We start from the raw sequence: 220,395 nt of genomic DNA on the forward strand, positions 1-220,395 counted from the left end.
GAAATTCTGGATCATCTCGGCCTGCCACTTGCTGTCGCCGGTATTCAGCTTCTGCACGCCCAATATCTTGCCGGCGGCGATGGCCTGCATCGTCGGCAGCGCGTTGATCTTGGCCATGGCCTGGCTGGTGACGACGCCCGGCGCCAGGTCCGCGCCTACGACGATGCGGCGGATCTGGTTGTAACGGCGGATCTGCGTCGGCCCGGCGCCGAATTCGATGTCGGCCACGACCTTCAGCGGGACGGAACCCCCGTTGACCGTCGGCACCGGCATATTTTCGATCGTCGCAATGTCGCGGCGGCTGTGTTCCGCGACGGCCACGCGGATCGGAATCTGCCGGTCCGACAGCGAGAATTTGGCGCTGTTCTGGTCGATGTCGCCGATCGTCGCGACGCGGATCGTCTGGCTGAGCGCGGCGGTCGTGACGCCCAGGCTGGCGGCCAGGTCGAAACGCGGCTTGATGACGATTTCGGGACGGTTCATGTCGCCCGCCACCCGCGGTGCGCGGATTTCATGGATGCCCGCCATTTCCGACACCAGCTTGTTGGCGGTCTGCTCCAGCTTCACCGGATCGTCGCTGCCGAACATGATGATGATGTCGCGGCCGAAGCCGCCACCGGACTGGGACTGGAAATTGACCCGTGCATCCGCGACCTGCTGGAACTGGGGCGCGACCTTGCGCTCCCATTCGACCGAGGACATCGGCCGGTTCTTCCGGAGCGTCAGGTAGATGTCGGCGCCGGTCGTCTGGATATCGGCAAAGGCGGCCTCGACCATGTCCTTGTCCGACGCCAGCATGTCCGCCACCTTGCGGGTAATAGCCGTGGTCTGCTGCAAGGTGCTGCCGGGCACGGTTTCGACCTTCACCTGGCTGAAATCCGTGTCGATGGAGGGCTGGAACGACATGGGCAATGTCCCGAAGGCCAGGATCGTCGCGGCGAACGCCAGGAAGCCCATGCCCATCGTCCAGATGCGATGGTCGCGAATCCAGGCCGTGAAGCGCGCCGCACCGCCGCGCGCGCGATGGGCGACGGCCCGGCGCTCGTCCAGCGACCAGCGCAGCACCGCCATATAGGCATCCATCAGCCAGCCCTCGCCATGGCTTTCCTGCCCATGCGCCTTCAGGAAATAGGCGGCGATCATCGGCGTGATCAGGCGCGCCACGGCCAGGCTGAGGAGCACCGCGACGACCACGGTCATGCCGAACTGGATGAAGAACTGGCCCGAAATGCCCGGCATCAGCGCCACCGGCAGGAACACCGCGACGATCGCCATGGTGGTGGCCAATACCGCAAGGCCGATTTCGTCGGCGGCGTCGATGGAGGCCTGATAGGCGCTTTTGCCCATGCGCATGTGGCGCACGATATTCTCGATCTCCACGATGGCGTCATCGACCAGCACGCCCGCGACCAGGCTCAACGCCAGCAGCGAGACGCCGTTCAGGGTGAAGCCCATCATTTCCATGAACCAGAAGGCCGGAATCGCGGACAGCGGAATGGCGAGCGCCGAGATCATGGTGGCGCGCCAGTCGCGCAGGAACAGGAAGACGATGACCACGGCCAGCACCGCGCCTTCGATCATCGCCTGCATGGCGCTGTGATATTGACCCTTGGTATATTCGACGCTGGTGTAAAGCTGCTTGTACTGGACCTTGGGATTTTCCTTCCTGAGCTGGTCCAGCACCTTCATCGCTTCGTCGAACACGGTGACGTCGGACGATCCCTTGGCCTTTTCCATGCTGAAGCTGGTCACCTGCCGGCCATTCATCAGGGAAAGGGAGCGCTGCTCGGCATACATGTCGCGCACATCGGCCAGGTCCGCCAGCTTGACGGTCCGCCCGCCGCCAATGGCGATCTGGGTCTGGCCCAGCGCATAGGCGTCGCGGGCGTTGCCCAGCACGCGGATCGCCTGTTCGGCGCCGGCGATCTCGGTACGGCCGCCCGCTGCGTTCAGATTGACCTGCTGGAGCTGCTGATTGACCTGGCTGGCGGTGATGCCGTGCGACTGGAGCTTGGCGGGGTTCAGGATGACGCGGATTTCGCGGGACACGCCGCCGCCGCGCTTGACCGCCGCCATGCCCGGCACGGCCAGCAGACGCTTGGCGACGGTGTTGTCGACATACCAGGACAGTTCCTCCAGCGTCATGTCGGTCGCTTCGGCGCTGAAATAGGCGATCGGCCCGCCCTCAATGTCGACGCGGCTGACCTGCGGTTCCAAAATGCCCTCGGGAAGGTCGCTGCGAATCTGGTCGACGGCGTTCTTCACATCGTTGACGGCGCGGTCGACCGGCGTGCCGATCTGGAACTGCACATTGGTGTTCGACTGGCCCTCCGACACCCAGGAGGTGATTTCGTCCACGCCGCTGATGCCGCGCACGGCGGCTTCGATGCGCTGCGTAACCTGCGTCTCCAGTTCGGTCGGTGCGGCGCCGGGTTGCCGCACGACGACGCTCGCCATGGGGAAGCTGACGTCGGGATTCTGGTTGACGTCCATCCGGCTGAAGCTGACCAGCCCGGCCAGCAGCAACGCGACGAACAGCACGATCGGCGACACCGGGTTGCGGATGGCCCAGGCGGAAATATTACGAAAACTCATGACGGCTTCCTCGCCTGCCGGTGGCCACGCAAGTTTTTGTTGTCGCATCGTTTCAAGCGGAAAACCGGTTCCCACTTTTCCGCACGATGCTTTGGCGCGCCCCGCCGCTTCATCTGGACTTGCTGGCTTCCGGCTTCACCTTCTGCCCCGGCGTCAGGAAGGCGCCGGCCGAAGCCACGATGCGTTCATTGCCGTTGAGGCCGTTCAGGATCGACACGCCCGCGTCGGTCACCTGGCCGATCTGGACGTCACGCCGCTGTACTTCGTCGCGGCCGTTGACGACATAGACATAATTGCCCTTCTCGTCGCTCTGCACAGCCGATTCCGGCAGCATCGGCGCGGAACCCGTCCCGCTGACGATCGCGGCTGAGGCGAAGCCGCCCGGACGGATCGCCGGATTGTAGGGAATGGCGATGCGGGCGATGCCCTGACGGCTCTGATTGTCGACCACCGGGGATACCTGCCAGACGCGGCCCGCGAATTGGGCCGTTCCGCCGACCGGAGTCACGGTGGCGGCATTGCCGGGGCGCAGCGCGGCCAGGTCGCCTTCGCTTACCTGGGCCAGCATTTCCATTTCCCCGTCCTTGGCCATGCGGAACAGAACGGCGCTGCCCGATCCGACGATCTGACCCGGTTCCACCGTGCGGGTCAGTACCAGACCTGCCGCGGGCGCGCGGATGTCGAGACGGCCGGTGCGGGCACGCTGCTCGGCCAATTGGGCAATGGCGACGTTGACGCGCGCATTGGCGGCATCGCGTGTCGCGGTGCGTTGGTCGATGTCGGCCTGGCTGATGAAACCGCGCGAGACCAGCGCCTTGGCACGGTCGAGCTGAGCCTGCGCCAGTTTCGCATCGGCGCGGTTGACCTCCACCTGCGCGGCGAGCGAGCGGATCTGCTCGGTCTGGACGGAGCGTTCGACGGTCGCCAGCACCTGGCCGGCGCGCACCCAGTCGCCCGGCTGGACCAGCACCCGTGTCACGGCGCCCCCTTCTCCAACCACGCCGACCGGCATGTCGACCCGCGCGGCGAGCGATCCGGTGGCGTTGATCATGTGCGACACCGTCGACTGGCCGGGACTGATGACGGTCACGACAGGCCTTTGAACTTGTGCCGTGCCGGTTTCCGCGCCCTTCCCGCGCATGCTGACCCAGGTGGCGATCGCGATCAGGACGATGGCGATCACCGCGCCGATCATGAGCCGGCGGCGCCAGATCGGACGTTCCTCCGGCTCATCAAGCATGTTCGCCGGGACATCGCCGACCAGTTGGGTTTCGTAATTCATCCTGAATCCATCTTTCGGCCAAAGAGCGCCGCGTGGAGTGCTGTATTATATGAATACATCACCCGGCTCAAGCCCCCATATGAAGGATCGGCGCCCTTCCCCAAAATCGTCCGGCACGATGTCGAAACGATGGGCCGCGCCCTTGCCAAAACCGGACGATTGTGGCGCTATAGCCGGGTCCGGAGCATGCTGCGTCCAATGCCCGATGGGGTGGCCAGCAGTTCCTTGTTATTGCATCGTTTCAGGCGCGAAGCCGGGTTCCGCCTTGCGTGATCTGGCAACCAGGGGAGTGGGATGGAATTTCTGGGTTGGATCATCGTCGGGCTTTTTGCAGGTGCCCTGGCCCGGTTGGTCATGCCAGGCCGCAACCCCGGCGGCTGCATCCTTACCGTGTTGCTGGGCATAGCGGGTGCCCTGTTGGCCGGCTATGTCGGGCGGATGCTGGGCGTTTACCAACCGGGCGAGCAGGCCAGCTTCATCGCCGCGGTGCTGGGATCGATCGCCGTGCTGGTGATGTACCGCTTCTTCGCTGGCCGGAGCTGAAAAAAAAGGCCGCGTCATCCCGATCGACGACACGGCCTTTTCCGTTTGGACAAAATGCCTTAGCGGACGGAACCCCGGCGCACCAGGTTGACGATCGCCAGCAGGATGATCGCGCCGACCAGCGACACCAGGAAGCTGTACAGCGTCAGCCCTTCGTTGATCGAACCGCCGCTGAAGATCAGGCCGCCGACGAACGCGCCGACGATGCCGACCACGATGTTCAGCAAAATGCCCTGTTGCGCGTCGGTCCGCATTACCATGCTGGCAAGCCAGCCAATGATGCCGCCGACAACAAGCCATAAAATGATGCCCATTTCTCACTCTCCTTGGACCATAGCCCCTTTCGGGTGGGCTGATCGGTTCAACGTAGGAAGTCGGCATTACGTTCCATTTCACCTTCGCAAAGAAGAAGGCCGCCGGATGCCAGATCCGACGGCCTTCTCGTGCGACCCTTTATTCCAGAAACGGATGATCAGTATTTCTGCTGCCGTTCGTAGAGGGACTTGTAATATTGGATGCGCGTCACGCGCAGGCCATGCATGCCCGAACGGTCGACGGCGCGCTGCCAGCTCGCAAATTCCTCCAGCGTCAGCGAATAGCGGGCGCAGGCTTCATCCACGGTCAGCAGGCCGCCGTTCACGGCCGCCACGACCTCAGCCTTGCGGCGCACGACCCAGCGAGTCGTGTCCACGGGCGGCAGGCTCTCCAGAGTCAGGGGTTCTCCCAGCGGCCCGACGACCTGTGCAGGTCTGATTTTCTGGTTTTCGATCATTATCACCCTCAATAAGCGGCACTGGCGTTGCCGATTTCCAGCAGTGCGAAACTGTTTGCGCTCAAAGCCCTGAACAGGGCCTAAAGCGCCACGGTAAACGCCCCCTTCATCATCCTTGCCCCACCCTTAATCGGTTCGCGATCAACGGGTTAAAGCTGCCCGCGAGCCCTACGGCCTCGATATTGCCGCCGGAACGTGGCGCGAGGATATCGGCCAGTTCCTGGACCCAGTCGCCTTCGATCTCCTGCCCCCGCAGGACGCCCGCGACCGCCTGCGCGGTCGGGCTGGCCGCCTGCGCCGCCGCCGAAGCGGCCCGCAAGGACGGCCAGACCGGCACGCGTCGCCGGCCCGAAGGCTTGACGAAGCTGGGCTTGAGCCCGCCTGTCCGAAGGAATCCCAGATCCATGGCCAGGGGGTGTAGGGGCTAAAGGATAAGGTCCGGTAAACTTGTCCTCAAAATTGGTGATATTGATGCCGGCGCTGCCGAATCCCGCTGGAATGCGGGGGCGGTGCGACTATATGCGCGCCCATGCAGCCCCAGTTTCAGCTCAGCGAGCCGCTCGACGCGCGGCGGATCGTCGTTGCCATGTCCGGCGGCGTGGACTCGAGTGTGGTCGCCGCGCTCGCCGCCCGCACCGGCGCGGAAACCATCGGTGTGACGCTCCAGCTCTATGACCATGGCGCGGCGGTGGGGCGTACCGGTAGCTGCTGCGCGGGGCAGGACATCCGCGACGCCCGCGCCGTCGCCGACCGCATCGGCATCGCCCATTATGTCTTCGATTATGAGAGCCGTTTCCGGGATTCGGTGATCGCCGACTTTGCCGACGAATATATGGCCGGGCGCACCCCCATCCCCTGCGTGAAGTGCAATATGGGGGTGAAATTCACCGACCTGTTCCAGATCGCGCGCGACCTGGGCGCCGACTGCCTCGCCACCGGCCATTATGTGCGCCGGGTGGAAGGGCCGCGGGGCGCCGAACTGCACCGCGCCACCGATCCGGCACGCGACCAGAGCTATTTCCTCTTCGCCACGACCCAGGCGCAACTCGATTATCTGCGCTTTCCCCTGGGCGGCCTGCCCAAGCCGCAGGTACGGGAAATCGCGGCGGACCTCGGCCTGTCCGTCGCGATGAAGCCCGACAGCCAGGATATCTGCTTCGTGCCCGACGGCGATTATGCGAAAATCGTGCGCAAGCTGCGTCCCGACGCCGATGAAGGCGGCGATATCGTCCATATCGACGGCCGCGTCATGGGTACGCACAAGGGGATGATCCACTATACGGTCGGCCAGCGCAAAGGGTTGGAGATCGGCGGGCAGGCCGAACCGCTCTATGTCGTGCGGCTGGATGCCGAGGGACGGCGCGTGATCGTCGGGCCCAAGGCGGCGCTGGCGGTGTCGGCGGCGCGGCTATCGGACATCAATTGGCTGGGCGGGGATTTTGCCGGGCCGCTGACCGCCAAGGTACGGTCGATGGCCAGGCCTGTCCCGGCGCGGCTGGAGGGCGAGCGGCTGTTGTTCGACGCGCCCGAATATGGCGTCGCGCCAGGCCAGGCGGTGGTACTCTATGCGGGCGACCGGGTGCTGGGCGGTGGCTGGATTTCGGCGACCGAGGCGGCGCTGGCGGAAGCGGCCTGAACCTTGCCCTTTTTCGCCTTCGCCAGTAAGGCGCGCGGGTCATGACTCGTCCGCTCACCTTTGCCATCCCCAAGGGGCGCATCCTCGATGAAGCGCTGCCCCTGCTCGCCAAAGCCGGTATCGAACCGGAGGCGGAGTTCCATGACAAGAAAAGCCGCGCGCTCCGCTTCGCCACCAATCGGCCCGATGTGTCGATCATCCGGGTGCGGGCGTTCGATGTCGCGACCTTCGTTGCGCATGGCGCGGCGCAGATCGGCATCGTCGGATCGGACGTTCTGGAGGAGTTCGATTATTCGGAAATCTACGCGCCGGTCGACCTCGACATGGGGCATTGCCGCCTGTCTGTCGCGGAACCTGTCGGCTTGTCGCAAGAGGATGAAGCGGCGCTGAGCCATGTCCGCGTGGCGACCAAATATCCTTACCTGACGCGCAAATATTATGAGGCGCGGGGCATCCAGGCGGAATGCGTGAAGCTCAACGGCGCGATGGAACTGGCGCCCTCGCTGGGTCTGTCGCGGCGGATCGTGGACTTGGTGTCCTCGGGCGCGACGCTCAAGGCCAACGGCCTCGTCGAAACCAATGTCATCATGCAGGTGTCGGCGCGACTGATCGTCAACCGCGCCGCCTTCAAGATGCGCTCGGCGGAACTGACGCCGCTGGTCGAGGCCTTCCGCAAGGCCGTGGGGGTGAAGAATGCCGCTTAGGCTCGACAGCGCCAGCGCGGATTTCGCCGCTGCCTTCACCGTGCTGGTCGATGCCCGGCGCGAGGCGGATGAGGATGTCTCCCGCGACGTCACCGCGATCCTGAAGCGTGTGCGTGCCGAGGGCGATGCGGCGCTGGCCGATTATACCAGCCGTTTCGACCGGCACGACCTGAATGTCAGCGGCTGGGCGGTGGAGCCGGCCGAATGCCGCAAGGCGCTCGACAGCCTTTCGACCGAACTGCGCGACGCGCTGGAACTCGCGGCGGCGCGGATCACGGCCTATCATGAGAAGCAGAAGCCGCAGGACAGCGACAGCGTGGATGCTGCGGGCGTGCGTCTGGGCGCGCGCTGGAGCGCGGTGGATGCGGCCGGGCTCTATGTGCCGGGTGGCCGGGCGGCCTATCCCAGTTCGCTGCTGATGAACGTGATCCCGGCCAAGGTCGCGGGCGTCGAGCGTATCGCCATGGTGACGCCGACCCCCCATGGCGAGATCAACCCGCTGGTCCTGGCGGCGGCCAGCATCGCCGGGATCGAGGAAATCTGGCGCGTCGGGGGCGCGCAGGCGGTGGCGGCGCTCGCCTATGGCACGGAACGGATCAGGCCGGTCGACGTCATCACCGGTCCCGGCAACGCCTGGGTCGCGGAGGCCAAGCGCCAGCTCTATGGCGTGGTCGGCATCGACATGGTGGCCGGGCCGTCCGAGATCGTGGTAGTGGCCGATGCGAAGAACAATCCCGACTGGATCGCCGCCGATCTGCTGAGTCAGTCGGAGCATGATCCGACCAGCCAGTCGATTCTCTTCACCGACGATATGGCCTTCGCCGATGCCGTGGCGGCGGCGGTGGAAAGGCGCCTGCCGCTGCTTTCGACGCAGGCGGTGGCGACGACGAGCTGGAACGCCAATGGCGCGATCATTGTGGTGCGCGATCTCGATGAAGCCATGCCGCTGGTCGATCGTCTTGCCGCCGAGCATCTGGAACTGGCGGTCGACGATCCCGATGCGCTCTTCAGGCAGGTGCGCCATGCCGGGTCGGTCTTCCTCGGCCGCATGACGCCCGAGGCGGTGGGCGATTATGTCGCCGGGCCGAACCATGTGCTGCCGACCGGGCGGCGGGCGCGCTTCTCCTCGGGGCTTTCGGTGCTCGACTTCATGAAGCGCACCAGCTTTCTCAGCCTCACGCCTGAAAGCATCGATGCCATCGGCCCTGCCGCCGTCGCTCTGGCGGAGGCGGAAGGGCTGCCGGCGCATGCGGCTTCGGTGGCGCTCCGCTTGAAATGAACATAGATGCCTTCGACAAGCCGAAGGCGAACGGTTACATGGAATCCTGATGAACGATCGCTCGAAATCCCGCTCCGCCGCGCGCCTTGCCGCGGTTCAGGCGCTCTACCAGCTTGAGATGGAGGGCACGCCGCTCCACCTGTTGCTGCATGAGTTCCACCAGCATCGCCTGGGCGCGACCATCGAGGATGTGACCTATGCCCAGGCGGAGGAGAGCTTCTTCGACGATGTGGTACAGGGCGTGGACCGCCGCCGCGAGGAGATCGACGCCCTGATCGTGGCGCGCCTTTCCAAGGGCTGGAGCCTCGAACGGCTCGACAAGCCGATGCGGCAGATCCTGCGCGCGGGCGCCTATGAACTGCTGGCCCGCAAGGATGTCGCGACCGGCACCGTCATCAGCGAATATGTCGATGTCGCCCATGCCTTTTACGACAAGCGCGAGGCAGGCTTTGTGAACGGCCTGCTCGATGCGGTGGCGAAGGACGTACGGAAATAACCGCCTTGGGGAAAACGGGAGAAAGCCATGTCCGCTGAATCCCGTTTCCTGACCCTGCTGCGCCTGCTGGCGAACGATCCCGCAGCGCAGGGCTTGCAGGATGATGTGGCGGTGCTGGAGATCGGCGGCGCGCGCCTCGTCCTCACCAGCGATACGATGGTGGAGGGGGTGCATTATCTTCCCGCCGATCCGCCCGCCGATATCGGCTGGAAGCTGGCGGCGGTGAACCTCTCCGATCTGGCGGCCAAGGGCGCGAAGCCGGTCGGCTGCCTGCTCAACTATGCGCTGTCGGGCGATGATGCCTGGGATGCCGCCTTTCTGGAAGGACTGGGCGAGGCGCTGGCCCGCCATGCCATGCCGCTGCTGGGCGGCGATACGGTCAAGATGCCGAAGGGCAGTCCGCGCAGCTACAGCCTGACCGCTTTGGGCGAAGCGACCGGCCCGGTGCCGGTGCGCGGGGGAGCCAAGGCAGGCGACCGGCTCTACCTGACCGGCCCGGTGGGCGACGCGGCAGTCGGGCTTGACCTGTTGCAATCCATGCCTGGCGCGTCCGGACCATTGGTGGAGGCCTATCGCCGGCCGCGTCCCCGCCTGGCCGAAGGCGCGCTGCTCGCCCGTCACGCTCATGCGATGATGGACGTGTCGGACGGGCTGCTGATCGACGCGGCGCGCATGGCGGCGGCGAGCGGGCTGGCCGTCACCATCGACCATATACCGCTTTCTCCAGCGCTGGAGGCGACGCGCGGTGCCAGCAATGCGGTGCAGATCGCGGCGGCGCGGGCAGGGGACGATTATGAACTGCTTTTTGCCCTGCCGGCCGTGATCAAGCCACCGGTGCGCGCGATTCCGGTGGGACGCTTTTCGCACGGGACCGGCCTTACCCTGATGATCGACGGGGTGGCCATTCCGCTGCCCGATCGGCTTGGCTGGGAACATGGCTGAAACGCGCTGATTCGTAACGGGTTGACGCGGGCCGTCCGCCCTGTAGCTTCACCCCCGACCTTTCTCAGCCCGGTAGGACCGCATGATGTGCGTGAGCCTGTTGCTGATTGACGCGGTGCCCGATGCCGGAAGCGCATGTTCCGGCCGCCCGCCCTTACGCCCTTCGCCCGTCCGTCATTCCCTGCGGAGCGGCCGATGACAGGCATAACAGGGGGAGAGGAACATTCATGCAGATTGTCACGATTGCCATAGGGTGCGGCCTGCTGGCCGTGCTCTACGGCCTGTTCACCAGTCGACAGGTGCTGGCGGCGTCCGCCGGCAATGAAACCATGCAACAGATTGCGGGCGCGATTCAGGAGGGGGCAAAGGCCTATCTCGGCCGCCAATATACGACCATCGGCATGGTCGGCGTCGTCGTCGCGGCGCTGGTCTTCTTCTTCCTCGGAGGGACGTCCGCGATAGGATTTTTGATCGGCGCGATCCTGTCGGGCGCGGCGGGCTTCATCGGCATGAACATCTCGGTGCGCGCCAATGTCCGCACCGCCGAAGCCGCGCGCGGCACGCTGCAAAGCGGGCTGACCGTCGCCTTCAGGGCGGGCGCCATCACCGGCATGCTGGTGGCGGGGCTGGCCCTGCTCGCGATTTCCGTCTTCTTCTGGTATCTGACCGGCCCCGCAGGCCATGCGCCCGACGACCGGATCGTGATCGACTCCCTCGTCGCGCTGGCCTTCGGCGCCAGCCTCATCTCCATCTTCGCGCGTCTGGGCGGCGGCATCTTCACCAAGGCGGCGGACGTCGGAGCGGACCTTGTCGGCAAGGTCGAGGCGGGCATCCCGGAGGATGACCCGCGCAACCCCGCCGTGATCGCGGACAATGTCGGCGACAATGTCGGTGACTGCGCGGGCATGGCGGCCGACCTGTTCGAAACCTATGTGGTGACGGTCGGCGCGACCATGGTGCTGACCGCGCTGCTGGTGAAGGGCGTCGACAACGCCTTCCTGATGCAGCTCATGTCGCTGCCGCTGATCGTCGGCGGCGTGTGCATCATCACCTCGATCATCGGCACCTATATGGTGCGGCTCGGCGCCAGCCAGTCGATCATGGGCGCGCTCTACAAGGGCTTCTGGACGACGGCGATCCTGTCAATCCCGGCGCTCTACGCAGTCACCCAATATACGCTGGGCGATCTCAATGCCCGCTTCGGTACCGATCTGGACGGATCGGGCGGCTATACCGGCATGGCGCTGTTCTGGTCGATGATGGTCGGTCTGGCGGTCACGGGCCTGATCGTCTGGATCACCGAATATTATACCGGCACCAACTACCGCCCGGTGCGCAGCATCGCCCGCGCTTCGGAGACCGGCCACGGCACCAACGTTATTCAGGGCCTGGCTGTCAGCCTGGAAGCGACCGCCCTGCCGACGCTGGTGATCGTGGCGGGCATCATCGTCGCCCATCAACTGGCGGGCCTGATCGGCATCGCCTTCGCCGCGACGGCCATGCTGGCGCTGGCGGGCATGGTGGTGGCCCTGGATGCTTACGGTCCCGTCACCGACAATGCCGGCGGCATCGCGGAAATGTCGCATCTCGACGATAGCGTGCGGGTGAAGACCGACGCGCTCGACGCCGTGGGCAACACCACCAAGGCCGTGACCAAGGGCTATGCCATCGGCTCGGCGGGCCTGGCCGCGCTGGTGCTGTTCGGCGCCTATACGGAGGATCTGAAATTCTACAACAGCGCGCTCGGCCTGACCGAGCCGGTCGATTTCAGCCTCTCCAACCCCTATGTCATCGTCGGCCTGCTGCTCGGCGCCCTGCTGCCCTATCTGTTCGGCGCGATGGGCATGACCGCCGTGGGCCGCGCCGCGGGCGACGTGGTCAAGGACGTGCGCGACCAGTTCGCCACCAACAAGGGCATCATGGAGGGCACCTCGCGGCCCGACTATGCCCGCACGGTGGACCTCGTCACCCGCGCTGCGATCAAGGAGATGATCATCCCCAGCCTGTTGCCGGTGCTGGCCCCGATCTTCGTCTATTTCGCGATTTCGGCGGTGGCGGGCACGCCCAATGGCTTTGCGGCTCTGGGCGCGCTGTTGCTGGGCGTGATCGTGTCGGGCCTGTTCGTGGCGCTCTCCATGACCTCGGGCGGCGGCGCCTGGGACAATGCCAAAAAATATATCGAGGACGGCAATCATGGCGGCAAGGGATCGGAAGCCCATAAGGCCGCAGTGACGGGCGACACGGTGGGCGATCCCTATAAGGACACGGCTGGCCCTGCGGTCAATCCGATGATCAAGATCACCAACATCGTCGCCCTGCTGCTGCTGGCTGCCTTGGCGCACGGCGCGTAACACCACGTTAAAAAAGGGAAAGACAGGAAAATGGCCCCGCCTTATAAAAAAGGCGGGGCCATTATTGTACGGGGGTAGAATTGAGGGGCTTTTCTGTCGTCGCGGGCATGTTGCTCGCGCAGTTGTGCACGTCCGCCAGCGCCGAGACCGCGCCCGCGCCGCGCAAGGAATGGCCGATCGAGGCCTTTGCCGAACTGCCGATAATGGAGCGGCCGGAACTTTCCCCGGACGGCATGCGCCTGGCCGCCAGGGTGTCGCGCGATGGCGAGCTGCTGCTGATGATCGCCGCCATTGCCGATGAGCCCAACCGTATCCGCACCCTGCAACTGGGGAAAACGACCTCAACTGGTGGCGCTGGGTCAATGACGACTGGCTGATCGCGGGCATAGGCAGCGAAGCCAACGTCCAGGGCATGCCCTGGTCGATCAGCCGCGTCGCCAGCATCAAGCGCGACGGGACGAAGATCAACCTGCTGGCCAAGAATGTGGCGGCGCAGAATGGCGACGACGTCATCTGGGTCGCCCGCGACGGCACGCCGCGCATCCTGCTCGCCTATCAATCGTCCATCTACGGCAATGATCTCGGCTTCTGGCCGCAGGTGGACGAGGTGGACGTCGCCACCGGCAAGATGCGCCCGGTCGTGACCTCGCGCCAGAATGTCATGTCCTGGTATGCCGATGCGACCGGGGCGGTGCGCATGGGCGTGGGCTATGACGACTCGACGCGCACGTCGAAGCTGCTCTACCGCGCCGACGGCCGGTCCAGCTTCCGCACGATCGACCGGGCCAATCGCCGCCGCGACGAATCCATGGTCGTGCCGATGCTGTTCACCGCCGATCCGGGCAGGGCGATCGCCAGCGACGATCATGAGGGCACCGACGCCCTGTACGAATATGACCTGACCCGGCTGGAACTGGGCAAGAAGGTCTTCGCCGCGCCAGGCTTCGACATTGACGGGATTGAGCGCGATACCGCCGGCACCGGTCTGGCGGGCGTGCGCTTTACCGCCGACGGGCCGGGGGTGCACTGGTTCGACGACGGGCTGGCGAAGATCCAGGCCGACATCGACAGGGCGGTGGGCGCGCACCGCCGCGCCCGGATCGTGTCCACCAGCCGCGATCACCAGCGCATGATCGTGCATGTCGGCAGCGCCGACCAGCCGGGCACCTATTATTATTACGACACGTCGGCCGGCGCGATGAGCATCCTGTCGAAGATCAGCCAGAATTTCGGCCCCGGCGTCCATCTCTCGCCGGTCAGGACGATCCGCTACAAGGCGCGCGACGGGCTCGAGATCGCCGCCGTGCTGACCCTGCCCGCGGACAGGGAGCCGAAGAATCTGCCGCTGATCCTGATGCCGCATGGCGGCCCCTTCGCCCGCGACAGCGAGGAATGGGACTGGTGGGTGCAGTTCCTGGCCTATCGCGGCTATGCGGTGCTGCAACCCAATTATCGCGGTTCCTCCGGCTATGGCACCGCCTTTGCGGCGAAGGGCGAGGGGCAATGGGGCCTTGCGATGCAGGACGACCTCAACGACGCGGTCGACTGGGCGGTGAAGGAAGGGATGGCCGATGCGAAGCGGGTCTGCATCGTCGGCGCCTCCTATGGCGGCTATGCGGCGATGCGCGGGGCGCAGCGCGACGGCGGCCGTTATCGCTGCGCCATCTCCTATGCCGGCGTGTCGGACCTTTCGGCCATGATGCGTTACGACAGCCGCTTCCTGAATCACGGCACGCGCAAGGATTGGATGAAGGAGCAGGCGCCCGATTTCGCCTCCGTCTCTCCCGTCAACTTCGCCGCGCAATTTTCCACGCCCATCCTGCTGATGCACGGCAAGAAGGACCGGCGTGTGCAGGTGAACCAGTCGCGCGAGATGGCGGAGAAGCTGAAGGCGGCGGGCAAGGTCGCCGGGCGCGACTATATCTATGTCGAACAGCCGCTGGCCGATCATTTCTTTTCCCGCCAGGCGGACCGGCTGGATTTTCTCCAGCGCATGGACGCCTTTCTGAAGGAGCATAATCCGGCCTGACCGGGCAGGCGGTTCCCACATGGGCCATCAATGTCACAAATCAGAAATGATATGGTCACAAGTTTGTAACGTAAAAGTCATAATGCGCGCCCGTTCGCCAGCATGGCGGAGGGGAGAATTGATCATGCGACTGACCTGCAAGCTGCTGCCCGCGCTCGCCCTGCTGGCCGCTCCGGCCGTGGCGCATGCCAGCGAGGACGAACAGCTCTGGACCACCGCCAGCGCGACGGTGAAGCTGAGCGATCATTGGCGCTTCTCGCAAGAGGTCGTCGCCCGGTTCAGCGACGATCGCGACGGGCTGTACGAGGTCGAGATGAATTCGCTGATCGGCTACAAGGTCAGCAAGAAGGTCACGGTCTGGGCCGGCTACACCCATGACCCCAATTATAATGGCGGCGACTTCGCGGTGATGGAGCATCGCGGCCGCCAGCAGGTGACGTTCGACAATATCGTCAAGATCGGCCCCGGCCAGCTCAGCGCCCGCCTGCGGCTGGAGGAACGCTGGCGCGAGGGGGTCGACGGCACCGCCTGGCGGCTGCGTCCCTATGTCAAATATGTGCTGCCGTTCCGGGAAGGCGGCAAGACCGCGCTGCTGCTGAGCCATGAGAGCTTCATCGATCTCAACACCACCAATTTCCAGCGGGTCGAGGGCGAGGAGCGGATGCGCAACCTGATCGCCATCACCACCCCGATCGCGAAGAATGTGAATGCGGAGATCGGCTATCTCCACCAGCACGGCTTCCGCCCCCATGCCGACGATCCCAACGACAATGTGGCGTCCTTCTCGCTGAGCTTTTCCTTCTGACCGGCCGCATGGGGATGTGGCCAGTTGCTGCCGTTAAGCGCACCGTGCTCCTGCGCAGGCACTCGAACGAGACGAGTGGCTCGCGAGAGCCCAGTTCAGACGGTGCGGTGATCCACTAAGGGCGGGACTGGGCTCCTGCCTGCGCAGGAGCACGGTTTACTCCGGGGAAAGCGGGGGGTCAGCCAACCCCTTTCCCACCCCCCTCCGTCTGAACGCAATCCAGACGCCGCCCCAGCGGTCGGGCTTGCCCGCGCCGCCCCAGCGGGCCTATAGGCCGCGCCATGACCAGCGAACCCTTCCGCTCGCAACTGGCGGCGCTTGAGAAGCGCGGCCGCCTGCGTCATCTGATCCCGCGGGCGGGACGGGACTTCGCCTCCAACGACTATCTCGGCCTCGCCTCCGACCCGATCATCGCGCAGGCGGTGGCCGACGCAGTGGCGCGGGGCGTGCCGGTCGGATCGGGCGGATCGCGGTTGCTGCGCGGCAATGCGCCCGAACATGAGGGGCTGGAGGCAAAGGCCGCCGATTTCTTCAAGACGCAAGGCGCGCTGTTCCTGGCGAACGGCTTCGCCGCCAATCTCGCGCTGTTTTCCACCTTGCCGCAACGGGGCGACCTGATCGTCGCGGACGAGCTGATCCACGCCAGCGTCCATGACGGCATCCGCATGTCGAAGGCGGCGGCCGTCTTCGCCCGCCACAATGATGTGCAAAGCTTTGCCGACCTGATCGCCGCCTGGCGGCAGGAGGGCGGCAAGGGGCGAGTATGGATCGCCGTCGAAACGCTCTATTCGATGGATGGCGACATGGCCCCGCTCGGCGACCTGGCGACGCTGGCGGCCCGGCACGAGGCGATGCTGATCCTGGACGAAGCGCATGGCACGGGTGTCTTCGGACCGTCCGGGCGCGGCCTGTCGGCGGGTCTGGACGGGCTGCACAATGTCGTGACGCTGCACACATGCGGCAAGGCGATGGGGGTGGAGGGCGCTCTGATCTGCGGGCCGCGCCTGCTGATCGACTATCTCGTCAACCGGGCGAGGGCCTTCATCTTCTCCACCGCGCCCTCGCCGCTGATGGCGGTCGCGGCATCCGCCGCGCTCGACCGGATCGAGCAGGCCAGCGACCTGCGCGACCGGTTGAAGACGCTGCGGGTCGACGCCGCCGAAGCGATCTGTGCGCCGCTCGGCCTGCCCGCGCCGCGCAGCCAGATCATCCCCGTGATCCTGGGCGAGGACCGCCGCGCCATGGCCGCCGCCGCCGCCTTGCAAGAGGCGGGGTTCGACGTGCGCGGCATCCGCCCGCCGACCGTGCCGCCGGGCACCAGCCGCCTGCGCATCTCGCTGACCCTGAACGTCGGCCGCGCCGACATCGCCGCGTTGGGCGAAGCACTGCGCCGGGTGGTGGCGTGAGCGTCTTCATCGTCACCGGCACCGACACCGACATCGGCAAGACCGTGTTCGCCGCAGGCCTCACCGGGGCGTTGCGCGCTCGTTACTGGAAGCCGGTCCAGGCGGGCGTCGACCCCGAAGGCGACAAGGAGCGGGTGGCCGCGCTTTCCGGCCTTCCCGCCTCGCATATCCTGCCCGAAGCCTATCGCCTGACCACGCCCGCCTCGCCCCATCTGGCGGCGCGGATCGACGGGGTGGAGATCGGGCTCGACCGGCTCGCCTTGCCAAAGGTCGACGGCCCGCTGGTGGTGGAGGGCGCGGGCGGACTGATGGTCCCGGTCAGCGAGACGCTGCTGATGATCGACCTGTTCGCGCATTGGCGCGCGCCGGTCATCCTCTGCGCGCGGACGGGGCTGGGCACCATCAACCACAGCCTGCTCAGCATAGAGGCGCTGCGGGCGCGGGATATTCCCATCGCCGGGATCGCCTTCATCGGTGATCCGCATGCAGAGAATGAGCGGATCATTCCGCTGCTGGGCAAGGTTCCTAGTCTCGGACGGCTGCCGTATCTTGATCCGTTGGATGCGGGAGCGCTGAAGGCCGCTTTCAAGGCATCGATTCGCCTGCCCTAAACCGCATCGTGCTCCTGCGAAGGCACTGAAGCGAGACAAGCGGCTCGCGTTCAGCCCAGTCCTGCCGCCTGAACTGGACTCCTGCCTTCGCAGGAGCACTGCTGCGCCCCAGACCAAAGCCGCAAGCATCCCACATTTTTCGACCAACGACATGGACATTGCACCCGGCGGACGCTCAACTCCCGGCCATCATGGGCACGTCTTCGCGCCCTGACCAGAAAGCAAGGGAAATGCTTCGATGAAATATCTTCTCCTCGGCGCGGCGGCAGTTGCGCTGGCCGCCGGCGCGTCCGTCGCCCAGACTGATCCGGCGGCGAAACCCACCTACGGCAGCTACGGCTTCGACAGCGCCGGCATGGACAAATCGGTGAAGCCCGGCGACGATTTCTACGATTACGCCAACGGCACATGGGCGAAGAACACGCCGATCCCTGCCGACAAGTCCAACTATGGCGCCTTCAACACGCTGGACGACCTGTCGCGCGAGCGCACCAAGGCCATTCTCGACGCCGCGCAGGTCGACCCGAACAGCAAGATCGGCAATGCCTATGCCAGCTATCTCGACGCCGCCACGGTGGAGAAGAAGGGCCTCGCCCCCGCCAAACCCTGGCTCGCGAAGATCAAGGCGGTGAAGGACAAGGCATCCTACGCCAAGCTCACCGCCGAAGCCGCCCGCGCCGGCATCGACGGCCCCTTCGGCTTCTACGTCAATCAGGACGACAAAGACCCGGAAACCTACATCCTCGTCCTGCACCAGTCGGGCCTCGGCCTGCCCGACCGCGATTTCTACCTGGAACCCGATGCCAAGATGGCGGCGATCCGCACCGCCTATGTCGCGCATCTGGAAAAGATGCTGACGCTGGCCGGTGAAGCCGACGCCAAGGCCCGCGCCGCCGCGCTCATGGCCTTCGAGACGGAGGTCGCCAAGGTCCACTGGACCCAGGTCGACAGCCGCGACGCCGACAAGACCTATAACAAGATGACGCTGGCGGAATTGCAGAAGGCCGCGCCGGGCTTCGACTTCGCGTCCTATTTCGCCGCCAACAAGCTCAGCCCCAAAGACCTGCTGGTGTCGCAGCCCAGCGCCGTCGCCGGAGAAGCCGCGCTGATCGCCAAGGCCCCGGTCGGCGTCCTCAAGGACGCGCTGTTGCTGCGCACGCTGCATGGCTTTGCCGACGACCTGCCCGACAGCATCGCCAATGAGAATTTCGCCTTCTACGGCACCACCCTGTCCGGCACGCCGGAGCGCGAGGCACGTTGGAAACGCGCCGTGGACTTCCTCAAATCCTCGATGGGCGAGGAAGTCGGCAAAGCCTATGTCGCCCAATATTTCCCGCCCGAAACCAAGGCGGCGATGGACCAGCTCGTCAAGAATGTGATCGCCGCCATGGGCCGCCGCATCGACGGCCTCACCTGGATGAGCGACGCCGCCAAGGCCCGCGCCCACAAGAAACTGGCCGCCTTCACGCCCAAGATCGGCTATCCCGACAAATGGCGCGATTATACGGGCCTGACGGTGCAGCGCGACGATCTCTTCGGCAATGCGCTGCGTTCCAACCAGTTCGAGTTCGACTATCAGATGGGCAAGCTTGGCAAGCCGATCTATCGCTGGGAATGGGGCATGACCCCGATGGAGATCAACGCCTATGCCAATTTCGGCATGGTGGAGATCGTCTTCCCCGCCGCGATCCTGCAACCGCCCTTCTTCGATCCCCATGCCGATCCGGCGGTCAATTATGGCGGCATCGGCGCGGTGATCGGCCATGAACTCAGCCATCATTTCGACGATCAGGGCGCGAAATATGATGAGACCGGCAAGCTCAATCAATGGTGGAGCGATCAGGACGTCGCCAATTTCAAGGCGCTGACCGACAAGCTGGTCAAGCAATATGACGCCTATGAACCCTTCCCCGGCGCGCATGTGAAGGGCGCCTTCACCCTGGGCGAGAATATCGGGGACCTGGCCGGTGTTGCGGTGGCGCTGGACGCCTATCACGCTTCGCTGGGCGGCAAGCCCGCGCCGATCATCGACGGCACGACCGGCGACCAGCGTTTCTTCCTGGGCTGGGCGCAGGTATGGCGGCGCAATTATCGCGAGCCCAATCTGCGCCAGCGGCTCGTCACCGATCCGCATTCGCCGTCGCAATATCGCACCGACACGGTGCGCAATTTCGATCAATGGTATGCGGCCTTCAAGCCGGAGGCGGGCGGAAAGATCGCGCTCCCGCCGCAGGATCGGGTGAAGATCTGGTGAGAATCGAAGGGGCTGGATCGGCGCGGATCCGGCCCCTTATTCATTTCGAAAAGGCAATGGGTTTTCGCGACGGCGAACCGTTTGAGTCATGGGATCAACCGCATTTTATTGGTTGACCGTCTCTTAAATACAACATTTTGTCGGATCGCTCTTCCAACCGGACAACCTCTTCCACAGCTTGGCGTTCAAACCCATGCGTAAAGTTGAGGAGAAGCAATTTGTCGGGTCTGAACACCATCTTTCTGAAGGCCGGTATCGCGTCCATCGCGCTGGCCGCCGCCGTTCCGGCGCTGGCCCAGGGCGCTGCCGCCCCCGCCGCTCCGGCCCAGGCTGCGCCTGCCGCTCCCGCTGCTGGCGCCAGCAATTTCTCGGACGCGGACATCAAGCAGTTCGCCGCCGCCGCCGTCGAGGTGACGAAGATTCAGCAGGACAGCTCGATCGCCGCCGCCGACAAGCAGCCCAAGATGCTGGCGGCGCTCCAGGCGTCGGGCATTCCGCCGGAAAAGTTCAACCAGATCGGTCAGGCCGCCGCCGCTGATCCGGCGCTCCAGCAGAAGATCCAGGCTGCCGCTCCGACGTCCTCGGCAGCCCCCGCGGCTCCTGACGCGGGCGCTGCGCCTGCCGCTCCGGCGACCCCGCCCGCGCAATAAGCGCGGCATTGTAGAGAGGTAATCGGGCTAGTGCGCTTGGGGATGGCTGAATATGGCCATTCCTTTCCTAGTCATTAAGTGCTCCGTGCTCCTGCGCAGGCAGGAGCCCAGTTCAGACGGTGGATCTGGGCTCCTGCCTGCGCAGGAGCACGGTGTATGTTTCGGCTCAGCATGTCCACCTTCATCCAATTTGCATGCCCAAGCCAAAACCCACGTCCCGGCCGGTTTCCGCGATTTCCAGGTCGCCAATATTCCATCTGACGGGAAATCGCTCTAGGCAGCGGCCATGACCTCCCCTGTCTGGCACCCTTTTTCCCAACACGGCCTGAACGAGCCGATTCCCCACGTCGAGCGGGCGGAGGGGGCTTTGCTGCATCTGGCCGATGGCGGCACCCTCATAGACTGCATCGCCAGTTGGTGGGTGACGACCCACGGCCATTGCCACCCCCGGATCACGGCGGCGATTGCGGATCAGGCGGGCAAGCTCGATCAGCTCATCTTCGCTGGCTACACCCACGGCCCGGCGGAAGAGGTGGCGCAAGGGCTGGTCGACCTAGCCCCCCGCGCGGCGGATCGCGACCCCCTCGCCCATGTCTTCTTCTCCGACAGCGGTTCCACGGCGGTCGAGGTGGCGCTGAAAATGGCGCTCGGCTATTGGCATAATCTGGCGCTCGACGGCCTCTCCGCACCGCGCCATCGCATCCTCGTCCTCCAGCACAGCTATCATGGCGACACTATCGGCACCATGTCGGTGGGCGAGCGCGGCGTCTACAACGCCGCCTGGTCGCCCTTGCTGTTCGACGTGGACACGATTCCCTTCCCCCATGCGGGGCAGGAACAGGCGACCCTGGACGCGCTGGAGGCGGCCTGCACGCAAAAGCCCGCCGCCTTCATCGTCGAGCCGCTGATCCTGGGGGCAGGGGGGATGCTGATCTACCCCGCTTCCGTCCTGCGCGAGATGGTGGCGATCTGCGCCCACCACGACGTCCTCTTTATCGCGGACGAGGTGATGACCGGCTGGGGCCGCACCGGCACGCTTTTCGCCTGCGAACAGGCGGGCGTGGTGCCGGACATCATGGCCGTGGCGAAGGGCATCACCGGCGGCGCGATCCCGCTCGCCGCGACGCTGGCCACGCCGCGCATCTTTGAGGCGCATAAATCCACCGACCGCGCCCGCCTCTTCTACCATTCGAGCAGCTACACCGCGAACGCCATCGCCTGCGCCGCCGCCGCCGCCAATCTCGCCATCTGGCGCGAGGAGGATGTGCTGGGCCGCATCGCGATCCTCAGCGACGGCATGGCGCAGCGACTCGCAAAGCTCGCCCAGCATCCCGCCTTCGCCAACCCGCGCCAGTTGGGCGTCATCGCCGCCATCGACCTGATCACGCCCGATGCCGGCTATCTTTCCGACCTCGCCCCGCGCTTGCGCGCCTTCGCCCAGGAAAAGGGCCTCTTGCTGCGGCCGCTCGGCAACACCATCTATCTGATGCCGCCTTATTGCCTTGATGCGGATCAGCTCGATCGCGTCTTCGCGGTGCTCCAAAAAGCCGGTGATGCATTCGGCGTTTCAGCCTGACTTTCTTTTTCGGCATTTTGGCGCTATGGCGGCGCGATTTTTCGGTTTCCCAGGATATTATGGCAAAAGAAGAACTGCTTGAAATGCGCGGACAGGTTGTGGAGCTTCTCCCCAACGCCATGTTCCGCGTGCGGCTTGAAAATGATCACGAGATCCTCGGCCACACCGCCGGCAAGATGCGCAAGAACCGCATCCGCGTGCTGGTGGGCGACGAAGTGCTGGTCGAACTCACTCCCTACGACCTGACCAAGGGTCGGATCACCTACCGCTTCAAATAAGCCGCTCCACGCATGCGGCTCATCCTTGCTTCTGCTTCCCCTAGACGGTGTGAACTTCTGGGTCAGATCGGCGCGTCTCCCGACGCGGTGGACCCGGCTGACCTCGACGAAACACCCCGGAAGGGCGAACTTCCCGCCGTCTACGCCGCCCGCGTCGCCGCCGAAAAGGGGGCGCTGGTGGCGCAACGCCACCCCGGCGCGCTGGTCCTCTCCGGCGACACGGTGGTCGCCGCGGGCCGCCGCATCCTGCCCAAGACGGAAACGGAAGCCGAAGCGCGCGAGTGCCTCAAGCTCCTCTCCGGCCGCCGCCACCGCGTCCTGAGCGCGATCACCCTGATTGACGGGGAGGGTAAGGCCCGCGACCGCCTCTCGACCAATATCGTGATCTTCAAACGGCTCGACCGCGCCGAAATCGACGCTTACATCGCGTCGGAGGAATGGCACGGCAAGGCGGGCGGCTATGCGATCCAGGGCCGCGCCGCCGGCCTCATCCGCGCCATCCAGGGCAGCCATAGCGCGATCATGGGCCTGCCCCTCTACGAAACCCGCGCGCTGCTCAAGGCAGCGGGCTATCCACTGGACTAACCGCACATGGCCGAATGGCTCTATGAAGAAGGCATTGGCGAAGCCCGCGCCGCGCTGATCGAAAAGGGCCGTCTGGTCGAAGCGCAGATCGAGCGGGAAAGCGATGCCGCCCGCGCCGGTTCCGTCATGCAGGGCAAGCTCGTCCGCACTGTCATCCCGAAGAAGCGCGGCATCGCCCGCCTGATCTCCGGCGAGGAAGTGCTGGTCGAACCCATCCCCCCGAAGATCGCAGAGGGCGCCACCGTCCTCCTCGAAATCCTGCGCGAAGCCATCCCCGAGGAAGGCCGCGCCAAGCTCGCCAAGGCCCGCATCGCCCAGCCCGGCTCCAAGGCGCATCCCGCCCCCAGCCTGCTCCAGCGCCTGCGCGCCACCGGCCTGCCCATCGTCCCCTGCCCCGCGCATGAGGAAGACCGCTTCGAAGCCCATGGCTGGAGCGAATTGATGGAAGAGGCGATCTCCGGCGACATCGGCACGGAGGAAGCGGCGCTGCGCATCTTCCCTACCCCGGCGATGATCCTGATCGACGTCGACGGCTCGATGCCGCCCGCCAAGCTTGGCCCCAAGGGCGCGAAACTGGCTGCGCAGGCGATCCGCCGCATGGACCTGACCGGCTCGATCGGCATCGACCTGCCGACGATGAACAACAAGGACGAACGCGCCGTCGCCTCGGCCCAGATCGACAAATATCTGCCGCTCCCCTTCGAGCGCACGGCGGTCAACGGTTTCGGCTTCGTCCAGATCATCCGCCGCCGCGAGCGCATGAACCTGATGGAACTGCTCCGCGCCGACCCGGTCGAGACAGCGGCCCTGGCGCTGCTGCGCCGCGCCGAACGCCACGGCAATGGCGGCCCGGCGACAATCACGGCAGCCCCCGCGATCATCGACCGCTTGCACAAGGCGACCGACTGGATCGAAACCCTCGCCCGCCGCCGGGGTGGAGCGATCAGCTTGAAGGCGGACGCTGCATTGGCCATATCGGCGGGCCATGTCGCCTAAAGCCTCCTCCTGCCCGATCTGCGGCCAGCCCCCGCATCCCGAAACCCGCCCTTTCTGCGGAAAGGCCTGCCGCGACCGCGACCTTCTGCAATGGCTGGGCGAAGGCTATCGCGTCCCCGGCACACCTGCTTCGGACGAGATGAAAAAAAGTGACGAGGATGGGGTAGACAGCACCCCAGACTGATGCCTATAGGCACGCCTCACCAAACGACAGGTGGTCCTCACCGTCGCCCGTGCCCGGGTAGCTCAGTTGGTAGAGCATGCGACTGAAAATCGCAGTGTCGGCGGTTCGACTCCGTCCCCGGGCACCATTTGTTCTTTTTTCCCTATCCAGCAGCATCCAGCACCGTCTGAAAAATGGCGGAAAACGTGGGTTTTTCAATAGCCCATCGTCCCCCCACGTCCCCGGGGGTGCACTGTCAGCCACCCCCTGATCATGGTATTTTCATGGTATCCGGCAATTTGCCATTTCGGAGATACCATGATGGCCCTCACGGTGACGGCGATAAATGCAGCAAAATCAAAGGATAAGCCCTACAAGCTGACCGATGGCTTGGGCTTGTATCTTCTGGTCAAGGAGACGGGCGGCCGGCTCTGGCGGATGAATTACAGCTTCCTCGGAAAACAGAAGACGCTCTCCTTCGGCAGCTACCCCGAAGTATCTCTAGCTAAGGCTCGCGAGAAGAGAACGGCGGCGAGAGAGGCTCTGGCGGACGGGCAAGATCCGGCTGAAGTGCGGAAGGCCAAGGTTCGCGAGGCAAAGGCCAAATCAGAAGAAACCTTCAAGGCGATCGCCGATGAATGGCTTGCCCGCCTAGAGATCGAAGGGCGTGCGCCCAAGACGCTCCAGAAGATGCGCTGGCTGCTCGACCTTGCCTATCCACTCATTGGCAACCGACCCATCGCAGACCTCACTGCACCCGAACTGCTGGAAGCCCTCCGCACTATTGAGTTGCGCGGGCGGTATGAGACGGCAAACCGTCTTCGCAGCACCTTCGGCACGATCTTTCGCTACGCGATCGTGACCGGGCGCGCGCAACGGGATGTGGCCGTTGACCTTCGCGGCGCGTTGATAACGCCGAAGCCGCAACACCGGGCGGCGATCCTCGAGCCCAAGGCGCTTGGTGGTCTCCTTCGCGCAGTCGATGCCCATGATGGCCAGCCCACCGTGCGAATCGCGCTCAAGATGCTTCCGCATATGTTCCCTCGGCCCGGTGAACTTCGAATGGCGGAATGGAAGGAATTCGATTTCGAGGCGGCCGTCTGGACCATACCGGCGGCGAAGACGAAGATGCGTCGCCCCCATAAGGTGCCGCTCACGCAGCAGGTCCTGGACATGCTGGCCGAACTGGAACCGATTACCGGCGGCGGCAAATATCTTTTCCCCAGCGTTCGTTCCGCTGATCGACCGATTACCGACAATACTCTCAATGCCGCGCTGCGACGGCTCGGGTTCGGGAAAGACGAGGTGACGGCTCATGGGTTCCGGGCCACCGCCAGCACGCTTCTGAACGAAATGGGCAAGTGGCATCCGGACGCCATCGAGCGCCAGTTGGCCCATGTGGAATCCAATGATGTTCGGCGAGCCTATGCGCGCGGCACTCACTGGGATGAGCGCGTCAGGATGATGCGGCACTGGTCGAACTACCTTGATGGCTTGCAGGTCGGCGGGAAGGTTCTGAAAGCAAATTTTAGGCGAGAGCAGATTGCTGGCTCCATGTCCGATTGATCGGGTACCCCTTACCTTGCAAATTAACCTTTAAGGTGTATATCAGCGATGGCGATCAAGCGCATGCCGCATCATGATCTTGAGGCGGTAAAATCGAAGTTCGCCCGAGTGAAAACGCTGGAGGCAACGCGCGCAGCTATTATGAGCGCGCGAGCCTTAGGCTATTCGCTCGACAACATCGTTGAAGCGGTTCAAGCGCTCGAAACCGGAGATTTTGTCAAGTCGGAGACCGCGCATAGTCCGCCGAACTCGAAGATATGGCACGACACCTACTATCTGCCGTGGGATAATCGTTGGCTCTATCTGAAGTTCGCCGGCGAGACGCTGATCGATGTTGTGCTTACGTCGTTCAAGGAGGCCGTCAATGACTGAAACACGCGTTCATCCTGAGACAGGAAAGCTCTTGCGCCGCGATGTTCGGAAGCAAATCGTGGCTTTCGGTTCTTTGTCGCGCACAGTGGATGTGCCCGGCTGGTATCCAGACGATGCAAGTGATTCCATCCATAGCGGTGAAGATCTCGCCGAGTCTGACCGGGTATTCCGCGATCTGAAGGCTGCCTATGGTGCCCGCGTTCGAAGAATTCGGAGGGACAAGCTGAAACTAACTCAAGAGGAGGCCGGGCGCCTGATCGGCGGCGGCCGCCGCGCGTTCCAAAAATATGAGAGCGGTGCCACACCGCCTAGCGATGCTGCGGTGGGCTTGATCGAACTGCTCGATCGCCACCCGGAAGAGTTGGAATTTTTGCGTTCCATTCGTTCGACAGCGCAGACGGGTTGAACGCGCCATCTAGGCCGTTCGATTGGAAAAGTCTCGCGCCTACTAGCGGTCAGTCCGGTTATGGCCGGGACTGGGACAAAGCGGCCGATCTGGCTGGGCAGCGCGAACGTCAAATTTTTCCATTACCCGACATTCGCCAGGTTAGCTTCTCGCGTTTCTGAAGAGGGTAGATCTGGCCGCTCGCGGACCAACAGGTATCGTGATTCATCACTTAGAAGAAGACATTCTCGCTCCACCTGCGCATTGTGATCGGCTCCCTTCCCCAGCATCCCTTTCGATCCAGCTAAGATATTTTGAACAGAGTGCAGGCCTCGTGGCATCCGTCCGCCCGTTTAGGGCCTTGTTGGCAAAGCAGGCGCGTCTTTGCGTGACTTATCGGCTGGCCGCTGCCATCCAGGGCTGAGTCATGGAGCAGGGTTTAAAAATACGATGATCGGGGTGAATTGTGCCGAGCTGGAACGAGGTTCGAATGACGAATGTGTCTTGATGCTTTCATTTACATCCTGCCTCATTGAGCCTCCGGCTGGTCTCGTCGAGCAACCATCGTCGAGAGCGGTGAGATAGCCATGGCGAAGGCCGTTTTGCCATTCGCTGACTGGATCGATTGTGCTCGCGATCCCTGCGATCCCAATCAGGAGCGTCTCTACTTCCTCGGCACCTTCGATCGGCGGATCACTTTTTACTCGCAGCAGGTACGCGCGTTGCGGTTGGCACACGCGCTCGATCAGACAGGCGCGATATTGCCGTCGCACACTGTCGCGGTGGTCGGTGCCGGCGCGGCGGGCGTGACGATCGCGATGGCGCTAGCGCTGATGGGGCATGATGTAACGCTCTATGATCCGGCAGATGATATCCTTCATCTGCAAAGCGGCTCCGATCGGTTGCTCCATCCCCATATCTACGAATGGCCGCGCGTGGGGTCGCTCGACAATCAGGCGGGCCTACCGATCCTGGACTGGACTGCCGGGAGTGGTGCTCAAGTGTGCGCCGCCCTGCAGCAAAGCTTCGGAAGCGCGCTCGGCCGCCTGTCAGCCAAGCTGCGCTTCAAGCATCGCCACCGGCTCGAGAGGCTCGAACGCCATAACGGAGACTGGCGGCTGACGCTGAAGCACGAAGGCACCGATGTCCTCCGTATCAAGCAGCATGTCGTTCTCTGTATCGGCTTCGGAGCGGAGCGCGAATGTGGTGGCGTGATACCGACCGATTACTGGAAACAGAACGCAATCGGGACCAATGCCAACGAACCCGAAGCACCCGCGAAATATCTCGTCAGCGGGAACGGTGACGGTGGTCTGACTGAACTGCTTCGGCTTCTGATCACCAATTTCGAGCATGTCGCATTCACACGTTCTTTCTTGGGCATGTTCTCTGGCAATGCTCTTCGCGAAGCCGCCGATATTTCGTTTGAAGGCGCTGCGGTTGGCGATGATCTGGAAGCCTCATTCCAACTGCATCTGCGTCCAGTCCTCGAAGAGAATGGGATTCTGGATCGCCTGGCTCCGTTATTGCGCCACGATCGGCATGTGACGGTTAATAGCAGCGGTCCACTTTACGCTGCCGCCAAAGCTTCGCAGCTAAACCAATGCATGGTGTTCGCGCTCCTGGAGACCGCGAAGCAGGCGAATCTACCGGTGGTTCGATCTCTCGGCCACATGGACAATGTCGAGCCAGGTGCAGGTGGCGGCATGACCGCAGTTGGAATTGCCAACGGCGGAAGTCCAGTCACGACCGTCTTCAAACATGTTATAGCCCGTCACGGTCCTGCAAAGGCGGCGCGCTACGAGGCCGCGGACGCGTTTTACGCCGCTCATGAAGCCTATATGGAGACTCTTCTCAAGGCCCATCCCGATTTCGCGGATCCGCCCGAACTTGCGCCAGAAACGTACGACAGGTTCAGCCTGCTCGCGATCGATGCGCTCTACGATCCTGCGAGCCGCGCAGGTGCGCTTGCGAGTTTCCACCAGCAGCAGGCCACCATCCATCTTGAGATTGATGCGGCCGCGAATGTCGTGGTCGAGCGCGGCGACGTTCGTCTGTCGGAAATCGCCGACCAGGCGGAGTTGGTCCCGGAGCAGATGACGGTGCATCTCGATCTGGCACCAGGAAAGCTCGCCATCGCCAAGGATCTGGTCAGGTTGAGCCGGGCGAGCAATGGTCGCGTTCGACTTCAGACGCAGTCAGCCCATCAGGTCGAATGGCTCAAATTGTCGGACCAGATCACGTCCGCAATAGCAGCACCATCCCGCTATCGCTCGCACGAGCTTTACGTGCCAGCATTGGGCGTCGCCATCGACGCCTGCCTCGGGCGTCTGCTGCACAACCGCCTCGAGCAGATATTCCAGTCCGGCAACTGCCCGACCATCGGCGATGTCGATGCGACCATCCTTTCCCATGTTTCAGCGACCTGGGCGAACTGGCAGTCGACGCTTGAGGGCAACGAGACGCTGCGTGAGCATGTCTTCCGAATGCTGGCCCACGTCGACACGGCCAATCCGGCGTCCTGGAGCGGGGATCATTCCTTGTTGAACAAGCTTGCGAGCGCGATGCTCATGATGTTGGCAACGCACCATGGAAGACCGCTCACTCTCAGCGCGGCCGAGCGCGGCAACATGACGTTCGATACCGATGCCATCGCGCTCGGGACGGGTGCGAGCTGATCGGCGGCCGGCTTCTCGCCGATGCATGGACCGAGGCACAGCAATGGGGTGTCGACGCGCTGATCATCTCATCGAGCGCAGAGATCGAGATCGCCCCGGCGCCCGCCGGGACGGTCTTGAATGGCGGATCGCCCGGCAAGGGATTTGCCGAAGCCAGGCAAGTTCGCCCCGCCATCATCCAGAATGACAGCCAATGGCGACGGAGGCTTCGCGAAGACTTTGCATCCTGGCAGGCTGCAGTGGCGGCCGAATTCGACGCGTTCCGTCAACGTGTCAAACGGCGTTCAAAAGGGACCCCCGATCGGCGTCGAAGAGGGACCCCTTTTCAGATAATATGATGCTGGTTTGTTGAAGATGGCCTTGCGCTGCGTGCGGCGGAGGGCGGGCGTAGCCCGACCGGAGGCGCGCGCAGCGCAAGATAGATTTTTGAAGGCGCCGAAGGTGGCTGTCAGCTGCGGTTTTTGAAGCGCCAGCTGTCGTTGCCCGTCTCGACGATATCGCAGTGGTGGGTGACGCGGTCGAGCAGCGCCGTGGTCATCTTGGGATCGCCGAACACGGTCGGCCATTCGCCGAAGGCGAGGTTCGTGGTGATGATGACGCTGGTCCGCTCATAAAGCTTGCTGATGAGGTGGAACAGCAACTGCCCTCCCGAGCGGGCGAACGGCAGATAACCGAGCTCGTCGAGAACGATCAGGTCGAGCCGCGACAGCTGCGCCGCCAGGGTCCCGCCTTTGCCGATCCGGGTCTCCTCTTCGAGGCGTGTCACCAGATCGACGGTGTTGAAGTAGCGGGCGCGAGCGCCCCTTCGCACGACATTGGCGGTGATCGCGATGGCGAGGTGGGTCTTGCCTGTCCCCGTGCCGCCGACCAGCACGATATTGCGGCGAGGCGGGAGGAAGGAGCCATCGTGAAGGGAGCGGATCATCTCCTCATTGATCGGTGTGCCCTCGAAGCTGAACCGCTCCAGGTCCTTCACCACGGGCAGCCTCGCAGCCGTCATCCGATAGCGGATGGAGGCTGCATCCCGGTGGGTCGCCTCAGCACGGAGCAGGTCGGTCAGTATCTCCATGGTGGTGCGCTTGCGCTGGAGGCCGGTGGTGACCGCCTCGTCGAACGCCGCCGCCATGCCCTTGAGTCCGAGGCCGCGCATCGTGTCGATCATATCATGCCGCTGCATCATAGCCTCGCAGCAGATCATAGCGGGCACAGTCGGCGAGCGGAGGATGCTGCAGCATCCGGTCTTCCGAAGTGACGATGCTGTGGGGTGTCGCCGGCTCGCGGCGCCGGGAGAGGATGTTGAGGATCAGCTCGTCGCTGGCCGTTCCGTTCGCCAACGCTTCGCGCACGGCAGCCTCTACCGGCTCCAGGCCATCGGTGAGCACCGCCGAGAGGACCCGCACGAACCTGCGATCGGCCTCGTCCCCGGTGCCGAGCCTTCGCCGTAATCGGTGCAGGGCGGGCGGCAGATCCCAGTCCTGGAACGGTGCGCCGTTACGCAGCGCGCCGGGCTTGTGCGCGAGGACCGGCAGATAATGCCAGGGATCGTATATCGTGCGGTTCCGACCGAAGTGGCGCTCATGCTCCCCGACGATCGCATCGCCGCAGCGTATGACGATGCGATCGGCATAGGAGCGCACCTGAACGGTCCGGCGTGCGGCCGTCGACATGACCGAGTAGCGGTTGCGATCGAAGCTGATGAGGCAGGTGCCGGTGACGGCATGCTCGCTCTCATGGAAGCCGTCGAACGGTGCCAGGATCGGCTGCAGGGCCGGTCGCTCCATATCCAGCGCCTCGGCGACGGTAATATCCCCGCGTTCGGGATGGGCATGATGCTCGGCCCAGCGCCGGCACTCGGCCTCCAGCCACCCGTTGAGCTCGGCCAGGCTGGCGAACCGGAGCCGCGGCTGGAAGAAGCGGCCTCGGATTGTCTGGACCTGCTGCTCGACCTGGCCCTTCTCCCATCCCGCCGCCGGCGAGCAGGCGGTCGGCTCGACCATGTAATGATCGGTCATGATCAGGAAGCGGCGGTTGAACACACGCTCCTTGCCGGTGAACACGGCCGTCACCGCCGTCTTCATATTATCGTAGATACCGCGTCGCGGCACACCGCCGAAGAACGCGAACGCCCGGGCATGGGCATCGAACAGCATCTCCTGGCCCTCGCGCGGATAGGCCCGGACATAGGGTGCGCGCGAGTCGCAGAGACGCATATGCGCCACCTTCACCCGCATCGGCTTGCCGGCGATCTCCACATCCTCGTGGCTCCAGTCGAACTGGTAGGCCTCACCCGGCTGGAAGGTCATCGGGATGAACGCCGGTGCGCCTTCGCCAGCATCCTTCCGCCGCGCAGCACGCCAGCGCGCCGCATAGCGGCGCACCGCATCATAGGATCCATCGAACCCCTCGCGCACCAGCAGGTCATGGATACGCGTCATCCGTAGCCGATCGCGGCGGCCGCGACCTTCGTTCTCCTCAAGCAGCGCATCGAGACGATCCTGATAAGGACCGATCCGCGGCAGCGGCTGGACTTTGCGCTGATAGTTGAACGCCGCCTCCGGCGACCGGATCGCTTTGCGGACGACCTTCCGCGACAAACGAAGGTCACGAGCGATCGCCTTGATCGCCTTACCCGCTGCATGCTCACGCCGAATCCGAACCACTGTCTCCACGATCAACATCCCGTTCTCGCCAACTGATCAAAACCAGTCGGCCGACTAAATCCCCGGGATGAAGGGGTCCTTTTTGCACGCCGATCACCCCACGAAGGGGGTGCCTATTGCACGCTGATCCTCACCGTCAACGGCAGGACGAGCAATATAGCAAGGTGGCCCAGTGACGCCCGATATCCTCCGCGAAAAGCTCGTCCATTCCGCCGATCTGCTGGGCTGGCCATCGAGCGACGTGCCGGCCTTCGTTTCGGATCATTTTCGTGGTCGCGCCGATGACCCTCGATCAGGATTGCCGAAGGGAAGCTTCGGTCTGCGCCTCGGAGCCTACCCTGTCCTGGTCGCGCCCATCACGCTCGCAGACGTCGAGGATATGAAGCGTGCGCTCAGAGGGCTGCACAGCCAGATGGTTATCGCCCGGTCCTACATGCTACCCGAGGAGGTGATCAACGCGCACATCATGTTGTGCGCAACCGATACGGTCGGCTCCGCCGACTGGCGGCAGCTTGTCGATCTGGCCGAGCGAGACGAGACCGTTTGCAGGAAGATCATATGGATCCCGCAAGAGGATTCCCTGGAGGCGACCTACAATGCGTTCGTTGCGCGCACCTTCCTCGCGACGCCGTGGCTCGCAGCCGAGACCAAGCTCGATGCGCCACTCGATCGCAATCAGGGCCTCGCTCAAAGAACGCTCGTCCAACACGGTCTGGCTGACGCCGTTGCGGACCGCTGGGTCGCGCTCGCCGAACAATTCGGGGCAGACCCTGACACCCTGGTGGCGCAGCTCGTGCAGGCCCGGAGCGAAGTATGAGCAAGAACATCTACCTAACCCGTATCAAACTTGCCCAATTCCGTAGCTTTGCCTCGCTCGATGTCGAATTGCCGCCGGAACCCGGCGTTCTCGTCGTTCATGGCAGCAATGGTCTGGGAAAGTCGTCGCTGTTCGACGGCCTTGAATGGGGACTGTCCGACCAGATTGATCATTTCCGCAAGGCAAGAGGCGTCAAGAAGGTCGGTCACTATCTGGCCCGCTGGCGTGAGCACCCGACCGATCCGACGTCCGTCGCCATGTCCTTCTCGGATGGAGAAACGATCGAGCGGTCATTGGCATCGCCGGAATCGGTAACGTCCACGCTCGGCGGCACCGTAGCCGACATCACGTCCTATCTCCGGGCTGCCAGCTGGCGGCAGAGCATATCCGCTCTCCCGAACTACCTTCTTCTGACCCATATTCTCGGTCAATCGACCTTGTCGCGGCTGACGCACCGCGATGCGGCCGAACGATTCGATATTCTCAAGGAAGCGGCGCAGAGTCGTGATGTAGAGGCTGTCGCGACCGCCATACATGGCCGCGGAAATACGGTGACGGTGCGCGCCTTCGCGCGTCGCATCGAGGCCTTGGAGAAGGAAGCAACGCGCTTCGCCGAGCTCCTCGACCAGGAAGAGCGCCTCTGGTTGGCGATGCAGGGCTCCGGGGCAATCGATGACGCCCGGTCGCTGACGATGATTGCCGAGCTGCGATCTTTGATCGGAGAAGCGACCGCCGGTTCCCGATCGACGGCGAGTTCGATCGCCGACGACCTCGATCGGCTCGAGGCGGCGCTCGACAGGGCACGGGTGGATCTTCGCGACGAACAGGCGCGTCTTCGCCAGGCCACCCAATGTGTTGAAGCCTGGCGTCAGCATAATTCGACGCGAGCGGTCGCCCAAAGTGCGCTGGCCGAAACGGTCGAGCAGCTGACGACGATTGCGGCAGACCGCACCAGTGTGTCGGGCGAAAAGGCCGAGGCCGAGCGTGCGCATGCGAGCGCGTTGGCGGCGGCGGAGGTCGCGCGGGTTCACCTCGACCGCTTGGTCGCACTGCGGGATGTGCGCCGGGCCGCGATCTTGAGCAAATCAAGATTGGGCGACGCGGCGCAACCGCTCAGGGAGGCCGAGAGCCGTCTTGTCGACGCGACTGCCCAGCTCGAACGCGCCCAGCGCCGGTCGCGGATTGCGCTTCGCCTCGACGGCGAGGTGACGCGGATCGACGAGGAGACCGATCGCCTTCAAGACGATGCCGACCGTATCAGTGCCTGGAAAGCCAAGGACCAGTCGATCCAGACACTGTCGGCGGCCTTGACCGACCTAGAGAACCAGCACCCAGGCCTCACCGACCGGCTGCGTGACGCGGAAGCTGCGATGACGGCTGCCGCTACGGACGTCGAGGCGCAATCCCGCACCTTGTCGCTTCTGCGTGAAACGGCCACGAGCCTGGCAGGAGCGGTCGCGACAATCGCCGCGACCTTGCCGGAAGATGCCTGCGACTGCCCGGTGTGTGCGACCCACTTTGGTGAAGCGTCGGAGCTGCGTGCCCGGGTTGGTGGCGCTGCCGAGCGACTGAACCCCGCTCTTCTGTCGCAAGAAGAGGGACTGGCGGCATCGCGCCGACGACTTCAGGACCTGCAATCTCGCGTCGAAGAGCTTCGATCGGCTCTACGACAGATTCAGTTCCAGAGATCGGAGCTGGCCGCGGCGCGTGATCAGGGATCCAAGCTGTTCGATCGGATCACACACCTTGGTGACGTGACGACGGACTTCGACGCCTTCATGCGGGGCCTCGGCACGGAGCAGCAGCGGCTGAAATCTCGACGCGCGCGCAAGATGGTCTGGATCCAGCGGCTGCGCGCCGCTTCGGGCGCTGATCTCCAGAACGAGATTCAGCGTTTGACGCGACTCCGGGACAAGCAAAAGGCGACGCGCGACAGCTGCGCGCGCGCAATTGAGGACGGACAGTCGACGCTTGACAGCCACGAGGCGCGTATCCAGGGGCTCGAGGAGCAATTGGGGTTGTCGGCGCCATTGTCGGGACCGCCGCTGGGCAGTGCGATCGACACGGCGAGAAACCGCCATCAACAGACTCTGGACGTCGTGGCAGAAGCGCGAAGTGCAGCGGACTTCGCCATCGAACGGCTGCGACGCATCGATGCGTCCGAGGCGGCGACAAGCGCCCGGCGCCGCGAACTGGAACGTCAGTTGGCGGAGGTGGACGCGCAACTCCGACTTGTCGCAGAGAAATGGGCGGACTTGGGCTTTTCGAGCGCGCCGCCCACTGACGACGATGTTTCCGATCGTTCCGCGAAGACTGCCGATCATGCTCGTGATTTGGCCGCTGCCGGCGATGGGCTCGAGCGCCTGAGGGCGGGACGCCGTGCATGGGCCTCGCAGGTGACCCATCGAGCGGCACTCGACGGTCTCCGCGAAGCGATCGACGCAGCCCCGAACAGCGGACGCGATGAAATTCGTCTGGCGGCTCAGCAGTTACGCGACGCAAAAACGCTGGCAGCTGCGGAAACACGCGAGGTAAAAGTCATTGCGCAGTCGGCGAGCCAGGATCTGCTGAACGAGCTCGACGATTTCAACGCGGAATATATACAGCCACTCGACACGCTGATGAAGCGGATCAATCAGGCGATTCTGACGGATCCCCGGGTTGGTATCGATCTTCAGGTTAAAAAGAAAAAGATCGAGCAGAATGCAGTAAAGGCCGGCGATCTTCCGTCCAACCTTGACGATATCGATCCTGTCCTCATCCACAGCGAGGGGCAAATGTCGGCGCTGGCCGTCAGCCTACTGTGCGCAGCGAGCATCACCTTCCCCTGGTCTCGTTGGCCCGCGCTCATTCTTGATGATCCGATGCAGCACAATGATGCCATTCATACTGCTGCGTTTGCGGACTTGGTTTGCAATCTGGTCGAGCAACGAGACTATCAGATTTTCCTTTCGACCCACGATCAGGCCCAGGCCGAGTTTCTACAGCGGAAGTGCGCGGCGCGCGGCGTACCCTGCGGCGTTCTCAGCCTTCTCGGAACTGGACGTGACGGCGTCGAGACGGAATTCCGGCCTGCCACCGCCCGGGGAAGCGGTTCCGTCGCGAACACGTCCAGTATCGGTTAGAACGAACCGGTTGACGACGCTGGTCGGTTCTACTCGGTTGCCGACCAGCGGCTTCATCAGACTTGATCGGCGGCTCCTGCCAGATCCGGACGTTCGCGTCCCCCTAGGGAAATGGCGATATCTGGTCGAAAATCGACAGCAGACCGGCGTCTCGTTCATCACTTCCGGATCTGGTAACATAGTAGGGACACATGCATGACGAACGAGCATAGTCAAAGAGCTGCAGCCCCGCATGACCGTTCCTTAGTCAGCCCTGGGAAGCTATGACTTCCTCTGCGTAGCGCTGGCACCGTTCCTCGACGCGGCGTTGTCTGCCTTCCTTATCATTGCCGAGCCCGCGATAATAGTTGTTAAGACCGCGCATACCCGGATGAACGGTATGACTATAAGTCGCATGGATGCTTGCTCCTTCCACGCCCGCGATCGCGGGCGCACTCAGCGCCACGATGGTTGAGATACCTTCAAGCTGTTCCGCCAGGCGGGCGACGTTGTCGGGCTTACATACGTCGGTGAGGTCGGGCATGCTGTCGTCTCCGAACATGATCGTCTCCCACGCATTGGCGATACGGTAATCGTACCGGTTCGTGGACGGAAACGCAGCGGGATCGTGGCGATGGAGGTGGAGTAGGACGCGATCCAAATTGTTGCCCGTGTCGCCCGCTGCGGGACGCTGTGCATCTCGTTCCTTGCTGCCGGGCACTGCTAGCACGAATGCCGTTCGCACTCCCAACGGACCGGGATGATACGCGGGTGTGGTAGGGAGCGAGGTAGGGCCGTTCATGGCGGTCAGAGATAGTCGGGATCGATGACGATGCTGAGAAGGCGAGGATCTTGCGGCTGCCGGGCGACGGGGCCTCGGCCACCAGGGGACTGTCAGGATTTCCGTGTGCGGGCGGGCATAATGGGTAAAAAGGGAGTCCCACTATGTCTCGACGCAAAGAGCCTGCCATACCGAATGAGCTTCTCGATCAGCTTTTGGCGGGCGGCGCTGCCAGTGCCGCCTTCGAGCAGGGCGGTCTGCTCGATTCGCTGAAGAAGGCGCTGACAGAGCGTGCCCTGAATGCGGAGATGGATCACCACCTCGCTGGCGAAGACGGCGCCGGCAACATGCGCAACGGCTACGGTCGGAAGACGGTAATGACCGACACCGGCAAGTTGGCGATCGACGTACCGCGCGATCGCCAGTCGAGCTTCGACCCGCAGTTGATCGCCAAGTATCAACGCCGCTTTCCCGGCTTCGACGACAAGATCGTGTCGATGTACGCGCGCGGCATGAGCACCCGCGAGATCACCAGGCACCTGCACGATCTTTACGGCATCGACGTCTCACCCGATTTGATCAGCACGGTGACCGACGCCGTGCTCGATGAGGTCGCCACTTGGCAGCAGCGGCCGCTCGATCCGGTTTACCCACTGGTCTTCTTCGACGCGATCCGGGTCAAGATCCGCGACGAGGGCATGGTGCGCAACAAGGCGATCCACATTGCGCTGGGCGTCCGCGCCGACGGCGCAAAGGAGGTGCTCGGCCTGTGGCTCGAGCAGAATGAGGGTGCCAAGTTCTGGCTTCGGGTGATGAACGAGCTTCGCAACCGTGGCGTCGAAGACATCCTGCTGGCCGTCGTTGACGGCCTGAAGGGCTTTCCCGATGCGATCACCGCAGTGTTCCCCGATGCGATCGTCCAGACCTGCATCGTTCACCTGCTGCGCAACTCGATGGACTTCGTCTCCTGGAAGGACCGCAAGAACCTCGCCAGCGCGCTTAAGGAGATTTACCGTGCCACCGACGCGGATGCCGCCGAAAAGGCGCTGACGGCATTTGAGGCTGGCCCTTGGGGGCAGCGCTATCCCGCCATCGGCCAGAGCTGGCGGCGCGCCTGGGGCGAGGTGATCCCGTTTTTTGCGTTCCCCGACGAGGTCCGCCGGATCATCTACACCACGAACGCGATCGAAGCTTTGAACTCGAAGCTCAGGCGGGCTGTCAGGGCCAGGGGACACTTCCCCAGCGACGAGGCCGCCACCAAGCTGCTCTATCTGATCTTGAATCGGTCGGAGAAAGAGTGGAAGATGCCACCACGTGAGTGGACCATGGCGAAGGCGCAATTTGCCGTGATCTTCGGCGAACGTTTCATCAGAGCCATGGCGGCCTGATGATCAACCGCCCGCCCGCACACGGAAATCCTGACACTCCCGCCACCAGCGTTGGCTAGGCGGACTCCGCGGCCTTCCGGCGACCAATCCGTATCCTCTTCAAGCTCGCGCAGATATTGGAGTAGCCGCGGCCAGTGCCGGTTCGGACCGACACGCGGACGCCGCGTGCGCGTATCATCAAATAGGACATCGAGCACCGCCCTGAGCACTGGACGTAACTCGAACCGCCCCTTGCCGCGCTTCTGCACTTCCATGAGCAAAGCTGCCTTGACCCGTTTGGGCGTCAGATCGTCCATGTCCGCCCAAGCGAGCAAGACCTCCTCAATGTCTTCTCCGGCCTGGACGTCGAGCACCTCCAGAAGCCGCTTTCCTCCCGTTGCGTCCTCAAGAAACCGTTGCTTTAGGCTGCCTAGCGCGTCTTCGAATCGCTCCATCGCGCGGCTGCCATGCGCCTCCAACTCATCGTTGAAGACCTCCCGCCATGCGTCCTGAAGTTTGCGCAGCGCATTCCAGTAGGCCTGCGACGCCGGCTTGCCGCCACCGTCAGAATCCAGATAATCACTCTGCGTCAGCGTCGCCTCCCGTGGCCTCTTCAAACAACAATTAGCGGCGAGCCTGCGTTTCGCAACCGTGACGTCGAACGGCATGAGAGCGTCTTCATGACCTAAACCGTTTATCGAGACGGGGCGAGCCAACCGCATCGCCCGGCTCAAACGGGGACTTCTGGCAGGAGCAGACATCAAAGGTGGGCCGACGAACGACCTGAAGTGGTCGGGGGCCGACTTCGCGCGAGCGTCAGCCATGCCCGCGAGGCTCCGATCCGGACATTCGCCTAACGGCAATTCCAGTAACTCGGTGCTCGGAGCCATAATTGAGAGGTTGAACGCATGGCTGAAATGCGGCGCTGTGATCAGCGATACCGTTCACAGGCCGTGACGGGAATGAAGGCAGGTTCCCCATATCCTCCATAGACGTCGCTGAGCAGCCAAGCGCGCTCAGCGTCGCTTTCTTCTTCTCTGACGCTTCTCCACCAGAATCGAAGGGCAGCATCCCAGCGATAGCCGCGAGATTTGAGCCGATCCTTGGCGTCGAACGGCGCGTCGATCGCATTCACCCGGAATGTCGGTTGTTCCGAGCAGACGATCAGCTTTGCCAGGATCGTCTCTCCGTCCGGCAGGCCGTGGGAAAGCAGATACAGGAGGGCGAGGATATCATTCTCGGCCCTGTGCCCTTCATAGAACCAACCGCATTGTGACACGAGATGCGCAAGGGCGCGCCCCTCGAACCCAAACTCGAGCCAATCCAGTTCAGCCATGGAACAGGCCCATGGCTTGCCGGCGATCACCGGCAGGCGACGATCCACAAAGGGCCGATCGAAGGCGGCATTGTGGGCAACGATGATGTCAGCGGACGAGAGAATTTCCACGGCCACGGCATCGTCTATGGCCTGTCCGGTAACATCATCAGCCGACAGGCCTGTAAGCCTGGTGATCTTCGGATCGATCGGGATGCCGGGATCCTCGCGCCACACCCGGGGCACCCCGACCTGGATGATCCGTCCGGCTTTATCGAAGCGGAAACGCTGGATGGCGAGTTCTATGATGCGATCGGTTTCGCGGTCGAGGCCGGTCGTCTCGACATCGATCGCAACGCCAATTCGGCTGGACGCCTGCGGGTCAGCCTCGTGAAAGTACGTGACGGGCGCAAGGCGTCGCTGCACGCGATAATCTGGATGCCTGCTCAGCAGGTCTGCCGCCTGCGCATGACGATCAGCCATAGCGAAACTCATCTTGCGGCGATTCCTGTCATGCGCTTTCTACCACGCGGAAGACGGCACCGCTGCCGGCGTCCCGAACAAGATCAACCCGCTTTCCATCCCAATGATAGTCGAGATGCCTGCCCTGAACAGGTTTCGAAGCGCAATCCGGATAGAAGAGCGCAACGCACTCGCCACCGGCCTGCCGAACGCTTGGATAGACAATGCCATCCGAGCCTGAACCGCGCAGGCTCGCCGCGAAATGCTGCGCCGCTCCGTAATGATCAGGATCGAGGCAGGGGCCGGCCGTGGCATCGTCCGTTCTGAGATTATGGAGTTCGGCATCCACCTTCAGCACAATCTCCCGAAACTGCGATGTCCAACCGGCGGCTTCAGCCGTCCGGGCCATGAAGCGCGCGTGATGATGAATCGTCTCGAACAGCGCAGTTTCATAGCTTCGCGCAATATAGAGCACGCCATAATGTCCGGTCGAAAATCGGCTCGGTCGATCGACACTGACGTGGGTGAACGACGCCATGAGATAGGAGGCGCCGACACCGCCGACCCGTCGCTCGGGCGGGATCAGATCGATGTTGCCGACCGACGCCATGATGCGGGGGTTCGTCTTTTGCTCCGCCGAAATAAGAAGGGGCCAGTCAGCAGGATCTGCAATGTCTTCGAACAGGTCGATCGGTGGATAGATGCTGCGGATGATCCTGACCGCACCCTCCCATTCCACTCGGTTCGTTGGTACCCCCGCACTCGTCACCTGCCGCCGCGCTCCGCGTCGAGATAGCGCCGCACCCGCATGATATCTGTCAGTTCGCCGCCCAGCATGACCGCCAGCGCACTTGCCCCTTCGAAGGCGGCATTAGGCGCCTTGATCCACTCATAGCCGCGCTGCGGCTCCTGGAAGATGAGGCGCAGTGCCTTGTGGATAGTCCGCATCGACCGGAGGGCCGCCGACGGCGCCACCCGACGCGATCCTGCCAGCCTTGTCCGGAGCGCCGCGCTTGATCTTGCCGGCCAGGCGTCCCCAGCCCAGCGGGCTCCAAGCGATCAGGCCGACACCCTGGTCGAGGCCGAGGGGCGCGAGGTCCCATTCATAGTCCCGCCCGATGAGCGAATAATAGCCTTGGTGCACGACATAGCGCGCCAGCCCGTCCCGCTCCGAAATCGAGAGTGCCTTCATCAACTGCCATCCGGAATAGTTGGACGCGCCGATGTAGCGGACTTTGCCGCTGGTCACGAGATCATCGAGGGCGCGAAGCGTCTCCTCGAGCGGCGTCAGCGGGTCGAAACCGTGCATGAAGTAGAGATCGATATGATCTGTGCCCAGGCGCTTCAGGCTTGCTTCGCACGCCCGGACGAGATGATGCCGCGATGCGCCAATATCGTTCACGCCGGGGCCTGACCTGGCGCTTGCCTTGGTGGCGATCAGCACGTCCTGCCGCTTCTTTCCCAGGGCCTCGCCCAATATTCTTTCCGACGCACCATCGGAGTAGATATCGGCGGTATCGAAGAGGTTGACGCCCGCATCGATGGCGATGTCCAGCAATCGACTTGCCTGCGGTACATCGACCGTGCCCCAGCGCTCGAAGAACGGGTTGGAGCCGCCGAAGGTCGCCGTGCCCATGCTGAGCGCTGAAACCTTGAGGCCGGATCGTCCGAGCAACCGATAGTCCATAGCAGCGCTTCCTCATATTGGGGCGGTTTGGGTCAGGCGGCCCTGCGGCAAAAGCGCGGCGCCCGCTTCATGAAGGCCGCTTCTTCACCGCCGGTGGCGGAGGCTCTGCCGTCGTGATGAGGATGAGCGAGGGTTCGATCGCCTTCTCCGTATGGGGATGCCTGGGCTGCACGAAATAGAGCTCGCCGGCACGGGCCACGAACGGCTCCTCGCCATCCTGGGTTACTTCCATGGCACCCTCGACGACCATGACCTGCACCCATTTCATATGCCGGTGCTTCTTGAGCATGTCGCCGGCCGCCATGCGGTAGAAGGAAGATCGCACCCCCAGGTCGCTGGCATAGACGGGAGCCCCTGCGAGCGGCGTCCCGGCTATGTTGAGATCGTTCCAGGCCAGATCGGCTGTGCGCCGCCAGATGATACCGGGAGGCGGATTGTTCTCGTCCTGTGTCGTCATGGTCCGTCTCCTGGACGCGCCGCCTGAAGAGCGGTCGCGTGGTATCAGGCAGCCGCCAGGGCCGCGTCCTTCAAGGGGATCGAACTATCCGCCAATATCTCGGGCGCGATGCGGGCGTGCGGCACCAGGGCCTTCCCCTGCACGAAGTCGCGGATCATGTTGACGCAGTCGAGGGCGATCCGCGCCGACGACGGCGATATGGCTGTTGCGCTTTGCGGTGCGTGCACCGGGATCGCCTACATGAGCGAGTTCGTACCCAGCCGCGACATTTGGACGCATGGGGGTGGCTGGCCGCTCCCGGATCTGCTGCGCTCGGCGCTCGCTAGTTTGTTGCTCCGGGGACCAACCCACCGCGCGGTGTATTTTGCCAGCCCGTGGATCACCGACTTCGCGCTGTTCGATAACCGCTTCCGCGACTATGCCGCATTGTTTCCGCGTCTCGCCGACACTCCCTGGATACACTTTTCCGATTATCTGCATCTTCTGGCGCAAACCATAGAGGTGCGCCTGGTAACTACTCGCAATGAGCGGTCCGATGCTTTCCTCGACATGCCGCTGATCCGCGGGACCGCGAATATGAACGCTCGCACTGGCCATGCGAGCTTTCATGAGAAGGGCATTCTGGCACCTTCTTTTTATATTGAAGGCTCGATGAACCTGACTCGGCACGGGGTCCATCTTCGCGGCGAGAAAGTCGTCTATCACACGGCGCTGAGCGATCCGTTGCCGGCAAAGCTTGCTAACGCCTACCTCGAATTTGACCGGAACTGGGCGAGTATGGCGTTGTGACCGTTGATCCCGCATTTCTGGATTTCTTGGCTGACCTCTCGGCGCGGTTGCCCATGCGGTATCGCTTCGATACCGCCGCGCTCGACCCGGCGAACCCGATTGCCAAGGAAGTTGCCGCGTCGCTTTCTGGCGCGCCAGCCTCGCTGCCTTATTGCGGATCGGTGCGCGTCAATTGGGTGACGCTTGCCGCAAGGAGAGGCGGCCGATCTCGAAGCGCTCAAGCGAGAGTATCTGAGCGGGTCGATTCTCGAGAAGAAGAGCGGAGATATCTACTATTTCGGCCACCGTTCTTTCGCCGAGTTCCTAGTGGCCGAACGGCTGGTGAGCAAGGTACCAGGACCCAGCGGTCAGCCAATCTATTCCCGCCTCGTTCGCGACGGTGTGCTTGAATTCTTACGCGATGCGCCCGATCGGCAGGTTTTTTGCGCCTGGCCGGACACCTTGTCCAATGCCGTCGGAACGATCCACCTGGAATATTTCAGCTTCCTTGCTGAAATGCTTGGTGGGAACGCAGCCCTGCGTAGCGCCTTGCCCACCACGTCAATATGGCTACCGATTCTGGAACTGTTTGGCGATGGGCCTATCGAGCTAGGCGGAGATCTCGAAGTGCACATCCTCGCTGCGATGCGAACCGAGCATAATCTCCTCTTCTTCTTGCTTCTTTCTCTGCTCCAGTTGCAGTCGACGGTGAAGCAGATCAAGCCCGATGCTGCGATTCCCGCCATCGGCGCGATCCTAATTGATCGTCTATTTTCGCGCGCGGTCTACGATGATGCGTCACGCAAGGCTTCCGTCGATCGTGACGGCGATGAAGCCCGCAATCTCGCTCAGGCCGCTATCGCCGAGGTCAAGAGTACCGGGTATGACCGCGTCGTACGGTTCAGGGGCAAACGCCTCATTCAGGAGAAGGAAGAGCGGCTACGTCTTGCTGGCACCGATATCGCCGTGCATGAACCGCTCACGCCGCTGAACTTGAACGACGATTTCACTTTCTCCTTCGGGACCCTGGTGGGGATGCTGCCGAAAGACCTTAAGGAAGTGGTTCGCAGCTATTTCGGCGCATCTTCCAATTTGGGGGGCGTTTTCACCCGGCAAGTACGTCAAACGATCAGGCGGCCGCGCCGTGCATAGCCGTTCAACACAGTGCCCCCTGATACTGGTTCACCAAATTCCGACAGTCTGACGGCCAAAAGCATAAGTATTTCTAACCTGCGTAGCATTCGGGGAGCATCGATATGAGGCCGACCGATACAGAATTCGCGACGGACGTCCTTCCTAACCCTTCGACGCAAAAATAAGGCGTCTTATCGCGAACAAAGCCAGAACCTAAAATGAACGAAATTTGATGGTATTTTTAATGGTATCGTCAAAAGTCAATAGCAATATTTTTATTATACTTCATATACTTAACCGTTCAGTTCGATGTCGTCCCCGGCACCATTAAATTATTGAAAAATAACATTTTTCTTGCTTTGCCTTGGTGGCCATTCAATCCCGTGTATGGTTTTGGTGTAATTGGATCAGATGGCGAGGGCGACGCGGTGATTGTCAGTGATGGCATTTCTAGAGCCAATATTCCACGATCGCCTTTGCAGCGCGTGTCACATCGTCCCAGGTGATGTCGAACCCTGCATCATCGCCAAAATAGGGATCGGTTACGCCACTACCCTCGCGCCCCGGCACCATATCCATCAGCAGCCGCAATTCCGCCTTCCCGTCTGCAGGTCGTAACTTTCGCAAATTCCGCAGATTTTCGCTGTCTAGCGCAAGGACATGATCGAACTGGCGGAAATCGTCCGCTGTCACCTGTCGCCCGCGATAGCCCGAAATATCGATCCCGTGCCGCAATGCCACGGCCTGTGCCCGTTTGTCGGGCGGCGATCCCACATGCCAGTCGCCGGTTCCGGCCGAATCCACCTCTATGACGACACCGGCCCGCTCTGCCTCGGCCCGAAGCGCCGCCTCCGCCAGCGGCGATCGGCAGATATTGCCCAGACACACGAACAGGACCGAAATGCTCATCCCTCTGCCGCCGCGGTGGAAAGCCCGAGGTGCGGCACTCCGATCGACCGCCGCCCGCCGAAATCGGTACGCGCCACGATCACGCCCAGCTTCTCCATATAATCGATCAGCCGCCGCACCCGCCCCGGCGAACTCGTGCCATAGGCCCGCGCCAGCGCTCCATCGTCAGGGCAAGGCAGACCCTCCATCGCTGCCCGCGCGATCAGCAGGAAGGGCGCCAGCATATCTTCCGGCACCGGTTCGGCCGCCTTCATCGCGTCCGCCCATCGCGGATCGGCGGCGTCGAACATCCCCGCCTGCGCCATCGCAAAGCGCTTGCGGAAGGCAGGCAGGTCGAGCGGTGGCGTACGCAACCCCTTCATCCGGCAACGCACCCCGAAATCCTGGTAGACCGTCGACACGCTGGGCTGCGCCTCGCCCAGATCGGCGACGATCTCCTCCAGCACGGCAATGACCACCGGCTCATTCTGCCCGAAGTCGAGTTCCGGCGCGGCAGGCTTGGCCGACGGTGTGGCGGCAAGCGCCCGCATCAATTCCTCGGCAGGCAGCGGCGGCGGCTCCGCGCGCGGTGGGGGAGGGGGGAGGGCCTCGTCCTCACCGGCACTTGCGAACAGCAATTCCTGCAAATCCTCGGTCGCGGCGACCGGCGGCGGCATAAGCTTGTGCGTCCCGCCGCGCGTGCCGGTCTTGACCGAGCCGATCTTCACCGCCACCGGCCGCCGCGCGATCGCCGGGCCAAGCCCCAGGAACCGTCCGCGCTCCAGATCGCGGATTTGCTCCGCCTGCCGCCGTTCCATGCCCAGCAGGTCGGCGGCGCGGGCCATATCGATGTCGAGGAAGGTTCGCCCCATCAGGAAGTTCGATGCCTCCGCCGCGACATTCTTGGCCAGCTTCGCCAGCCGCTGCGTCGCGATCACTCCGGCCAGGCCACGTTTGCGCCCGCGACACATGAGGTTCGTCATCGCCGCCAGCGAAAGCCGCCGCGCCTCGTCCGACACATCGCCCGCCGCCACCGGCGCGAACATCTGCGCCTCATCGACCACCACCAGGGCGGGATACCAATGATCGCGCGGCGCGTCGAACAGGGTCGACAGGAAAGTCGCGGCGCATTTCATCTGCGCCTCCAGTTCCAGCGATTCGAGGCTCAGCACGACCGATGCGCGATGCTCGCGAATCCGCGTCGCCATCTTGACGATCTCGCGCTCATTATAGTCGCCCGCGTCGATCACCACATGGCCATATTCATCGGCCAACGTAACGAAATCGCCCTCGGGATCGATCACCACCTGCTGGACGAGTGTGGCGCTTTCCTCCAGCAGACGGCGCAGAAGATGCGACTTGCCCGAGCCCGAATTGCCCTGGACGAGCAGACGGGTGGCGAGCAATTCCTCGACATCGACCAGAACGGCATTGCCGTTGCTGTCGTTTCCTATGCTGATGCTGGCGGTCACACCATGTCCTTTGGCCCAGCCTGTGGTCTTTGCGCAACCCGCTTTGGTCGATCCGCCGTGCTTGGCAGCGGATTAACTTGACCGTCCGATTGTTGCGATGCAGCATCGACCCTCATGGCGACTCCCGCATCTTCATCCGCCCCTGCGATCACGCAGAACCCCGACATCCGTTACCTTGGCCGTCTGCTGGGCGACGTCATTCGCGCCTATGGCGGGGAGAAGATCTACAAGCAGACCGAATATATCCGCTCCGCCTCGGTCGACCGGGCGCGGGGCCTGCATGGCGCGGACGTGGTCGACACCGGCCTGGATGCGCTCAGCCTGGACGACACGCTCGCTTTCGTGCGCGGTTTCATGCTGTTTTCCATGCTCGCCAATCTGGCTGAAGACCGCCAGGGCGTCGCGGCGGAGCCCGGCGCCGACGTCGCCTCTGCCGTGGAAAAGCTCGAATCCCACGGCATCGATCGCAAGGCCATACTCGACCTGCTCTCTCATGCGCTGATCGTGCCTGTCCTCACCGCCCATCCGACCGAGGTGCGGCGTAAGAGCATGATCGATCACAAGAACCGCATCGCCGACCTGATGCTGCTGAAGGACAACGGCCGCAGCGAAACCGACGAAGGCGAGAATCTCGACGAGGCGATCTTCCGCCAGATCGCCCTCCTCTGGCAGACCCGCCCGCTACGCCGCGAAAAGCTGTTCGTCGCGGACGAGATCGAAAATGTCCTGGCCTATTTCCGCGACGTGTTCCTGCCCGTCCTGCCGGCCCTTTATGCGCGCTGGGAACGCGTGCTGGACGCCCGCCCGCCAAGCTTCCTGCGCGTCGGCAACTGGATCGGCGGCGATCGGGACGGCAATCCCTTCGTCCAGGCCCCGCAACTTCGCCTTGCCCTCGCCAAGGGGTGCGAGGCGGCGCTGAGCTTTTACATGGACGCGCTCCACGCCCTGGGCGCGGAACTGTCGCTCTCGACCGAGCTTGCCCATGTGCCGCAGGCGGTGCTGGACCTCGCCGATGCCAGCGGGGACGTCTCCCCCAGCCGTCAGGACGAACCCTATCGCCGCGCCATTTCCGGCATCTACGCTCGCCTCGCCGCCACCTATCAGGCCCTTGTCGGCAAAAACCCATCGCGCCCCTCGGCGCTGAAGGGTGACGCCTATGCCAGCCCGGCCGATCTGCGCCGCGATCTGGTGACGGTCGCGCAGGGGCTGGCAAGCGAGGGGAATGGCGCGTTGGCGACGGGCGGCGCGCTGGGTCGCCTGATCCGCGCGGTGGAGACTTTCGGCTTCCATCTCGCTACGCTGGACATGCGGCAGAACAGCGACGTGCACCAGAGCGTCGTCGCCGAACTGCTGAAGGTCGCCGGGGTGGAGGCGGACTATGCGTCGCTCGACGAATATGCCCGCATCGCCCTGCTGCGCCGCGAACTGGCGAACAACCGGCCGCTCGGCACGCGTTTTTCGGAATATTCCGAACAGACGGCGTCGGAACTCGCCATCGTCCTTGCCGCAGCCGAGGCGCATCGCGTCTACGGCCCGCAATGCATCACCCACTATATCATCTCCAAGGCGGAGAGCGTCTCCGACCTGCTGGAAGTCAACATCATCCTCAAGGAAGCGGGCCTTTGGCGGCTCGGCGCGGATGGCACGCCGCAGGCCGAAATCATGGCGGTGCCGCTCTTCGAAACCATCGCCGACCTTGAGGCTGCGCCCAAGATCATGGGCGCTTATTTCGGCCTGCCCGAAATCGCCGGCGTGGTGCAGGGACGGGGCCATCAGGAAGTGATGATCGGCTATTCCGACAGCAACAAGGACGGCGGCTACATCACCTCCACCTGGGGTTTGTTCCAGGCGAGCAAGGCGCTTGCGCCCGTATTTGCCGAGGCCGGAACCGCGATGCAGCTCTTCCACGGACGTGGCGGCGCGGTTGGACGCGGTGGCGGCTCCTCCTTCGCGGCCATCCAGGCGCAGCCCAAGGGCACGGTGCAGGGACGCATTCGCATCACCGAACAGGGTGAGGTGATCGCGGCCAAATTCGGCACCCGTGATGTTGCCATGAGCAATTTGGAGGCGACGACCAGTGCTACCCTGCTGGCGTCGCTGGAACCGGAGACGATTTCGGACCGCGACGCGGTGCGCTTCGCCGGCGCGATGGACGAATTGTCGAAGACCGCCTTCACCGCCTATCGCGACCTCGTCTACGGGACGGAAGGATTCAAGGAATTCTTCCGTCAGTTGACGCCGATCCAGGAAATCTCCGGCCTCAAGATCGGCTCGCGTCCCGCCAGTCGTACGAAAAGCACGCGGATCGAGGATCTGCGCGCCATTCCGTGGGTGTTCAGCTGGGCGCAGGCGCGGGTGATGCTGCCGGGCTGGTATGGCGTTGGCCACGCGCTTTCCGCTTTCGAGGACAAGGCGTTGCTGGCCGACATGGCGCAGCACTGGTCCTTCCTGCAATCGGCGATGGCCAATCTGGAGATGGTGCTGGCCAAGTCCGACCTCGGCATCGCCGCCCATTACCTCCCGCTGGTCGAGGACCAGACCAAGGGGCAAGTGATTTTCGAGCGCATTCGCGAAGGGTGGGAAATGACCCATGACGGGCTGCTCGCGGCGACCGCCCAATCGCGCCTGCTGGAGAAAAACCCGAAGCTGGACAGTTCGATCCGCCTGCGCCTGCCCTATATCGAGCCGCTCAATCTGCTCCAGGTCGAACTGATGAAGCGCCACCGCGGCGGCGAAGACGACCCGCGTATCAAGGAAGGCATCGAACTGTCGATCAACGCCATCGCCACGGCCCTGCGCAACAGCGGCTGATAAGGGTGACGCGGCTGGCTAAGTCGCCGAACTCTTCCATCGTGTCGCTTGCATCGTCCTGATTTTGTCGGGGGGAATCTGGGACGGCCGCAGTCCGATGGCCGCCCCAAACCCCAATCCTCCCTGGGGGAGGGCTGGAAAATATGGACGGATCGCAAGGGACGATCCGTCCAAGCCGTCAGATCAGAATTTCGCGACGACACCCGCCATCGGGCGGATGGACCTGAAATTGCCCATGGTGTCGGCCTGCACGCGCAAGCGGATGTTGCTGCTCTGCGCCGATCCGCCCATGTCGGCAGGCGACAGTTCCACGCCAGCGCCATAGGTCATGCCGTGATAATCGCGGCTGTCGGGGCCGAGCGCGTCGAAATTGACCCATTTATAACCGACCTTGCCGAAGATCAGGCTGTCCTTGCCCGCCTTCACCCCGGCGCGACCCGCCACGCCATATTCCCAGTCGATATCGCCGCTGACGCCCTTGGATGCCGTGCCTTCGACGCCGACGACCACCGGACCCGCGACGCGGGCGTTCACGCCTGCCACGCCTTCGACGAGACGGCCCCTGTAGCCGACCGGCGGAATGCCTTCCTTGCCGGTTTCGCTGTCGAAATTATGGATGCCGCCCATCACGCCGACATAAGGTTCGATGCGGCGCGATCCTGCGTCGTCCTGCGGTGCCTGGGCATTGGCGGCAACCGGGATCAGCAACGCGGCAGCGGCCGCTGTGAACAGCAGAGTCTTCATGGGGTTTCCCCTTCACTTGTTGGAAAATCAGTGGCCGCAGGTGTGGACCCTCCGGCAATCGCGTCAGGCTGCTTCAAGCGGCGCTGCGATATCCAACCAATCCCCTTCGGACCATGAAGGTTGCATGAACCGGACCGGAAAACCCGCCCCATCCCCCGTTTGTGTCATGAATACAACGGTTTCTGTCGGGGGGATGAACGGAAGCCCTCTTGTCTGAACCCTGGATAAACAAGGGTGAACTGCTCATTCACGACCAATTCAAGCGTGGCGCGTTATCCCGGCACAGGATGAAGGAATAAGGAGAAAGGCGATGACCTGGACCGGACAAAGGCTCCTGGCCGCGGTCGGCCTTGTCGGCACGCTTGCCCTTGGCGGCTGCGGCTATGACGATGGCTATTATGGCGGTGTGAGCGTCGGCACCGGCTATTATGGCGGCGGCTATTATGATGATTATTGGGGGTCGGGCTATTACCGGCCCGGCTATTATAGCGGCTGGTATGACGGCTTTTACTATCCGGGCAGCGGCTATTATGTCTATGACCGGGGCGGAAGCCGTCATCGCTGGAATGAAGGGCAGCGCCGCTATTGGGAAGGCCGCCGGGAAGCGCGGCGGGACGGTGGCCGGCGCGACACCTGGAATGGCGGCGGCTCGCGTCCGTCCTGGCGGGATCGTCCGGATGGCGATGGCAACCGCTGGAACCGCGATTGGGGCGCGACGCGACCCAATGCCCAGTCCCAGTCAGGAAGGGGACGACAGGATATGACGACACCAAGGACTTGGAATCGGGACACGTCGCCCCGTGCCCGTTCGGATGGCGGCGGGCGGTCCCGGCGCGACGGCTGGCGGAGCCGGCGCGACTGATGCGGGTTCGTTATGGTGCAGCCCTCTGCTTGGCTCTGCTGTCGGCCTGCGACGGCCGGGAGGAGAGTGCGATCGACAATCTCGCCAATGGCGCCAACGCGGCCCAGGTGGAGAATAACGTCCGGGCGGAGGCGCAGGCGGTGATGGAACCGCTGACGCCGCCCGCTCCGGGGACAGCGGGGGGCCTTCCGGTCGGGCCACAACCCGTGGTGGAAGAGGATTCGGTCGATCCCAAGGGGCCGCAGGGCGCCGCGCAAGTGGTGCAGGGCTATTACGGCCTGTTGGAGGAAAAGCGCTACGACGACGCGCAGGATCTGTGGAACGCCAACAGCGCCATCGGCGCCGAGGACGATGCCCGTTTCGCCGCGCGCTTCCGCAATTTCAGCGAGGTGCATGCCAATGTCGGCGCGCCGGGCGACGTGGAGGGCGCGGCGGGATCGCTGTTTGTCACCGTGCCGGTGCAGGTCTATGGCCGGCTCGCCGCCAATGGCAAGCCCTGGTACCGCCTGCGGCAGGTGACGTTGCGGCGGGTCAATGACGTGCCGGGAGCCAGCGAGGCGGATCGCCGCTGGCATATCGAGAGCATCGGGTCCTATGAACCGCCCGCGTCGCAAGCGACGGAGACGGGTAATGCCATCTCCGCCACCGATGGGCTTCTTAAGAAACAGTAGCCTTCAGGATCTTGCCCGGGGTTTTGGGCGGTTCACCCTTGGGCAGGGCGTCGACATGCTCCATGCCGGACGTGACTTCGCCCCAGACGGTGTACTGGCCATCAAGGAAGGTGGCATCGTCGAAGCAGATGAAGAACTGGCTGTTGGCGCTGTTCGGGTTCATCGCCCGGGCCATGGAGCAGACGCCGCGGACATGGGGTTCGCGGCTGAATTCGGCCTTCAGGTCGGGCAGCTTCGAACCGCCCATGCCGGTGCCGGTCGGGTCGCCGCCCTGGGCCATGAAACCGGGGATGACGCGATGGAAGACGACGCCGTCATAGAAGCCGTCCTTGACGAGCTCGGTGATGCGCTCGACATGGCCGGGGGCAAGGTCCGGGCGCAGCTTGATGACGACGTCGCCGCCGCTGTCGAGGGTAAGGGTCAGGGTTTCGTCGGCCATGAAAGATCCTCTCTTGGGGGAAAAACGCGGATGTCCGTTCATATAGAGCGTAAAGGCGTGGATGGAAGCGCTTCATCGGCGGTTGGGGCATTGCAATTGTGACGAGCATCGGCAAAAGCAGCGACATGTTACAGGAACCGGACAGTAGGGGACGCGATGAGCGAACGAGCCGATACGGCCGAACCCCGGCCGGACGAATTGGGCGATATTGCCGCTGAACAAACCGAATCCCGTCATGACGAGGATGACCGGCTGAAGGGCGAATTCGTCTCCGCCGTGCTGGACGCGGTGGAGGAGGATGACCGGGAGCGCGCGCGCGAATTGGTTTCGCCACTGCACCCCGCCGACATTGCCGACCTTCTCGAACTGACCCCGACCGAACGGCGCGGCGAGGTTGCGGCCGCCCTGGGCGATCTGGTCGGCGCGGAGGTTCTGTCCGAACTCAACGATTATGTCCGCGAGGATATTCTCGACGCACTCGCGCCCGAGCAGGTGGCGGAGTTCGCCGCCGAACTGGACACCGACGACGCGGTCGCGATCATCGAGGATATGGAGGAGGCCGACCAGCAGGCCGTCCTCGAAGCGATGGAGCCGGAGGACCGCGCCGCCATCGAAAGCGCGCTCTCCTATCCCGAGGAATCCGCCGGGCGCCTGATGCAGCGCGATCTGGTCGCGGTGCCGGAGCATATGACGGTCGGGCAGGTGATCGACTATCTGCGCGATAATCGCGACCTGACGTCGGATTTCTGGGAAATCTTCGTCGTCGACGAAGCCCACAGGCCGATCGGCACCTGCCAGTTGAGCTGGGTGCTGACCTGCCCGCGCAGCGTCGCCATGGCCGACCTGATGAAGCGCGAACAGACGCTGATCCCGGTCGACATGGACCAGGAAGAGGTCGCGCTGCGGTTCCAGAAATATGCGCTCATTTCCGCCGCTGTGGTGGACGGCAGCGGGCGGCTGGTCGGCATGATCACCGTGGACGACATCGTCCACATCATCTCCGAGGAGGCGGGTGAGGATATCCTCCGCCTGTCCGGCGCGGGTGAGGGCGACATCAACCAGCCGATCTGGGAAACGGTGCGCACGCGCCTGTCCTGGCTGGTGGTCAACCTCGGCACTGCTATCCTGGCGGCTTCGGTGGTCGGGTTGTTCCAAGGGACCATATCCAAATATGTCGTGCTGGCGGTGCTGATGCCGATCGTGTCGGGCATGGGCGGCAATGCGGGAACGCAGACCATGGCGGTGGCCGTGCGTGCGCTCGCCACCAACCAACTCACCAGTTCCAACACCGTCCGCCAGATTCTCCGCGAATTCCGCATCGCCTGCGCCAACGGCACGGCGCTGGGCATATTGATCGGGGTGGCGGTGGGACTGATCTATGGCAATCACGATCTGGGGATCGTCATCGCGCTCGCCATGCTGATCAACAATCTGGTGGCCGGGCTGTCGGGCATATTGATCCCGGTCGTGCTGGACCGGATGAATGTCGATCCCGCCGTTTCGTCCGCCGTTTTCGTGACGACGATGACCGACGTGATGGGCTTTTTCTCTTTCCTTGGGCTGGCGACGGTCTGGGGGCTGTAGCCCGCCCTTGACCGGCCTGTTCGGGCACCCGATCTTTTCGCCATGCCGCTGCACCTCACCAAGATCGCTTTCCAGAGCGAAAGCCCCGCCACGCTCAGGACCTGGTTGGAGAATCATGCGGAGGAGGCGCGGCTGACCACGCGCTATCTGCCCAAGCGGGTGGAGGAACTGGCCGGCGGTTCTCTTTACTGGATACACGGGCATCAGCTTGTCGGCCGCAGCCCGATCCTCGGCTTTCAGGAAACCGGGCAGGGGCGTTACTGGATTCGGCTGGAGCCGCGTCTGATCGCTGTGCGGGCGCAGCCCAAGCGCGCCCATCAGGGTTGGCGCTATCTGGAAGGCAAGGATGCGCCGCCCGATCTGGGCGCGGGCGAGGTCAGCGACCTTGATGCCATGCCTCCGTCCATGTTGGGGGAGTTGTCGCGGCTGGGCCTGCTCTGAAACGGTTCAGGTAAGTGCCTTCAACTGCTCGCCTATATGCCGCAATTCCTTGACGAAGCGGGTCCGTTCCTCCACCTTGTGCGCTTCGTCAGGCACCCGCAGTAAATAGCTGGGATGCACAGTGATCCAGCCCTGAACCTTGTTTTCCAGCGCGATCGGCGCACCCCGAAGGCGGTTGATCGTCACGGCCTTGCCCAGCAGTGCGCGTCCCGCCGTGGCGCCCAGGGCAACGATGATGCGGGGTTGGATCAACTCCAATTCCTGTGTCAGCCACCAGCGGCAGGCCTGGATATCGGGGGTTTCCGGTGTCTGGTGGATGCGCCTCTTGCCGCGCCGCTCATGCTTGAAATGCTTGACGGCATTGGTGACATAGGTTCGCCCCCGGTCGATCCCGGCTTCCTCCAGGGCCTGGTCGAACAGGCGGCCGGCCGGACCGACGAACGGGCGGCCCGCCAAATCCTCCTGATCGCCCGGCTGTTCGCCGATGAACATCAGTCGCGCATCCACCGGTCCTTCCCCGAATACCGTCTGTGTGGTGTCGCGATGGAGCGGGCAACGCGTGCAGCCCATCGCCTCCTCGCGCAATGCATGCCATGCGGTGGCGGCATTCCCGTGGTGGGTGATTTTCGGGCGGGCGGGCGTGGGCGGCGTGGCGATCATGGCAGCCTCCCGTGCCTGGGCGCCGGCCACCAATTCCGGAATAAGCGCGGCTTCAGGCAGGTTGCGCCAATATTTGCGGGGCATTTCGGAAAGCATCGCACCGATTTTGAGCCGTGCCGGATTGAAGATCGCCGCATAATAACCCTTCCAGATCTGCTCGACCGGATCGTTTTCCGACGCATCCTGACAGGTGGCGCCCGGCCCCTCGGACAACGTTTCACCATCCCAATGGATGCTGATCTCGGGCGTCAGTATCGACCATCGCATCGATGCGAAGCGCCGCACGAAGAAGCCGGCATTGGCACGTACGATATGATGCTCCGGCTCGAACCAGGCGACGAAGCGCGGCCCGTCCGGGGTTGCCAGTTCCCGGAAGCGGACGAAGGCGCGCATCTTGTGCAGATCGCGTCGGACGGCCTTGGCCAACCCCTCCACCCTGCGGACCAGCGGATCGGCCCGGTCTTCCAGACTGGCCGGGCGATCGCGCGATTGGATGAGCAAGGCATAAAGCAGCGCAAAACGTTCCGGATCGCGGTGCAGGATAGCCGTCTCGGCCAGCTCGACGAAGGTGCGTGGGACGAAAAAGGCAGCCGCTTCGGCAGGAGGCGGCGGTTCGTCCGTGGCGAACAGATCGTCCGCATCTCCGCATTGCCAGACAATGTCGGCCGGTGCCGTTCCGGCTAGGGCAAAGGTGCGCGCGGCCTGGCGCCAACCGTCGAAATCATCCGGCCCGTTCAGCCGCGCACGATACATGGCGCTTAATCGTCCCCTTCCGCGCGCTGCAATTCCGCCGGTTTGCGCCGGGCGAACTGGGTTGCCAGCTCCTGCTCCTCTTCCGCCGTCAATTCCCTGGCGGTATCCGGGAACATCTCCTCCTCTTCCTCGTCGATATGGTGGAGGTAACGCTTCTTCAGTCGGGCGAAAATACGGTTCCATTCCTCGCCGTTGAAGGCAACGCCTTCCAATTCTTCGAGATAATCGTCGATTTCCTTATGTTCCGACACGCTATGCTGGGCATCTTCGCGCAGGTCGGGCCGCGCCAGCATGGTGGCGTAGAGCGTTTCCTCCTCCGCCGCGGCATGGGCGGTCGCTTCCACCTTGAATTGCTCGAACAGCTTTTCCAGCCGGTCGGGATCGTCCTTTGCATCCGACATCTTGTCGAATAGCTGGCGATGGGCGTCGTGATCCTGCTTCAATCGATCGAAAATGCTGGCGTCGGCCATGGGGCATGCTCCTTCTTATCCGGAAGGAACAACGAGGGATCGCGGCTTTGGGTTCAGCCGAACAGGGCGCGAAAGATGATCGCGACGGGAATCCAGAGCAACCCGCCCATGATGCTGGCGGACCAGAGTTGCAGGAGGTCGCGGCGGAAGCGGACGGCCAGCCCGTGGGCAGACAGGCCGCTTTGATCGAGCATCTCCCAGCGCCGTTCCAATCCGCGTGCCGCGATGGCAAAGCCGCCGATTGCGATGATGATGCCCAGATGCAGCAGCAGCGAACCGCCCATCTTCGCGACGATGAAGATCTGAAGCAGGCAGAAAACGACCAGCGCGGCGGCAAGATGGCTGCTCATCCGCCGAGCATACCCCGTGCGGTGCGGTGCGCCATCGTTCCACTTCGTCGCCAAAAATCCGACCCTTTCCTTGCGTTGGACAAGAAAAACATGAACCGCCGCACCGATCAACGGCAAAATGCCTGCGACTCATCGAAAAAGCTCATATTGCGCGTCAGGCGACGCAGGCCGCCTTTGCAGGTCGAGCCGATCGGCCAACTGGACCGGCCGCCAGTCGCTGGCGATCAGGAAAGGACGCAGTTTGGCGATGCTCCGGGTCAGCCGCGCGATATCGTCCAGCCGCAAGCGTCGATGGCGGCGGCTCGATATAATGCGCTCCACCGCCTTGACGCCCAGGCCGGGCACCCGCAGCAGCGCCTCGCGTGGGGCGCGGTTGATATCGACCGGAAAGACGTCGCGGTGCCGCAGCGCCCAGGCGAGTTTTGGGTCGATATCCAGCGGAAGGCAGCCGGTCTCGGGATCGGTGGCACTCTCCAGTTCCTGCGCCGAATAGCCGTAAAAGCGCATCATCCAGTCCGACTGATACAGCCGATGTTCCCGCATCAGTGGCGGGCGCTTGAGTGGCAGCACGCTGCTGGGCGAGGCTATGGGTGAAAAGGCGCTGTAATAGACCCGGCGCAGCTTGTGGCGGCCGTAGAGCGAACTGGCCTGCCGGATGATCGCGCGGTCGTCCGCCTGGTCCGCGCCGACGATCATCTGCGTCGACTGGCCCGCCGGTGCGAAGCGCGGCGCATGGGCGTAACGGCGGCTGGCATCCGCCCCGTCCTCGATCGCGTCGCGCATCCCGGCCATGGCCGCCTCGATCCGTCGCTTGTCCTTTTCCGGCGCCAGTTTCCGCAAGCCCTGCTCGGTCGGCAGTTCGATGTTGATCGACAAGCGGTCGGCATAGAGGCCTGCCTGGTGCGCCAGTTCGGGGTCTGCATCGGGAATGGTCTTGAGGTGGATATAGCCCCGAAAATCATGCTCCTCGCGCAGGCTGCGTGCGACCGCGACGAGCTGTTCCATCGTATAGTCGGATGAACGGATGATGCCGGAAGAGAGGAACAGGCCTTCGATATAGTTGCGGCGGTAGAAATTCAGCGTCAGGTCGACCACTTCCCGCACCGTGAAGCGGGCCCGGCGCACATCGCTCGACCGGCGGTTGATGCAATAATGGCAGTCGAAAATGCAGCTGTTGGTCAGCAATATCTTGAGCAGCGATATGCACCGGCCGTCAGGTGCATATGCATGGCAGATGCCCATTCCCTCGGTGGAGCCGATGCCGCCTTTCCGTCCCGATGCACTGTCGCGTTTCGCGGTGCCGGACGATGCGCAGGACGCGTCGTATTTTGCCGCGTCGGCGAGGATTTCCAGCTTTTGCCGGGTACAAAGGGCGGTCATGATTGTTCACTATATGTTCGTTTTATCGCTGTCCATAATCCGGATCAGTTTTCCACGGCGTCCAGCACCTGCCGCACTTTCACTGCCAGTTGATCCAGCGTGAACGGCTTGGCAAGGAAGGATACGCCGGGGTCGAGCATGCCGTTATGGACGATCGCATTGCGGGTGTAGCCGGTGGTGTAGAGGATTTTCAGGCCGGGATGGCTTTCCCGTGCCCGGTCGGCCAGCACACGGCCGTTGATGCCGGGCATGACGATGTCGGTGAACAGCATGTCGATCCGCGGCTGGATGGTCAGCATTTCCAGCGCCTGCTCCCCATCGGAGGCCTGAACGATGATGTAGCCCAGCTCCCGCAGCGAATCGACCGACATATGGCGGACCCGTTCCTCATCCTCGACCACCAGGATGATCTCCTCCGCCCTTGCACGGGGCAGTTCCGTCGGCATGACCGTCACGCTGCCGATCGCGACATCCGGTCCATAATGGCGAGGCAGATATATCTTGATGATCGTGCCTTGGCCGGGCTCGGAATAGATTTTCACATGGCCCCGCGATTGCTTGATGAAGCCGAACACCTGGCTCAACCCCAATCCGGTGCCCTTGCCGACGCCCTTGGTAGTGAAGAAGGGGTCGAATGCGCGTTCCACCACCTCGGAGGGCATGCCGGTTCCGCTGTCGGTCACCGATACCATGACATATTGACCCGCCTCGACGTCGCCATGGGCCGCGACATAGGCATCGTCGAGATGCGCGTTGGCTGTTTCGATCGTCAACCGGCCACCTGTCGGCATGGCGTCGCGCGAATTGACGCACAGGTTGATGATCGCGGATTCAAGCTGGCCGGCATCGATGCTGGCGCGCCACAGCCCGCCCGCGAGCACGGTTTCGACGCGGATGCTCTCGCCGATCGTCCGGCGCAGCAATTCGGACATGCCGCCGACCAGCTTGTTGACGTCGGTGGGCTGCGGGTCGAGCGGTTGCTGGCGGGAAAAGGCAAGCAATCGCGCGGTCAGCTGCGCGGCGCGCTGAGCGCCTTCAGCGGCGTTGTCGATGCCCCTGGCGATGCGCGGATCGATGTCCCGTGTCAGGCGGCGGCGCGCAATGTCGAGCGAGCCGATGACAATGGCCAGCATATTGTTGAAATCATGGGCGATGCCGCCGGTCAGTTGGCCGATGGATTCCATCTTCTGCATCTGGCGCAATTGTGCTTCGGCGGATTCGCGCTCCTGCCCCTCTGCGATCAGGCGTTTGTTGGCGTCGCTCAGCGCCAGCTGGTTTTCGGTCGCTTCGGCCACCCGGCGATGGGCAGTGCGCAGCGCGAGGGCGCCCAGCAGCGTGACCAACACGGCGGAAACCGCCATGCCGACCGATACCAGCATGCCCAGATGATTGTCATTGGCGGTACGGCGTTTGAGCAACAGCGCCTCACGCGCCCGCATCGCCGCCACCTGGGCGCGGATCTTCGCCATCGTGACCATGCCGGCGTGGAAATCGTCCGGGGCGATCGCTTCGTCCCTGCGGCGACGCTCGATCCCGGTGCGCATCAGGAAAAGCCGGTCGTCGAGCAGGTTTTCCAGCGCTTCGACAGCTTGCGCCTGGGGCGGATTGTCAAGGATCTCGGCCCTCAGAGCAGCCAGTTCCCCGCGCCATTGGCGGCGGAAGCTGTCATAGGGGCCGAGGAAGGAATCCTCGCGTGTCAGCATGAACCCGCGCTGGCTGCTTTCAGCCTCCTGCACATGGAGCAGCAGGGTCGAGAGCTGGTTTTCGACGCGCAGCGTATGCTGGACCCAGATATTGACGCGCTGCTGCACGGCGTAGAGCCAATAGGTACTGCCGACCGCGACGACGACGATCAGTAGCGCCAGCAGCAGCAGGATGATCGAGCGTTCCGGGCGGATTGCGGGCATGGGGCCGCAAGATGCTGAAATAAGAGGCCGGGGGCAAGCAGGATGCGCCGCGCCCCTTGAAATCGCCGCGGTTCAGCCGCGCCAGCCCGGATCGATCCGGTCGATCCTGCGGACCATCGCCTCGAAATCGGGTACGCCGGGTCCCGCGGGCAATTGCACGCCGGAAAGGTCGCGCTGGTGGACGGCGATGACATCCGGGGGAATCTCGACGGGCGTCCCGGCTGCTCCGGTGGCGACCTGGATCTCGCAGGCGCGTTGCAGCATCCATTGGGTCAGAAAGGCTTGCGGCAGGCTCTTCGCCATGACCAGCGTGCCGTGGTTGCGCAGCATCATGATCCGGCGGGCGCCGAGATGCGCGATCAGCCTTTCGCCTTCCTCCGGCCGAATCGTGACCCCTTCGAAATCATGGTAGGCGATTCTGTCGATGAAGGCGGCGGCATAGAAATTGGTGGCGGTGAGCCCCTCCTGCGTCGCGCTCACCGCCATGCCGGCTGTCGTGTGGGTATGGATGATGCAATGCGCATCGGGCAGATGGCGGTGGAAGATGCTGTGCTGGGTGAAGCCGGCGCGGTTGACCGGATAGGGGCTGCCGTCCAGTACATGGCCATCGATGTCGATCTTGACCAGGTTCGATGCCGTCACCTCGCTGTAGAGCAAGCCGAAGGGATTGATCAGAAAGGCATTTTCCTCTTCAGGTACGCGCAGGGTGATGTGGTTGTAGATGAGTTCCGACCAGCCCAGATGGTCGAAGACGCGGTAACAGGCCGCCAGTTGCTGGCGTGCCTCCCATTCGCTGGCGGAGATGGTGGGTTTGGGGACGGCGGTTGCCATGGCGATCCTCCTCCTTGGTTTATGCGGGGACTATCCGCTTTGCGGTGTCCCGTGTCGAGAGGCGCGGCTTTTGGGTTGAATTTGCGCGACTCTGCTGGTAGGGCGCGCCCCACACGGCGCAGGGTGACCTGCGGCGACTCACCGCTATTTCATTCGGGCGGCCCGTCGGGAAGGGTTATGTTTCCTGGCGATCCGTCCGTTTTCGACTGGAGTTTGACTGGCTTATGCAAATCATCGTTCGCGACAACAATGTCGACCAGGCCCTGCGCGCGCTCAAGAAGAAGCTGCAGCGTGAGGGCGTGTATCGCGAGATGAAGCTGCGCCGTCACTATGAGAAGCCCTCGGAAAAGCGCGCCCGCGAAAAGGCGGCGGCCGTTCGCCGCGCCCGCAAGCTGGAGCGCAAGCGCGCCGAGCGCGACGGCGTCCGTTAAGGATCGTCGTTACCGGGGCGGTCGCCTGATCGTCCCGTTCTTCTGCTGAAAAATACACCCGCACCAACTGCGAGGCCCAGGTTCATGTCCACGACAGCTGTTCCCCTTCGTCCTATCGCCAAGGGGTCGCTGACGCGCCTCTGGGTCGGTGTTGCCGCGGTTGCGCTGGCAGCTGGCGGTCTGGCCTGGGCCGGGCAGCGTGGCGTGGAGCCGTCGCCGGCCACCTTCCTCACGCGTAACGCGCATGAGGCGGGCGTGGTGACGACCGAATCGGGCTTGCAGTACAAGGTGCTGGAAGAAGGCACCGGCCCCAGCCCGACGGCCGCCGACGTGGCGCTGGTGGGCTATAAGGGCGCGCTGCTCGACGGCACCGTGTTCGACGAGAACCCGCAGACCGCCATGCCGGTCGATGGTGTCGTCCCGGGCTTCTCCGAAGGCCTGCAGAAGATGAAGAAGGGCGGCAAGTACCGCCTGTGGATTCCGCCGCAGCTTGGCTATGGCGAGCAGGCGGCGGGGCCGATCCCGGCCAATTCGGTGCTGGTGTTCGATGTCCAGTTGCACGATTTCAAGTCCAAGGCGGACATCATGCGCATGCAGCAGATGATGCAGCAGCAGGGCGCGATGCCGCCGTCCGGGCATTGATCCGCGTGTGACAGTCGAAAAAGAGAGAGGGTCGGGATTTCCCGGCCCTTTTTCTTATGCCGTGACGGGGACGGCAGCGGCGCTTTCTACCCTCGCCTCCAGCGTCTTGGCGCGTTCCTCCAGCCAGACCTTGACCATGGCGACGATGGGATCGGCCAGGAACAGACCCATGATACCGAACAATGCGCCGAACAGGATTTGTGCCGCCAACACCAAAGCGGGGGCAAGGTCGGTGGCGCGCTTGGCCACCATCGGCACGATCAGATAGCCATCGACGATCTGCACCACCAGATAGACGCCAAAGGCATAAAGTCCCGCATGGGGACCCGCCGAAAAGCCGACCAGCACGATCAGCACGCCTGAAATGATCGAGCCGATATTGGGCAGGAAGGCGAACAATCCGGTCAATATGCCCAGCAAGCCCGCCATCGGCACGCCCCCCGCCCAGAGCAGCAGCCAGGTGCCGACACCCTCCACCGCCATGCCGATCAGCCGTCCGAACATCAGCCGGCGCAGCGTCCAGCCCATCCGGTCGGCAACGGCATAGAAGTGGTTGCGCTTGTCCATCGGCAGCATCCAGGCGACGCCGCGTTCATATAGTTTGGGTTCGATGGCGATGAAGATCGCAAGCACCAGCATCATCACGCCGCTGGTGATGGCGCCCACTGCCGTCCCGACCGCGGCCGTCACCCGGCCCAGCGAGTTCATGGCCTGGCTGGCGAGGCTCTTGAAATCCTCCGGCGTGGTGGTGACGCCCATTTGCTGCAACCAGCCGCCGATGCGGTTGACCTGGGTTTCGACGATGGTGCGCATCGCCTGCGCCTGCGTCGCCAGGCTCGATCCGGTGAGATAGAAGGTATAGACGAGGAAGGCGAGGGCGGCGACCAACACGATCGCCAGTCGCCAGCCCCGCCCGATCGGCAGTATCCGCCCCAGCAGCCGGGTGCCGCCGTCCATCATCGTCGTCAGCACCAGTGCACCCATGATCAGCAACAGCGGCTGGGCCAGCAGCACGACCAGCGCGACGGCGATGCCCAGGGCGAACCAGACCCCCGCCCGTCTGACCTCATGCTGGATCAGCGGGCTGTGCAGTTCGCTGGGGCCGGGTTGTTCGATATGAACCTGTTTGCCGCTCAACCCGCACCTCTTTTGCAAAAGCTTATTTCGGAACGGCAACGCTCGCCGGGCGCAGGCTGTTCCCCGCCCTTCCGCTGCGGAAGGCGTGGAGCCAGCTCAGCGGGTTCCAGCTTGAATCGCCATCGAGCGAGAAGGTGATGAATTCCGCGCGACCGCCGATCGCTTCCCACGGCACTGGTCCACCGAGGCCGTTTTCCTCCAGCGGCGCGCGGCTGTCGGCGCTGTTGTCGCGATTGTCGCCCATCAGGAAGACATGTCCTTCGGGTATCCGCACCGGCCCGTACCAGTCGAGCGTGCTGGGCCCCATGTCGATGACCACATAGCTTTTGCCATTGGGCAGCACCTCCTGCCGTACCGGCAACTCGCACCAGCTTTTGCCATTGGCGTCGGTCATGAGCGCGCCAGGGAACTGCATCGCCGGACAGGGGGCGTTGCCGTCCACGGGAATGCGGATGGGCTTGAGCACCTTTTGGGGAACCGGCACGCCGTTCAGCACGACCTGGCCGCCGCGCACTTCCAATATGTCGCCGGGCAGGCCGATGACGCGCTTGATATAATCCTCGCGCTTGTTCTGCGGCGAGACGATGACGATGTCGCCGCGCTGGGGCATGTGACCGAAAATCCGTCCCTTCAGGAAGGGCAGGGGATGGAAACTCGGCGAGACATAGGACCAGCCATAGGGAAATTTGCTCACCACCAGCCGGTCGCCCTTCAGCAGCACCGGCATCATCGATTCGCTGGGGATGTAGAAGGGCTTGGCGACAAAACTGTGGAAGGCCAGCACCGCCAGGATCAGCAGGCTGATGCTCTTCGCCTCCTGCCACCAGTTGACCGGGATTTTTTCCGGCTCGGAGGATGGAGTGGTCGACGGCTCTTGCGTGGAATGGTTCTCGGTCATGTCGGCTGCCGTCATGGAAGGATTTCCGGCTCGTGGCGCCCCGCCATCATAACGGCAGGGCTTCGATGATCACAAATGCCTGTGCCCATGGATGATCGTCGGTGAGCGTCAGGTGAACGACCGGGCGATGGCCCGCGGGCACCAGCGATTCGAGCCGGCCGAGCGCGCCGCCGGTCAGTGCCAGCGTCGGCGCGCCGCTGGGGGCGTTGACGACGCCGATATCCTTCATGAACACGCCCTTCTTGAAGCCCGTTCCCACGGCCTTCGAAAAGGCCTCCTTGGCGGCGAAACGCTTGGCAAGCGTTCCCGCCTTGGTGAAGGGGCGGCGATTGGCCTTGGTGCGTTCCATTTCGGTGAAGACGCGATTCTCGAATCGCTCGCCGAAGCGGTCGAGGGAATGCTGGATCCGCTCGATATTGCAGAGGTCGGAGCCCAGGCCGATGATCACGCCTTTGCCGCTTTCATCGGACCAGCTCCATCTGTCGCCGCATCTCGCGGATACTGCCCTCCAGGCCGCTGAAAATCGCCTCGCCGATCAGGAAATGGCCGATATTCAACTCGGCCACTTGCGGAATCGCGGCGATCGGGCCGACATTGTCGAAGGTCAGGCCATGACCCGCATGCGCTTCGATGCCGTTCTTGGCGGCAAGCGCGGCAGCGTCGGCGATGCGACGCAACTCTTCCGCTCGCTCGGCACCCGTCACATGGGCGTAACGGCCCGTGTGGAACTCGACCACCGGGGCGCCCAGGCGGATCGCGGCCTCGATCTGCGCCGGATCGGCCTCGATGAACAGGCTGACGCGCACCCCCGCCTCGCCCAGCGCCTCGACAATGGGGCGAAGCGCCTCGATCTGCCCGGCGGCGTCAAGGCCGCCCTCGGTAGTCCGTTCCTCGCGCTTTTCCGGCACGATGCAGGCCGCGTGGGGCCGGTGCCGAAGCGCGATGCCCAGCATCTCCCGCGTCGCCGCCATTTCGAGATTGAGCGGCACGGTGAGCGCCGCCATCAGCGTGGCGATGTCCTCATCCCTTATATGACGGCGATCCTCGCGCAGATGGGCGGTGATGCCGTCCGCCCCGGCCTTGACCGCCAGCAGCGCGGCCTTGACCGGATCGGGATGCTCGCCCCCGCGGGCATTGCGGATGGTCGCCACATGGTCGATGTTGACGCCCAGGCGCAGCGGAGCGGGGGAGTGGGGCATGGCCGTCCTACTGCTTTCGGCTGCCGGGCTTGATCGCCGGGATCGCGGCCAGTTCGGCCGGGAGCTGATCGGCGTCATAGACCGGGAAATTGATGCTGACGAGCGGATAGAAGGGTATGCCCAGCTCGACCTCGCCGGCCGAACGGTCGACCAGCGCGACCTCCGCGACGACGATGCCGCCTTCGGCCTCGACCGCCTTGATCGCCTGGCGTGAGGAAAGGCCGGTGGTCACGACATCTTCGACCATCAGCACTTTCTGGCCGGGCGTGATGGCAAAGCCGCGACGCAGTTCGAACGTGCCCTCCGGGCGCTCCAGGAACACCGCATCCTTGTCGAGCGCGCGCCCGACCTCATGGCCGATGATGAGGCCGCCCATGGCCGGCGACACCACCAGATCGATCTCCTGCCGCAATTCGCGCGGCAGTTGCTGCACCGTCGCGCGGGCCAGCCGGCCGGCGCGCTCGGCATTCATCAGCACGCGGGCGCACTGAAGATAGTTGGCGCTGCGGCGGCCCGAAGACAGGATGAAATGCCCCTCCAGCAACGCGCCGGCAGCCCTGAATTCCGCTAATACTTCCTCGTCGGTCATCTAAATCTTCGATCCATTCGTCCATGCCGTCCGCTCAGCGCGAACGCCATGTCTTTCCCTGCCACGGGTCACCCCATGATCGCGCCCCTGTGCGCGGGGAGCGAGATAGGCTCACCAACTAGGCGTTGCAACAGCGAAGAAAATCTGGTTGGGGAAGGTTGAGGCTGAAAAAAACGATGCTTATAAGCCGTGGCGGACCGAAACGAGCGGGGGGAGGCATATTCATGCATGGATCTTCGTTGCAGCGGCGCCAAGGGGTTACGGGGTAAGAAGACGCTATGGAAAAGGTGAAATCGCTCGTCCTCGCCGGGTTGTTGGCCTTTGCGCCGGCACTCGCGATGAACGGTCCGGCACTGGCTCAGCAAAATGCTGCGGTCGCGGCACCCGCCGCCGGGAATGAAACGACGGCGGCCGCCGATTCGGCCAGCAACGCGGCGGCACCCGCCGCCGAAGCCGCTCCGGCGGAAAAGGTCGCCGCGCCGCCGCGCATGAAGCCGACCTTGGGCATCGGCATGCCGATGCCGGGTGAAATCACCCTTCAGAAGCAGTTTTCGCCGACGGGCCACACGGCACGCTGGCTGCATGACGTGATGTTGCTGCCGATCATCACCATCATCTCGATCTTCGTCCTGGTCCTGATGCTCTATGTGATGGTGCGCTTCCGCCGCAGCGCCAATCCGACGCCGTCCAAGACTTCGCACAACACGGTGATCGAGGTGATCTGGACGGTGGTGCCGGTGGTCATCCTGCTGGTGATCGCCGTGCCATCGATCGGTTTGCTGGCCGACCAGTACAAGCCTGCGCCAAAGGATGCGCTGACCGTCAAGGTCACGGGCTATCAATGGTATTGGGGCTATGAATATCCGGACAACGGCGTTCCGGAATTCGTTTCCAACATGCTGCCGAAGGAAAAGGCGGAAGCCAATGGCGAACCCTATCTGCTGGCGCCCGACAATCGTCTGGTCCTTCCGGTCGGCCGTCCGATCAAGCTGATCATTACCGGCGCGGACGTGATCCACAGCTTCGCGGTTCCTTCACTGTGGGTGAAGATGGACGCGGTGCCGGGCCGCCTCAATGAGAAGAGCTTCACCATTGAGAAGCCGGGCGTCTATTATGGCCAGTGTTCCGAGCTTTGCGGCGCGCGCCACGGCTTCATGCCGATCGCGATCGAGGCGCTGGAACCCGCGCAGTTCGACCAGTGGGTGCTGTCGCAGGGCGGCAAGCTCAAGGGCGCCGGCACGGCCACGACGGCGCAGCCTGCTGCGCCCGCCCCCGCCAAGATTTGATGTAAGGGCATAGACGCCATGACCACCATTACCGCAGATCATCACGGCGATCATGCTCATGAGCATCATGACGCCGATCACAAGCCGGCTTTCTTCCAGCGTTGGTTCATGTCGACCAACCACAAGGACATCGGCACCCTCTATCTGATCTTCGCGATCATCGCTGGCATCATCGGCGGCGCGATCTCGGGCCTGATGCGCGCGGAACTCGCCGCACCGGGCATCCAGTATCTTCAGACCTGGGCGCAGTTCAGCGACGGTCCCGAAGCGACGCTGGACCAGGCCTATCATCTCTGGAACGTGCTGATCACGGCCCACGGCCTCATCATGGTGTTCTTCATGGTGATGCCCGCGATGATCGGCGGCTTCGGCAACTGGTTCGTCCCGATCATGATCGGCGCGCCGGACATGGCATTCCCGCGGATGAACAACATCAGCTTCTGGCTGCTCATCCCGGCCTTTGCCCTGCTGCTCGGCTCGACCTTCTTCCCCGGCGGCACCGGTAACGGCGCGGGCACGGGCTGGACGGTCTATGCCCCGCTCTCCACCAGCGGGTCGGCGGGGCCGGCGGTCGACATGGCGATCCTGTCGCTGCACATCGCGGGCGCCAGCTCGATCCTGGGCGCGATCAACTTCATCACCACCATCCTCAACATGCGCGCGCCGGGCATGACCCTGCACAAGATGCCGCTGTTCGTCTGGTCGGTGCTGGTCACTGCCTTCCTGCTGCTGCTCGCGCTGCCGGTTCTGGCCGCCGCGATCACCATGCTGCTCACTGACCGCAATTTCGGCACCACCTTCTACGATGCCGCCGGCGGCGGCGATCCGGAACTGTACCAGCATCTCTTCTGGTTCTTCGGTCACCCCGAAGTGTACATCATGATCCTGCCGGGCTTCGGCATCATCAGCCAGATCGTTTCGACCTTCAGCCGCAAGCCGGTCTTCGGCTATCTCGGCATGGCATACGCCATGGTCGCGATCGGCGTGGTCGGCTTCGTCGTCTGGGCGCACCACATGTTCACCACCGGCATGTCGGTGAACGTGAAGATGTACTTCACCGCCGCGACCATGGTGATCGCGGTGCCCACCGGCATCAAGATCTTCTCCTGGATCGCGACGATCTGGGGCGGGTCGATCACCTACAAGACCCCGATGGTCTGGGCGCTGGGCTTCATCTTCCTCTTCACCGTGGGCGGCGTGACCGGCGTGGTGCTCGCCAATGGTGGCGTTGACGACGTGCTGCACGACACCTATTATGTGGTGGCGCACTTCCACTATGTGCTGTCGCTGGGCGCGGTGTTCGGCCTGTTCGCGGGCTTCTATTACTGGTTCCCGAAAATGTCGGGCCGGATGTACAATGAATTCCTCGGCCATCTGCACTTCTGGGTGTTCTTCGTCGGCGTAAACATGCTGTTCTTCCCGATGCACTTCCTGGGTCTGTCGGGCATGCCGCGTCGTTACCCCGACTATCCGGAGGCCTTCGCCTATTGGAACAAGGTCGCCAGCCACGGCTATGAGATCATGGCTGCGGGCATGCTGATCTTCTTCGTCAACCTTGTCTGGTCGCTGGTCGCCGGCAAGAAGGCGGAAGGCAATCCCTGGGGTGAAGGTGCCACGACGCTGGAATGGACGCTGTCCAGCCCGCCGCCGTTCCACCAGTTCGAAACATTGCCGGTCATCGACTGATGGCAATATCCCGGTGTTCCGGTTTGCCGGAATGCCGGGATTGGCGTATGGGGCGGCCCAAACCCTAACCTGGAACAGTCCGGCGCAGATATCGACGCCGGGCTGTCGCATGAGGAGAATATGGCAAGTTCGCCGATCAGGGCCGGGCAATCGGCTCCCACGATCCCCGCTCATTGGCGCGATTTCGTCGCGCTGACCAAGCCGCGTGTGATGACTCTGGTGGTCTTCACCGGGCTATGCGGTTTACTCGCGGCGCCGGGCCATATTCATCCGATCCTGGGTTTCACGGCGATTCTCTGCATCGCGCTGGGCGCTGGCGCGGCCGCGACACTCAATCAATGGTATGAGGCCGATATCGATGGGAAGATGAAGCGCACGGCCAATCGTCCGATCCCTGCGGGCCGGATGGATCGACAGTCGGCGCTGCACTTCGGTGTGGGTCTGTCTTTCTTCTCGGTTCTGCTGATGGGGGTCGCGACCAACTGGCTTGCGGCTGCCGTGCTTACAGTATCGATTCTTTTCTATGTCTTTGTCTACACCATCTGGCTGAAGCCGCGGACCGCGCAGAATATCGTGATAGGCGGCGCCGCGGGGGCTTTCCCCCCGGTCATTGGCTGGGCAGCGGTGACGGGGGATATCAGCGCATTGCCGATAGCGCTGTTCATGCTGATCTTCTTTTGGACACCGCCGCATTTCTGGTCGCTCGCCTTGTTCGTGAAGACCGACTATGCCGCCGCGGGGATCCCCATGCTTCCGGTCGTTTCGGGCGAGGTCGCCACCCGACGTCAGATCTGGTTCTACACTGCGATCATGGGGGTTTCAGCCATGGCGCCGGTGGTGCTGCAACTGACTGGCCCGATTTACGGTGCGGTGGCCCTGGTTGGCACGGCGTTTTTCGTTGTCTTTGCCTTTCAGGTCCTGCGCCATCGCGAAAGTGATCCAGTACGGATGGGGCCGGAAAAGCGGCTGTTCAAATATTCGGTTTTCTATCTTTTCCTACTGTTCGGGGCGGTCGTGGTCGACCGGTGGATGTTCATATGACCCCCGATGAAAACCGGCAGATCCGGAGCCGTCAGAAATCCCGCGCCATCGTGACGGGGCTTTTGCTCGGCGCGCTCGTCATTCTCTTCTACGCCATCACCATCGCCAAGATCGGCGGAGGGCATTGATGGCGAGCCTGCCTCCTTCTCCCTTCGACCGGGACCGGCGCAACCGGCGGACCATGATCGGGATGGCTATCGTCGGTCTGGTCATGCTGGGCCTGGGCTTCGCTTCGGTTCCGCTCTACCGGATTTTCTGCGAGCGTACCGGCTTTGGTGGTACCACCCAGCGGGCCTCCGCCGATGTGTTGGTGCGCGAGGCCGTCGGACATCGCATGTCGATTCGCTTCGATTCCAATGTGGCGCCCGGCATGCCCTGGCAATTTCGTCCGGAACATCCCACGCAAACAGTGACGGTCGGCGCGCGCAACATGGCGATCTTTCTGGCCAGGAACATGTCGGATAAGCCGGTCACCGGTACGGCGAGCTTCAATGTCACCCCCTTGCAGGCGGGAGCCTATTTCACCAAGATCCAGTGTTTTTGTTTCACCCAGCAGACCTTGCAGCCGGGAGAAGCGGTCCGCATGCCGGTGATCTATTATGTCGATCCGAAGATATTGACGGACTCGGACAATAAGGACACCCAGGAAATCACGCTGAGCTACACCTTCTATCCTGTTGAGCAGGATAAAAAGCCAAGCTAAGCAAATATCATAACGCGAACGGGGATGAGAACGTCATGGCAGGCGCCAAGAACCACGATTATCATATTCTTCCGCCCAGCATCTGGCCCTTTTTCGGCTCCATGTCGGCTCTGGTCATGGCTTTCGGCGCGATCATGTGGATGCATCCCGATGCGATGCCCGCCGGTGGTGGCTGGGTTTTCCTGATCGGCGTCGCGGGTGTGCTGTTCACCATGTACAGCTGGTGGGCCAATGTGATCAGCGAGGCTCATGCGGGTGATCATACGCCGGTGGTTCAGCTCCACCTGCGCTACGGCATGATCCTGTTCATCGCTTCCGAAGTCATGTTCTTCGTGGGCTGGTTCTGGTCCTTCTTCGACTTCTCGCTCTTCCCGAGCCAGTTGGCGCCGATCGAGGGGATGTTCCCTTCGAAGGGCATCGAGGTGATGAACGCCTTCGAGCTGCCGCTGCTCAACACACTGATCCTGCTTTGCTCGGGCACGACCGTCACCTGGGCGCACCATGCTCTGATCCATGGCGACCGCGAGGGGCTGAAGAAGGGATTGACGATCACCGTTATCCTGGGCGTGCTCTTCTCCTCTATCCAGGCCTATGAATATGCCCACGCGCCGTTCCCGTTCGGCGGCAGCCCCTATAGTTCGGCTTTCTACATGGCGACCGGCTTTCACGGTTTCCACGTCCTGATCGGCACCATTTTCCTGCTGGTGAACCTGATCCGCGCGCATAAGGGCGACTTCACTCCCCGCCAGCATTTCGGTTTCGAAGCGGCAGCCTGGTACTGGCATTTCGTCGACGTGGTATGGCTGTTCCTCTTCGTCGCCATCTATGTCTGGGGCGGCTGGGGCGCGCCGGTACACGGCGGCTGAGGCGCCGTTAATGATCTGGATGAAAACGGCCGGTTGTGATCCGGCCGTTTTCTTTTTGGAAAGGCGGTCCTATGCCTGATCCGATGCCATCGACCGATCCCGATCCCGGCCTGTCGCAGCCCCTGCTGGCCGCGGCCGTGCGCGGCGCATGTCCCCAATGCGGTAGCGCCACCCTCTTTGTCGGTCCAGTCCGCTTTGCCGTATCCTGCCGCGCCTGCGGACTTGATTATGGCCAGTTCAATGTGGGGGACGGCCCGGCGGCGTTCCTCACCCTGATCATTGGTGCGGCGATGGTGGCGATGGCCCTGGTGCTGGAATTGAAGGTCCATCCGCCGCTCTGGCTGCACATTCTGCTCTGGACGCCGCTGACGGTTTTCGCCGTCGTCGGCAGCCTGCGGGTGGCGAAAGGCATGTTGCTGATCCTGGAATATCGCAACAAGGCGTGCGAGGGACGGCTGCAAGCCTGGAAGCGGGACCAGTGATCCGCCGTTTGCCCCTTCTGCCGACGCTCATCGTTGCGGCTGCGGTGGTCGTGATGATCGGCCTGGGCGTCTGGCAGTTGCAACGGCGGGCGGAGAAAGAAGCGATGCTTGCGCTGGTCGCGTCCAACCCGGCTCGGCCCCCTGTCGCCTTTCCGACCTTTTCGCCCGTGCCGTCCGAACAACTGTTCCGCCGCTCCTCTGCCTACTGCCTGCACGTGATCCGATGGCACAGCGAGGCGGGGCGGGCAGCCGATGGAACGACCGGCTATCGCTACATCGCCGACTGCGCAACCGGGGCGGAAGGTCCGGGCATACTCGTCGCCGCGGGGGTTTCGGCGAGGCCCGATGCCAAGCCTCAGTGGCAGGGCGGGCAGATGCGCGGATGGATCGGCGAGGAACCGGATCATCGATCGCTGCTGTCCCGGATCAGCGGCAAGGCCATGCCGTTGCGGCCGATGTTGATCGCTGGGGAGCCGGTGCCGGGACTCAAGCCGCTGGCGCCGCCGACCGCGGCGGATGTGCCGAACAACCATCTTGCCTATGCCGGGCAATGGTTCTTCTTCGCTGCCATTGCCGTGATCATCTACCTGCTGGCGCTTGCCAAGCGAACACCGCCGGTCGATCCTCGATAGCGCGCTACGGAAAAGCTTGCCCGAAGCCGCGTCCAGCGCTACCGGGCTACCCCATCATGCACTATGTGAGCACCAGGGGGAGCGCGCCTGCGCTCGGGTTCGAGGATGTGACGCTGGCCGGGCTGGCGTCCGATGGCGGACTCTATCTTCCGGAAAGTTGGCCGTGCTTTTCGGCGGAGGATATTCGCGCGCTGGCGGGCCTGTCCTATGTCGAAACGGCGGTGCGCGTCATGGCGCCCTTCGTCGCGGGGTCGCTCGGCGAGGAGGAACTGCGCGAGCTGTGCACGGCCGCCTATGGCCGGTTCAGCCATGATGCGGTGACGCCGCTGGTGCAACTCGACCATCGGCACTGGTTGCTCGAACTGTTCCACGGACCGACGCTGGCGTTCAAGGACGTCGCGCTGCAACTGCTGGGCCAGTTGTTCGAACGCTTCCTCTCGCGCCGGGACGATCATCTGACCATCGTCGGCGCGACGTCGGGCGACACCGGTTCGGCGGCGATCGATGCCGTCGCGGGTCGGGAGAAGATCGACATCTTCATGCTGCACCCGGAAGGCCGTGTGTCCGACGTCCAGCGCCGCCAGATGACCACGGTGCTGGCGCCCAATGTCTACAATATCGCCATCGATGGCAGCTTCGACGACGCGCAGGCGCTGGTGAAGGCGATGTTCAACGATGCGGCCTTCGCGCGCCGCTTCAACCTGTCGGCGGTGAACAGCATCAACTGGGCACGGCTGATGGCGCAGGTCGTCTATTATTTCTACGCCGCCGTGCGCCTGGGCGCGCCGGAGCGGGCGATCGCCTTTTCCGTGCCGACCGGCAATTTCGGCGATGTCTTCGCGGGTTATGTCGCCGCGCAGATGGGGCTGCCGGTCGCCAGGCTGATGGTCGCCACCAATGTCAACGACATCCTCCACCGCGCCCTTTCCGAAGGCGATTACAGCCAGGGGCAGGTGGTGGCGACGGCGACGCCCAGCATGGACATCCAGGTCAGTTCCAATTTCGAGCGGCTGCTGTTCGACGCGGGCGGACGCGATGGCAAGGCGCTTGCCGAACAGATGAAGGGATTCGAGGCGAGCAAGGCGATGCGCCTCACCAATGCGCAGCGGGAGGGGGCGTCGGCGCTCTTCACCTCGGCGCGGGTCGACGCCGACGGCATGACCATGGCGATGCGCTGGGCCTATGACGCGGCAGGGCAGGTGATCGATCCGCACAGCGCCATCGGTCTGGCGGCGGCACGCTCGATCGATCTCGACCCGTCGGTGCCGGTGGTCACGCTGGCGACGGCGCATGCGGCGAAGTTCCCCACGGCGGTCGAGCGGGCCACGGGCATTCGTCCGTCGCTGCCGTCGCGCGTGGGCGATCTGTTCGCGCGGGAAGAGGCCTATGCGAAGCTGCCCGGCACTTTCGACGCGGTCACCGCCTATGTCGCGGAGCGGGCGACGCCGAGGGCTTGAGGGGTGAACCTTCAAACCCTCCTTGGTGAACCCTGGTCCGATTACGGTCTGATCGATTCGGGCCATGGCCGCAAGTTGGAGCGCTATGGCCGTTTCCGCTTCATCCGGCCGGAGCCGCAGGCGATGTGGGCGCCAGCGCAGGAAGACTGGCGCGCAGACGGCGAATTCGTGCCCGGTTCCGATGAGGAAGGTGGGGGACGCTGGTTCTATGAACGGCCCGTGCCGGCCGAGGGCTGGCCGCTGCACTGGAACGAGGTGACGTTCCAGGCGAGTTGCACACCCTTTCGCCATCTGGGTTTCTTCCCCGACATGGCGCCGGTGTGGGGCTGGATGCGGGGCAAGATCGCGGACAAGATCAGCGCCGGGGATCAGCCCCAGATCATGAACCTGTTCGGCTATACCGGCGTCGGCACGTTGGCGATGGCGGCGGCGGGCGCGCAGATGGTGCATGTCGACGCTTCCAAGAAATCGGTGGCACAGGCGCGCGCCAATGCGGCGCTGTCGGGGCTGGAGGACCGGCCGGTACGCTGGATCGTCGATGACGCGGCCAAGTTCGTGTCGCGTGAGGTGCGGCGCGAGCGGCGCTATGACGGCATCTTGCTCGATCCGCCCAAATATGGACGTGGGCCGGATGGCGAGGTCTGGCGGCTGGAAGAGGATCTGCCGGGGCTGATCGCCCATTGCCGGCAGTTGCTGGATGCCGACAGCCGATTCCTGTTCCTGACGGTCTATGCGGTGCGCATGTCGGCGCTGGCGATCGGCGAGTTGCTGAGGCAGGCCTTTGCCGATCTGCCGGGGACCGTGGAAGCGGGCGAACTGGCGGTGCGCGAAGAGGCGCGGGAGCTGGAACTGCCGACCGCGATCTGGGCGCGGTGGAGCCGTTGAGCTGAAATAAGCGGCGGATTTTGGCCATTTCTGCATCGAAGTTCACACTGTATGCGCGCGCGTGCCTGGGCGCGCGTGTGCGAGGGCGGGTTATTTCGGACGTTTCAAAGAGGGATGCGGGGTAGAGCGGTGGGGCCGGAATAGGACAGGGTGAATCGAGGCCTGTTGGAGAAATAGGACGTTTTTCGGGGAAGCTGTTGCCCTTGGGCCACCTTCATTTCGTATGACGGTCTGAAGATGGCCAGTTGCGGTCATTCTCAGCCGTTAAGCGCATCGTGCTCCTGCGAAGGCAGGAGCCCAGTTCAAACGGTGCGATGATCCACAGACGGCGGGACTGGGCTCCTGCCTTCGCAGGAGCACGGTGTATTTCAAGGAAAGCAGGCGGTCCGCTTCCCACCCCCTTTCACCCTTGCCGATCACCCTTGGCGGCGCGCAGGACAGGCTTGCCTTTCTCTCCCAGCCGGCGTTTCAAATCTTCCGGGCGGGGCGCGACGAGGAAGCCGAAGCTGACGCAGTGCTCCTTGCTTTCCACCGCATGGTGCAGGCGGTGGGCCTGAACGATCCGCTTCATGTAGGTTGATCGAGGCACATAGCGGTGGCCGACGCGGCGGTGGACGATGATGTCGTGGAAGCCGAGATAGATGGCCCCATAGGCCGCGATGCCTGCCCCCATCGCTGTCGCCCAGTCGCCCCAATGCCATTGCACGCCGCCCAGCAGCAGCAGGATGGAGGGCATGGCGAAGATCACGAAATAGAGGTCGTTCGCCTCCCAGATGCCATGACGGGAGCGATGGTGGCTGGCATGAAGGAACCAGCCCGGCCCATGCATCACCCAGCGGTGCATGACATAGGCGAAACCCTCCATCGCGGCGACCGTGGCGAGGAAGATCAGGGCGAGCAACAGGGCGGTCATCATGCCACTATAGGGCGGGGCGTCTGCTCGCGCGACCCTGAAAAGGGCATGGAAAAGGCCGCGATCCCTGTGGATCGCGACCCTCTTCGTGACTTGTCAGGAGATCAGAAGGACGCGGTGACCGAACCGACAACGCCGCCCCTCGCCGCATCCCGGAAGTTGCCGGCGGCGGCATTGGGCCTGAAATGAGTGTCGGTATCCACATAGCTGACACCAAAAGTCAGGTGGCTCCAGGTGTAGGTCGCGCCGACGCTCCAGTCGGTATAACCCTTGCCGACGGGAACCAGATAGCTCGGCCCGAAGCTGTGGCCGAGATGCGCCGACACGCCCAGCGGGGTGTTCGGGATGCTGGCCGACAGGTCGCCGGCGAGGTACAGATTGTCTTCCTTGTGCACGCCGTCGACAGTGAGCGCCTTCGCCTTGGGCGCGTAATTGGCGGTCAGTTTCGCCGTAGCGGGGCCAAAGGTGCCCTTGATCGAGGCATAGGGCTCGACGAAGTCGGTGTTACCGCCGCCCGAACCCGGATAATAATAATAGAGCACGCCGACGTCGAAGGTAGCCGCGCCGACGGTCTTGGAATAACCGGCGATCAGGTCGAGTTCCTGGTCGCTGCCAGCGGCGACATAGTCGTCGATCGAGCTGCCCCAGGTCGAAACGTAGAAACCCGAGCTGTGTGTCACGGTGAGGCCGCCTTGCAGCGCGAAGCGCTTGTCGGTCTGCGAGATGCCGCGGAAGCGATAGTCGGTGACGACGGCGGCATTGCCGGTGACGGTCAGTTCCGGAGTGGGCCCGTCCTGAGCGAAGGCCGGTGCCGACACGGCGGCGAGGGCGCATGCCAGAATAGAGGCCGAGAGGCCGAGAATGGACTTACGCATATGCTTTCCCCTTGATGGTTATCTGCGATCGTCCCGCCTGCGTCATGGTCCCAAGTCTCTTGTCGCCCTGCACGGGGTGGACCGGGTTGCCTCAACGAGTGAGGGATGCCTTTCCCCGCTGCGGCGCACAAGATTTTATTGCCGTTGCGTGTCGTTTGCTTCCCTAATGTTGCTGGCGTGCAACAAAATCAGGCATGATTGTGGCGCGCCCGGACCTGGCGCTCGGTTTTGGCCGCAATTACGGTAGGGACAGAGCCTATTGCGGCCGCGAGCCTTCGCGGGCCGCGTGGATGATGCGCTGCGGATAGGGGATGGTGATCCCATGCTCCCGGAACAGCAGCCAGAGGCGGTTGAGGACGTCCGACTTCACATTGCCGACGCCGCCCTCCGGATCGCTGATCCACACCAATATGTCATGTTCGACGCGATTTTCACCGAAGGCGGTGAGCCAGACATTGGGCTTGGGATTGCGCAGCACGCGCGGGCTTTCCTGCGCGGCGCGGAGCATGAGGTCCTGCGCGAGCCTGAGGTCGCTGTCATAGCCGACGCCGACGGGAATGCGGACGCGAACGTTGCGGTCGGAATAGGACCAGTTCTCCACCTCCTGCGTCATGAGATTCTCGTTCGGGATCAGATGTTCCTTGCCGTCGCGGGTGATGACGGACACGGCGCGCACGCCGATCTTGTTCACCCAGCCGAAGCTGTCGCCCACGACGATCACGTCGCCCGGCTTGATCGATCGGTCCATCAGCAGGATGATCCCGGCGATCAGATTGCCGAAGGTCTTTTGCAGGCCGAAGCCGACCGCCAGGCCCAGCGCGCCGGAAAAGACGGCGAAGGCGGTAAGGTCGATGCCCAGCAGGTCGACGCCGATGAAGAAGGCGGCGACGACCACGGCGATGGCGGCCAGTTTCTGGGCCAGCAGCTTTTGCGTGGCGTCCAGGCCATGGGCGCGGGTGATGCTGCGCCCGACGATGCGGTTGGTCAGGCGCACCAGGGCGAACAGCGCGACGCAGATGGCGGCCATGCTGACCAGGCCGAGCAGGGTGACACGCCGCTTGCCAAGGTCGAGGCCGACGCCGTCGAGCATGCCGGCCACCGGGGCGAAGCCGCCGCTGCTGCCCGAAAGGACCATGACGAACAGCAGCAGGGCGATGGGCAGGACGGCGAGGCGCGGGATGGCGAGGCTGCGCAGGATATGCACGGCGAGCAGCGAAAGCGACAGGGCCAGCGCCGCGCCCAGGATCAGATGCGCGAAATCCCCGATCGGCCAGAAGGCGATGGCGACGACCATCATGGCGGCGGCGATGACATGGTGCAGGATGGGACGCAAATGGCCCGCCAGCGCTTCGCCCAGGCCACGAAAGCGGCGGCGCAGGCGCGGCGAGGCGAAGCGGGAGACGGCGCCCGCGACCAGATAGAGTATGACGGCCAGCGCCAGCGCGATCAGGGGATGGACGATGGCGGGATCGCCGGGCAGCCGGGACAGCAGATCGGGCAGGCCCGGCGTCATCCGCGCGCGGCCCGGAAGCGAGCGAGGCCGGCATCCAGGTCCGCGATCAGGTCATCGGGGTCTTCGAGACCGATTTGCAAGCGGACGGCGGGGCCTTCGGCCTGCCAGGCGGTGGCCGTGCGATAGCGGGCGGGATCGACCGGGAGCGCCAGGCTTTCGAAGCCGCCCCAGCTATAGCCGATGCCGAAATGGGCAAGGCCGTCGATCAGCGCGGCGCGGGATGCTTCGTCGCCGCCCTTGAGGACGAAGCTGAACAGGCCGCTGGAGCCGGTGAAGTCGCGTTGCCACAGGTCGTGGCCGGGGCAGGAGGGCAGGGCGGGGTGCAGCACGCGGGCGACGTCGGGCTGCTGCGACAGCCATTGCGCGATCTGGAGCGCGCTCGCCTGATGCTGGTTCAGGCGCACGCCCAATGTGCGCAGGCCGCGCGCGGCGAGCCAGGCATCGTCGGGGCTGGTCATCTGGCCGAACAGATAAGCGGCCTGGCGGATTTTCGGGAAGAAGGCCGGGGTGGCCGTCACCGATCCCATCATCACATCGCTATGGCCGACAATATATTTGGTGCAGGCGAGGATGCTGATGTCGACGCCATGGGCCAGGGCGGGGAAGAAATAGGGCGTGGCCCAGGTGTTGTCGATCAGAGTTGCGATGCCCTTTTCCCGCGCTATGGCGGCGATGGCGGGCACGTCCTGCACCTCGAAGGTCAGGCTGCCGGGGCTTTCCAGGAAGATGGCGCGAGTGGCGGGGGGGATCAGTTCTTCGATAGCCGCGCCGATCGTCGGGTCGTAATAGATCGTATCCATGCCGAGCGGGCGCAGCATCTGTTCGCAGAAATTGCGCGTGGGGTCATAGGCGCTGTCGACCATCAGCAACTGGTCGCCGGGTTTCAGCACCGCCATGAGTGCGCAGGCGATGGCCGCGACGCCGGAGGGGTAGAGCATGGTGCCCTCCGCGCCCGGCTCCATCTCGGTGAGGGCGTCGGCCAGGCTCCAGCTCGTGGGCGTGCCCTTGCGGCCGTAGAACAGGCGTTCATGCGTGCTGCGGCCCGCCGCGGCGCGCAGATGCGCGATATCGTCATAGAGGATGGTCGAGGCGCGCCAGACGGGTGGGCTGACGATGCCGCCGGGCTGGCCGGGCATGCCGGTCCATTCGGGCTTGCGGCCCGCCTGCGCGAGTTGGGTGAGGGGCTTGCGGTTCCCCCGCTTGTCGGAATCGTCGCTCATGCTGCGGGGCCGGTCTCCTTCGGCGTGGCGGGGTCCAGGCCCCATTCCGACCAGCTTCCGTCATAGAGGGTGACGTCGGTCTTGCCGAGCAGTTCGAGACCGGCGAGGAGGATCGCCGCCGTGACCCCGCTGCCGCAGCTTGTGATGATCGGGCGCGAGAAGTCGGTGCCCGCGTCGAGGAAGAGGTGACGCAGTTCCTCGCCCTGCTTCATGCTGTTATCGGCATGGTAGAAGGCCGAGGAGGGGATGTTGCGGCTGCCCGGAATATGACCCGAAGCCATGCTGGGGCGGGGTTCCTTTTCCTCTCCGGTGAAGCGGGCGGCGCCGCGTGCGTCCAGCACCTGTTCGGTCCGGGTTTCGAGATTGGCGAGCAGATCTTCCCTGGTGCGGACTTGTCCTGCTGCGCGTTTCGCGATGGCGTTGCCGCGTCGGGGGGAGGGGATGCCGCTTTGCGTGGCGCGTCCTTCGGCCAGCCATTTGGGCAGGCCGCCATCGAGGATCGCCGCGCCCTTGCCCACGCCGTAGAGGCGCATCATCCACCAGCCGCGGGCAGCGCTATGGGTGGGGCTGTTGTCGTAGACGATGATGCGGCTGTCGGCGTCGATGCCGAGTTGCTGGCAGCGCTCGGTCATGAAGGCGTCGGTCGGCAGCATGCCGGGGCGCGGATCGTCCGGATCGGACAGGGTGGGAAGATCGAGGAAGGTCGCGCCGGGGATATGGGCGGCCTCGAACTCGGCCTTCGGGTCACGGGGCGTGCCGGGGAGGAAGAGGCTGGCGTCGACGATCCTGAGGTCGGGCCTAAGATTGGGCGCGCCCAGCTCCGCCGCGAGCCAGTCGGTGGAAACCAATATGTCCATGCGTCTCTTTTCCCTTTGTGACGGTGTCCTTTTTAGGAGCGGTGGACGCGGGTGGGAAGAGACTTAACTGGCGAGGCTGAGCGCCGTCGCGCGGCTGCCGGGGGTGGGATATTGGCGCGGGCCGAGGTCGAGGCGGAAAGGGGAGAGCCGCTCGACCGGCGGTGTCTGTTCCTCCCCCACGATGAAGGCGCGGCCGGTGCGGCCGGCGCCCTGGGTCTCGCCCGCCTCATTGGCCCAGCGATATTGCGCGTCGAAGGCGATCACCGGGATCAGCAGGGCGCGCTGGCCCATCCGGATCGCCGCAATCTCCTGCGCATCGAGGCGCATCTCGCCGCTCAGCTTCTGCGTCTCGCCCGGTGCGATCGAGACGATGGAATGGACCGGAAGGCCGGTTTCGCCCGCGAAAAATTGCTGGAACAGCGACTGTTGCTGCGCATCGGCATTGGCGATCAGGCTGCGGACGAGGATGTCCTGCGCAGCATGGGTGCCGCGATTGTGGAGGGTCAGCGTGTAGCCGATCGTCGCGCCCATCAGCGTCAGGCGCGCGGCCTGTATTTCCATGGCAAGATCGAGCCAGGGACGGTCGGCGGTGTCGGGCTCCGCTTGAGGCGTGGTCGGCGCCGGGGGAGGGGGCGGAACCGCCTTCGGCTGGACGGGGCGGGGCGCAGACGGCGGGGGCACTGGCTGCGGAGGCACTGGCGGCGGAGGCGCAGGCTCGGGTTGGTGAAAGGATTCCTCCCTTTCCTCCGGCTTGCGGCGGCGTAGCCAGAGGAAGGCGCCGATCAGCGCGATGACGGCGGCTGCGGCAGCGACCCATGGCCAAGGGAAGGCTGGCTCTGCCACGGGGACTGGTGCCTCCAGGGGAGCGGGGGTCGCGCTGTTCCCGGCAGGCGGAAGGGATTGGTTCCCGCCCGGGGAGGGGAGCGGTGCGGTTTCGCCGGACGCCGGCATGGTGCTTGCGGGGGCGGTCTGGTTCGCGGGCGGTCGCGCCGGAGTCGGCTGCGTCGTTGGCTGCGCTGCCGGTTGTGGCGTGGGCCGGGTTTCGGCTTGAGGCGGCGTTGCGGGGCGTTGCGGTTGCGATCGGGGGGCGGGCTGAGGGGCGGTGCTGACCGGCGGCGGCAGCTGAATGGTCGGTGTGACGACCGGCGGCGGCGTCACCGTTGCCGGGGCGCCGCGGAAAACGTCGAGTTCGGGGCCTTGCTTGTCCGGGGACGTCTGGGGCTTCTCACGGGGCAGGTTGAAGACCGGCTCCGTGCCGTTTTCCTGCTGGGCGAAAGCGGGCGTGGCCAGCAGCAGCGGCAGGGCGGACAGAAGAAAGCGACGGGACCCCATGGGATGCAGCCAAGGCATCCGCCCAAGTGAACCCGCCGTGAACGAAAGGCAAGAGAGGGGTGACGATGACATATGCCGTGCAATCGCGTAGATGGCCTGCCCATGACTGATACGCCGATTCCCCTCCATCTGGGTCAGACCAGCGCCCTGCCGTCGCGCCCTGAAGACGCGGTGCTCGATTATGTGCCCAATCCCCGGCCGGGCAAGCCCTATCTGGTGCGCTTCACCGCGCCGGAATTCACCTCGCTCTGCCCGGTGACGGGGCAGCCGGATTTCGCGCATCTGGTGATCGATTATGCGCCCGCCGCGACCATCGTGGAATCGAAGTCGCTGAAGCTGTTCCTGGGCTCGTTCCGCAACCATGCGGCGTTCCACGAGGATTGCACCGTGGGGATCGGGGAGCGGCTGTTCGCGGAGATGAATCCGGTCTGGCTGCGGATCGGGGGCTACTGGTATCCGCGCGGCGGGATTCCCATCGATGTGTTCTGGCAATCGGGCGAGCCGCCCGCAGGCTTGTGGCTGCCGGCGCAGGACGTGCCGGGATATCGCGGGCGGGGTTAGCTGTCCGTCGTCACGCGACGTCATGCCAGCGAAGGCTGGCATCTCAGGAGGCAATGCGTGACGGAGCGGCGAAGCTGGACCTACATCATGACCAACAAGCCATGTGGCGTGCTGTATGTAGGGATCACCAGCAATCTCGCCGCGCGGGTTGATCAGCATCGGCGCGGTGTCGGTTCGGATTTCTGCCGGAAATATAATCTGCACCGGCTGGTGCTGGCCGAGGAGCATGGCCGCGTCGAGGATGCCATTGCGCAGGAGAAAGCGTTGACAGCCTGGAAGCGGAATTGGAAGATTCGGTTGATCGAGGAGAGCAATCCTGAATGGCGGGATTTGTTCGCGTTCATCGTATAGGACCTGAGATCCCAGCTTTCGCTGGGATGACGATGATCGACTTTGTTTGACAAACGAACAACAAGCTTCGACCAACGACATCGGCGACAGGGCGCCCGGCTTGACCGGTGGGCCGAAAGGGTCGATCCCCCTGTCATCCAGGCGCGCCATGTTTCAGCCGCGCCGTTCCAACCTGTCGGAGTTGCGAACCTCATGCCCTTCTCGAAAATTCTTCCGCTGATGCTGGCGGCTGCGCCCCTGGCCATGGCGGTGCCCGCGCTGGCGCAGACGGCTGCGCCCGCCGGGCCTGCCGCCGGCGTCACCACCCAGTTGCCGCGGGGCGCCGCGCCCAGCCATTATGCGATCCAGGTCACGCCCGATGCGGCGAACCTCAAATTCAGCGGCAAGGCGACGATCGATATCATCGTCACACGGGCCATGCCCGCTCTGGTGCTGAATGCGGCCGACCTGACGGTGAACAGCGTCGCGCTGACCCCGGCGAAAGGCAGCGCAAAGAGGGGGGGAGCGGTCAAGGGAACCGCCAAGATCGACGCCGAGGCGCAGACCGTGGCCTTCGATTTCGGCAAGCCGGTCCAGCCGGGCAGCTACACGCTCGCGATCGACTATGCGGGCATCATCAACACCCAGGCGAACGGGCTGTTCGCGCTCGACTATACCGATAATGCAGGCAAAGCGAAGCGGGCGTTGTTCACCCAGTTCGAGGCGCCCGATGCCCGCCGCTTCGTGCCGAGCTTCGACGAGCCGAGCTACAAGGCGACCTTCGACCTTTCCGCCGTCATCCCGGCCGACCAGCTTGCGGTCAGCAACATGCCGGTCGAGAGCAGCACCGACGCCGCCGCCGGCAAGAAGCTGGTGACGTTCGGCACCAGTCCGAAAATGTCATCCTATCTGCTGTTCTTCGGTCTGGGTGAACTGGAGCGCGCCACCAAGATGGCGGGCGCGACCGAGGTCGGCGTGATCACCGGCAGGGGCAATACGGGCAAGGCGCAGTTGGCGCTGGACGCTTCCGCGGCGATCCTGCCTTATTATAACGATTATTTCGGTGTGCCCTTCCCGCTGCCCAAGCTCGACAATGTCGCCGGGCCGGGGCAGAGCCAGTTCTTCTCCGCCATGGAGAATTGGGGCGCGATCTTCACCTTCGAACGTGCCTTGCTGGTCGATCCGCGCTTCACGTCGGAAAGCACGCGACGGACCATATATTCCATCGTCGCGCACGAAATGGCGCATCAATGGTTCGGCGACCTCGTCACCATGGCCTGGTGGGACGACCTCTGGCTGAACGAGGGTTTCGCGAGCTGGATGGCGACCAAGGTCACCGACAAGCTGAACCCCGAATGGGAAATGCTGCTCTCCCGCGTCAACGGCCGCGAGCGCGCGATGAGCCTGGATTCGCTGGTGACGACCCACCCGATCCTCCAGAAGATCCACACCGTGGATGAGGTGAATCAGGCGTTCGACGACATCACCTATGAAAAGGGTGAGGCGGTGATCACCATGCTGGAGGGCTTTGCCGGGGAGGATGCGTGGCGGTCGGGCATCCGCGCCTATATGAAGAGCCACGCCTATGGGAACACCGTGACCGACGATCTGTGGAAGGCGGTCGAGGGCGCGGGCGCCAAGGGTGTGGTCGGCATCGCGCATGATTTCACCAGCCAGCCGGGCATCCCGCTGGTGAAGGTGGAGAGCGCGCAATGTCAGGGCGGTTCGACTGTGCTGTCATTGTCCCAAGGCGAGTTCAGCCGCGACCGCAAGGACAAGACCCCCCTCAGATGGAATGTGCCCGTCATGGCGCAGACCGTCGGCGCGGCGCAGCAGCGGCTGATCCTGAACGGATCGGCGCAGGTGACGCTGCCGGGCTGCGGCGCCTATGTCATCAATGCGGGGCAGACGGGCTATTATCGCTCGCTCTATCCGGAGGCGAACGTCAAGGCCTTGGCAAAGGACTTCACCAAGCTGGCGTCCATGGACCAGATCGGCCTGCTGGCGGATAATTTCCAGCTCGGGCTGGGTGGCTATCAGCCGATGGGCCTTGCGCTCGACCTGGTGGATGCGGTGCCGTCGAACGCCAGCCCCGCCGTGCTGGCGGAGGTGCCGGGCTATCTCGACAGCGCGCATACCATGTTGGAAAGCGACAAGGCGGCGCAGGCGCGGGTCGCGGCTTATGCGACGAAGAAGCTGAGCCCGGTGCTGGCGAGCGTTGGTTTCGATGCCAAGCCCGGTGAAAATCCGCAGGTGCCGGTGTTGCGTTCGGCGCTGGTGTCGACGCTGGGCGGCATGGGGGACAAGGCCGTGGTGGCCGAAGCGAACAAGCGTTTTGCCGCGCTGGCGGGCAATCCGGCGGCGCTCGATGGACCGCTGCGCAATGTGTGGCTGCGGATCATTGCCGAAAATGCCGATGCGGCGACCTGGGACAAGCTGCGGGGCCTGGCCAATGGGGCGAAGTCGGATCTGGAGAAGAGCACGACCTTCGCGCTGCTGGGCGTCGCCAAGGATGAGAAGCTGGCGGCCAAGGCGCTGGACCTCGCCATGACCGACGAACCGGGCAAGACGACGAGCGCGGCGATCATCTCCGCCGTGGGGTCTGAGCATTCGATGCTGGCGGTCGACTATGTGCTGGCGCATCGGGCGCAATATGAGGCGATGATCGACGTGTCGGCGCGAAGCCAGGCGATTGCGCGGCTGGGCGGGAATTCGGCCGATCCGGCGATGGTGACGAAGCTGGATGGCTATGCGACCCAGTATCTGACGCCGGAATCGCGCAAGGTGGTGGATCGTTCCATCGCCGCGATCAAGACGAGGATCGAGACGCGGGCGCGGTTGAAGCCGGCGCTGACGGCCTGGTTCGCGAAGAAGTGAGATGAGGGGGCGGTGGAGTGATCCACCGCCCTATTTTTTACAGTCATTCCTGCCTTCACGGAAAGGATGATGATAGATGAGCCAGAGCGATTTCGCGTGAAAAGGAACATTCCCCGGCTCGGAAATCGCGGCAAACAAAGAAAATCAGGGGATGTTCCGCTTCAATCCAATCGGAACATGTTCTAGAGCATCGTGCGCAAAAGTGGGAACCGGTTTTGCGCTTAAAGCGATGCGACAACAAAAGCTTAGAGCGTGCGGCTCGCGTACGATTTAGCGCAGCGCGCTCTAGTGATCCGAATGAGGCATATTTCAAATCCACCACATTAGAGCAGCCGCCGCTCGAACGCGCCGCGTTCCAGTTCCTCCCGGAAATCGGGATGCGCGATCCCAATCAGCGCGCGGGCCCGTTCGGAGAGCGTCTTGCCCTTCATGTCGGCCCAGCCATATTCGGTGACCACGATGTGCGTGTCGGTGCGGGGCGTCGTGACGGGGCCGTCGAGCCAGGGCACGATCCGCGACACTTTCCCCTTCGCCGCGGTCGAGTGGCAGGCAATGATCGATCGGCCGCCCTTCGCCGCATAGGCGCCCCGCACGAAGTCGAGCTGGCCCCCGGTGCCGCTATATTGGCGCCCGTTCATATGTTCGGAGTTGCAGGCACCGCTGAGGTCGACCTGAATCGTGGCGTTGACCGAGATCATGCGGTCGTTCCGGGCGATGACGTGCGGGGCGTTCACATATTCGACCGGATGCGCCTCAAGCGCTGGATTGTCGTGCAGGAAGTCGTAGAGGCTCTGGTCGCCCATGGCGAAGGTGAAGACCGATCGGCCCGTGTGGATGGGCTTGCGGCTGTTGTCGACCACCCCCGCCTGGATGAGCCTGACGAGGCCGGGGGAGAGCAGTTCGGTGTGGATGCCGAGGTTCCGGTGATGCATCAGCGCGGCGCAGACGGCGTCCGGCACCGCGCCGATGCCCATTTGCAGGCAGGCGCCGTCCTCCACCATGTCCGCGATGATGGCGCCTATGGCTTCGTCATTGGACGTGCGGGGCAAAGCGGGAATCTGCACGAGCGGGACATGGTTCTCGACGATCGCGGTGATGGCCGAGAGCGGGATTTTGCAGTCGCCATGGACAGTGGGCATGGCGGGGTTGACCTCCACGACCAGCCGGACGCCGCTGCGCGCGACGGCAAGGGCATAGTCGGTGTTGGTGCCCAGGCTGAAATAGCCGTCGGCGTCCATCGGCGAGACAGTGACGAACAGCGTGTCGGCATGCAGATGTTCGGTCAGGATGCGGGGTATCTGGTGGAATTGGACCGGGAGCGTTTCGACCAGGCTTTGCATCGTGTCATTGCGCAGGGCGTCGGTGCTGCGTTCGACGCCGCCGTGGAACAGGCTGACATGGCGGATGCGGTCGTGGAGGTCGGGGGCGAGGATCGATTTGCTGGCGATGGCGCAGGCGAGCATGCAGTAGAGCGTGCCGCCCGTGAGGGTTCCGGAGCGGACGCGATCGGCCAGCGCGTCCATCAGGGCGGGCGGGTAGCTGACGCCGAGGCCGACGACCATCTTCGCGTCATCGGGGATCAGGGCGGCGGCCTGGGCGGCGGTCATCGTCTTGGCGCGGTAATTTTCTGTAGTGGACATGATGCTCTCCCGGCTTTCGGGGATATTCGCGCCGTTGGGACCGAAGCGCAATCGCGACGAAAGTCGAATCCGGGCAGGCGTCAGCGGTCTATACCCAACGCCTGCACAATATCATCCCATGCGACCAGCTTGAAATTCTGGGCGGCCGTGGCGTTGTGGCCATCCTGCGCGACGAAGAGGCCGCCCGGATAACCAGGGCCGAAATCGCCCAGCATCAGGTCGATGCCGTCGGTTTCCTCCGACCCGCCGATGGCGCCGTCGACCACGCGGAAGCGGCCGGCATAGCTGTCGTCGCTCAGGCGATAGGCGACATAGGCGTTGTCGCCCTGGCTGGAAACGAGGACATAGCCGTCCTTCTCGCCCATGGGTGCTATGGCGACGCCTTCGGCGTCCATGACAAGGTTCTTGCCGTCGGCGGCGGCGATCTTCGTGGGGGCGATCGAGCCGGTCGGTCGGGCGTCGAAGCGCCAGAGGCCGACATCCTCCTCCGCCACATAGAGGATGCCGGTACGGTCATCGACCGCGCAGCCTTCGGATTGGGTGCCGAGTTTCATGGTGCGGACGATCTTGCCCGAAGGGGCCGCGCCGGAGGTATCGAGCGCGATCTGGTTCACCGTGCCGTCCTTGAGCACGACGAAGGCGTAGGTCGCTTCCGGCGCGCGATAGAGGCAGATCCCATAGGCCTCGCCCGCACCCGCATCGACTTTGCCCAGCGCAGAGAGTTTGGCGGTGGCGGGATCGAGGCGGAAGAGGGCGAGTTTGGCATGGGCGACATCGTTGCGGTCGCTGGCGACGACGAGGATGCCGTTCCGCCCTTCGATCGTCACGCCGTCGCGCAGGTCGACATTGTTGACCCGGCCGGCATCGAGAAAGTCGCGGGTCTTGCCGTCCAGGCCGTAGACATAGAGCCCGGCCTTCTTGTCCGTGCCGACGATCAGGCTTTGCGCGGGGTTGGCGGCGTTGCGCCAGATTGCCGGATCGTCCGCCGCGTCCGCATTGGGTGTGCCGACCGGCGCGGTTTCCCCCCGTGCCGTGACGGTCGTGGCCGGGGCGGCGTTGGCGATGCGCTGGGCCAGGGGCGGTTCGGTCGCCGTGGCGGCGCAGGCACCGAGCAGAAGGGTGGCACAAAGGGCAGCAGATGGGCGGTTGGTCATGGATGTTCCCCCGTTTCGGGGCGCCTCTTGGACGCGCTCCATGACGGCAATGTGACAGGCTGGGCGCAAATATCGGTCTCCATGTCACTGATCTGTCACCATAGTTTCATGCGCTTGTATTCCGCCCGCCCTAGGAGCCCCGCCAAGCCATTTCGACAGGCTGGTCCAACAGGGGGATATCATGCAGCATAAATCCGTCCGGCCGCGCGCCGGCGCCAAATTCGTTCGCTTGGGTCTGGCATGCGGTATCGCGGGCTGGGCGCTGGCATCGTCGAACGCCATGGCGCAATCCGCAACGTCGCCCGCCGCCGTTGAAGAGGATATGGGCCAGATCGTCGTGACCGGCACCCGTCCGATTGCCGAGTCCGAAGCCGCCGCGCTAGAGGTCCAGAAGAATTCGGATTCGCTGGTCACGGTCGCCGCGTCGGATTCCGTGGGCCGGCTGCCCGACCAGAATATCGCACAGGCGGCGAGCCGCCTGCCCGGCATCAGCGTCGAGCGCGACCAGGGCCAGGCCCGCTACATCAACCTGCGCGGCGCGCCCAAGACCTGGACCACATTGTCGTTCGACGGCATCAATGTGGTGAGCCCGGAAGGCCGCGACGCCCGCTTCGATTCCATCCCGTCCGCCATCGCGGGCAAGATCATCGTGTCGAAGGCGGTGACGCCCGACATGCCGGGTGAAACGGTCGCGGGCAATGTCAACGTCATCACCCGGTCGGCCTTCGACTATGACGGCTTCCATCTGGCGGGCAAGGGCGGCCTTGGCTTTGCCGAACTGGGCGACAAGCGGGAATATGAAGGCGCGCTGGTCGTGTCCGACCGCTTCCAGACCGGCATCGGCGAGATCGGCGTGCTGCTGTCGGGCAGCTATTACGAACGCAACATGGTCACCGACAATTTCGAGACCGACTATGAGCGGGTGGGTGCGCAGGACAGCCGTCCCGGCAACGAGACACGCTTCTGGGCGCATGAGGCGGAGAACAAGCTGTACCGCCTGACCCGCAAGAACTGGTCCGTTTCGGGCCGGGTCGACTGGAAGCCGGACGCGCAGAATACGGTCTCGCTGCGGTCGATCTACACCATCTTCACCGACGACGAGGCGCGCGACAATTACCGCTTCGACCTGGACGACCGCCAGAGCGACGGCTCGACCTCCTCGGCGGCCTGCACGATCACGCCGAACGCGACACCGACCAACAGCGGCTATGCCGATGTCTGCATCGGCAACACGCCGCAGCAGGGCACCGTCTACGGCATCGACATCCGTCAGCGCTCCACGTTGCGCGCCTACCGCCAGTCGGTCTTCACCAACACGCTGGCGGGCGACCATGAATTCGCCGACGGCTGGAAGCTGAGCTGGGTCGGCAACTATACAGAATCCAAGGATGACCGTTCGGTCGTCGGTGAAGCGACCTGGGACAGCCCTAGCACGCGTAACCTGCGACCGACCGTCGCCTATGATTTTTCCGACCCGAACCTGTCGCGCCTGACGCTCTACCGCACGTTGCAGCTTGCCAGCCCGACGCGTTACACCGCCGGGGCGCAGGTCACGGATGTGGACAGCTTCACCAAGCCGCTTTCCGGCTTCACCGTGCTGGACGCGGTCGACACGACCAAGGCCTATACCGGTCGCCTGGTCCTGGCGCGCGAACTGGAGCATGCCACGCTGAAGGCGGGCATCCAATATGACCGCCGCACCAAGGTCGCCGACGAACAGCAGATCACGCTGAGCGCCGCGCAGGCCGGAACGATCATGCCCACGGACTATAACCAGTTCTCGCTCGACCAGAAATTCCTGGGCGAGATTCCGATGGGCTACACCTTCCATTATTTCGACACGGACAAGATGCGCGCCGCGTCGAAGGCGGCGCAGGCGGCCTTCTCCTTCGCGCCCAACACCGGCAATAATTATGACGTACGGGAAGAAATCATCGCCGGTTACCTGATGGGCACATTCCGCTACGACTGGGGTTCGGTCATCGGCGGCGTGCGCGTCGAGCATATCAAGAATCGCGGCTCGGCCATCGGCACCATTGCGGGCGTCAGCGGTCTCGTCACGGCGGAAGCCACGCAGACGCTGGCCTTCCCCAGCCTGCACATCAATTACAATATCGACGACACGAAGAAGCTGCGCCTGTCCTTCAACAGCGGCGCCGCGCGCGCCGACTATGACCAGTTGCGTCCCAATGTGGTCGTCAACGACAGCAACGAGACGATCTCCGGCGGCAACCCCGCGATCAAGCCCGAGCGCGCCTATGGCGTCGACGCCTATTTCGAATGGTATCTGCGTCCGCAGGGTTATCTGATGATCGGCACCTTCTACAAGAAGATCGAGGATTTCCTCTACACCTCCTCGCGCACCTTCAACTCGGCCGCGCTGAACAGCAACGGCATCGACCGGTCGGGCTATACGTTCAGCGGCCTCGTCAACGGCGGTTCGGGCCGCATCTACGGCCTGGAAGCGGCCGCGCAGTTGCAGCTTGAGCCATGGACGGACAGTCTGGGCCTGCCCGAATTCCTCGGCGGCTTCGGCGTGTCGGCCAATATCACGCTCAACAATAGCAAGGTGAATCTGCCGGGCCGCACGCTCCGCCTGCCCGGCACGTCGGACTTCGTCTACAATATCGGCGGCTATTACGAGAAATACGGCCTGTCGCTGCGCCTGCAATATCAGAACCGCAGCAAATGGCTGGATACGGTCGGTTCGCTGGCCGATGGCGGCGACACTTATTGGGACTCGGACGACGAGCTGGATTTCTCGGCGCGCTATGCGGTCACGAAGAATTTCGAGATCTATTTCGACGCGTCGAACCTGCTCAACCATCCGGGTCGCCGCTTCTCCGATCCGGGCAGCCTGCTGCGCGCGAGCGGCGTGCAGGCGCCCAACAGCAGCAACCAGACGATCGAGTGGGAACGCTTCGGTCGCCGTTATACGGGCGGCATCCGGTTCAACTTCTGATCCGGCGGAATGGGATTGAGAAGGGGGCTGCCTGGGGGCGGCCCCCTTTTTATTGGATTCCAGGATGCATAGGATTTGGCCGAAAATCGTCAGTTGCGGATGCGTGAATCCTCCCCTCCCCTGAAGGGGAGGGGCTTAATGGCAGCTTCACCCCAGCGGGGCGCTAGCCCAATGCCTTAGCCTCCCGTAAAGCGCCGCGATCACGCCGAAGAAGGCGATCACCGAAAGCACCACGCCCCAAGGATTTTCCGCCACCAGCGCCAGCGGCGCGTCACTATCTGTGGCGGCGACGATCCCGGCGAAGGCGACGCCGAACAGGCTTTCGCCCACGATGAAGCCGGTCGCCATCAACACGCCCATGCGCTCGGCAAATTCGGGGTTGGACTGGCGCAGCGCCCAGCGGTTGTAGAAATGCCCAATCAGCGCGCCGACCGGGATCAGCAGGGTCAGCGCCATGGGCAGGTAGATGCCCATGCCGACGGCGAGCGGCGGCAGGCGCAGCTTGCCCGCCTTGCCCAGCGTTTCGTCGATGGCCACCACGACCACGCCGATGCCCGCGCCGAAGCCGATCAGCTTCCAGTCGAGATCGCCGCCCAGCACGCCCTTGGCCAACGCGGAGATGAGTGCGGCCTGCGGGGCGGGGAGGGCGGTCGCTTTGGCGCCCGGCGCGCCTGCGAAGCCGAAGGCGCTGTTGAGCAGGTCCAGCACCGGCGGGATCACCAGGGCGCCGAAGATCACGCCCAGCACCAGCGCGATTTGCTGCTTCCAGGGGGTCGCGCCGACGAGCTGGCCGGTCTTCAGGTCCTGCAAATTGTCGTTGGAGATGGTCGCCACGCCGAAGACGATGGCGGTCGTGAACAGGGCATAGGCGATGAGGGCCTGGCTTTGCTTCGGGTCGCCGCCCGATCCGTAGATCGCCGCGAGGATCAGCGAGGCGCCCAGCACCGCGAGGATGCCGACGCCCGAGATCGGGCTGTTCGACGCGCCGATCAGGCCCGCCATATAGCCGCAGACCGAGGCGATGACGATGCCCGCGACCAGGATATAGACCAGGGTCAGCGCGATGATCGGTACCGGATTGGCGGCGATCGGCCCACCCTGCGCGAAGACCCACAGCAGGATGGCGATGGGGATGAGCGAGGCGAGGATGGTGCCGCCGACGATGCCGATGGGCAGGTCGCGTTCGGTAAGGTCGAGCAGGCCTGCATTGCCTGCCTTGCGGACCTTGGCGGCGGTGAGGGCGGAGCGGATGCCGCTGATGATGGGACCCAGTATCTTGAGCAGGGTCCAGATCGCCGCCACGCCGATCGTGCCCGCGCCGATGAAGCGCGCCTTCATGCGGAAGGTGGTGCCGACGATCTCCGAAAGGTCCGCGCCCGAAGGGAGCGGGGCGGTGAGGTACGGTACCAATCCGACCCAGCTTATCAGCAGGCCGAAGAACATGGCGACGCCCACCGACAGGCCGACCAGATGGCCGACGCCGATCAGCGCCATGGAAAAGCTGGTGGAGACGCTGGAGGCGCCCGCGCCGAATTTGAAGAAGGTGGCGGCTTCCTCCGCGATCAGCCTGGTCTTGGCGAGGATCGAGAAGGCGGCGGCGGCGACCGAGCTGGCGATGATGGCGGCGAGGCCGCGCTTATTCTCTTCCAGCCCTTCGCGGGAGCCCGCGCCCACCTTCAGCACTTCTGCGGCGGCGACGCCCTCCGGATAAGGCAGGTCCGATCCCGTCACCAGCGCGCGGCGCAGGGGCACGGAATACATGACGCCCAATATGCCGCCCAAGGCGATGGTGAAGGCGGACAGCCAATAAGGGAAACCCTGCCACCAGCCGATGATGACGAGGCCGGGCAGCACGAAGATGATTGCCGACAGCGTGCCGGCAGCGGAGGCGATGGTCTGGACGATGTTGTTTTCGAGGATCGTGCCGGTCGCGAACAGGCGCAGCACCGCCATGGAGATGACCGCCGCCGGGATCGAGGTGGCGAAGGTCAGGCCGATCTTCAGCCCCAGATAGACGTTCGCCGCGGTGAACAGCAAGGTGATCAGCGCACCCAATATGACGCCGCGAAGCGTCAGCTCCGCCATGGGGGCCGCTCTGGCCGAATCACTTGTCACTTGTCTGTCCCCTTGCCTGCGGCTGTTTTATAAACGTCCGGTAATAATGTTGCTTGGGTTTGGATCAATCGGAAAGTGCGCCCGCATGCCTCAGGAGGAGGAAGCGGGTTTGAGGTCGCCGGCGATGACTGCATCCAGCCAGGCATCGACCAACCGGGTCCAGAGCGTGTAGCCGCGCGGATTCATGTGCAGGCCGTCGGGACGGAACAGGGATGCATCGGGCAGGCCGTCGGGGGCGAGCAGCACGCGGCCGACATCCAGATAGTCGAAGCGCGCCATCCGCGACCGTGCCGCCACCGTCATGTTGACCGCCGCCATTTTCGGCCAGAGCGTCCAGCGGATCGGGCTGGGTTTCAGGGACAGATAGGCGATATGCGCCTTGGGATAATCGTTTCGGAGCTGCCTCAACAGGATGAGCACATTGTTCGCGACCGCGGCCGGGGTGGCGCCGGCGGCCAGATCATTTTCGCCGACATAGACGAGGATGGAGCGCGGCTTCGCCTTGGGCAGCAGGCGCTTGTAATAATGCAGCACGTCGGGGGTGGTCGCGCCGCCGAAGCCCCGATTGACTGTGCCGATGTCCGGGAAACTGCCGGGAATGTCCCACAGGCGGATGCTGGAGCTGCCCAGGAACAGCGTGGCGTCGGCGATGGCGGGGCCCGTCTCGTTGGCTTTGGCGAAGGCCTCTATCTCCCGCGAGAAGGGGAAGGCGGGATCGGGATTGACCTTGACCGCCGGGGTTGGCGTGGCGGCCTGCAACAGGCCGCTGGACGCAAGCGGCAGGGCAAGGCCGAGCAGCGCCCGCCCGAGCTTAATGCCGATGCAGCGGGCGGAGCTGATATTTGCCGTTCGCATAGGTGCCGAACATGTCGGGAATGGCGGGATGGTCGACGGGCTCCTCGCTGTCGTCCACGATCAGATTCTGCTGGCTGACATAGGCGACATAGCTGCTTTCGCCATTTTCGGCGAGCAGATGGTAGAAGGGCTGGTCCTTGTCCGGTCGCGCCGCTTCGGGAATGGCCTGATACCATTCTTCCGTATTGGCGAAGACCGGATCGATATCGAACACCACACCGCGAAAACCGAAGAGCCGGTGCTGCACCACGTCGCCGATGCTGAAGCGGGCGTGGACGATGGGCGGGGCGGTGATATCGGGTCCGAAAATCTGAATCGCGTCGTTCATGGGTGCAATTTAGGATGCTTGCGGTGCGAAACAAGAAAAATGCTCGCCGCCGCTTGGCAAGGTGGAAATCATTCGCTAATGGCCGCCGCTCGACCGGGACGGCGCGCGCCGGACCTTCTGCGGAGAGGTGGCAGAGTGGTCGAATGCACCGCACTCGAAATGCGGCGTGCCCGCGAGGGTACCGAGGGTTCGAATCCCTCCCTCTCCGCCAGATACCCCTAATCAAGCAATTTCAACCCCTCTCAAAGGGGCTGATTTGCGTGCCGTTTCCTGTTATGTTCTCTCTCATGTTCTCTCACCCCGTCGTCATCCAATCGCGGGGTATCTGGGGGCACAATGCGGGGTATGGGTTCAGGAAGGTCGGGGTATAGATGCTCACCGATGGACAGGTTCGGAAAGCGGCGCCGAAGGACAAGCCGTATAAGCTCGCCGACAGTGGCGGGCTCTATTTGTATGTGGCGAAGAGCGGCCTGCGCTCGTGGCGAATGAAGTTCCGCTTCCAAGGCAAAGAAAAATTGCTGACGTTCGGCCCATACCCCGACGTCTCTCTCGCGATTGCCCGGGACAAGCGCGACGAGGCCCGCCGCCTGCTGCGTGACCATATCGACCCGTCCGGCTCGCGGCAGAAGGCCCGTGAGATGGCCGAGGCGGAACGGATCGAGCGCGCCCGGAAGCTCACATTCGAGCAGGTGACGCGGATCTGGCATGAGGTGCAGGCCCCGCGCTGGGCACCCGTTCACGCCGCCGACGTCATCACCAGCCTGGAGCGAGACGTCTTTCCCGACATGGGCGGCCTGCCGCTCGACGAGATCGACGCCCCCATGGTGCTGGCCACGCTGCGCAAGGTCGAGGCGCGGGGATCGATCGAGACAGCGCGGCGGCTGCGCCAGCGCATCTCCGCCGTGTTCTGCTATGCCATTTCTGAGGGAACTGCGGCGAACGACCCGGCCGCCATCATCACCAAGGCGCTGAAGCCGCTGCCCAAAAAGGGCAAGCAGCCCGCCATGGTGAAGCTGCCCGAGCTGCGCGGCGTGCTGAGCGCAGCCGAATCGTCCGGCGCGTCCCCGGTGACGAAGTTCGCCTCCCGGCTGCTGGCCCTGACGGCGGTGCGACCGGCCGTGGTGCGCGGGGTATCATGGGATGAATTCGAGGAGATTGACTGGTCGGGCAACCTGATCGGTCCCACGCTCCCCATCTGGCGCGTGCCAGCCGCCCGCATGAAGCTGATCCTCGACAGGAAGGACGAGGAATCATTCGAGCATGTCGTGCCGCTGCCTTGGCAGGCGGTGGATCTGCTGCGGGAGGTGCGGCGGCTCACCGGGCGCGGCAAGCTGGTGTTCCCCGGGCAGCGCCATGCGCATCGGCCTCTCAGCGAGAACGCGATCGGCTATCTCTATAATCGGGTCGGCTATCATGGCCGCCATGTCCCGCACGGCTGGCGCGCATCATTCAGCACCATCATGAACGAACGCCACCGGCCGGACCGGGCGATTATCGACTTGATGCTGGCGCATGTGCCCTCGAACAAGGTCGAAGCCGCCTATAACCGCGCCCGGCACATGACGCGGCGGCGCGAGCTGGGACAGGAATGGGCCGATCTGCTGATGGAGGGGCTGCCCCCCGCTGCGGCGCTGCTGGACGGGCCGCGCCGGTGAAGCGCTTTCGCTATGTGATGCCGACGCGCAAGGGACGCTGGCTGCCGACGAAGGAGGCCGCGCAGGACGCTGCGGCAAAGGCTGGCTTCGGCAGCCGGTCGGATTATGATGATCCTGATGGACCACGCCGGGCGACATTCTTCGCCGACCCGCTGTTGCAAATCGAGGAGAAGACCATTGACCCCGCTCGAACGCGCCGCGCGCGCCCTGTGTAGTCTCGAAGGCCACCCTGAGAATATCAAATTTGAGGGCAAGCCGATGTGGCAGAGCTATCTGCCAGAAGCGCGGGCCGTCATCTCTGCGATCAGGGAGCCGAGTGAGGTGATGATTAAACGCGGCGAAGCGGCTGCATGGGATGATGCGAATCACATGCCCGCCGTTCGCGCTGTCCCTGCGGCTTGGTCCGCCATGATTGACACAATGCTGGAGGAAAAGCCCTGATCACCGCCCTCATTCTCGCCGCCACCGTGACGGTTGTAGACGGCGACACCCTGCGAATCGATGGCGAGCGCATCCGCCTGCTTGGAATTGATGCGCCCGAGATCCACGGCTGCCGGCAGGGCAGGGTGTGCGTGCCGGGCGATGGCAATGCGAGCAAGCGCAGCCTAGAGGCGATGATGGGCGGCGCGGTGAGCGTCCAGCGCGTCGGGCAGGACCGCTACGGCCGGACGCTGGCGCAGGTCTATGTCGGCAGCCGGAACGTCGCCTGTGAGCAGATCAGGCGCGGGCAGGCCGTCTATGTCGAGAAATGGGACAATGGGCGGCGGCTGGCTGCGGACTGCCGGTGAAGGACGCCATTTTCATTGCGGAGGCGGTGATTATCGGCGCCCTCGTCCTCTATGGGTCGGCCCTCTCGCTTATGTCCGCCGCGCGCTGGCTGTTCAGCTAGGGCGCGCAGCGTTCACCATCGCCTCGCAGCGCCGGAAGATGCCGATCGCCGCGGACATCCGGTCGTTCGCCTTCGAGAGCTGGCCCGTCTGCCCGACGAAACCCTGAGCCCAGCCCTTGGCGACGGCCTCCCACATATCGCCACGCGCCTTATCGGTCAGCGGCGTGGGAACATCCTGCTGCGCCGGCAGCGGCTCGCCTTCGACGCCCTGCTCCCACTCGGGCGGGATCAGGTCAGCGCAGCGCGCAGGCGGGGTCGTTACGATATTCCCGGCGCACGCAGACATCGCGAGCGACAGCGGAATGGATAGCAGCAGGATCAACCGCATAGCCGACTTCCTCTTTCACGGTGGCGACCGCCGCATCAATGGCGGTTTCGGCCTTGGTCTGGTTGGAGATGTCCGAGACGGCGCCCTTCGCTGCGTCGGCGATGGCCTCGCTCGATTTCGTGGTCTGCTGCGCCTGCTCGCGCTCCCCGCCGCGCAGGGAGCAATAGCCGACCGAGAGCAGGATCAGCACCAGCATCGCGGTAAGCGCCCAAAGAACCGGCTTGGCGGCGCGCGGGCCGACGATTGAGGCCATCATCTCAATCATGCTGCCTTCTCCTCCGCTTTGGCCTTGGCGACCTGTCTGTCCTTCAGTGCGATTGCGCCAGCGGTAGTGCCGATCAGCGTGGCGATGCCAGCCGGATAGGCGAGACAGAAGCCTTCCAGCGATGCTTGAATGACGCCCGTCGAAACGAGGGCGGGGACCGATACGGTGAAGACGACCGTGCCGAATGTGCCCAGCACGCGCTGGACCTCGAACTCGCCGCTGATGCCCTTGAGCGCGTTGAGGATGGTCACAGCACCCTCCCGAGCCAGCCATAGGTAAAAGCGCGCTGCGACGGGTTCGCTGATGCAATTTGCTTGTATCGCACAGCCTGGTCACCATTGAGCGCCGCCAACAAGCGCGTTTCGCCTTCCGCTCCGCGCCATTCCTTCAGCTTTCGCAGCGCCGCCAATGTCACCGGGCCGATCTGCCCATCTTCCTTCAGGTCAGGCCCAAGCCGCTGCCCTTGATTGAGAGCATTGAGCCATTCCTGAAACCATAATGCGGGGCGGGCAGGCCCCATGTTGACGCCCGTGTCGAACAGCTCTTCCCCGATCCGGGGATAGATCTCCGCGACCGCTGCAAAGCCCGGCTTGATGGCATATTCGCTGCGATAGATGGCGACCGCCTGAGCGCGCGTCAGGTTGCGCATGTCTCCGGTGTAGCCGTTATCTCTCGCGACCCGCTCGGTAATGCCCCAATTGGTTGGCCCGCCGCGATCTGCCGGATGGTTGACGTATCCGCCCTCCTTGCCGATCGTGGCTTCGATCATGCTCTCGATACTCATCACTCACCCCCAATGGGTCGACGCCCGACTGCGATGTCCTGAAGTGTCCGTTCAGCGCTCAACTCGGTTTGCACCTCCTCGCGGAGAGCCGCCTTGCGCTGCACGACGGACTCCATGAGGACGGCATCGACCTGGCGCAGGAAACGGTCGGTGTAGAGTTTCACCACGCGATCAGCGCCGACTGTTGCCGCCGCCGTGAGCAGTGCGGCGGCTTCGCCATGCACGCCCGCCTGATTGACAATCCAATAGGCGATAAGCGCCACCATCGGGAGCAGGAGAAGGTCGGCGAGGAAGAGCACCGGCTTGATGCGGATGCCCTTCTTGATCAACAGCGCGTATTTCGCGGCCAGGCCGAACGTCAGCCCGACCGCGATCCATCCGTATTTGGCGATGGCTGCCTCAGCCCATGGCGTCATCGCCTGCGTCCCCTGTTGTGTGATGGTTGCCCCGTGCATGGCGCCGGCCGCTCAGTTGGCCCGGCAAGTGGCGTAAACCGCCTTGCCGTTCGGGTCGGAGCCATTGGCTTTCCACCAGAGGTCGAAATACCCGTTCGCCGAGCCCGCAGGTGCGCCGATCAGGAGCCGAGAGGGCGCAATCGACGGGTCCGCAGGCGTCACCCCGCACCAGTTATAGTCCGTCTGGGTCGCGAACCGGATGCGGACAGGGCCATACTCGGTGCCGCTCACGAAACCCAATCCGGTGCCGAAAACAATGGTGAAGCCAAACTCTCCGCGCTGGACGATGCAGCCGGTGCCGCAGCTACCGCTCGCGATCGAAGGCGTGCCGGGGTGGCTGATGATGCCGCTGTTCTCCATCCGCCCGCAGGTGCTGCCCGGCAGATAGTTGTTGGAGCAGGTGGAATATCCCCCGGTCTGACCCGTCGTGTTGATCACCCCGCCCAGCTTGGCATTGAATTGCGGGCCATTAATGGCGCCCGTGATCGGGGCCGCCACAAAGTCGATCGTGCCGTTATCGAGAGCAGCCGCGAATCCCAGGGTAAAGGCAGGGGCGCCCGTGATGTTGACGGAGAGGCCTTCAATCTGGATGCCGCCGCTGTTCTGGGCCAGGAAGGCGGCAAGCCCGCCGCCGGTGATGTTCAACGCCGTGTTCGAAGGGCAAAGGCTGGTCGGGCAGGTAACCACCTGAGCGCCGCCATAGGCCCAAATGAGGGGGAAGCCGGGCGCAGCCGCTCCGAGGGTGACGCCCTCCTTAATCCCGATGAAGCCGGTCCCACGAACGAGGATCGGAGCCCCCACCGTGCCGCTTGCCTGAAGGGTCACGTTATGCAGTTCGACAGCAATCGGCGCGTAATAGACCTTCACCGCCCAATCGTTGGTCGTGCTGATCGTGCTGCCGTGCCCATCAAAGGCGACGTTCGCGATGCCGCTACAGAAGGGCGTTGCGGTCGAGAGCAGCCCGCCGGTGAAGGCCAGCCCCTGCGTATAGGTTTGTCCGGCAACGCCGTGGATGGTCGGCAGGACGGTGTGGTTGTAGTTGACGCACAGGTTCTTGGTGACCTGGGGGATCGTCTTGCACGCCGCAGCGCCGGTTCCCGTGCCGCAAGTGTCGCTGTCAACGCCCGCGACCGCGTCGACATAGAGGTCGACCGCGGCGGCTTCCTTGGAGATGAACGGCCCCCGATTGACGCCATTGATCCGCGCATAGAGGCCGTTGCTGGTCGTCCACAGGTCGCCATTCACCGGACTAGACGGAGCCGCGCCGGGTTTCACATTCAGCAGGTTGACCGACGCTTTGCCGGTCGAGCCGTTGATGCTGAACGTCCCGCCGGCGGGTTCGCGCGGCGTACCGGACAAGGTGGACGTAGCCGACCCCACTCCGCCAGTGTTGGAGAAGATGGGGCCATTCGCCAGCGCCGGATTAGCCAGCGCCATGGCGAGGATCGCAAAAAGGATCTTACGCAATTTTCAATACTCCTGCGGAAAGATAGGGGCGACCGGAGCCGGGGGCGGGAATGACGTCGCCGTCCGCCTCGTCGGGAAGCGCGAAGGCGACGCCGCCGGTGAGGATCGACGCGATGAAGGTTTCGATCGCCTGGAGCGCCTGCTTGGCCGTCTGATTGTCGGGGATGATGGTGCCCGTGAATGCGCCGAGGTCGGCCGCGTCTGCCGCAACACCAAGGGCCGGGGTGCTGGTCAGATACGAGACGAAGACATAGGCCCCGGTCTGAACGATGTAGAGCGACCGGAAGTGCGACCGGCTTTCGTCATCGACCACCTGGACATAGGTTCCATCGGCGATCCCCGAGAGCGCAGAATTCGCCAGCGCCTTGGTGTTGAACGTGTTCGGCAGAGCTTGCATGGCGACGAAGTCGGCCACTTGATCCCGGTAGCCGAGCGCACGATCCGCCTCACCGTTCGCCCGGTCCGCTTCGGCTTCGGCTTCCGCCACCCGCGCATCGAGGGTCGCCAGATCGGCAGGGGTCAGGCCCGGTCCGCGAAGCCCGCGAACCTGCCCGGCGAAATATTGAAAGCTCATGGCAACGTGACTCCCGGCTCCAGAAGGAAATTGCCGAGCGCCAGCTTGTCCTGTGCTCCCTCGGCATAGGTGATGATGATGTCGTAGGAGAACAGGTCGGCCTCGCCGGGCTCAGGGGCATTGAGGCCTGTCGGGAAGGCGGCGACCCACTCGCGGAGCATCAGCGGTGTGAGGCGAAGGCAGCGGCGCGCGCCTGGCTCGCTCGGGTCCAAGTCCTCGAATGCAATCGGATTGAGCGTCACGAGCGCATCGCCGGGCGCGCCGGGATAGAGGCGGACCTGCATGGTGATGGTCGCGCCCGCCAGCGGTAGCTGCCCACCTTCGTAGAACAGGTCTATCGTCGGCGCCCACGCGATATTGCGCGAGGCCGTCAGGTCGAGTCTGGCGGTCATGGTTTCTCCGGTGATGAAGAAGGGTCAGGCGGCGGAGCGCGTCGTCAGCTGGCCGTCAAATGACGTCATATTCGAACACGAAGATCATCCCCCGGTTCGCGGTATCTGATGTGTTCCAGATCAGCCGGGCGCGGTCGTTCGTCGGGTCTGCGAAGAAGGCGGCGCTCTGGCCTGGCACCACTTCGGAAGCGGCAACCCCGCTGCACTGGTAGATCGTCGTGAAATTAGAGGCGATGGGCAGGCTAATGCCCAGCTCCACCGTGCCGCCTGCTGTCGGGTCAACGTCCACGCGCCCCGAGACGCGCACGACATCGCCGATGCGGGTATAGCGGCACTGATAGGCGGTAGACCCAGAGACGTTGGTGACATTCGTCAGGGTTGGCGTGTAGGTGCCCGAGGCCAGCACCGGGATCGCGTTTTCAGATGCAATGGTGACGCGACCATAAGCGTCGACTGTGATCGTCGGCACCTTGATCGCGGAGCCATAAGAGCCTGCCGTGACGCCGCTGGTCGCCAGCGACAGGGTGCGGTCTGTCGTGAGGTTGCCCCCGCCGACGAGTCCGGCGCCGGTGGAGATCGAGCGAGAGGTCGCCACGCCGCCGAGGTTCGACAACGCCGCCGCCGCTGAAGTCGCTCCGGTGCCGCCGTTGGCAATACCCAGCGTCCCGCCGAGCGTGAGCGTCCCAGCTCCGGTGATAGAGCCTCCAGTGAAAGAGAGGCCCGTCGTGCCGCCAGAAGCATCGACGCTGGTTACAGTGCCGTTCGTCGATGATGTGCCGGCACCAATCGCTGCGCGGAAAGCCGCTGCGTCCAGAGCCGATACTGAGTTGTCGGCATTGATACGGGGGAATCGGATCGCCCCGGGATTGGTGAGCGTCAGGAATGCGCGGCCGACCGTGGTCGAATCTGCGATGTCCTCCGCGTCCACCACGGCATAGGGCAGATCGTTCCAAGCGTTCGCGCCATTGCCATATTTGCGCTTGCCTGTGTCGGTTTCGACCGCAGGCTCTCCGGGACCCAACGTCGGGTTGACGGTCGACCAATTCGTCGCAGTGTCGCGCCGAAGCTGGAATTTGACGGTTGCCATTCTCAGACCTCGGTCGTGGCGTCGCCGCCGTCGTAGATAATTTCAGGCTCCTCGACATCGACCGGGCCAAGGATCAGCCTTTCGCCCACGATGACGCCGATCCGATAGCTGATCGCGACCTCATAGCTGCCAGCCGGAACCGGCATTTCCTTGCGGGTGACGTCTTCTGGCTCGATCGATGCGCCTGTCCATTCGGCTCCGCCGATCAGGCGATATTCAAAGACCACACTGTCGACAGTATCAGCAGGCGCTGCACCAACGACGACCAGCGAGGGAACGGTGCCGCCGCCGCTGCTCAGCGTCCAGTCGTCCGCATCCGGGATCTCCGGATCGCCGCCGCCGCCATTCTGCCAGGACGAATTGTCAGCCTCGCCATGTTCTATCAACGTCGGCGGCGGTGGCGCGGTGCCGGTCATCCCCAGCGCCAGCGCGTGCTTTCCGTTGGTCTCGGTTTCAAAGGTCAGCGTTACAACGCCGGTGGAGATGTCCTTGCTGATCGCGGCGACGACGCAGAGGTGATCCAGCCCGGTTTCCGGGTCGACCACCTGATAAGCCTCGCCAAGGCGCACATCCCAGAGGCGAGGTTTGCACGGGATCGTAATGCCGGACAGTTCCCGCCGGTTGAAAAGTTCATAGGCGGTAAGCTGGGCGGCCTGATCCTTGTCCGTCACCAGTTCGCAAAGATATTCCTCTTCCTTCGGCTCGCCATCGAGGGCGATGTAGCTTTCGAAGCTGACGGCGTCAGACTGCACATATTCCCACTTGTTGGCCTCGGAGCGATATTTGGGCACCATCGTGTTGATGCGGTCGCGATAGGTCCGCATCCCCGGCACCAGGCGCTCGCCGTCGGCGAAATCCGCCGCGGTGATAGTGTCGAGCGCCACCTTCGGAGACTGGAAGCGGACGGACAGCAGGCCGCCCGAAATCACCGGCACGCCGCCGCCGGCCGCGCAGATCCGCTTCAGGTTGTCCCACAGGCTGATGCCCGGGCCATCGAACACCGTGCCGTCGCTGTTCCAGCCGTTCGCTTCGCAGATATTGGCGAAGGCGACCCATTGGGGCCAATCGAAAGTATCCTTCGGGAAGCCGCACCCGATCACCTTCATCGTCTGCTCGCCGGTGGCCGTGTCTATGGCATAGCGCCCGCGCGCATAGGTGATGGCGTTCAGCGCGGCATTGCGGTCAAATTCGAAGCTGTCCTCGTCGTCGAAGCGATGATCGCCCGCGCCGCCCGAATAGGTGCTGTCCTTCCGGGGGTCATAGACCCGGGCGAAGCGGGCGACGATGCCGAAAGCCGGGATGCCGTTCGCCCAAACTTTATTGTCCCGGTCGAACTTGAAGCTCAACATGCTGGCGGCCATGCCGGACAGCTTGTGTGCGGCACTCCAGTCAGGCACCGCTCCCCACGGTCCGGCGAGAGCGTCCGCTTCCGGCCGATGGCCCATCTGATGGTCGGCATAGAGCCATGACGCATAGTAGCCGAGCGCCGAAGTGCCGGCGAAACTGACCTCCTGCCAGTCCATCAGCAGGGCTTCGATTCCGTCGATCGGTCCGCCGCCGCTCCAGACAAAGACCTTCGACAGGTAGGGGTTCTGCGTCTTCTTGACCTTGCCGCCGTAACCGACATCGTGAAGTTGGCTGCCAGCATAGAAGCAGCGGCCGACGCCGTAGGGGATTGGCGAGTTTGCGCCGATCTGGACCGTGTTCACCGCGCCGATCGCTCCGGGCTTCTTTGCCGTCAACTGGGCGCCGAGCGATGCGGCAGCAGCAACGACGGTCGCGACCTGCGCGACGGTGGAGATAGTCGCTGTCGAAATACCGGCGACCGCTCCGGTCGCGCCCGTCGCACCGGCCCCAAAGACGCCAGCCCCGGCCGCTGCGCCGACGCCCGTTGCGACGAGCGCAACCGCGCCTGCAATCATAGCCACCTTCGCGAGGGTCTTGGACATCAGGCCCTCCAGGCGGCTTTGATTTCGAGAGGGATCAGATTGACCATCGTGTCGCTGTTCTCGTGCCAGCCGATGACCTTGTGACCGACGCAGATCACGGCGGCGTCCATGCCGCTGTCGCCCTCCAATATCGCAATGTCGCCGGGCAGCATCCGGGCGTGCGGGATGCGCGGAAGGATGCCATCGAAGATCTGCTCCATCCCTCCTGCCGCCTTCAGCGCGCGCACGGCGCCAGCAAGCGAGCGATAGCTGGGCAGAGCCGGCGGCTTGTGGCCCATCTGGAGCAGGTGGAAGCGAGCCATGCGCACGCAATCCGCGCTGGCAAAATCCAGCCTGCGCCCGCGATATTTCGCCAGCGTCTTTTCGAGGGCGGCCTGCCGCCTGAGCATGTCGGTCATGAGTTCGGTGTCGCTGCACCCCATGCGGTCGAGCGAGGCATACCAGTGGCGTTGGCCATTCCCTTCTCGCCCGGATAGCAAGCCTGATGGAAACGGTCGTTCAGCGCGTTGCCGCGCATCACCATGAAAAGGCGCTTTGCCGCGCTCTCAAATTCGATGTCTACAGACCTGCTGCCCTTGGCGACCTTCAGCGTGGCGGTGTCGATCGCGAGATCGGCCGTCAGTTCGGGCGTGCCAGTCACAGAGCCGGTCGCTGCATCCAACTCGCCAAGCCAAAAGCGCATCCGTGCGCCCTGAAACGAAGGGTCGGTCAGGGCGGTCGCGGCAGATGACGAAGGAGGCAGGAACGTCAGCTTCCCGCCTGGTGCTTCGTCGCCGGTCTTTTCCTCGAAGGTTTCTGCGGCGCTGACCGTTCCGAAAAGATCGTCGATGCAGTCGTATTTCTCCCCAGCCCAATAGACGAATCCGCCGTCACATAGGCGAACATCATGGTCGGGAAGCTCGATCTTCATCAGCGCGACAAGAGTCAGGACGCGGGCTGTAAATGCCATCACCGCGCCTCATGAATTTCGAAGGACAGGCCGATCATGCGTTCCAGCGCGATCTCCCAGGAAAGCTGATCTCCCATGATGAAGCCTTCGATCATTGGCTTCGAGATATGCAGTGTGTCGCCGTTCGCAGGTGCTGCTCTCAGCATCTGGGTCAAGGCGATCGTTGCGCTCCCCGAGGCATCGGCAACCGCAGTCGTCGCGATGAAGTCGAAATAATGCTGACCGGCGATCTCAATGCTGAAAGGCTGACCCTCGTAAAATGCATAGTGCGGCGTGCCGCCCATGATCTTCAGCGACTTCCCAGCCTGTCCGGCTCCGTCGACGACGAAGCTGCCGGGTGTGCCGGGGTAGAAGTCGAGCAGGGGATATTCGATGCGCGCGCCCTCCTGCTGGCCCTTGATCAGGCGGTTGACCCAGACCCGGCCGTCCTTCCTGTTTTCCAGCGGCGGCATATTGACGGTCACGGCATAGCGAGAGCCCAGCCTGTTGATGCGCTGCACCTGGGCCCCGCTCGACGGCTCCAGAAAGCCACCGAAATCAAGCACCCTCGCAGACACTGACCGCGGGCCGGGCCAATCAGGAAGATTGATCATGGAATGGTCCGGCTCTGTTTACGGGCAAGGGCGATTTGCGCGCCGGACGACCCCATGTTCCCGCCCTGCACCATGGCGACCGTGCCAATGGCATTCATCTGCGCGAGCAGATCCTGCGTCATCACCGCCCCGCTGAGATCGAAATAGAGTTTGTTGCCGCTGCGGCCCGGCTCCGATCCATTCGCATGGACATAGCCCGAGCGAGAAGCCGTGAAGAGTTCCGGGCCGCGCTCGCCAACAACGTAGGACTTGCCGGCCGAAACCGGACCGCCCTTGGCGCGGAAGCCCGAAATCGGTGTGAAGTTGGAGAACCCCGTTTTCATCTTGCTGCCGAGCAGGCCCGTCCCGGCGATGGCCCCGAAGGCATTGAATGCGGCGGATAGAATGTCCAGCACCCCGCCGCCTTTGATAGCGTTGGCGAGGTTCGACAGCGCATTGAGCGATTTGTTTGCCATATCGACGAACGCCTGTCCGGTGGCGGCGGTGCTGACCTGAAGGCTGTCGGCTGCGCGCTTGGCGGTTTCCGAAACGGTTGCCCAGGCATCATCCAGCGCGCCGGGCACCGCAGTGATGTTGCCGAGTGCTGGCGAAGTTTCTTCTTTCGCCGCATCCTGCGCGTTCAGCACGCGGTTGATCTGAGCATCCAACGCCGCCTGCCGCACACTGGGCGAAAGCGTCTTGTCGTTCTGGAGGGCGATCAGCTTTGCCATCTCATCCCGAAGCTGGGCCGTCTTCGGGAACAGCTCGTCGATGATTCCGCCAACGCGCTGCGCCATGGCGCGGAAGGCATCGCCAGCCTTCTGCGTCGTCTTCTGCGCGGGATCGACCATCAGCTTGTCGAGCCGAGCCATGTTCTGGCCGATCTCGTCGACCATGTCGGGAATGTAGGAGTGCCCGACCACCGCGTCATAGAGTTCGAAGAACCACTGGCCCACGGCTTTGATCTTGCCCTGCAACCAGTCCCAGACCCGCCCGAGCTTGTCGACGATCCATGACTTCACGCCATTGTAGAGCTTGGCGAGGATCGGGCCGATCAGATCCCAATTCTTCCAGGCCAAATAAACTGCACCGACCGCCGCAGCGACAGCGGCGAGGGGAATGAGCACCGGCGAGAGCGCAACGATCAGGCCCCCCAAGGCAGGAATGATGCCGGCTGTTATTACCGACACGACGGTCCCTATGGCAGCAGCTACCGGGCCGATAATCGGGAGGAGCGTGCCAAAGGCAGAGACGACAGCCCCGATGCCGATGATGACCGGCCCGAGCACCGCCGCGAGGCCGCCTATGATGGTGCCCCACTTCAGCAGTTCGGGATTGGTTTCGGCCAGACCGTCGACGAAGTTGCCAAGGCTCGTCACCATCTGCGTCACGAACTCCAGAATGCCCGATTGGGCGATCGTGATCGCCAGCGTCTCGACGGCGCCCTTCAACTGCTCCATCTGGCCATTGAAGCCTTGGAGGCGCTTCGCCGATTGCGCGGCGGCATCGGTCTCGGCGATCTTGGCTTTGATGGTGTCGATGCCCTTAGCACCCTGGTCCATCAGGCCGATGGCAGTGCGCATCGCGTCGGTGCCGAATATCGTCTTCAGGACGTCGGTTTTCGCCTGGTCATTGAGGCCGCCGAGCTTCGTCCGTAGCTGTTCCGCAATATCCGCCATCGAGCGCAAATTGCCCTGCGCGTCGTAGAACTGGAGGCCATACTGCTTGATCGCCTCAATGGCTGGCTTCGAATTACCGGGCAGGGCAAGTAAGAAAGTTTTGAAGCTGGTGCCTGCATCCGAGCCGCTTGCGAAGAGCGACGAGGTGCCCGCCAGCACAGCGTTGAAGTCTTGGAAGGACACGCCTACCGAACCCGCAACGCCGCCTGCCTGCGCGATGCCCTGCGAGAAATCGACGAAATCCAGCTTCGACTGATTGACCGCCCCGGTGATCTGGTTGACCGCCATCGGCAGGTCTTTGGCGCCGATCTTGAATTGCGCCATGACATCGCTGATCGCCTTAGACGCAGGCGTCAGTTCGGAACCGGCCGCCGAAGCCAGATTGACCGCCGCTGTCGCCGCGCCTTCAAGAATCTGCTTTGCGGAAAGGCCATTCTTCGCCAGCTCGTCCATGGCGTCGGCCGCATCCGTCGCGCCGAAGACCGTGTCCTTGCCCAGCTTCAGCGCCAGGTCGTTCATCGCCTTCAATTCGGCGGCGGTCCCGTTCGTCGAGATTGCGACCTTGTTCATGCTGGATTCGAAGTCGCCGCCCATCTTCAGAATCGCGGCGGCTGCACCAGCGACGGGGAGCGTGACATAGGTGGTCAGGCTCTTGCCGATGCTGGTGAAACCGTCGGCGGTCTTCTGGATCGACTTCTGCGCGGCTTTGAGGCGCTTGTCGGCCTCGCCCAGCCCTTCTTGGAAAGCAAGGCTATCGAACCCGAGCACATAACGCAGATAGCCAAGGACAACGCCCTGGCCTTGTCCCTTTGCCATGCAACAACCTCATGATATTTCGGGGCTATGCGCTACCTGACCGCCACGATTCTGCCGCTCGCCCTCCTGGGAGGGTGCGTTTCAACCGCCGAAGTCCGCGAGAAGCCGATTGCGTTCGAGGGATCGAGCGTCCGGCCTGTTCGGGACGTCGCTGACTGCGTTGCCGCGTTCATGCGGCAGGGCCGGGCGGGGCTGGTGACGACCGACCCGATCGATGCTGGCCTTTCGGTGGCATTGAATGTTCGAGGGCAGTTCGGGAACATCGTCTTCACCGTTGCCGACATCATCCGGCAAGGCGAAAGCACCCATCTGACTGTGCGCGGCGTGGGCGGGAAATCGAAGAACCCCGAAAAGGACTATGCCCCTTATGCCCAGTGCCTGAAGGCCGCTTAATCGGCCTTCTTCGCTGCATCCTGTCGGGCCTTGAACGCCTGCATCATCGCAAGCACTCCCATGGCGCCGGACTTATTGGACCGCCCCTCGCTCTTCTTGATGTAATAGGCGGCGTCTCGCAGGATCTTCTGCCGAGCCATCGCTTCAGTTTGGTGCGCGAGAATGATGATCCGCTCTTTGTTACCGCGCGCCCGGCCGCGCATCACATTCTCGTAGGAGCGGAAAGTCTGCGACCAGAAGGCGGAAGGGTCTAGCCCCTCCGCTGCCCAGTTTTCTTGGGCTTTGTCCCAGTCCCAGGCTTCGCGCGCACCTTTCCCTCCGCACTCGCGTCCGGCTTCGGCATGGATGCTTGCATCGCCTTCGCCAGTGCCTCGCCAGCACCCTCGTTTCCGAGCAGCCGATTAGCCTCGGCGCGGCTGGTGTCGGGATGATGCGCTTGAAGGCCGCCGAAGAGCAGAGCGCCCAGATGTTTGATGCGCGGCTGCTTCACGACAAGGCCGGTCGCCGGATCGATCTGGGGCGAGACCGCTTTGAGCAACGAATCCAGATCCATGTCGGTAGCCTCTTCGGCTTCCGCATAAGCGTTCAGGTCCATGACAAGGCGATAGGTTTTGCCCGAGGCCGTGAAGGAGGCCTCCCCCTTTCCGATGTTCGACATTACGGGCCGACCGGCGCCTCATAGGCCTCGACCTCTTCGATCGTCACGACGCGGAAAGTTGCGGTCGCCTCCATCACGCCATCGGGCGTCACCTCGCCGCGCTCATAGTTGATGCATTTCGCGGTCAGGGCGATCTGCGCGACCGGCGCGCCGTCTTCCGGCAAAACGACCTTCATATCGCGAACGTCGCCGGCCTGGCGCGCCGCTTCGAGCAACGTGTCGGTGGTCGAAAGCGGGCGGCTGTTCAGCGTCACCTCGAAATCGCTGTCGGCATAGAAGGTGCTGACATATTCGCGGCGCCAGTTGGGCGATTTCAGATGCGTGGTTTCGACCTGATCACGCTCGCCGCCGCCCGGGATCTGAAACGACTTGACCTGATTGAGTTCATAGAGGGCCGTGCCGTCGTTCAGCCAGACCTCCCCCATATAGCCAACAGTGGCCTCCTGCGTTTCCGCCATTTTAATCTCCTCGATGCCAAACGATGAAATCCACCGATTGGCGGTGGATGAAGGTGCCGCTGGATTGCGCGTCTCCGCCCGATCCGACGGTTTCGCCAAGATCGCGCTGGCCATCGACCAGAGCGTTGCCGAATTTCTTGCCCGACACGGTGGCAGGATTTTTCAGGACCGCGATAACGGCGCGGGCGAGCGCGAGAGCCTGCATCATTGTCTCTGCCCAGCAGTCGCATTGCAGCCGCGTCGCTCGCGCGCCGTCGAAGCCTTTCAAATGAACGGGGCGTGGATCAGATACGACTTGCAGCGTCACAGCAGGCAGCAGCTCTCCCTGCGGCCTGAGCCCCCAATTCACGCGCTGATCCACAATGCAGCTGACAGCCGGATCGGTCAGCAGCCGGGTCGTGACCCCGCCATAGAAATCCATGGGCTACCCTTTCGCAGCCTTGCGCGCTGCGCGCTTGGCCTTGCGGATCACGGCTGCGTCGACCTCGATCGGGAGCAGCACAGCGAAGGTGTCATCCATCTTCTGCCTGTTCGAATCGACGGCCGGACGGAAAACAGGGGTGGCGGTCTGAGCACTGTTGCCAAATTCCAATTCTACGCCCGCGATGTCAGCGAGGACGACCTGAACGGCAACGCCCCGCCTTTGCTTCGCGGGCTCTACGTCGACGCTCTCATAGGTATCGCCGGTTAGGTTGTGGGGGCCTACGTTCTGGCGAACGCCGCGCGCGAGAATCTCAGCTGTGTCCGCCAGGGCGCGCTTGCCGACATTCCTTGCCATCGCCTTGCTCATCTCGTTGAGCTGGCGCGAGGCCTCGCGAAAGCCCTCCAAGCGAGAAACGGAACGGCGCGCCATTACGGCACAATCCTGACGGCGTTGATCTTGACGCCTGCATTCAAACCGATGGGCGCGATGGATCGAATGTCCCATGCTCCGCCATCAAACTGGATGCGATCGGTCAATCGGATAGCCCTGGTTTTGTTGTTCGACAGGACTTCAAAGCTCGCGGCTTGCGTTCCAGTCGCTTGGGCTGCATCCCGCTGTTCGGTGCCGGTGCCGAAGAATACCGCCGCGTATTCCCGACAATATTCCGACCAATCCGGCACCGGTTCATTGAGGTCGTTACGCGTCGGGGTGTCCCGCTCGATCGTGATCAGCCGATTGCGCGGGCTGGCCTTCATAGTGTCCACCGTTTGAGGCTTCGGCAAAGCCGTTTCGCGGCTACCTCGACGTCTCCAGCAAGGCCGCCCGTTTCCCGATCGTTGAAAAAACCAGCCACTAGGATGCGCATGGCGCGCATGATGTTCGGCGAGAAAAGTTGGATTGCATCCGGCGTAGCAAAACCGGCCGTCATGGTGACAGCGACAGTGCTGCCGGTCAGCAGGCGGGGCCACGCTGCCGCTGACAGACGGGCGGGGCGCTTCGCGATCTGAGCGAAATATTCGGTATCGGGCAACGCTTGGTCGGCGCCCTCAACATCGACATAGTCGACAGCATCGATCGAGACGATGGGCCAGGTCGACAGCACGGCGTCAAAGCCGCTGATGACCTCCGTGACTGACCGACGCGTCAAAATCAGGCCGGTATAATCTTCAATCCACCCGCGCGCATCGATGATGGCACTGGTAACGACGCCATCCTCATCGTCAGAAAGTATGCGGAGCTGCGCCTTTGCGGTGTCGAGGTCGATAGGCTCGGCCATGCGCAGCTCCCTGCCGATTCCGGCTTACTTCTTCGCCTGCTCGGCGAGGTTCTTTTCGACCGCTTCCCGACCGGAGAGCGTCGGGTCGTTGAAATCGATCTTGTTCTGCTCGACGGTCGTCCCGGCGCGTGGGTCATTATCGACGGCCGGATGCTCCAAATCGACGTCCGGAACGATCTGCTGCGGAGCGCCCGAGGCATCGATCTCGGTCGCGGGCGATACGTTCGCTTGCGCCTCGGCGGCTTTTTCCGCCTCGGTCTTCTTCGTGGTCATGATGATCCTCCTGGGGTTGACCGAAACGGCGAAATGGCGCCGCTTCGATCAACCGGGCCGGCTGACGACCGGCCCGGAGACAATGGGTTACGCCGAGATCTTGATGGCCTTCATGGCGTCGGGATTCTTGACCCCGCCGCCCACTCGCTTCGTGACATAGAAGCAGATGAACGGCTTGTTGGTGTAAGGATCGCGCAGGACGCGCACGCCGATCCGGTCGATGACCAGATAGGTTTCGGCCATATCGCCGAACAACGCTGCGATGTTGCCGGCTGCGACATCGGGCATGTCGGGAACATCGACCACCGGGCGGCCCAGCAGCGTCGACGGCTGACCGGCGACGTAGGTGGGCTGCCAGATATAGTTGTTTTGACCATCCTTCAACTTCCGGACGGCGCCCAGCGAGGAGCGGTTGAGGAAGAACTTGGCGTTGGGCTCATATGCCGCCGGCAGGCCATAGACCGCGCCGATCAAGCCATCGGAGGTAAATGCGGCAGCCGCACCGCTATTCAACGCCTCAATTGCGCCCCAGGGATGACGCGCTGCGGCAGCCGCACCGGTCACATAGCTCAGCAGCCCGAACGGCTTGTTGGTGCCGTCGCCCGACAGAAAGGCGATAGCCTCCTGACGCGCGAACTCGGTTTCGATCTCGCCAACGAGCCACTGCTCGATGTTGATCTCGCTGTCGTCGAGCAGGCGCTGCGAGGCCGCCGCGTTCGCATAGATTTCGCCCAGGCCGAAATCGAGCGAGGTGAACTGCGGCGTGCTGGTAGCAGGACGCGACGCCGTTTCACCGACCCAACCGGAGCCGAGCGAGCGATCGGTGAACAGCTTCGTGAAACCCGAGGTGCTGATCGACTGCACGGTTGCCTCGGACCGAATCGGATTGATCAGCTTCAGGCGGCCGGTGATCGAACGGTCCCATTCGATCGGCGTGGTGTAACCGCCGTCCGCTGCGGTGCCCTCGGTCATCGCCGCACGCGGCCCGGTCCGATGGGCAGCCTTCATCTGCTCCTCCTGATCGCGGGAGCCCTCGCGCATATACGAAGCGAACAGGCTCGAATATTCCGGGTCGGCCAGTGCCGGAAGGTCGCCGCCGCCAAGCTTAGCCGCGGCGATCTGAGCGGCCTGCTCGTTGATCGCGGCCTCCAGCGAGCTCATCGTCTCGTTGATCTTGCCCAGCTTGTCGTTGACCACCGTGTCATCGACTTTGGACTTCAGGCGCTCGTCGTTCGCCGTCTTGAATTCGTCGAATGCGCCTTGGAGCGCGGCGATCATGGCTTTGGTGTCGCCGGTGACATCCGCGCGGATGCTGGAGGCGATGATCGCCCGCGGCAGAGCGGGGATGACAGGCGCGGTCAGGGAGAAGTTTTCCGCGTCCGACGGTGCGGCGCGCAGGGGGAGGGCGAACAGGGTCGCCACCGCCGACAGGGCGGTTTTCAGAAACATCTTCATATATGCCTCGTGGCTTTTAGCTGCGGAAAGACTGAGTGAGCTTCTCGATCGAAGCCTTCAGTTCGGAATCGCCGCCAGCGCCAGGCGTGTCGGCAGGGTCGAGGGCAGCGCCGGGCGTGCCCTTGATCTTGTTGATGCGTGCGCGTGCGTCGCTGCGCGTCGCGCCGCCGGCGACAAGCGCCAGCTCCATTGCGCGGATTTCGTTCACCGATGCGTCGGAAGCTTTCGCCTTTTCGTCGACTTTGGTCTGGTCAGCGGCGAGCAGTTCGTCGGCGAAGCCGCGGTCGATGGCAATGGACCCCGACATATAGGTCTCGTCGTCCATCCACTTGGCGCAATCTGCGGCCTTCTGACCTGTGCGTTGGGCGTAAACATCGGCCATCGCCTGGTCGAACGGCGAAAGAAACGCGGCGACTTCGGCCATGTCGTGCCGATTGCCCATGGCGACGACCCAGCAATTGTGGATCATGATGAACGACGCCGCACCGATCTGGATGGTGTCGCCAGCCATTGCGATGATAGACGCCGCCGATGCAGCCATGCCCATTACCTTGACGGTGATCGGCTGCGGATGCTCGCGGAGCACATTGTAGACGGCGAGGCCCTCGAACATATCGCCGCCGGGGCTGTTGATCTGGACCTCGACAGGGCGATCACCGATTGCCCGAAGCTGCGAGGCGACTTTCTTTGCAGTCACGCCGCCGCCGGTCCACCAATCCTCGCCGATGATGTCGAACATGGTGATGACGTTATCGCCCGATTCGAGCGCTGCCGGGCGCACGCCAGCCGCGTCTGCGTTCCAACGATCGAGAACCGGTGACGGGGTGAAAGCAGAAACGCCCCGCTCCGCCGGGATAGGTAGCGCGCCAGGGCGCTCGCGAGACTTGACGCCGCCCGCGATCGAGCGAGGCAGATGCGCGCGTTGATCGAAGATTGGACGGCCCGGCATCGGCCTGTCGTTCAGCGTTCGCACCGCCGGGGGGCGGCCGGGCGCGCGAGAATGGTCACTCATCGACGGGTTCCTTGGGCTTGGTCGAAGTAGCGGACGAGGCCGGGAGTTGGTCGCCCCCGGGGATAGGATTGAGATCGAACGCCGCACGGACTTCATCCGGGGTTCGATAGGCGTTGTTCGGTCCCAAGGCCTTGGCGAAGAAATCGGCCTGATCCTTCAGAGATCCGCGCAGCAGCGCCCCCTCGTTGAATTTGACGTAAAGCTCGTCTGCGTCCTGTTCCTCGATGGTCAGACAGGAGCGTTCGATAGCTTGCTCCCAGGCGACGAACCAAGGCATCAGGCAGTAGGTGACGAAAAACAAACCCAGCTGCTCGATCCCGCTGCCCCAGCTTGTCTCATCGAACATCAGCAATGGACGCGGCACGCCAGTGAATCGCGAGACCTCCTCAGCCTGCCGCTTCCGCATCTCATCGAACTGAGCGTCCTTGGCGGAGGTCATGAAGGGCTTTGCCTTCAGTCCTTCCTCCAGCACCAGCCATTCGCCTGCGGCGTCGCCATCGGCCTGGCGCTCCCGCATGCTATTTTTCAATTCGACGATCGCTTCCGGACCGAGCGTCGCATCCGTTTCAAGGGCGCCGCCCGCCATAACGCCGCCCTTCAGCACCTTGCCAGCGGCCTTCTCAGCCTGCGCGGCGATGCCAATGGCGTTCACGGCCATGTCGATAAGATTGACGCCCTTCAGACCGTCTCGGGTGATCGGGTGCCGGAAGTGAAAGACGTCTTGCGGCTGAAGAACCACGGTCCCGCCAGAGGGACGGCGATATTCAAACGTAAGCTTGAAATCATCGGAAAGCTTCGGGGTCACCGAGTTGCGCTTGAGCGGAACCAAGGCGATGACCTGGTTGAGCTTGCCCCGCACAATGCCGCGGATGATCAGCGCATAAGCATTGCCATCGAGCAGCGCGAGAAGCTGCATATACGATTTGAATTCGAGCGCGGTCTGATACTGATTCGGTCGCTTGTGCAGGATGCGATAGAGCGCATGATCTTTGGCCTTCGCGATAGTCTCCTTCCCGTTGGCGTCGACCGTCCGCCTCATCAGGTGGGTAGGCAGCATCCCCATGGCGCTGGCGATCAAATGGGCGGCCCGAAAGAACGTGCTGTTACGCAGGGCCATACTTTCGCTGACGCTCACGCCTGCGGTGGACTCTCGGCCACTCTTCAGAAACTCGGCTAGAGCCGGACTGTCCATGTCCAAGGTGTCATATGCAGCCGGACGGGCGATGCGCTGGACAGTCGGAGCTGCTGAAGGCTCCGGGGATGCCGCCATGTCGCGGCCAAACAGGCGGTCGAGAAATCCCATTCGACCCCCTTTCAAACCCTGATAATTCCGCGCTTGGCGTAGACAGACGGCTTTTTCTGCTCTTCGAGCGCGATCTGGCCCATGGCCATCACCATAGCGACCATCCCGTCGATGCGACCGGTCGACTTGGCCTTGTTCAGCTTCCGATCGCCGGCCGCATTTTTTTCGACGACGGCGTTCGCGGCGCACATCGTCATGACGGGATTACCGCCATGCACGACCTGCTTGTTCAGAAACGCGATTTCCGTGACGTCCATCGCCGGGGCCATGGAGACATGCCCTTGGCCGAATGGCTCGAATGGCAACTTGATGCCGAGCTTTCCCATCTGGGTTTCAAGCGTTTTGAAGCGATACCGGTCGAAACCGATCTTCGCGATATCCAGTCCGTTGCAGATGCCGCCGATCTTGGCGGCGACGAATTCATAATCGACTGCAACGCCGGGCGTCGTTTCGATCAGCCCTTGCTTTACCCAAAGATCATACGGAACGCGGTCGCGCTTCGCGTGATCGGCGACAGTGGCCTCTGGCTTCCAAAACCACGCTTTAACGTGCCACCGTCCGTCCTTCCCCTTCGCGATCAGCACAAAAGCGCAAAGGTCCGTCGTCTCTGCCAGGTCGAGGCCACCATAGACCGGCCCGGTAAGGAAGGCTTCCTCATCAATCGGGCCGCTGCCCTCCGACCACACCATCGGCGAAATGAAAGGCGAGAACCGGTTGACCCGCTGGTTGAGGTAGAGGTTGCGGAACCCATTTTCGGCGGACGGCATGCGCGCCGCCTTCTCGGCTGCCGCGAGCAATTCCACCTCAGAGCGGAACGTGCCCAGCGCCGGATTGGCCGCGCGATGTGCCGCCGGGTCCAGAACGTCGCAATCAGGCTCGGCCGCATAGACATGGCAGACGATCTTCGGATCGCCCGACCGCTTCGCGTCGTCGATCTTGATCGACAGCATGTCGGCATCGGTCGGCGCCTGCGTCGAGATGATCAGGCGAAGGGCATCGTCATAGGCGCCCGACGCCGTCTCTATAGCCTCGACGAAATCATCCTGCGGTCCGCGCACCTGGCCCAGCTCGTCGAGGATGGCGAGGACAGGCGAAAGACCGTGCGCCGTGTGGCCGTCGGCCGCGAGCGCGCGATATTCGACGTTCTTCGCCAAACCGATCAGGCGCTTGCCGGATGGCACGATTCGGACGAGCTTTGTCAGGTCGAGGGACAGGGCGACCATCTTCGACGCGAGGTTGAAGACGAGCGCAGCCTGATCTCGCGACCGGGCGCCGCTGACGATCTGACTATTCAGCCGGGCCTCCGGGCCGGCGATATGAGCAAGCAGGATTGCAGCAATCAGGCCGGACTTGCCATTTTTGCGGGCAATCGAAAGGATGCCCTCGGAGGTGCCAGCCGGATTATCGTAAACGTCGAGGATGAACTTCTGCTGGAACTCGTCGAGCCGCATTGGCTTCCCGACCAGCTTGCCCTCGGGCACCAGGCAATATTTGTGGATGAACGCGATTACGCGTTCGCCACGGGTCACTCGTGCGACAATGGCCCCTTACCGGCGGCCATCCCCAGACAGTCGAATGCGCGTTGCCCGCGCCGTCCAGCCACCTCGAAATAGGCGTGATCAACGTCCCACGCTTTGACGCGCACGCCCCAGATGCCACGTTCGGCTAAGTCGGCCGTAACAATATTGATGGAGCGCGGATCGCGCCCCAAGTCGCGAAGCAAACCTTCACAGTGACGCCGGATGCAATGGTTGGGCACAAGGAAAAACCCGCCATCCGGCAGCCGCTCAAGCTGGCGAGTTGTGCGGCCGATACCTCGTTGCGACATCGGCCACCTCAGTTCAACGAGCTGGGCCGTGCCAGCAAATCATCGTCATCGGAGGCCATCGGGTTGTGACCGGCCTCGATCTCTTTCGCCTGCTCGCGCCGCTTGTTGACGTCGCGCTGTTCCCCGTTCTTTGCCCGGTTGTCGAGCCCCAGCGCCCGCCGTAGCGTGACGATCCGACGGGCCAGCTTGTCGCTCGCCTCGATCGTCAACATCATCGTGGACACCTTCACATTGCCGCCACGATCAACCGAGAAAGCTGCGACCTTTTCAGCGTCCGCCATCGCCCGCGCAAGATTGGCGGCTACGGCGAGATCAGCATCGGTCCATTCGGACTTGGCGCGCTCAGAAATCACGGCATCCCAGAACGGCTTGTCGCCGCGACGGAGCTTTAAATGGGATGGGGGCGACAGGTCGCGCGCCGCCGCCGCCATCACGGCCACGGCGCCGGCCGCGCTGTCAACGCGCTGGCGACGGGCCATAGAGCAAATCCTGTATTAGCAATTGAAGTTGAGGGGGCGCCGGTGTCCAAGGCGAGGGACCTCAGACTTTTGACCCCTGGGGGGTGCCTGAGGCGCCCCGATTCCATGGGTGCGACGGGTCGAGGGGCAGGCCGTCCGCGCCGCAGCCGCCGACCGCCTGATGGCCGAACTGCTCGGCTGTGACGTCGCGGTGGCAGTCGTCGCAGAGGTTGCGCGTGTTGCTATCGTCATCGCTGCCGCCCAAGGCCAGCGGATCGATATGGTCAACGACCGTGGCGAACACGGTGAAGCCCTTCTCTTCGCAGCGCTCGCATAGGCCATCTGTGCGTGCGAGTCTGCGCTTGCGCTGATCCTGCCCAGCACGACCGCGCAGACGCGCGACGCGTTCGCGCGGCAGGACTTTATCCTTCGGTGGACGACTGGGCATGCAAAGCCAGTCTTGCGATCATGGCAACTATGAGCGCTTCACGGTCTTGACCGGATGACTTTTCATAGATCGACTGCATGGCAGCGATTCGATCACCGGGGGATGATCGAGAAAGTGCGGATGCCAAGTCCTGTTCCGCACCTCTCATCATATCCCGCTCAACGGAAAGATTGGCAATGGCCGTATTCATCAGCAAGTGTCCCCACTGTGCTAGCGATCAGATGAGCTTCTCCATCTTTGGATTCAGTCAGCAAATCGGTGAAAGATGGAAATCTCATCACACCGCCGTGGCAGGATTGTGCGGGAAGTGTCACCTACCTGTAGCGGCCACGCTGAAAATAGTTAACCCAGCCGGCAATTCTGCCTCTTCCTATCAGGCGAATGTGGCAAAGTTGCCCAATCCGGCCAACAATCTTGAGTTGCTTGGCTTCGCATTGGTTGATGTTTGGCCAAAGCCGGCGGCTCCGAGCGCACCCGACAACTTACCTCTAACTGTCGAGCGTGCGTTCCTTCAGGCTGAAAAGAACCTTACGATGGCTGACTGTGAAGAAGCGGCTGCAACGATGTATCGGCGTGCGCTCGATTTGGGTTTAAAGGAAGCCTTCCCCGATGAGAAAGGCTCTCTGGACGCCAGGTTGAAGCGGCTCGTCAAGGATCGACGGCTGCCTGAGGCGGTCGGCGACTGGGCGCATGAAGTGCGGGTGATTGGTAACGACGGAGCGCACGACCTCGATGGGGTCAGTCGCGAGGATCTAATGGATGCCCGGAACTTCATCGATACCGTACTGAAATATCTGTTTACGCTTCCGGCCCAGATTAGGGCGCGGAAGCCAGTCGAACTGCCATCGCAGTCGGGATCAATCGCGGAAGCCTGATAAAAGCAATCCGCCCGCTGAGATCAACAGCGGGCGGAGTTATCCAAGGCCGTTTTTGGAACATTTCGGGGCCACTTGCAAGCCAAAAAGTGAACGGCTGCTATGCTGCCTCGTCTTCCACAGCACCAAAGCGAGCGCGGATGATGTCAGCTATGTCGCTCCATTCCTTCAGCAATCCGCGATCATCCAAGAACTCGGGGTCGATGCCATAGAGGAGGCCGGTCGTGATCTGCTCGTCCGCGCTCTCCAGCGCGGCGACGGCGGGGTGCTCAGCCTTAATGGTGCCGCGGCGCGCCGGTCCGATCAACCACCCCGGCATGACCTTCTGCCCAGCGTTGAGGGCATCGACTGTCCGCCGATCCACCATAGAGAAGGCATGCGCCACGCACATAGGCCAGCGGTTCAACGCGTCGAGCAGGAAGCGCTTGGCCTTGCGCTTGTGGACGCGATAGCGATGCGCAGCTACTGAATAGCCGATGGTGTCGCCTACGATCATATCCAGCACCATCTGCTTGGGCATCGGCAGCATGTCGCGCCAATAGCCATAGGCGAGATGCATGCGGACGCGATAGACACTCTCCGCTGCCTGCCCGCCGTGATGCTTCGATTGGTCGACGCGCGCCTCCAGACTGGCGACCTTGACCGCGACGTCCGCCTCCAGACTGCGATAGACATTCGCGATCTGGGCCGCCCATTCGAGCTGGTTCTTATCGATGGTGCCGTTGCGATGCAACTGGACGAGAGATCCGTCGTGCGTGCGCGTCGAGCGCTCCCACGTTTCGGGCGTGCCGTTGACCTTGTGGCCCCACGCTTCCCGAACCTGCATGGCCTCCTCGATGCCTGGCTCCAGCCGCATCGGCCGTTCGATCAACTTCGGCTTGCTGCGGCCTTTCCGCTTGCCCTCGGTGACGCGCTCGATAGGGCGCGGCAGGCCAAGGACGAGATGGTCGATGCGCTGGCGCTCACGCTTGCGGGCCGCGTCGATGCGCGCCAAGCGGGCATTGAGCGCGGTCACGCGTGCGGGCTCCCTCGCCGCATCATCAATCAGCGCCTGCCGCGCCGCAGCGATCATCGCCGAGCGCGCTTCGGCCGGGCTGCCGCCCTCGAAGACTTCGCCCAGCCGATTCACAGTTTCAAATTTCGGCTTGTCCGCCATGTCCTCGTAACTCCGTTCTCTGCCTGTTCTACTGCTCGAACGAGCGCGGCGCCAGCGGCTGGGCCTTCCGCGCCGCCCGCCACTCTTCCGCTTCTTCCCTGCTGTCAGCGACATGCAGGGGCTCGCCCATGCGGATGATGTGCTTGCCGTCGTGCGTGTATCCGTCCCCGACCAGTTCGACGGCCGGGACATGGATCGAGAAGACCGCGAACTGGGTCACGCCACCTCCGCCAGGTTGATGCCCTGCCGGGTCAGCAGCTGCTCTATGGCGATGATGCGGCGCTCGGTCGGTGCGCGGTGATATGGCGCGTCAGGCGCTTTCTCCCACCGCTTGGTCACGGAGACATTGACGCCCAAGGCTTTCGCCCATGCAGCGCGGGTCAGGCCGGACGAACGGCGGGCGGCTTTGATGTTCATGCGGTTGCTCCGACGAGCTTATGGCGGATCATGTAGCGGTCGCCTTCCGGCACCCACCGAAGAAATCCGCGCTCCATTGCGATTTTGCGCCAGTTGAGCGGTGCGGCGTCGATCATCTCCTGCTGGGCGATGCCCTGCTCCAGCTCGAAAATGAAATCGTCGAACTTGCCTTCCCAGAAGCGATGGCACAGCGCGAGCGCTTCGACCTTTTCGCTGACGGGCGGCTGATACTGCCGCACGAGTTCGAGGCACTGGCGCGGCGTCGGAAACCATTGCATCTCGGAGCAGGCCCGGCGCGCCATGTAGGCCAACGCTTCGTTGCTGTAGGCGCCGAGGATCTTCGAATAGACTGCCACCCGCATCTTGCCGCTTTCATCATCCGTGGATTTGCTCGGCAGGGTCGCAGCCATGAAGGTCAGATGTTTGGTGATCTGGAGCGGCGAGGCAGGGGCAGGGCGATCATCTTGGGCATCGGCCCAGACCTTCAGCGCAAAGCACTCCTCAACCGTTTCCGGCAAACGGATGTCCGGCTTGGACATCAGCTGCTTCTCGGAGTGCATTGAGGAATCCATCCCCCCGTTGATGACGGTAAGAGCCGCCCGACCGATCGTTTCCATGATTGCGTCCTCCAAATCGTCTGCTGTTCAGCACCCAGGTCGACCAAGCGTCCTGCCAATCCTTGAATTTCGAGCCTTTGCTTCGGTGGTGCGCGGTGAAGTGCTCGACTTGGCTTTCCAGTTCGCCGGGCGGCCAGCCGTCGACGATCTCCCGGCTTTTCGTTTTCAGGCCAAAGTCTCTCGGGCACCAATCATCGGGCAGCACATGCGCGCCCTGTGTTTGTTTATCCTTGGTGGTTCTTGATGGTTTGGGTGCCAATTTGGCAGGGGTTTCTGTCGCTTTTGGCAGGGGTGCCGATTTGGCAGGGGTGCCGGATTGGCCGGGGTGAACATGGTATTGCGTGCTGTTTCCGTCCCGCATCTTGCGGGTCAGATGCCCCTTCCTCTCCAAATCCACGATGGCACGCCGAACGGTGCGCTCACCTTGCCCAGAGCGCTTCATTATCGTCGATACGGCTGGCCAGCATTGCAGGCCGTCGTCGTTCGCCTGATCGGCAAGAGCCAGCAGCACCAGCTTTTCGCCAGGTGGCAGGTCAAGTTCCCAGACGAGCGACATGAGGCGGACGCTCACTTGATCCACCCCCATTCGCGCACGGCGACGAGGGCCTCTTCAGGCTGGCGGATCATGGCCCAGGGAAAGCGGCGCTCGATCAGGTCGTCACGCCAGTCTTCCTGATCCTCAGACAACTCGTTCCCGACCTCGCGCTTCACCTCGATGAAGCCGATCTGGAGCGGTTGCTTGCCGAAAAGGATCAGGTCGGGGAAACCGGGACGCAGGCCGTCGGCGCGCAGGGCAGCCATCTGCTTGATGCGCGCCAGCCGGTCGCCCGCCAGATGCGTGCCGTTGGGCACATGCACGGCTTCAATGCCCTGCATGGCGAGCAGACGGATAGCGCCACGCTGCACCGGCCGTTCGGCCATGCCGCCGGTACGCTTGCCGCTCTTCCGCGCGGGCTGGATATACCAGGCGCGCGTCATCAGATGAGCCCCGAGGCGACGCCGCCCAAGGTGAAGCCATGGTCCGCGGCGCGGGGCTCGAACTTGCTGACGAGACGGGCACCGTTCTGCACGCGGCGCAGCTGCTCGTCGAAGCTGAGGCGGCGGCCACGGTTTGCCCGTTCCCGTTCCATCTCGGCTTCGATCACCTGCCGGGCATCGGCAGCCAAATAGCCCTTGCTCTTGGTCAGATCGCGATAGAGGCCGCGCAGATGCTCCGGGCACCAGCTCAGATGGCGCTCGGTCGTCATCCGTCCGACCCGCATCCGGGCCTCGGAGCCGGGCGGCTGGGCAGCATGGCCGAGGCCGGTGCGGAACAGTGCCCGGCCGGATTCGCGGCGACGCTCAGCCTCGGCCGGGTCGTTGGCGGCCTTCTCGCGAAGAGCGGCGCTGGTGCGTTCGACATGGGCAGCCTTGAACGACGGGTCGGCCATCAGGCGTTTCATTGCCGCGCTCGACTTCTTCGCACGCTCGGGATTGCTGCCGAAGATGCGGCCACAGCAGGAACGGCAAAACCGCGTCTTACGGCGCGGCCTTTCCTCAATCTCCCGGCCGCAGCCGCCTTCGCATAGGAATGTCGCGCCCATCAGCCGCGCACCTCGCTGCGGAGGAGTTCGGCCATGGCCATGATGGCGGCGTGGTCGCGGCGCTTCGTGCTGACGGCGGCCTTCGTCGCCACCCGGCGCCGCTCGCGCTTGGCGATGACGGCGGGGTGCGGGAAGATCCGGCGATAGGCGTTCACCAGCCGGGCGCGGATATAGAGCGCGCCCATCTCAGAACACCCACTTGGCGCTGATGGCGCCCAGCTGCTGCTTCAGCGTGGTGATCTCGGAGAGGAAGGAGGCGGACGTCTCCTGATGCAGCTTCTCCAGCGCGGCGATGTCGCTGCGCAGGGCCTGCACCTCCTCGGGCTCCTTCAGCTTCCCGAAGCAGGTTTCCCGATACCCTATGACGAAATCGACATTGAGGCCGGTATCGGCGGCGATGCGGGCATCATCCCAGCCGTCGGCGAAGGCGCCCTTGTTCGGGTCGAAATGGGTCTGGAGCAGGTGGAACATCTGAGCCTGAGCGCGCATGGCGTCGGGCGAAGGTTTGGCCGACATGGCTTTCCTCTCGTTGGCCTTGGTGCGGCAGCCGGGGCAGATGTGCGGATCGAGCGCCCAGCCAGCCTGCGTGAATTTCTTGTCGATCTGCTCCGGGGGCATCCGCACGCTCAGCTTCAGCGAACCCTCGTGCGGGCAGCGGCTGCACTGAATGAACGCGGTGGCCGAGGGTGAACCCACGCCCGGCCGTGTTTCCAGCCGCCGACCCATCACGCCGTTGCGATACGAATGCTCCCGGTGCTTCATCGGATTATTCCGGCTTGCCGAAGAACAGGGGCAGGTCGGTTTCGATCTCGGCGCGCTGGCACGCTTCCTTGAAGGCGTGGTCGAACACGCGATCCGTCCGCCACAGGTCATACCAGAACACGACGCCGGTCGGGGTCTTGCGGTAGCGGAGCCGCGCGGCGATGCGGTAGATCGGGCCGTTGCGGAAGACAGGGATGCCGATCAAGAACAGGCCCGGGATGCGCAGCGGCTCGCCGTTGGCGTCGGTATGCTCCGAGGTGAAGCTGATCTGAGCCTCGCCCGTCGACAGGTTGCGGACTTCCCGCACCGCCGAGCTTTCATGCACCTGAAGTCCGCGCGCCAGTTCGACCAGCCGCTGCGGCGTGGCGATCGTGGCTTCACCGCCGCCCGCGTTGATGAACTTTTGCAGGTCGTCGGAAAGCTCGTCCTCTTCAGGGATGATATAGAGGACGTCGATGATCCGGTCTTCGAGGAACTCGGCGAACTCGACCATCTTCAGCGCCTCGCCGTTCTGCTCGGTCCAAGCCTTCCATTCGTCGGACAGCGGGAACGCGAAGTGCGCCTTATGCTTCCCGAAGCGCGGATCGCTTTCGGCGCCGATGCGGTGATAGTCGAGCACGACGGTCAGAGCGGGAGCCTTCCGGTCGTCGCTCGCGAAGATGGCGCTGTCCTCGTCCTTGAAGCGCAGCGCGTGAGCGATCAGGCTGTCGAGCGAGGTCAGTTCGGCAGTGCCGGTGCGGCGGACGGGCTGCGCGCGATAATCGTCGAAAGAGCAGGCAGGGATCACCAGCGCGCCGCCGGGCGTCATAGCGAAGGGCGCGGCGATGCTGGTGCCGGGTTCGGTGATAGTCTGGATCACCGGCTTGACGTAAGCCTCGACCAGATCGCGGGCCTCGCCAATCGGCCCCTTCAGTTCGTCAATATCCATGGTCTTATTCTCCTGTGGTGGATCAGTAGTCGCGGGGGCGCTCGGCCGGGCCGCTCACATCGCGGATGCCGAAAAGCTGCTGCTGGTTGGGCTGGGTGCGGGTGAAGCGGTTGTCTTCCGTCCGCCACATCACCGATTTGGCGCGGTGGTCTTCGGGCTTTGCGACCTTGAACTTGGCCTTGATCTCGGTCAGGCCGCCGTCCTGGGTGAAATCGATCGTGATGGTGGCCTTGCCCTTGGCTTTGCCGCCATTGCGCCAGGCGTGCTCGGCGAGCGCCGCCGACAGATCCTTGATCTGCTCATAGCAATCAGCGTCGAATTGGCCGTCTTCGAGCGAGCGGATGAACTCGCCCATGGTGTTGCAGGCGCCGGGCACATGCCCGCCGTCCGCGGCGCGGCGCGGTCCGTTCGGATCGCCCGGCTGATAGGCAGCGTCGGTCACTTCTTTTCTCCTTGAGCAGGCGTGTTGGTGGAAAGGGGCAGGCCCTGCTGATCCTGCCGAACTGAAAAGGGGGAGGGCGTCATGCGGCGCGCTCCGTCGGCTGATCCTCTTCCAGATCGATGAGGTCGAAGAGCGACGGCACAGCCATCTGGTCCTCGGCTTCGCGCAGATAAGCGACGCTGTGCGCCCAATAATCGGGGTTCAGTTCGCTGCCTGCGCCACGGCGGCCGGACAGGATGGCCCGCATCGGGACGGTGCCCAGGCCGCAGAACGGATCGTAAACCAGGTCGCCCTTGGCCGAGTACCGCTCGATCAGGCGATCAACGATGTCGAATTGAAGAGGGCAGACATGCTTCTCGCGGCCTTTCTGCACCTGCTGGGCGTTGAGCGTCCGCATGCGAACCACATCGTCCCAGACGTCCGGGTGATGGCTGCCCGGCGCCAGGGCCATAAAGGTGCGTGGCAGATGGCCGCGCTGATCGTTGGCGCCGCGCTCCTCAATTTGCTCGCCAATCTCGACATGCGAACGGAAGCTGTAGATCAGGTCGCGCGTCTCTTCGCGAAAGCGCTTCACGATCTTGCCGGTCGCCATATGGGCGAAGCGCTCTTCAACCTCCCACAATTCGGGGATGGTCAGCGGGCGCTCGCCGCTCGACCGCCAGAAGGCATGCGCGTCGACCTGCCAGCGGGCGAGGCTATAATCATCAGCGGACTTGGCTACGGGCGTGTCGGCATAGCCGCGGCTCCGATCGCTCTGCGGTTTGCGCATCAACAGCACATATTCAGGGCTGCCCACGCCCATCTTCGTGCCGTCCTTGAGCATCTCGCTATAGGAGAGGCGATAGGTCTGGTTGTTTTCGCGCACGACGTCGGTGACGACCGTGATCATGCCCATGAATTGGAAGCCGTGGCGCATGTAATGTTCGATGCATTTGGCATGGAACGGATTGACCGTGGGCACGCCCTCGCCGGTGACGGAGCCGAACAGGATCCGGTCCTTGACGTGGATGCACGCCAACCGGCCGGGCGCGAGCGCGCGAAGCAGTTGCGGCGTCAGGAAGTCCATCTGCGCGAAAAAGTGCGCATCGTCGTCGGTATGGCCGAAATCGTTATAGCTCGGCGTATATTCATAGTGGTTGCTGAACGGGATCGAGGTGACGATCAGGTCCAGCGAATTGTCCGCCAGGCGCTCCGCCTCGGCGACGCAATCATTGTGCGCCAACGTCCAGCCGGTACCGCTCGCCTCCTGCCGGGCACAGCCGATCGAGCGCTTCACCGCCTCCGCCGCGGCGCCATGGTTGAGACCATAGCGGCGGATCAGGTCCGACATGGTGACGCGAAACTCATCGTCGCGCGCCCACTTCTCCTGCAATTCGCGGACGACCTCCGTTTCCGTCTCGGCATGGATGATGTCGATCTCGACAGGGAATTCCTGCCCGAACCTCTGAACGCGGTGGATCGCCTGGATGAAATCGCGGAACTTGAAGCCGACGCCGGCGAAGATTTCGCGGTGGCAGTGACGCTGCAGGTTGACGCCGCCGCCCAGCATGACCGGCTTCGCGCCGATCATCTGCAGCTTCCCGTCTGCGAAGCGGGTGACGATCTCCTCGCGCTCATCCAGCTTCTGCGCGCCGTAGACCGTCTCGCAAGCGGGCAGGGCGGCCTCGATCGCCCGGCGCTCATCTTCGAGGTCGTGCCAGACGATGAAATGATCGCTCGGCGCGGCGGCGATGATTTCGGCCACCTTCTCGATGCGCGCGTCGATGGTCCTGCGCTTCTCGCGCGATGCGCCGACAACGCCCATCGCGCTATCCCGGATCAGGCGGCCTTGGCCGTTGCTCTCGATCTCGTTGCTGGCAATGTCAGCCTGCACGCTATGCCAGCGCACGGTGATGGGCGGCAGGTCATATCCTTCGTCGGAAAAGCCCAGGTCGCTGGGGCGCTGGATGCAGACGGCCCAGCTATTCACCCAAATCCAGAACTCATCGACCTTATGCGGATAGAGCGTCAGGTCGCCCGCCTTCTCGCTGTTGCGCTGGAAGAAGCGGGTCAGGGCCTGCCCGGTGTCCATGATGCCGAGGAACCCCGCATAATGGATCATCTCCTTGTAGCGGTTCGGCGCCGGCGTCGCGGTGGCGACGTGCCGATAGGGAACCTGCTCGAACAGCGGCAGGAACTCCTGATAGGTCTTCGACCCGAAGGAGCGCAGAACGTCCGCTTCATCGAGGCTGGCCCAGCCGAACCGGCTGATGTCGATCTTCCCCTCGCGGACGCTCTCGTAATTGGTCAGTATGAGCGGGCGGCCGCGCGGCTGGCACCGAAGCGCCGCCTCGCTCAGGATCGCGTCGATCTCCGCATCGGCTTGAGCGAACGCAACCGGAATATCGAGCAGCGCCGCGTCGCGAATGAACTCGCGGCGGACGTTCAGGGGCAGGATGATGATGCCCCAGCAATTCGCCTTGCGGCAGATGATGCTGCCGATCAGCAATTGCTGCATCGTCTTGTGAAGGCCGAAGCTCTCGAACAACGCGCGCCGTCCGCCTTCGACCGCCCAACGGACGATATGGCGGACATGCTCCTTCATGGGACGGCCGTCGGAGAGATGCGTCGGCACCTCATCGAGGTCGCAGGGGAAACCTGCGGGCAGGGCCAGCGGGATTTTCGCCTCAAGGAAAGCCAGGTAATCGGGATGCAGAGCATCGCTCGCGGAACTGGCCATCGCCAGCGCCGCGCCGTTCGCGTCGGTCATGGTTCACTCCAGGGCGTGTCGCGCCCGCTCGGTTTCAGTTTCAGACGGCCCGAAGCCGGACCTCGTTGCGGCGGCGTTCCAGCACACTGGCCGCCTTGATAATTTCGTCGATGACGCCAGCCGCTTCGAGCTTCAGAACGTCGCTGTCGCAGCAATCGCCGTCCGACAGCAGCGCAATCAGCAGGGGCAGAGCCTCCGCGATCTTCAGCGGGATATGGCCGACGTTCTCGCAGCACACGGCAGTCGCCGGGACCGCCTTCGCGCCGATCAGCGACAGGATGGTGTTCAGGCTCTCCGGGCCGAACGCCTTGCCGATGCTCAGCATGGCAACGGCGCTCAGGTCGCCCTTCTTGTTCCGGGCATTGCCGACCGACGCAGCGGAGTTGCCGAGCAGATCGGCCATGTCCTGATCCGTCAGCCCTTCCGGTGCGGCAAGCGCGCTCACCGTCTGGCTGACCGCCTCGCGATAAGAATTCTGTGTGAGACGCACCGACTTACCCAACACGCTGGGCGCGCCTGCGCGTAGAGAGGTTCCATAATCACAGCACGCAGACATCAGGCAGAAATCCTCTCGGCAACCGAGCGTGCATCGCCGGCCGGGACGGCATCGCAAGCGGAGGAATGGGCATGGGAAACCGACGGCCAAGGCTTGCGAGCCTTCTTGGCAGCGAGCTTCATATGATCGAGGCGCGCAGCGGGAATGCCGTTCTTGCGCCAGCTGTGGACGGTGGATGTGGGGGACTTCACCATCTTGGCGACGGCGCTCGTTCCGCCCAAACCGTCGATGATAATATCGGCATCGGTGAGCATGAGGATTTATATGCGATAATCGGAAGTCAATCGCAAGCGGAAAGTTGCGATAATCGCGATTGCGATAGTCGCAAGTTCGGGTTCAATAGCCCCATGGACCCTTACGCCCATCTGAGCGCTGAAGCGGCGGACATCTTTCGCGTGCTGGACGATCTGAAATTGCGCCAGCGCGACCTAGCAGTGGCGCTCGGCCTGGAAGAGAACAAAATTTCCAAGGTGAAGAAAGGCGAACGGCAGTTCAAAGCGGCTGAGCTGTTGGCTGCGCGGGAATGGCTTGCCACGGCTGGCCGGCCGTCGATCCGTCAAGGTCCGACCGTCCATCCCGACATTCCGCCGACGCGGGGGGTCGCAGACGGCGACGGCATGGTGATGCTCAAGCAAATCAACCTCGGCTTCGCAATGGGTGACGGCACCAATCTCGACGACTATTTCGAGGAATCGGAGATCGGGTTCGATCCCAATCAGCTGCGTGCAATTAGCCGGGCACCGTCAACGCGCCTTATCGTCGCGCACGGTGCCGGGGACAGTATGCAGCCGACCCTTCTCGACAGCGACACGCTGGTCATCGACACCACGCAGACTAAGCTCAACATGATGGATCGTATCTGGGCAATCAGCCTCTATGGCGCCGGTGCGGTTAAGCGGTTGCGGCCAGCGGCAGAAGGTAAGGTCGAGATCATCTCCGATAATCCGATACATGGAGCGAAGCTCGTATCAGCCGAGGATGTGCGGATCATTGGTCGGGTGGTTTGGTCTGGACGTCGACATTAGGGCTAAATTCAAGGGGGTGGGCATGAAGAAGGTTATAATCGCTGCGCTGCTGGCGGCCTCGTCCGGATCGGCGAGTGCTTCACTTGGGTCAAAGCCAGGCGAGATGGTGGGCGCGTGGGAAGTGGAAACCGTTATCGATGGCTTTTCTGACACGAAGCGAGGGATAACCCATACCAAACTGGGCGCTGATGGGTTCTTAGCCGTCAAGTGTGACAAGCCCGGCCTGGGGTCGCTGTATCTCACCTTCTTTACCCCGAAATATCTTGGTAGCGACCGGATTTCGTCGCGAGTTCACGGAGCGAAATACCGGCTTGACGATGCTCCGGCTCAGGATTTGCCTTCCCCATATTACGATGGCAAAGCAGCGTCGATAATCGGTAACAAGGCCACGGACCTATTGAAGGGGCTGGCGATCTCGTCACCAAAGCGGTTTCGTGCGCAATTTCTTACGTATGACAATGATCTTGCGGAGATCGACGTCGACGTAACGGGCGCGGCCAATGCAATTTACAAGACGGCGGCCATTTGCGAGGACACCGCGTTCGTTCAATAGGGGCACTGGATCGTGCAATTGTCTTTGGCGGTTGTTGGAGCCGACCACCCGAACAAAGATAAATCGAACCGTCGCTTCGAGATCCTGCTCTGCCGGCCGGGGGAGAGGATTGATTTGGTGCCAGAGCCAAAGAACCCTGCCGACCCGCAGGCGGTCGCCGTTTTTAGCGAGCGGGGCGTGCAGATCGGATACGTCCGAGCAGACAGAGCCCCGCTGATCCGCACCTATCTCGCGCGGGGGCGAATCACATCATCGATATTTCAGGAAGCGGCGAGTTGGGGCGCGAATATTCGCGTGGGCCTCGACGGCGAAGAGGCTGTCCTTCCAGAGCAAAGGGACATTTCCGCGGCGTCGGACGACAGCGGGTTCTACCCCGATTACATTCCGCCAGATGATTAAATGCGATAATCGCAATTTTTAAGTTGCGATACTTCCGATAATCGCACATAAGACCTCCATCACCTGAGCCGCCGCGCATCCAGCCGGCAGGCGAGCGGGTGGGGAGATCATCATGTCCCACGATCGCAATTCTGTCGGAACGGCGTTTGCTGAAGCGCTGAGGATGACGAGCGCGCTGATGCGCGACCCGGCCTATAAGTCATACCAGACCGTCGATTTCGTGAACATCGGCCGGCACGCGGCTGGCGAAGCGCATCGGCTGCTGCCGACCGACCCCGAGGCGGCGCGCTATGCGCTGATCACCGGAGCCAGCCGGATGCTGGCGGCGGCTGAGCGGCTGGAGAACCCCGAGCCCATCATCACCCTGCCGTCGGACCGTCCCGAAAACGCCGCGCTGATGGTGATCCAGTGAGCGCGCCCGCACACATCGCCGCCAGCATCTTCATGCTCGGCATGGGCATCGGCTCCTGCTGGCTGATCTACGTCCACCTGCGCGCCTACCGCGACCAGATCGTGGCTGCCCTGATGATGGAGCCGCGCTGATGACGGCCCGCTTCCACATTCGGGGCCGCGACCCGCTGACCGTCGCGCCGCAGACGCAATGGCAGGCTGAGCGGATGCGCGGCCCGATCCAGCCGATGGAGCAGCCGCGCCGGTCGTGGTTCCGCTTTCGGAGGATCGGCTGATGCTCGAACACCCCTCCATCCTCCTGGCAGGCATTGCCGCGCGGGCATCGCTCGCCACCGAGCGCCACCTGCGCCTGCTCAACAAACCGCCACTGTCCCAACTGCGCGCGTCCCCCCTTAGCGCGCAGCGGGCGGGAGCCTCGGACGACCTTTCCCCCTCCCGGTCGTCATCTGATCCGCGCGGGTCGGCCGTCGAGGCCGGTCGATCCGCTAACCAATCCGAGCCCGGCGAACCCTGCGACTGCCTGCCTTGTCGGCTGGGCCTGACGCACATCTCGCCGTGCGAGCGGGAGAGTAATGATGCGTGATGTTCTGACCCAATGCCGCGACCAGTTCGCCTTCTATGCCGACGAGCACCGGAAGGCGGGCAAGGTCGAGAAGGCTGAAACGAACGAACGGTTCAGGGCCTTGGCTGATCGCGCCCTCAGCCAGCCGGGAGGCGGCGGCGACATGGGCGACTTTCAATCGGCCGTCGGCGCCTGGATGGTCGAAGTCTTTGGCGAGCAGATCGCCATGGACCCGCTTGAACGGATCATGCGCTTTCTGGAGGAAGCGCTGGAGCTGGCCCAGGCGGAGGGCATGACCGCCACCGAGGTCGGGCGTGTGGTCGACTATGTCTATGGCCGGCCGGTAGGCGAAACCTTCCAGGAGGTCGGTGGCGTCTTGGTGACGCTGGCCGCCTTCTGTTTCCGCCGCGAGGTCGACCTGAAGGCTGCGGCGCTGACCGAGTTCGACCGGATCGACAGCCCTGAAATGCGGAAACGCATTTTCGATAAGCAGGCGTTCAAGCGTGCGCAGGGCCTGACCAGCGACGGCGGGTTCCGCGCCGAAGGTGGGGCCGCCTGATGTTCGTCGTCTTCGACCTCGATGGTACGCTCGCCAATTGCGAGCACCGCCTGCACCACATCGCGATGCCCGCGCATGGCGAGGCTGACTGGCCCGAACAGAACTGGGACGCATTCTATGCCACGGTGCATGAAGATACGCCCATATCCCCCGTTCAGGCGTGCGCAGCGGCGCTGATAGATACTGGCCATCGCGTGGAGATCTGGACCGGCCGCTCGGACAATTGCCGCGTAGCGACGCAGCGCTGGCTGAACGATCATGGCCTCGGCGGCCTTCCGCTGATCATGCGCGAAGGCGGCGACCGGACAGCCGACTATCGGCTGAAGCGAGGCTGGATCACCGAGCGCGGCAAGCCCGACCTCATTTTCGAAGATCGCGCGAGCGTCGTCGCCATGTGGCGCGAGCAGGGCATTATCTGCGCCCAGGTCGCGCCGGGGGATTTCTGATGAAGTTCGGTGCTGAAAATCCCGAATTCGTGCTGGTGAAGACCCGCTGGGGTTTTCGCCACGCGATCAAGGCGCACAACGGCGCGCTCAACCACTGCCGGGGAAACCCCGCGACCTGCAAGTTCTGCCATGAATATGGCGTGCCGGTCGAGGCACCCGATCCCATCAGTGCGATGATGGACGCTCTGCGCGCCAACTGGGGTAAGCGCTGGGCGGAGAGTAACCGGCACCCCCACGCCGTCGCCGAGAACGAGATTTGGCAGGGCAAGGGCCTGCACATCGTCGCTCGCGAGGATGACGACCCGGCGAACCGCACCGTCCTCGTCAGCTTCGGCGACGATCCCACGATAGCCGCCGCCGTCGGCGCGCTGGTCCATGTCCACAATGAGATGATCGGAAAGCCTGACTGATGGCCTACGCCGTTGATTTTGCGGGATCGAACTTCACGTTCAAGGCGCCCGAAGACCGCGCCGATGTGTCCGATCTGCACACCTTCCGCCAGCGCGGCGGCCCCTGCAACGTCTCCTGCTGGCAGCTGACGCCGGACGAGATCGAGGAGGTGAATCGCACCGGCCGCATCTTCCTGTCGGTGATGTCCGGCATGACCTTCTATCCCGTCTTCCTCGGCAGCGAGGCGCGGGTGCGTTCCGTCGTGGTCGACTATGGCCCGGTCTGGGAGCGCGGCTGATGCGCGCGGCTTCCTGCTTCTCTGGTATCGGCGGCGCTGAACTTGCCCTGCCGGAAGCCGAATGGCTTTGGTGTGCGGAGATTGAGAAGTTCCCCAGCGCCGTGCTGGCCAGCCGCTTCGGCCATCCGAACCTCGGCGACATCACCGCGCCCGACTTCATTGAGCGGGCGGCGGCGTTCGGCTCCCTCGATCTGCTGGCGGGCGGCCCGCCGTGCCAGGCGTTCAGCGTCGCCGGTCTGCGCAAAGGCATGTCCGACCCGCGCGGCCAACTCTCCATCCGCTTTCTGGAAATCGCCCATGCAATTAGACCTCGGAACCTTGCTGTCGAAAACGTCCCCGGATGGCTCAACCACGAAGATAACGCCTTCGGTTGTTTCCTGGGCGGACTTGTCGGGGCAGACGATGCCCTCCTTCCGTGCGAGCGCCCGCGGGGACGCCGGGGCAACGATTTCTGGCGCTGGCACGAAAAGCGGCAGGAACTGGTCCCCACATGGCCAAGCGCAGGTATGGTTGCCGGGCCATGGGCACGGGCGGCATGGCGGGTTCTCGATGCTCAATATGCAGGCTTGGCGCAACGGCGCGAGCGTGTGTTCCTTGTCGCAGATTTTGGAGACGGGGCCGATCCCGTCGAGGTATTATTTGAGCGCCAAAGCCTGTCTGGGAATAATCCGCCGCGCCGCGAAGCGGGGGAAGGAACTACCGGCACTCTTAGCGCATGCGCTGAAGGCGGTGGCGGCCTTGGAACCGATTTCGAATGCCAAGGTGGATTGCAGCCAGTCGGATTCGGGGGGGGGGCGCACCAGCGGACCTATTGACGTCGCCGCTTGCCTGACCGCCAAGGGCCAACGCGTAGACTTTGAGGTCGAAACCTTCATCGCGGACGTTGCGGGCACCCTTCCGGCCGGCGGAAACGAAACGGGCGGAGATCGGCAACCCGGCACGAGTGCCGATACTGCTGGCTCGATGCTCGTCGCCCATACGTTGCGCGCGGAAGGCTTTGATGCGAGCGAGGACGGCACTGGGCGCGGCACACCGATTGTCCCGGTCCCATTCTCCATCATGCCGATGAACAGCGGTAAGGATTACAAGGCCCGCGCTGTCGATGTTGCTCAACCGCTTATGGCGGGCGGCCCGGTCGGCGGTAACCAGGGTGGCGATTACATCGTGGATCAGGCGCCCGTCGCCTTCTCCTGCAAGGACTATGGCGCGGACGCTCAGGATGATCTTTCGCCCACCCTACGGGCAATGGGTCACGCTGATAGCCATGCTAACGCAGGCGGGCAGATGGCCGTGGCAATCCAGGCGGGCGCGCTGCGCGAGAACCCTGCGAGCGGACCCGATGGCGCCGGGTTCAAGGAGGGCGTGGCTTACACTTTGGAAGCGCGCGCCGAAGTCCAGGCGGTTGCTACCGAATGGGCCGTCCGACGCCTGACCGTCACGGAATGCTGCCGCCTTCAGGGCTATCCCGACGACTGGACGATGATTGAGCACGGCAGCCGCCGGACGATCGACGATGACGAGGCCGCCTATCTGACTGCCAAGGGCGCCCACGTTGTGCGCGACAACGAAGGGCGGTGGCGGACGAACGCCGCCGCCGATGGCCCGCAATATAAGGCCCTGGGCAATGCGTGGGCTGTCGCCTGCGTCCGGCCGGTGGTGCTGCGGATCATGGAGGGCCAGACGGCATGAAGCTCGCAGCCATTCCCATGACATTCGAGCAGGCGGCCGCCTTCGTGCGGGAGCATCACCGCCATCTGACGCCGCCCGCCGGACACAAGTTCAGCATCGGCGCGGCGGCTGACGGGCAGATTGTCGGCGTGATCATCATCGGTCGGCCGGTTGCACGGCTGCGCGACGATGGCGAGACGCTGGAGGTGACGCGCTGCTGCACGACAGGCCACCGCAACGCTTGCTCTTTCCTCTATGGTGCCGCCGCCCGCGCGGCCTTCGCGCTCGGCTATCGTCGCATCGGAACCTACACCTTGAAGTCGGAGCCGGGCACAACGCTGCGAGCTGCGGGATGGAAGTTGATAGGTGAAACGCGCGGCGGGCGCTGGTCACGGTTGAATCGGCCCCGGCCTGATTTCCAGCCGCTCGAACAGAAATGGCTGTGGGAGCAGACCGCATGAAGCGCCCGCTTCCCAACTATCAGATCGGCGAAGTCATGCCGATGCCGGCGGACGCCGATATGGCTCTGGCCGAAATCCAGATGCAGAAGCGCGGCCTACTCGCGCGCAATGCGAAGTCGAGCCACCGGAGCATCGCCGGGATCACCGCGAAGCGGATCATGGCCGGGCTGAACGAGGCCGAGCGCATTCGGACGGACCCGTTCGAGCGGGCGCAGACTTTCCTGCGCCGTAAGGGCTTCGTGCCGGTCTGCGCGCTGGAGAAACAATTTCAGGTGGGACGCCGCCTCTTCGCCAGCAAGGCGGAGGTGATGGCGTTCGCCCAGGCGAAAGGATGGAAGCCATGAGCATTTTCGAACAGGCGACGCACATCGAGGTCGAGGCGGAGGTGCGCTATTGGGAAGACGCCTGCGTCAACGGCCTGATCGACGAGGACGGATCGCGCATCTTCGGGCGCGAAGGCGACCTGTGGAAGGTGCGGATCGATCTGCTCGACGGCATTGTGCAGGATTGGCCAGCCGGTGAAACCGCCGAAATCCATTACAAGGTCTGCGATCAGGGCGTCTATTGGCTGACTGATGACAGCGGCAGGCGTCTGGCGAAGTGGCGCAGCCATTATGTCCCCGACGATTTCCTCTGCCACGGCACCGAAGGTTTCGGCGACTATATCATCATGAACGTCGTGGTCGGCGGAGGCATTGAGCACTATCGCACCCCGCGTATCAATCCCGACCAATGGGAGGTGCTGGAGATTGCCGCGCCGCCCGCACTGACCACCCATGTCATGAACGACATTGAGACGCTGGGCACCGGAGACGATGCGCTGATCACCTCGATCGGCGCCGTGAAGTTCAACGCCAATGGCATCATCAGCGTCTTTCATCAGGGCATTGACCCGGTCAATGCGCAGGCGCTTGGGCTGAAGCTGGATGCGCGGACCGTGTTCTGGTGGTTCGACGAGGAGCGCGCCGACGCCCGCCGGGCGCTGCTTTCCTTGCCGCGCCACCCGCTCGCCGTTGTGCTCCAGCGCTATCGCGAATGGTATGGCGACGAGAGCCTGCCGACATGGGGCAACGGCGCGAGCTTCGACAATGTGCTGATGCGCAGCGCGTTCCGCGCGGCCGGTCATGAAATGCCGTGGGATTTCCGCTTTGACCGCTGCTACCGCACGATGAAGTCGCTGCCGGGCGCGCCGCGGATGGAGCGCAGCGGCGTTCACCATGACGCGCTCGACGACGCGCGCAGCCAGGCGCTGCACCTGATCGACATCGCGAAGCATCTGGGGGTGCCGCTGTGACGACGCTGACCGCTGAAACCGCTGGCGCGAAGAACGCCAGCCTTTCCCTGAAGCTGAAGGCGAAAAGCGGGTTCTCGTCCGAGAGCACCTATCAGGTGTCGGCCCTTCAGTGGGCCGCGATCACCGCCATCTGCGAGGAAACCGAGCAGGCCAAGGACTTCATGGCGGCCATGTCGAAGAGGATCATCCCATGACGGACCGGCCTCGCCGCATACAACTTTCTCGTGCGAAGGGCTGGCGGATGCCCGATAACACGGTGAAGGTCGACCGCTCCACGAAATGGGGCAATCCCTATCCGCTCCAGCCGGGCCGCACGGCAGAGCAGGCCGTGGCCGCCTTCCGCATCCACCTGCGCGAGACGCCTAGCCTGCGCGAAATGGCTGGGCGCGAACTTCGCGGCAAGAACCTCGCCTGCTGGTGCCCGGCCGGCGCGCCGTGCCACGCCGATATTCTGCTGGAGGCCGCGAATGGATAAGCGCGACGCCCTGGCGAAGCTGCTGTTACTGATGGACACGTTCGCCGGCGAAGAACTGGGCCATGTCTATGGCAACGGGCAGGAGATCGAATCGACCGATGTCGTGACCGAGCTGTGCGCGGCCTTCGATATGGAGCCGGCAAGCGGCTGGTGGCGGACAATCGCTGATCAGATATTCGCTGATCAGGCCCGCCTCGATTTCCTCGACCGCTGCAATGAACGGCTGAACGCCCAGTGCGGCACAACCTACAGCTGGTCGCTGATCATGAATCACAACGTCAACCGGCTGATGCTCGGGCATATGGCCGTCGACCTGCACGATAGCGCGCCGCCTTCGCAGGCCCTGCCGTCCTGCCGGGCAGCGATCGATGCGGCGATGCAGCGGATTAGGGAGGCTCAGCAGCCATGAGCCACCAGTGCAAAGGCAAGGTGCGCCATCCGACGAGGCAAGGTGCCATTATCGCACTCAGGCGGGTGAAGAACATCGCCATGGACATCTACCAGTGCCCCAGCTGCAAAGGCTGGCATCTGGGCCGGACGCGCGAGGCGTCGAGGTGCGCCGACCGGATCACGCAGGTTCTGGACCGCCATGCTGCGGCGCTGGCGAAACGGATGGAGGGGCGCAATGGCTGAGCAGCGCGAACCTTGGGCACGGCCTGATTGCACAACCTGCGGCGGCTGGGGCTTTATCTACGCAACGCCCCGCGACGGCGGTGAGAAATATCGCTGTTTATGTGGCAACTGTCGAGCGGCATCCGAAGCCCCAGACTATCCGGTCGCTGCGCCCGATGGCGTCGCGCCGGTCATCTTCCGTGCGCAGATCATTCAGACGATGGGGACATGGTTCAAGATGGCTGTGCCCAATCTTTCCGATGCCGAGGCGGCGGCAGCGGCAAAAGCATCTTGGGAAACCGACTGGCCCGACGACCCCCAGCCGCGCACGCTGGAGGCGGCGAAGGAGGTCGTGGCAGACGAATTGGCATACTGGACTGAGTGACGGGAAACGGACAATGATCATGGAGAACATCAACGACAGGCGGCGGGACAACCTGCTGCGCATCGCCGAGGTGAAGGCCCGCACGACTCTGTCGAGCGCGACCATCTATCGGCGCATCAGCGCGGGCACTTTCCCGCGTCCCCATCGCATCAGCGCCGGGCTTACGGCATGGTATGAATCGGAGATTGATTCGTGGGTTGCGGACCCGATGGGGTATCGGGCAGGGGTGCAAAACGAGGTGGGGGTATAAGTCGGGGTATCGCCTTAAAAGCGATGCTTAAGAGGCTAGGAAATCCGTCGTTATTGCTCCATCTTTCGACGGGCTCCCTCTCCGCCAGAATCTTCCAAGTCGCCATTTTCTCATAACAATGATCGCCCATGTGGGGCATCATACCAATCGGGTCACAACGACCGATGACATTATCGGCTGGAAGGACGCGTGACCGCACAGGCGTCGCTGGCCGCCTTGCGCGTTGACATGGCTTGTGGCGAAATCTCGGGCAGCGCTGGTTTGCTCGCCACCTTTCACCCTATCTAGTCCTGAAACAGCTTGAATTCGACGAGCCGTATGGCCTTGCCGCCCTTTGGGGTCATGAGCAGGCGCACCTTGTCGGTGCGGATGGCAGGCCAGCGCAGGAAGGTGATGCCGTCGGCGACGGGTGAACCCCTGGGTGTCGCGATCGTCTTCCAGCCTCCCCCGATCATGGCTTGCAGGCGATAGCCGCGCGGAACGGCGAAGCCCTTGCCGTCCGCGAAGAAGGCCAGCTCGGCGCGGCCGAGGACGACCGGCTTGCCGAAATCGATCGCGTACCATTGTCCGGCGGGCGAGGGTGCAGAAGACCAGCCATTGGGCAGTTCGGGGAAGAACCAGAGCCTTCCATCGATGGCGTCATGGATATTTTCCGGGTCGGTGTTGCTGGAGGCAGAGCCCTTCGGAAACTGGCCGCGCACGAGTTGGACTGCGCGGTTGATGGGGCGATCGATGGTGGCGTTGCGCGCGCTTTCCACGGCTGTGGTCAGGCGGCCGAGCGTAGGGCGGCGGGCGACTTCCCGGCCATCGACCTCTATGGACAGGCCCTTGCCCCGGCCATAATGGCTGCCGTCCGCGTCCCAGGTCACGGCGATGCGGCGGCCGTGATAGGGCACGTCCTGCGCCCGGAACCAGGCCAGCGCCTGCGGATCGCCCGCTTCGGGAAGCAGCGGGTTCACCTCCAGCACATCGTCGGCGCGGGGACGGATGCCGACCAGCCCGGTCAGGATCAGGTCGTTATAGCCCGAATGGAAATAGTGGTGGCTGCGATCGAGCCCCACGATCGGCTGGCCGGTTTCAGGGTGATAGTCTTCCTCCAGGTCGAGGCGTTTGGCCTTTCCGGCGCCCTGATAGTGGAGCGCCGTATATTGGCGCAGCAGGCGCATATAGTCGCTGCGGGTGACGGGGCCGAGGCTCTGATAATGGTCGAGCAGGTTCGCCAGCCCGATCAGCACCTGGGTCGTCTGATAAGGCCAGACAGGGCCGTTCCACTGGCATTCGGGGTCTGGGCCAAGATAGCGATACTGCCGCATATAATATTCGTAATTCACCTCGACCGTGCGCATGCCTGCCTTGCCGGCGAGCGAGGCGGGGTCGAGCAGATGGCGCCAAGCCTGCGCATAGCGCGCTTCGTCGGGGACGAGGTCGAACATCCAGGGCAGATAGCCGACAAGCTCGCGATTGCGGATCGGTTCCCAATAGGTGACGTGCGGGTTCTTCCGGCTCTGGTGCCGGTCGATGAAGTGGGTGAGCTTCTCGCTCCAGAGGTCGGCCAGCACATGGCCCCGGATGGCTTCGGCGCGGGCGGCATAGTCCCGCGCCATGGCCTCGTCGCCCGCCATCGCTGCCAGCCGGGAAAGGGCACGGGCATTGGCGAACATATAGCTGTTGATCGAGGGGCGGAACGCATCGCCGCCGCGAAAGCCGTCCTTGCCGCCCGACGCGTCGATGGAGGAGACGGTATATTCGGTGGCGTCGAGCAGCGGCTCGACGAAATAGAGGCGCTTGTCGAAGTCGAACTTCTCGTCCCACAGGCGGTAGATGTGGCGCATGACCGGCAGGTGGCGGAGCGCCGCTTCGCGGTCGCCGTCGACCAGATAGCGGCCCCAGACGCTGTCGGCCATATAGTCGGTGAAATGGCGGTCATTGCCGCCGCCGGCATACATGAAATCGATATAATCGTCGGCATAGCGGCGGTCGTTCAGCCAGCGTCCCTCGGCCAGATGGAAGCCGGTGGCGTCGTTCAGGCTGGCATAGGGATGCCGCTGCCAGTCGACATCATCGAGGAATTCGGTGGAGATGAACCCTTCTTCCCCCAGATCGCGCTGGTGGGCGCGGAAGAGGGACCAGCGATAATAATAGACCGCGTCGATCCTGGGGTCGGCGGATTCGAAGAAGGGGATACGCCGTTCATACCAGGGCGCGTCTTTGCCGAAGCGCTGGACCGCGATGCGATGATTGTCCATTGCGGGAGGCGGCGGAGCCGCCCCGATCAGTGCCGCACCTGTCAGCAAAGCGTTGATCCACGCGCGCATCGCTCAATCCCCTGTCGCCGGAAACGAATATGGCGGCCGGCCGGGATTGGAGAGGGTCCTGGACCGGCCGCCATGGAAATGGGATGCGGAGGAGGTGCCGCATCCCATCGGGCACTCACTTGAACGTATAGCGGACACCCAGCGCGAAGGTGCGCGCCAGCAGGGTGGTGCCGAGGTTGAACTGATCGGGCCCGCCGACATCCTCGAACTTGTAATAGGTTTGCTGCTTCGACTTGGTCAGGTTGACCGCGTCGAAGGTCACGCCCAGACGGTCGTTGACGTTCCAGGTGAGCTGGAGGTCCAGACTCTTTTCCGGGTTGCGCCACACGCCGATCGGGTTGGCGAACAGACGGGCTTCGTTGTTGGCCAGAAACTCCTTGCGCCAGATATAGGACAGGCGCGCGCCGATCGGGCCGTTATCATAGGCGAGCGTGGCGTTGTAGCTGAGGTCCGACACGCCGAAGAAGGACGAGGTGGATTCGCCGGTAACGACGCCGGCCGAGTTGGTTTCCGGGATGTTCTGCTTGGAATCCAGCACGGTCACGCTGCCCACGAAGCCCAGGCCGTTGAGCGGGCCCGGCAGGTAGCTGGGGAAATAGGTCAGGCCCAGTTCCAGCCCCTTGAGCACGCCGTTCGATGCGTTGACCGGGCGGGTGATCGCGAAATTATCCGTCGCGCCTGCCACGATGCCGTTGTTCGGGATATATTCCTGAATCGTCAGCGGCACGACCAGCCCGCTGATCTCGCGGCGGAAACCGGTCAGCGTGATCGCGCTGTTGCGTTCGAAATACCATTCGATCGCGGCGTCGAAATTCTTCGAATGGGTGGGCTTCAGCGTCGCCGTGCCCGCCGTGCCGCTGCCATAGCCGACATTGGTGAGGTCGCCGGTCAGATTGTAATTGGGGTTGATGTCGCTGAAGTTCGGGCGGCGCAGCGTTTCACCATAGTTGAAGCGCAGGCGCAGATTGTCGAAAATCTCGTAGCGCGCGGTGAAGCTGGGCAGGAAGCGGTCCGACCCGGACGACACGCGGGTCTGCGCGCCGCCATTGTAGCGGTCGAAGAAATTATAGTCGGTATCGACCGTGACATAGCGCACGCCGGCCTGCAATTTCAGCGGACGGCCGAAGATCGACAGTTCGCCATCGGCCTGCACATAGGCGGCGATGGTGCTTTCGTCGATGTCGAACACCTTCTGGAGCGCAAGCTGGTCGGAGGTTTTGATGCCGTAGAGGCCGCGGACGGTGTCGGCATTGTCATGCAGCCAATAGCCGTTCGCCAGGGTCCAGCTCGACGGCACGTCGGCGCGGCCCTGATAGAAGTCGGAATTGGTGAAGGCGGCGCCTTCGCCCAGCCCGGCCAGCGTGGTCCGGACCAGCGGCGCGCCCGCATCCTGGGTGCGCACGGCGGTCGACGCCTTGCGCTGGTCGATGCGGATGCCTGCCTTGATCTGGCGCAGGAAGCCTTCGTCCCAACTGTAGTAGCCGTCGAGCGTGCCGGTGATGGCGCTGCCCTTGTCGCGATTGGCGTTGTCGTAAAGCTGGGCGACGTTCCAGACGCCGGGGTCGGCCAGCAGGCTGTCATCGTCGAAATGATAGGAAGGGATGCCGCCGCCCGCGTTGAAATCGACGTCGATCGAGTTCGCGACCCGATCCGTCCGCATGGCGAGGAAGGAGGTCTTCACCTTGCTGGTCTGATAGGCGATGTCACCGATGATCTTGCCGCGATCGCCCAGGTCCCATTTGCCGTTCAGCGCATAGACGAAGCTGTCGGTGCTGGTCTTGGTGAAGTCGCCGCTGTTGAAGCCGTAAACGCTGTTCGCGGTGCGCGCCTTGACGATGTTGGTGCCGTCATAGAGCGTCGGCGCCTGCGGGTTCGCCCAATAGTCGACGAAGCTGAATTGCAGGCTGCTGAACGTTTCGCCCCGGAAGCCCGCATAGAAGACCTCGGCGGTGTAGACCGAGCTGCTGTTGGGCGCCCATTGCAGCGCGACGTTGAAGGACGGACGCTCGCGCTTGCCGTAGAGGTCGGAGCTGAACGCGGCGTCGCGGGACAGATAATAGGGCGTCTCGACGCCGTTGACGTCCATGGTCGCGCCCGCGGCCGTCGACAGGCCGGCGTTGAGGCCGGGATCCCATGCGCCAAGTGCCGGTGCCCGGCCGAACTCTCCGGTGATCGGATCGCGGCCGACCGGGAAGATGCGCTGGAAAGCCGTCAGGCCCGTTCCGGCGGGCGGGGTCATGGTGGCGAACGGCACGAAGGCGCCCGCCGTCACCGTCTGGTCGCGATATTTGGTGCGGCTGTAGCTGCCGTTCACCAACAGGCCGATGTCGCCGATGCCGGTTTCCCAGCGGTCGCTGACCAGCAGCGCGACGTTCGGATTATAGCTGTCCGCCTGCTCATTATAGATGCCGCGCGCGAGGCCGGAAATGGCGAAGCCGTTAAAGTCGAACGGGCGGCGGGTCTCCACATTGACCTGTCCCGCCAGGCCCGTTTCGATCTGGTCGGCGGAGCGCGTCTTGAACACGTCGACGCGCTTGACGAGGTTGGCCGACACGTCCTGCAACTGGAAGGACTGTCCGGCGGCGGTGAAGATGTTGCGGCCGTTGAGAGTGGTCAGCGCGTCGGGCAGGCCACGGATCGAGATCGCCGCCGCTTCGCCGCCGGTGCGGTTGGTGACCTGGATGCCGGTGACGCGCTGGAGCGCCTCGACGACGTTGTTGTCGGGCAGTTTGCCGACATCTTCCGCGACGATCGAATCGACGATCTGGGTCGATTCCTTGCGCACGTTGAGCGCGCCGACGATCGAGGCGCGGACGCCGGTGACGATGATGTCGTTGGCTTCGTCCTGCTGCGGCGCGGTTTCGGGCGCGCTTTGGGTTTGGGCGTGGGCAGTGCCCGCCAGCATGAGGGCGAGCAGGGACGCAGACGTGAAAACGATTGGCTTCAGAGCCATTTTTGATCCTCCCCATGGAGATATGAGCGCGTTTGCGCCACGAATTACTCTGACTAATTATTTCTCGGAGTAATAGAAGGCAAGAGGGAAATTGCTTTGCCCGTACATGAAAGATTTTTGCTTGTGACAAATATACCGCATCCAGGCATATCGGCATTTTAAAGCTTTATGGGCATGGGAAAAAGCCGCTTTCCCGAGGGAAGGGGAAGCGGATTTTTCCTTCTATTTGTCAGACTTGGGAGCTAAGGTCAGTCCGCGATCCAACGCGCCGTAGCGTCGCGGCTGCCCGCGAGACGGATTGCATTCTTCACCACGGCAAGCGCCTTGCCGGCGGCCGCGATCGACACGAAGCGGACCGTGCCCGAGCGGTCGTCGGTGAAGCGGACGAACTGGCTGCGCATCGCAAAGTCGGTGCTGCGATCGTCGCGGGCGAGGATGACCGATCCATCCCTGGCCGCGACCAGATAATGGTCGGGCAGCAATATGGGGGAGAGCATCACGCTCTGCGGTCCGGCTCGGCCTGCGGTCTGGCGGAACTGGGTGGCGGGCAGCGAGGGGTTGCCCGCGATCAGGCGCAGGCCGTCATGGGCCAGCATGGCCTTGGGATCGGCGGCGGAAGCGAAGCGCTCGGGCAGCGGGCCGTTGCCGACGGGCACGCCGAAATCGGGTGTGCCGTCGGCCTTGTAATAGAGGCGCTGCACCCGGGTGTGGCGGTCGGGGTTGAACAGCGGGTCGCCCTGGATCGCCTCATAGTCGCGGCCGTGATAGACGAGGACATCGCGGCCCTTTTCATCGACGGTAAAGCTGTTGTGGCCGGGGCCGTAGACGCTGGTTTCCCGGCAGGTGGTGAACACCGGCTGCGGCGACTTCACCCAGGCATTGGGGTCCATGATGTCGGCATTCTCGTCCGCCGTGAGCAGGCCGAGGCAATAGCGCGCATCGGTGGCGCTGGCCGAATAGGTCATGAACAGGCGGCCGTTGCGGTGCAGGACTGCGGGCGCTTCGGCCACCTTGTAGCCGCGTATTTCCCAGTCGAGCGTCGGGATGGTCAGGCGGGTGGCTTTGCTTGCCAGCTTCAGCGGCGATTCCAGCGGCGCGATGTAGAGGTTGCTGTTCGTCTCGATGCCCGGTTCGCGCTGCGCCCAGGCGAAATAGCGCTTGCCGCGATGGACGAAGCTGGTGGAGTCGAGGTTGAAGCTGTCCCACGGCGCCTGGAACTGGCCAAGGACGGTCCATTTGCCGGTCATCGGATCGGGGCCGTCGCAGACCACGGCATAGGTGCGGATGCGGAACACGTCCTCGCCACCGCCGCTGGGACCGGCGGCGAAGTACATGATCCACTTGCCGTTGATCTGGTGCAGTTCGGGCGCCCAGAGGAAACCGGACATGGGGCCGGTCTTTTCGTGGCGCCAGAGGACGCGTTCCTCCGCGGTCGACAGGCCCGCCAGCGTCTTCGATCGACGGAGTACCAGCCGGTCATATTCGGGGACCGAACCGGTCATGTAGTAAAAGCCGTCCTCATGGCGGAAGACCTGCGCGTCGGCGCGCTGCTTCACCAGCGGGTTGACCGGGACCGGGGCGGCGACTTCGGTTTTGGCGCGCGCGATAAGTGGTGTTGCGGATAGCGCGGCTGTTCCGGCGAGGAAGTGGCGGCGGTTCATGGGGTTCATTCAAAGCTCTCCTCTTGGGTCGCCCTCACCCTTCCGGCGCTTCGCGCCTTCCTCCCTCTCCCGCTGGGGGAGGGAAAGGGTGAGGGCGAGTTCTCAATAGTCTGCAACAGGCCAGCCATCCGCGCCCCAGCGGACCGGCGCGATCCGCAGGGTCGGCGCGCCGTTCACCTGTTTGTCATAGGCGTGATAGACGACATAATCTCTTCCATCCCGGTCATGCAGCCAGCCCGCATGGCCGGGGCCACGCCAGCGCTGCTGTTCCTGAAGGTCGGCGTGCAGGAAGATGGTGCCGCCACCCTGCATCATCGGGCTGCCGTCCTTGCCGAGATAGGGCCCGGTGATTGCCTTTGAGCGGCCGATGACGGTGTAGTAGGTGCTGTTCACGCCCTTGCAGCAATAGTCGTAGGACGCCATCAGCCAATAATAGCCGCCATGGTCGACGATGAAGGGCGCCTCGACCGGAGCCGGGCCGCCTGCGGGGGCGGGGCGGCGGGCGATGGAAATCGGCCGCTCACCGGTCTTCAGCGGTTTTCCGGTCTTTTTGTCCAGTTCGAACAGCTTGATGCCGGTCCAGAAGCTGCCCAGCGTCAGCCAGTGGCGCCCTTCGCGATCGATGACGAAATTGGGGTCGATCGCATTATAGTCGTCCGCCTTGGTCGACATGATCACCAGCCCCTCGTCGCGCCAGCCGTAATTCGGCGCCCTGGGGTCGAGCGTGGGACTGGTGGCGAGGCCGATGGCCGACCGGTTCGAACCGAAGGTCGAGACCGAATAATAGAGCCGGTAGCGGCCATTCACGAAGCTGATGTCGGGCGCCCACATGCCGTCGCTGCCGGGAATGGCCTTGGTCGCCCATGCGGGAAGCGCGGTGAAGACCGGACCGCCGGCGGTCCAGTGGATCAGATCCTTTGACGTGCGGGTCTCGATCAGGCGCTGGCCATGGCCGGTGCTGAAGACGTGATAGGTGTCGCCCTCGCGGATGATGACGGGGTCGTGGGTCGGCGTGAGGTCGCCGGTCAGACGGCTGTTCAGCGTCTCAGCCCCGGCGACGCTCGCGCAGGCGAGGAGGGCGAGGCTCGCCATTTTCAACATATTTGACAGCGCCATGCAGACTCTCTTCGACAGCGGTTCTGGGCGTCATGTGCTCCTGCGAAGGCAGGAGCCCAGTTCCGCCGTTTCAACGGGGTTCCTGCCTTCGCAGGAACACGGAACCCCTTAAAAGGGAAGGGAATGGAGCGGACGGCGATTCCACCCTCCGCCCGCTCCAAGGGCTTTACTGGACGTCGAGCACCACCACCGATTTGGGCGGCAGGGCGACGGTCAACACGCCGTTTGCAATCTGCGCGCCGGTGAAGGGGGCGGGCTTCACGACTTGCGGATCGTCGAAGCTGTTGTGCGCATTGATCGCCGAGGCCGTCAGGATGCGGCCCGACACGCTCGCCGCGTTCAACCCATCCAGCTTCACCGTGACCATGTTGCTCTGGTTGGGATCGAGGTTGGACAGGCCGACATGGACCTTGCCGTCCTTCGCCCGGACCGCCGATCCGCTGATGGCGGGCATCACGAACCTGTCCTTGTTGTACCAGGGCGTGTCGATGTCGATCGGCAGCACCGTCGCGTCCTGCCAGGGCTTGTACATCTCGAAGACATGGTAGGTGGGGGTCAGCACCATCTTCCTGCCTTCGGTCAGGATCATCGCCTGGAGCACGTTCACCATCTGCGCGATGGCGGTCATGCGGACGCGGTCGGCATGTTTGGCGAAAATGTCGAGATGGATCGAGGCGATCAGCGCATCGCGCAGCGTGTTCTGCTGCCGCAGGAAGCCGGGATGCGTGCCGGGGTCCTGCGCATACCAGGCGCCCCATTCGTCGACGGCGAGGAACACGCGCTTGGCCGGATCATATTTGTCCATGATCGCGCTATGTCTGGTGATCAGTTCGTCCATGCGCATCGCGCCCGCGAGCGCATCGGCCCAGCCGGTTTCGTCGAAATCGACGGCGGGGGCACGCGGCGGCCAGCCGCCTGCGGGATGGACATAATAATGGAGCGAGAGCCCGTCGAGCCGGTCGCCCGCCACCCGCATCATCGTCTCGGTCCAATTATAGTCGTCGACATTGGCACCGGCCGCGATCTTCAGGATTTTCGTGCCGGCAGGGGCCTTGATGAAGGTGGCGTAGCGGCGCGTCTCGTCCGCCGCGAATTCCGGCCGCATATTGCCGCCGCACCCCCAAAGTTCGTTGCCGACGCCGAAATAGGGGACGGCCCACGGTTCCTTATGCCCATTCTTGGCGCGCAGGTCCGCAAGGCTGCCCGCCGGGGCGGTCATATATTCCACCCACTCCGCCATTTCCTGTGGCGTGCCATTGCCGACATTGCCCGCAATATAGGCCTGCGCACCGACCTGGCGCAGCAGTTCGAAAAATTCGTGGGTGCCCACGCTATTGGGCTCGGTCACGCCGCCCCAATGGGTGTTGACCTTGGTCGGGCGGTCCTTCTTCGGGCCGATGCCCTCGCGCCAGTGATATTCGTCGGCAAAGCAGCCGCCCGGCCAGCGGATGATCGGCACGGACAGGTTGCGCAGCGCCGCCACGACGTCATTGCGGAAGCCGTTGGTGTTGGGAATCGACCGGTCATTGCCGACCCACAGGCCGCCATAGATGCCATTCCCCAGATGCTCGGCGAACTGGGTGAAGATCGCCTTGTCATAGGTCGCGCCGGGCTTGTCGGCATGGAGGGTCGCCGTCGTCGGCTTACCGCCGGTCTGAGCGTTCACGCCGGGCATCCCGCCAGTCATGGCGGTGGCGCAGAGCAGAAGCGCGGCAGTCGTGCGGCGCAGGGCCTTCATCATTCTTCTCTCCCTGGGGATTTCAGTCGTGAAAAGCGTCGGTGGTTTCCCGCCTGCCGCGCAGGAAGGCGTCGGCAACCAGGCGTAAAGGGGCGGTGTCCACATCGCTGCGCCCGCCCCGGATCAGCGTGGCGAAGTGGCCGTAGAGGCCGGCATATTCGATATCCTCGCCTTGTTCGGTGCCGCTGGGCAATTGCAGCACGGCGCCGCCCTGGCTGAGCTTCAGCGTTCCGGCATCGGTTTCGACCAGGATGTCCCAGCTTTGCGGACCGGTCTGCCGCCAGTCCAGGTCCATATGGATGTCCGCGCCGCTCGTGTCGCGGAAGGCGATGTCGGCGGCGATCGGCGCGGCCCGGTTTTTCGGCAGCACCAGGGTCGCTTGCCTGAGGAAGAAGGGCCGCGGCAGGATATGGGTGGCTATGGAGAGGGCATTGATCCCCGGATCGAACACGCCAAGGCCGCCCGGTTCCCAGATCCATGCCTGCCCAGGATGCCAGACGCGCACATCCTCCCGCCAGATGATGGAGACCTTTTCGATTCGCCGTTCGGCGAGCCAGGCCCGAGCCGGAGCTACGCCCGCGGCGAAGCGCGAATGCCAGGCCGCGAACAGGCTGGCGCCGACCTTGTCCGCCTGCGCCTCCAGCGCCGCGACCTCGGCCAGAGTCGCGCCGGGCGGCTTTTCGAGGAACAGGTGGATGCCGCGCGCCAAGGCCCGAGACGCCAGTTCGTAGCGCACCTGCGGTGGGGTGCAGAGCGCGATGGCGTCGACCGCCGGCCCTTCGGCCAGCAGCGCGTCGAGGCTGGCGAGATGGGGCACGCCCTCCAGCCCCGCATCCAGCGGGCTGACGGTCGCGACGAGGCTGAAGGCGCCATTGCCCCGGATCGCGGGGACATGCTGGTCGCGCGCGATCTTGCCGATGCCGACGATGGCGATGCGGATCGGGTCCATTTTTCTACAGGACTTTGACGGCCACTTCGACCGGTGCGGCGCGCTTCAGCGGATTGCGCGCCGGCAGGGTGAAGGGGGCGGCGATGATCTCGAACACATCGCCTTCCCGGGTCTGCACGCCGTCGGTGAACGACAGGGTCGCCGTGCCGAAAAAGTGGACATGCACGTCGCCGGGGCGGCGGAACAGGTCATATTTGAAATGATGCTGTTCGAGATTGGCGAGGCTGTGCGACATATTGCCCTCGCCCGAGAGGAACGGCCTTTCCCACAGCGTTTCGCCGTTGCGCAGGATGCGGCTCGTGCCCTCGATATGGTCGGGTGCGGGACCGGCCAGCAGTTCGGGGCCGAGCGACGCCTGACGCAGCTTGGAATGGGCGAGCCAGAGATAATTATGGCGTTCGGTCACATGGTCGCTGAACTCGTTGGCGAGCGCGAGGCCGAGGCGATAGGGCTGGCCGTCGGGACCGATGATGTAGATGCCCGCAATCTCCGGCTCCTCGCCGCCATCTTGTGCGAAGGCGGGCATGGTCAAAGGATCGGTCGGGGCGACGAGTTGTGAGCCGTCGCCCTTGTAGAACCATTCGGGCTGCTGGCCGACGGTGCCGGGCGCTGGCTTGCCCCCTTCCAACCCTTCCAGGAACATGCGCATGCTGTCGGTCTTCACCTCAGCGGCCGTGGCTTCGCGGTGCATCTTGTCGCGCCCCTCCGCAGACCCAAGGTGGGTGAGGCCGGTGCCGGTCAGTTGGACATGGGCGCTGTCCTCATGGTCGATGGGAGCGAGCAGGCGGCCGGCCTCGAACTCGGCGGCAATGTCGATGGCGTCGCCCTTGGCGATGGCTGCGACCGCGTCGCCCAGCGAAATGCCCCTGGCGATCGCATCCAGCGCCAGCGCACGGATGGTCTCTACACCGACAAGGAAATACGCGGCATCGCCCTGGGCGGCGATGACGGAACGGGCACCGCTGTCGGCACGGTGCTGCAACAGGCGCAAAGTCATGAAAAAATCTCCTCCCGTGCGCCTCTGCTGGCGCTGGCCAAACTTCGCAAAAAGCTGAATTGTCAGTCATTTGAAGGGTGCCGGACTGACGCGCGGCGTCTATTCGCCCTGTCGTTCGAAAGTCGGGGCTTTATCCGCCATCTGAATCTCCTTATTACTCCGACATATTACAGGAAAGCGGTGAAGGCAATGATTGTGTTTCACCTTGCCGGATCGACTGCTAAGGAGGAGGTGGGAGGCATGGAAATGGCTGAAGAAAAGGGGATTTTGAAAGAGGCTGGCGGCAGCGATGGAGGGGGCGCCAAGGAAGCGCGAGGCCCCGGCCGGCGTCTGCACGGCGCCATTGCGCACAAGTTGGGGACGGCAATCTTGTCCGGCCAATATGCGCCCGGCGACGTGCTGTCGGGCGAAGTCGCCTTTGCCGAGGAACTGGAGGTGTCACGCAGTGCCTATCGCGAGGCGATCCAGGTGCTGACCGCCAAGGGGCTGGTGGAAAGCCGGCCGAAGGCGGGAACGCGCGTGCTGCCCCGCAACCGCTGGAACCTGCTCGATCCCGAAGTGCTGGCCTGGGCCTTTGCCGGGGAACCGGATGTGCAGTTCGTGCGTGACCTGTTCGAATTGCGCGCGATCGTCGAGCCGGCGGCGGCCCGGCTCGCTGCCAAGCGGCGGACCAGGGACGATATCAAGCTGATGAAGGATGCGCTGGCGGCAATGCGCCGCCACACGCTGGCGACCGAGGCCGGGCGGGCCGCGGACCGCGATTTCCACAATGCGATCCTGAATGCGACGCGTAACGATGCCTTGCAGACGCTGTCGGCCAGCATCGGCGCTGCCGTCAACTGGACGACCCAGTTCAAGCAGCGTGCCCGTGCCCTGCCGCGCAATCCGATCCCGGACCATGCGCGTGTGTTCGATGCGATCGCGGCCGGGGATGCGGAGGGAGCGGCCGAGGCAATGGGCGTGCTGGTCGATCTGGCGCTGGAGGATACGGCCAGCGCGATGACGCGGTAAACGAAAAAGGCCGGAGCGGACATGCCGCTCCGGCCTTTTTCGTTTTCGGGCAATGCGACCCTCGGTTCTTCAGCCGATCTGCTGATCCGGCAGCGCGTGGGTCGGTTTCGACCCCCATAGCGCGTAGAAGAGGATGTAGAGTTCGCAGATGGCGGTCAGCAGGAAGCTGGTCTGCAAGCCGAAATGGTCCGCCAGCCAGCCCTGCACCACGACCAGGGCGCCGCCCGCGATCGCCATGATCAGCAGGCCGGAGCCTTCCTCGGTCAACGGTCCCAGCCCCTTGATGCCCAGCGTGAAGATGGTCGGGAACATGATCGAATGGAACAGGCCGACCAGGATCAGCGACCACATGGCGACCGGGCCATGGGCGAAGACGGTGATCATCATCACCAAGAACGCGCCGACCGAAAAGGCGGCCAGCACCTTGCCCGCATCGAACCGCTGCATGATCGCGGAGCCGGCGAAGCGGCCGACCATCATGCCGCCCCAGAGGAAGGTCAGATAGCGTCCGGCTTGCTCATGGGTCAGGTTGGCGATGTCCGGCTGGCTGACGAAGTTCACGAACAGGTTGGCGACGCCGATTTCCGCGATCAGATAGATGAAGATCGCGGGAATGCCGAACACGAGATTGCGGTGCGACCAGAGCGAGAGATGCTTGCGGTCCTCCTTGGCGAGGCGGGAGGTTGAGGCGCCCATGTCGGGAAGCGGGAAGCGGGCGATCACCACCGCCAGCACGACCAGCACCACGGCCACCAGTGCATAGGGCAGCACCACCGACTGGGCGTCGGCCAACCGCTCGGCCTGCGTGAGCACGACCTCGCCCTGTGCGGTGCCCCCCTTCGACCGGCCGAGGATCAGGTAAGCGCCGAACATCGGGGCCAGCATGGTGCCCGCCGAGTTCATCGCCTGCACCAGGTTGAGGCGCGAAGAGGCGGTTTCGGGCTTTCCGACCACCGCGACATAGGGGTTGGCGGCGACCTGAAGCAGCGTGATGCCGCTGGCGATGACGAACAGCATGACCAGCGTCACGCCATAGGAGGGGATGCTGGCGGCCAGGGTCATGCCCAGCGCGCCCGCCGCCATGATCAACAGGCCCGTGACCATGGATTTCTTGTAGCCGATCCGCTCGATCAGCTTGGCGGAAGGAATGGAGGCGAAGAAATAAGCGATGAACCACACGGATTCGATCAGCGTGGTCTGGGTGTAGCTCAATTCGAACACGCTGCGCAGATGCGGCAGCAGGGTGTTGTTGATGACGGTGATGAAGCCCCACATGAAGAAGAGGCTGGCGAGCAGCGTCAGGGCAGGGCCGTAACGCGTGCCGGGATTATAGGTCGCGGCGGGTGCCGCGGCAGAGGAAACGGGTCCTGCCATTCATCCTTCTCCGGAAGTGTCGAAACGGAGCGCGGCCGGAACAGGGTTGCGCCCGATTATTATGTAGGAGTATATCCCCGCCCACGGCGCGTCAATGGCGTCGGGGAGGAACTGCATGCGAAAGGCCTTTATGAACAGATCAGTCCTGGCAGCGTTGTCATATGGCGCCTTGTCATACGGTGCCGTCCTCATGATGGCAAGCAGCGCCGCATCCGCCGCGGAGGCCAGCCGCTCTCCCGCAGGGACGCTCACCGACGGCACGGCGATCGAGGCGATCACGCTCAAAAATGGGGCGGGGGTGTCGGCCACGATCCTGACTTATGGCGCGACATTGCAGAAGCTGATCGGGCCGGACCGCAACGGAAAAGCGGCCGATGTGCTGCTGGGCTATGACGATCTGGCCGGCTATGTCGATCACCCCAATTATTTCGGCGTGACCGTGGGCCGCTATGCCAACCGTATTGCCGGGGGCAAATTCACGCTGGACGGCAAAAACTATCGGCTGCCGCTCAACGACAAGGTCAACTCGCTGCATGGCGGCGGCAAGGGCTTCGACAAGCAGGTCTGGAAGGTCGTTTCGTTGAAAAGCGGGCCGACCGCCACTCTGGTCCTGTCCCATAGCAGCCCCGATGGCGATTCGGGCTATCCCGGCCAGCTCGACACCACCGTCACCTACACGCTGGACGAAGCAGGCAATCTGGGCATCGCCTTCGACGCGAAGACCAGCAAGCCGACCATCGTCAACATGACCAACCATGCCATCTTCGATTTGGCGGGCGAAGGGTCGGCAGGCGGCGCATTGGGGCATATGCTGACGATCCCGGCCAGGGCCTTCACGCCGGTCGACGTCAATCTGATCCCGACCGGCGAATTGAAGCCGGTGGAGGGAAGCGTGTTCGATTTCCGCGCGCCCCGCCGCGTGGCGGACGGCATTCGCGACGGCCGCGACGCGCAGATCGTCGCGGGGCGCGGCTACGACCATAATTTCGCGCTCGACAAGGGGGCGACCAAGGCTCCCGAACTGGCGGCGCGCCTTGAAGATCCCGATTCCGGCCGCGTGCTGGAAGTGCTGACCACGGAGCCCGGTGTGCAATTCTATACCGGCAATTTCCTCGACGGCACGCTGACGGGCAAGCAGGGACATCTCTATCGCATGGGTGACGGCATTGCGCTGGAGCCGCAGAAATTCCCCGATTCGCCCAACCAGCCCAAATTCCTCTCGGCGCGGGTCGACCCCGGCAAGCCCTATCATCATCAGATGATCTACCGTCTGTCGGTCAGGCGCTGAGGCATTTCGATGGCCGAATGGCGCAAGATCGAGCGCGAGTGGCGCGATATGCTGGGCGAAGGGACGCTATGGTCGGCGCGCGAGAATGCGGTCTACTGGACCGACATTCTGGCGCCGGCGCTCAACCGCTTGTCGCTCGATGATGGTGCCATGCAGCGTTGGACCATGCCCGCACCGCTCGGCTGGGTGGCGGAGCGGGCGGAGGGGGGCTTCATCGGGGGTTTCCAGGACGGGTTTGCCCGGATCGCGCTCGATCCGCTGGTGATCACGCCCCTGGGCGATCCCGAACCGCACCTGCCGGGCAGCCGGATGAACGACGGCAAGGCCGATGCCAGCGGCGCCATCTGGTGCGGCACCATGGACATGGCCGAAGAGCAGGATGTGGGCGCGCTCTACCGGTTCGATCCCGACGGACGCTGGGAACTGATGGACAGCGGTTATCGCGTGCCCAATGGACCGGCCTTTTCGCCTTGCGGCCGCTGGCTCTACCATAGCGATACGGCCAGGCGGGTCATGTACCGGTTCGCCCGGAAGGCTGACGGCGGCCTTTCGGATCGCCAGCCCTTCATTCGCTTCGCCGAAGAGGATGGCTATCCCGACGGCATGACCGTGGATGCGGAGGGGCATTTGTGGGTCGCGCATTGGGGCGGCGGGCGGGTCAGCCGCTTCACGCCGGACGGGATGCTCGACCGGTCGATCACCCTGCCCGCAAGGCAGGTGACGAACATCTGTTTTGCCGGCGAGACGCTGGACCGGATGTTCGTCAGTTCGGCGGCGGTCGGCCTGCCGGAAAGCGAATATGACGGGGCGTTGTTCGAGCTCTTCCCTGGGGTGCAGGGTCTGCCGACCTGCCAGTTTGCCGGTTAGGCTTCTGGGCAAGGACCAGCGCAGCCCCTTCGACACAGGTCTTCGACCTGGCCCGGCCCCTGCTCATGGCGAATGGAAATCGTAAAGTAGACGGTCCGCTCTCTTCCTTAAACGGCGGCTGGCCCTGAACTGCCGCGCTGGATCAGCCGGAAGGTGAATTGCGGCGAGTCGGCGGAACTGCCCGCCAGTGCGTCGATGACCGCGCTGCCCATCGCCTCCAGCGGCTGGCTGACGGTAGTAAGCGGCGGCCAGGCGGTAAGGCCGGCGGGGGTGTCGTCGAAGCCGACCACCGACAGATCCTCGGGCACGGATAATTTCAGGCGGTGCGCGACGGTCAGCGCGCCCAAGGCCATGTCGTCATTCGTAGCGAAGATCGCGGTCGGTCGCCGGACCTCAGCCAATAATCGCTCGCCCGCTCGAATGCCCGATTCGAAATCGAACGCGCCTTCCATGAACAAGGCGTCGTCGATCGGCAGTCCCGCAGCGAGGAGGCCGTCGCGAAAGCCCTCGACACGCTGCATGGCCGCCTTGTGGCTGGCGGGTGGCGTGATGACGCCGATCCGGCAATGGCCAAGGCCGATCAGATGATCCGCGACCATCCGTCCGGCTGCGCGCTCGGGTGTGGGTATGTTGAAACTTTCCGCCATCACCGAACCGGCGATGCGGGCGCAGGGCAGTTTCAGTTCGGACAGACGTTGAAGCAATCGGGCATCGTCCGACAGGGGCGGTACCAGGAAAACGCCATCGGGCCGCAATGCCGCGACCAGACGATCGAGAATGGCGAACCGATCTTCGCCCGCCAGCGGCATGGGTTCGACCACCAGATGATAGCCCAGATCCCGGCACCGGTTCGCTGCGCCGGACTGGATGCCGCCATTATAGGATGGGGCCGGATTGTTGTAGAGGAAGGCGATCATGAAGGACCGGCCGCCCGCCAGCCGCCGCGCCGATTGGTTGGGCCGGTATCCGAGCTGACGGATCGCCGCTGTCACCCGTTCGCGCAATTCCGCGCTGACATTGGGCGCCTTGTTGACCACGCGCGATACGGTCTTGATCGACACGCCTGCCATGGCGGCGACGTCATGGATGCTGGGCATCAGCGGAGGCAAGGGGGAATGGCGGCACTCATCCGCGGGTCTTGCCATGGACGGCGGCCTGAGGAAACCAGGTTTACCCGTTTCCTGTCCCGGCCAACGCCGCTCGGTCATGTCGGCTTCGTAAGCATTGTTGGTTGTCATGAAAAATCCGTGGTCGGCAGCATGGAAAGGCCCTTGATCCGGCGGCGGCAAAGAGCTAGTCCGAAAAGACAACGTTGTCATGCTCTCCAGACAAGGCAACGATTGTCTTCCCGGGCGGCGGTCGGATGAACTGCACGCTTCAGGCCGTCGTCCGGGATGCGCTTTTCCGCCTGCGCCCTCATATGTTCATGGCCCGGTCAACCGAGCCGGAAGCTGCCGTGCCGATCGCGTCGCCAGGGCCAAGTCCAGGCGGTCATGAAAGCAACCGCGGTTCCGCTATCAGGGGCGCCGCAAGATCAGCAGGACCCGCAGGCCGGGGCCGTTGTCCGCGAGTGTCACGGTGCCATGGTGCAGCCGCGCCACCGCCTCCACCAGAGACAGGCCCAGTCCCGATCCGGGCTTGCCGCGCGCCGGATCGAGCCGGCCGAAGCGCTTGAGCGCGGCATGATGGCTCTCCTCCGCAATGCCGGGGCCGTTGTCCGCGACGCAGATCAGCAGATGGCCGTCCTCCAGCGCGGCGCTGAGATCGATGCTGTCGCCGCCTTCCGCATAATAAAGTGCATTCTCGATGAGATTGGCGAGCGACTGGCTCACCAGTTCGCGGTGCAAGGGGAAGATCAGCGATTCCGGCGCGGAAATGCTGAGGGCGAAACCGCTATCCTCGATCAGCGGGCCATAGACCTCTCCCACGTCGCGCAGCAGGTCGCCGACATTGGTGTCGCGTCGCTGATCGCCGCCGAACCCCGCCTCGGTCCGGCTGATGAGCAGCGCCGTGGTCAACATGGAGCGCAGTGTCTGCGCCTCGTGATGCACCTTTTCCAGCGCATCGAGCGCGGTGTCATCGCGCGTCTGGGCGCTGGCCTGTTCGACGACGGAGATCAGTCGCGTCACCGGCGATTTAAGGTCGTGCGCCAGCCCGTCGGTCATCATCCGGAGCTGCGTCACCAGCGCATCGATCCGCTCCAGCATGGCGTTGATCGATGTCCCTAACCGGTCGAACGCATCCCCGCTGCCATCGGTCGGCACCCGCCGGTCGAGTGCGCCCACCGCGACCTCATTGGCGGTCCGTGCAATATCCGACACCTGCCGTGCCAGGATGCGGCCCAGCATGATGGCGATGCCCAGCGCCAGCACCAGGCTGATGACGAAGGCGACGCTCAACGCCTCTTCATAGATGCGCGCAAGTTGCAGGCTGTTCGAAATGACCATGCCGGTCAGCAACAATTCGCCCCCTTTGAGCCGAAGGGCGATCACGCCGATCGGCTCCGGCTCCTCCCGGCCGATGCGGTAGAGCGACATGATCCGCCAGTGTCCATCGGCGGGCAGGCTGGCCGGCCAGGCGCCCAGATTGCCGCTGATCGGGCGTCCTTGCGCATCGGTGAGGAGCAGGACCGCGCGCTCCCCCTCGATACTGCGGAAACGGCGGGCGATCTCCGTCCGCAGCGCCGCCTTGCCGCCGCTGCGATAAAGAGCGAGCAGGTCGTCGCGCGCATCCTCCACCGCCTGCTGGTCGGCGGCGACGACGGTGCGCTGACTTGCCTGTTGGACGAAGAGTAATACGCCGCCTGTCACCAGGAATTGGCAGAGAAAGGCGAGGCCGACGAAACGCCCGATGGTCGAGCGGGCAAAGCCGAACCAGCGGCGCAATCCCTCAATTGTCCGGGCCAAGCCGATATCCCATGCCCCGCACGGTATGCAGCAGGGGCTTGGAGCCGCCCGCTTCGCCACCTTCGTCCAGTTTGCGGCGCAGGCGGCTGACATGGACGTCGATGACGTTCGTGCCGGGATCGAAATGATAATCCCACACGCCTTCGAGCAGCATGGTGCGCGTCACCACCTGGTCGGGATGGCGCAGGAAGAATTCGAGCAGGCGGAATTCGCGCGGTTGCAGGTCGATGGTCCGGTTGCCCCGCTTCACCCGGCGGGAGAGCAGGTCCATCTCCAGATCCTCATGGCGCAGATGGGTGACGACCGCGCTGCCTCCGCCGCTCCGGCGCAGCAGCAACTGCACGCGGGCCAGCAGTTCGGCAAAGGCGAACGGCTTCACCAGATAATCGTCGGCGCCGTTGGTCAGCCCCTCCACCCGGTCCTCCGGCGTGCCGAGGGCGGACAGGATGATGACCGGCGTTTCTATCCCCGCCGCGCGCAGGGCCTTCAGCATCGCCATGCCGTCCATGGCGGGCATCATCCGGTCGAGGATGATCGCGCCATAGCTGCCGTCGCTCGCCAGGAACAGGCCGTCGCGGCCGTTATCCGCCTGATCGACGGTGAAGCCTGCCTCGCCCATGCCCTTGGCGACATAGGCGGCGGTGGCCGCATCATCCTCCACCACCAATATCTTGTGGCTCATCGTCCCCCTTCCGGCCGGTCCAGCATCACCACGCGCATCCGATCCGCATGTCTCAGCCCCAGCGCAATTTTCGGCTGGGGATGGTGTAACAGATAGGCGCTGGCCTGATCCAGTGAACTGATCGGTGTGCCGTTGAGGCTGACCACCCCGTCACCGACGCTGATGCCCAGCCGCGCGGCCTGGCCGTCGGATTCCATGCTGGTGACGATGACGCCGGGACGTCCGCCCGCCGCCATCCCGTCCATCAGGGTCACGCCGGGGAGCGAGCGGGCCTTGGCCGCGGCCGCCTCCAGATGGCCGTCGGTGGCGCGGCGCAGATGCAGGAAGAAGGCAAGGCTCATCAACAGTGCGCACAGGGCGAGGCCGGCCAGCAGCAGGCCGGTCGCATGATTGTCGATCGAGCGCTTCGCCATCGGTCTCACTCCCCCGCGCATCACGTGCCGGGAAAGGATGTCGGGAGCCCATCCTTTCCCGGCCGGGTCGGTTTCAGGAGGGTTTCGGTTCGGGCCTGGCCTTCATCCCGTGATGGGCGGCATGGCCCATGTGATGGGGCCGGTGGCGCGCCGCCATCCGGTGGTGATGCGCGGCCATCTTGTGATGGGGCCGCATGGCGGCGTGATGGCCCGTGCCGTGCGACGAGCCCATGCATTCGTCCGTCACGCTCTTGGAACAGGGCGGGTAGGATTTGGGCGCGCTGGGTGCGGGCTGCGCCATGGCGGCGGTGCCCCAACCCAGGGCGACGAGAGGGAAGATCAGATATTTCATGGATCATCTCCTTCACTTTCCGGTGGCGGAAAGCCGGGATTGCCGGTCTTTCCGTCGCCGCAGAAAGGATGATGCGCATCGGGGGCCAAGTCATGTTAAGCTTTGTTCATGCCCCGGACGGAATAAGCGGCTTGTCCTGGGCCGCCACGGCGACCCGGCCGCTGCGTTCCAGCTTGCCCCAACCCACGACCCAGCCGCCAATGGCAGAGGCGATGGCGCGCACCACCACCCAATACATGATCTGGCGATAGACGAAGCGCTGCGCCACCAGCAGGTGCGGTGGATAGCCTATGTCGCGATCGTCGAGCCTGTAGGCGACCCAGCCGCAGGCAATGTCGATGCCGGTGAAGGCCAGCCAGTAGAGGCCCATCATCCACACATCGTTGCTGGTCTGTGCCCAGCCATGCTGGTGTACGCGCACGATGGTGCCGACGATCGAGGTGATCAGCGCGAAGTCGATCAGTGGGGAGATCGCCGCGAACAGGATCTGGAACAGCCAGGCCTGCGGCATGCCGACCAGGGCAAGGCCGGTGGGACGCCGCTCACGCAGGATACGGCGATGCTTCCACAGGCATTGCAATGTGCCGAAGGCCCAGCGATAGCGCTGCTTGGCGAGTGCCTTGAAGCTTTCGGGCGCTTCGGTCCAGGCGACGGCCTCGGGATCGTAGGTGACACGCCAGCCCGCGCGCTGGATGGCGATGGTGAGGTCCTGATCCTCCGCCAGCGTATTTTCGGGATAGCCGCCCACCGCGTCCAGCGCCGCCCGCCGCCAGGCGCCGACCGCACCCGGCACGACCGTCATGGCATCGAACCCGGCCAGCGCGCGGCGCTCCAGATTCTGCGCCGTGATATATTCGACCGCCTGCCAGCGGGTGACGAGATTGACCCGGTTGCCCACGCGCGCATCGCCCGCGACCGCGCCGATGGCGGGGTCCGCGAACCAGCGGGCGAGGCGGCGGATCGTCTGCGGTTCGAACTGGGTGTCGGCATCCAGCGCGATCACGATCTCGCCATGGGCCTGCGCCAGTGCGCGGTTGAGCGCGGCCGCCTTGCCGCCGTTCTGGAGCGTCAGCAGCGTGACGCGTGGGTCGTCGGCAAAGGCGCGCTCGACTATCGCGCTGGTTTCGTCCTTCGACCCGTCATCCGCGACGATCAGTTGCAGCGCGGGATAGTCGCTCGCCAGCACGCGGCGTACCGACGCCTCGATCACCCGCGCTTCATTATAGGCGGGGATGATGACGGAGACGGTCGGCTGATGCTCCGGCGGCACGATCCGTTCGCGCCGTTCCTGGAACCAGGCGAGCAAGGTCATCAGCACCGCGCGGGCGAGGCCCAGCGAAATGGCGAGGTAGAAGATCCATCCAAGCAGCGCGGAAAGCACGGCCAGCACCACGAATACGCCGACATCGACCCGCACCGCCAGCAGGTCGCTGGACTTGACCGGCGGCATGGCGGCCTGTCGGGGCAGCCCGGCAAGTTGCGATACCGGCACGAAGCTGTAGCCTTCGGCCCGCAACTGCGTGATGATGCGCGGCAGGGCCTCCACCGTCTGCGCCCGGTCGCCGCCGCCATCGTGCAGCAGGATGATGTTCTCCGACCGATCGTCGGACACGTCATGCACCTGGTCCATCACCTGGGAGACGATGGCGTCGGTGCCGGGGCGTTGCCAGTCATTGGGGTCGACGTGCAGGCCGACGACGGTATAGCCCAATCTCTGTGCCGCCAGCGCCGGCCCGAGTTCGTCCGCCGTGGTCGGCTCCGCATCTCCGAAATAGGGCGCACGGAACAGGCGCATGCCATGGCCGGTATAGGCCTGTACCAGCCGTTGCGTCGCATTGAGTTGCAGGCGCGTCGCGTCGTCCGACCAGGTGGCGAGATTGGGATGGTCGTAGGTATGGTTGCCGATCTCATCCCCGTCCGCGACGATCCGCTGGAGCAGGCCGGGATGTTCCAGCGCATTTTCCCCGATCACGAAGAAGGTCGCAGGGGCATGCATCCGTTCCAGCACCTTGAGGATTTTCGGCGTCCATGTCGGGTCCGGCCCATCGTCGAAGGTCAGGGCAAGCATCTTGGGATGCTGGCCGCCGGTGCGTTGCACCTGATAGGGGGTCGGCAGGGTGCCGTAGCTTTCCCGCTCTATGCTGTTCTGCGGGCCGAAGACGATGGTGCGCCTGCCCTCGGTCGGGGTGGCGGTGATCCGCAATATTTCACCCGCCCCCTCGACGTCGGTGTTGAGCGTGCTCGCCATGCGGCTGAGATTGGGGCGACCGCCATTGCGCCAGGCGGTGAGATCGGCCCATACACCGGGGTCCTCGCTGCCGAGCCGCCACAGGGCCATGCTCTGGATGCCAAGGCGCTTGAGCACCAGCAACTCGTTCCAGGTGGCGGCGGCATCCAGCATCCAGATCTGGTGGCGCTGCCCCGCCTCGTCATAGGCGAAGCCGGCATTGCCGCTGGCCATGTCGTAGATGGGGGGCGCATCGCTGTCATGCGCGGCGAGCCAGGCTTCGTCCAGCGACAGCGCGTCGGCGGTCCCACCGTCGCCGGTTCCATGCCAGTCATAGGCATAGCTGCCGAGGGCGACGACGATATGGTCGGCGCCGATGTCGCGCAGCGCGGTCTTCACTTGCCGCGTGAACCAGTCCTGCGCGGCGATCGGACCGGGTTGGCCGCTCTGCCAATGCTGGTCATAGGCCATCAGGATCACCCGGTCGGTGACATCCGCGAACCGGGCGAGCGGCCATCCTTCCTCGTCCACCGGCACGGTGACGGCCAGCTTGGCGCCCGCGGGCAGTTGCGCGCGCAGCAGGTGGAGGAAGTGCAGATAGGTGGGCATGGCGCTGCCGGGCAGGGATTCGAAGTCCATGACCAGTCCCGCCTCATGACGGCGGGCGACATAGGCAGCAAGTTGCTGGGCGAGCGCGCGGGATGCGACAGGGTCGCGGAGTACCCGTGCCGCGCCCGCGCCGTTCCAGCTTTCCGTTCCCAGATTCTGGACCATGGGCAGCACCTTGGGCGGGCGCGGCATGGCGGCGATCATCCGGTCGAACACCGGATCGCTGGCATAATGGATGGGCTGGGCGGGACCGGCCACATTGACGAGCGCCGGAACCACCCAGTCGAGCTGGCCGACATGGCGCCGCAGCGAGGCGATGCTGTTTTCGGTCCCCGGTACATAGAAGCCGATGTTGAGCGGCTTGGCCTGTCCATGGGTCTTTCCCCAGTGCGGTAGCCATTTGGCGATGTCGCGGCGCAGGGTCGAAATACCCGACAGGCGCGCGGCATGGGGCTGGGGCAGCGGAAGCGCGAGATCGCGTTCCGTCGGCACTGCGACCAACGTCGTGGCGAAGGCGATGGCGGCCAGCAATATGGCGAGCAAACCGCCCGCCAATATGCGCCGCGCCCAAAGCCCCCGGCGGCCGGTGGGATCGAAGAAAATCGGTCTGCTCATGACGTGCGGCTTGCCTGCTACCCCTGTAATCGGCTTGCCTTTACGCCGTGGCGGGTGCCGGGCCGATGATCCGTTCATGAATTATTGGTCATGATCGGAAACGGCGCTGCGTGCCCTTTTTGGGACAAGCTTTTCTCACCCGCTCTTCAGCAAAGCTTGAGCGAAAATTCTCTACCGCCATAATAGATAAGAGCCGTCTCGATTCGGCAGGGGAGAAAAGAGGATGTGGCGCGCGGCGATCGGTCGGCATTGGGGACGGTTAAGCGACGCCATGAAGCGTGAGCTGCTGCGCGAACCGGATCGTATCCTCCTGGACCGCGGACCCGATGCGGTGGCGCCGCCCAGGGACAAGGCGCCGACGAAGGCCTCCTACGAATTGAGCTGAAATAGCCGGGCGGCCTTGCGGTCGCCCTTGCGTCCTCCAATATCGCAACCGCCTTGCAGGGGGCGTGCCGCCCTTCACCAGTCTTTGGGAGATTCTATGTCAGTTGCTGCCCGTGCGGTTACGCGCGCCGTCGATCCGCTCTTTCTGGAACGCTGGTCGCCGCGCGCCTTCGATTCCTCGTCGATCCCGCAGGAGGATCTGGACACGATCTTCGACGCCGCGCGCTGGGCGCCCTCGGCGTTCAATTATCAGCCCTGGCGGTTCCTTTACGCCCATCGCGACGGCGCGGACTGGAACCGCTTCCTGGACGTGCTGCTGCCCTTCAACCAGAGCTGGGCGCAGAATGCTTCGGTGTTGCTCTTCGTGCTGTCCGACACGCTGATGGCCGCCCCTGGATCGGACGATTTCAAACCCTCGCACAGCCACAGTTTCGATGCGGGCGCCGCCTGGGCCCTGATGGCGTTGCAGGCGACGCGGCTCGGCTATCACAGCCATGGCATGAGCGGCGTGGATTTCGACAAGGCACGGGTGGAACTGGCCGTGCCGGATCGTTACCGCATCGAGGCGGCCGTCGCGATCGGCCGCATCGCCGACAAATCGATCTTGCCCGAAACGCTTCAGGCGCGTGAAATGCCCAGCGGTCGCAAGGATATTGCCGATTTTGCCTTCGCGGGCAATTTCAGCGGCTGAAAGTCCGCCGGGCGGGCGCCCTATGGTCCCGCCCGTCAGATCCGCGCCAGTTCCTCTGCGGTGGCGTCCATCGTCCGCGGTTCCTGATCGCCGGTCAGCGCATAGGACATGTCGCCGCGCCGCCAATAGGCGACCGACTGCGCACCCTCACGCACGGCATCCGGCTCCTCGGGCGCATGGGTCTTCTCATGCACGGCGAAGATCGTCATCCTGCGCCCCTCGTCCGTGCGGACCGCCATCAGCAGCGCGGGCTCCTTGTCGGTCGGAAACAACTGCACGTCGGTGACATGCCAATCGTCCGGCAGCGTCGGCATGGCGATGCGGGTGTTGAGCGCGATTTCCCGGGCGTCGAACTTGGGGGTTTCGATCTGCGAGTTCATGTCGGCGCGCATCATCGCGATCCGGTGCGATGCCACCGCATAGCTGACATAAGCGGGCGGGCGGTCGATGCCGACGACCCAGGCCGCAATGCCCGCGGCCAGGCCGCCGGTCACAAGCCCGGCGGGCATCAGCCGGCGCCAGCGGCTTCTTTGCGCGGGCACCAGCCGCTCCGCCTTTGCCATCATGTCGCCTGGAATCCGCCGCCGGTCATGGGTCAGCAGGCGGAGCGCGCTGCGCGTGCTGAGATCGCCCATGACCCGTGCCGCGAGCGCCGGCCGCCGCGAAAGATGGGTTTCGACCACGAAGCGGCGTTCCACATCCAGTTCGCCGTCGATATAGGCGTCGATTTCCACATCGGTCGGACGGTCAGTCATCACTTCCTCCTATCAGCCGGAGGCTGGCCGCCCCCTGCTGCCCCTGTTCCCTCTCCCGCAACGCTGCCCTGGCCCGCGACAGGCGCGACATCACCGTGCCGATCGGCACGGCCAGGGTTTCGGCCGCCTGCTGGTAGCTCAATCCTTCGATCGCGGTCAGGTGCAGCACGGCGCGATGATGTTCGGGCAGGGCGGCGAATTGCCGCGCAATCTCGGCCAGGCGGGCATGTTCCTCCTGCCCCGGCTCCAACTGGTCGATCAGGGTTTCGGCAAAGCGGCTGTTGCGCCGGGATTCCGATGCTTCGCGCCGCTTTGCGGAAAAGAAGACATTGTGGACGATCGCCAGCAGCCAGCGGCGGCGGTTGCGGCCCTGTTGATAGGTTTCCTGCCGCTCTATGGCGCGCAGCAATGCATCCTGCACGACATCGTCGGCGTCCGGGTCGTCACGGGTCAGCGAGCGGGCGTAGCGCCGCATCGCGGCCAGATCGTCCCTGATGTCCGGGCCTTCGTCCATCATGGGTGTCTCATGCGGCCTGTGCCTGGGCCGTGACAAGGGAAATTGCGGGAAAGGGGATGCGCAGGACGTGGGCGTAGCTGCGCACCACGTCCTCCAGCACGTCGTCCCATCGATGGCGCGCCGCCGTCTCTGCCGCGGCCGCTCCCAGGATCGCACGGCGGTGGGGCTGGCGGATCAGCGCGGCCGCCGCCGCCGCATAGGCCGCGGCATTCCTGGCCGGCACCAGCAGGCCGGTGCGGCCATCCTCGATCAGGGCGGATGCGCTGGGCACATCGGCGGAAATGACGGCAAGGCCAGATGCCATCGCCTCCAGATTGACATTGCCGAAGGCCTCCGTGACCGACGGGTTGATCAGCATGTCGGCACTGGCGACCGCGCGGCCCAGTGCCGCGCCCGTCAGATGGCCCATGAAGGTGGCGTTGGGCAGCCGCTGCGCCAGCCAGTTGCGTGCCGGCCCTTCGCCGATGATCAGCGGGCGCACCGCCAGTCCCTGCGCGCGTACCGCTTCGACGGCTTCGGCAAAGACGCCCAGCCCCTTTTCCAGCACCAGACGTCCGAAGAAGAGCGGCACCATGTCCTCTGCCGTATAGCCCAGCTGGGTGCGCAAGGCCGGATCGCGCAAGCCCGGCCGGAAACATGCGGGATCGATGCCGCGCCCCCATATGGCAGTGCGATCCGTCCCGAACCGTTCGCCCATCTCCCGCGCGATCGGCAGGGTGGGGCAGAGGATGGAGGCACAATCGCCGTAGAAGCGGTCGAGATAGCGGTCGACCGGTCCGCGCAGGAAGGACAGGCGATAATAATCGAGATAGGTTTCGAAGCGCGTATGCAGGCTCGCCACTATGGGAATGCCCCGTGCCAGCGCATATTTCTGGGCCTGCCGCCCGAGCAGGTCGGGGGCGGAGAGATGAACGATGTCGGGTGCGAAGCCGTCGAAATCCTGCTGGGTGGCGCGCGGGAAGCCCAGCGCCACGCGATATTCCGGGCGTCCCGGAATGCTGATCGAGCGGACGGAGCGGATATCGCCTACCGACTCGAACGCCTTGCGCGGCGCGGTGGGGGAATAAATGCGCACCTCTGCCCGCACCTTGTCCAGCAGATAGGCCACGAGCCGGTTCAGCGCCTGGTTGGCACCGTCGCGCACGCAATCATAATTGCCCGAAAACAGCGCGACCCGCAGCGGACGGCGCAGGGCCGCATGCAGGGTGGCACGAGAGAGGGGCAGGCGCTGGGCTGAGTCAGGAAGGTCGGCTTCGTCGTTCATGACGTCTGTACGTGGCCCGACCGTTCCTTATTCCCTCCTTAGCTTGGCGTTCAGGAAAAAGCCGGTAACGTCGGGCCGTGATCAAGCAACCGAGGCGGTGCGCATGCCGATTTCCCGACGCCGCAAATGGGGCCTGACGCTGGCGGCGATCGTCGCGCTGCTGGCGGGCGCGGCGGTCTATTGCCGGCATCTGGGCTATCCGGACGGTCCGCTGTTCACGCTCGTCCCGACACCTGCCGCGAATCGCGACGGCATGGTCGCGATCTTCCTGTCCGGCGACATGGGATTCAACGCAGGCATGGGACCGGTCATAGCGGGACATATGGCCCAGGGCGGCCTGCCGGTGGTGGGGGTCAATTCCCTGAGCGCCTTCGCCCGGCGCCGCACATCGGCCGAAACCGGCGCGCTGGTGGAGCGGGCGGTCCAGCGCGCGCTGGCTGAGCCGGGTGCACGGCGGCTGGTGCTGGTCGGCCAGTCCTTCGGCGCGAACATGCTGCTGGCGGGCGTGGAGGGATTGCCGCCGGAATTGCGGTCCCGGGTCGCGATGGTCGCGCTGATCGTACCTGCCGATACCATGTTGTTCCGTGCGACGCCGGGCGGCGTGTTCGACTTCACCGATGACGGCCCGGCCCGGCCCGCCGCGCGGCGGCTCGACTGGGCGCCGGTGCTGTGTATCCATGGGGTGGAGGAAAGCGGCAGCCTGTGCCGGGGCTGGCGCCAGCGCAATGTTCAGGTGGTGGGCCTGCCGGGCGGTCATTTCCTGCATGACGATTCGGCGCTGGTCGCCGCCACCGTGTTGCGCGCGGCGAACATTGCCAAAAGTTCAGGATATGCAGAGCGGCCCGCAATGTAGACGGGACTAGAAGGGGATGATCGTTTCCGGAGGGATTGTCCTATGGGGTTGGGGAGGCTTTTGGTCGTCAGCGTATGTCTGGCCTGCGCGACGCCCGCACTGGCGGCGAAGGTCCCGGCCGGACAGCCCGAGGGGCTGTGGCTTGGTCCCCACAACAATGTCGCGGTGCGCACCGGCCCCTGCGGCGACCGGCTGTGCGGCTGGGTCGTCTGGGCCGATCGCGAGGCGCAGTCGGATGCGCGCGACGGCGGCACGATGCGGCTGGTCGGCACCGAATTGCTGGAGGATTATCGCGCCGACGGCAAGGGGCAGTGGCGCGGCACCGTCTTCGTCCCCGACATGGGGCGCCGCTTCAGTTCGCAGATCAGCCAGCTTTCGCCCGAACAGATGCGGGTCAAGGGCTGCATATTGGGCGGCCTGATCTGCAAGTCGCAATTATGGACCCGGATCGACCGGGTGCCGGCGGGCTGACGGAGGCAATCATGAAACGGCTTCGTCGCGCGCGTTTGTGGCTGATCCCGGGCCTGCTGGCCGGGGCGGGCGTGTTGCTGTCGGCGTTGAACGCCATGAACCCGGCGCGGGCGGAACCCGATGCGGTGCCCGCCGCAATCGGCGGCATGGTGGGCGAGAGCGGCTACGACTTGCCGCCCATGGGGCATATCGCGGTCTATCGTCCCGCGGGCCTGCCGACCGGTGTGGTGCTGGCGCTGTCCGACAGCCGCGGCTGGGATCGGGGGAGTGGTGACTTCGCCCGCCGCCTCGCCGCGCGCGGGGCCATGGTGGCGGGCATTTCCACCCCGATATTCCTGAGGGCGCTGCAAGCCTCCAGGCGGTGCGTCAATCCCAATTACGGGATCATCGACCTGGCCCGCGACCTCCAGCATCGCTGGAAGCTGCCGATGTACAGCAAGCCGGTCCTGATCGGCCGGGGCGAGGGAGCGGCGCTGGCCTATGCCGCGCTCGCCACCGGCCCGAACGGCGCCTACAAGGCGGTGTTGTCGCAGGGTTTCGCCCCGGTGCTGAACGGCGCGCGGCCGTGGTGCAAGTCGGGCAGCCTGAAGCTCACGGGCTATGGCCGCCCCTATCGGGGCTTCGCCTTCGCACCCAGCCGCCAGCTTCCCTCGCCCTGGATCGTGCTCACCGACAGCGGGCGGCACCCGATGCGCCCGGCGGCCTTGCGGCGCTTCGTCGGCCGCACGGGCAGCGGGCGGCTGGTCACGGCGGCGGCCGGGCAGCGGGATGCGGCGCTGCTGGGACAGATCCAACCCTTCCTCGCGCCGCCGCCGGTCAGCGCCGATGCCGCGCTGCCGGTCGGCCTGCCGGTCACGGTCGTCACCGATCCGGCCGCCCCGCATAGCGACATGATGGCGGTCATCTATTCGGGCGACGGTGGCTGGGTGGGGCTGGACAAGGATGTGGCGGGGCAACTCGCCCATGCCGGGATTCCGGTCGTCGGCATGGACAGCCTCTCCTATTTCTGGAGCCGGCGCACGCCGCAGGGCGCCGCCGTCGACCTGTCCGCCATCATCCGTGGCTATTCGCAGCACTGGCGCCGGCCACGGGTGTTGCTCATCGGATATAGTTTCGGCGCGGACGTGCTGCCCTATATCGTCGGCAGCCTGCCCCCGCCGCTGCGCGCGAAGGTGGAGCGGTTGTCATTGCTCGGCCTCAGTTCGTCGGCCGATTTCCAGTTCCATCTGTCGAGCTGGTTCAACATGGACGGCAGCCCGCAATATCCGACCGTTCCCGCGATCGCGCGGCTGCGCGGGGTGCCGATCCTGTGCGTCAGGGGAACGCTGGAGAATGACAGCGCCTGTCCGTCCATTCCCCAGGGCCTGGCGGAGACGGTGGTGGTGCCGGGCGGCCATCATTTCGACCGCAATGCCCCCTTGCTGGTGAACCATATGCTCAAGGGGTTGAGGATATGATCCTGATGGATCGCATCCGGGCGTACCGGGCGCCGCTGACCCTTGGTATCATGCTGGTCGTGGCGGCATTGGGGCTGGTCGCCTTGCACGGCTTGCTGGCGGAGGTGCGGCTGAAGGATATCCGCCATGCGGTGCACATGATCGCGGGCTGGCGGTTGGGTGCGGCGCTGGCGCTGACGACGGCGAGCTATGTCGCGCTGACATTCTACGATTATGTCGCCTTGCGCATCGTCGGGCGGCCCTTGCCCTGGCGGACGGCGGCGCTGGCCTCCTTTTGCAGTTACACGCTCAGCCATAATCTGGGGCTGTCGCTGCTCACCGGCGGGTCGGCGCGCTACCGCATCTATACCGCCGCCGGGCTGGAGGGCGGGGACATCGCGCGCATCATCGCCTCGGCCGGATTGTCCTTCTGGGGCGGGGTGTTCATGCTGGCCGGGTTGTTGATGGCGGTCCATCCGGCGGACATCGCGCTGATGGGGATGACGCTGGACCCGGCGTTGCAGCGGTTGGCAGGCGTCGCGATCCTGCTGGCGGCGATCGCAGGGCTGGTTGCGGCGGGAAAGCAGGGTGGCACGCCGCGCCTGTTCGGCTGGACGCTGGCGCTGCCGACGCGGGGGCAGGCGCTGGCCCAGATCGGCGTCGCCTGCATCGATCTGGCCGCTGCCAGCGCCGCGTTGTTCGTCCTGGTGCCCGGTATTGCACCCGCCCTCTATCCCACCCTGTTCCTGGCCTATGCGCTGGCGATCATCGTCACGCTGGTCAGTCATGTCCCCGGTGGCCTTGGCATATTCGAGGCGGTGATCGTCGCCGCCCTGCCCGATGTCGATCGTCCCGCTTTGCTGGCCGCGCTGATCGCCTACCGGCTGATCTATTATCTCATTCCGCTGCTGCTGGGCGTGATCGCCATTGCCCTGCATGAGGGGAATAGCTGGCGCCATCCGGTCAGCCGCGTGCTGGACGGGCGCAAGCCGCCGCGTCGGGCATGGCGCCGGTCATGCTGTCGCTGCTGGTGGCGGTGGGCGGGGTGATCCTACTGATTTCGGGCGCCCTGCCCGCGATCCAGCATCGCATGTTCATCGTCACCGGCTGGCTGCCGCTGACCTTTATCGAGGCGTCGCATTTCGCCGCGAGCATCATCGGCACGCTGCTGATCCTGCTGGCATCCGGCCTTTACCGCCGGCTGGACGCAGCCTTCTGGATGACGCGCAGCCTGTTGCTGGCGGGTGCGCTCTTCTCGCTCATCAAGGGCCTCGACTATGAGGAGGCGAGCGCGCTGCTCATCATCGCCGCGCTGCTGCAATGGACGCGTGGGGCCTTCTACCGCCGCACCAGCTTCACCGCCGAGGCGCTGACCCCGGCCTGGATAGCCACGTTGGCGGTCGCGGTCGGGCTGTCGATCTGGATCGGCTTCTTCGCCTATAAGCATGTCGATTATCAGAATGACATGTGGTGGCATTTCGGCCCGCATGCCAATGCCGCCCGCTTCCTGCGCGCGGGATTGGCGAGCGCGGTGCTGGCGGTCGGTGCCGCCTTCTGGCGCATGTTCCGTCCGGCCACGGCGCCGCGTCCGGCCGACCGGCCATCCGTCACCGCCAGCGGCGATGCCCTGGCATTGGCCGAACGGACCGACGCCTTTCTGGCGACCACCGGGGACAAGCTGTTCCTCACCTCCGACACCGGGCGGGCCTTCGTCATGTATCAGGTGCAGGGCCATAGTTGGATCGTGATGGGCGATCCCGTCGGGGATCGGGCGGAATGGCCCGACCTGCTGTGGCAATTGCGCGAAATGGCGGACGCCGAGCAAGGGCGGCTGCTGCTGTATCAACTCAGTCTCGATGCGTTGCCGCTGGCGATCGACCTGGGTTTCGCCATCGTCAAATATGGCGAGGAGGCGCGCGTCGACCTGCATCATTTCACGCTGGATGGGCCGGATGCCAAGCCGCTGCGCTATGCGGAGCGCCGCGCGATGCGAGAAGGCGCCACGTTCGAGATCGTGCCGGCGGGCAGGGTGCCGTTGCTGATGGAGGAGCTGAAATGCATCTCCGACGAATGGCTCGCCGCCAAGGGGCATGGCGAAAAGGCCTTCAGCGTCGGTCGTTTCGACCCGGCCTATATGGCGACCTGCGATTGCGCCATCGTGCGACAGGAAGGGCGGATCGTCGCCTTCGCCAATATCTGGGCGACGGCCAACCGCCGCGAACTGTCGGTCGACCTGATGCGCCATATGGCGGAAATGCCCTATGGCACGATGGATTTCCTGTTCATCCGCCTGATGCAATGGGGCCGCGAACAGGGCTATGACTGGTTCACCCTGGGCCTCGCGCCATTGTCGGGGATTGAGGCCCGGCGGCTCTCACCGCTCTGGGCCAAGGCAGGGGCCTTTTTCTTCCGCCATGGCGAGAGTTTCTACGGATTTGAAGGGCTGCGCGCCTATAAGGACAAATATGCGCCGCGCTGGGAACCGCGCTTCATTGCCGGGCCGCGAGGGATTTCGATGTCGCGCGCGATGATCGACCTGCAAAAGCTGGTGGGTGGCGGACCGGGAAGCGCGGCTGCGAAGACGCGGCGGCGCAGAGTGGCGTCGCTACCCGTGTCGGTTTCGGTCCTGGATGAGGTTGCGTTTGCCCCGGCTTCGGTATGTTGATGGGGGCGTGACGGCAATGGCCATGTCAGCCCATGGCCAAACCCAGCCACAGGTCATCCACCGAGAGACCCGGACATGTCGAGGCCCGGTCCTGCTTGCGCAGGCCGGGCCTCATTCCCTCTCCAAACTGGGCAGGACGGATCAGCCGTCGTAATCGCCGCCGATATTCTGGTTGCGCGGCGGGGCGGCGGCGGTCAGGCGCAGGGCCTCCGCCGACTGGGCGATCGAACCGATTTCGTCGGGTGTGTCGTCGTCGTCGATCTGCACCTTCTGTAGCGAGGCGACGAGCGAATCGTGCAAATCCACGGGCAGGACGGTTTCTTCCGCGATCTCGCGCAGGGCAACGACCGGATTCTTGTCGCGGTCGCGGTCCAGGGTCAGCTCGGCACCGCCCGAAATTTCACGGGCGCGCTGTGCGGCAAGCAGAACGAGGTCAAAACGGTTGGTAACCTTGTCGACGCAATCTTCGACGGTAACGCGGGCCAAACGGGCGCTCCTGAACCAAGAGAAATCGTGAAATGCGCGCCTAACAGTGCCGGCCTCAAGAGTCAATGAAAAGCCCATAAAGTCGTGGCCAGCCGCCCAGAATGCGGGCATGAACGGAATATGGCGAGCATCCAGCAGGCAGAGCCGGGTCATGGCGAGGGGCAGATCAGCCTCTCGCTGCACGCCAACCGCCTCCGCGTGATCGAGGCGGGCCCCGGGCTGCGCCAGGCGTTGGTCGACCTGATCGACGGCGCGCAGGAGAGCCTCAGGCTCTATTATTATATCTTCGCCGCGGACGGCAGCGGGCAACTCATCCTCGACCGGCTGATCGCGGCGCGGGCGCGGGGGGTGTCGGTCACGCTGATGATCGACGCTTTCGGATCGGGAACGACGCCGCTTGCCTTCTTCGATCCGCTGGTGGCGGCGGGGGGGCATTTCGGTCGCTTTGGCGCACGGCGCTCTATGCGCTATCTGATCCGCAACCATCAGAAACTGGCGATTGCCGATGACCGGCGGCTGTTGATGGGCGGCTTCAATGTCGAGGACGGCTATTTCGGGATTCCGGCGGAAGATTGCTGGCACGATCTGGGCCTGCTGGTCGAAGGGCCGCAGGTGCAGGCGATGACGAGCTGGTATGGCCAGCTCTGGCGCTGGGTGTCGACCCGAAAGCAGCGCTTCCGCACGCTGCGACGCATGGTCCGCAACTGGCACAATCCTCTTCATGTCGTACCGGACGAACCGATGCGCTGGGTCATCGGTGGACCGACGCGGCGGCTCAGCCCGTGGGCGCAACTGGTCAAACATGATCTGGAACGGGCGCGGCGGCTGGACATGGTGGCGGCCTATTTCTCGCCGGGCCGGGGGATGTTGAAACGCCTGGCTATTGCCGCACGGCAAAAGGGATCGCGGCTGGTCCTGCCGTCCAGGTCCGATAACGGCGCGACCGTCGCAGCCGCCCGGCTGCTTTATGGTCCGCTGCTCAAGCGGGGCGTGGAAATATGGGAATATCAGCCCTGCAAGCTGCACATGAAGCTGATCGTGGTCGATGACGCGGTCTATATCGGATCGGCCAATTTCGACATGCGCAGCCTGTTCCTCAATCTAGAGGTCATGCTGCGGGTGGAGGATGCGGGCTTCGCCGAGGCGATGCGTGCCTTCATCGACCGGCGGGTCGCGGAAAGCCGGCAGGTCACGCTGGGGACGCATCATGCCCAGCGCAGTCTGCCCGCCTTGATCAAACAGTGGATCAGCTATTTTCTGGTCGGCGTGCTGGATTACACGGTGACGCGCCGCCTCAACTTCCGCGACCCGGACGCCGACTGACGATTTCCGAAGGTCGTTGCCCAGCCACGCGCGCCCTGTCGTTATTCGGATCGCCGCCGACGTTGATGCCGACGGCGGGGGCGAACAGGCGGTTGGCGTCGGCGATCTTTTACGCTTTCGGCCGCGGCTTGCCGGTGCCGGACAGGAAGGCGATGAGCGCCGTGCTTAGGCCCTGCTGTGCAGGACCGAAGCCGGCAAAGATGCTCGGTCGGGCGCGCGTGGCCCTCGCGATCGGTCCTGGCGTGGCATGCTGTTATGTTTTGCCGTCACGGTCGGCAAGCCCGAGCGATCGAACGGCTCTTTCGGCAAAAAGATGCCGTCCTTTGATGAGTGAAGTGATCCGGGGACCGGCGACGATGCCAAGGGGGAGAAGGGATGCGCCCTTGTCGCGGCCGAGCGGCACGATGATCGGCGGCTGTTTCCACCCCTTATAGGCTGATCTTGGCGGCGCCGTTTCCTTGGCTATCGCCCGCAACCGCTTCAGGAGATACGGCACCTGTCGTTCAAGCGCCGCGACAGTCATCGCTTCGCCCGTACCGGCGGCATCGCCGAGCGACCAGACGCCGGGAAGTCCCGCGACGGAAAGGTTGCTGTCCACGACGATGCGGTGACGGTCCAGATGGACTTTGGACTCGGCGAGAAAGTGGGTGGCCGGTGAAGCGCCCATGACGGGGAAAACCAGGTCGGCGTCCAGGTCCGATTGATCGTCCAGTTTCACGGATGCAGGTCCGAACGGCGCCGCATGAGCGATAAGGTCGAGCGCACGCTTTCCGAGCAGGACATGAATGCCCATTTGCGTCATCTGCCGTTCCAGCGAGCGGCCGAGACGATCGCCATAGCCGGGCAGGAGCCGGTCGGAGCCTGCGATCAGCGTAACCGATTTGTCGGGAAAAGCGGTGATGATTTCCCCTGCAAGTTCGATGCCGACGGGACCGCCGCCGATGATCGCGACGGATCGTGCCGTGCGCAGCCTGGCGTGTGCGTCGTGGACGCCGGCGACAAGCGCGGCCGCGGAATCGCCTCCTTTGAACGGGGTTGGATAGGTCGAGCCGATCGCCAGAACGATCTGGTCCGCGACAAGCTCGCCGCCGTCGCGGAGCGACACGGCGCCCGAACGCACGCCGACCGCGGTATCGCGCACCACCTGACCACGGCGAAGCAGTCGATCATAAGGCAGCAATATCCGACCAAGCCAGGACGGGTCGACGACCGCCCGCATCAGCGCGATATTATGGACAAACTGGTCGCGTTGTTCGACGAGCGTGACGTCCATGACTTCGTCAAGCTCGCGCGCAAGGCGGATTCCGCCATAACCGCCGCCCACGATGACCAGTTTCTTCGACATTGACTCTCCGACTTTCCGTTTCGGTTGGAAACCGGATGTGTATCTGAGGCGAGAGGACGCGCAAGACGGCACTTCCAGGTGACTCACTTCCCTCCAGGTACCTTGCCTGGCCGACCGCCTTCGCCCGTTGGCACCTATTCCGATTTTCATGCCCCATGCCTCGCCCCGTGCCGGAGAGTGGCGCGACGCTCTGGCGCGGCAATCTGTTCACGCGCCCGCAGTATCTATTTTAATTCTACGCTAGAAATACACCTCGGATTACCGGAACAGCGACGCGCTTATCTGTTTCCGTATTAAAAACGCGGGTGCACCAAAGGTATCATCGGTGTGCCTCCTTCAAGAAATACCGAATAATGCCTACAGGATCGGTGTTGAGGACTTTGGAGGTTTCGGGGCATGATAATTCTACACATGGACAGTAGCATGGCGGGCGAGGCTTCCATTTCTCGGCAGCTTTCGTCGCAGGTCGTCGACCGGCTCACCACGCTTCAGCCGCAGGCACAGGTCATTTATCGGGATTTGGTCGCCAACCCCCTGGCGCACCTCACTCGCGCCATATTGCCCAGTTCTCATCCGATCGCGCCGCCCGTCGACAGTTTGCAGGGTGAGGATCTGGCGGCACGCGCCGCCAGCGACGAGGTCTTGCAGGAGTTTCTGCGCGCGGACGCCATCGTTATAGGCGTGCCGATGTATAATTTGACGATCCCGTCCCAGCTAAGGGCCTGGATCGACCGCGTCATCGTTCCGGGTACCACCCTGGGATACTCTGCCGAAGGGCCGGTGGGGATGATCAAGGACAAGCGCGCGATCCTCGCCATTTCTCAGGGCGGCGCGTATAGCCACCCTCAGGCGTCCCACCGGGAGTTCGTTCAGAGCTATATGACAAGCGTGCTGAACCTCATCGGCCTCGACGAGGTGGAAGTCGTTCTTGCGGAGGGCCTCTCCATCAGTCCGGAAATCCGAAGCGAAGCCATTGACGCCGCCCGCGCCAAGGTCGAGGCGCTCGCTTGATCCGCTTCGGTTCGACCGAGAGAAATGCCTTTTCGCCGCGGCCCGCCGTATGCGCGTCCGTGCGACATCGGCGGTGTCACCACCAAGTCCAACGCCGATCGATTAGTTACATCCATGTGCCTATGTATAGATATTGTGCGGTCTTGTGGGATGGATGACCTGGCATATATCGTCGCTGCAACAAGTATAGCCAAATACAGCTTCGGCATAAGATTTGCGTTACCGGCGCGTGTCGTTGTCTTTCACGATATTCGGCATTCTTAGGAGGAAATGATGTCTGTAGAAGTCCAGCCGCGAGCGGTCAGTCCTCACAAGCTCGCCCATGTCGTGCTGAACACTCGCGACAATTTCACGGCGATGATGGATTGGTATCAGACCGTCCTCAATGCCCGCCGGATCGGCGAATATGCCGTCGGTCCAGGCAATATGGGGCTGCTCACATATGATGAGGAGCATCACCGCATCGCCATCGTTTCCGGGCCGCACTATCAGCCCGCGGGCGAAGGACCACGCGTGGGGCTGGAGCATATCGCCTTCACCTACAGCGACGCCGCCGATCTGCTGCACACCTATGCGCGGCTGAAGCAGCAGGACGCGATCGAGCCGACCATTTCGGTGAACCACGGCCCGACCACGTCGCTCTACTATCGCGATCCCGAAGGTAATCGGGTCGAGCTGCTGGTCGACAACCTCGGCATGGAAGAGGCGATCCAGTTCGCGCATGACGTGTTCGACGTCAACGCGATCGGCACGCTCTACGACCCGCAGGCGGCCTATGACGCGCTGATCGCGGGCGCCGATCCCGCGACGCTGAGCGTCTGCCCCGATGTGTCCGAGGTGCGGCCGCCGGACCCGGCATTCCTGGCGATTCTGGCGACGGCGGGCTGATCCATGACCTTGGAAAAGCTGGAGTTCGCCACCGAGCCGTTTCGCGATGGCCATGTCTTCGGCGACACGGGCGCGTTCGAACGGATCTTCGGCGAGGCGCTGTTCGCGGTGGATCCGAAAGCCGCGAACCTTGCGGAGATCACCGACCTTGGCCTCGTGCCGCCCGACGCGGACGGGAAGGTCCGCTTCTCGGCGAATTTCGAGGTGGTGCGCCCGGCCGACCCCGCAAAGCGGAACCGCCGCGCCTGGCTCGACCTGCCGAACCGGGGCGGCGCGCGGGTGCTGCGCAACACCAACCGCGAGGTGCCGTCCGGCGTCGCGCTGGGGCAGGACGCCACGCTCGACGGCTGGATCCTGCAACAGGGCTATGCGCTGATCGCCTGCGGCTGGCAGCATGACGTGGCCCAGCGGCCCGGACTGTTCGGCGCGAGCCTGCCCGAAGCGCTGGAGGATGGCGAGCGGATCACGGGCCTCGTCATTTCCCATCTTCAGGCGTTCAGGCCGGCGGCGGTCCTGCCGCTCGGCCATATGGGGCACAAGTCCTATGAGGTCGTCCCCGGCGCGCCCGCCACCCTCTACCGGATCGACCATATGGGCGCGCCCAAGGTGAAGATCCCGCCCGAGCAATGGCATTTCGCCAATGCGGCGGGCGAGGCGGTCGAGCGCGGCGCGGACCATGTCGCGCTGGCAGGCGGATTTCCGCCGGGGCCGCAATATGAACTGGCCTATCGCGGGGTCGGGGCGGTGCCGACCGCGCTGGGCCTTGTGGGCGTGCGCGATTTCCTGTCCTTCCTGCGCTTTGCCGGATCGACGGACAATAATCCGTGCGCCGGGGACTTTGCGCAGGTCTATGCGTTCGGCGGATCGCAGCCGGCAGGCGTGCTGCGGCTGATGGCCGAACTGGACCTGTTCCGCGACGATGCGGGCCGCTCGGTGCTGGAGGGCTATATCGCGCATGGCGGCTCGACCTGGAAGAGCGACGCCAACTGGCGTTTCGGCCAGCCGTCCGCCGTGGGGCTGACGACGCCGGCCTTCGTGCCGCCGTTCGACACGCGGGCCGTGCCCGGCCGCTACCTGCCCAAGGCGATCTACACGCAGGGCGGGCCGGATTACTGGGATGGCGCGGCGGCGCTGTGCCATGTCGATGTGGAGGGGAAGCGCGACCTGCCCGAAGTCGAGCAGGTGCGGCATTTCTATCTGGCCGGGATGCCGCATGTGCGCGGCGCGATCGGCGACCTGCTGGGGCCGGGATTCCTGGTCAACAAGGAGAATGACCTCGATTTCGGTCCCTTCCTGCGGGCGGCGGTGGTCAATCTCGACCGCTGGGTGCGCGAGGGCGAGCCGTTCCCGGCGAGCCGGGTGCCGCGCCTGTCGGACGGAACGCTGGTCCCGAGGGACAGGGTGCTGGAGAAGGTGGCTGCCGCGACCGGCGCGTCGATGCCGCCGGACCTTTCGACCATCGCGCCGCTCGACTTCGGGCCGCGCATGGGCCAGCTGATCGTCGATCGGGAGCCGGTCGTGGGCACGCCCTACCCCTCGCTGGTGTCGGACGTGGATGCGGACGGCAACGACATCGCCGGGGTGCTGCATCCCGAAATGTCCGTGCCGCTCGGCACCTATCTGCCGTGGAACCTGCGGGGCGACACGAGCGGCGCGGCGGGGCGGAGCGCCTTCCTGATGGCGTCGATTCTGCCCTTCGCGGTGACGGAGCCGAAGCCGGGCGACCGGCGGCGGCCGGTCGAGGCGCGCTATGCGTCGCGGGCGGCGTATCTGGACGCGGTGCGCAAGGCTGCCGCCGCGTTGGTACGCGACCGGCTGCTGCTGCCCGACGACGAAGACCTCGTCGTCGATGCGGCGGCGGAACGGTGGGATGCGTTCTGCGCGGCTGCGCCCGAACCCGCCGCCATCGCCTGACGACCATGGGAAAGGATATATTGCGATGAAGCTCGCCACGGTTGCGGGCCACCCGGCTCCGCGCGTCTGCGTCGTCTTCCCGGAGACGGGCGAGATTCTCGATCTTCAGGCGGCGCACCGCGCGGCGACAGGAGAGGTTGCTCCCGCGTTCGGTTCCATGCAGGATCTCATCGCTGCCGGAGCCCCCGGCATGGACCTTGCGCTGGCAACGGTGGAACGCGGCGCCGCAAGGGAGGCGCTGGCGTCGGTCAGGCTGCTTGCCCCGGTGCCCGAGCCGATCCAGATGCGCGACGGGCTGCTGTTCGAAAAACATTGCCTCCAGGCCTTCGCCAAGGCGCGCGAATTGCGGGCTTCGCGCGCGGCGGATCCGGCGGCGGAGATGGCGGACATGGAAGCGCGCGGCATCCTGCGCGTGCCCGACGAGTTCTACAGCTTCCCGCTCTATTACAAGCAGAACCGCTTTTCGGTGTCGGGGCCGGAGGAGGACGTGATCTGGCCGGCCTATTCGCAGGTCATGGATTATGAACTGGAATTCGCCGTGTTCATCGGCACGACGGGGATCGACATTCCGCGCGAGGCCGCGCGCAGCCACATCTTCGGCTACACCATCTTCAACGACTTCAGCGCCCGCGACGCGCAGGTCGCCGAAGCGGGAGGGGGCCTCGGCCCCGCCAAGGGCAAGGATTTCAAGGGCGCTAACGCCATCGGCCCGTGGATCGTCACGGCGGACGAGATTGGCGACCCCTATGATCTGGACATGGTCGTGCGCGTCAACGGCGAGGAGCGCGGACGCGGCCATACCGGCGCGATGCACTGGCGGTTCGAGGATCTGATCGCGCGGGTGAGCGACGGCGAGGAACTGCGCGCCGGGGAGTTCCTCGGATCGGGGACGGTCGGCAATGGCTGCGGCCTCGAATTTCTGCGCTTCCTTGAGCATGGCGACGTGGTCGAACTGGAAGTCGAGAAGATCGGCGTGCTGCGCAACCGGGTGCTGAGGCCCGAACGAATGACCTGAGGACGGCTGGGCGCGCGCCGCGCCAAGCCGAACGACGCATGGAGACGATGAAATGACGAATGAGATTCCCGCCGAGGGCCTGCAACTTCGCACGCTCATCTCCAGCGACGGGCAGTTGCGCGTGCGGCTGGCGCGGGTGCCGGTCGAGGCGCCGGGGCCTGACGAAGTGCTGATCCGGGTCGAGGCCACGCCCATCAACCCGTCGGACCAGGGCGGTCTGGTCGGCGCGGCGGACCATTCGACGCTGAAGGTCGAGGACGGCGTCCTGACCGGCCGGGTTCCGCCGATGATGCTCCAGCTCTTCAAGAACCGGCTCGACGAGGAGTTTCTGAGCGGGAATGAGGGCGCGGGCGTGGTGATCGCCGCCGGGGATAATGCCAGGGCGCTGCTGGGCCGCACCGTCGCCCTGCTCGGCGGGTCCATGTATGCGCAATATCGGCTGGCCAAGGCGTCGGAGGTGCTCCTGTTGCCGGAAGGCACCACCCCCGCGCAGGGCGCTTCCGCCTTCATCAACCCGCTGACTGTGCTCGGCATGGTGGAGACCATGAAGCGCGAGGGGCACAAGGCGCTGGTGCATACCGCCGCGGCATCCAATGTCGGCCAGATGCTCCAGCGGCTCTGCCTTGCCGAAGGGATCCCGCTGGTCAATATCGTGCGCAACCAGAAGCAGGCGCAGATCCTCAGGGACATCGGCGCGACCCATGTGCTCGATTCGACGGACGCCGCCTTCACCGCCGACCTGCATGCCGCACTGGCCGAAACCGGAGCGACGCTGGCCTTCGATGCGGTCGCGGGCGGGCCGCTGGCCTACCAGATCCTTCTCGGCATGGAAGCGGCGCTGCGGCAGAAGGATGCGGGCTCCGGCGTCTACGGCTCGGCGGTGCACAAGCAGGTCTATGTCTACGGCATTCTGAACCCCGGCCCCATCGACATCATGGCCCATGGCGCGGGCATGGCCTGGGGCGTGGGAGGGTGGCTGTTGTTCAACTTCCTCGCGCGGATCGGGCCGGACGCGACGCAGGCCCTGCGCGAGCGGGTGGCGCGGGACATCAGGACGATCTTCGCCAGCCACTATACCGAGGAGATCAGCCTGGCGGATGCGCTGAAGCCGGAAATCCTGCTGCGCTCCATCGCGCACAACACCGGGTCGAAATTCCTCATCGCGCCGCAGAAGGGCCTGTGATCCGGGTGGGCATGGCGCGACATGCCGCTTTCCAAATGGGCGCGGATGGTCATTATCGGGATGAATATGGGAGCAGAATGGCATGAGTGAACGTCGCTTCGACGGCCGGGTGGCGGTCATCACAGGGGCTGGCCGGGGGCTGGGCCGCGCCTATGCCGAACTGCTGGCGAGCAAGGGTGCCAAGGTCGTCGTCAACGACAATGGCGCGGCGCTGGGCGGCGAGGGCGGCGATGCCGGCCCGGCGGCGGACGTCGTCGCGGCGATCAAGGCTGCGGGCGGGGAGGCGGTCGCCTGCACCGACAGCGTCGCCACGCCAGAGGGCGGCAAGGCGATCGTCGAGGCGGCGATGGACAGTTTCGGTCGGATCGACATACTGATCCACAATGCGGGCAATCTGCTGTTCGCGCCGATCGCCGAGATGAATTATGAGGATTTCCGCAGGAGCCTCGACATCCATCTGATCGGCGGCTTCCATGTCGCCCAGCCCGCCTTCGCGCGGATGCAGGCCGCCGGCTATGGTCGCATCGTGCTGACGGGGTCGATCGGCGGCATCTATTCGGTGCCGAACAGCGTGCAATATGCGGTGTCCAAATCGGGCATCATCGGCCTCAGCAACGCGCTGGCGGTCGAGGGGGCCGCGCATAATATCCGGTCGAACATCATCCTGCCCGGCGCGGCGACGCGCATGGCCGGCGCCGTGGAAGCGACCGGGCTGCCGCCGATGGGACCGGAGATGGTGGCGCCGGTGGTCGGCTTCCTCGCGCATGAGGATTGCGAGGTGACGGGCGAGCTTTACATCTCGATCGCCGGGCGCGTGGCGCGGGGCTTCTTCGCCGAGAGTCAGGGCATCTACCGGCCGAGCTGGACCATCGACGAGGTCGCGGACAATCTCGACGCCATCCGCGATCCGAGCGAACAGTGGAGCTTCCCCCTGATCGGCGGGTTCGAGGGGCATATGGGCCGCAGCTTCGCCATGGTGCAGAAGGGCTGAGGCCGGACGTGGAAAAGCCCTTCGACTTCGGCGAAGGGCTTTTTCGTTTGGATTCCGGCATGAGTGGGCGGAGGGCGGATCAAGGGCATCGACGGATTGCGCGTGATCGATGGATCGATCATGCCGACGATGGTATCGGGGAACACCAACGGGCCGATCATGGCGATGGCATGGCGCGCCAGCGAACTGGTTCGGCGGACGGACCGCTCATAAAGGGGCGGGGGCGGTAATCAGCCGGCGAAGTGATAATCCGCGGCCTGCGCCGCGTCGGGCTCGCCAGCCTTCGACTTGCGCTTCTCAATGTCGGCGAGCAGCCATTCGCTCGATATCTTGGCGCAGCGCCGCGCAATGAGCACCGACATCTCCTCGTCGCGCTCCAGGATCGCGCGGGCAAGGCGATTGCGCTCCTGCCGCAATGCCGCAACCCGTTCGGGATGCGCGCGATACATATCCTCTTCCCGATCCACCATCGCGGCAAGGTCCAGCAGGATCTCAAGGAAGAGGGACAAGGCGCGGTTGCCGGCCATGTCGCCAAGCAAGTGGTGGAACCGCCGCTCGCCACTCAGGAAGTCGCGGAAATGCGGATCTGCGTCGATCTCCTGTTCCCGCTCCAGAAAGGCGAGCAGCTTTTCGCGCAGGGCGGGATCGTCGCAATGACTGGCCAGTCGCGCCATTTCCACCCGCAGCGGCAGGAACGCCGATATGATATCCGTCAATGGCGCCTGATGGACTTTGAGATAAAGCGCCGCCATTCGGCTGACCGCCCTTGAATCGGGCCGACGCGCGAAATAGCCACCGCCAACGCCGCGCCTTATGGTCATCAATTGCTCTTGCGCCACCAGGCTGGCCGCCTGACGAAGCGTTGGGCGGCTGACCTTGTAACGGGCCAGCAGCGTATCTTCCGAGCCGAGCAGTTCGCCATCTTCAAGATGCATCACTTCGCTGCGAAACTGCTCAGCGACCCTCGACACAGCCGAGCGACGGCTCACCTTCACCATCAAACATCCTTCATAGCTATCTGAATTGGGTTTGTGTCGCTTCTGTGGCGCGGTGGCAAGGGTATTCAGAACCTTTCTTCGGCGCGGCCACGGCGTGCTGGATATTCTCCTGCCATCATCGCTCGTTCGAAGGGGCGTCGGTCACGGCCAGATCAATCAGCAAGAAGAATAGGGATGGTTTTTCGATCGTGCGTCTTGCCCTCTTGTGCGGTGAGTTCGCTTGCAAGAGCCCGCGTATCCACCCTCGTCCAGCCTCCTCGTTACCGCCCGCCGACGCGGGGATTTGGGTGGGAGCATATCGATGCGCGCCACGCGCCTGTGACGGCGGAGAGCGGATAGGATCTCGGATCCCTGGGTCGTAGACCGAATGTCGCCGGTTCCGCGAGGGCCCGACGGCCTTCCCCGTCCGGTTCAGCGCCCCAATGTGAACCCGGCATCGATACGGATGAGTTCACCTGTCATTGCGCGGGCATGCAGCAGCCAGACGACAGCAGCGGCGATATCGTCGGCCGACGATATGCCACCGAGCGTCGCGACTTTCGCGACACGGTCCTTGGTACGCTGAAAGGCCTGCTCGCCTGCCGAGCGGACCATCCACTCGGTATCGATCACGCCCGGCGTGATGGCATTGACCCGCACGGGCGCATCCGGCCCGCATCCTGCAAGGTCGACACGCCGTTCCCGGCGATGAACTCCAGCAGCAGGCTCAATCCGAAGGCGCGGGCCTCCGCGCAGACCTCGCCGAAGCGCTCCTCCATCGCCGCCTCGCTGGCGAAGCCGGGGCGGACGATGGCGATCACCTGCCGCGCGCCCAGTTCCGCCCCCGCCTCGAACAAGGGGCGGAAATAGCTGGCCTGCGTCTCGGGCGCGATGGCTGCATATTCGACCTCCTCCAGCTTCAGCCCCAGATCGGACATGCGGCCCCGCAGGTCGCGGATGCCCGCCACGTCGATCCGGTTGCCGGGATAGCCCTCGTCCGCCGGTCCTTCCCGGATGAGCCGGATGGTCACGCGGGGAAAACCCGCCGCCGCCGCCGCCGCCGCGAAGTCCCGCGCGGGCACATCCTGCATACAGCCGTGGCACAGGCTCAACCTCTGCAAAAGCGCGTCCGCCATGTTCAGCGCATCCCCTCTGGCTTGGCTGTTCCGGCCGAACGGGCCGCGCCTGCCCCACGCATGTCGCGCATGTCAGAATGTAAGCTCATATCCCGGAATATTCTGCGGAATATAGCTCAGCCAGGACTTGGAAATATCGCCTTCCACATAGAGATATTCCAGATAATGGCCCAGATCGTCCGCCGTATCGACATACATGGCGCGGCTGTTGGGCTGGCTCACGCTGAACACGATCCGCTTGCCCGATTCCTCCGCCTCGCGCCGCACCGTCTGCCAGTCCGCGTCGGTGCGGACCGGCACGGCGATATGGTGAAAGCGCAGCGCGAAGCGGTCCTTGGGCAGCCAGTCGGCGAACAGTTCGACATTGCCGGAAATGGGCTGGACGATCTCGATCATGGTCGGCCCCGCCCATGCGAGCGCGCCGTCCATCACCAGTTCGCCGCCACCGTCGATCGGGAGCGCCGGCCCCTTCTTCACCACCATGAAGTCGCGGATGCCATATTGCTTCCCGAAGATATCGAGCGCGCGATCCAGATCGGTGGTGGCATATCCAAGCTGGTAGGCCTGGCCGAGCAGCGCGGCGTGCACGGGGCTGTTCATCGTTTCAGTCATCCGCGCAGCAAATAGATCGAGATCGGCATAAAGAGGAGTGACGGCAACAACGTCTGGTTCATTGTTGCTAGCGAGATCGCGAGGGCGCCGAAGCCCCCAACGCCTCGTGCGAGATGGATGAGCAGGGTTCTATTTCCAAACACCATAGCAATCTCGTTGGCGGTGGTGCCGCTTCGTCCGGTGCGGCAATGTTGGAGACTTGGGCGCGCGGCACGCGTACCCTCCAGCACTCAGCGCGAGGATTCTTCCCGCTTCTTGCGCTGGGTGGCAGCGATCTTGCGGCCTGCCATGGCGCACATAGGGCAGAAGCCGACCACCGCCGTTGCCGCCATCACGACGCCTGCGGCGGCCCAGGTATAGCCGACTGGCGTTCCCCAGAAATGCGCGGCGCAGGATCCCATCACGCCCGCGGCGGCCAGGCGGACCAGCCGTTCCCAAACGGGAAGGTTTTTCGCGTAGAACATGACTTCTTGCTCCTTCGATTGATGTTCAACGCCGATCAAGAGGACGAGACTGGCCGGAACGGTTCGGTCGGATATCCAATTTTATCGAGAAGCCCCCGTGGCCGCCCGTGCAGTTACGGTATCCAGCCGCCCGAGGGCGCAGGTGTTCGGACGCCGGGCAGCGCGCACCTCCGTCTCAGATGGCGAACCGTTTTGCACGATCGCGACCTCTGGCTTAGAAACGGGCGCCCGGATCGCGGCCGGCCTATGGAGAAAGCGTAATGGTCCTTCGCCACCGCAAATCGACGCGTCTAGGATGGGGCGGGCCATGAGACGTACCCAGCGCCGTCTCTCGGTTGACGTGATCGAGGCAGCACAGCAAGGCGACCGGGAAGCTCTCCTGTCGCTCCTTGTAATCACCCAGCCCGATATTCGGCGCTATGCCCAGCGCTCCTGCCAGGCTGCTGATATCGACGATGCCGTCCAGGAATCGCTTTGGATCCTGAACCGCCGGATCGGCGGACTTCGGGCGATAAGCGCTTTCACTTCTTGGCTCTTTCAGATCGTGGTGCGCGAATGCCAACGGCTCACCCGAAAGAGAATGACAGCGGTCTCGATCGAGCACGTCGCGGACAACCTGGATTTCTCCTCTCGGAGCGAACCAGAGCTTCGCCTCGATCTCGCTGCGGGGCTTGAGTCCCTACCACCCCATTATCGAGAGATCGTACTGCTACGCGACATGCAGAGCTTCACGATCGACGAAATCGCAGCGACGCTGGGCCTTACACGTGAGGCTGTGAAAGCTCGCCTCCACCGGGCTCGTCACCTCCTACGCGAATATCTCAAATAGCCGTCCTACTCGGCTTCAGCCACCTATCTCAAAAATGGCTCGGTTGGCCGTAGAAGTTCGCCCCAGTCCGCCTTCAAAACCCGGACGGCAATCCGGACGCAAAGCGTGGAATTTAAAAATTTCTCAATAAAATCAAACTGAAATGGCGGAGCGGGAGGCCGTCGAAAAGTAGCAGATTATCGGCGGAAATCTGCCACTTTCGGATTTCCTTGTTGTTCGATGCCCCCTTTAGTGCCCCCTAATTTATTTGCCTTCTCAGGCATCCGCCGCGACGGGGGCATTTACCGGCCGTCCTTCGGCAACAGCCCTCTGCTCGGCCTCGTATTCTCCAAAGGTGTTCCAGTTGGCGACCGGGCTGCGAACCTCTCCTGTAGGAAAGAGGATCGGTTCATTGCCAGGGCCACCGTCGTTGATGCCGTTATTGGTAACAGCCGCGATAACGCCATCTGCGGTAAGCGCCCAGGCGATCACGGGCTCCTTCACGATTTCAAATGGAGGGTCGAAGCAAGGGCTGAGCATATAGGTGCCGCTCTGCGCCGGGATCATCTGCTGGGGCGTCCGCGCCAACGCATCCTCCCATACCGCTAACTCGACGATGAACCGGTCATTGTCGACCAGATCAACCTCGACCACCCATTTTTCCTCTATATGACGCTGGCGCGCTTGCTGGATGGATGAAAGCGGGACGTAACGAGCACCAAGCTTCAGCATAGATTCTCCTATCGTGGAGCCTCAATCCAATCATTGATCTGTGATTCGCGCCAGCCCACGCAGTTGCGGCTAAGCTTGATCTGCTTCGGGAACGAGCCATCCGCGATCTTGCGATAAACGGTGCTCTGCTTCAGTCCCGTGCGGGACAGCACCTCCGGTAGGCGGATGATGCGGTCGGTGGCTGTTGTCGTCATATGCGCGCCTCCTGTGCGCGTGTCTTCGCCTCGCGCTTCCTGCGCGGCGGGATCGTCTTGATGGTGGCGGCATATTCGGCGAACAGGATGATGACGTCGCGGACGGCGGCCGCCCGGATATGTCCGGCCATAAGCATCGCAGGGATTTCCAGCATGATCAGCGACCAGATCAGGAAGCGGAACCAGCCCATCGATCGGGTTTCCCAATCTGCGAATGCCGTAGCGCTGATGAACGCCCATATGGTCCAGAACCACATGAACACGGCCCATCCCCATCCGTCGTCGCGGATATAATAGGTGGCATGGCAGCAGGCGAAGAACCACAGAGCCCGGCTCATTGCATGCTGCGACTGGTGGGTCAGCTGACAGGCCAGAATTATCGGCGGGTGAAACAGGGTCTTGCCCAGCCAGGCGTCGAGGCGGGAGAGGAAATTCACCACCATTGCGCCCTCCGCCAGATCGCGAGGCATCCCGCGATCGTCGCCGTCCAGATAAGCGCTATGAGGGGCAGGCCGATCAGAAGAAGGAACGCAGTTTCGCCCTTAGTCATATTGATACTCCGGGGCGTCCGGCAGATGCGCAAAGCGAGCGGTGCCGCTGGGGCAATGGGCGTCATGCGCCATGCATTCGAATGCGGGGTCCCCTGGGATTCCAAGGGACCGTAGGAGCTTCGCCGCCTCCTGCATAAGATTGGCGCAACGTGCGAAGGTGGCCGCCTCGGCATCGGGCGCGATGATGTCGAGCCAACAGTCATCGAGCCGCTGGGCAAGGTCGAGGGGTTCGCTCATTGCTTCGTCCCTTCCGGCCAGATGACCTTGCCGCTCATATCCTCGATGCGTAGCGTGCCTGGGTTGCAGGCGGCATGTTCCGCCGCCTCCTCTGCCGTCGGCTTCAGGCCCGAAAGCTGGATCGGGTAGAAGCCCTCTTCGCGCACGAAGATGACGACCTCGCCCGTGGGCTGGAAATCGGTCATTGCTTCGTCACCGCCGGCTTGAACGGAATGACCTTCTTGTCCAGCGGCACGGTAACAATCGGCAGGCCGAACTTGGCCCTCCATCTCTCAGCGCGAGCCTGCGCTTCCGCAAGCGTGGCAGCGTGCCAGCTTTCCCTATACTCGTCATAGGAGCCATCGGGCTTCTCGATATACACCACCCAACGATAGGGCACATCGATCGGCTTGCCGTTGCAGGTCCAGCCCTCGCCAGTGATTTCCTCTATCCGGATCGTGCCGCATGGGGGCGACCATCCCGTCGGGAAGGGTTGAGGATCAGGCAGCGGAACCCACCGCGTTGGTTCGTGACGATTGCCGTCATCGTCATACCACCCGAAATCGTGGACTTCAGCGCCGTCGCTCCATGTCAGGATCGCCCACGGCTGACGGTAAATGTCGCTGGGCTCCTGCTGGACTTGGCCGAGAATCCATCCGCCATCTTTTGGGGCCGTTTCGATCGGCTGGGGCTTGTGGCGACGAATTTCGTCGCCACTAAGGCTGCTCAATGACTGAATACGATTTTCGTCCGCAGTCGCTCGGCGCAACATTTCCTGCTGCACGGCCACAATCTCACTGTCCGTCAAATCGCTGAAGGCAGCGAAACCGGGCTGCTGGTGGAACGGCGGTTCAGACGGTATCGTGTCCAGCCAATCGGCCATCGCGATCACGCGGTCATTGCGGATCGAGTTCATTGTTGTTCCTCCAGTAAACAGGGATAGATGCCCTTCATGTCCGATGCGCAGGAAAGGCATTCACAGACAGGTGCAGCATTCTGCGGCACCTGAATTTCGCCGCATTTTGCGGCACAATTCACGGCTATCACGCGAAGCGGGTTCCAAGGGTCCGGCATGACCGGGGCAGGTTCACCCGCCACGACCATGCGCTGCATGACGCCGGGATTGCGCTGGCGCTTCCGCTGGCGCCCCATGCGTTCGCGAACGGCGCGGATTGCGCCAAGCGCCTTCAAGGTGCGGCGGATGATGGCTATGTTATTCTTCGGTCCGTGGACCGTGTCGCCCGGTGAGGTGGGCATTGTCACAAAGCGTTCCTTTCCATTGAATTTGAAGATTGCGCGGCGATGCTTGCCGCCCATTTCAAAGAGGACCGTTGCACCTGGCCAGTGCCGGACCTCCTGCCGAATATCGTCATCCGGCTTCACCGCGCCGTGCTCCTGCGCAACCGGGCCGGGGTGACGGGCGCCCAGACAATTGCCCGCTTGCCGCTGACGTTGTAACGACGGACGCCGCTGTCCCGGACTTTGCCATCATGAGCCAATTCGGTGATGCGCGGCCGGACCGACAAGATCGATAAGCCGAGCCGCCCAGCGACCTCATCGGCTGTCAGGCCGTTGGAATGCTCCAACACCTTGAGGCATCTGGCGCGGAGGATGGGAGCCTTGTCCGCGATCTCATCCGCCGCCTGAAACGACGTTTCACGGGCCTTTGCGCCGGGGCTGTCTGGATAACCGAACAGGTCAGCCATCGCCGCATTCCTCTTTGGAGCCGGGCGACTGGGGGGACAAACGCCGCCCGGCTCCACCAGCCGCCTGAGGGGGCGTGGCGGCTGGAACTGAATTGCTGAAGGTCACGCGGGCGATCTCGCGCATGACGATGTAGGTTGATCCGGGGCGCTGCTTCGCCAGGCGCTCAGCCTCGGCCATTGCTTCGCCCTCGGTCTGAAGGCGGAAGCGAGGATCGCGCTCCGGATTGCGACGCCAGGCCATGAAGGCGAAGCTGTCCCGATGGGTGACGGTGAGGCTCATTCGCCGTCTGCCCGCTTGACGGCGGCGCGGAGAACCGTGCCCGCGTCGTTCAGCAGCGTGGAGGCGGCGCAGAAATCAGCGCGCAGCACGCCGTCAGAGATGGTTGTGAAGGCGTCCAGCGCATCTATGCCAGCGAGCATAGCGGCGGCGCTCCGCGCGGATTCGGTTAACAGCCCAAGCTCGCGCTCAAGATGTTCGATGCGTCGCTTGTCAGCGGGAAGGCTGACGCGGCCGATGCTCAGTCCGGCAACCTCGCAAAACCGATCGAAGGCCCTGCTCGCAGCGAACGCGGCATCCATCTTTTCACGCGTAGTGGCTCCAGGGCGGGCACATACAATGTTATGTTCCGCCATGGCGCTGATGTAGGCTTCATAGGCGGTTATCTGCTCAGCGGTGTAGGCGCTGGTCGCTGTCTCTGAGGTCGGCATGTAAATGGCTCCTATGCAGCAGGAGGAAGGTCGGAGACGGGGCGGAGGTGGCGGACCTTGGCTGTCGACGGGTGATCGTCGCCGTCCCAGTCAGGGTGCGGGTCGAACATGGCGCACGAGCGTGTCGCATGCGTGGCGGGCTGCACTGACCGGGGCGTCGACCCTGCGCCGAAGATGACCGTCGGCGGATCGACTTCGCAGGCACCGTATTCAGCGGGCCCGATCTCAGGCACGGCCATTTCTGTGTCAGGTCCAGCGAACTGCCGCCAATGATAGCAATGGCGACACGTATGGGTGCGCGGCTTCATATGCCGATCCCCGGATTTGCATCCTGCCACTCACCACAGCGGTGATCCTGATGGATAGCGGGGAAAGCGTAGAGGCCAGCATCCTCAAGGTCAGCGTCGGGGATCCAGCCCGGGGGGTAGCGGCGGCAAAGGCCTACGCCATCCTTGCGCTCCAGTTCGGCTGGCGCACGGCTGGAGCCGTTCACCCCACCTACGAGGAAGTGGATGCAGTTGCGGCAGGTGCTACGCGTGTTAAGCATCGGCCCGCTCCTTCATGAAGTTGCTGCCGCGCTGACACGCCTCGTCCAGCACCTTGACCATTTCATTGACGATGTCGGAGGGGTTGATGACGGTGAGGACGTCTCCCGTTTCCATGCCGGAGACCATCAGCTTGATGATGCAATCATCCATGCTGCGGGCTGGTAGAGCGAGGATGGCCAGTTCAGCCTGTGTCACCGCGTCGGATGCCGCGTCTTCCTCTTCCTGCGTGGCAGTTTCGGGAAGACTGTCTAGCGCCTCGCGCGCAGCCTCGTGGCGCCCATTGGCGATCTGCCAGATTGCGTCCAGCGGATGCGGCTGCTTGATCATGATCCAGCTCATGACTGCACCTCCGCCAGCAGGCGCTTCGCTTCGGCACAAAGGTCTTCATGGTAGCCGTTGAGGTCGCGGTCGTTATCGAAGCAGATCAGGTATTTGAAAGCGAACGCGGGCCAGTCCGGAGCGGGCACGTCCAGAAGAATATTCTCGGCGTTGCAGCGGATGTCTTGCAGCCGCTCCATCTCTTCATTGATCAGCTTGGACACCTTTTGCCCGCCTGCTTCGCTCGTCTCCCAGGCAGGCTTCCAAACGCGGCGATCGTATTCGTTCTCAGCAGCCAGCGCGGATTCATAGTGCGCGCGGGCGGATACCCAGTCCTGCGGCATCAACCGATAGAGATCATCAAGAATTGCTTCGCTCGCCGCGAAAGCTTTGGGGTCACCGCCAGGGGCGATCAGCAGCAGAGTGTCGCCGTCCAGACCTGCATTGTCCCGATGCAGTTGGATCAGGATTTTCGCGACCGTGTCGGGCAGGCCATTGGCTTCGAAGCGCAGAACCTGGGCGCACAGTTTGGCAATTTGCGCTTCCGTGTCGCCGATATTTCGTAGTGCTTCACAGTAGGCGTCGATTGCGCCGCGCAGGCCGTGGCTGATGCCGAACGGCATATCCGGCAGCTTGAAAGCGCAAGTGGCTATGTCGGGGTTTCCCCAACGGGTGAACTGGAAAGCCATGTCAGGCTCCCTTCATGTCCTGGAGGGCTTCGGCGGTTTCGATCAGCGCGTGAGCCGCATCGAGCACATTTGCGTGGACGGAATGGCGGAGGCATCCGAACTCGATGACCCCCGCATTGCTGCCGATCGGTTGGGATCGGTAGAGCGCGTCCTCCGCCTCGAAAGCGCGCGCGTGGACAGCAAGGATAGCCTTAGCCCATGACAGCGGCAGCGCTGGATCTTCGGTGAAGATTGAGGTGAGTTGCTGCGCCACGTCAGCGATCCCCCATGTCTGGGCGGAAGGCTTCGACCGTCGAAATGTCGCGACGGATCGAACGGCCCAGTTCAGGCCAGAGCTCAGCGATCTTCGCCACGTCTTCCGGGCGCTGCTCGGCAATAGTGCCGCTGATAGAGATCAGGGCCATCGAGATGCCGGAAAGCAAGCGCTTGACGTATTCGTTACCCTCGGGAGCGAAGTCCGAGATGTCGTTCGCCATCATGGCGGCGTGGCCTGCGAGGACGAGAATATCTTCGCCACCCGGCTGGGGCAGGACATTGAGCAGTTCGAGGTGGCCCTCACAGAGGGAATCGTAAGCCGTCCGCTGCACTTGGTGGAAGCCTTTGAAGGCTTTCAGGGACGAGGCTGCGTCTGCCTCATCGTGATATGCATCTGCCAATCCCAGGAGGCGGCAAAAAGTGGTAAGATTGGATGTGGGCGCTGCTTCAGGGCGCAGTTCTGCTGCTCGCGAAGCGTCATCGCTCCGCGACTGGTTGCCGTTTGGCATAGTCGGGGTCTCCTGTGTCTAAAGCGACAGGAGAGACTGTGCGTGTGCCCTTACCGAGGACTACGGACGCCAGAAAACTCCTGCCTGCACCACCGTCTTCGGCCCGGAGGCGATCAGGTGATGAGCAAGAGATAACCGTTTTTGCGGTTAAGGCAACAACAATATTTGTTGAAAAGCGGTTAAACCCGTCTGGCGAACCACACGACCCGCCCAAGTATCTGAACTTCCTCGGCTAATCGCTCAACCGTGCGGTATATTTCGTTACGGCTGATGACCCTGATCTTCTGCGGCTCAGTGTCGTGTATCTTCTCAAGATACTTCACCACATAGCCGTCACCGTCCCACAGACAGAAGGCCCCAGGCTGGGCCAGCGATGTCTTGCGCTTGTCGACCAGCAGCTGATCGCCCGACTGAAAATCCGGGGACATTGAGTTGCCTTCGATCTGGATCGCCAGCAAGTCCTCCGGCTTCGCGCGTAGCTCATATTCCACCAGGGCTTTGGAGAAGGTGGCGCGCTCGACCTCGCCCTCCCCGGTGCCGCCGCCGCCAGCGCCTACGTAGGTCGGGAGAGCCTCCACGAACACTGCGGAGCCAGCGCGCTCGAAATCCTCATGTTGGGCTTGGCGGATGCTTTCATTTATCGCGTCATTTAGCGCCTGCTCGACATAGCGCATCCAGCTCGGCATGCGCTTCGCATTTCCCTGCTCGAACTGGGAGATTGCTTGCTGGCTGAGCTTCAGATCGTCACCGTAAAGTTCTGCCACCGCGCGGGCCTTTTCAGCCAGCGTGGCAGTGGACCACCCGAGGTTGCCACGACGCTTGCGCATATCTTGGGCGGCGGTCTCAACAAAGTTTGAAGTAGCTTTCGACATAACGCTTTATATCCCCCGGTAACGATCGGGGACTATAACAATTTTATTGTTGAATTACGGTAGAAGGATGGTTACCCCTTTCTTGCATGTCCCCATATGAAGCATTCGAGGCGGCGGTCTCCGCCGCTGGCGGCCAGACGAAGTTCGGCCGGATGATCGGCGTGTCGCAACAGCGCGTCTGGAACTGGCTAAACCAGCATAAGGTGTTGCCAGCTGACTACGTCCTGGCGGCAGAGGCGGGAACCGGGATCAGCAGGCATCTGCTCCGGCCCGATATTTACCCATTGGCTGTCCAGGCAGCATGATCGGAATGGCGGGGGGCCGAAATAGCCGGTCGCAGCGGTCGGCCGCTGACGCAGCGGATTTCCAGCGCCGAATGGATGAGGCAAAGGGGCGGCATAACCTATCCGATGTCGTTCGTCGCCACACGCATCTGCGTAAGCGCGGCGCGCGCGAAATGGTCGGGCTATGCCCATTTCACTCGGAAAAAACGCCCAGCTTTGAAGTGAACGACAACAAGGGTGCGTATCATTGTCATGGCTGCGGCGCGAGCGGAGACGCGCTGACCTTTCTCATGCAGAAGGATGGGCTCAGCTTCCGCGACGCTTTCGAAGCCCTGACCGGCGACACATTCCCGACAATTTCGGATGAGGAGCGCGTTCGGCGCAAAGAAGCGGACGCTCGCGAAACTGCTGAGCGGATCGGGTTGGCTCGTTCGATCTGGGCCGCATCGCTCCCACCAGCAGGAACACCGGCTGAAGTTTATGCCAGGTCGCGCGGAATTACGATGGACCTTCCGCCATCGGTGCGCTTCGTGATGACGCCGCGTTATCGGAATGCCGATACCGGGGAAGTTGGTCGCGACCATCCGGCAATGGCCTGCGCGCTGGTCGATGCTGACGGTAGGCTCGTCGGTGTCCAGTGCATCTTCCTCGCTGATGGCGGTCGACGCAAGTATGAGCGGGTCCGCGCGGATGGCAGTAAGGCCAAGGCGAAGCTCACGTTCGGGGTCCTGACAGGCGCTGCATTTCGGCTTGGCCCCAAGTCCGAAAGCATCCTGAAATGTGAAGGCCCGGAGGACGCGCTCACGCTCCGACAGGAGACGGGCCGCACGGTCTGGGCCGCCTGCGGAACTGCCAATCTCGCCCAGCTGATCTATCCCCCATGGGTCCGTCATGTCTGCGTTGCTGGCGACAATGGGCAGGCGGGCCGCGCCGCCGCCGAACGGGCGATGCAAGCTGATCTCGCACTCGGGCTGACGGTGGACAAGACGTTCCCCGCCGATGCCTTCAAGGACTGGAACGATCAGTTGCGGGGCATTCGGTCATGAGCGGCATCAGTGAACAGGTCGCGCAGGCCGAAACGGCAAATCCACTTCAGAACCCTGAAGCGGAAATCAGCCTCATCAGCGACCTTCTGGCGGACAATCGCCTGATCGATCCCGCTGCCGATCGCGTCCGTCCGGTGGATTTCTCCGTGCCATTGCACGGCCAGGTCTTCGCCAAGATGGTCGAACAAACGGCGCTCGGCCAAGCGGTCGACGCTGTGACGCTTGCGCCCTTCTTCAGCAATAACGAAGGATGGCCTCGCCTTGAGCGGGTGCTTGCCGCTGCCTATCTCAATGCGGGATCGCGCGAGCGGACGAAGTCCTATCTGGAGCAGGTCTGTGATCTCGGCCGCCGCCGTCGCATGGTGCAAGGGCTGCAAGAGGTCATTCAGGCGACGCGGAGCGGAAGCGAGACCTGCGACGATCTGATCGTGCTGGCGGACGAGGCAGTCGCTGAGCTTGCCGACGAAGGTGTCCAGCAGGACCAAGCGCCTGCCGGGACATATGCTCAGCGCGTGATCGACAGCTTCGGAAAGCCCGTCGTCGGCGTCAAATGCGGGATCATCAATTCGCTGGACAAGGCGCTCGGCTTCCTGCGCCCCTCCGAATTGATCGTTGGCGGCGGTCGCCCCGGCATGGGGAAAACGGCAACGGTATGCAGCTATGCCCTCGGCGCTGCATCGCTCGGTCATCCGGTGATCCTCTTCAGTCTGGAGATGTCCGGCGAGGAACTGACGCGGCGGATGCTGACCGACCTGTGCTTCAGCAATCGGGGCGGCGTTCGCTACGAGGACGTGCTCAACGGCGAGGTCAAGGGGCAGGATCTGGAGGCGATCAAGCGAGCGAAGGCCCGCCTGGATGAAATCCCGCTAGAAATTTCCGATAAAGGTGGCCTGACGCTCGCCATGCTCGGGCGGCGTGTCCGGCGTCACAAGCGCAGGCTTGCCGCCAAGGGGCAGAAGCTGGAACTGGTGGTGATTGACTATCTCCAGCTGATGGCGAAGAGCCGCGCGGGCATGTCGCCTTACGAGCATGTCAGCGAGGTCAGCATGGGGCTGAAGACCCTCGCGAAGAATGAAGACCTTGCCGTCCTCGCTCTGGCGCAGCTGAGCCGTGGCGTCGAGCAGCGGGAAGACAAGCGCCCGATGCCCAGCGATCTACGCGAAAGCGGCCAGATCGAGCAGGACGCGGATGCCATCTTCTTCCTCTACCGCGAGGAGGAATATCTCCGTCACCAGAAGCCAGCCGACGAGTTCGGGCTCAAATATGAGGACTGGCTGAAGGATATGGAAGCCGTCCGCAACCGGGTCGAGTTCATCGTTCCCAAACGCCGCAACGCGCCGCCGACGCGGACCCTTGGCTGGTTCTTCGGCGAATATTCTGCCGTGCGCGGCTCCGACTTCTACCGATCCAGCGAGGGCGACCATGGCTGAGTTTCCTTCCCTCCCCCTGTTCACCGATGCCTATCTGGCGGACACGATGCACCTGACCACGACGGAGCATGGCGCTTATCTGCTGCTGCTGATGGCGTCTTGGCGGTCCCCCGGTTGCTGCCTGCCGGACGATGACGCGCGCCTCGCCCGATACACGAAATTGACCCTCGATAAGTGGCGCAAGATGCGCCCGACACTGGAGCAATTCTTCCGAGTGCGAGATGGCTTCTGGCATCAGGCCAGGCTCCAAGATGAGTTCCAGCATCTGCAATCCCGCAAACAGAACGCGAGCAAGGCCGGGTTAGCCAGCGCGAAGGCTAAGGCATTGAAAAGACAGCATAGGGATGCAGCATCCGTTGACGCTAAGTTGCAACGGAACGCCAACGAAAATCAAACCCCCATACCCACACCCAATACACTTACTAAAGTAAGTGCCGCCGAGGCGGCGTCTGATGATCCTGTAAAAGCCATTTTCGACATCGGTGTTGCGCTGCTGACGGTCGGTAGCCGGAAGGCGACGCAGGCGCGATCGATCATTGGTAAGTGGCGGAAGGAGCAGGGCGATGCGGCCACGCTGGCGGCAATCGTCGCGGCTCGGGATCATGGTCCGTCTGAGCCGGTGGAATGGATCAACGGCCGATTCCGTGCTGTGGGTGAGCAGGAAGATGCGTCCCGCGCCCTGAGCCGCGCCACGGCTGAGCGCTACCGCCAGATGGACATGCCTGGCCCGCCGCCCGGATTTTTCGCGAAGCACTGAGATGGGAATGACTGAGATGACCCGCACCTGCGACAATTGCCGCTTCTGGAACCGCCTTTCACCGGATGGTGGCGTCTATACCGATGCCAACTTCGATGAGGTGACCGACGGGACCGGCCAATGCCGGATCAATCCGCCGCAGACGGTTGGGTATGCGTCCCCGGTTGGCGCTCACACGCATTCTGGCGACGCTGCGCATGCGGCTTGGTGGCCGATAACATGGGATGGCCAATGGTGCGGCCAACATGAGCCACGGCTTCGAGTCGTGGGAGAGGGGCCCGCGTGAGCGATCGTCTGCCCGCCGAACGTGGACTGGAGGCCATGATTGCCCGATTTAGGGAAGCATTGCCGGGCTGGTGGTATTCGCTCGGCGAGTGCGAAAAGTCCTGTGACGCCTCATGCGCGCCGACCCGGGAAAGCGATGACCTCGCTCTGATCCCTTACGATGAGCGGTTCAATTCCGGATTTCACTGCGACCTGCCGCAACCCTCCTGCCTGGCTGACGCCCTTGGAGCCGTGATGCGTGAAGCGGTCATAGCACGACGACGAGCAATAAGAGCGAGGGCCGCATAGTGGATGATTTGTTTCCGAGCCGGGTGATTGACCGATACTCAAGCCCTCAGGCGCTGGCGGAGGTCACTTGCGCGCCCGTCGAAGTGTGCAAGCTGGTCTTCGAGATGGGAGGCTGTCGCGAAGGCGTCGAGATGATCCGCTCCGATGCCCGCGACATGATCGTCTGCGAGCAACGTCATGCAATCTCGTGGGTGGCCCGCAACTACATCGGCGCGACTTTCGTGCAGATCGGCCGCGCCCTGAACCATGATCATTCCGTCATCGTGCGGAGCTATGACCGGGCCCGCCTCCTCCGCAAGATGGACCCGGACTTCTGCGACATGTGCGACCGCCTGGTGGCGTCGATCAACCGCAACACTGTGCAACGAACCGCCGCGCGCCGGGGAAGGATTTAGGGGGAGATATGTCGCTCACCGACAAGCAGGCTGCATTCGTCCGCGAGTATCTGATCGATATGAACGCGACGGCCGCATACAAGCGCGCTGGGTATACCGCCACGGGCAACGCGGCGGAGGTCAATGCGTCGCGCCTACTAAGCAATGCTAAGGTTGCTGCTGCCGTCGCTGCCGCCCAGGCGGAGAGGGCTGAGCGAACGAAGGTCGATAGCGATTGGGTGCTGACGCGCCTCGCTGATGAAGCGCAAGCGGACATGGCTGATCTCTACGATGAACACGGCAACCTGAAGTCTGTCCATGAATGGCCGCTGATATGGCGGCAGGGTCTCGTGTCCGGCATTGAGACTGTGCAGGAGAAGATCGGCGAGGATGAAGCCGGGCGACCGGAATATGCGACCGTCCGCAAGGTGAAGCTGTCCGACCGCATTAAGCGCGTCGATCTGATCGGCAAGCATGTCGATGTGCAAGCCTTCAAGGAAAAGGTCGACGTGACCGTTACCAATCTGGCCGACGTGATCGCAGAGCGGCGGAAGAGGGTTTCCGATGCAGCCCGCTGAAGAGACCGCGCCAGAGGTCATGCTGGCGGAAGACATCGCAGGCTTCACGCATGATCCGCTTGGCTATGCGCTCTATGCCTACCCATGGTGTGAAGGGAAGCTGGCTGATGTGACCGGCCCACGCATCTGGCAGGCTGACGTGCTCCGCGCGATTGGGCTGCACCTCCAGAACCCGGAGACCCGATATACCCCGCTGCGCATTGCCATCGCGTCCGGTCACGGCATCGGGAAGTCTGCGGGCATTTCCATGATTGTCGATTGGGCGCTCGATACCTGCGAGAACACGCGCGTCGTGGTAACCGCCAACACTGAGCCGCAGGTGCGCACGAAGACTTGGCCTGAGGTGCTGAAATGGCGGCTCATGTCCATCACCGCAGGCTGGTGGAAGGCGACGAAGACGGGCTTGTTCTCGCTGTTCAACGGCTTCGGAGAAAGCTGGCGCTGCGACGCGGTCACATGGTCTGAGCACAACACGGAAGCCTTCGCCGGTCTCCACAACAAGGGCTCGCGCATCGTCATCATCTTTGACGAGGCGTCCAAGATCGCGGACAAGGTCTGGGAGGTGACGGAGGGCGCGCTGACCGACGAAGACACCGAGATCATCTGGCTGGCGTTCGGCAACCCGACACAAAACACGGGCAGATTCCGCGAGTGCTTCGGGCGCTATCGCCACCTGTGGAAGACGCTCCAGATCGACAGCCGCACGGTCGAGGGAACCAACAAGAAATTCCTTCAGGAGATGGTCGACACATACGGGGCGGACAGCGACATCGTGAAGGTCCGCGTCCGGGGCTTGTTCCCGTCTGCGTCATCCATGCAGTTCATCGGCTCCGATCTGGTCGAGGCGGCACGGCAGCGCCAGCCCGTGGTGCTCGTGAATGATCCGCTGATCTACGGCGTTGACTGCGCCCGATTTGGTGACGACGCCTCAGTGCTTGCGAAGCGACAGGGCCGCGATGCTCGGTCGCGTCCGTGGAAAAAATGGCGGGGCGTCGACACGATGACGCTCGCTGGCGACATCGCCCTGGACGCGCAACAGGACCACCCGGACGCCATCATGGTCGACGTGGGCGCGATGGGCGCGGGCGTGGTTGATCGCCTCCGCCAATTGCTGCCGGGGACGCCGATCATCGAAGTGAATTTCGGGGGCAAAGGGCGCGACACGGAATGGGCGGCCGGGGTCCGCATCCGCACTGCCAACAAGCGCGCGGAGATATGGAGCTCCATGCGGTCGTGGCTGGAGCATGGCGCGATCCCGGACGATGACGAACTGAAGGACGACCTGGCCAATCCCGAATATACCTTCGATCAGGATCAGCGGATCGTACTCGAAAAGAAGGAGCACATGAAGGCGCGGGGGCTTCCCTCGCCAGACCATGGCGATGCGCTCGCCTGTACCTTCGCCCAACCTGTTGCTCCGCGTGTGCCGAAAAGCCGAGACCCGGCCAGCTACCTCCCGCGCGGGGTTGGAGCTGGAAACTATGATCGCTATTCGGAACTAAGGGACTAAATCATGACGCGGCGAGGATTCAAATGCGGCGGGAAACTTCCTTTAGGTCAGGGTGAAAGCTTCGATCGGGCGGCAATGGCCGCTGCGCTGCGAGGCGACGGGCTTTCCTTCGTGCAGGTCGGTAAGCGTATGGGATGCTCGGCTACTCGGGCCGTGCAACTCGTCGAGCGCCATCGAATGCGCGCCAGCGAAGTAACTGATTTCGATCTGAACACTCCCATCCATAAAATTTCTCGGGAGGTTTTGCCTGTTCGCGTGAAGAACGCCCTGATAAACATTTCTCCCAGATCGATGGACGTAACGCTGAGCGACGTCCTGAGCCTAACCGATGCGGAGCTTCTTCGCAGTTATAACCTAGGGCGAGTTGGTCTATCTGAAATCAAGGATGCAATCGATCAGGCGCTCAGCAGGTCGGCTTTGACATAGTCTGTGCAAAGCCCGGAGTGAGTCGCCCGCGCCATAGTAGGCCAGCACCTGCAACAAGGCAGGTGACATATGTGCGTAGGCGGCACTCCAGACGTTCCCACACAACCCGAACGGCAGGCAGCAAAACCCCCTCAAGGTGACGTGCGCGCCCGTCTCAGTGACAGTGATGCCCGCCGCCGTGGCTTCGCCGCCGCGATGATGGTGAACCAGACGGCAGGCCCGGCGACCACCAACGTCCTGGGCGTCTAATGGCGGAGCGGGAGGTTCTTTCCCTTCGCACCTCGGCGGACGAGAAGCTGCGCGAGCATTGCGACCATCGCTTCAAGGCAATGATGGCTCAGCGCAAGGAGTGTGACGCTGAATGGTATGAGATCGCGGGCCTCTGCATGCCTCAACGCGGTCGCTCCATCGTTGAAAATCACAAGGGCAAGCACAAGTCTGCATCCGTCAAGAGCAACCTCTATGACGGTCACAGCATCCGGTCCTTCGAGATTTGCGGCAACGGAATGCTGTCCGGCCTCTCCTCGCGCTCGCGGCCTTGGTTCAAGCCCAAACTGGCCGACGATGACCTGAACCAGTATTATCCTGTGCGCCTCTGGCTCAGCCAGGTGGGCGATTTGCTCTATACCGCCTTCTCCCTGTCCAATTTCTATGAGGCGGCGCTCAGCTGCTACATGGAAATGGCCGTCTTCGGGACCGGCGCTTGCATCATGCAGAAGCATGACAGCCTCATCTCCGTCACCCATCCGCTCACCGCTGGCGAATATTCAATCAGCGTTGGCGAGGATCGGCGGCCTGATAGTCTGTGCCGTAGCTATACCCTCACCGCGCGCCAGATGGTCGCGACCTATGCGGCTGATCGATACGACAGCAAGACGCTCCACTGGGACCGTGTCAGCCGCCAGGTCAAAGAGGCTTGGGACGGCGGCAACTATGAGCGCGCCTTCGTCGTCAACCAACTGATCGAACCGAATCCCGCCTATGTGCCGGGCAAGATCGGCCGCATCTCCATGCCTATCCGCTCGATGAAGTGGGAATCTGACTGCGACGATAAGAAGCGGTTTCTCGCGATCGAGGGTTATCACGAGCAGCCGTTCATGGCTCCGCGCTGGGAAACCATCGGCGGCGACATCTTCGGGACCGGGCGCGGCAAGAAGGCGCTGCCGGACATGCGGGCGCTTCAGCTTCAGTCCAAGCGCAAGGGCGAAGCGACCGATATGGCGGTGAAGCCTCCGACGTGGGGACCTCCTTCGATTGACCGCGTCTCCATGCTGCCAGGCCAGCACACGACCGTCGCGGCTGTCGACATGACGCAGGGCATCCAGCCCATTTATGAGATCCCGTATCAGGTCATCGCCGCCATCAATGCGGACGTGGACGATGCGCGCCGGGCCATCGACCGCATGACCTATGCCGATCTTTTCATGGCGATCACCAACATGGACGGCGTCCAACCTCGCAATGTCGAGGAATTGGTGCGTCGCCATGAGGAGCAGCTGACCCAGTTGGGCCCGGTGACCGACCGCGCGAACAGCGAATTTCTCCAGATCGGATTCGATCGCATGTTCGGTCTGCTTGAGCGTGGCGGTCTACTGCCTCCGGCCCCTGAGGAGATCGAGGGCATGGAGATACAGGTCGATTTCACGTCCGTTCTCGCCCAAGCCCAGAAGATGCTCGGCATCAGCCAGACCGAGCGCGCTGTCAGTTTCGTCGGCAACATGGCGGGCGCGTGGCCTGAAGCGCTGGACAACGTCGATGCTGATGCAATCGTCCGCGATTATTGGGATCGCTCAGGCGCTCCGGCGACAGGTCTCCGGGACGAACGCCAGCGGGACAAGCTTCGCAGTGACCGCGCCCGCCAGCAGCAGATGGCGCAGGCCGCCGCGATGGCCCCAGCTATGCAGCAGGGTGCAGACGCTGCCCGCCTGCTCTCAGAAGCCGATACCGGTGATGGCGGCAATCTCTTGCAAAGGCTGACTGGCGGATGAAGCCGAACCAACTGGACCTCGACATGCAGCAGCTGATGGCGACGCCCGCCTTCCGCCGCTTTCTCTTGCAGATGTATCGCGACGCGGGTATAGGGATACCAGCCAATGGAGCCGACGCAACGCTTCTCGCCTACCGAGAAGCCCGCAGGTCTCTGGGGTTGGACATATTTCGCCAAGCCGCGCGCGGACTGCCGCGTGGGACGATCGAGCAAGTTCTCGTCCGTGTGCTGAGCGAAGCCAATCCCAAGGAGACCGAAAATGCGACACCCCAAGAAGACACTGATTCTGAGTAGCGCGCCCCTCGCGCTGATGCGCATGACGCCGATGGAGCGCCGTGCTGGCCGCTTCCTGCGCGCGCCCGACCATGATGCCGGAACCGCTGGCGTCGTGACCGACCCCGCGCCCGTCGATCCGGCTCAGGCTGATGCCGCCGCTGATCCTGCCGCTGCCGTTGAAACGCCTGCTGCCGATGGGGGCAATGATGATGGATCGACGCTCCTGGGTGGAGGCGATGAAGGCGAAAAAGAAACTGCGGAAGGCGACAAAGTCCCGGAAGGCAAGGACGGCGAAGAGGAAACTGCTGCGCCTGCTGGAGCACCCGAGAAATATGAACTGAGCGCACCGGAAGGTCAGGAGTTCGACACAGCCTCTTTCGAGGTGGTTGAGCCCATCTTCCGCGAGATCGGCCTGTCGAACGATCAGGCGCAGAAGCTGGTCGCCGCCTATGGCGAGAAGATCATGCCTGCTCTGGCGGAGCGCGCCCGGACCCAGATGCAGACTCAGGCTGCCGCCACCCGGAAGGAATGGTCGGACGCCTTCCACAATGACCCGGACCTGGGCGGCGCGAATAAGGATCGCACCCTCGCTGACGCTGCCCGCGCCTTCGACCATTATGGTCTGAAGAAGGGCGAAGGTCTCCGCCAGATGCTCGATGAAAGCGGGCTCGGCAATCATCCAGACTTAATCCGGTTCGTCGCCCGCGTGGGCCGCGATCTGGATGAAGGTGGGTTCGAACGCGGCAGCGTCGTGGCCCAGCCCAAAGCGCCGGAGGGCAAATTGTATTCGGCAGAATTTCAACCGAAGTAGGGAGTGAATTATGGGCGTACGTAATGGTGCCCTTGCCACCCTCGTCGATGTCACCGCTACTTACGGTGAAGCAGGCGAAGCGCAGGGACAGATCGCGGAAATCCTGACGAAGGATAACCCGATCCTGGAAGACATTCCGTGGCGTGAGGGCAACCTCATCACGGGTGATCGTCGCTGGGTCCGCACCGGCAAGCCTGGCGTCGCATGGCGTCGGTATAACCAGGGCGTTCCGCGCTCGAAGGGCACTGTGGGCTCGTTCGATGAAGCCTCGGCACAGCTGGCGGGCACGTCCCAGATGGACCGCTCGCTCGCTGTTCTAGGCGGCAATCCTGCCCGCGCTCGCATGAACTTCGCGAAGCCGTTCTTCGAAGCAATGGCTGATGAACTGGCGGAGACGCTGTTCTACGGCAACAGCTACTATAGCTCCGAAGAGTTCACCGGCCTCGCGCCCCGCTACAATGATCTCGACGGCCCGACCGGCGATTACATCATCGATGCGGGCGGCACCGGCACGGACAACCGTTCGATCTGGGTCATCAACTGGGACGAGCAGGACTTCAACGGTCTGTTCCCCAAGGGGACCATGGCCGGGTTGCAGCACATGGACACGACCGCCAATCGTGTTCTCGCTGATGACGGCTATCCCATCGGTGACACGCTCTACGACGAGGCTGGAAATCCCTACATCGGTTATACCGATTGGTTCCAGTGGGACGCTGGCCTGTCCGTGGGCGATCATCGTAACGCGGTGCGCATCGCCAATATCGACTTCTCCCTGCTCAGCAAGGATCGGTCGACCGGCGCTGACCTCGAAGATCTGCTCACTCAGGCGATCGAGCGCATCAAGGCGACCGGCTCTAACGCTGCCATTTATGCGCCCAAGCCCATCTCGGCGATGCTGCGTCGGCAGGCTCTCGATGACAGCCGCAAGGGTCGCGGCCTGCTCGGCTTCGAAACCATCGGTGGCCGTCGCGTCACGTCCTTCGATGGCCTTCCCATCCGCTCTGTCGACGCGCTGAACGTCGATGAAGCCCGTGTGACCGCGTAAAGGAGAAGCGGACATGAACACCGATAAGGAGCTTCTCGCTTCGGAGAAGCAGGCGATCACGGCAACCGCCGTGTCGACCGATTCGATCCTCGTCCGCAACCTGCCCGGCATCAGCCGGGGACGGAACATGCGGGCGTTTGCCCAGATTGAAACCGCACTCAGCGGTGGCGCTGCGACCAGCGTGACCGTTGAATTGATCCAGGCTGACGACGGTGCGCTGACCACCAACGTCGAAAGCCTAGCCTCGTCCGGCCTGATCCTGACTGCTGCTGCGGTGGCAGGAAAGCGCGCGCTTGACGTGGCGCTGCCTGAGTTCACGAAGCCCTATGCGGGTTTCCGCTACACGATGGCAGGCGGCAACTATGCGGCGGGCAAGATCACTGCTGGCTTTGTCATCGGGACGGAGACGCCGCAGGCGTCGCGCCCTGAAGCCAACAGCCACGGCTTCTGAGGAGAATAGACCATGGAAAAGGTCGTCACGAAAAAGTCGTTCATCGGCGGTCGCCTCGTCTATCCCGGCGAGAAGGTGGATGTGGATGCCAAGGGCGAGGTTATGCCCGCTGCATCCACGCCCATTGGCAGTCTGACTGTCGATCAGTTGCGGGCGCTGCTGGCCCAGCGTGAAAGCGAAGAGGATAAGCCTGAGCCTGTGTTCGGCACCAACGTCGCTGATCCTACGGACGAGAACACTGGGTCGCAGCCGCTGGAGGTTGCTCCAATCGCGCCAGCGTCGCCGGGCTCTACCCGTCCGCAGGGTCTGCCGCCTGGGTCCGTTCCGGTCGGCGACACCTTCCTCGCTCCCGCGTCTGAAGATGCGCCCGTTGCGGTGGAAGAGATCGTCGCTCCGGGCGGCAGTCTCTCGGAACAGGTCGAAAAGGCCGCTAAGCCCGCCAAGGGCAAGGCAAGCTCGGCCAAGGAAGGCGAATAACGGGATGGGCGGCCTTCGGGCCGCCCTCTCTCTGTGAGGTCTTCATGTTTTCACGATACGTCCGGGACAGGGTCGGCCCCATCAAGCGCGGCCAGGTAGCTTACCCCCCACCCGTCCGGCCGCCATCCGCCACACTGCAATCGAGCGAAGCTATCGCTGCGGGCGATCTTGTGAACATCTACACCAGTGGCGGTCAGACTCGCGCGCGCAAAGCCAATGCATCGGATATGTCCAAGCCTGCCAACGCCTTCGCGCCCAAAGCCGTCGGCAATGGCGAGGCTGGTCTCTTCCATTTCGTTGGGCAAATCATCTCTGACCTTTCCGGCCTGACGCCAGGCACCAGTTACTATCTCGACACGACGGGCGGCGGGCTCACGGCGACACCCCCTTCGATCGAAGGCCAAGGCGTGCAGCTGGTGGGCGTCGCTCTATCCGCCACGTCCTTCCTCTTCAGCCCTCAGCCCATGGTGGAGTTCAATTGATGAAGCGCGCCATATCGCTGCTGCTCGCCCTCGCGACAAGCTCGCCCTGTTTCGCCGCCGACAAGCCGCTCATCATGCGGAGCGGCCAGATCAAGGTCCTTCCAGCTGAGGCGGACCTTCAGCTTCAGAACGCAATCATCCTGCCGCATATTGCAACCCCGTCATCTCCAGTCGATGGCGAGTGCTGGACGACCACGGCGGGGCTATATTGTCGGATCAGCGGCTCAACGGTCGGGCCATATTCGATCGGGTCCGTTACCAGCGTCGCCGCGAGTGGCGGGACTACGGGACTCACCTTCTCTGGCTCGCCTATCACGACGTCGGGCACCCTGACGCTATCCGGGACCCTTGCCGTCGCCAATGGCGGCACGGGCTCGACATCCGCATCGTCGGCGCGGACTGCCCTGGGGCTGGCGATCGGATCGGACGTTCAAGCCTATAGCAGCAAACTGACCAGCTACGCGGGCGGCGATGCCCCCAGCGCGTTCACGCTCGGGATTGTGGACAGCGGCGACGCCGCAGCATGGCGATCTGCGATCGGCGCGGGCACCTCGTCTACAACCGGGACGGTGACCAGTGTTGCGCTGAGCGGCGGCACAACGGGCCTCACCATTTCTGGAAGCCCCGTTACCTCCACCGGCACAATCACCCTTGCCGGAACGCTCGCGGTGGCGAATGGCGGGACTGGAGCAACCAACGCGGGATCGGCGCTCACCAATCTTGGCGCAGTGTCGGCGGCGCGCACGGTGGCTGCGGGAACCGGGTTGACGGGCGGCGGGGATCTTACCGCCGACCGGACCATCAGCATCGGCAATACCGCCGTTTCGGCTGGTTCTTATGGATCGGCTACGAGCGTTCCCACCTTCACGGTTAACGCACAAGGGCAAATTACCGCCGCGTCTGGCAACGCGATCCCGGTGCTCGCGTCTGGCACCTATACGCCGACCCTGACAAACGTGACGAACGTCACGGCATCGACTGCCTACCAGCTGCGCTACACCCGCGTCGGGAGTGTGGTGCGAGTTTCCGGCCGCGTCGATGTCGATCCTACAGCGGGCGGAACGGTGGAGGTGGGCATCACCCTGCCCATCGCCTCCAACTTCACGACAATCTATCAATGCAGTGGCGTCGCCGCTTCCGAGGTGGTGCCGGGCCAAAGCGCTGCCTTCTTCGCAGACCCGATGAACGACCGCGCCCGGCTGATCTGGAACACATCCGACACAGCGAACCGGGGCATGATCTTCGTTTTTGAATATGACGTTCTCCCCTGACGCGGATGTGCAATCCGGGCGGTAGCGCACAATGCTGGCGCTAACTGAGGGGCATGGCCCTATCGAAGCTCCAAATCTGGAACATGGCGCTCGCTGAGTTGCCCGAGCAGCGCATCGACAGCCTGGACGACGTGAACATCGCGTCCGATTTCCTCAACGATCAATACCAGCCAGCCATCGCGTTCCTGTTGGAGGATCACGATTACGACTTCGCTACGAAGCGGGACGCCTTGGCTCAGATGCCCAATGATCGCGCGAACGAATGGCAGTATACCTATCGACTTCCCCGCGATCTGGCCCGCCCGCTCCACCTGCTGCCGTTCAGCGGATCGGATACGGCTGGCCCTGTGCCGGTCTATTCGTGGGTGGGCCGCTCGCGTGGGCTGGAGGCGCGGACCCCTTTCCGGATCAGCGGCGGCAAACTCTACTGCAACGTGCAAGGCGCGGTGCTGGAATACGCCTCCAACGATGTGGCGGAAAACCAGTTTACCGCGAAGTTTGCCCGCGCCCTCGCGCTAGAACTGGCCTCCCGGGTAGTCATGCCCATCAAGAAGGATCAGAAGCGCCAGGCCGAACTGATCCGCATGGCTGAGGTCGCCCGCGAGCGCGCCAAGGCCGACGATATGAACCGTGATCGGGAAACGGTTCGCGATTTCATCCCCGAATTTATGCTCGCCCGCATGGGCTATGGAGATCAGCTATGATCACGCGCGTTGGCGTGCAGCCGGTCATCGCAACTGGCGGTCCGGCTGCTGGTCGGCAATCCTACATCGTGACGTCGACAGAAGATGGTGTGGAGGTGACTTCCCCGGCTGTAGTCTCGGTTTCGACGGACCTGGGGCTCGCGGGCAATATGAATGTCGTCCACTGGGACGGCGGGAACCCGCCATTCCGCGTCTATAAATCGGAGGGCGGCGCATACGGCTTCATCGGCACGAGCAAGGTGCGCCGCCTGATAGATGACAACATTGCGCCGAACACTCGCAAGCGGCCTCCGAGCGCCTGATGTCATTCCGGGCTGGCCTGCATAATTTCTCCAAGGGCATCCTGTCCAAGGAGCTTTGGGGGCGCGTTGACATAGCGCCTTATTCGGCTGGCGTTCGCCAGGCGACGAATGTGCTTATCCTGAAATATGGCGGCCTGACCAAGCGGCCCGGAACCCACATGGTCGCTGAGATAAAGGACGGCGACAAGCGGATGCTGCCGTTCGAGGGGGCTTATGATGCCTCCTACGTCCTGCTCATGGGCGACGAAAGCATGGCACTGGCGGCGCTAGGTGGCATGGTGACCGAGCCCGCGAAGGCGGTCACCGCTGCGACCAATGCCAACCCGGTTCAGATCACGGCTCCTGCTCACGGCTATGCCAGCGGGGATGAGGTCTTTCTCTCCGGCGCTGCGGGTATGACGGAGATCAACGGTCGTGTTCTGTCCGCCACGGTGCTGGACGCCGACACCTTCACGGTTCCGGTCGATGGCTCGTCTTGGGGCGCATACACAACCGGCATGCTGGCTTCCCGGATATACAAGGTCGCGACGCCCTATTCCTATGTCGACCTTGCTGACATGGATTTCACCCAGGCTTTCGACATCGTCTATCTGGCGCATTCGGATCATGACCCGGGCAAGCTGGTGCGGACGGGCCATACCAGCTGGTCGCATTCGTCCGTGACCTTCGGGCCGACAATCACGCCTCCGACTGGGGTGGGTGCGAGCGCCACCGTCGCCAATACCGACAGCGATAATGACGGGAATGGTTATTTCCCGCAGCCCGCCACCTATGTCGTTACCGCGATCAACGACGCTTCCGGGCAGGAAAGTCGCGCCTCTGCGTCGGCTTCTGCCACGAACGACCTGACGCTGAAGCGGAACAAGAACGTCATCTCATGGGCTGCGCCCACGGGCATCACGGCCAACCGCTATCGGGTCTACAAGGCCGACAATCAGCAGGATTACGGCTTCATCGGGATTACGGATTCGCTGTCCTTTACCGATGACAATATCGCGCCGGATCTGACGGACGGGCCGCCTGAAGCGTTCAATCCTTTCGCTGGCGGCAATCGCCCGTCCACGGTCACCTTCTTCGAGCAACGCCTATTCTGGGCGCGGACGCTAAGTTCGCCCAGCGCGGTTTATGGCTCTCGAACAGCGGATTTCGAAAATTACGACATCGCCCGGCCGCTGAAGGAGGATGACGCGATCACTTTCCGCATCATGGCGCAAAAGGTGAATGCGGTGAACGCGCTGGTTCCGATGGAGAACCTGCTGGCGCTGACAGGAGACGCAGTCTTCAAGATTTTGGGATCGAACACGGACTATCTCGCCGCAACGCCCCCGCCGCGCGCGCTGCGGCAGTCTGGCCGTGGCGTCTCGCGCCTCAAGCCGATCATCATGGACGAGGTCATATTCTATCAGCCCTCGGTTGGCTCAGAGGTCCGGTCGCTTGGCTTCAGCTTTGACATTGACGGCTATAAATCGAATGACGTTTCGATCTTCTCGCCCGGCTTGTTCCGGGGATTCACCTTCTCCGCCTGGGCCTATGCACAGGAGCCCCTGTCCGTTCTGTTCGCGGCGCGTTCGGATGGGAAGATGCCTGCTTTCACCTGGCAGCAGGAGCAGCAGGTTTGGGGCTGGACCCTCTGCGAAACACAAGGGCAGATTGTCGACGTGTGCGCGATTCCCGAACAGGGGGAGAACCGCGTCTACCTGCTGGTCCGCCGCACGATCGATGGCGTCGAGCGCCTGTTTCTGGAGCGGATGGCGTCCGCCAAATGGGAGGACGTCAACCGGTCCTGCTATCTCGACTGCTCCACATCGTTCGCGCCCTCGGAGCCGACGAGCACCTTCCTTGTCCCGCATCTCGCCGGGGCCACGGTCGCCGCGCTGGCCGATGGCTTCGTTATCAAGGGCCTGACGGTTGCCGCTGATGGCACGGTCGATCTGGATTATGAGGTCTCGGACTTCGTGACGATCGGCCTTCCCTATGAGGCGGTCATCGAAACGCTGCCTCTGGTCATGCAGACGCGGGATGGCTGGTCGCGCGAGAAGCGACAGATGCTCGGGACCGTCGCCTTGCAACTTGCCGACACTCGGCATGGCAGCGTCGAGGTGGGGCGTCGCCTCGAAAAAATGTATCCCATCAAGGCGCGGCGCAATGAGCCGTTGGGCACGCCGACTGAGTTGTTCACGGGCACAGTCGCGGCATCAACCGAGCCGCTGACATCCGGTGAAGCAACGATCTTCATCCGGTCGGCAGAGCCTACACCGCTTACCCTGACAGCCGCCTATCTTGATCCGGTGGTGAGCGAGCCTTGATAGTGCTTGTCCGCGCCTCTCCGGCACATGTGGGCCGGATCGCCACGCGGATGCGCGACGCGGACAAGGAAGAATGTGCCGCTCTCGGCATGACGCCCAAAGGCGCGCTCCGAAAGAGCCTGACCGCCTCTGTCCTCGCCTACACCGCCAAGATCGATGGACGGCCCGAAGGCATGTTCGGGGTGACGCCCGGCAACACGCTGGAGGGGATCGGCCATCCCTGGCTGCTCGCGACCGATGCAGCCTTCGATTGTGCAAGGCAACTCCTGACAGCCGGGCCGGGCCTTATAGCTCTGATGCACCGCCGCTTTCGCAGACTGGAGAACATGGTCTCGGCTGAAAACGAGCGGGCAATCAGGATGCTCGGGCGCTGGGGCTTCGAGATTGGAGATGAGCAGATGATGGTCGGCGGGGTTCCGTTTTTGCGGTTCTGGAAGGAGGCGGTCGATGTGCGCTGATCCTGTCACTCTCGCCCTTATCGGCACCGCCGTCACCGCTGTCGGGCAGGGTGTCATGGCCGTGCAGTCTTACTCTCAGCAGAAATATGAGCAGAAGGTCGCACAGCAGAACGCCAAGCTGGAAGATGCCGCTGCGCGCGACGCCATCGAGAGAGGTAAGCAAGAGCAGCAGCAATATTCCCGAAAGCTGAGCGCGGAGATGGGAGCGCAGCGCGCATCCATGGCGGCCAACGGCATCGACGTGAATTTCGGCTCGGCGGCAGCGTTCCGGGGCGACACTGCCATGCTCGGGCAGGAAGACGCCCAGAACCTGCGCGAGAACAATATCCGCGAGGTGCAGGGCTTCGAGCGTCAGGCTGGCAACTACCGCGCCAAGGCTTCGGCGGCGGGCCAGGCTGCGACTGGCGCGCTGGTCTCTGGCGCGTTCGGCGTTGCCAATACGCTGCTGGGCGGCGCTGAGCGATACAGCAAACTGAAGGCGGACGGCTACTGATGGCGCGCGTTCCTACCACCCGTGCGGGTAATGTTCAGCTTCAGCCCGTCTCCAATGTCCGCCTCCAGCCTGCCGACAATAATGGTGGCGTGGGCGGCGCGATCGGTCGCGGCCTTCAGGATCTCGGCAAAGGCATCAATAGTTATTCGCAGACGGTCGAGGAAATAGACGATCGCCTGGCGCGCACGTCGGCGGACGATCTTCTGCTTCAATACCAGACCGGCGCTCGCTCGATCAAAACGGGATATTCGGCAAAGCAGGGCAAGGATGCGCTGACCGCGCGGCCGGAGGTCGATACCCAGCTGAACGGGCTCTATTCAGAGATCGTCGCCAAGGCTGACAAGCGGACTCAGCATTATCTAAACGGGCGGTTACAGCAATATCACGGCGTGTTCCTGGACGGCATCGCGGAACATGCCGTACGGCAGTCCGCTGTCTATGAAGAAACCGTTGGTGGGGCGCGGCTCCAGAATTTCGGTGAGCAGGCGGCGGAGAACTGGAGCAACCCTGAACTCAGTGCCGGTTTCATCGCGGACGGCCGAGCGCAGCTGCGAGAGAACCTTGGGCGCAAGGGCCTGTCGGACCCGGACATCGTGCAGGCGGAAGAACTGAAATATGTCTCCGGCATCCACAGCACGATTATCGACCGCATGCTCACCTCCGGCGACGTGGAAGGGGCAGACGCCTACTTCCGCAAGAACCTCGGCGAACTCACCGGTAAGGATGAAATCTCAATTGCTGCTGCTCTGAAGTCGCCGTTGGAAAAGCGGGAAACCTTCGGGGATGTCGCCTCCATCATGGGGGGCGGCTGGAGCGACGACACAGGCACGTCGACCAACTACGCCGACCCGCTAAGGGGCGCGGGCAAAGGCGTTTCGGATGGCTATGGCGTGGCACGCGGCAACGGAAAGACGCACAACGGCGTCGACTTCCCGGCAGCGGCGGGCACCCCCATCTATTCCATCGGCGCGGGCAAGGTTGCGCGCGCGGGCTATGACGCTCGAAGCGGCAACTTCGTCGTAATCGACCATGGCGACGGCACGACGTCCAGCTATTCGCACATGAAGGCTCCAACATCGCTGAAGGTTGGTGACGCGGTGACGCCTGACACACTTCTCGGCGGGGTCGGCACGACCGGCCACAGCAGCGGAAACCATCTGCATCTGGTCGTCAAGAAGGAAGGCAAGACGGTCGATCAGCAACAGGTCATCGGTTCCGCCCAGCAGTCCCCTCGTCGCCATGATCTCGATACCCTGCTCACTCGGGCTGACCAGCGGGCGGATGCCGAAGGCTGGAGCTTCGAGCGTCGTGAGCGCGCCAAGGATGAAATCCGCCGCCGCGTCTCTACGGACGAAACCCTGAAGGCGCGCGAAGAGGCTGACGCTGATCGCGCGGCCAGTGAGGTTGTCATGAACCTGGGCGATAGGTTCCGGGACGTCAGCCAGATTCCGGCCCACATCCGCGAGCGCCTGTCACCGGACGCGGTGCGCCAATATATGGGCGTCGCGAAGAGCAACCAGAAGTCTGAAGCGGTGGAAGCGAACGGAGGCACGGCGACGTCGCTGGAGTTGATGCGCATTCTGGAGCCGGAGCGCTTTGCCCGCGAACCTCTCGGGAAATATGCCGGTCAGGTCACGCGCGCCGAGCTTCAGGGGCTGGCGGTTGAACAGGCAAAAATCCTGAAGGGTGATCCGGATAAGTCCATCCGCAGCAAGGTCGCCTCCACAATCTCCACCTTCGGCGTCGAGGATGGGTTGACCGGCAGCAAGGAGCCGGAACGCCAGAAGCGTGTGGCCGTGCAGAAGATCATGGAAAGCGAGATTCAGGCGGTCACGGGGGGCAAGCGCAACCCCACCGACGACGAGCTTTACCGTGCTTATCAGTCCGCCACGCGGGACGTGACGTTCAAGGTCAATACGACAGTGCTGGGCATTCCCACCGGCCAGGCTGACCGGACCAAACCGCGCTTCGAGCTGGGCATTGGCGACGTGCCGGAGAACATCCGCCAGCGCATCTCGCGCGGCTATCAAAATCAATTCGGCCGCGCCCCGACCGATGATGAAATCGCGACCGCATATCGCAATGGGAAAGGCCGCTACTGGTAATGGCAACCGATCCGTTCAAATATCTCGACACGTTTCAGTCGCGCAGTTCTTCCCAGCCCGTTCAGGCTGAAGACCCATTTGAGGCGGAGCTAAAGCGCCAGCGCGACGATGAGGTGGCCTATCGCATCAAAGTCGCCAAGCCCGACGAAGAGGCCCGCGCCCGCGCGCTGGCTGAGCCGCGTGGGCTTGCCCCGTCCGCTATCGCCAGCAACCTTCCGGCATTCGAGGCGGAGGCCCGCGCGACCCGCGCGAAGAATATCATGTCCCAGTATCCCGCCATCGGGAAGTGGTCGGCTGGGCCTGGGAATGCTGGGATCGCTGCGGACGACTATGACAATCTCGGCATCCTCGGGAAAGCATTCGAGGGGCTGAAGAACACTGCCTACAACATCGGCGGCACGCTCCGGGCGGGGGCATCGACGGCGCTTGGCGGCGTCTATGGCCTGATTGGCGGCATTGCCGATAACATGGCTGCATTGACGCCATCGTCGGCGGCGGAGCGGCGCGCCGGTATCAGGTCATTACCGCAAATCATCGCGGACCAATCTTTCGCATGGCAGGCGGAAGATCAGAAAGCTGCCGATCGGGCTCGTCCCCAGGTCGAAAACTGGGTCGTCCGCAACCTCCTTCAGGGGCTTGAAAGCTTACCCACCACATTGGCGGGCGTCGGGGTTGGGATCGTGGCCGGTCCAACCGCTGGCGCAAGTTTGGTGGGTAGCACGGTTGCCGGAAACGAATATGTCCGTGCGCGCCAGAAGGGGCTCTCTCGCCCTCAGTCGTCCATTTATGCCTTGTCGCAGGGGCTAATCGAAACAGCGACCGAGCGCCTCCCAATTGGTCATCTCGTGGGCGACGTTGTCGGTAAATCCCCGGTCCTCCGCACCTTCTGGAACCAGATCAAGAGCGAGGTGCCTGGGGAGCAGTTGGCTACCGTGCTTCAGGACCTCAACGAGTGGTCGACGCTCAATCCTGACAAGCCCTTCGGCGATTACCTGCGGGAACGGCCGGAAGCGGCTGCGGCGACATTCCTCGCCACGGTGGGCGGCGTGGGGGCGACCACGTCTATCACCATCGCTGCTGATCGAACCGCTCGTGCCGCCAGCAAAATCGCTGACCGAGTGACGCAGGCTCGCGCCGCCCGAAGCGACAGCGCCGCACTGGATGCGATCATTGATGCGGCAGGCGGCTCGAAGCTACGCCAGCGCGATCCTAATGCTTTCGCTGATCTTGTGCGCGAGATGGCAGGCGAGACGGGCGCGGACAACATCTACATCCCCGCCGATGCGGCGCGGCAGTTCATGCAGAGCGACGGCTATGACGGAGCCTTTGATCGCTGGTCCGACAACATTGAGGAAGCCTATATTTCAGGCGGCGATTTCGTCATCCCGATCGAAACAGCCGTGTCCGAACTGGCCGGGACGAAGGCGTGGGCAGCAATCAAGCCCGATGTGCGGCTGAGCGCAGGCGGCATGTCCATCCGCGAAGCCCAGACCTTCGATGATGCGATGGCCGACGTAATGGCGGACCTGACCGACCGCATGGCAGACGCTGACCAGGCGGCGCGAACCTTAGGCGTCCCGCGCGACCGGCTATTCCAAACGATCGCAGACAAGCTGATGAATGCGGGCTTCACTCCGACATCTGCTCGGCAGCAGGCCGAACTACTGACGCAGCGTGCCGCGACCCGCGCGACCCGCATGGGCCGCGACCTGACCGGCAGCGAACTGGACGATCTGGAAGTGCGCCAGATCCTGCCTGAAGGTGTCGCCGCAGCGCAGAAGGCGGATCAACTCGACATCGCCATCGACGTGATGAAGCGCGGTCTCGATGCGACCCAGAATTTCGGACCCTCGCTGATGGACTTCATCGCCAAGGGCGGTGGTATTGTCGACACGGGCGGCGACCTGAAGGCGATGGGCGCAGACGCCTGGCACAAGGGAAAGCCCGGCAAGCGCAAGCTGCTGCGGGATACCAGCGGTGACGGACAGTCTTCCATGCTGGCTAGCGGCGGCCTCGGCGTGAATGAATATGGGGCCGACGCCTGGGCGCAGCGCGCCTGGGAAGCGGGCTATTTCCCGGAGTTCGGACAAGAGCGTCCGACCGCCAACGACCTGCTGGACGCCATCTCTGAAGGTGTCGCCGGACGTGATCGCCATCTCGTCGCGCGGGAACAGTCGGTGCGTGATGCGGCGGAGCAGCTGCGGGCATTGTTGGAAAATCGGGGCATCGATCCGGGGACCGCCAGTCGCTCGGCGATCCGTGACGCTGTTGCATCCTTCAGCGCGGAGCAGGAAGACGGCCCGGGTTACTATCAGAGAGAGCCTGTTGCCACCCTCAGCGGCGAAGAGATTGCCCCGCTAGACGCTTCGCCGGTCGATCTGCGGAAGGCGGCGCGGGCCTGGTATAATGAGAACCTGCGCGGGCGCGTTGTGGTCAATCCTGCCATCGGGGAAATTGAGTTCTCCAAGGCTGGGATGAACAAGGCGATCTCATCGAGCGCGAACCCGACCAAGCTGCGCCTGTTCCCAGCATTGCCCACGCTGATCGAGCAAGGCCGCCTCGTGAGCGAGGCTCCGGTTTCCGACCAGACGGCTAAACCGAACGTGCGGCGCTATCTGTGGTTGGAAGGTGAGGTTTCGCTGGCTGGCGAAACGCACCGTGTCAGTGTCAATCTGGAAGAGCGGACGGATGGCCGCATCTACTACAACCACACGCTGCCGGATCAGTATTATTTTCAGGAAGAGGCCCGGAGCGACGATCCTTCCAAAGCAGGCGGTTCCGACACTGAGGCTGGGCCTCTGGACTCCAGCGGGCGTTCCGGCCCTGCAAATCGTCGCTCCACCCCCAATATAGGGGGAAACAGTGATGGCATCAACCTGACGCTCAACGCGGGCGGCGAGCATCCGCGCGGCCGGATCATCTTCCCAGGCGGGCAAGGTCCGCGCGCGATCATCGAACTATTCCAGTCGCGGGATCAGTCGACCTTCCTCCATGAAACGGGCCATCTCTGGCTGGAGGAATTGCGCGAGGACGCCGCTGATCCGAATGCTCCTCAACAGGTGCGCGACGACTGGCAGCTTGTGCAGGACTGGTTCGCGTCGAACGGCCATCCGCTGGAAGATGGTGCGGTCCCCGTTGAAGCCCATGAACTGTGGGCTCGGGGTGTCGAGCGATACATAATGGAAGGCAAGGCACCCAGCCCTGGGCTGCGCCGCATGTTCCAGACTTTCAAGGCATGGCTGATCTCGCTCTACAACAGCGTGTCGCGGCTGCGATCGCCTATCACGGACGACATTCGGGGCGTCATGGATCGGCTCATCGCTACCGACGAAGAGTTGGCCGACGCCGTCGCGGCTCAGCACCTTGAGGCGCTGTTTCCCGAGAAGCCCGCCAATATGTCCGCCGACGAGTTCGCCGCCTATCAAGCCCTCACGAGTGGCGCGCGGGAGGCCGCGCAGGATCGAATGCTGGCGAAGACGATGAACGCCGTGAAGCGTCGCGTCACCAAGGAGTATCGTGATCGGGAGGCGGAGGTCCGCGCAGAAGTAACCGAGCACATCGATGCCATGCCGGAGTTCCGCGCCCTTGGCCTGCTCAAGGAGATGCCGATCGATAGCCAGTGGGTGCGCGATCAGTTCGGCGACGACGCGACCGGCCTGCTGCCCAAGCAAGTGCCGCCTGTTCATAAGGACGATGGAGCGAGCCCCGACGAAGTGGCTGAGTTGTCCGGGTTCGCGTCGGCCGATGATATGGTTCGGACGCTCATGGGAGTCGAGACCCGCCGTCGCGAGATGCGCGATGCCGGTGACGAACGCTCAGTCCGGCGCGCGATGATCGAGCAGGAGGTGAGCCAGATCATGATGGACCGCTATGGCGATCCATTCACCGATGGCTCTATCCAGGAGGAGGCGCTCGCCGCCGTCCAGTCCGATCAGCAAGGTGAAGTGCTGGCTGCGGAACTGCGTGTGCTCGCCCGGTCAACCGGCGATCGGGTGACCCCCTATCGCGTAGCCCGGGAGTGGGCTTCGCGGCAGGTACGCGAAGGCATGGTCAAGGACGTCGCCTCCCGTTCGGCCATCGTCCGCTATGAGCGTGCCGCCTCCAAGGCTGGGCGGCAGGCCATGGAAGCTGTCATCGCTGGCGATAACGCTGAGGCGTTTCGGCAGAAGCAGGCGCAGATGCTGAACAATGCGCTCGTGGCGGAGGCTCGGCTGGCAGCTGATGAGATCGACGGCGCGGTTTCGCGGCTGGAGAAATGGGCCAAGCGCCGCACGATCAAGTCCGTGGACCAGGACTATCTGGAGCGCGCGCAGTCGCTGTTGGAGCAGGTCGACATGCGCCCGCGCTCGCAGCGCTATCTGGAGCGCCGCGCTAGTTTCGAGGCATGGGCGGCCCAGCGTCAGGCTGAAGGCTATGACGTGGTTGTCCCGCCGTCGTTCGCCGAATCGCTCGGCACGACGCACTGGTCCCGGTTGACGGTCGAGCAGATGCTCGGGCTTGACGATGCCGTGAAGCAGATCATCCACCTCGGGCGGCTGAAGCAGACGCTGATCGACAACAATGAACAGCGCGAGTTCGACGCCGTGGTGGATGAGGCGGTGACTGGCATGAACGGCATGAAGCAGCGCCCGCCGTCCGACATGATGGAGCCTTCGCGATGGGACGACATCAAGGGCAAGGTCGCTGCGTTCGACGCCAGCCTCCTGAAGATGGAGCAGGTCTTCGACTGGCTGGATGGCGGCAACAGCAACGGCGTATTCAACCGGATCGTCTTCCGCCCTCTCGCTGAGGCGCAGGACCGCGAGAACGCGATGCTGGGCGATTATCATGCCCGGCTGCGCGCAGAATTTGAGAAGTTGGATCGCAAGCACCTGCGGCGCTGGTCGGAGCGCTTCTCCGCTCCTGAATTGTTCAACCGCGAGACCGGCCAGCCCTTCAAAATGAAGCGAGAGCAGCTGATCGCCATTGCGCTCAACATGGGGAACGCGGGCAATATCCAGCGGCTGACTGATGGCTATGGTTGGCGCGAGCAGTCGGTGCGCGACGTACTCAACCGCGAGTTGACGCCAGCGGACTGGCAATTCGTCCAGAATGTCTGGGACATCATCGATACACTGTGGCCGCAGATCGCGGCCATGGAGCGCCGCGTCAACGGCGTCGAGCCGGACAAGGTCGAGGCGCAGGAACTTCAGACGCCGCATGGCGCGCTCCGGGGCGGCTATTATCCCGCCATCTATGACACGTCGAAAAGCTACGTCGCGGAAGGCCATGCCGGTAAGGCGTCGGATCTGCTGGAGACGATCTACACCAAGGCGAACACGCGCGCCTCTTCGACCCGCGAACGGAGTGAACAGGTAAAGCGCCCGATCTTGCTCCAGATCGGCGTCATCAATCGGCATCTGGGCGAAGTGATCCACGACATCACGCACCGCGAAGCTGTGATCCAGGCTGACAAGTTCCTAAAATCGGAACGCATCATGCGCGCTGTGGACAGCACGCTCGGGCCGGAAATCCGCAAACAGTTCCGCCCGTGGCTGAAATATGTGGCGAACAGCTGGGCGATGGAGCGCGCCGGGAATGAGGGCGTCGGCAAGTTCATGCAGAAGCTCCGGGCGAACACGACAATCGTGGGCATGGGGTTCCGCTTCACGACCATGATGACGCAGATCGCTGGCTACTCGAACAGCGTCGAGGTCGTGGGCGGGAAATGGGTTGCGGCTGGGATCGCGCAGACGGCGGCCCATCCGATCGACACGTTCAACTTCGTCATGGAGAAGTCTGGCGAGGTGCGTAGCCGCATGGACACGCTTGACCGCGATATTCGCCAAACCTTGCAGGGCATGGCGGGCGGTAAGGATGCCGTTGCCCGCAAAACGCTGACCGCCGCAAAGGAATTTGCCTTCCACGGCATCGGCTACATGGACCGCGTCGTCGTGATCCCGACATGGATCGGAGCCTATAACAAGGCGCAGGCAGCGGGAATGGACGAGCAGGCGTCGATCTACTCGGCGGACAAGGCCGTGCGCCTGTCGCAGGGTGCGGGCTCCCCGAAGGACTTGGCGGCGGTAGTGCGCGGCACGGGACAGTGGGGCCAGGCGCTGAAGCTGATGACGCAATTCTACAGCTACATGAGCGCGTTCTACCAGCGCCAGCGCAACCTTGGGCGTGACATTGCGGGGGTCCGGAAGGTGAGCGACCTACCGGGGGTTATCTCTCGCGCATGGTGGCTGATCGTCGTCCCGCCGCTGCTGTCGCAGATCCTTGGCGGCAATGGTCCGGGCGAAGATGAGGATTGGGGCTTCTGGGCATTTAAGCAGATGCTCTTCCAATCGCTTGGCCCGATCCCCGGTGTCCGTGACCTATCTCAACCTGTATGGGAGGCGGCGACGGGTGGCAGGCCACTCGACTATCAGTTCACGCCGATGCAGCGTGCTTTCCAGTCTGTGGTGGAGACTACGCGAGACGCCCGCAAGATCGTCCAAGGCGACGATGCGAAGAGGCCGGTTCGTCACGCGCTGGAAACTGTTGGTTATCTCACCGGACTGGTGCCGGGGCAGATCGCCACGTCAACCCAGTTCCTTGTGGACGTGGCGAACGGCGAGCAGGACCCCGAGACGATGAAGGAATGGTATCGCGGGCTGACGAAGGGGAAGGCTAAGGATGATACCTGACATTAGCGAGTGCGGTTCTCAACCACTATGCGGACAGCATCCTTCCGAAGCGCTTCCGTCAAAGCGGGAACCAGTCGCCCGGACTGGGGGCACCCGTCATTGACCATGCTGATTTTGGCCGAACATGTAGCCAGCGCAGCCGTTGCTACGTCGGTCGCGGAGTCTCTGCCTTTGGACATCCTGGCGGCGTTTGCGCGGACACAATCGCGCGCGGCTTGACCGAAAATTACCCTAGCATCTCTCGAAGCGGATGGATCGGGACACGAGTTGGTCTGGCTGAAAGCGGGCGCGCTCAACAAGCACGCGATAGCAAAAGCCGATAGTCGCCGCATATAAACCCTCGTTACTCCCGCCCAGACGTCGCGATAATCAGCTAGAATCGTTAAGGAACCCTCTCTGATAACATCGGGTGGGCTTGGTTCTCAAGCTCTGTGCAAATCAGCCATAGGCCTGCCCTCGGGCGGGTAAGGCGATACCAGCGCAAACCGCTGGGACGCACCATGGCAGTTACGGTCACTACTACGATCTCGGGGCCATATATCCCCAACGGGGCAACAACGGTCTTCGCCTTCGATTTTAAGGCCGGATCAGCGGACGAGATCGAGGTCTATCGTGACACGGGCGCTGATTGGGAACTGGTCCCAGGCGCTGATTTCACCGCAACGGTCGACCCTGAGCAGGAGGGAGGCGACGTAGAATTTTCCGTCGCTCCGGCGATCGGTAGCGGCAACCTCTATATTGTTTCGGAGCCCTTCTTCACACGCGAAGGGCAATATACCGGCGAAGGGCCGTTCACGCCGAAGGGGCTGAACAACCAGTTCGACAAAGCCGCCGTCCGCGATCTGGCGCTGGCGCGCGATGTCGGCCGCAGTATCCGGGCACCGCTTGGCGAGGCGGGCTTCGAGATGCCCCGCGCTGCGCTGCGCGCGAACAAGTATCTGGCTTTTGACGCGGCGGGCGGGGCTTACCTCGCTGAAGGCGGGCCCGCGCCGCTGCCGATGTGGCAGACGGTGGGAGTTGCGGCCGAAAGCCTGGACGATAACGACTTCGTCAACCTGTTCGACAGCGGCGCGGACATCGGGGTGCGCAAAGCCAGCGCCGCCGACCGATCCAAGATGGCGCATGGTTTTGTGCTGTCAGCCAAAGCGCCAGGTCAGCCGGTTTCCGTGATCCGCTTTGGGGTCAACCCCGTTTCCGTCGCTGATACCTACGGTGAGGTTTGGCTCAGCGCCACCAATCCCGGGAAGCATGTCGGGGTCGCGCCGAGCGGCGACAACGAATTTATTCAGCCCCTTGGGACGGCCGTTCCCGGCGAGGGCATTTTCTTCACATACCAAGGAAGGGTCGGATGATGGGTTTGTTGCGCCATCTGGCGGGGTTCGTTCTCGCCGCTGCATTGGTCGCGTCGGGAGCGCAGGCGGAGCCTCTGCGTCCTCTGGTTACCTCGTCCGGCCTGACCCAGCGCATTTCGAGCGCAGACACGCTGGTTGATGGATCTGGGCGTCCGTATGTCGCCAAGGCTCTGACGGCAGTGAACCTCTACGTCGACGCAGTTGCTGGTGTCGACAGCAACACATGCGGAACCGGGACCGGGGCGCTGGCGTGTAAGACGATCCCGCAGGTCACGCGGAACCTGTGCGTCAATTATAGCCATAGTGTTCTGCCGACCATCCATGGCGTCGCTGGGCAGACCTATACGGAGGGCCTCAGTTTCACCGGGGGGCTGCTATCTACCGCGACCCCGTTCTGTAGCGGCATCGCCAACATTTCATTCGACGGGCACGGCAGCACGATCAGCACCACAAATGATTGGGCGGTGAAAGTCTACTACGCGCCGATCGCGGTCGAACTGCACAACGTCACGCTGCAAGCAAGCGGCACCGTGGGCGCTCCCATCCTCGTTCGCGGAACCGGGTTCATCGGGATCAAGGAGGGCGTGACGCTGGGGTCTGCTGCCCCGGGTTTCCCCCTCGTGTGGGCATATGGCGGCGCGCAGGTCGTTACCTGCCCCGTCAGCCTGTGCCCTGCCAACACGACACTGACCATTACCGGAAGCGGGC

237 protein-coding genes, 2 tRNA genes and 4 pseudogenes (2 of these 243 running past the window's edge) are annotated in these 220,395 nt (G+C 63.6%); 119 read left to right on the forward strand and 124 right to left on the reverse strand.

The annotated features are described in order from the left end of the window. Together YP76_RS03700 and YP76_RS03705 are read right to left on the reverse strand one after the other, a co-directional pair. Positions 1 to 2,595 carry the 5' portion of an efflux RND transporter permease subunit gene (locus tag YP76_RS03700; RefSeq protein ID WP_046762220.1) on the reverse strand. It extends 564 nt beyond the left edge of the window, so the window shows 2,595 of its 3,159 coding nt (coding positions 1-2,595); its start codon is at positions 2,593 to 2,595; its stop codon lies beyond the left edge, outside the window. A gap of 109 nt (positions 2,596 to 2,704) precedes the next feature. Further along, positions 2,705 to 3,877, reverse strand: a complete 1,173-nt coding sequence (locus YP76_RS03705) for an efflux RND transporter periplasmic adaptor subunit (protein WP_046762221.1) — start codon at positions 3,875 to 3,877, stop codon at positions 2,705 to 2,707. A gap of 294 nt (positions 3,878 to 4,171) precedes the next feature. On the opposite strand from YP76_RS03705, the gene YP76_RS03710 reads away from it, so the two are divergent. Further along, positions 4,172 to 4,420, forward strand: coding sequence for a GlsB/YeaQ/YmgE family stress response membrane protein (locus YP76_RS03710; protein ID WP_046762222.1), 249 nt, complete (start codon positions 4,172 to 4,174; stop codon positions 4,418 to 4,420). A gap of 59 nt (positions 4,421 to 4,479) precedes the next feature. On the opposite strand, the gene YP76_RS03715 is transcribed toward YP76_RS03710, so the two are convergent. From YP76_RS03715 to YP76_RS03725, 3 genes are all read right to left on the reverse strand, one after another. Further along, entirely contained in the window at positions 4,480 to 4,734 is a 255-nt protein-coding gene (locus YP76_RS03715) for a GlsB/YeaQ/YmgE family stress response membrane protein (protein WP_046762223.1), read from the reverse strand. A 158-nt stretch (positions 4,735 to 4,892) separates the two neighbouring features. Next, complete coding sequence (gene sciP / locus YP76_RS03720; RefSeq protein WP_007687284.1) at positions 4,893 to 5,192, reverse strand: CtrA inhibitor SciP; 300 nt, start codon at positions 5,190 to 5,192, stop codon at positions 4,893 to 4,895. 109 nt (positions 5,193 to 5,301) lie between these two features. After that, on the reverse strand, positions 5,302 to 5,598 hold the full coding sequence (locus YP76_RS03725) for a hypothetical protein (protein WP_046762224.1): 297 nt from the start codon (positions 5,596 to 5,598) through the stop codon (positions 5,302 to 5,304). 123 nt (positions 5,599 to 5,721) lie between these two features. Here YP76_RS03725 and mnmA point away from each other — a divergent pair, with 123 nt between their 5' ends. The 22 genes and pseudogenes from mnmA to YP76_RS03830 all read left to right on the forward strand — a co-directional run bounded on the left by mnmA (position 5,722) and on the right by YP76_RS03830 (position 28,954). Continuing rightward, a complete protein-coding gene (gene mnmA, locus YP76_RS03730) occupies positions 5,722 to 6,828 on the forward strand; it encodes a tRNA 2-thiouridine(34) synthase MnmA (protein ID WP_046762225.1) in 1,107 nt (368 codons plus the stop codon). A 41-nt stretch (positions 6,829 to 6,869) separates the two neighbouring features. Then, positions 6,870 to 7,532, forward strand: coding sequence for an ATP phosphoribosyltransferase (hisG, locus tag YP76_RS03735; RefSeq protein ID WP_046762226.1), 663 nt, complete (start codon positions 6,870 to 6,872; stop codon positions 7,530 to 7,532). Next, positions 7,522 to 8,811, forward strand: a complete 1,290-nt coding sequence (hisD, locus tag YP76_RS03740) for a histidinol dehydrogenase (protein WP_046762227.1) — start codon at positions 7,522 to 7,524, stop codon at positions 8,809 to 8,811. Before hisG ends, hisD begins: the two co-directional genes overlap by 11 nt. Positions 8,812 to 8,860: 49 nt before the next feature. Then, positions 8,861 to 9,307, forward strand: coding sequence for a transcription antitermination factor NusB (gene nusB, locus YP76_RS03745; RefSeq protein ID WP_046762228.1), 447 nt, complete (start codon positions 8,861 to 8,863; stop codon positions 9,305 to 9,307). A gap of 27 nt (positions 9,308 to 9,334) precedes the next feature. Then, positions 9,335 to 10,249 (forward strand): thiamine-phosphate kinase, encoded by a 915-nt coding sequence (gene thiL / locus YP76_RS03750; RefSeq protein WP_046762229.1) that lies wholly within the window; start codon positions 9,335 to 9,337, stop codon positions 10,247 to 10,249. A 227-nt stretch (positions 10,250 to 10,476) separates the two neighbouring features. Continuing rightward, a complete protein-coding gene (locus tag YP76_RS03755) occupies positions 10,477 to 12,600 on the forward strand; it encodes a sodium-translocating pyrophosphatase (RefSeq protein ID WP_046762230.1) in 2,124 nt (707 codons plus the stop codon). A 107-nt stretch (positions 12,601 to 12,707) separates the two neighbouring features. Further along, positions 12,708 to 14,629, forward strand: a pseudogene (locus YP76_RS03760) (alpha/beta hydrolase family protein). A gap of 124 nt (positions 14,630 to 14,753) precedes the next feature. Next, positions 14,754 to 15,434 carry a DUF2490 domain-containing protein gene (locus tag YP76_RS03765; protein WP_100237835.1) on the forward strand — a complete coding sequence of 227 codons (681 nt, stop codon included), beginning with the start codon at positions 14,754 to 14,756 and terminating at the stop codon, positions 15,432 to 15,434. 281 nt (positions 15,435 to 15,715) lie between these two features. Next, positions 15,716 to 16,840, forward strand: a complete 1,125-nt coding sequence (locus YP76_RS03770; protein WP_046762231.1) for an 8-amino-7-oxononanoate synthase — start codon at positions 15,716 to 15,718, stop codon at positions 16,838 to 16,840. Further along, positions 16,837 to 17,451 carry a dethiobiotin synthase gene (gene bioD, locus YP76_RS03775; protein ID WP_046762232.1) on the forward strand — a complete coding sequence of 205 codons (615 nt, stop codon included), beginning with the start codon at positions 16,837 to 16,839 and terminating at the stop codon, positions 17,449 to 17,451. Before YP76_RS03770 ends, bioD begins: the two co-directional genes overlap by 4 nt. A gap of 238 nt (positions 17,452 to 17,689) precedes the next feature. Continuing rightward, positions 17,690 to 19,705 (forward strand): M13 family metallopeptidase, encoded by a 2,016-nt coding sequence (locus YP76_RS03780; protein ID WP_046762233.1) that lies wholly within the window; start codon positions 17,690 to 17,692, stop codon positions 19,703 to 19,705. A gap of 218 nt (positions 19,706 to 19,923) precedes the next feature. Beyond that, positions 19,924 to 20,355, forward strand: a complete 432-nt coding sequence (locus tag YP76_RS03785; protein WP_046762234.1) for a DUF4168 domain-containing protein — start codon at positions 19,924 to 19,926, stop codon at positions 20,353 to 20,355. Between the two features lie 286 nt (positions 20,356 to 20,641). Then, the gene (locus YP76_RS03790) at positions 20,642 to 21,931 is read left to right on the forward strand and encodes an adenosylmethionine--8-amino-7-oxononanoate transaminase (RefSeq protein ID WP_046762235.1); all 1,290 of its coding nucleotides are present in this window, start codon (positions 20,642 to 20,644) and stop codon (positions 21,929 to 21,931) included. Positions 21,932 to 21,990: 59 nt separating this feature from the next. After that, positions 21,991 to 22,209 (forward strand): translation initiation factor IF-1, encoded by a 219-nt coding sequence (infA, locus tag YP76_RS03795; protein ID WP_003049127.1) that lies wholly within the window; start codon positions 21,991 to 21,993, stop codon positions 22,207 to 22,209. Between the two features lie 12 nt (positions 22,210 to 22,221). Beyond that, entirely contained in the window at positions 22,222 to 22,794 is a 573-nt protein-coding gene (locus YP76_RS03800) for a Maf family protein (protein ID WP_046762236.1), read from the forward strand. Positions 22,795 to 22,800: 6 nt separating this feature from the next. Continuing rightward, positions 22,801 to 23,790, forward strand: coding sequence for a hypothetical protein (locus tag YP76_RS03805; protein WP_046762237.1), 990 nt, complete (start codon positions 22,801 to 22,803; stop codon positions 23,788 to 23,790). Beyond that, positions 23,780 to 23,974, forward strand: a complete 195-nt coding sequence (locus YP76_RS26835) for a DNA gyrase inhibitor YacG (protein ID WP_084733004.1) — start codon at positions 23,780 to 23,782, stop codon at positions 23,972 to 23,974. The genes YP76_RS03805 and YP76_RS26835 overlap by 11 nt, the downstream gene beginning before the upstream one ends. 51 nt (positions 23,975 to 24,025) lie before the next feature. After that, positions 24,026 to 24,101, forward strand: a tRNA-Phe gene (locus tag YP76_RS03810). A 173-nt stretch (positions 24,102 to 24,274) separates the two neighbouring features. Further along, on the forward strand, positions 24,275 to 25,519 hold the full coding sequence (locus tag YP76_RS03815; RefSeq protein WP_046762606.1) for a tyrosine-type recombinase/integrase: 1,245 nt from the start codon (positions 24,275 to 24,277) through the stop codon (positions 25,517 to 25,519). A gap of 48 nt (positions 25,520 to 25,567) precedes the next feature. Continuing rightward, on the forward strand, positions 25,568 to 25,891 hold the full coding sequence (locus YP76_RS03820) for a type II toxin-antitoxin system MqsR family toxin (RefSeq protein ID WP_046762238.1): 324 nt from the start codon (positions 25,568 to 25,570) through the stop codon (positions 25,889 to 25,891). Beyond that, positions 25,884 to 26,297 (forward strand): type II TA system antitoxin MqsA family protein, encoded by a 414-nt coding sequence (locus YP76_RS03825; protein WP_046762239.1) that lies wholly within the window; start codon positions 25,884 to 25,886, stop codon positions 26,295 to 26,297. Before YP76_RS03820 ends, YP76_RS03825 begins: the two co-directional genes overlap by 8 nt. Before the next feature lie 566 nt (positions 26,298 to 26,863). Continuing rightward, positions 26,864 to 28,954, forward strand: coding sequence for an ABC-three component system protein (locus YP76_RS03830; RefSeq protein ID WP_046762240.1), 2,091 nt, complete (start codon positions 26,864 to 26,866; stop codon positions 28,952 to 28,954). 448 nt (positions 28,955 to 29,402) lie between these two features. Here the strand turns inward: YP76_RS03830 and istB are convergent, their stop codons facing one another. Both istB and istA read right to left on the reverse strand, forming a co-directional pair. After that, a complete protein-coding gene (istB, locus tag YP76_RS03835) occupies positions 29,403 to 30,131 on the reverse strand; it encodes an IS21-like element helper ATPase IstB (protein ID WP_031304487.1) in 729 nt (242 codons plus the stop codon). Beyond that, entirely contained in the window at positions 30,118 to 31,632 is a 1,515-nt protein-coding gene (istA, locus tag YP76_RS03840; protein ID WP_021238707.1) for an IS21 family transposase, read from the reverse strand. The genes istB and istA overlap by 14 nt, the downstream gene beginning before the upstream one ends. 154 nt (positions 31,633 to 31,786) lie before the next feature. Here istA and YP76_RS03845 point away from each other — a divergent pair, with 154 nt between their 5' ends. Together YP76_RS03845 and YP76_RS03850 are read left to right on the forward strand one after the other, a co-directional pair. Then, entirely contained in the window at positions 31,787 to 32,431 is a 645-nt protein-coding gene (locus tag YP76_RS03845) for an ABC-three component system middle component 1 (RefSeq protein ID WP_046762241.1), read from the forward strand. Beyond that, a complete protein-coding gene (locus YP76_RS03850) occupies positions 32,428 to 35,556 on the forward strand; it encodes an AAA family ATPase (protein ID WP_046762242.1) in 3,129 nt (1,042 codons plus the stop codon). Before YP76_RS03845 ends, YP76_RS03850 begins: the two co-directional genes overlap by 4 nt. 247 nt (positions 35,557 to 35,803) lie before the next feature. Here the strand turns inward: YP76_RS03850 and YP76_RS27555 are convergent, their stop codons facing one another. Beyond that, positions 35,804 to 36,256: a hypothetical protein gene (locus tag YP76_RS27555; RefSeq protein WP_157035640.1), complete on the reverse strand. Its 453-nt coding sequence runs from the start codon at positions 36,254 to 36,256 to the stop codon at positions 35,804 to 35,806. A 224-nt stretch (positions 36,257 to 36,480) separates the two neighbouring features. Here YP76_RS27555 and YP76_RS03860 point away from each other — a divergent pair, with 224 nt between their 5' ends. Continuing rightward, a complete protein-coding gene (locus YP76_RS03860; RefSeq protein WP_014082638.1) occupies positions 36,481 to 37,704 on the forward strand; it encodes an IS256-like element ISSpwi2 family transposase in 1,224 nt (407 codons plus the stop codon). Positions 37,705 to 38,614: 910 nt separating this feature from the next. Here the strand turns inward: YP76_RS03860 and YP76_RS03865 are convergent. The 6 genes and pseudogenes from YP76_RS03865 to YP76_RS28550 form a co-directional block, all read right to left on the reverse strand. Beyond that, positions 38,615 to 39,493, reverse strand: a complete 879-nt coding sequence (locus tag YP76_RS03865) for a 3'-5' exonuclease (RefSeq protein WP_046762244.1) — start codon at positions 39,491 to 39,493, stop codon at positions 38,615 to 38,617. A 16-nt stretch (positions 39,494 to 39,509) separates the two neighbouring features. Further along, entirely contained in the window at positions 39,510 to 40,199 is a 690-nt protein-coding gene (locus YP76_RS03870; RefSeq protein ID WP_046762245.1) for an RES family NAD+ phosphorylase, read from the reverse strand. A 26-nt stretch (positions 40,200 to 40,225) separates the two neighbouring features. Further along, positions 40,226 to 40,402 (reverse strand): annotated as a pseudogene (locus tag YP76_RS03875) (MbcA/ParS/Xre antitoxin family protein); the annotation flags it as partial. After that, positions 40,350 to 41,147, reverse strand: a complete 798-nt coding sequence (locus YP76_RS03880; RefSeq protein ID WP_084733007.1) for an aldo/keto reductase — start codon at positions 41,145 to 41,147, stop codon at positions 40,350 to 40,352. The pseudogene YP76_RS03875 and the gene YP76_RS03880, both read right to left, overlap by 53 nt. Before the next feature lie 67 nt (positions 41,148 to 41,214). Continuing rightward, on the reverse strand, positions 41,215 to 41,604 hold the full coding sequence (locus tag YP76_RS03885) for a cupin domain-containing protein (protein WP_046762246.1): 390 nt from the start codon (positions 41,602 to 41,604) through the stop codon (positions 41,215 to 41,217). A gap of 44 nt (positions 41,605 to 41,648) precedes the next feature. After that, on the reverse strand, positions 41,649 to 41,831 hold the full coding sequence (locus tag YP76_RS28550; protein ID WP_232307433.1) for a hypothetical protein: 183 nt from the start codon (positions 41,829 to 41,831) through the stop codon (positions 41,649 to 41,651). 13 nt (positions 41,832 to 41,844) lie between these two features. Here YP76_RS28550 and YP76_RS03890 point away from each other — a divergent pair, with 13 nt between their 5' ends. After that, positions 41,845 to 42,393, forward strand: coding sequence for a hypothetical protein (locus tag YP76_RS03890; RefSeq protein WP_232307434.1), 549 nt, complete (start codon positions 41,845 to 41,847; stop codon positions 42,391 to 42,393). A gap of 183 nt (positions 42,394 to 42,576) precedes the next feature. Next, positions 42,577 to 43,524 carry an NACHT domain-containing protein gene (locus YP76_RS03895; protein ID WP_046762248.1) on the forward strand — a complete coding sequence of 316 codons (948 nt, stop codon included), beginning with the start codon at positions 42,577 to 42,579 and terminating at the stop codon, positions 43,522 to 43,524. A gap of 432 nt (positions 43,525 to 43,956) precedes the next feature. Here the strand turns inward: YP76_RS03895 and YP76_RS03900 are convergent, their stop codons facing one another. Together YP76_RS03900 and YP76_RS03905 are read right to left on the reverse strand one after the other, a co-directional pair. Beyond that, positions 43,957 to 44,415 carry a low molecular weight protein-tyrosine-phosphatase gene (locus YP76_RS03900; RefSeq protein WP_046762249.1) on the reverse strand — a complete coding sequence of 153 codons (459 nt, stop codon included), beginning with the start codon at positions 44,413 to 44,415 and terminating at the stop codon, positions 43,957 to 43,959. Further along, a complete protein-coding gene (locus YP76_RS03905) occupies positions 44,412 to 45,866 on the reverse strand; it encodes an ATP-binding protein (protein WP_046762250.1) in 1,455 nt (484 codons plus the stop codon). The genes YP76_RS03900 and YP76_RS03905 overlap by 4 nt, the downstream gene beginning before the upstream one ends. A gap of 114 nt (positions 45,867 to 45,980) precedes the next feature. Between YP76_RS03905 and ppc the strand changes: the two genes are divergently transcribed. Beyond that, positions 45,981 to 48,677 carry a phosphoenolpyruvate carboxylase gene (gene ppc / locus YP76_RS03910; RefSeq protein ID WP_046762251.1) on the forward strand — a complete coding sequence of 899 codons (2,697 nt, stop codon included), beginning with the start codon at positions 45,981 to 45,983 and terminating at the stop codon, positions 48,675 to 48,677. A gap of 183 nt (positions 48,678 to 48,860) precedes the next feature. On the opposite strand, the gene YP76_RS03915 is transcribed toward ppc, so the two are convergent. Then, positions 48,861 to 49,421: an outer membrane protein gene (locus YP76_RS03915; protein ID WP_046762252.1), complete on the reverse strand. Its 561-nt coding sequence runs from the start codon at positions 49,419 to 49,421 to the stop codon at positions 48,861 to 48,863. Positions 49,422 to 49,731: 310 nt separating this feature from the next. On the opposite strand from YP76_RS03915, the gene YP76_RS03920 reads away from it, so the two are divergent. Both YP76_RS03920 and YP76_RS03925 read left to right on the forward strand, forming a co-directional pair. Continuing rightward, positions 49,732 to 50,283, forward strand: coding sequence for a hypothetical protein (locus tag YP76_RS03920; RefSeq protein WP_046762253.1), 552 nt, complete (start codon positions 49,732 to 49,734; stop codon positions 50,281 to 50,283). Further along, a complete protein-coding gene (locus tag YP76_RS03925) occupies positions 50,283 to 50,954 on the forward strand; it encodes a hypothetical protein (protein WP_046762254.1) in 672 nt (223 codons plus the stop codon). The genes YP76_RS03920 and YP76_RS03925 overlap by 1 nt, the downstream gene beginning before the upstream one ends. Here YP76_RS03925 and YP76_RS03930 read toward each other — a convergent pair. Further along, positions 50,941 to 51,393: a peptidylprolyl isomerase gene (locus YP76_RS03930; protein WP_046762255.1), complete on the reverse strand. Its 453-nt coding sequence runs from the start codon at positions 51,391 to 51,393 to the stop codon at positions 50,941 to 50,943. The genes YP76_RS03925 and YP76_RS03930 overlap by 14 nt on opposite strands. A 156-nt stretch (positions 51,394 to 51,549) precedes the next feature. Here YP76_RS03930 and mgtE point away from each other — a divergent pair, with 156 nt between their 5' ends. Then, entirely contained in the window at positions 51,550 to 52,977 is a 1,428-nt protein-coding gene (gene mgtE / locus YP76_RS03935) for a magnesium transporter (protein WP_046762256.1), read from the forward strand. Positions 52,978 to 53,019: 42 nt separating this feature from the next. Further along, a complete protein-coding gene (locus tag YP76_RS03940) occupies positions 53,020 to 53,418 on the forward strand; it encodes a DUF1489 family protein (RefSeq protein WP_046762257.1) in 399 nt (132 codons plus the stop codon). 6 nt (positions 53,419 to 53,424) lie between these two features. Here the strand turns inward: YP76_RS03940 and YP76_RS03945 are convergent, their stop codons facing one another. From YP76_RS03945 to YP76_RS03970, 6 genes are all read right to left on the reverse strand, one after another. Beyond that, a complete protein-coding gene (locus YP76_RS03945) occupies positions 53,425 to 54,831 on the reverse strand; it encodes a UdgX family uracil-DNA binding protein (protein WP_046762258.1) in 1,407 nt (468 codons plus the stop codon). Positions 54,832 to 54,836: 5 nt separating this feature from the next. Next, complete coding sequence (locus YP76_RS03950) at positions 54,837 to 55,301, reverse strand: hemerythrin domain-containing protein (protein ID WP_046762259.1); 465 nt, start codon at positions 55,299 to 55,301, stop codon at positions 54,837 to 54,839. A 53-nt stretch (positions 55,302 to 55,354) separates the two neighbouring features. Continuing rightward, positions 55,355 to 55,651, reverse strand: coding sequence for a hypothetical protein (locus tag YP76_RS03955; protein WP_157035641.1), 297 nt, complete (start codon positions 55,649 to 55,651; stop codon positions 55,355 to 55,357). Between the two features lie 129 nt (positions 55,652 to 55,780). Then, positions 55,781 to 57,031 (reverse strand): putative DNA modification/repair radical SAM protein, encoded by a 1,251-nt coding sequence (locus tag YP76_RS03960; protein WP_046762260.1) that lies wholly within the window; start codon positions 57,029 to 57,031, stop codon positions 55,781 to 55,783. 44 nt (positions 57,032 to 57,075) lie between these two features. Next, positions 57,076 to 58,938 carry a CHASE3 domain-containing protein gene (locus YP76_RS03965; RefSeq protein ID WP_046762261.1) on the reverse strand — a complete coding sequence of 621 codons (1,863 nt, stop codon included), beginning with the start codon at positions 58,936 to 58,938 and terminating at the stop codon, positions 57,076 to 57,078. A 72-nt stretch (positions 58,939 to 59,010) separates the two neighbouring features. Continuing rightward, positions 59,011 to 59,769, reverse strand: coding sequence for a class II aldolase/adducin family protein (locus YP76_RS03970; protein ID WP_046762262.1), 759 nt, complete (start codon positions 59,767 to 59,769; stop codon positions 59,011 to 59,013). A 224-nt stretch (positions 59,770 to 59,993) separates the two neighbouring features. Between YP76_RS03970 and rpsU the strand changes: the two genes are divergently transcribed. Further along, a complete protein-coding gene (gene rpsU / locus YP76_RS03975) occupies positions 59,994 to 60,200 on the forward strand; it encodes a 30S ribosomal protein S21 (RefSeq protein WP_004208618.1) in 207 nt (68 codons plus the stop codon). Positions 60,201 to 60,284: 84 nt separating this feature from the next. Continuing rightward, complete coding sequence (locus tag YP76_RS03980; RefSeq protein WP_046762263.1) at positions 60,285 to 60,842, forward strand: FKBP-type peptidyl-prolyl cis-trans isomerase; 558 nt, start codon at positions 60,285 to 60,287, stop codon at positions 60,840 to 60,842. 54 nt (positions 60,843 to 60,896) lie between these two features. Here YP76_RS03980 and YP76_RS03985 read toward each other — a convergent pair whose 3' ends face one another. The 5 genes from YP76_RS03985 to pyrE are packed head-to-tail and all read right to left on the reverse strand — an operon-like array spanning position 60,897 to position 64,665. After that, positions 60,897 to 61,979, reverse strand: coding sequence for an AI-2E family transporter (locus YP76_RS03985; protein WP_046762264.1), 1,083 nt, complete (start codon positions 61,977 to 61,979; stop codon positions 60,897 to 60,899). 22 nt (positions 61,980 to 62,001) lie between these two features. After that, positions 62,002 to 62,892, reverse strand: coding sequence for a signal peptidase I (lepB, locus tag YP76_RS03990; protein WP_046762265.1), 891 nt, complete (start codon positions 62,890 to 62,892; stop codon positions 62,002 to 62,004). A 31-nt stretch (positions 62,893 to 62,923) separates the two neighbouring features. Then, a complete protein-coding gene (gene acpS / locus YP76_RS03995) occupies positions 62,924 to 63,325 on the reverse strand; it encodes a holo-ACP synthase (protein ID WP_046762266.1) in 402 nt (133 codons plus the stop codon). Positions 63,326 to 63,338: 13 nt separating this feature from the next. Continuing rightward, positions 63,339 to 64,076 carry a pyridoxine 5'-phosphate synthase gene (locus YP76_RS04000; RefSeq protein WP_046762267.1) on the reverse strand — a complete coding sequence of 246 codons (738 nt, stop codon included), beginning with the start codon at positions 64,074 to 64,076 and terminating at the stop codon, positions 63,339 to 63,341. Positions 64,077 to 64,083: 7 nt separating this feature from the next. Further along, on the reverse strand, positions 64,084 to 64,665 hold the full coding sequence (gene pyrE, locus YP76_RS04005) for an orotate phosphoribosyltransferase (RefSeq protein ID WP_046762268.1): 582 nt from the start codon (positions 64,663 to 64,665) through the stop codon (positions 64,084 to 64,086). A 278-nt stretch (positions 64,666 to 64,943) separates the two neighbouring features. Between pyrE and coxB the strand changes: the two genes are divergently transcribed. The 10 genes from coxB (at position 64,944) to YP76_RS04050 (ending at position 73,703) form a co-directional block, all read left to right on the forward strand. Beyond that, positions 64,944 to 65,951: a cytochrome c oxidase subunit II gene (gene coxB / locus YP76_RS04010; protein WP_046762269.1), complete on the forward strand. Its 1,008-nt coding sequence runs from the start codon at positions 64,944 to 64,946 to the stop codon at positions 65,949 to 65,951. Between the two features lie 18 nt (positions 65,952 to 65,969). Then, on the forward strand, positions 65,970 to 67,637 hold the full coding sequence (ctaD, locus tag YP76_RS04015; RefSeq protein ID WP_046762270.1) for a cytochrome c oxidase subunit I: 1,668 nt from the start codon (positions 65,970 to 65,972) through the stop codon (positions 67,635 to 67,637). Between the two features lie 120 nt (positions 67,638 to 67,757). After that, the gene (locus YP76_RS04020) at positions 67,758 to 68,678 is read left to right on the forward strand and encodes a heme o synthase (RefSeq protein WP_046762271.1); all 921 of its coding nucleotides are present in this window, start codon (positions 67,758 to 67,760) and stop codon (positions 68,676 to 68,678) included. Continuing rightward, positions 68,675 to 68,806 carry a hypothetical protein gene (locus YP76_RS29010; RefSeq protein WP_269748609.1) on the forward strand — a complete coding sequence of 44 codons (132 nt, stop codon included), beginning with the start codon at positions 68,675 to 68,677 and terminating at the stop codon, positions 68,804 to 68,806. The genes YP76_RS04020 and YP76_RS29010 overlap by 4 nt, the downstream gene beginning before the upstream one ends. Beyond that, a complete protein-coding gene (locus YP76_RS04025; RefSeq protein ID WP_046762272.1) occupies positions 68,806 to 69,381 on the forward strand; it encodes a cytochrome c oxidase assembly protein in 576 nt (191 codons plus the stop codon). The genes YP76_RS29010 and YP76_RS04025 overlap by 1 nt, the downstream gene beginning before the upstream one ends. 35 nt (positions 69,382 to 69,416) lie before the next feature. Beyond that, on the forward strand, positions 69,417 to 70,247 hold the full coding sequence (locus YP76_RS04030; protein WP_046762273.1) for a cytochrome c oxidase subunit 3: 831 nt from the start codon (positions 69,417 to 69,419) through the stop codon (positions 70,245 to 70,247). Positions 70,248 to 70,318: 71 nt separating this feature from the next. Continuing rightward, positions 70,319 to 70,729: a DUF983 domain-containing protein gene (locus tag YP76_RS04035; RefSeq protein ID WP_046762274.1), complete on the forward strand. Its 411-nt coding sequence runs from the start codon at positions 70,319 to 70,321 to the stop codon at positions 70,727 to 70,729. Continuing rightward, a complete protein-coding gene (locus YP76_RS04040; RefSeq protein ID WP_084733008.1) occupies positions 70,726 to 71,361 on the forward strand; it encodes an SURF1 family protein in 636 nt (211 codons plus the stop codon). The genes YP76_RS04035 and YP76_RS04040 overlap by 4 nt, the downstream gene beginning before the upstream one ends. 56 nt (positions 71,362 to 71,417) lie before the next feature. After that, entirely contained in the window at positions 71,418 to 72,818 is a 1,401-nt protein-coding gene (thrC, locus tag YP76_RS04045; RefSeq protein WP_046762275.1) for a threonine synthase, read from the forward strand. A gap of 3 nt (positions 72,819 to 72,821) precedes the next feature. Further along, a complete protein-coding gene (locus YP76_RS04050; protein ID WP_046762276.1) occupies positions 72,822 to 73,703 on the forward strand; it encodes a class I SAM-dependent methyltransferase in 882 nt (293 codons plus the stop codon). A 403-nt stretch (positions 73,704 to 74,106) separates the two neighbouring features. On the opposite strand, the gene YP76_RS04055 is transcribed toward YP76_RS04050, so the two are convergent. From YP76_RS04055 to YP76_RS04080, 6 genes are all read right to left on the reverse strand, one after another. Then, entirely contained in the window at positions 74,107 to 74,616 is a 510-nt protein-coding gene (locus YP76_RS04055) for a sterol desaturase family protein (RefSeq protein ID WP_046762611.1), read from the reverse strand. Positions 74,617 to 74,720: 104 nt separating this feature from the next. Then, positions 74,721 to 75,491, reverse strand: coding sequence for a TorF family putative porin (locus tag YP76_RS04060; RefSeq protein WP_046762277.1), 771 nt, complete (start codon positions 75,489 to 75,491; stop codon positions 74,721 to 74,723). Positions 75,492 to 75,747: 256 nt separating this feature from the next. After that, positions 75,748 to 77,004 carry a mechanosensitive ion channel family protein gene (locus YP76_RS04065; protein WP_046762278.1) on the reverse strand — a complete coding sequence of 419 codons (1,257 nt, stop codon included), beginning with the start codon at positions 77,002 to 77,004 and terminating at the stop codon, positions 75,748 to 75,750. Beyond that, positions 77,001 to 78,224: a cystathionine beta-lyase gene (gene metC / locus YP76_RS04070; protein WP_046762279.1), complete on the reverse strand. Its 1,224-nt coding sequence runs from the start codon at positions 78,222 to 78,224 to the stop codon at positions 77,001 to 77,003. The genes YP76_RS04065 and metC overlap by 4 nt, the downstream gene beginning before the upstream one ends. Continuing rightward, positions 78,221 to 79,081 (reverse strand): sulfurtransferase, encoded by an 861-nt coding sequence (locus YP76_RS04075; RefSeq protein ID WP_046762280.1) that lies wholly within the window; start codon positions 79,079 to 79,081, stop codon positions 78,221 to 78,223. The genes metC and YP76_RS04075 overlap by 4 nt, the downstream gene beginning before the upstream one ends. Positions 79,082 to 79,144: 63 nt before the next feature. Beyond that, the gene (locus YP76_RS04080) at positions 79,145 to 80,413 is read right to left on the reverse strand and encodes a hypothetical protein (RefSeq protein WP_046762612.1); all 1,269 of its coding nucleotides are present in this window, start codon (positions 80,411 to 80,413) and stop codon (positions 79,145 to 79,147) included. Positions 80,414 to 80,515: 102 nt separating this feature from the next. On the opposite strand from YP76_RS04080, the gene queF reads away from it, so the two are divergent. From queF to YP76_RS04095, 3 genes are all read left to right on the forward strand, one after another. Further along, a complete protein-coding gene (gene queF, locus YP76_RS04085) occupies positions 80,516 to 80,974 on the forward strand; it encodes a preQ(1) synthase (RefSeq protein WP_046762613.1) in 459 nt (152 codons plus the stop codon). 57 nt (positions 80,975 to 81,031) lie between these two features. Beyond that, the gene (locus tag YP76_RS04090; RefSeq protein ID WP_269748610.1) at positions 81,032 to 81,325 is read left to right on the forward strand and encodes a GIY-YIG nuclease family protein; all 294 of its coding nucleotides are present in this window, start codon (positions 81,032 to 81,034) and stop codon (positions 81,323 to 81,325) included. A gap of 192 nt (positions 81,326 to 81,517) precedes the next feature. Continuing rightward, the gene (locus YP76_RS04095; protein WP_046762282.1) at positions 81,518 to 84,181 is read left to right on the forward strand and encodes a M1 family metallopeptidase; all 2,664 of its coding nucleotides are present in this window, start codon (positions 81,518 to 81,520) and stop codon (positions 84,179 to 84,181) included. Between the two features lie 323 nt (positions 84,182 to 84,504). Here YP76_RS04095 and YP76_RS04100 read toward each other — a convergent pair whose 3' ends face one another. Both YP76_RS04100 and YP76_RS04105 read right to left on the reverse strand, forming a co-directional pair. Then, complete coding sequence (locus YP76_RS04100) at positions 84,505 to 85,821, reverse strand: acetyl-CoA hydrolase/transferase family protein (RefSeq protein ID WP_046762283.1); 1,317 nt, start codon at positions 85,819 to 85,821, stop codon at positions 84,505 to 84,507. Between the two features lie 80 nt (positions 85,822 to 85,901). After that, complete coding sequence (locus YP76_RS04105) at positions 85,902 to 86,975, reverse strand: phytase (protein ID WP_046762284.1); 1,074 nt, start codon at positions 86,973 to 86,975, stop codon at positions 85,902 to 85,904. Between the two features lie 181 nt (positions 86,976 to 87,156). Here YP76_RS04105 and YP76_RS04110 point away from each other — a divergent pair, with 181 nt between their 5' ends. Next, positions 87,157 to 89,937 carry a TonB-dependent receptor gene (locus tag YP76_RS04110; RefSeq protein WP_052757282.1) on the forward strand — a complete coding sequence of 927 codons (2,781 nt, stop codon included), beginning with the start codon at positions 87,157 to 87,159 and terminating at the stop codon, positions 89,935 to 89,937. 147 nt (positions 89,938 to 90,084) lie between these two features. Here the strand turns inward: YP76_RS04110 and YP76_RS04115 are convergent, their stop codons facing one another. The 3 genes from YP76_RS04115 to hspQ form a co-directional block, all read right to left on the reverse strand. After that, on the reverse strand, positions 90,085 to 92,022 hold the full coding sequence (locus YP76_RS04115) for an OPT family oligopeptide transporter (protein WP_408640426.1): 1,938 nt from the start codon (positions 92,020 to 92,022) through the stop codon (positions 90,085 to 90,087). 120 nt (positions 92,023 to 92,142) lie between these two features. Next, positions 92,143 to 92,907 (reverse strand): GDSL-type esterase/lipase family protein, encoded by a 765-nt coding sequence (locus tag YP76_RS04120; protein WP_046762286.1) that lies wholly within the window; start codon positions 92,905 to 92,907, stop codon positions 92,143 to 92,145. Continuing rightward, a complete protein-coding gene (gene hspQ / locus YP76_RS04125) occupies positions 92,864 to 93,235 on the reverse strand; it encodes a heat shock protein HspQ (protein WP_046762287.1) in 372 nt (123 codons plus the stop codon). Before hspQ ends, YP76_RS04120 begins: the two co-directional genes overlap by 44 nt. Positions 93,236 to 93,356: 121 nt before the next feature. On the opposite strand from hspQ, the gene YP76_RS04130 reads away from it, so the two are divergent. From YP76_RS04130 to YP76_RS04150, 5 genes are all read left to right on the forward strand, one after another. Further along, positions 93,357 to 93,446 (forward strand) — tRNA-Ser (locus YP76_RS04130). Between the two features lie 160 nt (positions 93,447 to 93,606). Further along, a complete protein-coding gene (locus YP76_RS04135) occupies positions 93,607 to 94,890 on the forward strand; it encodes a tyrosine-type recombinase/integrase (RefSeq protein WP_046762288.1) in 1,284 nt (427 codons plus the stop codon). After that, the gene (locus YP76_RS04140; protein WP_046762289.1) at positions 94,887 to 95,105 is read left to right on the forward strand and encodes a hypothetical protein; all 219 of its coding nucleotides are present in this window, start codon (positions 94,887 to 94,889) and stop codon (positions 95,103 to 95,105) included. The genes YP76_RS04135 and YP76_RS04140 overlap by 4 nt, the downstream gene beginning before the upstream one ends. Continuing rightward, on the forward strand, positions 95,068 to 95,331 hold the full coding sequence (locus YP76_RS04145; RefSeq protein ID WP_157035642.1) for a hypothetical protein: 264 nt from the start codon (positions 95,068 to 95,070) through the stop codon (positions 95,329 to 95,331). Before YP76_RS04140 ends, YP76_RS04145 begins: the two co-directional genes overlap by 38 nt. Positions 95,332 to 95,357: 26 nt before the next feature. After that, positions 95,358 to 95,678, forward strand: coding sequence for a thermonuclease family protein (locus YP76_RS04150; protein WP_232307435.1), 321 nt, complete (start codon positions 95,358 to 95,360; stop codon positions 95,676 to 95,678). A 93-nt stretch (positions 95,679 to 95,771) separates the two neighbouring features. On the opposite strand, the gene YP76_RS04155 is transcribed toward YP76_RS04150, so the two are convergent. The 14 genes from YP76_RS04155 to YP76_RS04220 are packed head-to-tail and all read right to left on the reverse strand — an operon-like array spanning position 95,772 to position 107,096. Then, positions 95,772 to 96,065, reverse strand: coding sequence for a hypothetical protein (locus tag YP76_RS04155; RefSeq protein WP_046762292.1), 294 nt, complete (start codon positions 96,063 to 96,065; stop codon positions 95,772 to 95,774). Then, a complete protein-coding gene (locus YP76_RS04160; RefSeq protein WP_046762293.1) occupies positions 96,013 to 96,372 on the reverse strand; it encodes a hypothetical protein in 360 nt (119 codons plus the stop codon). Before YP76_RS04160 ends, YP76_RS04155 begins: the two co-directional genes overlap by 53 nt. Beyond that, on the reverse strand, positions 96,369 to 96,623 hold the full coding sequence (locus YP76_RS04165; protein WP_046762294.1) for a hypothetical protein: 255 nt from the start codon (positions 96,621 to 96,623) through the stop codon (positions 96,369 to 96,371). Before YP76_RS04165 ends, YP76_RS04160 begins: the two co-directional genes overlap by 4 nt. After that, on the reverse strand, positions 96,620 to 97,156 hold the full coding sequence (locus YP76_RS04170; protein WP_046762295.1) for a glycoside hydrolase family 108 protein: 537 nt from the start codon (positions 97,154 to 97,156) through the stop codon (positions 96,620 to 96,622). The genes YP76_RS04165 and YP76_RS04170 overlap by 4 nt, the downstream gene beginning before the upstream one ends. Continuing rightward, the gene (locus YP76_RS04175) at positions 97,156 to 97,572 is read right to left on the reverse strand and encodes a hypothetical protein (protein ID WP_157035670.1); all 417 of its coding nucleotides are present in this window, start codon (positions 97,570 to 97,572) and stop codon (positions 97,156 to 97,158) included. The genes YP76_RS04170 and YP76_RS04175 overlap by 1 nt, the downstream gene beginning before the upstream one ends. Positions 97,573 to 97,623: 51 nt before the next feature. Further along, entirely contained in the window at positions 97,624 to 99,078 is a 1,455-nt protein-coding gene (locus YP76_RS04180) for a hypothetical protein (RefSeq protein ID WP_046762297.1), read from the reverse strand. Then, positions 99,071 to 99,652 (reverse strand): hypothetical protein, encoded by a 582-nt coding sequence (locus tag YP76_RS04185; RefSeq protein WP_046762298.1) that lies wholly within the window; start codon positions 99,650 to 99,652, stop codon positions 99,071 to 99,073. Before YP76_RS04185 ends, YP76_RS04180 begins: the two co-directional genes overlap by 8 nt. Next, entirely contained in the window at positions 99,649 to 100,044 is a 396-nt protein-coding gene (locus YP76_RS04190; protein ID WP_046762299.1) for a hypothetical protein, read from the reverse strand. Before YP76_RS04190 ends, YP76_RS04185 begins: the two co-directional genes overlap by 4 nt. 55 nt (positions 100,045 to 100,099) lie before the next feature. Beyond that, positions 100,100 to 101,131: a hyaluronate lyase N-terminal domain-containing protein gene (locus tag YP76_RS26455; protein WP_052757283.1), complete on the reverse strand. Its 1,032-nt coding sequence runs from the start codon at positions 101,129 to 101,131 to the stop codon at positions 100,100 to 100,102. 2 nt (positions 101,132 to 101,133) lie between these two features. After that, on the reverse strand, positions 101,134 to 103,080 hold the full coding sequence (locus YP76_RS04200; protein WP_052757284.1) for a phage tail protein: 1,947 nt from the start codon (positions 103,078 to 103,080) through the stop codon (positions 101,134 to 101,136). Continuing rightward, positions 103,080 to 103,478, reverse strand: a complete 399-nt coding sequence (locus YP76_RS04205) for a DUF6950 family protein (protein ID WP_046762617.1) — start codon at positions 103,476 to 103,478, stop codon at positions 103,080 to 103,082. Before YP76_RS04205 ends, YP76_RS04200 begins: the two co-directional genes overlap by 1 nt. Then, complete coding sequence (locus YP76_RS04210) at positions 103,475 to 103,990, reverse strand: hypothetical protein (RefSeq protein ID WP_232307436.1); 516 nt, start codon at positions 103,988 to 103,990, stop codon at positions 103,475 to 103,477. Before YP76_RS04210 ends, YP76_RS04205 begins: the two co-directional genes overlap by 4 nt. 38 nt (positions 103,991 to 104,028) lie before the next feature. Beyond that, positions 104,029 to 104,574: a hypothetical protein gene (locus YP76_RS04215; RefSeq protein ID WP_232307437.1), complete on the reverse strand. Its 546-nt coding sequence runs from the start codon at positions 104,572 to 104,574 to the stop codon at positions 104,029 to 104,031. 44 nt (positions 104,575 to 104,618) lie between these two features. Continuing rightward, on the reverse strand, positions 104,619 to 107,096 hold the full coding sequence (locus YP76_RS04220) for a phage tail tape measure protein (RefSeq protein ID WP_046762302.1): 2,478 nt from the start codon (positions 107,094 to 107,096) through the stop codon (positions 104,619 to 104,621). 27 nt (positions 107,097 to 107,123) lie between these two features. Between YP76_RS04220 and YP76_RS04225 the strand changes: the two genes are divergently transcribed. After that, positions 107,124 to 107,489, forward strand: coding sequence for a hypothetical protein (locus YP76_RS04225; RefSeq protein ID WP_046762303.1), 366 nt, complete (start codon positions 107,124 to 107,126; stop codon positions 107,487 to 107,489). Here YP76_RS04225 and YP76_RS04230 read toward each other — a convergent pair. The 16 genes from YP76_RS04230 to YP76_RS28115 form a co-directional block, all read right to left on the reverse strand. After that, a complete protein-coding gene (locus YP76_RS04230; protein ID WP_046762304.1) occupies positions 107,486 to 107,692 on the reverse strand; it encodes a hypothetical protein in 207 nt (68 codons plus the stop codon). The genes YP76_RS04225 and YP76_RS04230 overlap by 4 nt on opposite strands. 47 nt (positions 107,693 to 107,739) lie before the next feature. Continuing rightward, the gene (locus YP76_RS04235) at positions 107,740 to 108,147 is read right to left on the reverse strand and encodes a hypothetical protein (RefSeq protein ID WP_046762305.1); all 408 of its coding nucleotides are present in this window, start codon (positions 108,145 to 108,147) and stop codon (positions 107,740 to 107,742) included. After that, positions 108,147 to 108,605 carry a phage tail tube protein gene (locus tag YP76_RS04240; protein WP_046762306.1) on the reverse strand — a complete coding sequence of 153 codons (459 nt, stop codon included), beginning with the start codon at positions 108,603 to 108,605 and terminating at the stop codon, positions 108,147 to 108,149. The genes YP76_RS04235 and YP76_RS04240 overlap by 1 nt, the downstream gene beginning before the upstream one ends. Position 108,606: 1 nt before the next feature. Next, positions 108,607 to 109,026 carry a tail completion protein gp17 gene (gene gp17, locus YP76_RS04245; RefSeq protein ID WP_046762307.1) on the reverse strand — a complete coding sequence of 140 codons (420 nt, stop codon included), beginning with the start codon at positions 109,024 to 109,026 and terminating at the stop codon, positions 108,607 to 108,609. 3 nt (positions 109,027 to 109,029) lie between these two features. After that, positions 109,030 to 109,458 carry an HK97-gp10 family putative phage morphogenesis protein gene (locus YP76_RS04250; RefSeq protein WP_046762308.1) on the reverse strand — a complete coding sequence of 143 codons (429 nt, stop codon included), beginning with the start codon at positions 109,456 to 109,458 and terminating at the stop codon, positions 109,030 to 109,032. Continuing rightward, a complete protein-coding gene (locus YP76_RS04255; RefSeq protein ID WP_046762309.1) occupies positions 109,458 to 109,784 on the reverse strand; it encodes a phage head completion protein in 327 nt (108 codons plus the stop codon). The genes YP76_RS04250 and YP76_RS04255 overlap by 1 nt, the downstream gene beginning before the upstream one ends. Further along, complete coding sequence (locus YP76_RS04260; RefSeq protein ID WP_052757286.1) at positions 109,781 to 110,305, reverse strand: head-tail connector protein; 525 nt, start codon at positions 110,303 to 110,305, stop codon at positions 109,781 to 109,783. Before YP76_RS04260 ends, YP76_RS04255 begins: the two co-directional genes overlap by 4 nt. Before the next feature lie 24 nt (positions 110,306 to 110,329). Further along, complete coding sequence (locus tag YP76_RS04265; RefSeq protein WP_046762310.1) at positions 110,330 to 110,578, reverse strand: hypothetical protein; 249 nt, start codon at positions 110,576 to 110,578, stop codon at positions 110,330 to 110,332. A gap of 87 nt (positions 110,579 to 110,665) precedes the next feature. Continuing rightward, the gene (locus tag YP76_RS04270) at positions 110,666 to 112,033 is read right to left on the reverse strand and encodes a phage major capsid protein (protein WP_084733010.1); all 1,368 of its coding nucleotides are present in this window, start codon (positions 112,031 to 112,033) and stop codon (positions 110,666 to 110,668) included. Between the two features lie 16 nt (positions 112,034 to 112,049). Beyond that, positions 112,050 to 113,045 (reverse strand): head maturation protease, ClpP-related, encoded by a 996-nt coding sequence (locus YP76_RS04275; protein WP_198147412.1) that lies wholly within the window; start codon positions 113,043 to 113,045, stop codon positions 112,050 to 112,052. Continuing rightward, on the reverse strand, positions 113,038 to 114,348 hold the full coding sequence (locus YP76_RS04280) for a phage portal protein (RefSeq protein WP_046762311.1): 1,311 nt from the start codon (positions 114,346 to 114,348) through the stop codon (positions 113,038 to 113,040). Before YP76_RS04280 ends, YP76_RS04275 begins: the two co-directional genes overlap by 8 nt. Positions 114,349 to 114,359: 11 nt before the next feature. Continuing rightward, complete coding sequence (locus YP76_RS04285) at positions 114,360 to 115,877, reverse strand: terminase large subunit (RefSeq protein ID WP_046762312.1); 1,518 nt, start codon at positions 115,875 to 115,877, stop codon at positions 114,360 to 114,362. Continuing rightward, a complete protein-coding gene (locus tag YP76_RS04290; RefSeq protein ID WP_046762313.1) occupies positions 115,874 to 116,176 on the reverse strand; it encodes a hypothetical protein in 303 nt (100 codons plus the stop codon). Before YP76_RS04290 ends, YP76_RS04285 begins: the two co-directional genes overlap by 4 nt. A gap of 8 nt (positions 116,177 to 116,184) precedes the next feature. Continuing rightward, the gene (locus YP76_RS04295) at positions 116,185 to 116,655 is read right to left on the reverse strand and encodes a hypothetical protein (RefSeq protein WP_046762314.1); all 471 of its coding nucleotides are present in this window, start codon (positions 116,653 to 116,655) and stop codon (positions 116,185 to 116,187) included. Between the two features lie 61 nt (positions 116,656 to 116,716). After that, positions 116,717 to 117,082 (reverse strand): HNH endonuclease, encoded by a 366-nt coding sequence (locus tag YP76_RS26840; protein ID WP_084733012.1) that lies wholly within the window; start codon positions 117,080 to 117,082, stop codon positions 116,717 to 116,719. Continuing rightward, complete coding sequence (locus tag YP76_RS28115; protein WP_198147413.1) at positions 117,057 to 117,272, reverse strand: hypothetical protein; 216 nt, start codon at positions 117,270 to 117,272, stop codon at positions 117,057 to 117,059. Before YP76_RS28115 ends, YP76_RS26840 begins: the two co-directional genes overlap by 26 nt. On the opposite strand from YP76_RS28115, the gene YP76_RS26460 reads away from it, so the two are divergent. Beyond that, positions 117,259 to 117,957: a DUF4145 domain-containing protein gene (locus YP76_RS26460; protein WP_052757287.1), complete on the forward strand. Its 699-nt coding sequence runs from the start codon at positions 117,259 to 117,261 to the stop codon at positions 117,955 to 117,957. The genes YP76_RS28115 and YP76_RS26460 overlap by 14 nt on opposite strands. A 100-nt stretch (positions 117,958 to 118,057) precedes the next feature. Here the strand turns inward: YP76_RS26460 and YP76_RS04310 are convergent, their stop codons facing one another. The 14 genes from YP76_RS04310 to YP76_RS29205 form a co-directional block, all read right to left on the reverse strand. Then, a complete protein-coding gene (locus YP76_RS04310) occupies positions 118,058 to 119,086 on the reverse strand; it encodes a hypothetical protein (protein ID WP_232307438.1) in 1,029 nt (342 codons plus the stop codon). Between the two features lie 55 nt (positions 119,087 to 119,141). Next, positions 119,142 to 119,333, reverse strand: a complete 192-nt coding sequence (locus YP76_RS04315; protein ID WP_046762315.1) for a hypothetical protein — start codon at positions 119,331 to 119,333, stop codon at positions 119,142 to 119,144. Next, a complete protein-coding gene (locus YP76_RS04320; RefSeq protein ID WP_046762316.1) occupies positions 119,330 to 119,530 on the reverse strand; it encodes a helix-turn-helix domain-containing protein in 201 nt (66 codons plus the stop codon). Before YP76_RS04320 ends, YP76_RS04315 begins: the two co-directional genes overlap by 4 nt. Beyond that, positions 119,527 to 120,069 carry a hypothetical protein gene (locus YP76_RS04325; RefSeq protein WP_084733014.1) on the reverse strand — a complete coding sequence of 181 codons (543 nt, stop codon included), beginning with the start codon at positions 120,067 to 120,069 and terminating at the stop codon, positions 119,527 to 119,529. The genes YP76_RS04320 and YP76_RS04325 overlap by 4 nt, the downstream gene beginning before the upstream one ends. Beyond that, positions 120,032 to 120,718, reverse strand: coding sequence for a helix-turn-helix domain-containing protein (locus YP76_RS26845; protein ID WP_198147415.1), 687 nt, complete (start codon positions 120,716 to 120,718; stop codon positions 120,032 to 120,034). The genes YP76_RS04325 and YP76_RS26845 overlap by 38 nt, the downstream gene beginning before the upstream one ends. After that, positions 120,715 to 121,125 carry a VRR-NUC domain-containing protein gene (locus tag YP76_RS04330; RefSeq protein ID WP_046762318.1) on the reverse strand — a complete coding sequence of 137 codons (411 nt, stop codon included), beginning with the start codon at positions 121,123 to 121,125 and terminating at the stop codon, positions 120,715 to 120,717. The genes YP76_RS26845 and YP76_RS04330 overlap by 4 nt, the downstream gene beginning before the upstream one ends. Beyond that, positions 121,125 to 121,730 (reverse strand): hypothetical protein, encoded by a 606-nt coding sequence (locus tag YP76_RS04335; protein ID WP_046762319.1) that lies wholly within the window; start codon positions 121,728 to 121,730, stop codon positions 121,125 to 121,127. The genes YP76_RS04330 and YP76_RS04335 overlap by 1 nt, the downstream gene beginning before the upstream one ends. Further along, positions 121,730 to 121,915 carry a hypothetical protein gene (locus YP76_RS04340; RefSeq protein WP_046762320.1) on the reverse strand — a complete coding sequence of 62 codons (186 nt, stop codon included), beginning with the start codon at positions 121,913 to 121,915 and terminating at the stop codon, positions 121,730 to 121,732. Before YP76_RS04340 ends, YP76_RS04335 begins: the two co-directional genes overlap by 1 nt. Position 121,916: 1 nt before the next feature. Beyond that, positions 121,917 to 122,492: a hypothetical protein gene (locus tag YP76_RS04345; protein ID WP_046762321.1), complete on the reverse strand. Its 576-nt coding sequence runs from the start codon at positions 122,490 to 122,492 to the stop codon at positions 121,917 to 121,919. A 4-nt stretch (positions 122,493 to 122,496) separates the two neighbouring features. Next, positions 122,497 to 123,420 (reverse strand): DUF2303 family protein, encoded by a 924-nt coding sequence (locus YP76_RS04350; RefSeq protein ID WP_046762322.1) that lies wholly within the window; start codon positions 123,418 to 123,420, stop codon positions 122,497 to 122,499. A gap of 22 nt (positions 123,421 to 123,442) precedes the next feature. Beyond that, complete coding sequence (locus YP76_RS04355; RefSeq protein ID WP_046762323.1) at positions 123,443 to 123,862, reverse strand: hypothetical protein; 420 nt, start codon at positions 123,860 to 123,862, stop codon at positions 123,443 to 123,445. A 79-nt stretch (positions 123,863 to 123,941) separates the two neighbouring features. Further along, the gene (locus tag YP76_RS04360; RefSeq protein WP_084733016.1) at positions 123,942 to 126,611 is read right to left on the reverse strand and encodes a DNA methyltransferase; all 2,670 of its coding nucleotides are present in this window, start codon (positions 126,609 to 126,611) and stop codon (positions 123,942 to 123,944) included. A 40-nt stretch (positions 126,612 to 126,651) separates the two neighbouring features. After that, the gene (locus tag YP76_RS04365) at positions 126,652 to 127,056 is read right to left on the reverse strand and encodes a hypothetical protein (RefSeq protein ID WP_232307439.1); all 405 of its coding nucleotides are present in this window, start codon (positions 127,054 to 127,056) and stop codon (positions 126,652 to 126,654) included. A 110-nt stretch (positions 127,057 to 127,166) separates the two neighbouring features. Further along, on the reverse strand, positions 127,167 to 127,361 hold the full coding sequence (locus tag YP76_RS29205; protein ID WP_408640421.1) for a hypothetical protein: 195 nt from the start codon (positions 127,359 to 127,361) through the stop codon (positions 127,167 to 127,169). Between YP76_RS29205 and YP76_RS26465 the strand changes: the two genes are divergently transcribed. The 21 genes and pseudogenes from YP76_RS26465 (at position 127,290) to YP76_RS04470 (ending at position 136,955) form a co-directional block, all read left to right on the forward strand. Then, a complete protein-coding gene (locus tag YP76_RS26465; RefSeq protein WP_157035646.1) occupies positions 127,290 to 128,192 on the forward strand; it encodes a S24 family peptidase in 903 nt (300 codons plus the stop codon). The genes YP76_RS29205 and YP76_RS26465 overlap by 72 nt on opposite strands. A 22-nt stretch (positions 128,193 to 128,214) precedes the next feature. Further along, the gene (locus tag YP76_RS04380; RefSeq protein WP_157035647.1) at positions 128,215 to 128,745 is read left to right on the forward strand and encodes a hypothetical protein; all 531 of its coding nucleotides are present in this window, start codon (positions 128,215 to 128,217) and stop codon (positions 128,743 to 128,745) included. A 12-nt stretch (positions 128,746 to 128,757) separates the two neighbouring features. After that, on the forward strand, positions 128,758 to 129,144 hold the full coding sequence (locus tag YP76_RS04385; RefSeq protein ID WP_232307440.1) for an HIRAN domain-containing protein: 387 nt from the start codon (positions 128,758 to 128,760) through the stop codon (positions 129,142 to 129,144). Between the two features lie 112 nt (positions 129,145 to 129,256). Beyond that, positions 129,257 to 129,556 (forward strand): hypothetical protein, encoded by a 300-nt coding sequence (locus YP76_RS04390; protein WP_046762328.1) that lies wholly within the window; start codon positions 129,257 to 129,259, stop codon positions 129,554 to 129,556. After that, on the forward strand, positions 129,553 to 129,687 hold the full coding sequence (locus YP76_RS29015) for a hypothetical protein (RefSeq protein ID WP_269748611.1): 135 nt from the start codon (positions 129,553 to 129,555) through the stop codon (positions 129,685 to 129,687). The genes YP76_RS04390 and YP76_RS29015 overlap by 4 nt, the downstream gene beginning before the upstream one ends. After that, positions 129,687 to 129,830 (forward strand): hypothetical protein, encoded by a 144-nt coding sequence (locus tag YP76_RS27560; RefSeq protein WP_157035649.1) that lies wholly within the window; start codon positions 129,687 to 129,689, stop codon positions 129,828 to 129,830. The genes YP76_RS29015 and YP76_RS27560 overlap by 1 nt, the downstream gene beginning before the upstream one ends. 300 nt (positions 129,831 to 130,130) lie before the next feature. Continuing rightward, entirely contained in the window at positions 130,131 to 130,676 is a 546-nt protein-coding gene (locus YP76_RS04395; RefSeq protein WP_157035651.1) for a hypothetical protein, read from the forward strand. Then, positions 130,676 to 131,122 (forward strand): phosphatase domain-containing protein, encoded by a 447-nt coding sequence (locus tag YP76_RS04400; protein WP_046762329.1) that lies wholly within the window; start codon positions 130,676 to 130,678, stop codon positions 131,120 to 131,122. The genes YP76_RS04395 and YP76_RS04400 overlap by 1 nt, the downstream gene beginning before the upstream one ends. Further along, a complete protein-coding gene (locus YP76_RS04405) occupies positions 131,122 to 131,532 on the forward strand; it encodes a hypothetical protein (RefSeq protein WP_046762330.1) in 411 nt (136 codons plus the stop codon). The genes YP76_RS04400 and YP76_RS04405 overlap by 1 nt, the downstream gene beginning before the upstream one ends. Continuing rightward, on the forward strand, positions 131,532 to 131,810 hold the full coding sequence (locus YP76_RS04410) for a hypothetical protein (protein WP_046762331.1): 279 nt from the start codon (positions 131,532 to 131,534) through the stop codon (positions 131,808 to 131,810). Before YP76_RS04405 ends, YP76_RS04410 begins: the two co-directional genes overlap by 1 nt. Then, positions 131,810 to 132,112, forward strand: a pseudogene (locus YP76_RS29210) (DNA cytosine methyltransferase); the annotation flags it as partial. The gene YP76_RS04410 and the pseudogene YP76_RS29210, both read left to right, overlap by 1 nt. 247 nt (positions 132,113 to 132,359) lie before the next feature. Continuing rightward, on the forward strand, positions 132,360 to 133,499 hold the full coding sequence (locus YP76_RS04420) for a DNA cytosine methyltransferase (protein ID WP_052757292.1): 1,140 nt from the start codon (positions 132,360 to 132,362) through the stop codon (positions 133,497 to 133,499). Further along, positions 133,496 to 133,939 carry an XF1762 family protein gene (locus tag YP76_RS28560; RefSeq protein WP_046762333.1) on the forward strand — a complete coding sequence of 148 codons (444 nt, stop codon included), beginning with the start codon at positions 133,496 to 133,498 and terminating at the stop codon, positions 133,937 to 133,939. The genes YP76_RS04420 and YP76_RS28560 overlap by 4 nt, the downstream gene beginning before the upstream one ends. Continuing rightward, a complete protein-coding gene (locus YP76_RS04430; RefSeq protein ID WP_046762334.1) occupies positions 133,936 to 134,283 on the forward strand; it encodes a hypothetical protein in 348 nt (115 codons plus the stop codon). Before YP76_RS28560 ends, YP76_RS04430 begins: the two co-directional genes overlap by 4 nt. Continuing rightward, the gene (locus YP76_RS28130) at positions 134,280 to 135,233 is read left to right on the forward strand and encodes a 3'-5' exonuclease (RefSeq protein ID WP_198147417.1); all 954 of its coding nucleotides are present in this window, start codon (positions 134,280 to 134,282) and stop codon (positions 135,231 to 135,233) included. The genes YP76_RS04430 and YP76_RS28130 overlap by 4 nt, the downstream gene beginning before the upstream one ends. After that, the gene (locus tag YP76_RS04445) at positions 135,230 to 135,427 is read left to right on the forward strand and encodes a hypothetical protein (RefSeq protein ID WP_046762335.1); all 198 of its coding nucleotides are present in this window, start codon (positions 135,230 to 135,232) and stop codon (positions 135,425 to 135,427) included. The genes YP76_RS28130 and YP76_RS04445 overlap by 4 nt, the downstream gene beginning before the upstream one ends. Beyond that, entirely contained in the window at positions 135,424 to 135,708 is a 285-nt protein-coding gene (locus YP76_RS04450) for a DUF4326 domain-containing protein (protein ID WP_046762336.1), read from the forward strand. Before YP76_RS04445 ends, YP76_RS04450 begins: the two co-directional genes overlap by 4 nt. Continuing rightward, positions 135,701 to 136,117: a hypothetical protein gene (locus tag YP76_RS04455; protein ID WP_046762337.1), complete on the forward strand. Its 417-nt coding sequence runs from the start codon at positions 135,701 to 135,703 to the stop codon at positions 136,115 to 136,117. Before YP76_RS04450 ends, YP76_RS04455 begins: the two co-directional genes overlap by 8 nt. A 65-nt stretch (positions 136,118 to 136,182) precedes the next feature. Further along, positions 136,183 to 136,341, forward strand: coding sequence for a hypothetical protein (locus YP76_RS04460; protein ID WP_157035652.1), 159 nt, complete (start codon positions 136,183 to 136,185; stop codon positions 136,339 to 136,341). Further along, positions 136,334 to 136,705 (forward strand): hypothetical protein, encoded by a 372-nt coding sequence (locus YP76_RS04465; protein ID WP_046762339.1) that lies wholly within the window; start codon positions 136,334 to 136,336, stop codon positions 136,703 to 136,705. Before YP76_RS04460 ends, YP76_RS04465 begins: the two co-directional genes overlap by 8 nt. Positions 136,706 to 136,724: 19 nt before the next feature. Next, positions 136,725 to 136,955 (forward strand): helix-turn-helix transcriptional regulator, encoded by a 231-nt coding sequence (locus YP76_RS04470; RefSeq protein WP_046762630.1) that lies wholly within the window; start codon positions 136,725 to 136,727, stop codon positions 136,953 to 136,955. A 284-nt stretch (positions 136,956 to 137,239) separates the two neighbouring features. Here the strand turns inward: YP76_RS04470 and YP76_RS04475 are convergent, their stop codons facing one another. From YP76_RS04475 to araD1, 7 genes are all read right to left on the reverse strand, one after another. After that, positions 137,240 to 139,270: an MGH1-like glycoside hydrolase domain-containing protein gene (locus YP76_RS04475; protein WP_046762340.1), complete on the reverse strand. Its 2,031-nt coding sequence runs from the start codon at positions 139,268 to 139,270 to the stop codon at positions 137,240 to 137,242. A 115-nt stretch (positions 139,271 to 139,385) separates the two neighbouring features. Continuing rightward, a complete protein-coding gene (locus tag YP76_RS04480) occupies positions 139,386 to 142,223 on the reverse strand; it encodes a TonB-dependent receptor (protein WP_046762341.1) in 2,838 nt (945 codons plus the stop codon). A 248-nt stretch (positions 142,224 to 142,471) separates the two neighbouring features. After that, entirely contained in the window at positions 142,472 to 143,893 is a 1,422-nt protein-coding gene (locus tag YP76_RS04485; RefSeq protein WP_046762342.1) for a glycoside hydrolase family 43 protein, read from the reverse strand. 93 nt (positions 143,894 to 143,986) lie between these two features. Beyond that, a complete protein-coding gene (locus YP76_RS04490) occupies positions 143,987 to 145,000 on the reverse strand; it encodes an arabinan endo-1,5-alpha-L-arabinosidase (RefSeq protein ID WP_046762343.1) in 1,014 nt (337 codons plus the stop codon). Positions 145,001 to 145,166: 166 nt separating this feature from the next. Continuing rightward, positions 145,167 to 146,741: an alpha-N-arabinofuranosidase gene (locus YP76_RS04495; protein ID WP_046762344.1), complete on the reverse strand. Its 1,575-nt coding sequence runs from the start codon at positions 146,739 to 146,741 to the stop codon at positions 145,167 to 145,169. 19 nt (positions 146,742 to 146,760) lie between these two features. After that, positions 146,761 to 147,687, reverse strand: coding sequence for a Gfo/Idh/MocA family protein (locus tag YP76_RS04500; protein ID WP_046762345.1), 927 nt, complete (start codon positions 147,685 to 147,687; stop codon positions 146,761 to 146,763). Between the two features lie 4 nt (positions 147,688 to 147,691). Beyond that, positions 147,692 to 148,684, reverse strand: a complete 993-nt coding sequence (gene araD1 / locus YP76_RS04505) for an AraD1 family protein (protein WP_046762346.1) — start codon at positions 148,682 to 148,684, stop codon at positions 147,692 to 147,694. Between the two features lie 246 nt (positions 148,685 to 148,930). Here araD1 and YP76_RS04510 point away from each other — a divergent pair, with 246 nt between their 5' ends. Further along, the gene (locus tag YP76_RS04510) at positions 148,931 to 149,695 is read left to right on the forward strand and encodes a FadR/GntR family transcriptional regulator (RefSeq protein WP_197707449.1); all 765 of its coding nucleotides are present in this window, start codon (positions 148,931 to 148,933) and stop codon (positions 149,693 to 149,695) included. A gap of 69 nt (positions 149,696 to 149,764) precedes the next feature. Here YP76_RS04510 and YP76_RS04515 read toward each other — a convergent pair whose 3' ends face one another. Further along, the gene (locus YP76_RS04515; RefSeq protein ID WP_046762347.1) at positions 149,765 to 151,069 is read right to left on the reverse strand and encodes a sugar MFS transporter; all 1,305 of its coding nucleotides are present in this window, start codon (positions 151,067 to 151,069) and stop codon (positions 149,765 to 149,767) included. Positions 151,070 to 151,259: 190 nt separating this feature from the next. Here YP76_RS04515 and YP76_RS04525 point away from each other — a divergent pair, with 190 nt between their 5' ends. Both YP76_RS04525 and YP76_RS04530 read left to right on the forward strand, forming a co-directional pair. After that, a complete protein-coding gene (locus YP76_RS04525) occupies positions 151,260 to 152,357 on the forward strand; it encodes an aldose epimerase family protein (RefSeq protein WP_046762349.1) in 1,098 nt (365 codons plus the stop codon). 9 nt (positions 152,358 to 152,366) lie between these two features. Further along, positions 152,367 to 153,224 carry an SMP-30/gluconolactonase/LRE family protein gene (locus tag YP76_RS04530; protein WP_046762350.1) on the forward strand — a complete coding sequence of 286 codons (858 nt, stop codon included), beginning with the start codon at positions 152,367 to 152,369 and terminating at the stop codon, positions 153,222 to 153,224. 107 nt (positions 153,225 to 153,331) lie between these two features. Here YP76_RS04530 and YP76_RS04535 read toward each other — a convergent pair whose 3' ends face one another. The 6 genes from YP76_RS04535 to YP76_RS04560 form a co-directional block, all read right to left on the reverse strand. After that, positions 153,332 to 154,321, reverse strand: coding sequence for a LacI family DNA-binding transcriptional regulator (locus YP76_RS04535; RefSeq protein WP_046762351.1), 990 nt, complete (start codon positions 154,319 to 154,321; stop codon positions 153,332 to 153,334). Positions 154,322 to 154,741: 420 nt separating this feature from the next. Then, the gene (locus YP76_RS04540) at positions 154,742 to 156,034 is read right to left on the reverse strand and encodes a sensor histidine kinase (RefSeq protein ID WP_046762632.1); all 1,293 of its coding nucleotides are present in this window, start codon (positions 156,032 to 156,034) and stop codon (positions 154,742 to 154,744) included. 79 nt (positions 156,035 to 156,113) lie between these two features. Beyond that, on the reverse strand, positions 156,114 to 156,812 hold the full coding sequence (locus tag YP76_RS04545; RefSeq protein ID WP_046762352.1) for a response regulator transcription factor: 699 nt from the start codon (positions 156,810 to 156,812) through the stop codon (positions 156,114 to 156,116). Next, complete coding sequence (locus tag YP76_RS04550; RefSeq protein WP_046762353.1) at positions 156,809 to 157,225, reverse strand: PDZ domain-containing protein; 417 nt, start codon at positions 157,223 to 157,225, stop codon at positions 156,809 to 156,811. The genes YP76_RS04545 and YP76_RS04550 overlap by 4 nt, the downstream gene beginning before the upstream one ends. 73 nt (positions 157,226 to 157,298) lie before the next feature. Continuing rightward, positions 157,299 to 157,577, reverse strand: coding sequence for a hypothetical protein (locus YP76_RS04555; RefSeq protein ID WP_046762354.1), 279 nt, complete (start codon positions 157,575 to 157,577; stop codon positions 157,299 to 157,301). Positions 157,578 to 157,683: 106 nt separating this feature from the next. Beyond that, positions 157,684 to 161,028 (reverse strand): glycosyltransferase, encoded by a 3,345-nt coding sequence (locus tag YP76_RS04560; RefSeq protein ID WP_046762355.1) that lies wholly within the window; start codon positions 161,026 to 161,028, stop codon positions 157,684 to 157,686. Positions 161,029 to 161,509: 481 nt separating this feature from the next. Between YP76_RS04560 and YP76_RS04565 the strand changes: the two genes are divergently transcribed. Continuing rightward, positions 161,510 to 162,103, forward strand: a complete 594-nt coding sequence (locus YP76_RS04565; protein ID WP_046762356.1) for a nitroreductase family protein — start codon at positions 161,510 to 161,512, stop codon at positions 162,101 to 162,103. Positions 162,104 to 162,138: 35 nt separating this feature from the next. Here YP76_RS04565 and YP76_RS04570 read toward each other — a convergent pair whose 3' ends face one another. The 3 genes from YP76_RS04570 to YP76_RS04580 are packed head-to-tail and all read right to left on the reverse strand — an operon-like array spanning position 162,139 to position 164,639. Then, positions 162,139 to 162,858 carry an anti-sigma factor family protein gene (locus YP76_RS04570; protein ID WP_046762357.1) on the reverse strand — a complete coding sequence of 240 codons (720 nt, stop codon included), beginning with the start codon at positions 162,856 to 162,858 and terminating at the stop codon, positions 162,139 to 162,141. After that, positions 162,851 to 163,375: a sigma-70 family RNA polymerase sigma factor gene (locus YP76_RS04575; RefSeq protein ID WP_052757293.1), complete on the reverse strand. Its 525-nt coding sequence runs from the start codon at positions 163,373 to 163,375 to the stop codon at positions 162,851 to 162,853. Before YP76_RS04575 ends, YP76_RS04570 begins: the two co-directional genes overlap by 8 nt. 7 nt (positions 163,376 to 163,382) lie before the next feature. Continuing rightward, positions 163,383 to 164,639, reverse strand: a complete 1,257-nt coding sequence (locus YP76_RS04580; protein ID WP_046762358.1) for a glycosyltransferase family 4 protein — start codon at positions 164,637 to 164,639, stop codon at positions 163,383 to 163,385. Positions 164,640 to 164,742: 103 nt separating this feature from the next. On the opposite strand from YP76_RS04580, the gene YP76_RS04585 reads away from it, so the two are divergent. The 4 genes and pseudogenes from YP76_RS04585 to mprF all read left to right on the forward strand — a co-directional run bounded on the left by YP76_RS04585 (position 164,743) and on the right by mprF (position 170,064). After that, complete coding sequence (locus YP76_RS04585; RefSeq protein ID WP_046762359.1) at positions 164,743 to 165,492, forward strand: AcvB/VirJ family lysyl-phosphatidylglycerol hydrolase; 750 nt, start codon at positions 164,743 to 164,745, stop codon at positions 165,490 to 165,492. A 42-nt stretch (positions 165,493 to 165,534) separates the two neighbouring features. Next, positions 165,535 to 165,963 (forward strand): DUF2147 domain-containing protein, encoded by a 429-nt coding sequence (locus tag YP76_RS04590; protein WP_046762360.1) that lies wholly within the window; start codon positions 165,535 to 165,537, stop codon positions 165,961 to 165,963. An 11-nt stretch (positions 165,964 to 165,974) separates the two neighbouring features. Next, positions 165,975 to 167,420, forward strand: a complete 1,446-nt coding sequence (locus tag YP76_RS04595; RefSeq protein ID WP_232307443.1) for an AcvB/VirJ family lysyl-phosphatidylglycerol hydrolase — start codon at positions 165,975 to 165,977, stop codon at positions 167,418 to 167,420. Next, positions 167,417 to 170,064, forward strand: a pseudogene (gene mprF, locus YP76_RS29215) (bifunctional lysylphosphatidylglycerol flippase/synthetase MprF). The gene YP76_RS04595 and the pseudogene mprF overlap by 4 nt, the downstream one beginning before the upstream one ends. A gap of 141 nt (positions 170,065 to 170,205) precedes the next feature. On the opposite strand, the gene rpoZ reads toward mprF, so the two are convergent. Beyond that, positions 170,206 to 170,550: a DNA-directed RNA polymerase subunit omega gene (gene rpoZ / locus YP76_RS04605; RefSeq protein ID WP_007688625.1), complete on the reverse strand. Its 345-nt coding sequence runs from the start codon at positions 170,548 to 170,550 to the stop codon at positions 170,206 to 170,208. A 120-nt stretch (positions 170,551 to 170,670) separates the two neighbouring features. Here rpoZ and YP76_RS04610 point away from each other — a divergent pair, with 120 nt between their 5' ends. Then, a complete protein-coding gene (locus YP76_RS04610; RefSeq protein ID WP_046762361.1) occupies positions 170,671 to 171,873 on the forward strand; it encodes a phospholipase D-like domain-containing protein in 1,203 nt (400 codons plus the stop codon). A 253-nt stretch (positions 171,874 to 172,126) separates the two neighbouring features. Here the strand turns inward: YP76_RS04610 and YP76_RS04615 are convergent, their stop codons facing one another. Further along, a complete protein-coding gene (locus YP76_RS04615; protein ID WP_046762362.1) occupies positions 172,127 to 173,218 on the reverse strand; it encodes an NAD(P)/FAD-dependent oxidoreductase in 1,092 nt (363 codons plus the stop codon). Between the two features lie 396 nt (positions 173,219 to 173,614). Between YP76_RS04615 and YP76_RS04620 the strand changes: the two genes are divergently transcribed. The 7 genes from YP76_RS04620 (at position 173,615) to YP76_RS26855 (ending at position 180,433) form a co-directional block, all read left to right on the forward strand. Further along, positions 173,615 to 174,229 carry an FMN-dependent NADH-azoreductase gene (locus YP76_RS04620; protein ID WP_046762363.1) on the forward strand — a complete coding sequence of 205 codons (615 nt, stop codon included), beginning with the start codon at positions 173,615 to 173,617 and terminating at the stop codon, positions 174,227 to 174,229. Between the two features lie 273 nt (positions 174,230 to 174,502). Beyond that, positions 174,503 to 175,117, forward strand: a complete 615-nt coding sequence (locus YP76_RS04625; RefSeq protein ID WP_157801243.1) for a VOC family protein — start codon at positions 174,503 to 174,505, stop codon at positions 175,115 to 175,117. A 3-nt stretch (positions 175,118 to 175,120) separates the two neighbouring features. Continuing rightward, the gene (locus YP76_RS04630; RefSeq protein ID WP_046762364.1) at positions 175,121 to 177,031 is read left to right on the forward strand and encodes an alpha/beta hydrolase domain-containing protein; all 1,911 of its coding nucleotides are present in this window, start codon (positions 175,121 to 175,123) and stop codon (positions 177,029 to 177,031) included. 25 nt (positions 177,032 to 177,056) lie between these two features. Continuing rightward, a complete protein-coding gene (locus YP76_RS04635) occupies positions 177,057 to 178,046 on the forward strand; it encodes a fumarylacetoacetate hydrolase family protein (RefSeq protein WP_046762636.1) in 990 nt (329 codons plus the stop codon). A 52-nt stretch (positions 178,047 to 178,098) separates the two neighbouring features. Then, positions 178,099 to 179,229, forward strand: a complete 1,131-nt coding sequence (locus YP76_RS04640; RefSeq protein ID WP_046762365.1) for an MDR/zinc-dependent alcohol dehydrogenase-like family protein — start codon at positions 178,099 to 178,101, stop codon at positions 179,227 to 179,229. An 82-nt stretch (positions 179,230 to 179,311) separates the two neighbouring features. Further along, positions 179,312 to 180,220: an SDR family NAD(P)-dependent oxidoreductase gene (locus tag YP76_RS04645; protein ID WP_046762366.1), complete on the forward strand. Its 909-nt coding sequence runs from the start codon at positions 179,312 to 179,314 to the stop codon at positions 180,218 to 180,220. 63 nt (positions 180,221 to 180,283) lie between these two features. Then, complete coding sequence (locus tag YP76_RS26855) at positions 180,284 to 180,433, forward strand: GMC oxidoreductase (protein WP_084733019.1); 150 nt, start codon at positions 180,284 to 180,286, stop codon at positions 180,431 to 180,433. 17 nt (positions 180,434 to 180,450) lie between these two features. On the opposite strand, the gene YP76_RS04650 is transcribed toward YP76_RS26855, so the two are convergent. The 5 genes from YP76_RS04650 to YP76_RS04670 form a co-directional block, all read right to left on the reverse strand. Then, positions 180,451 to 181,218 carry a FadR/GntR family transcriptional regulator gene (locus YP76_RS04650; protein ID WP_046762367.1) on the reverse strand — a complete coding sequence of 256 codons (768 nt, stop codon included), beginning with the start codon at positions 181,216 to 181,218 and terminating at the stop codon, positions 180,451 to 180,453. 411 nt (positions 181,219 to 181,629) lie between these two features. Continuing rightward, on the reverse strand, positions 181,630 to 181,857 hold the full coding sequence (locus tag YP76_RS04655) for an SDR family oxidoreductase (RefSeq protein ID WP_046762368.1): 228 nt from the start codon (positions 181,855 to 181,857) through the stop codon (positions 181,630 to 181,632). After that, positions 181,827 to 182,333, reverse strand: a complete 507-nt coding sequence (locus tag YP76_RS04660) for a hypothetical protein (RefSeq protein WP_157035653.1) — start codon at positions 182,331 to 182,333, stop codon at positions 181,827 to 181,829. The genes YP76_RS04655 and YP76_RS04660 overlap by 31 nt, the downstream gene beginning before the upstream one ends. 72 nt (positions 182,334 to 182,405) lie before the next feature. Next, entirely contained in the window at positions 182,406 to 182,933 is a 528-nt protein-coding gene (locus YP76_RS04665; RefSeq protein WP_046762370.1) for a VOC family protein, read from the reverse strand. Between the two features lie 242 nt (positions 182,934 to 183,175). Then, the gene (locus YP76_RS04670; protein ID WP_046762637.1) at positions 183,176 to 183,409 is read right to left on the reverse strand and encodes a YgaP family membrane protein; all 234 of its coding nucleotides are present in this window, start codon (positions 183,407 to 183,409) and stop codon (positions 183,176 to 183,178) included. A gap of 307 nt (positions 183,410 to 183,716) precedes the next feature. Between YP76_RS04670 and YP76_RS04675 the strand changes: the two genes are divergently transcribed. Beyond that, entirely contained in the window at positions 183,717 to 184,238 is a 522-nt protein-coding gene (locus YP76_RS04675; RefSeq protein WP_046762638.1) for an RNA polymerase sigma factor, read from the forward strand. A 255-nt stretch (positions 184,239 to 184,493) separates the two neighbouring features. Here the strand turns inward: YP76_RS04675 and YP76_RS04680 are convergent, their stop codons facing one another. From YP76_RS04680 to YP76_RS26475, 16 genes are all read right to left on the reverse strand, one after another. Beyond that, positions 184,494 to 184,949: a hypothetical protein gene (locus YP76_RS04680; protein WP_046762371.1), complete on the reverse strand. Its 456-nt coding sequence runs from the start codon at positions 184,947 to 184,949 to the stop codon at positions 184,494 to 184,496. Between the two features lie 8 nt (positions 184,950 to 184,957). Then, positions 184,958 to 185,143 (reverse strand): helix-turn-helix transcriptional regulator, encoded by a 186-nt coding sequence (locus YP76_RS04685; RefSeq protein WP_046762372.1) that lies wholly within the window; start codon positions 185,141 to 185,143, stop codon positions 184,958 to 184,960. After that, positions 185,140 to 185,613, reverse strand: coding sequence for a hypothetical protein (locus YP76_RS04690; protein ID WP_157035654.1), 474 nt, complete (start codon positions 185,611 to 185,613; stop codon positions 185,140 to 185,142). Before YP76_RS04690 ends, YP76_RS04685 begins: the two co-directional genes overlap by 4 nt. Positions 185,614 to 185,685: 72 nt before the next feature. After that, a complete protein-coding gene (locus YP76_RS04695) occupies positions 185,686 to 185,931 on the reverse strand; it encodes a hypothetical protein (RefSeq protein ID WP_046762374.1) in 246 nt (81 codons plus the stop codon). Beyond that, positions 185,928 to 186,116: a hypothetical protein gene (locus YP76_RS04700; protein ID WP_046762375.1), complete on the reverse strand. Its 189-nt coding sequence runs from the start codon at positions 186,114 to 186,116 to the stop codon at positions 185,928 to 185,930. Before YP76_RS04700 ends, YP76_RS04695 begins: the two co-directional genes overlap by 4 nt. Continuing rightward, entirely contained in the window at positions 186,113 to 186,886 is a 774-nt protein-coding gene (locus tag YP76_RS04705) for a hypothetical protein (RefSeq protein ID WP_198147420.1), read from the reverse strand. Before YP76_RS04705 ends, YP76_RS04700 begins: the two co-directional genes overlap by 4 nt. Continuing rightward, positions 186,823 to 187,293: a hypothetical protein gene (locus tag YP76_RS04710; RefSeq protein WP_046762377.1), complete on the reverse strand. Its 471-nt coding sequence runs from the start codon at positions 187,291 to 187,293 to the stop codon at positions 186,823 to 186,825. Before YP76_RS04710 ends, YP76_RS04705 begins: the two co-directional genes overlap by 64 nt. Then, a complete protein-coding gene (locus YP76_RS04715; RefSeq protein ID WP_046762378.1) occupies positions 187,290 to 187,616 on the reverse strand; it encodes a hypothetical protein in 327 nt (108 codons plus the stop codon). Before YP76_RS04715 ends, YP76_RS04710 begins: the two co-directional genes overlap by 4 nt. Further along, a complete protein-coding gene (locus YP76_RS04720) occupies positions 187,609 to 187,896 on the reverse strand; it encodes a hypothetical protein (RefSeq protein WP_052757296.1) in 288 nt (95 codons plus the stop codon). Before YP76_RS04720 ends, YP76_RS04715 begins: the two co-directional genes overlap by 8 nt. Next, positions 187,893 to 188,324 carry a hypothetical protein gene (locus tag YP76_RS04725; protein ID WP_198147421.1) on the reverse strand — a complete coding sequence of 144 codons (432 nt, stop codon included), beginning with the start codon at positions 188,322 to 188,324 and terminating at the stop codon, positions 187,893 to 187,895. The genes YP76_RS04720 and YP76_RS04725 overlap by 4 nt, the downstream gene beginning before the upstream one ends. A 304-nt stretch (positions 188,325 to 188,628) precedes the next feature. Continuing rightward, positions 188,629 to 188,871 (reverse strand): hypothetical protein, encoded by a 243-nt coding sequence (locus YP76_RS27575; protein ID WP_157035656.1) that lies wholly within the window; start codon positions 188,869 to 188,871, stop codon positions 188,629 to 188,631. Then, positions 188,864 to 189,211, reverse strand: a complete 348-nt coding sequence (locus YP76_RS04730; protein WP_046762380.1) for a hypothetical protein — start codon at positions 189,209 to 189,211, stop codon at positions 188,864 to 188,866. Before YP76_RS04730 ends, YP76_RS27575 begins: the two co-directional genes overlap by 8 nt. Next, on the reverse strand, positions 189,208 to 189,879 hold the full coding sequence (locus tag YP76_RS04735) for a hypothetical protein (RefSeq protein WP_046762381.1): 672 nt from the start codon (positions 189,877 to 189,879) through the stop codon (positions 189,208 to 189,210). The genes YP76_RS04730 and YP76_RS04735 overlap by 4 nt, the downstream gene beginning before the upstream one ends. A 1-nt stretch (position 189,880) precedes the next feature. After that, positions 189,881 to 190,132, reverse strand: coding sequence for a hypothetical protein (locus YP76_RS04740; protein WP_046762382.1), 252 nt, complete (start codon positions 190,130 to 190,132; stop codon positions 189,881 to 189,883). 1 nt (position 190,133) lies between these two features. After that, positions 190,134 to 190,643, reverse strand: coding sequence for a hypothetical protein (locus tag YP76_RS28135; protein ID WP_046762383.1), 510 nt, complete (start codon positions 190,641 to 190,643; stop codon positions 190,134 to 190,136). A gap of 179 nt (positions 190,644 to 190,822) precedes the next feature. Next, the gene (locus YP76_RS26475) at positions 190,823 to 191,515 is read right to left on the reverse strand and encodes a S24 family peptidase (protein ID WP_052757297.1); all 693 of its coding nucleotides are present in this window, start codon (positions 191,513 to 191,515) and stop codon (positions 190,823 to 190,825) included. A gap of 86 nt (positions 191,516 to 191,601) precedes the next feature. Here YP76_RS26475 and YP76_RS04755 point away from each other — a divergent pair, with 86 nt between their 5' ends. The 25 genes from YP76_RS04755 to YP76_RS04890 form a co-directional block, all read left to right on the forward strand. Beyond that, entirely contained in the window at positions 191,602 to 191,820 is a 219-nt protein-coding gene (locus YP76_RS04755; protein WP_046762384.1) for a transcriptional regulator, read from the forward strand. A gap of 71 nt (positions 191,821 to 191,891) precedes the next feature. Further along, positions 191,892 to 192,845, forward strand: a complete 954-nt coding sequence (locus YP76_RS04760; protein ID WP_232307445.1) for a CHC2 zinc finger domain-containing protein — start codon at positions 191,892 to 191,894, stop codon at positions 192,843 to 192,845. Next, entirely contained in the window at positions 192,842 to 194,275 is a 1,434-nt protein-coding gene (locus YP76_RS26480; protein WP_052757298.1) for a replicative DNA helicase, read from the forward strand. Before YP76_RS04760 ends, YP76_RS26480 begins: the two co-directional genes overlap by 4 nt. Next, a complete protein-coding gene (locus YP76_RS26485; protein ID WP_052757299.1) occupies positions 194,268 to 195,032 on the forward strand; it encodes a YdaU family protein in 765 nt (254 codons plus the stop codon). The genes YP76_RS26480 and YP76_RS26485 overlap by 8 nt, the downstream gene beginning before the upstream one ends. Before the next feature lie 572 nt (positions 195,033 to 195,604). Further along, a complete protein-coding gene (locus YP76_RS04775; protein ID WP_157035657.1) occupies positions 195,605 to 196,000 on the forward strand; it encodes a hypothetical protein in 396 nt (131 codons plus the stop codon). A gap of 8 nt (positions 196,001 to 196,008) precedes the next feature. Then, entirely contained in the window at positions 196,009 to 196,557 is a 549-nt protein-coding gene (locus tag YP76_RS04780; protein ID WP_046762386.1) for a terminase small subunit, read from the forward strand. Next, positions 196,544 to 198,067 carry a hypothetical protein gene (locus tag YP76_RS04785; RefSeq protein WP_046762387.1) on the forward strand — a complete coding sequence of 508 codons (1,524 nt, stop codon included), beginning with the start codon at positions 196,544 to 196,546 and terminating at the stop codon, positions 198,065 to 198,067. The genes YP76_RS04780 and YP76_RS04785 overlap by 14 nt, the downstream gene beginning before the upstream one ends. Positions 198,068 to 198,070: 3 nt before the next feature. Further along, positions 198,071 to 198,493: a DNA-directed RNA polymerase subunit alpha C-terminal domain-containing protein gene (locus YP76_RS04790; RefSeq protein ID WP_157035658.1), complete on the forward strand. Its 423-nt coding sequence runs from the start codon at positions 198,071 to 198,073 to the stop codon at positions 198,491 to 198,493. Positions 198,494 to 198,741: 248 nt separating this feature from the next. Beyond that, positions 198,742 to 200,481 carry a portal protein gene (locus YP76_RS04795; RefSeq protein ID WP_052757300.1) on the forward strand — a complete coding sequence of 580 codons (1,740 nt, stop codon included), beginning with the start codon at positions 198,742 to 198,744 and terminating at the stop codon, positions 200,479 to 200,481. Next, positions 200,478 to 200,774, forward strand: coding sequence for a Bbp19 family protein (locus YP76_RS04800; RefSeq protein WP_046762389.1), 297 nt, complete (start codon positions 200,478 to 200,480; stop codon positions 200,772 to 200,774). Before YP76_RS04795 ends, YP76_RS04800 begins: the two co-directional genes overlap by 4 nt. Then, positions 200,740 to 201,567, forward strand: a complete 828-nt coding sequence (locus tag YP76_RS04805; RefSeq protein WP_046762390.1) for a hypothetical protein — start codon at positions 200,740 to 200,742, stop codon at positions 201,565 to 201,567. The genes YP76_RS04800 and YP76_RS04805 overlap by 35 nt, the downstream gene beginning before the upstream one ends. A gap of 10 nt (positions 201,568 to 201,577) precedes the next feature. Further along, complete coding sequence (locus tag YP76_RS04810; protein ID WP_046762391.1) at positions 201,578 to 202,615, forward strand: major capsid protein; 1,038 nt, start codon at positions 201,578 to 201,580, stop codon at positions 202,613 to 202,615. Positions 202,616 to 202,628: 13 nt separating this feature from the next. Further along, complete coding sequence (locus tag YP76_RS04815) at positions 202,629 to 203,066, forward strand: Bbp16 family capsid cement protein (RefSeq protein ID WP_046762392.1); 438 nt, start codon at positions 202,629 to 202,631, stop codon at positions 203,064 to 203,066. A 12-nt stretch (positions 203,067 to 203,078) separates the two neighbouring features. Further along, the gene (locus YP76_RS04820) at positions 203,079 to 203,543 is read left to right on the forward strand and encodes a hypothetical protein (protein WP_046762393.1); all 465 of its coding nucleotides are present in this window, start codon (positions 203,079 to 203,081) and stop codon (positions 203,541 to 203,543) included. Between the two features lie 170 nt (positions 203,544 to 203,713). Further along, complete coding sequence (locus YP76_RS04825) at positions 203,714 to 204,025, forward strand: hypothetical protein (protein ID WP_052757302.1); 312 nt, start codon at positions 203,714 to 203,716, stop codon at positions 204,023 to 204,025. After that, complete coding sequence (locus tag YP76_RS04830) at positions 204,025 to 205,296, forward strand: autotransporter outer membrane beta-barrel domain-containing protein (RefSeq protein WP_046762394.1); 1,272 nt, start codon at positions 204,025 to 204,027, stop codon at positions 205,294 to 205,296. The genes YP76_RS04825 and YP76_RS04830 overlap by 1 nt, the downstream gene beginning before the upstream one ends. Before the next feature lie 83 nt (positions 205,297 to 205,379). Continuing rightward, positions 205,380 to 206,000, forward strand: coding sequence for a hypothetical protein (locus YP76_RS04835; protein WP_157035659.1), 621 nt, complete (start codon positions 205,380 to 205,382; stop codon positions 205,998 to 206,000). Continuing rightward, complete coding sequence (locus YP76_RS04840; protein WP_046762396.1) at positions 205,997 to 206,302, forward strand: hypothetical protein; 306 nt, start codon at positions 205,997 to 205,999, stop codon at positions 206,300 to 206,302. The genes YP76_RS04835 and YP76_RS04840 overlap by 4 nt, the downstream gene beginning before the upstream one ends. Further along, on the forward strand, positions 206,302 to 208,608 hold the full coding sequence (locus YP76_RS04845; RefSeq protein WP_232307446.1) for a hypothetical protein: 2,307 nt from the start codon (positions 206,302 to 206,304) through the stop codon (positions 208,606 to 208,608). Before YP76_RS04840 ends, YP76_RS04845 begins: the two co-directional genes overlap by 1 nt. Further along, positions 208,605 to 209,066, forward strand: a complete 462-nt coding sequence (locus YP76_RS04850; RefSeq protein ID WP_046762397.1) for a hypothetical protein — start codon at positions 208,605 to 208,607, stop codon at positions 209,064 to 209,066. Before YP76_RS04845 ends, YP76_RS04850 begins: the two co-directional genes overlap by 4 nt. Next, complete coding sequence (locus tag YP76_RS04855; RefSeq protein WP_046762398.1) at positions 209,056 to 209,559, forward strand: hypothetical protein; 504 nt, start codon at positions 209,056 to 209,058, stop codon at positions 209,557 to 209,559. Before YP76_RS04850 ends, YP76_RS04855 begins: the two co-directional genes overlap by 11 nt. Before the next feature lie 89 nt (positions 209,560 to 209,648). Next, positions 209,649 to 211,664, forward strand: a complete 2,016-nt coding sequence (locus tag YP76_RS04870; RefSeq protein ID WP_232307447.1) for a peptidoglycan DD-metalloendopeptidase family protein — start codon at positions 209,649 to 209,651, stop codon at positions 211,662 to 211,664. Further along, a complete protein-coding gene (locus tag YP76_RS28140; protein ID WP_198147422.1) occupies positions 211,664 to 218,335 on the forward strand; it encodes an LPD3 domain-containing protein in 6,672 nt (2,223 codons plus the stop codon). Before YP76_RS04870 ends, YP76_RS28140 begins: the two co-directional genes overlap by 1 nt. A gap of 500 nt (positions 218,336 to 218,835) precedes the next feature. After that, a complete protein-coding gene (locus YP76_RS26490; protein ID WP_052757305.1) occupies positions 218,836 to 219,687 on the forward strand; it encodes a hypothetical protein in 852 nt (283 codons plus the stop codon). Then, a protein-coding gene (locus YP76_RS04890) for a hypothetical protein (protein WP_046762402.1) crosses the window boundary here: on the forward strand, positions 219,684 to 220,395 show its 5' portion. 611 nt of this gene lie beyond the right edge of the window; the window shows 712 of its 1,323 coding nt (coding positions 1-712); the start codon lies at positions 219,684 to 219,686; the stop codon falls past the right edge of the window. The genes YP76_RS26490 and YP76_RS04890 overlap by 4 nt, the downstream gene beginning before the upstream one ends.

The organism is Sphingobium chungbukense (assembly GCF_001005725.1).
Lineage (GTDB): Bacteria > Pseudomonadota > Alphaproteobacteria > Sphingomonadales > Sphingomonadaceae > Sphingobium > Sphingobium chungbukense.

What these genes read in the sequence shown, in the direction of transcription:
- YP76_RS03705 (WP_046762221.1), bottom strand. Translation starts at nt 3,877, where the DNA reads ATGAATTACGAAACCCAACTGGTCGGCGATGTCCCGGCGAACATGCTT.
- YP76_RS03710 (WP_046762222.1), top strand. Translation starts at nt 4,172, where the DNA reads ATGGAATTTCTGGGTTGGATCATCGTCGGGCTTTTTGCAGGTGCCCTG.
- YP76_RS03715 (WP_046762223.1), bottom strand. Translation starts at nt 4,734, where the DNA reads ATGGGCATCATTTTATGGCTTGTTGTCGGCGGCATCATTGGCTGGCTT.
- sciP (WP_007687284.1), bottom strand. Translation starts at nt 5,192, where the DNA reads ATGATCGAAAACCAGAAAATCAGACCTGCACAGGTCGTCGGGCCGCTG.
- YP76_RS03725 (WP_046762224.1), bottom strand. Translation starts at nt 5,598, where the DNA reads ATGGATCTGGGATTCCTTCGGACAGGCGGGCTCAAGCCCAGCTTCGTC.
- mnmA (WP_046762225.1), top strand. Translation starts at nt 5,722, where the DNA reads ATGCAGCCCCAGTTTCAGCTCAGCGAGCCGCTCGACGCGCGGCGGATC.
- hisG (WP_046762226.1), top strand. Translation starts at nt 6,870, where the DNA reads ATGACTCGTCCGCTCACCTTTGCCATCCCCAAGGGGCGCATCCTCGAT.
- hisD (WP_046762227.1), top strand. Translation starts at nt 7,522, where the DNA reads ATGCCGCTTAGGCTCGACAGCGCCAGCGCGGATTTCGCCGCTGCCTTC.
- nusB (WP_046762228.1), top strand. Translation starts at nt 8,861, where the DNA reads ATGAACGATCGCTCGAAATCCCGCTCCGCCGCGCGCCTTGCCGCGGTT.
- thiL (WP_046762229.1), top strand. Translation starts at nt 9,335, where the DNA reads ATGTCCGCTGAATCCCGTTTCCTGACCCTGCTGCGCCTGCTGGCGAAC.
- YP76_RS03755 (WP_046762230.1), top strand. Translation starts at nt 10,477, where the DNA reads ATGCAGATTGTCACGATTGCCATAGGGTGCGGCCTGCTGGCCGTGCTC.
- YP76_RS03765 (WP_100237835.1), top strand. Translation starts at nt 14,754, where the DNA reads ATGCGACTGACCTGCAAGCTGCTGCCCGCGCTCGCCCTGCTGGCCGCT.
- YP76_RS03770 (WP_046762231.1), top strand. Translation starts at nt 15,716, where the DNA reads ATGACCAGCGAACCCTTCCGCTCGCAACTGGCGGCGCTTGAGAAGCGC.
- YP76_RS03780 (WP_046762233.1), top strand. Translation starts at nt 17,690, where the DNA reads ATGAAATATCTTCTCCTCGGCGCGGCGGCAGTTGCGCTGGCCGCCGGC.
- YP76_RS03790 (WP_046762235.1), top strand. Translation starts at nt 20,642, where the DNA reads ATGACCTCCCCTGTCTGGCACCCTTTTTCCCAACACGGCCTGAACGAG.
- infA (WP_003049127.1), top strand. Translation starts at nt 21,991, where the DNA reads ATGGCAAAAGAAGAACTGCTTGAAATGCGCGGACAGGTTGTGGAGCTT.
- YP76_RS03800 (WP_046762236.1), top strand. Translation starts at nt 22,222, where the DNA reads ATGCGGCTCATCCTTGCTTCTGCTTCCCCTAGACGGTGTGAACTTCTG.
- YP76_RS03805 (WP_046762237.1), top strand. Translation starts at nt 22,801, where the DNA reads ATGGCCGAATGGCTCTATGAAGAAGGCATTGGCGAAGCCCGCGCCGCG.
- YP76_RS26835 (WP_084733004.1), top strand. Translation starts at nt 23,780, where the DNA reads ATGTCGCCTAAAGCCTCCTCCTGCCCGATCTGCGGCCAGCCCCCGCAT.
- YP76_RS03815 (WP_046762606.1), top strand. Translation starts at nt 24,275, where the DNA reads ATGGCCCTCACGGTGACGGCGATAAATGCAGCAAAATCAAAGGATAAG.
- YP76_RS03820 (WP_046762238.1), top strand. Translation starts at nt 25,568, where the DNA reads ATGGCGATCAAGCGCATGCCGCATCATGATCTTGAGGCGGTAAAATCG.
- YP76_RS03825 (WP_046762239.1), top strand. Translation starts at nt 25,884, where the DNA reads ATGACTGAAACACGCGTTCATCCTGAGACAGGAAAGCTCTTGCGCCGC.
- YP76_RS03830 (WP_046762240.1), top strand. Translation starts at nt 26,864, where the DNA reads ATGGCGAAGGCCGTTTTGCCATTCGCTGACTGGATCGATTGTGCTCGC.
- istB (WP_031304487.1), bottom strand. Translation starts at nt 30,131, where the DNA reads ATGCAGCGGCATGATATGATCGACACGATGCGCGGCCTCGGACTCAAG.
- istA (WP_021238707.1), bottom strand. Translation starts at nt 31,632, where the DNA reads ATGTTGATCGTGGAGACAGTGGTTCGGATTCGGCGTGAGCATGCAGCG.
- YP76_RS03850 (WP_046762242.1), top strand. Translation starts at nt 32,428, where the DNA reads ATGAGCAAGAACATCTACCTAACCCGTATCAAACTTGCCCAATTCCGT.
- YP76_RS03860 (WP_014082638.1), top strand. Translation starts at nt 36,481, where the DNA reads ATGTCTCGACGCAAAGAGCCTGCCATACCGAATGAGCTTCTCGATCAG.
- YP76_RS03865 (WP_046762244.1), bottom strand. Translation starts at nt 39,493, where the DNA reads ATGAGTTTCGCTATGGCTGATCGTCATGCGCAGGCGGCAGACCTGCTG.
- YP76_RS03880 (WP_084733007.1), bottom strand. Translation starts at nt 41,147, where the DNA reads ATGGACTATCGGTTGCTCGGACGATCCGGCCTCAAGGTTTCAGCGCTC.
- YP76_RS03885 (WP_046762246.1), bottom strand. Translation starts at nt 41,604, where the DNA reads ATGACGACACAGGACGAGAACAATCCGCCTCCCGGTATCATCTGGCGG.
- YP76_RS03890 (WP_232307434.1), top strand. Translation starts at nt 41,845, where the DNA reads ATGAGCGAGTTCGTACCCAGCCGCGACATTTGGACGCATGGGGGTGGC.
- YP76_RS03900 (WP_046762249.1), bottom strand. Translation starts at nt 44,415, where the DNA reads ATGAGCATTTCGGTCCTGTTCGTGTGTCTGGGCAATATCTGCCGATCG.
- ppc (WP_046762251.1), top strand. Translation starts at nt 45,981, where the DNA reads ATGGCGACTCCCGCATCTTCATCCGCCCCTGCGATCACGCAGAACCCC.
- YP76_RS03915 (WP_046762252.1), bottom strand. Translation starts at nt 49,421, where the DNA reads ATGAAGACTCTGCTGTTCACAGCGGCCGCTGCCGCGTTGCTGATCCCG.
- YP76_RS03920 (WP_046762253.1), top strand. Translation starts at nt 49,732, where the DNA reads ATGACCTGGACCGGACAAAGGCTCCTGGCCGCGGTCGGCCTTGTCGGC.
- YP76_RS03925 (WP_046762254.1), top strand. Translation starts at nt 50,283, where the DNA reads ATGCGGGTTCGTTATGGTGCAGCCCTCTGCTTGGCTCTGCTGTCGGCC.
- YP76_RS03930 (WP_046762255.1), bottom strand. Translation starts at nt 51,393, where the DNA reads ATGGCCGACGAAACCCTGACCCTTACCCTCGACAGCGGCGGCGACGTC.
- mgtE (WP_046762256.1), top strand. Translation starts at nt 51,550, where the DNA reads ATGAGCGAACGAGCCGATACGGCCGAACCCCGGCCGGACGAATTGGGC.
- YP76_RS03940 (WP_046762257.1), top strand. Translation starts at nt 53,020, where the DNA reads ATGCCGCTGCACCTCACCAAGATCGCTTTCCAGAGCGAAAGCCCCGCC.
- YP76_RS03945 (WP_046762258.1), bottom strand. Translation starts at nt 54,831, where the DNA reads ATGTATCGTGCGCGGCTGAACGGGCCGGATGATTTCGACGGTTGGCGC.
- YP76_RS03950 (WP_046762259.1), bottom strand. Translation starts at nt 55,301, where the DNA reads ATGGCCGACGCCAGCATTTTCGATCGATTGAAGCAGGATCACGACGCC.
- YP76_RS03955 (WP_157035641.1), bottom strand. Translation starts at nt 55,651, where the DNA reads ATGAGCAGCCATCTTGCCGCCGCGCTGGTCGTTTTCTGCCTGCTTCAG.
- YP76_RS03960 (WP_046762260.1), bottom strand. Translation starts at nt 57,031, where the DNA reads ATGACCGCCCTTTGTACCCGGCAAAAGCTGGAAATCCTCGCCGACGCG.
- YP76_RS03965 (WP_046762261.1), bottom strand. Translation starts at nt 58,938, where the DNA reads ATGCCCGCAATCCGCCCGGAACGCTCGATCATCCTGCTGCTGCTGGCG.
- YP76_RS03970 (WP_046762262.1), bottom strand. Translation starts at nt 59,769, where the DNA reads ATGGCAACCGCCGTCCCCAAACCCACCATCTCCGCCAGCGAATGGGAG.
- rpsU (WP_004208618.1), top strand. Translation starts at nt 59,994, where the DNA reads ATGCAAATCATCGTTCGCGACAACAATGTCGACCAGGCCCTGCGCGCG.
- YP76_RS03980 (WP_046762263.1), top strand. Translation starts at nt 60,285, where the DNA reads ATGTCCACGACAGCTGTTCCCCTTCGTCCTATCGCCAAGGGGTCGCTG.
- lepB (WP_046762265.1), bottom strand. Translation starts at nt 62,892, where the DNA reads ATGACGGCAGCCGACATGACCGAGAACCATTCCACGCAAGAGCCGTCG.
- YP76_RS04000 (WP_046762267.1), bottom strand. Translation starts at nt 64,076, where the DNA reads ATGCCCCACTCCCCCGCTCCGCTGCGCCTGGGCGTCAACATCGACCAT.
- pyrE (WP_046762268.1), bottom strand. Translation starts at nt 64,665, where the DNA reads ATGACCGACGAGGAAGTATTAGCGGAATTCAGGGCTGCCGGCGCGTTG.
- coxB (WP_046762269.1), top strand. Translation starts at nt 64,944, where the DNA reads ATGGAAAAGGTGAAATCGCTCGTCCTCGCCGGGTTGTTGGCCTTTGCG.
- ctaD (WP_046762270.1), top strand. Translation starts at nt 65,970, where the DNA reads ATGACCACCATTACCGCAGATCATCACGGCGATCATGCTCATGAGCAT.
- YP76_RS04020 (WP_046762271.1), top strand. Translation starts at nt 67,758, where the DNA reads ATGGCAAGTTCGCCGATCAGGGCCGGGCAATCGGCTCCCACGATCCCC.
- YP76_RS29010 (WP_269748609.1), top strand. Translation starts at nt 68,675, where the DNA reads ATGACCCCCGATGAAAACCGGCAGATCCGGAGCCGTCAGAAATCCCGC.
- YP76_RS04025 (WP_046762272.1), top strand. Translation starts at nt 68,806, where the DNA reads ATGGCGAGCCTGCCTCCTTCTCCCTTCGACCGGGACCGGCGCAACCGG.
- YP76_RS04030 (WP_046762273.1), top strand. Translation starts at nt 69,417, where the DNA reads ATGGCAGGCGCCAAGAACCACGATTATCATATTCTTCCGCCCAGCATC.
- YP76_RS04035 (WP_046762274.1), top strand. Translation starts at nt 70,319, where the DNA reads ATGCCTGATCCGATGCCATCGACCGATCCCGATCCCGGCCTGTCGCAG.
- thrC (WP_046762275.1), top strand. Translation starts at nt 71,418, where the DNA reads ATGCACTATGTGAGCACCAGGGGGAGCGCGCCTGCGCTCGGGTTCGAG.
- YP76_RS04055 (WP_046762611.1), bottom strand. Translation starts at nt 74,616, where the DNA reads ATGACCGCCCTGTTGCTCGCCCTGATCTTCCTCGCCACGGTCGCCGCG.
- YP76_RS04060 (WP_046762277.1), bottom strand. Translation starts at nt 75,491, where the DNA reads ATGCGTAAGTCCATTCTCGGCCTCTCGGCCTCTATTCTGGCATGCGCC.
- YP76_RS04065 (WP_046762278.1), bottom strand. Translation starts at nt 77,004, where the DNA reads ATGACGCCGGGCCTGCCCGATCTGCTGTCCCGGCTGCCCGGCGATCCC.
- metC (WP_046762279.1), bottom strand. Translation starts at nt 78,224, where the DNA reads ATGAGCGACGATTCCGACAAGCGGGGGAACCGCAAGCCCCTCACCCAA.
- YP76_RS04075 (WP_046762280.1), bottom strand. Translation starts at nt 79,081, where the DNA reads ATGGACATATTGGTTTCCACCGACTGGCTCGCGGCGGAGCTGGGCGCG.
- YP76_RS04080 (WP_046762612.1), bottom strand. Translation starts at nt 80,413, where the DNA reads ATGGGGTCCCGTCGCTTTCTTCTGTCCGCCCTGCCGCTGCTGCTGGCC.
- queF (WP_046762613.1), top strand. Translation starts at nt 80,516, where the DNA reads ATGACTGATACGCCGATTCCCCTCCATCTGGGTCAGACCAGCGCCCTG.
- YP76_RS04095 (WP_046762282.1), top strand. Translation starts at nt 81,518, where the DNA reads ATGCCCTTCTCGAAAATTCTTCCGCTGATGCTGGCGGCTGCGCCCCTG.
- YP76_RS04100 (WP_046762283.1), bottom strand. Translation starts at nt 85,821, where the DNA reads ATGTCCACTACAGAAAATTACCGCGCCAAGACGATGACCGCCGCCCAG.
- YP76_RS04105 (WP_046762284.1), bottom strand. Translation starts at nt 86,975, where the DNA reads ATGACCAACCGCCCATCTGCTGCCCTTTGTGCCACCCTTCTGCTCGGT.
- YP76_RS04110 (WP_052757282.1), top strand. Translation starts at nt 87,157, where the DNA reads ATGCAGCATAAATCCGTCCGGCCGCGCGCCGGCGCCAAATTCGTTCGC.
- YP76_RS04115 (WP_408640426.1), bottom strand. Translation starts at nt 92,022, where the DNA reads ATGGCGGAGCTGACGCTTCGCGGCGTCATATTGGGTGCGCTGATCACC.
- YP76_RS04120 (WP_046762286.1), bottom strand. Translation starts at nt 92,907, where the DNA reads ATGCGAACGGCAAATATCAGCTCCGCCCGCTGCATCGGCATTAAGCTC.
- hspQ (WP_046762287.1), bottom strand. Translation starts at nt 93,235, where the DNA reads ATGAACGACGCGATTCAGATTTTCGGACCCGATATCACCGCCCCGCCC.
- YP76_RS04135 (WP_046762288.1), top strand. Translation starts at nt 93,607, where the DNA reads ATGCTCACCGATGGACAGGTTCGGAAAGCGGCGCCGAAGGACAAGCCG.
- YP76_RS04155 (WP_046762292.1), bottom strand. Translation starts at nt 96,065, where the DNA reads ATGTCTGCGTGCGCCGGGAATATCGTAACGACCCCGCCTGCGCGCTGC.
- YP76_RS04160 (WP_046762293.1), bottom strand. Translation starts at nt 96,372, where the DNA reads ATGATTGAGATGATGGCCTCAATCGTCGGCCCGCGCGCCGCCAAGCCG.
- YP76_RS04170 (WP_046762295.1), bottom strand. Translation starts at nt 97,156, where the DNA reads ATGAGTATCGAGAGCATGATCGAAGCCACGATCGGCAAGGAGGGCGGA.
- YP76_RS04175 (WP_157035670.1), bottom strand. Translation starts at nt 97,572, where the DNA reads ATGACGCCATGGGCTGAGGCAGCCATCGCCAAATACGGATGGATCGCG.
- YP76_RS04185 (WP_046762298.1), bottom strand. Translation starts at nt 99,652, where the DNA reads ATGAGCTTTCAATATTTCGCCGGGCAGGTTCGCGGGCTTCGCGGACCG.
- YP76_RS04190 (WP_046762299.1), bottom strand. Translation starts at nt 100,044, where the DNA reads ATGACCGCCAGACTCGACCTGACGGCCTCGCGCAATATCGCGTGGGCG.
- YP76_RS26455 (WP_052757283.1), bottom strand. Translation starts at nt 101,131, where the DNA reads ATGGCAACCGTCAAATTCCAGCTTCGGCGCGACACTGCGACGAATTGG.
- YP76_RS04200 (WP_052757284.1), bottom strand. Translation starts at nt 103,080, where the DNA reads ATGTCCAAGACCCTCGCGAAGGTGGCTATGATTGCAGGCGCGGTTGCG.
- YP76_RS04205 (WP_046762617.1), bottom strand. Translation starts at nt 103,478, where the DNA reads ATGACCGACATGCTCAGGCGGCAGGCCGCCCTCGAAAAGACGCTGGCG.
- YP76_RS04210 (WP_232307436.1), bottom strand. Translation starts at nt 103,990, where the DNA reads ATGAAGATCGAGCTTCCCGACCATGATGTTCGCCTATGTGACGGCGGA.
- YP76_RS04220 (WP_046762302.1), bottom strand. Translation starts at nt 107,096, where the DNA reads ATGGCAAAGGGACAAGGCCAGGGCGTTGTCCTTGGCTATCTGCGTTAT.
- YP76_RS04225 (WP_046762303.1), top strand. Translation starts at nt 107,124, where the DNA reads ATGCGCTACCTGACCGCCACGATTCTGCCGCTCGCCCTCCTGGGAGGG.
- YP76_RS04230 (WP_046762304.1), bottom strand. Translation starts at nt 107,692, where the DNA reads ATGCGCGGCCGGGCGCGCGGTAACAAAGAGCGGATCATCATTCTCGCG.
- YP76_RS04235 (WP_046762305.1), bottom strand. Translation starts at nt 108,147, where the DNA reads ATGTCGAACATCGGAAAGGGGGAGGCCTCCTTCACGGCCTCGGGCAAA.
- YP76_RS04240 (WP_046762306.1), bottom strand. Translation starts at nt 108,605, where the DNA reads ATGGCGGAAACGCAGGAGGCCACTGTTGGCTATATGGGGGAGGTCTGG.
- gp17 (WP_046762307.1), bottom strand. Translation starts at nt 109,026, where the DNA reads ATGGATTTCTATGGCGGGGTCACGACCCGGCTGCTGACCGATCCGGCT.
- YP76_RS04250 (WP_046762308.1), bottom strand. Translation starts at nt 109,458, where the DNA reads ATGGCGCGCCGTTCCGTTTCTCGCTTGGAGGGCTTTCGCGAGGCCTCG.
- YP76_RS04255 (WP_046762309.1), bottom strand. Translation starts at nt 109,784, where the DNA reads ATGAAGGCCAGCCCGCGCAATCGGCTGATCACGATCGAGCGGGACACC.
- YP76_RS04260 (WP_052757286.1), bottom strand. Translation starts at nt 110,305, where the DNA reads ATGGCCGAGCCTATCGACCTCGACACCGCAAAGGCGCAGCTCCGCATA.
- YP76_RS04265 (WP_046762310.1), bottom strand. Translation starts at nt 110,578, where the DNA reads ATGACCACGAAGAAGACCGAGGCGGAAAAAGCCGCCGAGGCGCAAGCG.
- YP76_RS04270 (WP_084733010.1), bottom strand. Translation starts at nt 112,033, where the DNA reads ATGAAGATGTTTCTGAAAACCGCCCTGTCGGCGGTGGCGACCCTGTTC.
- YP76_RS04275 (WP_198147412.1), bottom strand. Translation starts at nt 113,045, where the DNA reads ATGAGTGACCATTCTCGCGCGCCCGGCCGCCCCCCGGCGGTGCGAACG.
- YP76_RS04280 (WP_046762311.1), bottom strand. Translation starts at nt 114,348, where the DNA reads ATGGGATTTCTCGACCGCCTGTTTGGCCGCGACATGGCGGCATCCCCG.
- YP76_RS04290 (WP_046762313.1), bottom strand. Translation starts at nt 116,176, where the DNA reads ATGTCGCAACGAGGTATCGGCCGCACAACTCGCCAGCTTGAGCGGCTG.
- YP76_RS04295 (WP_046762314.1), bottom strand. Translation starts at nt 116,655, where the DNA reads ATGGCCCGTCGCCAGCGCGTTGACAGCGCGGCCGGCGCCGTGGCCGTG.
- YP76_RS26840 (WP_084733012.1), bottom strand. Translation starts at nt 117,082, where the DNA reads ATGCCCAGTCGTCCACCGAAGGATAAAGTCCTGCCGCGCGAACGCGTC.
- YP76_RS26460 (WP_052757287.1), top strand. Translation starts at nt 117,259, where the DNA reads ATGGCCGTATTCATCAGCAAGTGTCCCCACTGTGCTAGCGATCAGATG.
- YP76_RS28115 (WP_198147413.1), bottom strand. Translation starts at nt 117,272, where the DNA reads ATGAATACGGCCATTGCCAATCTTTCCGTTGAGCGGGATATGATGAGA.
- YP76_RS04320 (WP_046762316.1), bottom strand. Translation starts at nt 119,530, where the DNA reads ATGAACATCAAAGCCGCCCGCCGTTCGTCCGGCCTGACCCGCGCTGCA.
- YP76_RS04325 (WP_084733014.1), bottom strand. Translation starts at nt 120,069, where the DNA reads ATGTCCAAGCCGGACATCCGTTTGCCGGAAACGGTTGAGGAGTGCTTT.
- YP76_RS04330 (WP_046762318.1), bottom strand. Translation starts at nt 121,125, where the DNA reads ATGACGCGCGCCTGGTATATCCAGCCCGCGCGGAAGAGCGGCAAGCGT.
- YP76_RS04335 (WP_046762319.1), bottom strand. Translation starts at nt 121,730, where the DNA reads ATGGGCGCGACATTCCTATGCGAAGGCGGCTGCGGCCGGGAGATTGAG.
- YP76_RS04340 (WP_046762320.1), bottom strand. Translation starts at nt 121,915, where the DNA reads ATGGGCGCGCTCTATATCCGCGCCCGGCTGGTGAACGCCTATCGCCGG.
- YP76_RS04345 (WP_046762321.1), bottom strand. Translation starts at nt 122,492, where the DNA reads ATGAAGCACCGGGAGCATTCGTATCGCAACGGCGTGATGGGTCGGCGG.
- YP76_RS04350 (WP_046762322.1), bottom strand. Translation starts at nt 123,420, where the DNA reads ATGGATATTGACGAACTGAAGGGGCCGATTGGCGAGGCCCGCGATCTG.
- YP76_RS04360 (WP_084733016.1), bottom strand. Translation starts at nt 126,611, where the DNA reads ATGACCGACGCGAACGGCGCGGCGCTGGCGATGGCCAGTTCCGCGAGC.
- YP76_RS26465 (WP_157035646.1), top strand. Translation starts at nt 127,290, where the DNA reads ATGATCGAGGCGCGCAGCGGGAATGCCGTTCTTGCGCCAGCTGTGGAC.
- YP76_RS29205 (WP_408640421.1), bottom strand. Translation starts at nt 127,361, where the DNA reads ATGGTGAAGTCCCCCACATCCACCGTCCACAGCTGGCGCAAGAACGGC.
- YP76_RS04380 (WP_157035647.1), top strand. Translation starts at nt 128,215, where the DNA reads ATGAAGAAGGTTATAATCGCTGCGCTGCTGGCGGCCTCGTCCGGATCG.
- YP76_RS04390 (WP_046762328.1), top strand. Translation starts at nt 129,257, where the DNA reads ATGTCCCACGATCGCAATTCTGTCGGAACGGCGTTTGCTGAAGCGCTG.
- YP76_RS27560 (WP_157035649.1), top strand. Translation starts at nt 129,687, where the DNA reads ATGACGGCCCGCTTCCACATTCGGGGCCGCGACCCGCTGACCGTCGCG.
- YP76_RS04395 (WP_157035651.1), top strand. Translation starts at nt 130,131, where the DNA reads ATGCGTGATGTTCTGACCCAATGCCGCGACCAGTTCGCCTTCTATGCC.
- YP76_RS04400 (WP_046762329.1), top strand. Translation starts at nt 130,676, where the DNA reads ATGTTCGTCGTCTTCGACCTCGATGGTACGCTCGCCAATTGCGAGCAC.
- YP76_RS04405 (WP_046762330.1), top strand. Translation starts at nt 131,122, where the DNA reads ATGAAGTTCGGTGCTGAAAATCCCGAATTCGTGCTGGTGAAGACCCGC.
- YP76_RS04410 (WP_046762331.1), top strand. Translation starts at nt 131,532, where the DNA reads ATGGCCTACGCCGTTGATTTTGCGGGATCGAACTTCACGTTCAAGGCG.
- YP76_RS04420 (WP_052757292.1), top strand. Translation starts at nt 132,360, where the DNA reads ATGCTCAATATGCAGGCTTGGCGCAACGGCGCGAGCGTGTGTTCCTTG.
- YP76_RS28560 (WP_046762333.1), top strand. Translation starts at nt 133,496, where the DNA reads ATGAAGCTCGCAGCCATTCCCATGACATTCGAGCAGGCGGCCGCCTTC.
- YP76_RS04430 (WP_046762334.1), top strand. Translation starts at nt 133,936, where the DNA reads ATGAAGCGCCCGCTTCCCAACTATCAGATCGGCGAAGTCATGCCGATG.
- YP76_RS28130 (WP_198147417.1), top strand. Translation starts at nt 134,280, where the DNA reads ATGAGCATTTTCGAACAGGCGACGCACATCGAGGTCGAGGCGGAGGTG.
- YP76_RS04450 (WP_046762336.1), top strand. Translation starts at nt 135,424, where the DNA reads ATGACGGACCGGCCTCGCCGCATACAACTTTCTCGTGCGAAGGGCTGG.
- YP76_RS04455 (WP_046762337.1), top strand. Translation starts at nt 135,701, where the DNA reads ATGGATAAGCGCGACGCCCTGGCGAAGCTGCTGTTACTGATGGACACG.
- YP76_RS04465 (WP_046762339.1), top strand. Translation starts at nt 136,334, where the DNA reads ATGGCTGAGCAGCGCGAACCTTGGGCACGGCCTGATTGCACAACCTGC.
- YP76_RS04470 (WP_046762630.1), top strand. Translation starts at nt 136,725, where the DNA reads ATGGAGAACATCAACGACAGGCGGCGGGACAACCTGCTGCGCATCGCC.
- YP76_RS04475 (WP_046762340.1), bottom strand. Translation starts at nt 139,270, where the DNA reads ATGCGCGCGTGGATCAACGCTTTGCTGACAGGTGCGGCACTGATCGGG.
- YP76_RS04480 (WP_046762341.1), bottom strand. Translation starts at nt 142,223, where the DNA reads ATGGCTCTGAAGCCAATCGTTTTCACGTCTGCGTCCCTGCTCGCCCTC.
- YP76_RS04485 (WP_046762342.1), bottom strand. Translation starts at nt 143,893, where the DNA reads ATGAACCCCATGAACCGCCGCCACTTCCTCGCCGGAACAGCCGCGCTA.
- YP76_RS04490 (WP_046762343.1), bottom strand. Translation starts at nt 145,000, where the DNA reads ATGGCGCTGTCAAATATGTTGAAAATGGCGAGCCTCGCCCTCCTCGCC.
- YP76_RS04495 (WP_046762344.1), bottom strand. Translation starts at nt 146,741, where the DNA reads ATGATGAAGGCCCTGCGCCGCACGACTGCCGCGCTTCTGCTCTGCGCC.
- YP76_RS04500 (WP_046762345.1), bottom strand. Translation starts at nt 147,687, where the DNA reads ATGGACCCGATCCGCATCGCCATCGTCGGCATCGGCAAGATCGCGCGC.
- araD1 (WP_046762346.1), bottom strand. Translation starts at nt 148,684, where the DNA reads ATGACTTTGCGCCTGTTGCAGCACCGTGCCGACAGCGGTGCCCGTTCC.
- YP76_RS04510 (WP_197707449.1), top strand. Translation starts at nt 148,931, where the DNA reads ATGGCTGAAGAAAAGGGGATTTTGAAAGAGGCTGGCGGCAGCGATGGA.
- YP76_RS04515 (WP_046762347.1), bottom strand. Translation starts at nt 151,069, where the DNA reads ATGGCAGGACCCGTTTCCTCTGCCGCGGCACCCGCCGCGACCTATAAT.
- YP76_RS04525 (WP_046762349.1), top strand. Translation starts at nt 151,260, where the DNA reads ATGATGGCAAGCAGCGCCGCATCCGCCGCGGAGGCCAGCCGCTCTCCC.
- YP76_RS04530 (WP_046762350.1), top strand. Translation starts at nt 152,367, where the DNA reads ATGGCCGAATGGCGCAAGATCGAGCGCGAGTGGCGCGATATGCTGGGC.
- YP76_RS04535 (WP_046762351.1), bottom strand. Translation starts at nt 154,321, where the DNA reads ATGCCCAGCATCCATGACGTCGCCGCCATGGCAGGCGTGTCGATCAAG.
- YP76_RS04545 (WP_046762352.1), bottom strand. Translation starts at nt 156,812, where the DNA reads ATGAGCCACAAGATATTGGTGGTGGAGGATGATGCGGCCACCGCCGCC.
- YP76_RS04550 (WP_046762353.1), bottom strand. Translation starts at nt 157,225, where the DNA reads ATGGCGAAGCGCTCGATCGACAATCATGCGACCGGCCTGCTGCTGGCC.
- YP76_RS04555 (WP_046762354.1), bottom strand. Translation starts at nt 157,577, where the DNA reads ATGAAATATCTGATCTTCCCTCTCGTCGCCCTGGGTTGGGGCACCGCC.
- YP76_RS04560 (WP_046762355.1), bottom strand. Translation starts at nt 161,028, where the DNA reads ATGAGCAGACCGATTTTCTTCGATCCCACCGGCCGCCGGGGGCTTTGG.
- YP76_RS04565 (WP_046762356.1), top strand. Translation starts at nt 161,510, where the DNA reads ATGTCAGTTGCTGCCCGTGCGGTTACGCGCGCCGTCGATCCGCTCTTT.
- YP76_RS04570 (WP_046762357.1), bottom strand. Translation starts at nt 162,858, where the DNA reads ATGACTGACCGTCCGACCGATGTGGAAATCGACGCCTATATCGACGGC.
- YP76_RS04575 (WP_052757293.1), bottom strand. Translation starts at nt 163,375, where the DNA reads ATGATGGACGAAGGCCCGGACATCAGGGACGATCTGGCCGCGATGCGG.
- YP76_RS04580 (WP_046762358.1), bottom strand. Translation starts at nt 164,639, where the DNA reads ATGAACGACGAAGCCGACCTTCCTGACTCAGCCCAGCGCCTGCCCCTC.
- YP76_RS04585 (WP_046762359.1), top strand. Translation starts at nt 164,743, where the DNA reads ATGCCGATTTCCCGACGCCGCAAATGGGGCCTGACGCTGGCGGCGATC.
- YP76_RS04590 (WP_046762360.1), top strand. Translation starts at nt 165,535, where the DNA reads ATGGGGTTGGGGAGGCTTTTGGTCGTCAGCGTATGTCTGGCCTGCGCG.
- YP76_RS04595 (WP_232307443.1), top strand. Translation starts at nt 165,975, where the DNA reads ATGAAACGGCTTCGTCGCGCGCGTTTGTGGCTGATCCCGGGCCTGCTG.
- YP76_RS04610 (WP_046762361.1), top strand. Translation starts at nt 170,671, where the DNA reads ATGGCGAGCATCCAGCAGGCAGAGCCGGGTCATGGCGAGGGGCAGATC.
- YP76_RS04615 (WP_046762362.1), bottom strand. Translation starts at nt 173,218, where the DNA reads ATGTCGAAGAAACTGGTCATCGTGGGCGGCGGTTATGGCGGAATCCGC.
- YP76_RS04620 (WP_046762363.1), top strand. Translation starts at nt 173,615, where the DNA reads ATGATAATTCTACACATGGACAGTAGCATGGCGGGCGAGGCTTCCATT.
- YP76_RS04625 (WP_157801243.1), top strand. Translation starts at nt 174,503, where the DNA reads ATGTCTGTAGAAGTCCAGCCGCGAGCGGTCAGTCCTCACAAGCTCGCC.
- YP76_RS04630 (WP_046762364.1), top strand. Translation starts at nt 175,121, where the DNA reads ATGACCTTGGAAAAGCTGGAGTTCGCCACCGAGCCGTTTCGCGATGGC.
- YP76_RS04635 (WP_046762636.1), top strand. Translation starts at nt 177,057, where the DNA reads ATGAAGCTCGCCACGGTTGCGGGCCACCCGGCTCCGCGCGTCTGCGTC.
- YP76_RS04640 (WP_046762365.1), top strand. Translation starts at nt 178,099, where the DNA reads ATGACGAATGAGATTCCCGCCGAGGGCCTGCAACTTCGCACGCTCATC.
- YP76_RS04645 (WP_046762366.1), top strand. Translation starts at nt 179,312, where the DNA reads ATGAGTGAACGTCGCTTCGACGGCCGGGTGGCGGTCATCACAGGGGCT.
- YP76_RS04650 (WP_046762367.1), bottom strand. Translation starts at nt 181,218, where the DNA reads ATGGTGAAGGTGAGCCGTCGCTCGGCTGTGTCGAGGGTCGCTGAGCAG.
- YP76_RS04660 (WP_157035653.1), bottom strand. Translation starts at nt 182,333, where the DNA reads ATGGCGGACGCGCTTTTGCAGAGGTTGAGCCTGTGCCACGGCTGTATG.
- YP76_RS04665 (WP_046762370.1), bottom strand. Translation starts at nt 182,933, where the DNA reads ATGAACAGCCCCGTGCACGCCGCGCTGCTCGGCCAGGCCTACCAGCTT.
- YP76_RS04670 (WP_046762637.1), bottom strand. Translation starts at nt 183,409, where the DNA reads ATGTTCTACGCGAAAAACCTTCCCGTTTGGGAACGGCTGGTCCGCCTG.
- YP76_RS04675 (WP_046762638.1), top strand. Translation starts at nt 183,717, where the DNA reads ATGAGACGTACCCAGCGCCGTCTCTCGGTTGACGTGATCGAGGCAGCA.
- YP76_RS04680 (WP_046762371.1), bottom strand. Translation starts at nt 184,949, where the DNA reads ATGCTGAAGCTTGGTGCTCGTTACGTCCCGCTTTCATCCATCCAGCAA.
- YP76_RS04685 (WP_046762372.1), bottom strand. Translation starts at nt 185,143, where the DNA reads ATGACGACAACAGCCACCGACCGCATCATCCGCCTACCGGAGGTGCTG.
- YP76_RS04690 (WP_157035654.1), bottom strand. Translation starts at nt 185,613, where the DNA reads ATGCCTCGCGATCTGGCGGAGGGCGCAATGGTGGTGAATTTCCTCTCC.
- YP76_RS04695 (WP_046762374.1), bottom strand. Translation starts at nt 185,931, where the DNA reads ATGAGCGAACCCCTCGACCTTGCCCAGCGGCTCGATGACTGTTGGCTC.
- YP76_RS04700 (WP_046762375.1), bottom strand. Translation starts at nt 186,116, where the DNA reads ATGACCGATTTCCAGCCCACGGGCGAGGTCGTCATCTTCGTGCGCGAA.
- YP76_RS04705 (WP_198147420.1), bottom strand. Translation starts at nt 186,886, where the DNA reads ATGCCTTTCCTGCGCATCGGACATGAAGGGCATCTATCCCTGTTTACT.
- YP76_RS04715 (WP_046762378.1), bottom strand. Translation starts at nt 187,616, where the DNA reads ATGGCTGACCTGTTCGGTTATCCAGACAGCCCCGGCGCAAAGGCCCGT.
- YP76_RS04720 (WP_052757296.1), bottom strand. Translation starts at nt 187,896, where the DNA reads ATGAGCCTCACCGTCACCCATCGGGACAGCTTCGCCTTCATGGCCTGG.
- YP76_RS04725 (WP_198147421.1), bottom strand. Translation starts at nt 188,324, where the DNA reads ATGCCGACCTCAGAGACAGCGACCAGCGCCTACACCGCTGAGCAGATA.
- YP76_RS27575 (WP_157035656.1), bottom strand. Translation starts at nt 188,871, where the DNA reads ATGCTTAACACGCGTAGCACCTGCCGCAACTGCATCCACTTCCTCGTA.
- YP76_RS04730 (WP_046762380.1), bottom strand. Translation starts at nt 189,211, where the DNA reads ATGAGCTGGATCATGATCAAGCAGCCGCATCCGCTGGACGCAATCTGG.
- YP76_RS04735 (WP_046762381.1), bottom strand. Translation starts at nt 189,879, where the DNA reads ATGGCTTTCCAGTTCACCCGTTGGGGAAACCCCGACATAGCCACTTGC.
- YP76_RS28135 (WP_046762383.1), bottom strand. Translation starts at nt 190,643, where the DNA reads ATGCCAAACGGCAACCAGTCGCGGAGCGATGACGCTTCGCGAGCAGCA.
- YP76_RS26475 (WP_052757297.1), bottom strand. Translation starts at nt 191,515, where the DNA reads ATGTCGAAAGCTACTTCAAACTTTGTTGAGACCGCCGCCCAAGATATG.
- YP76_RS04755 (WP_046762384.1), top strand. Translation starts at nt 191,602, where the DNA reads ATGTCCCCATATGAAGCATTCGAGGCGGCGGTCTCCGCCGCTGGCGGC.
- YP76_RS04760 (WP_232307445.1), top strand. Translation starts at nt 191,892, where the DNA reads ATGGATGAGGCAAAGGGGCGGCATAACCTATCCGATGTCGTTCGTCGC.
- YP76_RS26480 (WP_052757298.1), top strand. Translation starts at nt 192,842, where the DNA reads ATGAGCGGCATCAGTGAACAGGTCGCGCAGGCCGAAACGGCAAATCCA.
- YP76_RS26485 (WP_052757299.1), top strand. Translation starts at nt 194,268, where the DNA reads ATGGCTGAGTTTCCTTCCCTCCCCCTGTTCACCGATGCCTATCTGGCG.
- YP76_RS04780 (WP_046762386.1), top strand. Translation starts at nt 196,009, where the DNA reads ATGTCGCTCACCGACAAGCAGGCTGCATTCGTCCGCGAGTATCTGATC.
- YP76_RS04785 (WP_046762387.1), top strand. Translation starts at nt 196,544, where the DNA reads ATGCAGCCCGCTGAAGAGACCGCGCCAGAGGTCATGCTGGCGGAAGAC.
- YP76_RS04790 (WP_157035658.1), top strand. Translation starts at nt 198,071, where the DNA reads ATGACGCGGCGAGGATTCAAATGCGGCGGGAAACTTCCTTTAGGTCAG.
- YP76_RS04795 (WP_052757300.1), top strand. Translation starts at nt 198,742, where the DNA reads ATGGCGGAGCGGGAGGTTCTTTCCCTTCGCACCTCGGCGGACGAGAAG.
- YP76_RS04800 (WP_046762389.1), top strand. Translation starts at nt 200,478, where the DNA reads ATGAAGCCGAACCAACTGGACCTCGACATGCAGCAGCTGATGGCGACG.
- YP76_RS04805 (WP_046762390.1), top strand. Translation starts at nt 200,740, where the DNA reads ATGCGACACCCCAAGAAGACACTGATTCTGAGTAGCGCGCCCCTCGCG.
- YP76_RS04810 (WP_046762391.1), top strand. Translation starts at nt 201,578, where the DNA reads ATGGGCGTACGTAATGGTGCCCTTGCCACCCTCGTCGATGTCACCGCT.
- YP76_RS04815 (WP_046762392.1), top strand. Translation starts at nt 202,629, where the DNA reads ATGAACACCGATAAGGAGCTTCTCGCTTCGGAGAAGCAGGCGATCACG.
- YP76_RS04820 (WP_046762393.1), top strand. Translation starts at nt 203,079, where the DNA reads ATGGAAAAGGTCGTCACGAAAAAGTCGTTCATCGGCGGTCGCCTCGTC.
- YP76_RS04830 (WP_046762394.1), top strand. Translation starts at nt 204,025, where the DNA reads ATGAAGCGCGCCATATCGCTGCTGCTCGCCCTCGCGACAAGCTCGCCC.
- YP76_RS04835 (WP_157035659.1), top strand. Translation starts at nt 205,380, where the DNA reads ATGGCGCTCGCTGAGTTGCCCGAGCAGCGCATCGACAGCCTGGACGAC.
- YP76_RS04840 (WP_046762396.1), top strand. Translation starts at nt 205,997, where the DNA reads ATGATCACGCGCGTTGGCGTGCAGCCGGTCATCGCAACTGGCGGTCCG.
- YP76_RS04845 (WP_232307446.1), top strand. Translation starts at nt 206,302, where the DNA reads ATGTCATTCCGGGCTGGCCTGCATAATTTCTCCAAGGGCATCCTGTCC.
- YP76_RS04855 (WP_046762398.1), top strand. Translation starts at nt 209,056, where the DNA reads ATGTGCGCTGATCCTGTCACTCTCGCCCTTATCGGCACCGCCGTCACC.
- YP76_RS28140 (WP_198147422.1), top strand. Translation starts at nt 211,664, where the DNA reads ATGGCAACCGATCCGTTCAAATATCTCGACACGTTTCAGTCGCGCAGT.
- YP76_RS26490 (WP_052757305.1), top strand. Translation starts at nt 218,836, where the DNA reads ATGGCAGTTACGGTCACTACTACGATCTCGGGGCCATATATCCCCAAC.